Source organism: Paenibacillus sp. FSL H7-0756 (assembly GCF_038006765.1).
Lineage (GTDB): Bacteria > Bacillota > Bacilli > Paenibacillales > Paenibacillaceae > Paenibacillus_AQ.
The window spans coordinates 634,386-865,071 of the sequence record NZ_JBBOVT010000001.1 but is presented as its reverse complement, the minus strand read 5'-3'; the positions used below and the strand labels follow the sequence as shown (position 1 = coordinate 865,071).

Sequence of the window (230,686 nt, the reverse complement as noted above, 5' to 3'; positions counted from 1 at the left end):
TTCTTGGTGCCATGAAGCGGATATTCATCCCGGTTGGACGGGAACTTGAATTCAGCCACATTGTCCCGGTACACCGCCATCTGCTTGATGTAGGAGATCGGAAGGATCGAAGACTGTTCCTGCAGCGTAGTGAGCACAGAGCCGAACAGCTCGGTACGGGCCTTATCGTCTGTTGTTGCCATGGCTGCTTTGATTTTCTTATCAATCGCAGCCTTCATTGGCAGAGCCGCCAGAGTATCTGAGACCCCGTATCCCGGCTGTAAAACGGCAGTCATGAAGGAATGCGGGTCATACGGCGCACCAAAGGTCGAGTAGAAATTCATATCGAACTCATTGGCCTTTCTGCGCTGGATGTAGACGGTCAGCTCGACGCCGGTGATTTTCAGATTCACACCGATCCCCGCCCATTCAGCTTGCAGGGTCTCCGCCATGGCCTTCATGGTCAGATCCGCCTTGTCATACATCAGCTCCAGCTCCAGCGCCTGTCCATCCTTCTCCCGCACGCCCCCACCTGAAGGCAGCTTCCAGCCCGCTTCATTCAGCAGCGCATTCGCCTGCTCCACATCATATTTTACCGGGCTCACCTTAATATTGGCATAAGGCAGATTCGGCGGCAGGATATTGTCCGCCTTCTCCTCCAGTCCCAGCGTTACCCCTTCGACCATCGCTTCCTTATTGAAGCCCATGCTAAGCGCCTGACGGACCTTAAGATCAGCCAGCTTCGCGTTCATGGTATTCAGCACCAGATTGCGGGTTGCGATCGGCTCAGACAGCTTAGTGACGTACTTCCCGGTGCTCTCAAGCTCCTTGTAGGCGTCATAGCTGATGAGACCTTCGCCGTAGATCAGGTCCAGATCGCCTTTTTCAAAAGACAGCACACGGGTCTCCGCATCCGGGATCACCTTCACCACCACCTTGTCCACCTTCGGCTTCTCACCCCAATAGTAAGGATTCGGTGTAAAGGTTGCCGCTTCATCCTTCTTATACTCGCTTAGCACCCAAGGTCCGGTTCCGATCGGGCTCTTCACGCCCTTGGATGTATCGCCATCCTCCGGGAAGCCCGCCTCGCCAAGGAAGCGTACAGGCCGCACCACCGCAAGATCATATAACGCCGGATAATACGATTCCGTCAGCGTGAGCCGGAACGTAGTGTCGTTAAGCGCCTCTGTCTTCTCAATCAGCGGAATCATGCCCAGCCACGTGTGCAGCTTCTTATTATGTAGGACCGCATCCATATTCTTCTTCACCAGCTGTGCGGTAAAAGCCGTTCCGTCCGAGAACTTGACGTTGCTGCGGATCTTGAACGTGTATACCTTGCCATCCGGCGATAGTGTCCAGGATTCGGCCAGAGCCGGGACAAGCTTCCCGTCTTGATAACTGACAAGCGGCTCATAGATCATAGACTGGGCTAACAGCTGGGACGGGTTATATAAATGCGGATTCATCGGTCCGATATCCCGGGGCCACGCCATTGTAATAGTTTTCGTAGCTTGCGCGCCTCCGGTGTCCGCTGATTTCTCTGTATTATTCGATGAACAGCCTGCAGCGACCATGGATATAACCAACAATACGAGCAGGCCTTGCAGCAGCTTCTTACCTTTAGATGCGAACATAGCGTTGACTTCCTCTTTTCTAATCGAGAATGATTATCATTATAAATTAAAATATTACTGTACCTGACACAATTCTGTCAATGGTAACGGTTGTATGCTCTGTACATACCAAAAAAAACCACCCCAAAACCTGGAGTGGCGATGATGTCATACGTTATATGTCATGCGTTATATGATTGATTAACCCTGCTCTTACCCTTCTTCTTCCGGCTCTCCGAATCCCTCATCCGGGCCAGGACTGACGTAAGCCTGCAATACAGAATCCAGCAGCCCGGGGAACCGCTCGTCCAGATCTTCCCTCCGCAGAGACAGAATTCGCTGGGTCCCCTGCACCCGCGTATGAATGACACCCGCTTCGCGCAGCGTCCGGGCATGGTGGGTCAGCGTGGACTTGGCAATCGGCACCTTGAAGCTGTTGCAGGACTGCGGGCCGTGGTTACAGATCTCCGACACTACATATAGACGGATCGGGTCGCTAAGCGCATAGAGCACCGAGGCGAGCTGAATGTCCTTGCGTTCCGGATGATGGAGCTGCTTCATGAATAAGACTCCTTCAAAGTATATAATAGTACTTCTTTTCACGATGATTTCCTAATTGCATTTTACATTAGCGCATGCTATATTTCAATAGTTCGTAAGTAATCGAACTATACAATAACTTAATGAAGGAGTGGCTTTCTCATGACCTCATCACCTGCTTCTGAGGGCGATCAAGAGCATTCAATGGCTGCTCCGCAAGCGGCTCTTCCACGGGAAGGACTGTTAACTCTGCTATTCAGCGTTGCTGTCGTCCTCGTGATTATGAACACAGCGATGTTCAATCTGGCCCTGCCTGATGTAACCGAGACCTTCGGCATCACCGCAGCGTCCGCCTCCTGGATTGTAACCGGGTATTCCATCATGTTCTCTATTGCCTCAATCACATACAGCCGGCTCTCGGACTTCCTGCCGATCCGCCGGCTGCTGGTTATCGGGCTGCTCACCTTAGGGCTTGCTGCTGTGGCCGGATTCTTCAGCACCAGCTTCATTTTCCTGCTGATTGTGCGTATTCTGCAAGCCTCGGGTGCAGGCGCCGTGATGTCGCTGTCCCTTGTCCTGTTCACCCGCTACATTCCGCAGGCCCGGCGCGGCAAAGCCATGGCGACGATCATGTCGGCCGTCTCCCTGGGACTGGGTCTGGGTCCGGTAGCCGGCGGCTCCATTGTTGAGTACCTCGGCTGGACCTGGCTGTTCGCGGTCACTGCCGCCATTCTGCTGCTGGTGCCGCTGTTCCTGATCCTGCTACCTAAGGAAGTTCCGGCTAGCGGCTCATTCGACGTCCAGGGCGGGATCTTCCTCGGCGTGGGTACCACCGGTCTGCTGCTATTCCTGACCAGCGGACTATGGATCGCGTTGATCGCTGGTATCGCCGCCATTGCCTTATTTGTAGGGCGTATCCGCACGACCCCTGATCCATTCGTGCTGCCCGCGTTGTTCAGCAACCGGCCATATCTGGTACTGGCACTGATCGGGGTTGCCTCTTACCTGTGCAGCTTCGCTACCCTGTTCCTGCTGCCGCAGATTCTGACTCACCGCTTCGGCTTCAGCGCCAGCCATGCCGGGCTTGTCATCTTCCCGGGCTCGCTGCTGGCCATCTTCGTCTCGCGCCTGGTCGGACGGATGATAGACCGCTACGGCAACACCGGAATTCTGCGCTTCGCACCGCTGCTCGTTCTGGCCGCCACCGTATTGTTCGCCTTGTTCGCCGGAAAGTCATGGGTTGCTGTCATGCTCGTCTACATGATCATGAGCCTGTCCTTCACTGTACTGTCGAGCAGTGTGTCGAATGAAATCTCGCGTATCCTGCCTGCTTCGCAGATCGGCTCCGGGATGGGGCTCTTCCAGCTGCTGCAGTTCTTCAGCGGTGCCTTCAGCGTCGCGATGGCCGCTAGCGCCCTGGAATGGCAGCGCAGCCTGCCGCTTCAGGCCGCTTACTCCAACATCTACTGGGGCTTGTCAGTTGCAGCAATCGTGGCGATTGGCTCCGCCTTCATCTACCTGCGGGGCAGTCAGCGCAGCCCGCTGCCCGAGATGGCGAAAGCCGCAGACTGCTAGATAACAATACTTTGAATGTAATGCTATATCCGCAACTATACCTTTCACGCATACACCCGCACGCCAAAACACCCTGCAGCCTTCACGGCCACAGGGTGTTTCTTATTCCGGCCGCCCTCAGACGACCAGATATTCCGCATTTCGTTCACATTCCGCACATTTCGCCGGCGGGTCCCAGTCCGAGAACTCCGTCTCCTTCAGATCGACTACATCCGGTGCATCCTCGTACTCGTCCACAAATTTGTCGATGGCCAGCTCTACGTGTTCCTTACAGACTACATACATTCAATCAAGCATCCCTTTCTGTGCCGCTGCGGCGTAGACTTATACTACTGTTCTACCACACTTCCCTGCAAAAAGGAACCTCCCGCAGCGCAAAACACGGCTCTATTCCCGCCCCGTAAACTTCCGGACATCCCCGGCAATGAATCCGAGCGCCTCCTGCCAGAAATTCAGGGAATGCACATCAATATCCATCAGCTTCGCAGCGTCTGCGATGCTCCGGGTACTGGTCGCTGACAGGAACTGTTCATAGCGGCTCACGAACGCCTGCCCCTGCTTTTGGTACTGGGCATATAGCCCCTTGGAGAACAGCAGCCCGAAGGAATACGGGAAGTTCAGGAACTCATTGCCTGCCATATAATACCCCGCCTTGCTAATCCACTGGTAAGGATGAATGGACCCGGGCAGCACGCTGTCCCCGTAAGCCGCAGCCATTGATTCCAGCATCAGTGCGTTCAGCTCCTCTAATGGAAGGGGACCGGATAACCGGCGGGCATAGAGCGCACTCTCGAAGCAGTACCTGGCATAGAAATCGACAATATAATACCCTGCATCCGAGAGACTACGTTCCAGGATCGCATCCGCTTCCTCCGCAGGCAGCGAGTTTAAGAGTTCAACATGAATCAGACTCTCACAAAAAATCGACGCGGTCTCCGCAATCGGGACCGGATAATCCATGTTGACCATCGTATGTCCTGTGAGGCGGCTGGTATGATACGCGTGCCCAATCTCGTGGGCCAGCACACTCACATCTATATATTGGCCGTGGAAGCTTGTTATGATCCGGCTCTCTCCAATCGGGACGATATCGACACACATCCCGAAATTGCCCTTCCCGCTGCGCGGCTCGGCATCAATCCAGCGCTCCCCGAACACCTTGCGGGCGAACCCGCCCAGCTCGGGGCTGAACCTGCTGAACCCCGCGATAATCATCGCCTGGGCCTCAGCGTAGGTTATGCGGACTGAAGACTCCGTACCAATGGGCGCAAAAACATCCCAGAACGGCAGCTGTCCCCCCGCATGCCCCAGCCGCCCCGCCTTCCCGGCATAATATTGCCGGAAGACCGGCAGGCTCTCCCGGATGGCCTGAAGCATCACCTCCAGCGTCTCCTGATCCATCCGCGCTGCTTCCAGCACCTTATGCAGCGGAGAGGCATAACCTCTCAGCTCATAGACGGCTGCCGCCTCACCGGAGACCGCATTGATACAGGCAGCACTCTGCTCCGCTACGCTGCGGCAAGCCTCATGCTCTGCTTCAGCCGCCGCCCTCCGTACCTCAGGATTGGGATCATAGACCAGATTCCGCAGCTCCGCCAGCGTCACACTGCGGTTTACCCCAGCCAGCTCCAGATCAGTCCGCAGTGTAGACAGCGTCTGCATGTACAGCCGCTCCCACGCTTTGGAGCCGGTGTTCTGCATCCGGGCAATCACCGCTTCGCCTTCTGCGCTAAGCATGTGATGCGATTTCCCCTGTAATCCGCGCAGATAGAAGCTATGCTGCTCCAGATAAGCGCTGGAACGGAGACTCCGCTCCAGTTCATCCGCACTTACCCCTGCCAGCCACTTGCTGAAGCGGATCAAGGCTTCACCCGCTCCGCTGGTCACCTCTTCCAGCTCATCCATCAGATTCACAGCGTCCTCACACTGGCTGTCCGCACTGAACCGCAGCTCCGCGTAGCTGAACAGACGCAGATATAGCTGTTGATACGCATTATATTGTTTAAGGAACACTTCCATCCGGTCTGCAGCGTCCTGCCCGCTAACGGGCTGCGAGGCCGACCATCTATTCAGCTCCCCGGCAAGGCTCTCCACCTGCCTGCGGTCCTGCTGAAATCCCTCCGACTCAAACGAGGGATAGATCCGGTCCAGATTCCATGTTAATTCCATTCATTAACCTCTCCTTAACTATAGTCACAGGAACAACCCTTACAAGAAAATCCATTTGAGTATATCATACACACCAAGTTAGAAGTCCACGGAAATAACAGCTATAATCAACTGTACAGCCATTACCGATACCTGGAAAGGAGCGCCACATGGTCAACCAATCGATCACCGAAGGAGTTATACGTACACGTTCCAAACTGCGCAGAGATCTGCTAATTTCTGTTTTTGACGAATTCGATGGCAGCATTATGAGCCTGTCCCCTGATAACCGAAGGGAAAAATACAGCAAAATGGCGCAAAGCGCCTTTTCCTTCTACCGGGGGAGCGCTTATCTGTTCTATTTTGACACGACAAGACAATACTTTCCCTACCATAGCTCTCCAAGCCGGCCTACCTGGATTCAAGGAGATCTGCATTTCGAGAACTTCGGCGCCTTCCGCAGTGAGGACGGAGCGATTGTGTATGATGTGAATGATTTTGACGAGGGGTATGTCGGGTCCTATCTGTATGATCTGCTGCGGATGGCGGTCAGTCTAGCGCTTGTCGCCAGGCAGCTTGGTCATGGTCAGTATGAACAGCACAAGCTCATCCTCAGCTATGCGGAGGCTTATTACCGGCAAATTCACCGTTTCTGTGACCACAAAGACCATCCCGGAAGCTATGTAGTGGATGAGGATACCGCCAGAGGACCCGTCCGCAAGCTGCTACGTAAACTGGAGAAGCGCCGGCAGAGTCATTTCCTGGAGAAGGTTACCGCCCAGATGCAGACCAGCAGAGTGTTCCTGGAGACCTCGGAGCTGCTGATCCCCGGAGCTGCGGAGCAGGCACAGCTGGAGCAAGCCTGGGGCTTCTATACCCAGACAGTGGTGTCGCGCAGCCTGAACGAGGAGCATTTCCGGATCAAGGACATCGCGGTCAAACGCGGCTCGGGGACGGCTTCCATCGGCCTGAACCGCTATTATATTCTTATCGAGGGCGGTATGGAGCAGGCAGGGACCGACGATACCGTCCTGGAGGCCAAAGAAGTCCGCGTTCCCGTTCCTGCCTATTTCCTGCCGTATTCGGACTCCTTCTGGCAAGCCTTCGCCCATCAGGGCAAACGCGTATCCGCGACCCAGCAGGCTATGCATCATAAGGCTGATCCCTACCTTGGCTTCCTGACGGTGGATGGCCGGGAGTTCTATGTCAGAGAGCGTTCCCCGTACAAAAAAAGACTGAAGGCCACAAGCCTCACAGATATGGATGAGTTGACCGCAGTGACCCGGCAGATGGGCAGCCTGACCGCCAAAATCCATGCCCGCGCCGATTCCGATGTCGACAAAGGCATTCTCGACTATCACAGTGAGTATGAGATCGCGAAGGCCATGGGCGATGATTCTGAGGCCTTTGCCCGTTATCTTGCTGAGTGGGCCTACGGCTATGCTGGACAGGTGGAGAAAGACTATGCCATGTTCGCGGACTGGGTGTCCGGGCAGTATGGTATATAAAGGTAACGGCCGTTCAAGATAGCCTGCTGCTACCCCGCAAGCAAAGAAGCCCTCTTTACCCGAAACCGGGCGGAGAGGGCTTCTTTGCTCACTATTCCTACTAGACTCAATCTATGTGAACCTATCCTTAATTACCAGGCACTTCCTTCAAATACTGGCCCGGCCGGTCCAGCTCATAGAGCTTGCGGTAACGCGGCTGCTGCTCCATCAGCTCGGCATGAGTGCCGCGCATCTCCACCTGACCATTCTCCATGAAGATAACCTCGTCCATCTGCTCAGCGCCGACCAGATGATGCGTGACCCAGATCAGCGTCTTGCCGGCCATCGCCTCGAACATCGTGGCCAGCAGCTCGCGCTCCGTGCGCGGGTCCAGGCCAACGGTCGGCTCATCCAGCACGACGACCGGCGTATTCTGCAGCAGAATCCGGGCCAGGGCGATCCGCTGGCGCTCTCCGCCGGAGAAGCGCTGCCCCGCCTCGCGTACCGGAGTATCATAGCCCTCCGGCAGCGAAGAGATCAGCGTATCCAGCTTCGCCAGGGCTGCCGCCTGCTGGACCGCTGCCTCCGAAGCCCCCGGGTCCCCGAGCCGGATATTGTTCGCCACCGTCGTGTCGAACAGATGCGGGCTCTGGTTCAGCACCGCGATGAGCTGCGGAATCCGCTCACCGTAAGCCGCAGCATCGATCCCGTTAATCGTCACGGAGCCGATGGTGGGCGCAATCACGCCCTGCACCAGCTTGAGCAGTGTCGATTTACCGGCTCCGCTGCGGCCGATAACTGCAACCTTCCGTCCCTGCGGCAGCGCAAGGTCGAGCCCCTGAACAGAGAAGTCGTCGCCCGCCGCATAGCGGTAGCCCGCCGACTTCAGTTCAATCTGAACCTGTCCGCTGGCCTTGGCAGCCTCGGCAGCAGCACCAGCCTGAGCCGCAGCTTCGGCATTCCTGCCTTTTTCCGCCTCAGAGAGTGCACCCTCCGCCGGGGGCTCCACACCCTCCAGCCGCTCCAGTGAATTCCGGTATTGCGGAATTTTCTCCACAGCCTCGGATACGGGCAGGAAAGCATCCGCCACCGGGAAGACCACCAGCACGAACGCTGCAATCAGCGTTCCGGCAATCGCCCCCTCGGCATACTGTCCAGCCGCCCAGTATAACAGAGACAACACGGCCAGGCCAACAACCGCCTGCCCGATGAACATACGCAGCCGTGCCCAGCGCCGCAGCGAACCGTCTATGCGGGCAACTGCCTGCTCGTCCGCTTCATACGTATCGACGAACTGGCTCTGCCGTCCGCTGATGACCCAGTCACCTAGTCCGAGCACAGCATCTGTCAGCTTTTGATACAGCCGGTTGCGCTCCTGCTTCACCTGACGCTGACGCTTCTGGGTCAGCAGGAGGGAGATCAGAGGTAATACGACAACCAGCACCAGCATATAGAGTCCCATAAGCAGAGCAAAGACCACATCGAACGTCCCGAGCGCAATCATCGCCGCTGCATAGATCAATAGCGCGATAATACTCGGAAAGACCGTACGCAGATAGACATTCTGCAAATATTCGATATCATCGGCAAGCATACCGAGAATATCCCCGGTACGGAAGCGTGAGGACAAGAACAGCGCCTGCGGCTCCAGCATATGGTACAGCCGGACCCGCATCTTCGACAGAATGCGCAGTATCGTGTCATGTCCCACAAGCCGCTCCACATAGTGGATAACAGCCCGGCTGGTCCCGAAGGTGCGCACACCGACAATAGGGACATAGATCATCAGTATATTTTCCGGCGGAATCGAGGCCTTCGAGATCAAGAAGCCTGAAGTATACATCAGCGAGGACGCAGAGAGGATAGTCAGAGCGCCCAGCAAGATGATTAACACGAACCGCCAGAAGTAGGCAGAGTAATAGGGAGCAAACCATCCTTCACGTTTCAATGGATTCCCTCCAATTGACTTTGAATAAGCTCATAATAAGCGCCCTTCCGCGCAGTCAGCTCGCCGTGTGTGCCTATTTCAGCCACCCGTCCCTGCTGCATAACGACAATCAGATCCATGTCGATCATCCAGTGCAGGCGGTGTGTAGCCAGGAATACCAGCTTGTCCTCGAACAGCGGCAGCATCGTCTCCTTCAGCTCATATTCGGTCTCGATGTCCAGATGGGCCGTCGGCTCATCCAGCAGCATGATAGGGCGGCTGCTCAGCAGGGCGCGGGCCAGAGCCACACGCTGCTCCTGCCCGCCGCTGAGCGAACGGCCGCCGCCGCCGATCATCTCGTTCAGACCTTCCGGCAGCGAAGGCACCAACTTCGCAAGTCCCGCAGCGGACAAGGCCGCTTCCACAGCCTCCTGCGAAGCCTCAGGATAATAGAACCGGACATTATCAGCCAGCGTACCGCTGAAGATATACGGGCGCTGCGGAATATAAGCCGTCTGCTTCCGCCAACCCTCATCGGTCAGCGCACTGACCGGGGTTCCATTGATCGTAAGGGTTCCGGAGGTTGGATGAAGGAAGCCGCCCAGAATGTCTACCAGTGTAGACTTGCCTGCTCCGCTCTCTCCGATAATACCAATCTTGCGATGCCCGCTGAATTCAAGATCAACAGCTTCGAGTGACGGCACTCCGTCCGCTTCATAGGTCACGCCTACCCCGTCAAGCTTCAGGTGGCTGTTATTGTTCCACGTGAAAAATTCGCCTGACCAAGCTCCGCTCTGGCCCGCCATCTCCTTCTGCCCACCCGGCTCCAGCAGCTTCGCCTGGACCGTCTCACGGTCAATAATGCTCTTCATCGCTTCACCGGCCTCCTTACCATCCAGTGTGGCATGGAAGTCTGCACCTACCAGCCGTACCGGCAGAAAATATTCCGGGGCGAGAATCAGGATCGTCAGTCCGGTAACCAGCGTCATCTGCTCATTGACCAGACGCAGACCCAGGCTTACCGCTACCGAAGCAACAGACAGCATGGTGAAGAAATCCAGTGCGAACGAGGACAGGAAGGCGACTCGCAGCGTACGCATAGTTGCTGAACGGTAGCGGTCACTGACCTTGGCGATACTCTCACTGTGGCTGCGGCTTCGTCCAAGGAATTTCAGCGTCTCCAGACCGCGCAGCGAATCCACAAAGTGATTCGATAAGGTACGGTAAGACTTCAGCTGACGGTCCATCTGCTTGCGGGCCGTCATCCCGATCAGGATCATGAATACAATAATGATCGGCATCGTTAAGGTAAGAATGACACCGCTGGACGTATCCAGGGTGAACACATAGATAAGCAGCAGAGCGGGTGTTACCGCCATACCGACCATCCGTGGAATAATCAGCTCCAGGTACGCGCGGAACTTCGTTACTCCTTCAAGCACTAATGTGACCATATTTCCGGTCCCCCGGTCGCCAGCCAGCCTTGGTCCCAGCTGGAACAGCTTGTCCATCATCTGTCTCCGCATGCTGCTGCCGGTCGCTTCCGCGAAGCGGTACGCCGCCCGGCTCATCAGCATAGCACAGGCATGACGCACAAGAAACGCAAGAAGGAACAAGAGCGCTCTAGCCCCTTGTTCCTTCAGCGGTTCTCCCGCAAACAGCGCAGAGACAGCTTCTGCCAGCGACTTCGCCAGCAGAAGAATGGAGAAGCTTTGCACCAGGGTTAGGAAGCCAACCAGCAGGAAGACAGGCTTAACTCCTTTGTACCCAAGCAAATTTTTATCCATTAGTATTCAAGATGCTCCTTCTCATGAACCCGTTTGTGGAAGATGAAATAACTCCAGATCTGATAGCCCAGCACGAACGGCAGCAGAGTCAGCGCGACAATTGTCATCACCTTCAGCGAATATTGGCCTGAGGCCGCATTCGTAATCGTCAGGTTGAACGCCTGATCCAGCGAGCTGATCATAACCCGCGGGAACAATCCGATGAAGATCGAAGCAACAGACAAGGCCATCACAGCACCAGTCATCCCGAAGGCATAGCCGTCCTTCTTCTTAGTCATGAAATATCCGGCCAGCAGATAAGCGGCTACACCCAGAACAACTACAATCCATAGCAGCGTTCCGCGTTTATCGAAGATATCTGTCATAGTATAAGTCATCACAACGAAGGCTACCAGCAGCGCCGCCAGTGGAATCAGCAGCTTCTGGGCCAGCTTGCGTGCCCGTTCCTGCAGATCTCCAAGCGTGCGGAGCGTAGTGAACATCAGCCCGTGTACCAGACACAGCAGAACAACTGTAATCCCAGCAACCACCGTATACGCATTAACGATATCGAAGAATCCGGCATACATCTGCATATCCTTGTCAATCGGCAAGCCCTTGATGAAGCTGGCGAATACCACGGCGAGCAGGAACGGCGGCAGGAAGCTGCCGAAGAAGATGCAGACATCCCATGTTTTCTGCCAAGCCTTGGAATCGCGTTTGCCTCTGAATTCGAAGGCGACACCACGGGCGATCAACGCCAGCAGGGCAAATACAAACGGAATATAGAAGCCGCTGAACAGCGTAGCATACCAATGCGGGAAGGCCGCGAACATTGCACCGGCACCCGTAATCAGCCATACCTCATTCGCATCCCAGAACGGCCCGATCGAATTGATCAGTATCCGGCGCTCCGTATCATTCTTGGCCAGAATCTGCGTCTCCATCCCTACACCGAAGTCGAAGCCTTCCAGGAAGAAGAACCCGACGAACAGCACCGCAATCAGCAGAAACCATAATTCATTAAGTGACATTGGTTAGCCCTCCTTGTTATACGGATCGTGGGATTCACCGTGTTCGTTATCCATAGCATAAGGACCTTTTTTGATCACTTTGACGAACAGGCCTACCAGCACTGCACCTAATATGGCATAGATCGCGGTAAAAGAAATCACCGAGAACAGCACCTGTCCGCTGGTAATATTAGGCGATACACTGTCTTCTGTAGTCATAAGTCCGAATACCGTCCATGGCTGACGCCCGATCTCTGTCATAATCCAGCCGGCCGTGTTGGCAATCGGCGGAAGCAGCAGTCCCCAGAACATGAAGCGCATGAACCAGGTATTCGGTCTGTCCATCTTTTTGCGCCACATGAGGTAGATAGCATATACCCCGAACAGCATCATCAGCGTGCCGGCAGCAACCATGATCCGGAAGCTCCAGAAGGTTGTTTTGACCGGCGGAATATAATCTCCTGGTCCGTAGGCTACTTCATACTCCTTCTGCAGCTCCAGCATCCCCTTCACATCACCGGAGAATTTACTGTAGGACAGGAAGCTCAGCAGATATGGGACCTGAACTTCATTGCTGTTGGTCTGGTTCTTCACATCGATATTGGCAAATACCGTCCAAGGTGCCGGGTCGCCGCTCTCACCCCACAGCGCTTCGGATGCGGCCATCTTCATGGGCTGTGTCTCTACCAGATATTGAGCCTGTGCATGTCCGGCAACCGCAACGCCGAAGGAAGAGATAACCCCTACAATGGCTGCAATCTCGAATGATTTCCGGAAAAAGGCAACGTCCTGCTTCTTAAGCAATTTGTAAGCACTGATCCCTGTTACCAGGAAAGCGCCTGTAGCGTAGGCGGCAAGCACTGTATGCGGAAATTCCACCAGCAGCTGGCCGTTCGTAATCAGTGCGAAGATATCATTCATTTCAGCCCGACCGTTATTTATTGCAAAGCCGACCGGATGCTGCATGAACGAGTTAGCCAGCAGAATCCAGAATGCCGACAGCATCGTCCCGAAGGCGACCAGCCAGATGGATAATAGATGAATCCGCTTGGATACCTTATCCCAGCCGAAGATCCAGATTCCGATGAATGTGGACTCCAGGAAGAAGGCCAACAAGGCTTCAATCGCAAGCGGAGCCCCGAACACATCACCGACGAAGCGCGAATAATCCGACCAGTTCATCCCGAACTGGAACTCCTGCAAGATCCCTGTTACTACACCTACTGCGAAGTTAATCAGGAATAGCTTCCCCCAGAATTGCGCCATTCTTTTGTACTCTTCATTGCCCTTTCTTACGTACATGGTCTCCATAATGGCAATTATGAGCGCAAGTCCGATCGATACTGGCACAAAGAAATAATGAAAAATTGTCGTCGACGCAAATTGTATACGCGACAGCAGTACTGTATCCATATTTCTCCCCTTCCTTCTCCCCATTTCGTTATGTCTATTTTGTCAAATATCCATCACTCAAAGTGTGATAATTATCACATTATACGCCCCGTTTAGGCATAAAAAACAATAAATTTGTGACAAATATCACAATTTTGCATTTAAAAGCAAAAAAAATAAGACGGATTCACCGTCTTGAATGTGTCTATCATATATAAGTTGTCTTGACTCATAAAGGTATTGGTTTAGGTAATGGAAATACCTTTCTTAAGCGATTTGAGATCGCCATTTGAATTAAGCAATTGCGGCAGCATCTTCATGCTACGAACCATTGGGGAATGACAGAGACGGCAGGAAGGTGCATGTTCAAATGCGAAATTATCCCTCATCCATCCATTACAATCCTCATTGGTACAGGCCCAAATTGCGGTATTTTCTTCCGGTACTTCCTCCAAAGGCTTTTTCCGGTAGTTCATTGCCGTTCCTCCTTCCTTTATGTTGCAAGCGAGTAATGATAAAAAAAGACCGTCCCAACTTTCACAAGCGGGGACGGTATCTTCTATTAATTACAGTTTTACAACGTTTTCGGCTTGTGGTCCGCGGTTGCCTTGAACAACGTTGAATTCAACGCGTTGGCCTTCGTCCAAAGTTTTGAAGCCGTCGCCAGTGATTGCGCTGAAGTGAACGAATACGTCGCTTCCGCCTTCAACTTCGATGAAACCGAATCCTTTTTCTGCGTTGAACCATTTAACTGTACCTGTTTGCATGTGTGTTACCTCCACAAATTTAAATTAATATGTTCTTTTTATCTTCAGACAAAGAAAAAATTCACACATTGAGAAAGGTTGTAGCTTTGGTTGACAGCCCTTTTCAATGCGAGAATAAGGTATCAATGTAAGAACAATTTCATGTTACCACACCTTAATAACAAAGGCAAGCTGTTCTATCCTAATTTCTCCGGTTTTTCCCTTATAAGGACTACTTCCCAATGTAAGGGCTACCAGTCGTATTAAATTGTAATATTTATACCCAATGCTACCATTTACCCCATTTATTTATTCTTGAAACAGCCCCGCCCTCTTCTTTTTTCCTGAAAAGGACGGCTTGAACTGTTTCCGTAATCGTGACTGCCTCATTATTATATACGGTCATTTCCAATTTTATTCCTCTGGCTTCTCAAGAAGCTGAACTGTTGTCTGCTTCACTTCACCATTACGGTAGAAAGTGATCTTCAGCTTATCTCCGATCTTGGTATGATCGTACAGGTATTTGCGCAGCGATAGCGTGGAGGTAATCGGCTTGTCGTTGAACTTGGTAATCACATCGTTAAGCTGCAGGCCTGCATCCTTCGCCGGCCCCACAGCATCCAGAACCACAACCCCATCCGTTACTGTAGACGGAAGATTAAGCTCCTTACGCTGGTCATCGGCCAGCGGAACATACGGATTATTCAGATCCACGGAATAGACGCCCAGGTATGACCGGGCTATACGGCCTTTGGAGGTAAGCTCATTGGCTGTGTCTACTACACGATTGGCGGGAATTGCAAAACCCAATCCCTCTACCCCCGTATCGGAGATCTTCATCGTATTGATTCCAATCACCTTGCCGTCCAGATCCACCAGAGCGCCCCCGCTGTTGCCCTCGTTAATGGCCGCATCCGTCTGGATCACTTCCTGCTCCCAATCGTACACACCGTCCTGGTTCAGTGACACCGGTATCGTCCGCTCTGTATAGCTGACAATGCCGGAAGTTAGTGTATCCCCAAGCCCTAGCGGGTTACCGATGGCAATAACAGTTTCACCCAGACGCAGCTTGGAGGAATCCCCAATCTCAGCAATCCGGTCGATTCCCTTGCCGTCAATGGAGAGCACAGCAATATCACTCACCTTGTCGGCACCCACCAGCTCCGCCTTGTGTGTCACACCGTCTACTGTAACCACTTCAAGCTTGCCGGCACCCTCAATGACATGGTTATTCGTGATGATAAAGGCCTTATTGTCGTCCTTCTTATAGATAACTCCTGAGCCTAGAGCCGATTCATCGAGAATATTAAGTTCCTTATTGTCTTTTTTATGATTAATGATGCTCACTACCGCAGGGCGGATATGTGCAGCAGCCTGAATAATCCGGTCATACGGATCTGCACTGCTCGCAGCCACCTTATCAATAACCACCGGGGCCTGAACTCTCTCCGTGGTGAACTGTCCCGTTACCAGACTGAACAGCAGCACAGCCGCTACAGCACTGCAGACAGAGCTGATCAGCGAGATCTGCCAGGTTGCCAGCGACCGCTTCGATTTGCGTACAGCCCACTTGCCGTCAGCATATCCGCCGGTTGATTTAGATTTGCCGCTTTTGCGCCGTGACACCTTGGTTGAATAGAAATCATCATCGAATAATCCCATGTTATACTCTCTCCCCTCTATTGCCACCGCATTCACGACCTGAACGCCAAGCAACCACGCCCGAGCTTAACCGCTATATCTCTTAGACTTCACGAAGTACTAAAAGGTTTCACTTGATTTATTCACCACATTCCAGTGGGTTCTAAGCGCAAGGGATGTCTATTATTCTAATAAGCTACTAAAAAGTTTAACAGCTTGTATCCGGAATATTTTGCAACTTAAAAGACTACAATAGGATTAGAACGCTCTATATGATTGTATCACAGGCAGCCGCGCTGCCCACATGTTTTCTATGTTAAATAAATGTAAATTATTCACAGCCTCACTATAACCTATTTCACAAGGAGGGCCGGACTATGGAGTCTTTTTCAACAAGTAAGGATCTGGTTCAGTTCATTGGCAAGCTGGGGGACCTTAAGGATGAGCATTATCAGCTGATTCTTGTCCAGCATGCAATGATTGAGCTGTTAATTGATAAAGGTCTATTCTCCCGCCAGGAGCTGGAGCACAAGATTACCGAGGTTGACCGCCTTATGACTGGCTCACCTTATCCCATGGCGTAGGCCGGTCATAGTAGGTGTCACAGAGCCTGAACTCACTGTCTTTGTAAAAGCAGCCCCGGTCCTCCATCGCCCCGCGCACGGACATCTTCGCCAGATCCATCATATTATGGTCTCTGCTTAAGTGGGCCAGATAGGCGCGCTTGGTCCGCCCGCTTAGAATCTCGCTGAGCGCTGCTCCTGCCGCTTCATTGGACAGATGCCCAAGATCGCCGAGAATCCGCCGCTTCGTATTCCAGGGATAACGCCCCATCCGCAGCATTTCGATATCATGATTCGACTCCAGCACAAGCACATCGGCATCCGATATAGCCGTTCTCACCTTGTCGCTGACATACCCGAGGTCTGTCGCTACACACAGCTTCTCCTTGCCGTCATAGAAATTGTAAGCTACCGGCTCCGCAGCATCGTGGGAGATGGCGAAGGATTCCACCCGCATGCTGCCGAAATCCCGGTGCTGGCCGGTCTCCATAATGACCCTGTTATGCTCCTCAATCTTGCCGATCCCCTTCTCTATGGCTCCCCAGGTGTTCGAATTCGCATAGATCGGAAGATTATACTTGCGGGCCATCGCGCCCAGCCCCTTAATATGATCCGAATGCTCGTGGGTCACAAGAATCCCGTCCAGCTCCGCTCCCGTCAGCTCACGCATGGCCAGCAGCTCGTCAATCCGCTTCGCACTCAGACCCGCGTCGATCATAAGTGTGGTCTCGCCGTTACGCACCACTGTCACATTCCCGGTAGAACCGCTGGACAGTACTGTAAATGAAATCCCCATATCTCTCCTGCTCCTTCTACTCTGTTGTCTTCGGACTGATAATATCCGCACTGATCGCATCCATATAATAGGCACTGCCGTCCTCCAGCATGAACCGCCACATCGGCGAAGCCACCTGGCTCTCGGAGTTAAACAACTCTCCGTAATAGCCCAGCTCAATCTCCTTCACTGCAGCACCCGCAGGAAAATACTTCTCGATCAGACTGCTAAGCGCCTGCGATGCCGGGAGAACCTTCTGCAGATCCTCGCTCCGGCTTGCTGCGATCTCAATCTTCGGCCAGCGGTAGGCCACAATCTTCTGGTCACTGTTGATCAGCTCCAGCCGCACTCTGAACAGAGACCACTTGTTATCCACCAGCGGATGCAGGACGAACTTGCCGACCTCACTCTCCTGTGAATCGAACCGGTAATTGGCAATGTCGGGAATCTGGCCCTTCAGCAGATTGCTAAGTTCCGAGAACGAGGAGTACATCAGCTTGCTGTCGACCGGCTCCTTAAGCTTCACAGGCAGTTCATTCTGCTCTTCGGCCGAATAACGGTACGTGATATCAGGCAGCTGTGGAGTGCCAGCCGGAATCGGGCACAGCAGCCTGATGTTCTTCTCTTCCATCACCGCCTTAGTCTCAGCAGACAGGGAAGTGAAGTCAAGTCCAGCGCTGACCTGATCACGCACATCAATCCATAGCTGATAGCACAGCAGCAGATTCAGCACCAGAAAGGCATATATCAATACACTCTTAGCCCTTCCCCAGTCCATAACGTCCCTCCTCGAATCGTATCCTGTCCGCTTGGTTTATCTCCGCCCTAATTCAATGTAAGCTCACTGCCGTCACTGAGTGTAACCCGCCAGACCGGATGAAGCTGCAGCTTCTCCCCGGCCAGCGCAGGCATATAGGCAGGCGTAAGCTCAATGATCCGCAAGGAGCTGCCGATCTGCGCCAGCCGCTGCTTCAGCAGTTCGCCGCCGGGCAGCTCAACAATGGTCTTTTCAGACTTTTCCTCATTCGTGTACATCAGGGAGCGCTCATAGGAAGAGACCGTTCCCTGCTGGAGCTCCAGATGGATTACGCCATACTGAAGCTGCGGATTGCTCATAATCGGATAGGAGCCGGACGGATAAGCGCCATAATATTGCTGAAAAGAAACCTTGCGGTCCTGCCGGCTCTCCTCCGTAGCAGCCAGCCTGTAGGTTCCGTTCCAGCCGCCATGGTTATTGACAAATTCCACCGCCACCAGTGCATCCTTCGCCGGTGTGCTGTCCCCGTCCGGAAGTGCTGCAGGATCACTATAACTCATCCAGTTCTGCTCCTGGTCCACCTGCAGGCTGCGTTTGCTGTCCGTATAGATTTTGGAGCCGTCCTTCTCAGGAATATACCTTGTATTGCCTGCATCGAAGAACAGATTGCTTTGCATTTGCTCAATGGTATACATACCCGCAGGCATCACAACCTTAACCAGCGGAACATCCGCCTCAGGGACATAATACTCACCGTTTACGGCTGTATACAGCGTCAGATTCTTACCGAAGTCCACATGCTGCTGCACATCCTGGACCGTAAGATCAGCCTTAGCCGCCTCGTACACAATATCCCCGCGTGTGCTGAAGAAGATAACATGGGCTTTGGAGTCATTTTTGATATTGTAGATCCAGATCCGGTCAATGCTCTCCCCCTCGAACAGCGAATCCGACGAGATCTGCATAACCCGCTGCAGCAGCGTTACCGGAATGCCTGCCCCGAACGACAGCTCAATGCCCGGATTCTCACTGCGGATCTTGTCCCAGTCGAAATCCTGTACGGACCGCCGCTGGAAGCTCTCGAAACTGCGGCCCTTCAGGCGGTTCATAATCAGGTTATAGAAAGTGGAGCTGGGGTAGAACAGTGTATGCTTGTCTCCGCCCATATGAATAATCATTTTATCGGGGTAGAGCAGGTTCTCCACCTTTTCCTTCGGCCCCATATTATCCGTCTTCACATATAAGGTCTTCGACAACACTGCCGAGTCGCTGCCGGGCAGCCTGTAGATCAGATAATAGCTCTCCACGAGACTTCCGAGTATAAGCAGGACCAGCATCCATGACTTGATTCTCTCCTTCACGCCTCACTCCCCCTTTGCTTCATCAAAGGCAGCGTGAACGTGACCAGCGAGCCCTCATTCAGCTCTGATTGCAGGGAAATGGAGCCGCCGTGGGCTTTGACAATTTCCCGGGCAATGGATAGGCCCAGACCTGTTCCGCCCATATTCCGCGAACGCGCCTTATCAACCCGGTAGAAGCGTTCAAAGATGCGTTCAATATCCTTCTTTGGAATCCCAATCCCGGAGTCGCGGACAGACACGGCCAACATGCCGTCCTCGTTCTTATGCGCCTCCAGCTGAATACTCCCGCCTTCCGGCGTATACTTGAGGGCATTGGAGACCAGATTACCCAGCACCTGGTCAATCTGGTCCCGGTCCAGCCACGCAGTAGCGACATCCTTGCGCACCCTCGTGCTGATATGAATCCGCTTCTGGCGGATCTGGAAGGAGAAGCGGTCGGCCACATCCTCCAGCATCTCGGAGATATCCGTCTGCTGAATGCGCAGGCTGGATTCCTTGGAATCGAGCCGCGACAGATGCAGCAGATCCGTAACCAGCCGGATCATGCGCTCCGTCTCGTTGCGGATAACTCCGACGAACCTCACGGCGAGCTGCGGATCTTCGAGTGCGCCGTCATCCAGCGCCTCCGCATAGCTCTTGATCGTCGTAAGCGGCGTCCGCAGCTCATGCGATACATTCGCCACGAACTCCCGGCGGGACTCCTCCAGATTCTCCTGCTCCGTAACATCCTGCAGCACCGCAATCGTCCCGGCGATCCGTCCGCCTTCACGGCGTTGGATCGGGGTGAAGGTCACCCGCACAATATTGGGGTCCTCTCCACCCATGGGAGACAGATGAAGCATAGCCGACTGAGGAATGCCTTGGGTCACCGAGACGGACTGCTCAGGCTCCAGCCCTAGCAGTCCGCCGAGCGAGGCCCCGGCAGGAAGGGGGCCTTCCGCGCCCAGCATCAAGGCGGCGCGTGCATTCATCAGAATCACCGCGCCGCTCTCATCTGTGGCTACGACACCGTCACTCATATTGGCAAGAATGGAGGACAGCTTCTCCTTCTCCTCTTCGTTCTGCAGCAGCGCCTCGCGCAACCGGTCTGTCATATAGTTGAAGGCCTGGCTCAGCTGGCCAATCTCATCATTGCCGAACACGGGAACCTTCCGGTTGAAGCGCCCTTCCGCCACAGCCGTAGCATGCTTGGTCATCTCCTTAATCGGATGCGTAATCGTATGCGCGAGGATAACTCCCAGCACTGCCGTGAGCGCCAGCGCCAGCAGCAGCCCCGAGAGGAACACACTGTTAATCCGGCTCATGGTGGCATATAAGTCTTTCATATCAGCAGCTATATAGATGGCACCTACCACCTTATCACCGGAAATTACCGGCTTCGCTACTACCTTTTTGCGCACATTATCATCAGCGATGATATATTCCTCATTATCGCTGATGCCCTGCAAGGCGCGGCTGACCACGGTCTGCGTGTTCCGCTGGCCGACATAGTCATTCTGTGAAGGGATCGAGGTGGTGATAATCTTGCCGCTCGCATCCAGCACCTGAATTTCTGCGCCATTGATATACAGATTGTTCACCATGCCGCGCAGGCTCTCCACAGCCGATTCCTCATCGGCTGTGCCCGTCTCACTGCCGAATTTGTCAGCGGTGAGGATCGAGAGCATTTCGGCCCGGGCCTTCAGGTCCTTGGTGAAGTTATCCGTCAGCGAGTTCTTCATCGAGCTGACAAAGTATACGCCGATCAGCTGCATCGCAATCAGAATCAGCAGTACATAGATCACGATAAGCCTGGCCTGGATCGTCCGGAAAAAGGACAGTGCCTTCATTACAACCCTCCGTTTTTGGGGCTATGCATCAAATAACCGAGTCCGCGCCGGGTATGAATATACTCCGGCTTGCTGGGATTCTCCTCAATTTTTTCTCTGAGCCGGCGGATGGTCACATCCACTGTCCGCACATCGCCGAAATATTCGAAGCCCCACACAGCCTGCAGCAGATGCTCCCGGGTCATTACCTTGCCCGCATGGCGGATCATATAATAGAGCAGCTCATATTCACGATGCGTCAGATCCAGCGGCTCACTATCCTTGTACACCATATACATATCCGTATCAATGAATAATCCGAAATGATAGACCCCCTGCTTGCTCTCCACCGCTTCACTCGGCGCTTCCGACTGCGATGGCTTATGCTGGCGCCGCATTTGGGCCTTAACTCTGGCCAGCAGCTCACGTGTACTGAACGGCTTGGTCACATAATCATCCGCACCGAGCTCAAGACCCAGCACTTTATCGATCTCTCCATCCTTCGCGGTAAGCATAATGATAGGAATATCCAGATGGGCAGAGCGTACCTCACGGCAGACATCCATTCCGTCCTTGCCGGGCAGCATGAGATCCAGCAGCATCAGATCGGGGCGTTTGGACAGAGCCAGCTCCACCGCACTGTTGCCGTCGAAGGCGCAGATGACCTCATAGCCCTCTTTTTCCAGATTGAATTTCAATATATCAGCAATAGGTTGTTCATCATCCACTACCAGAATCGTTCCCATTTGCATATGCTCAGCTTCACCTTTCTAACGGTACTCGAAACCCTGATTCCTTTATTTTAACATACCTGGCTGGGCGTCACATCAAATTACCCCCGCAAAGTGAGGCTTTAGCTTCGAGGAGAACTCAGATACTTTCCGTGAGATACAAAAACCGCCCGAAATCATCCGGACGGCAGGGAATTATAGAATGGAAGCCTATCTGTCATTCATTACTTTAGGTATTTCATCGGATTGATGGCCGTCCCGTTCTTGCGGATCTCAAAATGCAGGTGCGTCCCCGTCGAGCGCCCGGTGCTGCCCATAATGCCGATGGAACTTCCCTGTCCCAGCTTCTGTCCGGTTGAGACCGAGATACTGCTTAAATGCCCGTAGTACGTAACGTATCCGTTGTTATGGTCAACAATCACCACATTGCCATAACCGTTCTGCACACCGGCGAAGCTGACCGTCCCTGCATCCGCAGCCTTGATCGTGCGGTTGCCCGATACCAGATCGACTCCCTTGTGTGTGCGTCCCCATCGCTCGCCGTAGCTGCTGGAGATCATCGCTCCGCTAACCGGCCAGGCGAACATTCCTGTTCCTTCACCTACAACCTTGGTACCAGAATAGACCACTTCAGGCAGAGAAGCCTTTACTACGCTCTGACCCAGCCACTCCTCCTGAACCACCTGTCCGTTCTCTTTGGTCAGCCTGTACTTCATCGTTTTGAGCCCGGTTTGTCCGGGACGGACTACCTTCCGCTTGCCTGCCGGCAGCTGGTCACTCTTGCGGATAATCACCTCAGGCTCCGTGACCACCTCTTCGGTTACCTGTTCTACGGTCACTACCGTAAGGTCAGGCTGCGGCACCGTTAGCTGCAATTCATCCCCAATCTGCAGACTAAGCTCCTTCACCTCAGGATTATTGCGGAAAATCTCCGCCTGGGTAATGTTGAACCGGGAAGCAATAGCAGAGACTGTGTCGCCTTCCTGAACCGCATAGCGCAGCGGCGCCTCTCTGCCTTCGGTGAGTACCTTCACTGCTTCTTCTACGCTAAGCACCTTATTGGGATCTGCCTTCACCGGAACGATGTTGACTTCCTCCCGGATCTTGACTGACTCCACCTGATCATTGGCGGCTGAACCAGCCGCTCCCGCCTTGGCTGCCGTCTTCTTCAGCTTCGCACCCGGAGCTGCCGCATTCTGCGGAGCGTAATGCGCCTTAACGGCCTGAAGCACTGCCGCCGCCGTCTCCTGATCCTTCACAATTCCCAGCGGTTCTCCGTCCACAGCCAATTGTACGCCTACGGCATAAGCCTTGAGCATACCATCCAGCTTGTCCAGTGTAGCTTCGCTGTTAACCTCCGGCTTGTAAGCCCGCTCGGCCTCGGTAGTAATACCGCCGGTCTGCAGGACCATCACAGAGTCAGGATATTTGAGCTGATATTCCCGTCTCTTCTCCTCGAACAGCTTGTTCAACTCCGCCTGCTGGTTCAGCGCACCAATCTCCTCGCCGTTCACCAGCACCTTATAATAGGTTACTGTATTCGCTGTCACCTGCTTCTTCTGTGCCCCCACCAGGAAGGTGGTCAGCAGAACGAGACCGGCAGAAGCCAGTACCCATGAACGCCGGCGGCGGCGGGATTTCATATCCGGCTGAAAGACACGGGGTTCCCCCGAAGTCATTGCATCCTTACCTTGTTCACCTGCTGCACCAGATCCTGTGGATGCTTCTGCACGGTTCCGCAGGTTCCCCATCCGGCGTATAAACTTAAATCCTTTCATGAAACTCTCCCTTTCGGCTATAAAAACAAGAATGTATATGCTTCGCGCATCCGATTTGCATGAGTACGAATATGACTGTGTGACGCCTTCGAAAAAGGTTACAAAATATTAACCCTTATTAGTCCTTTTTTACTGTACCATAGCATGCAGAAAAATTTCAACTTTGCTCCCATAGCAAAACCCGCGAAATTCGCGGGTTTTTTCCCAAAATATGCGTTTTAAACGGTGGTCCCGTGTCCAAAAAGTGACAATTATTAATTCTGATTCGGCTCTCCACTATCTGGTGTAAGCATTTTCATCAGCGTCTTATATTCATCCTCATCAACGTACTTCGCAATGATACCCTGCAGTTCCGTAACTTCGCTCTCTGTCAAGCCGCCTTCCAGGGCAGCGGAGATCTTAATCATCTCCTCCTGCGGGAGCTTGTTCATGAGAATATTGAAGATATTGGATTTGGCATTAGCGGGCAGATTCTCCTTCAGGTCATTCATTGCCTCCGGCGTCATCACCAGATTCTGGTCCAGCCCTTGCTCACTTTGTTCTTCTCCTGCCTCCGCTTGCCCCATCACAGGCAGCGCGTTGTCCGGCACCGTCTCGTCCACCGTTTTCTCTTGATTATTCCCGGATTTCCCGCCGCTGCCATTCTTCTTCTCCCCGTCCGTCTTGCCCGCATCAGCCTCCTTGGTGGAGCTTTTAGTCTCGCTTGAGGCCGCTTTGGAATTTTCCTTGGGGGCCCCCCCGCTGCCGCCCATACCGGTCAGACTCTTCACGAAGCCGCCGATTCCCGGCCCTGGCCCGTCCAGCTTGATATCGAAGCTGGCCAGCACCGACTGGATATACGTATTCACCACATAGGCCGTTGTCAGCATGGACAGGCCGCTCGCCAACACCACAATCAGGCAGACGCTCAGCGCACGCTTCACTATTTTCACCATCATCTCTCCCTTGCACCCTGCTCTATTCAACCTCTGAAGAATCAGTTCGCTATTGATCCCATTCTCACAGTATTGACTAGAACAACGCCCGGGAAACGTCACCGAAGCATAGAAAAGCTGTTTCCCTGCTGAAAAATCATCTGGACACACAGAAACAGGAGCCTCACCGAGGCCCCTGCTCCTATACGTATCTATTTAGTTCTGCTTCGGTCTAGATATAGATTGGCAGCACTTGATTAGTCTGTTCACGGTTGCGGCCTACAGAGAAGATCGAGATCGGAATCCCGGTCAGCTCCGATACACGTTCCACGTATTTGCGTGTGTTGGCCGGCAGATCCTCCAGCGTCTTCGCCCCAGTGATGTCCTCACTCCAGCCTGGAAGCTCCTCGTAGACTGCTTCACATTCTGCCAGCATTTTTAGGCTAGCCGGGTAATGTGTGATAATGTCTCCACGGTACTTGTAGCCGGTGCAGATCTTCACAGTCTCAAGACCGCTCAGAACGTCCAGCGAGTTCAGCGACAGGCCGGTGATTCCGCTGACGCGGCGGGCGTGACGCACCACTACACTGTCGAACCAGCCTACGCGGCGGGCGCGTCCGGTTACTGTTCCGTACTCATGGCCGGTCTCGCGGATATAATCACCGGTCGCATCGTTCAGCTCTGTAGGGAACGGACCGTCGCCGACGCGGGTAGTATAAGACTTAGCCACACCAATAACCTGCTTGATCTTGGACGGGCCTACGCCAGAGCCAATGCAGACTCCGCCAGCTGAAGGATTCGATGAAGTTACGAACGGATAAGTTCCTTGGTCGATATCCAGCATAACGCCCTGTGCGCCTTCGAACAATACTCTGGATTCCGCATCAATCGCATCATTCAGCACCACCGAAGTGTCAGTTACATAGCCGCGCAGCACTTCTGCATACTCCAGATATTTGGTCAGAATCTCTTCCACATTCAGCGGCTCAGCACCGTATACCTGAGTGATCACCTGATTCTTCTCTTCCATCAGTGGACGAAGTCTCAGCTCGAATTCCTCAGCGTCCATCAGATCAGCAATCCGGATGCCGTTACGGGCAGCCTTATCCATGTAGCACGGGCCGATTCCCTTGCGTGTGGTACCGATTTTGTTCGGTCCTTTGCGGTCTTCCTCAAGTGCATCCAGCACCATATGATAAGGCATAATGACATGCGCACGATCACTGATTACCAGGTTCTTCGTATCAAAGCCATTGTCATGAATATAATTAATTTCTTGGATCAGCGCTTCCGGGTTGATAACCATTCCGTTGCCGATAACACAAGTCTTCTCTTTATAAAATACACCAGATGGAATCAAGCTCAGCTTGAACTTCTTTCCGTCAATCAGAATCGTGTGACCGGCATTGTTACCCCCTTGATACCGGGCGACCACATCTGCACTTTCCGCCAGAAAATCCGTGATCTTGCCTTTGCCTTCGTCTCCCCATTGTGTTCCCACGACGACTACCGTTGACATGTACATTCCTCCGTAGGTGCTAGCAAGCACCATTATTTTTCCGCTTATCATAGGGGCTCTGTACGCGCTTCATCTTGTACGCAGCCCTCCGGACACCAGGCGGGCAGGCCGCCAAAGCACAATAATCAGTGTAACAGCGGCACTTTTTAAAGTCAAATAAAAACGAACGATCACAGACTGGAATGTGCGATCGTTCGTGTATTGTGCGAAATTTGCCTAACCTGCAAATGGTTCTGCATGGGCCCGCTCGTAGTTGACGAACTTGTTGAAGTTCTTGAGGAATACAAGCTCTACCGTCCCTACCGGACCGTTACGCTGCTTGGCAATAATAATTTCGATAATATTCTTCTTCTCGGTATCCTGATTGTAATAATCATCACGGTACAGGAACGCTACGATATCCGCATCCTGCTCGATAGAGCCTGATTCACGAAGGTCACTCATCATCGGCCGTTTGTCCTGGCGCTGCTCCACACCGCGGCTGAGCTGGGACAGGGCAATGACGGGAACGTCAAGCTCACGGGCAATCTGCTTCAGGGTACGGGAGATTTCCGATACCTCCTGCTGGCGGTTCTCCCCGGCCTTGCCCCGGCCCTGGATCAGCTGCAAGTAGTCGATGACAATCATTCCGAGTCCCTTCTCCTTCTTCAGCCGGCGGCATTTCGCCCGGATATCGGTCACCGTAATGCCTGGGGTGTCGTCAATATAGATTTCGGACTCGGACAACGACTGGATACCCATCGTGAGCTTGGACCAGTCATCATCACTCTTGAAATCACCGGTACGCATAATATTGGCATCCAGATTCGCCTCAGCGCAGATCATACGTTGAACCAGCTGGGGGGCCGACATTTCCAGACTGAAGATGGCTACTGTCTCCTTCGCCCGCACCGCCACATTCTGCGCGATATTCAGGGCGAAGGCCGTCTTCCCGACGGATGGACGGGCCGCCACAATAATTAAGTCATTGCGCTGGAAGCCGTTTGTCATATGGTCCAGGTCAACGAACCCGGTGGGAATCCCCGAGGTTCCGCCTTTATTCTGATGGAGCAGCTCCACCCGGTCGAATACCTGCATCAGCACATCGCGGATGGCAATGAACCCGCTGCCGCTGCGGCGGTTCGAAATCTCCAGAATTCGCCGCTCGGCGTCACTCAGCATAATGCCCACATCTTCGCCGCCGGTATAGCCTTCGCTGACAATCTGCGTTGCTGTGCGGATCAGCCGCCGCAGCATCGCCTTTTCTTCAATAATCTGGGCGTAATAATCGACGTTGGCCGCAGTCGGCACCGCATGCGCCAGCTTTGCCAGATAGCTGACCCCGCCGATATCCTCAAGCTCCCCCTTATCCTGGAGCCGGGAAGTCAATGTAATCAGGTCAATCGGCTGGCTCTCTTCTCCGAGCTGCACCATCGCCTCAAATATCATCTGATGCGGTTTGTCGTAGAAGTCTTCGGTATTCACCCGCTCCATCGCGGTAATTAGCGCTTCATCTGATAGTAGAACAGCACCCAGTACGGCCTGTTCTGCCTCCAGATTCTGCGGGGGAACCCGATCGAAAAAGAGATCTCCACCCATCCTACTCCTCCGTTACCTGAACCGTGAGGTTAGCCTTTACTTCAGTATGCAGCTTTACCGTTACCTGGAACGTGCCTACATGGCGGATCGAATCGCTCAGCTCAATTTTGCGCTTGTCGATTACGATCCCCTGAGTAGCTGCCAGGGTCTCGCCGATCTGCTTGCTGGTGATAGCGCCGAAGAGACGGCCGCCTTCACCTGCTTTGGCCTTCAGGGTCAGGGTCAGCTCATCCAGCTTCTTGCCCAGCTGTACCGCTTCCTCCTTCTCCTGGTCCTTGCGGCGCTGTTCGGCGGCCGCCTGGTTCTCCAGTGTCTTCACATTGCCGTCTGTAGCCGGACGAACCAGCCCGCGCGGCAGCAGGAAATTGGCTGCATAGCCCTCCGACACCTCTTTAACCTGCCCCTTCTTGCCTTGACCCTTAACATCCTTCAAGAATATGACCTTCATTCAAATAACCCCTCTTTCGCTTCAATTTCGGCCAGCACTGCGAGCAGTCTGGCTTCCGCTTCTTTGGTTGTTCCTTCAAGCTGTACGGCCGCGTTGGACAGATGTCCGCCGCCGCCCAGCTTCTCCATGACTACCTGCACATTCATCCGTCCCAGAGAACGGGCGCTGATGCCGATCAGACCGTCAGGACGCTCACTGATGACGAAGGAGGCAACCACATTCGTCATCCCCAGCAGCGTATCCGCCGTCTGGGCGATCAGCAGCTGCGGGATCTTCATCCCGGGCTGTGTGACCACCAGCGCGATCTGGTCATACACCATACGCGCATGCTTGATGATCTCCGCCTTCGAGATGTACTCCTGCAGATCCTCCTTCAGCATACGCTGAATGAGAATCGTATCCGCCCCGACCCGGCGCAGGAACCCGGCAGCCTCGAAGGTCCGCGACCCTGTATGCAGCGCGAAATGCTTCGTATCGACCGTGATCCCGGCCAGCAGCATCGTGGCCTCCAGCGGACTGAGCTTAATCTTGTCATGAATGTACTGCAGCAGCTCTGTCACAAGCTCACAAGTCGATGACGCATACGGCTCCAGATACACGAGCACAGCGTCATTGATGAACTCCTCACCCCGGCGGTGATGGTCCACCACCACAATCCGGCTGGCGTATTGTACCAGCCGCGGCTCCATAGTCATGGAAGCCTTGTGGGTATCCACAACAATCAGCAGCGTATGCTCCGTCATCATCTGGAGAGCCTGCTCTGGCGTGATGAAGGTCTTGTAGAGCGCCTCATCCTTGCGGATCTCCTCCATCATCCGGGTAATCGAAGGATTCGGCGTCTCCATCACAATGCTGGCTTCCACATTGTACATCTGTGCCGCCTTAAGCAGACCAATCGCCGCTCCCACAGCATCAATATCCGGTATCCGGTGCCCCATAATCAGCACCCGGTCGCTTTCCTGCATCAGATCCCGCAGGGCGTGGGCGATCACCCGCGCCCGGACGCGGGTGCGTTTCTCGGCGGCATTGGTCTTGCCGCCGTAGAAGGAGAGCCGCTGGCCCGCCTTCACAGCGGCCTGGTCCCCGCCTCTGCCAAGTGCCATGTCCAGACTCGACTGGGCAAGCGCTCCCAGCTCACTGGCCGATTCCGAGCCGTAGGCAAGGCCTATGCTCAGCGTCATCGGCACCTTGAGGTCGGCCGTCATCTCACGGACCTCGTCCAGCACCACGAACCTGCTCTCCTCCAGGGCCTGAAGGCTGCGGTGATTCAGCAGCATCAGGTACCGCTCGGAAGACAAACGGCGCAGATAGACCTCGAATTGCTTGCTCCACTCGGTAATCTCACTGGCTACCTTCGCGATCAGCGAAGTACGCTGCTGATCATCCATCCCCTGGGCGGCTTCATCCAGATTATCCATCATGACAATTCCAATCGCCAGCTTCTCTTCCTCATACCGCTCACGCAGCACAACAAGCTCGGTAATATCGAATAAATACAGCAGCCGCTCGCTTGGAATCACCACCACCTCATAATAACGGTCATCGACCGTAAGCTCATGGCGGTGCTCCTTCAGTACCCCGTCCTTAACCGGTTCCCGCTTGGAAGGCAGGTTCTGCAGAGAAGCCATAACCTCAGGCATCAGCTCCTGCATATCTTCACCGACAAGCGACTTGCGGGAGAAGATCTGGCCGGCATTCCGGTTATGCCATTCCACTGCCCGGCCCTCACTGTACAGGATAATCCCGAGCGGAAGCATGCTTACAGCCTCCCCCTCCACCCGCTTGATGCGGAAGGACAGGCCGTTGATATAATCTACAAGGTTGCGGCGGAACGACAGCTCGGCCTGCAGCATGGTGAAACACAATGTGCCGGCCAGGAAGAGACTGGCAACACCGAGGACCCAGTTATAGATACTGACTACTATAATCAGGACCAGCAGCAGTAAGAACGCCCACACGGTATGATAGCCGTGCCAGCGTCTTTGCAGAAATTTTGGCATGAGCCCTCACCCTATCGTTTCGATTTCTTCACAAGCTCCCGCAGCGGAAACGCCAGGTCCACCACACCAATAATCCAGAATCCCGGCAGAGCAATAACAGGGATTGCCAGCAGAAGAGCGATGATCTTGCTCCACTTCCGTTCATGCACCAGGAAGAAGAGGAAGCCGACGGTCTGGATCTTGAACGCAATCTGCAGCAGCGGCAGCAGATTGGCCGAGACCATTAGCATGAAGCCGCTGTCGGCACCGCCGAACAGCAGGCTGATGACCACGCCAAGCAGATAATACCAGATGAACGATCTGGCCAGTCTCCATTCCCGCGCCGGCTTCAGCTTAGGCACCGCATATTCCATACTGTTCAGAATAGGGCGGACAATGGAATGGGTAATAACCGCAATCACGAACGCACTGAGGATCAGCGTCATCGGAATTGCCTGGATCGTCAGCCAGCTCATCTGGCCAATCTGATCAGAGGAAATGGATATCTCGGACAGCAGCGGATTGCTTGCACCCATACTTGCCAGCCAGTCCGCATAGGTCTTCAGAACATCATAGACATAGTCGTATAGGTTGAACTTAAGGAACGTCGTACTGATCAGCAGGATCAGCAGGAATTCAGCAAGTATAGCGACCATGCCGGCAATCAGAGTAGAAATCGCTGAAGCACGCTTCTTGTACCATCGTCCCATCACAAGGGCCGGGATCAGGAAATAGGCCGCAATCAGGATATACATCGGGGTAATCAGGCCCACAATCAGCAGCACCGGTAACAGATGCAGTATGAACTGCTTGGTGTTAAGGGTCGTAAAGAGCACTATGGCCGGAATAATCATAAAGAATGTTGTAATAAGTAGTAGCGGGGTTGACAGGGATAACAGCAGCAACAGATAAGCTACACTCCAAGCCACAGATGTCCAGCGAAATTTCAACAGTATTCACCTCTTACGCATATGTTCTTCTAATGCAGATATATCCTGGTACCATTCTTCGAGCTGATGGCCCTCTTGCCTGTGCTTTCGCAGCTTCTCCAGCAGTAAATCATCCAGCTCGCGATAAGGGATACCGAGTCTGCGCCCCAAGATGTACGAGCTCATAATCAGGCTGGCCAGACTGTCGCCGACACGCGTGGTACTGCCTTCCCACAGCGCCTTGAATAACCTTGAGACTTGATCAATTACTTCCGTCTTTAACCACTCAATTACCTTGGCACGTTTGGCCACATCCAGATCCTTCGGCACATTGGGCACTGTCTCTCTACCTCCGGCAAAAAGCATTATTCTCCATTATAGCATAAAAATTTCCGAGCCACACGGACGCCTGCCGCCCCTGAATACCGCCATCCGTCTTTCAAAAAAGGCCCGCATTCCGCTTCGCCGGAAATACAGGCCTTGGTTCCTTATAACGATTCGAGCGATTGCCGTGAGACAAATTTCTCGCAGTATTCTATAATCTGGCTCCGGCGTACAATGCCGATAAACCGCTTCATGTCGTCGACCACCGGTACAAAGTTTTGCACCTTGGCCAAATTAATCAGATCTTCCATATCCGCATCAATCGAGACCGCCAGATTGTTCATCCGCAGCGGGACATCCTTAAGCAGAAATTTGGAAGCATTCTCAAAAGTGACCGCGCCGCCCGACTCCTTCATATACCAGAGTAAATCCCCTTCTGTAACCGTTCCGGCATATTCCCCGTTGCGGTTCAGGATCGGCACTGCTGTATAGCGGTGAAACTCCATCCGTTCCAGCGTCTGCCGCAATGTCGAATCCATAGTAACACATGCGACTTCCTGCTTCGGAAGTAAAAAAAACGCAATATTCATCTCTTGATCCTCCTCAAAGAATTCCGAAGGAATGCTACTTTACCTTCCTTGCACTAAAGCCCACCGTAGTTATACGTCTGCCCTCAGCAATAAGTTCCATTCCATTATAGCATGAAGACAGTAAACAGCAGCCATTAACCTTGCAGGAATGGCTGCTGTTTTTAGACACGGACAACAATGGCCGTTTAATCCTTATTGTACTGCGGGTGTGGCCGAAGGCTCAAGCGCATTGCCGGCCTTTCCTGGTTCAATCAGCTGATCAACCGGTGTGCCGGGGTTCATCCAGTTGTCGATCAGGGCTTTGGCTTTATTCAGATCCTCTTCGTTCACTATATCGTAATAGATCCCGTCCATCCGTTTGCCTTCCCCCATCACCGTGAAGCTGGAGATATCCATATCCTTACCGCCCATGAACTTCTTGGCCAGACTGATGATCATTGAGGGCTGAATATCCGTTTTGAAATTGTCGCCCATGATATCCAGCAGTTCAGGGATGTTGCCGATCTGGCTGATCGATAACATTTTATTCGCTACGACATCAATAAAGACCTGTTGACGTTTGGTCCGGTTGAAGTCGCTATCCTCACGGTAGCGGGTATAGTTAAGCGCCTCTTCCCCGCTGTAGTTCGACTTGTTAGCCTTAATGGTGAATTTCTCATGGTCTTTGCCTTTGTTGACAATATCCTTCTTGATCGGGAGCGGCACACCGCCGATGGCATCAACAGCATCCTTCAGCCCCTGAAAGTTGATGGTGGCATAATATTGAATATCATGGCCGAGGAGCGCTTCCAGTGTGTCCTTGGACATTTGCTGCCCGCCGAACGCATAAGCATGTGTAATTTTGTCTTTCTTATTGTCCTTGTAACCGATAATTTCCGTGTAGGTATCCCGGGGAACGGAGATCAGCAGAATCTTATAATCCTCCGGCCGGATCACCGCATACATCATGGTATCTGAGCGTGCGGTTTCATTCTTCCGCTGATCTGTACCCAGCAGCATTAGAGAGAACGGATCACTTTTGAGTGCTACAGGTTCCGCCTTAACGTTTGTTGGATTTTTGGTGGTGTTATTCTCCAGAGGCACAAAGGATTCATCTGTCAGCTTCTTCTCTACCTGATCCGACAAAAAGAGATCAAAGGCCAGCACAGCAAGCGGCTTCTGGAACAGAAACGCTCCGGCGGCAATCACCAGTACGAGAATGAGCGCAATGTATCTTTTCTTTATTTTTTTAAGCTTATTCATCATTTTAATTCCTTCTTTATGGTGGAATGTACATATTATGAACGTAATCTATTTACAATGGCCGCCTGGGCTTCCAGGGCAGTCATGAGTGGGCTGTTCTAGCTGCTGTGCGCCGCCCTGCTTCTGATGGTATTATTCCCCCTTTCCGGGATTCGGGTCGTTCTAATTGTAGAATAAACCTGGGAAACGACTTTGACACATAAACAATATTTCTATTGTAATCACTTCACCACTAAAAAGAAACAACAAATAACGACAATATCGGCATGGAGGCCGCTTATATTCCATAAAGTATATGACGCAGCAAACGGCGTTTTGATTCTTTTTCAGGGAAAAAAAATAAAAAAAGACAGTCTGTTCAGCCACTTAACGCAGCAATACAGACCGTCCTCCACAGCCTATTCAGTATCCTTAATCCACCAGCTCTGCGGATCGATGATATTGCTTAAAGCGTTCATTGTTACCCCTTGCAGGCGTTTATTTACCGCAGTAATGTCCGATCGTTCAGCGAAAAAGATCATCGGAACCTCATCATTGATCAGCTTCTGCCATTCATAATAGATTTCCTTCCGGAAGTCCTTATCGTACGCCTTCAGGCTGACTCCTTCCCGGATCAGGTCCTCACTTCGCTTCGAGGTCCACCGGGGGTAATTCCACGAATCCGTAGCCCTCCATAAACCCGAAGGATCAGGGTCGCTCGCCAGTCCCCACACGCCGTTGAACAGCTCCACTGCCGGATCATCCGACTCCACCGCTTCATAAAAGGCGTTCAGCTCCTTCAGGCTTCCTCCGCTGAGCCGCACATCCAGCCCGACATCACGCCAATTCTGGAGAATGGCTGCCGTCCGCGCCTCAGCCGTTTTGCTGCCGCTCATGGCATCATAGTGAATAACGAGCTTCTTGCCGCCGGGATCTTCGCGGAGTCCATCCCCGTTCAGATCCAGATACCCGGCCTCATCCAGCAGCTGTCCGGCCTTTTCAGGAGAATAAGGGTAGGTGTCGATCTCCTCATCTGCGATCTTGGCCCAGCTGGAACTTGGAATAGGCGTCTCGATAAGCGTCCCCAGGCCATAGGAATATTTATCCAGAATCCCTTGCCGGTCAAGTGCATAATACATTGCCTTACGCAGGCTTTTATCCTGGAACTTGGGATTATCCATCACCACCTGACCATCTGTCTCATCCCAGTGTCCGAACTTGAACCCGATATATTCAAACGTCATTCCCGGTGTGACCCTAATCTCTACATTATCCAATTGTCCTGCAGCCTCATAGGCATCACGCGGCAATGCCGCCATATCGACAGTTCCTGCTTTAAGCAGAGCGGTAATATCTTTGCTGTCGATCACCCTATAAGTAATGCCATCCAGATGCGCGCCGCCCTTGTAATAATTATCAAACCGTTTCATTTCCACCTTCTGGCCCGGCACAATGCTGTTTACCATGAACGGGCCCGTGCCAATCGGCTGCTTGCGGACCTGATCGCTGTCCGCCATGTCCTTAACTGCCACTCCTTCGAAATACCGCTTGTTCATCGGGTAGGCCCACAGATTATCAATCACGTTCACCCGTGCTGAATTCATTGTAATGCGCAGCGTATACGGGTCCATCACCTTAAGCCCTGTAATTTCCTTCGCCTGGCCCTGGTGGTACGCTTCTGCTCCCTTGATCATTTCAACGCTATAGTATCTGGAACCCGTATACTCCGGGCTGGCGATAGTCTCCAGGGCAAATTTCCAATCCTCCACGGTCAGCTCGTCCCCGTTATGCCAGCGGACTCCGGGCTTAATCGTAAATGTGAACACCGTATGATCCTCGGACTCCTGCCAGCTGGCGATATTAGGAGCGGTGGACAAATCATCCTTTACGGTGAACATAGCCTCAGTGGTGAACTCCAGCACATTGGAATCATCTTCTCCTTCAAAGAATGCCGGTTCAAAGATACCTTGAAAAGCGGACGGGTAGCCGAAGGTTACAGTCCCGCCTGTAATGGGTTCATCGGCTGTTTGGCTAAGGCGCGCCACAACATTCTTGACGGCCGGGCTTGGCCCATTGCATGCCGATAATGCCACCAAGAGCGCAAGCGGTAGCATCAGTCTGCCGATGAGTCGGTTCGACATATATTTCTTCCCTCCCGGGTTGGTTCACACAGTAATGTAAGCGATTTCTACACTAGATTTTACTGTAATGCCTATTATGCAGATTATGGACAATTATTTATTCCACATTATAGAGGATATACAATATTCGCTGTGAAGTGAAGTGTTTAATTTATTTCGGTGCAGCCAGGAACCCGTCCGATATTGAAAAAAGCCTGCCCTGACGGGCAGACTTCAGCTACAGCAGCGCCTTAATTTTCCTCTCCCGGATGGATGATGCTCAGGCCCTCCACATGCTTTTTACGCATCAGCTTACGCTTCTTCCGGGTCTCCTTGCTCTCAAAAATAATATCAAAATCATAATCCTCGGGATACAGCTCCTCCTTGGACAGATAAGGCTTCAGCCGCTTATGGTTAATGCTCAGCTTCTGCTTCTGAATCATCACTCCGACCCTGCCCCGGCTGTCCTTCTTCTCATAGACAATTCCCGTTCGCCCCAAAGAGCTGACATAAACAGCATCCCCCACAGCAAATTCAGGAGCCGGAGCCTTCGCCTGCTGTGATGGACTGTCTCCCTGCTCTCCGTCAGCCGTTCTATCTGCTATGGCGGTTATCTCATCTTCGGCTGCTTTAGCCCTCTGTGCCGCTCTGACAGCGTCCTTCCACGGGCTGTCACCGCCTCTGTGCCCCTGCTGCTCCGTCACAAGCTCTTTGGCCCGCTCAATGACAGAATGGAGAATCCCCAGCTTCTCGGCGATCTGCAGTGCGTAGCTCTCGCCAGCTTCGCCAATCGTTAGCTTATAGAGCGGCTGCAGCGTGTTCTTATCGAACTCCATCCGTGCGTTCTCGAAGCCCGCCGTTGCCGCCGCGAAGGCCTTCAGCTCATTGAAGTGGGTCGTTACCACGATATTAGCCCCCTTCCGGTTCAGCTCCTCGAGAATCGCGATCGACAGCGCGAACCCTTCACCGGGGTCTGTGCCGGCAGCCAGCTCATCAATCAGCAGCAGCACGCCTCTGCCCGCATCATAGAGCATTCCTTCAATACTCTTCATCTGTGCCGAGAAGGTGCTCAGGGACTGTGTCAGGCTCTGTCCGTCTCCGATAACACTTATTACATTGGTGAAGACAGCGAAGTCACTGCCGGGATCAACCGGTACCAGCAGGCCGGACTGTGCCATTAATACGAGCAGACCCAGGGTTTTGAGTACAACCGTCTTACCGCCAGTATTCGGCCCGGTTACGATCAGCGATTTATATCCCTGGCCCAGCTCCAGACTGACCGGCACCATGTCCTTCAGCAGCGGGTGACGGCCTCCATTCATTCTCACATAACCACGTTCGTTCAGCGCGACTGGCCCCGCATCCATTACCCGGGCAACCTTCCCTTTAGCGAAAATAAAGTCATACATGCCCGTTACCTCAATATTCAGCCGGATAGCGGCCTGCTCCTGCTCTAACAGCCCTGTCAGCATACTCAGGATTATTCCTTCCTCACGTGCCTCGTCAGCAGTCAGCAGCTCAATTTCTCCCTGTAATGAGGCCACCTCATCCGGCTCCACGAATACCGTCTGCCCGCTGGTGGACTGGTCCAGCACCGAGCCCTTAATTTGCTTGTGATATTCCCGTTTCACCGGAATGACATACCGTCCGCCGCGCATACTGACCAGGCTGTCCTGCAAAATGGATTTGTGGCGGTTCATGATGCTCTCCAGCTTCCGGTGCAGACGCTCCTTGGCAACTGCCAGCCGTTTGCGTACCCGTTCCAGCCCTTTACTGGCCTGATCATCGATGACGCCCAGCCGGATACACCGTTCAATCTCATCCCGGACCCCGTTTAGCTCCTGAAGTGATGCCCCGTATGCGGCGATGCGCGGCGCTATCTGCTCCTTGGCGGCCATGTACTTCCTGAGCTGCCCGCAGCTGTTCAGAAACAGCGAGACTGCGGTGAAATCCTGTTCATTGTACATATAGCCGGTCCCGAGCAGTGACAGCACCCATTCAATCCCCTCCAGCGAGGGAATCGGCACACTGGCTCCGCGCTCCAGCAGCTCTTTCGCTTCTTGCGCCTCCTCAAGCGCCCGGTGGATCGCCGGCAGATAGATCATCGGCTGAAGCTCCTCGACAACCCTTCTTCCCTCATACGATACCGCATGACGCATCAATTCCTGCTTAATCGTCTCATATTCCAATGTGTGCAGACTCTGCAGATTCATTCTGAGCTCCTCCTTGTATACAAGTATATTTCTTATCCCCATCAACTGCGCATAACGCAAAAAGAGGGCAAAGAACCGCCACCACGGCAGTCTTCGCCCTCTTTTTGCTGCTATTTCTTCTCTTTGGCCTCAGAGTCCCACCCCTTTCGGGAGAAGCCCTGAAAACAGAAAAAACCGTGCTGCAAGAGCACGGTTAATCACAAAGAGAATAATAGCCGGATCAAGAGGCCATCATGACGCTTCGCGTGTGTTCTTAACTAAATCATTCATTCCAGCAGCCCGCGGTCTACTCAGTCAGAGGTGCCGACAGGACAGACTCTAACAAGACATGCCCCTGACAAAATCAGAGCATGCGGCGGCTAACAGCCGGAACGATATGAAATTGCTTAGTTAAGAACGCTCACCAACATCAAAATTTCCCCTTTAGTTATAGGATACCTGTAATTTACTACATCTGGGAACCACTTGTCAATTATGGGTTAATGCAAGCGGAAACGGCCTTGCCGTCCTTCAATAGGAGGGTACCGTTTCAGCGAGAAATAGAAGGATAATTTATCACGTGAAACAAAAAAATTAAAAAAAAGCAGCCGGCTAAGCCGGCTGCTTCATAAAACGTCCTATTCTGTTGTGTAAGGCAGCAGCGCGATTTGACGCGAGCGCTTTACAGCAATAGTCAGAGCGCGTTGGTATTTTGCACTTGTACCAGTTACACGACGCGGCAAGATCTTTCCGCGTTCGCTGATGAACTTCTTAAGAAGCTCAGTGTCTTTATAATCAATGTGAGTAATCTTGTTCACAGTGAAATAGCACACTTTTTTACGCTTGTTGCGTCCACCACGACGTGCCGGTCTTTTGTCGTTGTCCGCACCTTCTCTTGGTTTGAAAGCCATGTTCAGTTCAGTCCTTCCTTATTAAAATGGCAAATCATCGTCCGATATATCGATCGGTTTTCCATCGCCCGAAAAAGGATCTTGGGTATTGTTGTTACGCGAGAAATTATTGTTGCTTCCATTTCCGCGAGCACTGTTCCCGCCGTTACCGCCGCCACCGAAGGCTGGCTCTTCAGGCATACTTCCACCACTTGATGCATTTCCGCCTTCACGGCTCTGCGCGGATTCCAGGAAACGGACATTATCGGCAATAACTTCAGTAACGTATACACGTTTGCCTTCGTTATTCTCATAATTCCGTACTTGGATGCGTCCTTCCACGGCTGCCAGTCTTCCTTTGCGCAAGTAATTGGCACAGGTCTCAGCCAGCTGTCTCCAGGTTACTACCGGGATAAAGTCCGCTTCGCGTTCACCGTTCTGGCCCGTAAAGTTACGGTCTACGGCAAGCGTAAACTGTGTTACGGCAACACCAGCAGGAGTATAACGAAGTTCCGGGTCACGGGTCAACCGACCGATCAGAATGATACGGTTCAACAATTAGGTCCCCTCCTTAATAGCGCGATTCGTTACAAAGCTTGTCAATATCTTAGGCAACGTCGTTCGTAATGAGATAACGAATTACTTCGTCAGAAATCTTCATGATACGCTCAAGTTCAGTAACTACTGCAGGTTCTGCACTGAAGTTAACCAAAACAAAAACGCCATCACGATGTTTCTTGATCTCATACGCAAGACGGCGTTTACCTTGCACGTCGTGCTTTGTAATTTCTCCGCCGTTGGAGATGATGCCTTGGAATTTTTCGACTGCTGCTTGAACGGCTTCTTGTTCAATGTCAGGACGAATAATGTACATGACTTCATATTTGCGCATAATTTTCACCTCCTTATGGTCTGCGGCCCCTGATCAGGTCAGGAGCAAGGAACGAGCACAAACATAGACTCGCACCAAATCAATATACCAAATCCGGCAGAGGATTGCAAGTTTTATTAATACGTACCAGATGCTGGTCCCCAAGAAAAAACTGTAGCCGGATTCCGTAAGAATGCCCGAGTAATCCCCCGCCTTCAGGGCTACAATATAACAGCTTCATTATTCTATAACAGGAGGTTATCCACCAATGGGCGAACAGACTGAGTATGAAAAGGGCGACAAAGCCCCCAACCCGGGCATTTACACCGAGGTAGGCGAAGCGCGGAGCTTCCACACGGAGATTCAGAATCCGAAGCGGATTACCATGGAGAAAGGCGACACCTTCCCGGAGACCACCAACCAGAACCGCAAGTGGAAAAAGGTCGAGAAAGCCCGCGTCCATTAATTTCAGCAGCCAGGTATAAAACCCTGAAGGCTGCACATACTAGACCCAGGCAGTACAAAAGAGAGGTGTGGTTCCGTTGAACGTCGTAGACGAACACGATCACAGGGATTCTGAATTCAGCAGCTATCGTACCCGGGGAGAGTAGAGCTGGCTCTGTAAAAAGGAGTTACAGCTTTGGCAATACCCATTCACAGTAGTAGCTATAGACAGAGATTTCCGAACGTCATTGATGTACTGCCTCTGGAAGAGAGACCTGCGAAGGTCTCTCTTTTTGCATGTTCTCCACCTGAACTGCACGCTGAAGTATTTTTACACAAAAAAGCCCCCGTACCAGAACGGAGGTCTCATCATTTAAGCATATAATTGCTGAAGTGGCGGAGAGGGTGGGATTCGAACCCACGCACGCTGTGACACGCCTAACTGATTTCGAGTCAGCCCCCTTGGGCCTCTTGGGTACCTCTCCGCAGCAAGAATTATCATATCATGCCAATCGCACAATTGCAAGCGTTATTCATTTGCGTTTTCGCTTCCCGCGCCAGCTTAATTATTCTCCGCTCCGCTATCCGCTGAATGCAGGACCTTCTTGAGATTCTTCTCGAATTTGGCGCGGGGAATGAGGACGCTGTGCTGACAGCCGGTGCACTTAATCCGGATATCCATCCCCATTCGGATAATCTCCATCTCATTCGTTCCGCACGGGTGCTGCTTCTTCATCTGCACAATATCACCCAGCCCGAATACCTTGCGTTCCATTATTCTTCCCCCTCCTCTGCCTCTTGCGCAGCAGCCACCTGCCTTCTTGGGCTGGTCTCCTGCTCCTCACGGGCTCTGCGGGCTGCATCTGCGCGTTCCTGCTCACGAGCCGCCTCAGCCTCCCTCTCCGCCTGCTCACGCGCCTCTTGCTCGGCCTTAGCGGCCTCCAGGGCACTCTGCTTCTCCAAAGCCTGCTTGATATCATTCTGAATCTGCCGCTCAGCTGCATCTCTGGCATTAGGCAGGCAATTCGCCGCTATGCGGATGACATACTCAGAGGTGCTCATCGATTGGATTCCCAGAATATTAGGGTAGGCAATGACACTGGAGCTGCGTTCCTCGATGCCTTGAAGCGCCTCGCCGATCAGTGCCAGGGTGGCCTCGAGCCCGCGTTCGATTTTGACCGGAACATCTACTACAGCCAGTGCATTCGCCAGCGAATAATTCGTCACATTCACAATCGTGCCGTTAGGAATGATGTGGACCTCGCCCGTAGTACTTAACAGTCTTGTCGTTCTCAGGCCAATCATCTCTACCGTTCCCTTATAGGTTCCGCTCTGGATAACATCCCCGACTGCGAATTGATCCTCGAATATAATGAAGAATCCGGTAATCACATCTTTGACCAAACTTTGTGCACCGAAACCTATCGCCAGCCCGACTACCCCTGCTCCGGCAAGCAGCGGCTTCAGATCGAAATTGAACTCCGACAGAACCAGCAGAATCATAGTGAAGTTACAGAAGAAGGTAACCACATTCTTCATCAGTCCGCCGACGGTGGAGAATCGCCGGTTGTTCGCTAACATTCTCCCCCTCGTCTCCCGCTCAAGAGACCGGTCAATCACATTGGAGACCACTTTGATAATCACCCGGGTCAGAATGAAAATCAGCAGAATCCGTATCCCGGCAAATAGCACAGTGGCCCACATGTCCGCATTGCTTAGCCAGTCCCATACCCTATCTTTGAAACGCACAGCATCCTTGAGGGCATCTCCGCCTGTTGTCTCGAGCAGCCAGTAATTCATCGAACCCCTCCTTCTTCCCCTACCTCTATATACCCGTCTCCCTTTGCAGCTTTGGCATAGATTCCGCGGATCTCTATGCTCTGCTCTGCTACAATGACCCGCACCTCTTCCAGTGCACTCCGGGAGAATTGAATCGACATCGCACAGCCGGCGGTGATCTCCTTGGGCGTAGGGAAGATATCGATTTCAATCTCCGCATATTCAAGCAGCATCTCGGCGCGCAGCGCCTGCTGGGTCGAATCAAACGCTATCAGCAGTTCCTCCTTCACACTCCACGCCTCCCCTGGGCTATTGGTCCTATCTATTGCCGCCATAGTATAAAAAACCACTTCCATCCATATACTAGGATCATCAGAACACGCTCCCGCGGATGTAAGCCTTGCATAATCAGCTGCCTGGCAGCCTGACCGCTTATTCAGCTGATTTTCCCGTGATTTGCAGTCGCCGCCTCAGAAAGGACGATTATATGAATTTCTCTTCCAAAGCTTCACCACTGCAAGAACCATCTTGTTTAAAAATATCACATGCCGACCCCAATATCTATTCTGCCATTACCCACCGTCTGCTGTTCCACTTTTCGCGCACCCGTCCGGATACGCCCATTGTCATTATCTGCGTGGGCACGGACCGCTCGACCGGCGATTCCCTTGGCCCCCTGGTCGGCACGACACTGGCCCGATTTCACAGCCCGCTGTTCCATCTCTACGGTACGCTGGAGGAGCCGGTACATGCCATTAACCTGGAAGAGACAGTGAGCCTTGTGTACCAAAAGCATGCCAACCCGTTCATCATTGCCATTGATGCCTGCCTCGGCCAGTCCGCCAGCGTCGGCTGCATCCAGGTGGTTGAAGGTCCGCTGCGTCCCGGCGCAGGGGTCAACAAGCAGCTTCCCCCCGTTGGCGATATCCATTTGACCGGCATCGTTAATGTGGGAGGATTCATGGAATACTTCGTATTGCAGAACACCAGATTAAGCCTGGTGATGCGCCTGTCGGATATTATTTCATCCAGCCTCTACTCTGCCTTGAAGCAGTGGAACCTGCATGCTAGATCTGCTGCAACGCGAGAGCAATAACTTCCTTCTCCTCCGGTGACAGAGCATACGTTGATGCTCCCTGTTCAACCGGTTTGGCATATATATATGAGTTCTCGCGGTTGTGCAGACTGCTCAGTACAATCCCGCTGCGGTTGTCATCCAGAATGGCAAGCGAGAAGCTCAGGTCATTACCGCGTTCTCCAAAAGCATTATAACGCTTCATGGCCACCTTCGACTTCATGCCGCGCATTTTGGTATGTGCCGCCTCAAGCAGCGCCTTCTGCTCCTGCTGGGTCTCCTCCAGCATATCCCCCTGATTCTTCAGGTTGACCAGCAGATTCTCCAGATCTTCTATGCCATTCCCGCTCATCATGGCTTCATACCGGCTGCGTATTCTGCGAAGCTTGACCCCCTGGACGATCATCAGAATGGCCATCAATAGGATTACCCCCGCAAAGCCCATGATGAACGCCGATAAATACTCGTTTATGATTTCATTTAACTCCGACATGTTGAATCATCCTTTATACAAAAATAAGAATTCCTACGCTGCAACAACACCGACCTGTATAATCCACTTGAATCCTTATCCACTTATTCGTTTGAACGCGATACGCCGTACATTTCCTCCATGGCTAACAGCAGCCGCTGAACATCCGCTTCAGTGGAGCTTACTCCCACACTTGCCCTAACCGCTCCGCTATCCAAAGTGTCTGCAGCCTGATGGGCCAGCGGTGTACAGTGCATGCCTGCACGTACAGCAATCTGGTATTCGCGGTCCAGCCGGTGGGCAATATGCGCAGATTCCTGCCCCTCTACGACAAAAGCCACAATTCCGCTTCGCGGCTCGCCTGGGGCCGGGCCCAGAATCCGCATACCCGGAATAGCAGCCAAGCCCTCCATCAAGAGCTGTGTCAGCTTCCATTCCTGCATATGAATCTGTTCCACTCCCAGTGCCTTAACCGCCTTCACGCCAGCCAGCAAACCGGCTATACCGACGGCATTCTGTGTCCCTGCCTCATAACGGTCCGGACGGACATGGGGCTGCTCGCTATTCTCCGATTGACTGCCAGTCCCTCCATGCATCAGCGGTTCCAGATCCAGCCCAGGAGAGATATACAGCCCCCCGGTTCCTTGCGGGCCGAGCAGCCCTTTGTGTCCCGGAAATGCCAGCAGATCAATATTCATGGCCGCCACATCAATATTCAATGCTCCTGCACTTTGAGCCGCATCAACCAGGAACACAGCTCCATGTGACTTCACTATATCACCGATATCCCCAATCGGCAGAATGCTTCCCAGCAGATTGGAGCTATGATTGCAGATCACCATCCGGGTGTTAGGACGCAGAGAACGCTGAAGCTCCTGAAGATTGATTTGACCCTCGCGGTCCGCCTGTATATAATCCACTTCAATGCCGATGCTCCGGCGCAAATACTCCAAGGGTCTGCGCACAGAGTTATGCTCCGTCATCGTTGACACGACATGATCCCCTGGTTGAAGTGTACCCTTAATAGCCATATTTAGCCCCATAGTTGTGTTATGAGTAAATGCGATATCCTGGGCATTCGCTACACCAAACAACTCTGCCAGCAGCATCCGCGTACGAACCAATACCCGACCCGTCCCGATAGCCAGTGAGTGGTTGCCCCGCCCGGCATTTGCCCCTGACTGCTCCAAAGCCTCCATCATAGCTGCAGCCACCTCCGGCGGCTTAGGCCACGAAGTAGCTGCGTGATCGAGATATACCAGCCTCTCCATCTTCCACCCTCCCTCTTTTCGATTTAAAAAACATACCCCTCCATATCCGTATTAAGGATATCTCAGGATATGTCTTCGGTACAAATATCCAAATCAGTTCCCCAGCAGCTCCAGCAATCTTTCCAGGTCTTGGGCACTGTAATAGTTTAATTCGATTTTCCCTTTTTCCTTACCTTGTTTAATTTTGACGGTTGTCTTGAACCGCTCCCGTAATACTTCCTCTACATTATCAATATAGGGATCACGTTTCACAACCTTGGCTTTAATTCCGTTAGCTGGTTTGCGGTCAAGATTCTTCACTACCTCTTCCAGTTCTCTAACACTCCACTGAAGCTCCACACACTGTGCAGCCAATTGCTTGATGACCTCCGGATCTTTCAGAGCCACAATTGCCCGGGCATGCCCCATCGAAATTGTTCCACGTGAAACATAATCCTTCACTTCTTCCGGTAAGCTAAGCAACCGCAAAAAGTTGGCGATATGCGATCTGGACTTTCCGACTTTAAGAGAAAGCTCTTCCTGAGTCAGCGCGAATTGATCCATCAGTCCTTGATAAGCAACCGCTATTTCCATCGCGTTAAGATTCTCACGCTGGAGGTTCTCGATCAAGGCAATCTCCATCACCTGCTGATCACTGAGGCTGCGGACCACTGCCGGAATCGTAGCTTTACCGCAATATTGCGAGGCCCGGAATCTGCGTTCCCCGGCAATAATCTCATACCCTTTCAACACACTGCGAACAATGATCGGCTGGATCACTCCATGCTGTCTTATGGATTCTGCAAGCTCCTGAATAGCCTCTTCATTGAAATCCTTGCGCGGCTGATAAGGATTGGCTCTAAGCTGTGACAACGGAATCTCTACTACCTTGTCGTCCTCATTAATCGACAGAGAAGGGATTAATGCATCCAAGCCTTTCCCCAAACGTTTACTCATAAGAGATCACTTCCTTTGCCAACTCTAAATATACTTCCGCTCCCTTGGAACGGGAATCGTAGGTAATAATTGACTGTCCATGTGAAGGGGCTTCGCTTAAGCGTACATTACGCGGGATAATTGTTCTGTATACCTTTTCCTGGAAATATTTTTTCACTTCTTCAATCACCTGAATCCCAAGATTGGTCCGGGCATCCAGCATCGTGAGCAATACTCCCTCTATTTTGAGATGCGGATTAAGATTCTTCTGAACCAGTCTGACAGTATTGAGCAACTGGCTTAGTCCTTCAAGCGCATAATATTCACATTGTATAGGGATGATCACTGAGTCTGCAGCTGTTAGAGAGTTAATGGTAAGAATCCCTAATGATGGCGGGCAATCTATGATGATGTAATCATAATTCGCCTTCACTGCATTCAGTGCTTTCTTCAGCTTCAATTCCCGCGATATCGTAGAGACCAGCTCGATCTCTGCTCCTGCCAGCTGAATGGTTGCCGGAATAATATGAAGGCCCTCAATCCGGGTCTCTTGAATCGTTTCCTGCGGATTTGCTTCATTAATAAGAATATCATAAATGCAATTCTCTACATCCGCTTTGTTGACACCAACGCCGCTCGTAGTGTTGCCTTGCGGATCAATATCAACAAGCAGCACTCTCTTCCCCAGAGTAGCCATGCTGGCACCCAGGTTCACAGAGGTTGTTGTTTTACCTACCCCGCCTTTTTGATTTGCTATGGCAATAATCTTGGACACTTATTTCACCTCGAATTGTTTAGAAAGAATCATCTTGTAGTTCTTAGCTGTTAACGGCATAATAATCTGGTTCTACGGCATCACGCTTGCGGCGATGTAGACAAACAAGTGGAAACGGCATTACAGTCCTTTTACATATAAATTCTTATATTTGAAAATAGACAACAAATTATCCTTAGAGTGTATATGGGATAACGTTCGGAGCTAGTCATACAAAAGGCGGCCAACACCTCAGGGCCGCCTTCAGCTTTTGTTACCATTATCGTTTTGGAATTTGGATTACAATCTCATAATGATCTCCGCGGTCATTCTCGGAGGTCTTAATCTCCATTCCTGAGCCGGTCACCATGTCTATAGATTGGCGGATTGTATTAAGAGCGAGACGGACATCTTTGGTATAGGAGGTCCGTTTTGATTTTTTGGTCTGGGTAACGGCCTTGTAGAAGGCGATACGTGCTTCCGTTTGTTTTACATTCAATTCCTTGGAAATAACCTCAGCCAGAACCTTAAGCTGCATTTCCTCAGTGTCTAGCGACAAGAGCGAGCGTGCATGGCGCTCGGTGATTTTTCTTTCCATTAATGCCGTCTTAACCTGTTCAGGCAAATTCAGCAAGCGGATTTTGTTGGCAATGGTGGATTGGCTTTTGCCAAGCCGCTGAGCCAGACTCTCCTGGGTCAATTGATGCAAGTCAATCAGCTTCTGATACGCGATCGCCTCTTCAATAGAGGTTAAGCCCTCACGCTGCAAGTTCTCGATCAGTGCGATCGATGCAGCCTGTGAATCATTGAATTCGCGGACAAGCGCCGGAATAGTGTCCATGCCCAGCTTTTTAACTGCCCGCCAGCGTCTTTCGCCTGCAATAATCTCATACTGGGAATCACGCATACGAACAACGATCGGCTGGATCACGCCATGAGTTTTGATAGTCTGACACAACTCGTCGATCTTCTCATCATCGAAAATAGTCCGTGGCTGATACGGACTGCTGATGACCTCATGAACCGGGATTTGTTTGATCTCTTCTCCGCTGCTCCGCTCGGTAAATCCAAAAAGCTTGGTGAATTGTTCTTTCATTCCGTTCATAACCACCTAATTTCGTTATAGTACGATCCTCTCAACCTTTCATGCGAAAAGCTTATCGTACAGCGTAAGAAAAGTATCCATAAGTCATTTATAGCTGCTTCTCTTATAAGACGGCCTGGCATTCATTCTGATCACATCTATTAAAAGTCTTACTATATTATTCTATCACTTTTCCACTAATAATCCTATTCTCCATAATGACCTATTTTTCCTGCAAACCACCCTGAATTGACCCTGCTTTCCACAAAAACTCCCCCGCAAAATGGGGCTTTAGCTTCGATGTTGACTCAGGTACTTTGCGGGGACCCCAAACTTATAAATTCTTATCTATTAAAAAAAGATCAAGCTCACTTTCGCATGAGCTTGATCCAGTATAACAGAAGACTGTCAAATGTTGTTTCACGTGAAACAATTAGATGAGCGGCGACTTCGCAGGTACGCCGGGCTTACGCGGATACTTCGACGGAGTGGCCCCAGTCTTACGTACAAGAATGATATGGCGGGAAGATTCTTCCACTGGCAGACTGAAGGATTCTACCTTATGCAATTCAGCACGCAGTTCCTTGAAGCTGCGCTTGGCCTCTTGAAGTTCCTCCGTCGGATCACTCCCCTTCATGGCAGCGAAGATGCCCTCCTTACGGGTGAATGGCAGACAGAATTCATTCAGAAGCGATAAGCGGGCCACCGCACGGGCAGTGACAACATCATAAGCATCCCGGTGAACAAACTGTCGGGCGACATCCTCAGCCCGGCCGTGAATGAGCTTTACACCCTTCAACCCCAGAGTATCACAGACATGCTGCAGGAAGGTGATCCGTTTGCTAAGTGAATCCACAATCGTCAGCTTGAGATCAGGGAAGCATATTTTTAGCGGAATGCCAGGGAACCCTGCCCCCGAGCCGATATCAGCAAGACTCTTCGTCTCCTCCATATTCACATAGAAGGCTAAAGATAAAGAATCATAGAAGTGTTTGGTATATACCTGGCTCCGCTCTGTAATCCCGGTTAGATTCATCTTCTCATTCCAGGAGACCAGTTCCTGATAATAGAGTTCAAATTGTTCAAGCTGCTTCATTGAGAGTTCCAGCCCATGCTCCTTGAGCAGGGAGGTGAACTCGGCTACCGTTGTATCCATAGATTATCCTTTCGCCGCTGTTACACGGTTGTAGTGCTCCAGATAGACCAGCAGAATTGAGATATCTGCCGGAGTAACGCCTCCGATACGCGAAGCCTGCCCTATCGAGATGGGAGCGATTTTGGTCAGTTTTTGCCGCGCCTCCATGGCCAGTCCATGAATCTCATTATAGTTGATATCGTCAGGAATCTTCTTCTGCTCCATCTTCTGCAGCTTCTCTACATGCTGGAGCTGTTTCTCAATATAGCCGGCATACTTAATCTGGATCTCTACCTGCTCCTTCATCTCTTCATCCAGCTCCTCTGGAGAAGGAGAGATGAGATCCACGAAGCTGTAGGCTAACTCAGGGCGGCGCATTAAGGTCAGCAGGTTACTACCATCTACAATTGGTGCAGAACCATAACTGGCTAGGGCTTCATTCACTTGTACCGGTTTAACCTTCGTCTCCTGCAGACGGATAATCTCACGGTCCACCCGGCCCTTCTTATCAAGGAACGCTTCATAGCGCTGCTCTGTAATCAGCCCAATGTCATAGCCGATTGGTGTCAGGCGGAGATCTGCATTGTCATGACGGAGCAGCAGCCGGTATTCCGCACGGGAAGTCAGCAGGCGATAAGGTTCATTCGTTCCCTTAGTAACTAGATCATCAATCAGAACGCCGATATAGCCCTGCGAACGATCCAGCACCACCGGCTCTTTCTCCTGTACTTTACGCGCTGCATTGATTCCGGCAATTACACCTTGCCCTGCCGCTTCCTCGTAGCCGGAGGTGCCGTTGATTTGTCCTGCAGTGAATAGTCCCGGCAGACGTTTGGTTTCCAGAGACGGCCAGAGCTGCGTAGGAACCATAGCATCATATTCAATGGCATAGCCGTTGCGCATCATCTCTACCTTTTCCATACCGGGAATAGACCGCAGGACCGCCAGCTGCACATCCTCAGGAAGGCTTGTCGACAGACCTTGTACATAGTATTCCGATGTATTTTTACCTTCCGGCTCCAGGAAGATCTGATGCTGTGATTTATCACTGAACCGGACGACCTTATCTTCAATGGAAGGGCAATAACGCGGACCCGTTCCTTCAATAATACCCGTGAACATCGGCGCCCGGTGCAGATTGTCATTGATGATCTGGTGGGTTACCGGAGAAGTGTAGGTCAGCCAGCAAGGCAACTGCTCATTATCCGAGGATTTGGTTTCAAAAGAGAAGAATTTCAGCTTCTCATCGCCCGGCTGGATTTCCGTCTTGGAGAAATCAATCGAATCCTTGTGGACACGCGGCGGCGTTCCGGTCTTGAAGCGGACCAAATCGAAGCCCAGTTCACGCAGATTCTCGGACAGGCGTACGGACGGCTGCTGATTATTTGGTCCGCTCTCATACGTCAGCTCACCCATAATCACTTTGCCGCGCAGATAGGTCCCGGTTGTCAGAATAACGGTCTTGCTGTGATATACCGTCCCGGTCTTCGTCACCACTCCGGCGCAGCGTCCGTCCTCCACGATCAGCTCTTCCACCATCCCTTGGCGCAAAGTCAGGTTAGGAGTCTTCTCCATCGTTTCTTTCATCGCATGCTGATAGAGGAACTTGTCTGCTTGTGCACGCAAGGCGTGAACGGCAGGTCCCTTGCCCGTATTAAGCATTCGCAGCTGAATGAAGGTCTTATCTATATTGCGGCCCATTTCCCCGCCCAGTGCATCAATTTCACGCACCACATGACCCTTGGCGGGTCCGCCAATCGATGGATTACATGGCATGAAAGCCACCATATCCAGGTTAATTGTAATCATCAGTGTGCGGCAGCCCATCCGTGCAGCAGCCAGGGCTGCTTCGCAGCCGGCATGACCGGCGCCGATGACGATAACGTCATAGCTGCCTCCATCATAATTCATAACGGTTCCTCCTTCTTATTTGCCGAGGCAGAATTGCGAGAAGATCTGGTCCAGCAGCGAATCAGCTGCCGTATCTCCAATAATCTCTCCGAGCTGCTCCCAGGCCAGACGTACATCAATCTGTATCATATCTATAGGAATCAGCATCTCCGCTGCTTCATAAGCATCCTGTAGCGATTTATATGCCTTCTTAAGTAAGGCTATATGCCTTACATTGCTTACATAGGTCAGATCGCCCGATTCCAGCTTGCCCCCGAAGAACAGTGCGGAGATCGCCTCTTCCAGTGTGTCTAGTCCTTCCTCTTGCAGCACCGACATCGGTACAATGCTCGCTTCATCGAAAAAGGAGCTCAGCTTCCCCGTATCCAGCCGGGACGGTAAGTCCATTTTATTCATGATGACCAGCGCTTGTCTACCGTGGATTTGTTCCATCAGTGCCAGTTCATCCTCATGAAGCTCCTCATTGGCATTCAGCACCAGCAGAATCAGATCCGCATCGCTGAAAGCCGCCTTCGAGCGCTCCACACCGATTCTCTCCACCACATCCATCGTCTCACGGATACCGGCAGTATCCAGCAGCTTCAGCGGGATATTATTAATCGTTACATACTCTTCTATCACATCACGCGTTGTTCCCGGAATGTCGGTCACAATCGCCTTGTTGTCGCGGGCAAGCGCGTTCAGCAGCGAGGATTTCCCGACATTGGGCCTGCCTACAATAGCTGTAGTAATCCCTTCGCGCAGAATCTTTCCTTCATTGGCGGTTCGAAGCAGCTTATCTATGCCTTGCATAACCTCTTGACTCTTATCCTTGATGAAATCAGCAGTTAAGGATTCCACATCATGCTCAGGGTAATCAATATTCACTTCAATATGGGCCAGTGTCTCAATAAGGGTGTGCCGAAGCTCATGGATACGTGCGGATAACGAGCCGCTAACCTGCTTGAGAGCAACTGAGAAAGCCCGGTCCGACTTGGAACGAATCAGATCAATCACGGCCTCGGCCTGCGACAGATCAATCCGCCCGCCCAAAAAGGCGCGCTTCGTGAACTCTCCCGGCTCGGCCAGCCGGATATCCTGCTGCAGCAGCAGATCCATTACTCTTCTTACAGAGATTACACCGCCATGGGCGCTGATCTCCACCACATCCTCCGTGGTAAAAGAACGCGGTCCCTTCATGACTGTTACCAGCACCTCTTCCAGCTGTTCCCCGTCCTGCGGACTAATGATATGTCCATAATGCACGGTATGGGACTCAGCTTCCGGAAGGGGGATACGGCTTTTGAACAAGGGGGCAACTTGGGGGATTGCCTGCGGTCCGCTAACCCGGATGATGGCAATACCGCCCTCACCCAAGGCTGTCGATACAGCGGCAATAGTGTCACTAAGCATGTTGTAATTCACCTCAGGATTTGGTATTTAAAAAAACAATGACTCCTCGCATAGGTCAAGGAGTCATTGCGGCATGTAGTTCTACTTCAAAGTTATAACGACGCGGCGGTTCGGCTCTTCACCCTTGCTGAGGGTGTTCACCTGCTTGTGATCCTGTAATCTGGAATGGATGATCTTGCGTTCCTGCGGGGACATGGGCTCCAGAACCACCTCTTTGCGGGTCCTCACCACACGCCCGGCCAGACGGTCAGCCAGTTCCTCCAATGTCTTCTTGCGGCGCTCCCGGAAGTTCTCCGCATCCAGCACGAGCCGGATGAAGCTGTCAGAATACCGGTTGGCCACAATATTAGCCAAATACTGCAAAGCATCAAGAGTTTGTCCTCTTCTGCCAATCAGCAGCCCAAGCTCCGGACCGGAAATTTGCAGAACAGTTGATTCCTTGGCATGAACGATTTCAACTTCCACCTCGAGCCCCATGCTCTTGGCGACATCTACAATGAAATGAACGGCCTGGCCGTATGCTTCTTCCACCGGGTGTCCGGAATCCTGGCGCGGTACACCGCTGATCGCCTCTGTATTGCTCTCTCTTGTTGTCTGCTGAGACAGTAGCGGAGCACTCGCCGCTGATGCCGGTGCGGCTTCCGGGATCAAGGTCAATTCCACCTTGGCACCCTTCGCACCGATCAATCCAAGGAATCCTTTTGACGGCTGTTCAAGTACGTTGACCGTTACCCGGTCCTTGTGAACTCCAAGCTGATTAAGTCCCCGTTCTACAGCTTCTTCAATGGTTTTCCCTGTCGCGACGACTTTGCTCATTTTGACTTTTTGACCCCCTTCTTCCCATTGCTTCCGTTTCCTTTAGCAGTAGGAGTTACATCTTTGCGGGCGTTAGAGTTGCTGTTCTTGCTCTTCGTCAGGTTAACATCTTTGGCCTTGCTGTTGCCTGCATTGGCCGTAGCGGTGGCAGCGGCAAGTGCTGCTTTGTGCTTATCATTGTTGCGGTACAAGAAGTAGTTCTGAATGATGGTGTACAGATTGCTATAGAACCAGTACAGCGGAAGTGCAGACGGGAAGTTGTAGGACATGATGAAAATCAGAACCGGATATACCATCATCATGAACTGCATTGGACCCTGCTGTTGTACCGGGTTCATTTTGGTCATCATACGGGTCTGAATAAATGTCGTAGCAGCGGCAAGGAGCGGCAGGATGAACAGGTGATCGGGTTTGCCGAGCTGCAGCCACAGGAAGTCATGTAATCTAAGATCCGGATTGTAGTAGATCGAGTTGTATAGGGCGATGAAGATTGGCATTTGCACGATCAGCGGCAGACAGCCCGCCATCGGATTGACCTTGTTCTCCTGGAACAGGCGCATTGTTTCCTGCTGTACCTTTTCGGGCTCATCTTTATATTTTTTCTTAATCTTCTCAAGTTCCGGCTGAATTGCCTGCATGGCACGCGAGCTCTTGACCTGCTTAATCGTAAGCGGAAGAATCAGCGTGCGGACAATGATAACCATTACTAGAACGGCTAGACCATACTGGCCGTTGAACCACTTCGCGAAAGTATCCAGGGCAATGGCGAAATAATACACAACATTACTCTGCCAGAAGCCTCCATTTTTCAAATCCTCCGTAGTGTGCGTCACTGTTGTCGCAGACGGAGAGCATCCCGACAGAACAGCGATCATTAGAACCATTAACCCGAGGAGAAGAAACATTTTTCCTCGCTTAGTCTTCATTAGAGACACTTCAAAACCCCTCTCATAAACATTCCATTGCACCGTAAATCATAACATAATTATGGATACAAATAAACAAGCCCTCTTCAGGCTCTTTTACTTGCGTAAAGCCTTGAGCAGCTTGGCTTTGCGCAGCACATGCAGCACGCTTTTCTCCAGCTCGGCGTAATCCTTGGAGAGCGCTCCTTTTCTGACAATGAAAACGATATCCAGATTGCCGGCAATTTCCGCCTCGTGATGACGTACAATCTCCTTGACCAGCCTTCTCATCCGGTTGCGGACTACGGCATTCCCGACCTTCTTGCTGACGGATATGCCCACGCGGAATCGTTCCACTTCTCTTCTGGGGAACCAATATACCACATACTGATGATTCGCAAATGACTTCCCATGGCGGTATACGCGGCTGAAGTCGGCACGGTTTCGTAATCGTAAACTTTTGCGCACGGAAATCTCCTATTCAAATACCGGAATTGCTCCAGGCTCCGGAATTTCATCTTCTAATTAGTATTGTCATTCAAGGGAGACCATAAACAGTTACCTCGGCGGCCCTGGAGATCCCCTGCCGACAAACATAGACAGCTTGTGGAAGCTACAATCATGTGAATTTGAATTCTTATATCTTCAAGTGGAAACGGCTTTGCCGTCCTTTTTAAGGACGGTACCGTTTCAGCGAGAAATAGAAGGATAAGTTATCGTGTGCAACATATAAATTCTTATATTTTAAAAAAAGCCCCGCAGTAGCGTTAACATCCCCTGCAGAGCCTATCATTTATTGTTGCCGCAGCAGAAGTCATGCGTGGGTTATCCGCTCGCTGAGCGTCATCGCATTCTGCGCTATATATAGAAGAGAAATAAAAACAGCTGATGCATTCTGCAAATAAAGCGTAAAAAAGGACCACAGCAGTGGTCCCAAAGTGGCCTATCTTACGCACTCAAAACTTTTCTGCCTTTCAAGCGGCGGGCTGCCAGCACTTTGCGGCCGTTTTTCGTGCTCATTCTTTTGCGGAAACCATGCACCTTTTTGCGTTTGCTCACATTTGGTCTGAACGTCGGTCTCATGTATTGCACCTCCCTTACAGGAACTAATTACTGTCATATAAGCAGAAACGGACTAAGCCGTCCTTAAAGTAGGGACAGTATCTACAAGTATTATCAATTTAATTTGGAGACATATCCTCACAGAAAACACCTTTATATATTTAAACATATTTTTGCGCTAAAAGTCAACCATCTCTCTTTCTCCCTCTTTTTCAGGTTGCTCCCCTTGTGCCCTCATTTTTGGGACCAGCCCGAAAGCCTGAGTCTTATCCCCAGGGCGCCCCGCCTCTTAACTAATTCAAACCCTGAACCGCTTATCCACAAAGGAACACATCCAAAATAATAATCCACAGGCTTGTCCAGTTATCCACCTGTGATTAATTCCGGGCGGATTTTGCTCACAGGTGAGTACAACCTGTGTATAAAAAAATTGGCACGATCGCGGAAACTGTCGAACGGTAAACAAATTATCAACAATATGTAGTGGTGTGCCTAAAAATTATACACAAGTGATTGAATTTGTGGATAAAATAGCGTCGCTCATTGAAAAATAAGGGGCGTTTTGCTATGATGGTATTACTTTTGAATGTGAATAGATTTGTTTGTTCAATAAATTATCAACAAGCTGTGGATAAAGTTGTGAACAATTCAAATTTATCCATATTTTTTTGTCTCTTGAAGTTGCATACTGGGGATAAGATTCAGCACCAACCCATTTTCTTCGACATTTCCACTTCATGGCTGATGCCACATTTGGAAGATTTAAAGGAGTGACAGTCTGTGGACAGCCATACTTCCGAATTATGGCAGCAAATATTATCGATTATTCAAACCAAACTAAGCAAGCCGAGCTTTGATACCTGGTTCAAGGCCACCAAGGCCATGACGTTCAATTCCCAGGCTCTAATCATCTCGGCGCCTACAACCTTTGCCGTAGAATGGCTGGAAAGTCGCTATACCAAACTGGTAGGAGCAACGGTATATGAAGTTACCGGACAGCAGGTGGAAGTCAAATTTGTCATTGAGGAGAACAAACCCTCTGAGCCTGTGGTTCAGCAAAGTGCGCCTACTCCCGTTGTTTCGCGCGAAGAAGCACAGACGCATTTGCTCAATCCCAAATACACCTTCGACACGTTCGTGATCGGTTCAGGCAACCGTTTTGCGCATGCAGCCTCCCTTGCTGTAGCCGAAGCGCCGGCCAAAGCCTATAACCCTCTGTTTCTGTATGGAGGCGTAGGTCTCGGAAAGACTCACCTGATGCATGCGATCGGCCATTATGTGCTGGAGCATAACCCCAACAACAAGGTGATTTACATCTCCTCCGAGAAATTCACGAATGAATTCATCAACTCCATCCGTGACAACCGCGGCGAAAGCTTCCGCAACAAGTACCGCAACGTTGACATTTTGCTGATTGACGACATCCAATTCCTGGCCGGCAAGGAGTCAACGCAGGAGGAATTTTTCCATACGTTCAATGCTCTTCATGAAGAACGCAAGCAAATTATTATCTCCAGCGACCGCCCTCCCAAGGAAATTCCTACGCTGGAGGAACGGCTGCGTTCCCGGTTCGAATGGGGACTGATTACAGATATCCAGCCTCCTGATCTTGAGACGCGGATTGCCATTCTGCGCAAGAAGGCCAAGGCGGAGAACCTGGATATCCCGAACGAAGCCATGATGTATATCGCCAACCAGATCGACACGAATATCCGGGAGCTTGAAGGCGCGCTGATCCGTGTAGTGGCTTATTCTTCCCTGACGAACCAGGATGTGACGACACATCTGGCAGCTGAAGCGCTGAAGGATATCATTCCTTCGAGCCGTCCGAAGATGATCACCATTAACGATATTCAGCAAAAAGTCGGTGAATACTACAATTTGCGCATGGAGGACTTCAAAGCGCGGAAACGCACGAAGGCTGTGGCTTTTCCAAGGCAGATTGCCATGTATCTCTCCCGTGAGCTGACGGATTATTCGCTTCCTAAGATCGGCGAGGCCTTCGGAGGACGCGACCATACGACCGTTATTCATGCCCATGAGAAGATTACGCAGCAATTAAAGGTAGACCAGGAGCTCTATAAAGTGGTAAATAATCTTTCGGAGAAAATTAAAAATCCTTCCTAAGAGGAACAAAGAGCCTATACACAATCTATACACATGTGGGTAGGCTTAATTTTATGCTGTTTAGCGACTTATCCACATAAACGGAGCCCCTACTACTAATACTATTAAATAACTATAATAATTCATCTTCTAAGAGCAGGTTTCAAAGAGCATTTACGTACACCCATTTCCCAATTTTTCAGCTAGGAGTGAAATCATGAAAATCAGCATTCTCAAAAATGAACTTAACGAATCCATCGGACATGTCTCCAAAGCAATCTCCAGCAGAACAACTATCCCTATTCTGACCGGTATCAAGTTTGAGGTTAGCCATCAGGGCGTTACGCTGACTGCAAGCGATACGGATATTTCCATTCAGTCCTTTATCCCCGCCGAGAATGACAGCCAGACGATCGTCAAGGTAGAGCAGCCGGGCAGCGTAGTGCTCCCTGCCAAATTTTTCGTTGAGATTATCAAGAAGCTTCCCTCCAAAGAAATTCACATGGAAGTCAAGGAAGGCTTCCAGACCTACATCTCCTCCGGCTCTACGGAGATTCAGATTGTGGGTCTCGATCCTGAAGAATTCCCTGTTCTGCCAAGCATTGAGGAGAATGAAACCATCTCCATGCCCGGTGATTTGCTGAAGAATATGATCAAGCAGACCGCCTTCTCCATCTCCACTCAAGAGACAACACCGATCCTGACAGGCATTCTGTGGAATCTGGCCGACAATGAATTCAAATTCACGGCTACCGACCGCCACAGGCTCGCCACCAGAGCTGCACACCTGGAGGGTACAGAGAATATCCAGTTCGCGAATATTGTCATTGCCGGCAAAACGCTGAACGAGCTCAGCAAAATTATCCCTGATCAGAATATGCTGGTGGATATTGTCGTCGCAGATAACCAGGTGCTGTTCAAAATCGACAAAGTGCTGTTCTATTCGCGGATTCTGGATGGCATTTATCCGGATACTTCTAGAATTATTCCAACCACCTACAAAACAGAACTAACCTTGGACACAAAAAAATTAAGCGAATCGATCGACCGCGCTTATTTGCTGTCCCGTGAAGAGAAAACGAACATCGTCCGGATGCAGACCCTGGAGAACGGCGATGTGGAGATCTCCTCCAGCTCCTCCGAGCTAGGGAAGGTTCGTGAAGAGCTGGAAGTCATGGATTTCAAAGGCGAGCCGCTGCGCATCTCCTTCAACTCCAAATATATGCTCGATGTGCTGAAGGTGGTCGAGAGCGAGCAGCTCGTAATCGCCTTCACCGGCATGATGAGTCCGATTATTCTCAGACCGCTCGATGAGAGCCGCAGCCTGTATGTGATTTTGCCATACCGGACAACTAATTAACGCCCTGTTCATGAACATGTGGATAAGTGGCCGAAAGGATCAAAAACATGAAAAAAATAGTTATCCACAGTGGATATATTAAGCTCGACCAGTTCCTGAAGCTCTCTGATTGTGTATCCACAGGGGGGATGGCCAAGGCGCTGCTGCAGGAAGGACATGTGCAGGTGAACGGTGAGGTGGAAGAACGGCGTGGCCGGAAGCTCTACCCGGGTGATACTATCGAGGTACAGGATAACGGCGTGTTTGAAGTTGAGGGCGGCGGAGTCAAGGAGGAGTAACCCTAAGGAGGAACAGGCTCTTGTTTGTCAAAAATATCGGACTGCAGGATTACCGCAACTATGGGCTGCTGCGTCTTGAGCATCTGGGCGATGTGAATCTCATTCTCGGACAGAACGCCCAGGGTAAAACCAATCTCATGGAGGCTTTGTTTGTCCTCGCGATGACCAAAAGCCACCGGACCTCCAAGGACAAGGAGCTGATCTCCTTCGATGCCCCGGCGGGCTCCGCGCAGATTGTTGCTGAAGTAGAGCGCAAATATGGGGATCTTAAGCTGGAGCTGACCCTGTCCCCGCAGGGCAAGAAGGCCAGAATTAACGGACTGGAGCAGCGCCGGCTCAGTGAATTCGTAGGCTCGCTGAACGTGGTGATGTTTGCCCCGGAGGATCTGGAGATTGTCAAAGGTACCCCGGGCATCCGGCGCCGGTTCCTTGATATGGAGATTGGCCAGGTTCAGCCGAGCTACCTGTTTCATCTGCAGCAGTACCAGAAAATTCTCCTCCAGCGCGGCAATCTGCTGAAGCAGTTATGGGGCAAGGAGGCTGGCGGCCGGGAGCTTCTGGACATCTGGGATGCCCAACTTGTAGAACATGGTGTTAAAATCGTCAAAAAAAGGAAACAATTCATAAAGAAGCTGCAGATATGGGCAGAAAGCATCCACCGTGGCATCACAAACGGCGGAGAAGAGCTCAAACTGCTCTATGTCCCCTCGTTTGGTGAGCGTGAAGAGGAAGATGAAGCTGTCTTATTGGACAAATTTATGTTAAAGTTATCACAAACAAGAGATCAGGAAATCAGGCGCGGCATGACGCTGACGGGTCCCCATCGGGATGACCTGTCCTTTTTTATCAACGGAAGAGAAGCTCAGGTCTACGGTTCCCAGGGGCAGCAACGTACGGCAGCTTTATCGCTCAAGCTGGCGGAAATTGAACTGATCCATGAGGAGATTGGAGAATACCCTGTGCTGCTTCTTGATGATGTTTTGTCCGAACTTGATCCCTATCGTCAGACCCAGCTTATCGAAACTTTTCAGAGCAAGGTGCAGACCTTCATCACTGCGACCGGTGTTGAGGGACTGAATGCTGATAAATTAAAGGGTGCAATCCTGTATCATGTTCATGGCGGCAAAGTGGGGTTATAAAGAGCGGAGGAAGACCATGTATATTCATTTGGGCGGAGAAAAAATTATTCGATCCTCAGAGCTGATTGCTATATTTGATATATCGATTGAGAAATCCTCCAAGGTATCGAAGCAGTTTATGACTCATTCCCAGCAGGATAAGAAGCTGGAACGCATTGGTGAAGAGGAAGCGAAGTCTATTGTCGTGACCAGGAATACTGTCTACTACTCCCCGATCTCCTCCTCCACTCTCAAAAAAAGAGCCAAGATCTTGTTAGAAATATAAGGTTCCACAAGTTACATGAGATAATCTGAAAGAAGTAGGTGAAGGCATGTCAATGAATCAACCGACATATGATGAGAGCCAGATTCAGGTACTGGAAGGGCTGGAAGCAGTTCGGAAACGTCCCGGCATGTACATTGGCTCCACCAGCTCCAAAGGTCTGCATCATTTGGTCTGGGAGGTTGTCGATAATAGTATCGATGAGGCGCTGGCAGGTTTTTGCGACCGGATTCAAGTCATAATTACTGAAAATAATAGTGTGACTGTTATTGACAACGGGCGCGGAATTCCTGTTGGTGAGAACGTCAAGCTGAAGAAGTCCACACTTGAAGTGGTCATGACTGTCCTGCATGCAGGCGGTAAGTTCGGCGGCGGGGGTTACAAGGTGTCCGGCGGTCTTCACGGCGTAGGGATCTCTGTGGTTAATGCCTTGTCCGAGAAGGTAGTTGTCACTGTCAAACGTGACGGGCATGTCTACCAGCAGGAGTACAACCGCGGCGTGCCGCAATATGACATCAGAGTGATCGGGGATACAGAGGAGACGGGGACCACCACGACCTTCCACCCGGACCCGGATATTTTCACCGAAACGACTACGTTTGAATACTCCACGCTCCTTACCCGTATCCGAGAGCTGGCCTTCTTGAACAAGGGCATTGAGCTGTCACTTCTGGATGAACGGACCGGAGTCAGCAATACGTTCAAGTATGAAGGTGGTATTGTGGAGTATGTGAAATACCTTAACGAGAAAAAAGAAGCTCTTCATGAGGATCCCATCTACGTGGAAGGCTCACGGGATATGATCGCGGTTGAAGTGGCTCTCCAATATAACGATTCATACACAGAGAACATCTATTCGTTCGCTAATAATATCAATACCCATGAAGGCGGAACGCATGAATCCGGCTTCAAGAGTGCCTTGACGCGGATCATTAATGACTACGCACGCAAGGCCGGCGTAATCAAGGACAGCAGTCAGAATCTGACCGGGGATGATGTCCGGGAGGGTCTGACGGCAATTATCTCGGTCAAGATTCCTGAGCCGCAGTTCGAAGGTCAGACCAAGACCAAGCTCGGCAACAGTGAAGTCCGGGGGATTGTAGAATCGCTGTTCGGCGAGAAGCTGCAGGAGTTCCTGGAGGAGAACCCTGCCGTCTCACGTAAGGTGCTGGAGAAGTCATTGCAGGCTTCCCGTGCCCGTGAAGCGGCCAAAAAGGCCCGTGAGCTGACTCGCCGCAAAAGTGCGCTTGAAGTCAGCGCCCTGCCTGGCAAGCTGGCAGACTGCTCCTCCAAGGATGCGTCCATCAGTGAGCTGTATATCGTCGAAGGTGACTCCGCCGGCGGATCTGCCAAGCAGGGCCGGGACCGCCACTTCCAGGCCATCCTGCCGCTGCGCGGCAAGATTCTGAACGTGGAGAAGGCCCGGCTAGACCGGATCTTGTCCAATGCTGAAATCCGGGCGATTATTACCGCACTCGGAACCGGGATCAGTGATGATTTCGACCTCTCGAAGGCGCGTTACCACAAGGTTGTCATCATGACCGATGCGGACGTCGACGGCGCCCATATCCGAACACTGCTGCTGACCTTCTTCTACCGCTATATGCGGAAGATTGTCGACGCAGGGTATATCTATATCGCCCAGCCGCCGCTCTTCAAGATTGAGCGCAACAAGGTGGTGCGCTATGCACAGACCGAGAAGGAGCGCGATGAGATCATTGCTGCCTTCGGCGAGAACGTGAAGGTTAACGTACAGCGCTACAAGGGTCTGGGTGAGATGAATGCTGCTCAGTTATGGGACACGACGATGGACCCTGAGAGCCGCACCATGTTGCAGGTAACCATTGAGGACGCCATGCTGGCGGACAGCATCTTTGATACCCTGATGGGTGACAATGTTGAACCGCGCCGCGAATTCATTCAGGAGCATGCCCAATCGGTTAAGAACCTGGATATTTAAAGAGCACATAGCGAACCTCCGGATTATCCCTTGCGGATGAAGCCGGAGGTTTTTTAGTGAGAGAGAGTTTATAGCCTTGCCGCTTGAATACATAGAGCTAGACGTTCGATATTCGCTTGCGGCGGCTGCTTACGGACTTCCGGTTAGGCTTCAACCGGCCATAGGCCACAGCATAACGGTGGATTCTGCGGTAAATTGCTTTGTTCGGGAACAATTTGAAGACAATGATGGAGGGTAAGGTGTTTACTTCAAGCAGCCATAGATCGTGATGCTGGTCGATGGCTACATCAAGCCCCAGCTCCTTAAGACCTGGATAAGCCGTTTCGAGCTGAGCTCCGATCCGGACGCCCAGAGATTTGAGCTGCTGGGTAGTCGCAGACAGTTCGTCACTGGTCATATGCTCCTTGAACAGGGTATCTACCGGAAAAACACTGCCCCCGCTGTGATAATTCGTGATTACCTTCTGCGGTGCGGCGACCCTTCCAAGCATGCCCGTAGTCTCCCAGCTGCCCTGGGGATTCTTCTGGGTAAGCACCCGCAGGTCGAAGGGACGATCCTGATGCTGCAGCAGATCAATGCCCTGCTGGACCAGATAGCTGCGGTCTCTAATCCGTGGTACCAGTGCGGCATGAAGCTCTTCGGGGCTATTAAAGACCTCGGCGTCCTTCGCATACCTGAGAATATACATCAGCTTCGGCTCTGCCGGTACTTCTGCTTCACTGTCCGGAGCAGCTGTCACCGGTTCACGTGTCTCCGGCTGCTGTCCACTGGGACTTAGGTGTACAATCCTCTGCTCGGCTCTCATTACTCCGCTGCCATAGGTGCCGCGGTCGGGCTTTATATATACCGTGCCGTGCAGATGAAGCATTTCTTTCAGATCCTCCAGGCTGTATTTGCGCGTTTCCGGGATATAGACCGAGAGCTGACGGTTTTGCAGAATGACTTTCGTTTTTGCCCATTTGCTGGACACGCGTTGAATCCTCATGTTCTGCCTCCGTTTCTTTATTCATAGCGAATTTTCAGGACAAGAAAGCAAAATAATGTTATAATATAAGGATATGAGATTATGCTTTTTGGGACGAAAACAGGGGCATGAAGCCAATTCTCTTGTCTCTACAGTCTATGTACTGAAGACAGCTGCGGAGAGGGCGTATACCCTTATCCGTACTAAAAGAAAATCAATATAGACGATAACAGGCTATCATGTTTAATTGTGCTGGTTTTGTGAAAGTAATATAATATAGGGTAGCGGTTTTTAACTGAAGGAGGTCCACCAACTCATGGCTGAACAAAATAACCCGCAAGTCAAAGATCGGGACATTGGCGTGGAAATGCGCGAATCCTTTATGGATTACGCAATGAGCATCATTGTAAGCCGGGCTTTGCCGGATGTGCGGGATGGACTTAAGCCTGTTCACCGACGCATTTTGTTTGCGATGTCGGAACTTGGTATGTCCTCGGATAAGCCACATAAGAAGTCGGCTAGAATCGTCGGTGAGGTTATCGGTAAGTATCATCCTCACGGTGACTCAGCAGTCTATGAAACAATGGTACGTATGGCACAGGACTTCTCCATGCGCTATATGCTTGTAGACGGTCATGGTAACTTCGGTTCCATAGACGGAGATATGGCGGCTGCAATGCGTTATACAGAAGCACGTTTGTCCAAAATTGCCGGAGAAATGCTCCGTGACCTGAACAAGGAGACCGTTGACTTCGCGCCTAACTATGACGGTGAAGAGAACGAGCCTGTAGTCTTGCCGGCGCGTTATCCCAATCTGCTGGTTAATGGTGTAGGCGGGATTGCGGTGGGGATGGCAACCAATATTCCTCCGCATAATCTCGGTGAGGTAATTGACGGTGTGCAGGCGATGATCAAGAATCCTGATATTACGCCTATGGAGCTTATGGAATATATTCAAGGCCCGGATTTCCCGACGGCCGGATATATTCTGGGCCGTGAAGGCATCCGTCAGGCCTACCGCACTGGACGCGGATCGGTTACTATGCGTGCCAAAGCGGTTATTGAAGAGAATAACGGCAAGGCCCGGATTATTGTGCATGAGCTTCCTTACCAGGTCAATAAGGCCCGGCTCGTGGAGAAGATTGCGGAACTGGTGCGTGAGAAGCGCATCGAGGGCATTACGGATCTGCGTGATGAGTCTGACCGTAACGGAATGCGCGTAGTGGTTGAAATGAGACGGGATGTGAATCCGAGCGTTGTACTCAACAATCTCTACAAGCATACTTCCATGCAGTCCACCTTCGGGATCAACATGCTGGCTATTGTCAACAATGAACCGAAGATTCTGAATCTGCGCGATGTACTGTATCACTATCTGCAGCATCAGATCGAAGTCATCCGCCGCCGGACAATCTTCGACCTTAAGAAGGCGGAAGCACGGGCGCATATTCTGGAAGGGCTGCGTATTGCCCTGGATCATTTGGATGAAGTCATTGCCCTGATCCGCGCCTCACGCACAACCGACATTGCCCGGGAAGGTCTGATGGAGACCTTCAGTCTGAGCGTAGAGCAGGCCCAGGCGATCCTCGATATGCGGATGCAGCGACTGACCGGTCTGGAACGTGAGAAGATCGAGAATGAATATAACGAGCTGTTGGCCAAAATAGCCGAATACCGTGAGATTCTGGCCAATGAGCATCTCGTGCTGGATATTATCAGCAATGAGCTGCAGGAGATCCGGGATAAATACTCCGATGACCGCCGTACAGAAATCACCGTTGGGGAAGAAAGCATCCTCGACGAGGATCTGATTCCGCGTGAAGAGGTTGTCATCACGATTACCCACACCGGTTATATCAAACGTCTTCCGGTCAACACCTACCGCAGCCAGAAGCGCGGCGGACGCGGTGTCATCGGGATGGACACCAAGGACCAGGACTTTGTGGAGCATCTCTTCGTGAGTAACTCCCATAACTACCTGATGTTCTTCACTGATAAGGGTAAGGTGTACCGGATTAAGGCCTATGAGATTCCGGAGCTTGGACGGACTGCCCGGGGAACGCCGATCATCAACCTGATTCAAATCGAGCAGGGCGAGAAGATCAGCGCGGTCATCCAGGTGGAGGAAGCGGACAGTGACAAGTACCTGTTCTTCGCTACCCGTGAGGGGATTGTGAAGAAGACGCCTCTGGAGGATTACAACAACATCCGTAAGGGTGGTCTGATTGCAATCAATCTCCGTGAGGAGGATTCACTGATTGAGGTGAAGCTGACGGATGGTGAGCAGAATCTGATAATCGGTACTGCACGCGGAATGTCGATTACCTTCTCGGAGAATGATGTACGTTCCATGGGCCGCAGTGCTACGGGGGTTAAGGGGATCACGCTTGATTCCAATGACCATGTTATTGGCATGGACTGCGTAGACCAGGAGCTTGAGGTACTGATCGTAACCACCAAGGGCTATGGTAAGCGGACACCTGCTGCTGACTACCGGTCCCAGACCCGCGGGGGTAAAGGTATCAAGACTATTAACCTTACGGATAAGAACGGGCCGGTTGTCGGGCTGAAGGTCGTCAAGCAGGACGAGGACTTGATGATTATTACGACCAGCGGTACCCTGATCCGTACCAGCATGGACGGAATATCCACCATGGGCCGTTATGCGCAGGGTGTTAAGCTGATTAACATCCGTGAGGATGATGCTGTAGCTACACTATGCAGAGCGGACAAAGAGGATGAAGAGCTGTCTGAGCATGAGGACGGCGAAGACATTCAAGGAGCTCCTGTAGAAGGCGAAGGCGGTATTGAAGCCAGCCAGCCTGAAGCGGATGCCTTGAACGAAGAAGACAACCTCGAATAAGAATTGCAAGAGAGCATGGATTTCTGATATATAGAAATCCATGCTCTTTTTTTATACCCTATCAACTGATGAACGGGGAATTCTCTATCTAGCCGCTTCCCCTGTTCCATACTATAATTAGAGAATTACAGGTGTCACCGACATAAAGGGGCTTAGGCTAATGCCAAACATATCCGTTGGAGAGATTAAAGCGGGTTCAAAGATTATAAAGGATGTAATTACTCCTTTAGGAGGGGTATTGTTCGGGAAGGGCAAGATCATTCTCCCCCGGGATATTGAGATTTTGCAGGCTTTTTTAATCGGACAGGTTGAGATTGAAGGGGCTCAAGGGGAAGACAAACCGGCAGAGAGCGCTAAACCGGCAGTGAAGCAGCAAGCGGCCAAGGCAGGTGCTCTGATTAATGAATCAGTGCTGGCCAAGAGTAATTCTCCGCTTCACGATGAGTATGAGAAAATGCTGGTGCTTATCAAGCAAAGCTACCGTGCAGCGGCCGCTGCGGCTCTTCCGATCTTCGAACTGCGGAGTCAGCTGGAGCTGCTGATTACCCATTTGAAAGATTACCATGTCTTAAAGTTTGCTCCGCGTGTGCTAATTGACCAGGAATATAACTATCATAATGCTGTTTTGTCTGCCTTGACCTCCTACCGAATTGCCCAGTGGTGCGGATATCCGCAGAAGGACTGGATGCAGGCTGCTTTTGCCGGCTTGCTGCACGATATAGGTAACATTAAGGTAGACGAAGCGCTGCTGCAGAAACCAACCCCTCTAAGCGGTGCAGAGATTGACGAGGTACGCAGGCACACTACATACGGTTATCAGTTGCTGCGCAATGTTACAGCCATTAACGAAGGGGTAAGACTCGCCGCCTTGCAGCACCATGAGAAGATAGACGGTTCAGGGTATCCGCTTAGGCTGGATGGCAGCCAGATTCATTTCTACGCCAAGATTGTGGCAGTCGCCGATATCTTCCATGCCATGACGCTGGGAAAAGCCTACAGAAAGGCACAGTCGCCATATCTGGTATTGGAGCAGCTGCAGAAGGAGAGCTTCGGGAAGCTCGATCCGGTAATCGTACAGACCTTCATTCAAAAGACGACAGACCTATATAACGGTACACGGATACGGCTCAGCGATGGACGTCACGGGGAAATCATCTTTACCGATCGTAACAACCCGACAAGACCCATGATTCAAGTTGAAGGAAACATCGTTAATCTGATCAATGAACGGGAGCTGCACATTCAGGAGATTATTGCTTAAGTACGCGGACAGAGGAGTAGAGCTATGCTAACTTACTTGCCGGACTAAGGGCGGTTAGGGAAGCGTAGCTTTTTAGAGAGTGAAATAGAAATAAAAGCTTGCAATGAATCTCTATCCGTGATATATTCTATTTCTGGCCGCGAAACATCAACGCCGAGCTCGAAAAGAAGTTAAAAAAGAGCTTGCATTGATCGGCTGGATGTGATATATTATAAGAGTTGCTGGTGACGCAGTGAGCGGCGCTGACAACGAGCTTGATCTTTGAAAACTGAACAACGAGTGAGTATCTGGAGATCACTTCGGTGAGATCCAAAAATGAGAATGTAAATTCTCGTCAGATGTTTCAAAATGAGCAATCGCTCTTTCTAAATACCAATTTGGAGAGTTTGATCCTGGCTCAGGACGAACGCTGGCGGCGTGCCTAATACATGCAAGTCGAGCGGAGTTTGAGAGGAAGCTTGCTTCCTTTCAAACTTAGCGGCGGACGGGTGAGTAACACGTAGGCAACCTGCCCTCAAGCCTGGGATAACTACCGGAAACGGTAGCTAATACCGGATAATTTCTTTCTTCTCCTGAGGAGAGAATGAAAGGCGGAGCAATCTGCTGCTTGGGGATGGGCCTGCGGCGCATTAGCTAGTTGGTGGGGTAACGGCCCACCAAGGCGACGATGCGTAGCCGACCTGAGAGGGTGAACGGCCACACTGGGACTGAGACACGGCCCAGACTCCTACGGGAGGCAGCAGTAGGGAATCTTCCGCAATGGGCGCAAGCCTGACGGAGCAACGCCGCGTGAGTGATGAAGGTTTTCGGATCGTAAAGCTCTGTTGCCAGGGAAGAACGTCCGGTAGAGTAACTGCTACCGGAGTGACGGTACCTGAGAAGAAAGCCCCGGCTAACTACGTGCCAGCAGCCGCGGTAATACGTAGGGGGCAAGCGTTGTCCGGAATTATTGGGCGTAAAGCGCGCGCAGGCGGTTATTTAAGTCTGGTGTTTAAACCTTGGGCTCAACCTGAGGTCGCACTGGAAACTGGGTGACTTGAGTACAGAAGAGGAAAGTGGAATTCCACGTGTAGCGGTGAAATGCGTAGATATGTGGAGGAACACCAGTGGCGAAGGCGACTTTCTGGGCTGTAACTGACGCTGAGGCGCGAAAGCGTGGGGAGCAAACAGGATTAGATACCCTGGTAGTCCACGCCGTAAACGATGAGTGCTAGGTGTTAGGGGTTTCGATACCCTTGGTGCCGAAGTTAACACAGTAAGCACTCCGCCTGGGGAGTACGGTCGCAAGACTGAAACTCAAAGGAATTGACGGGGACCCGCACAAGCAGTGGAGTATGTGGTTTAATTCGAAGCAACGCGAAGAACCTTACCAGGTCTTGACATCCAACTAACGAAGCAGAGATGCATCAGGTGCCCTTCGGGGAAAGTTGAGACAGGTGGTGCATGGTTGTCGTCAGCTCGTGTCGTGAGATGTTGGGTTAAGTCCCGCAACGAGCGCAACCCTTGACTTTAGTTGCCAGCAGGTTGAGCTGGGCACTCTAGAGTGACTGCCGGTGACAAACCGGAGGAAGGTGGGGATGACGTCAAATCATCATGCCCCTTATGACCTGGGCTACACACGTACTACAATGGCCGGTACAACGGGAAGCGAAGCCGCGAGGTGGAGCCAATCCCAGCAAAGCCGGTCTCAGTTCGGATTGCAGGCTGCAACTCGCCTGCATGAAGTCGGAATTGCTAGTAATCGCGGATCAGCATGCCGCGGTGAATACGTTCCCGGGTCTTGTACACACCGCCCGTCACACCACGAGAGTTTACAACACCCGAAGTCGGTGGGGTAACCCGCAAGGGAGCCAGCCGCCGAAGGTGGGGTAGATGATTGGGGTGAAGTCGTAACAAGGTAGCCGTATCGGAAGGTGCGGCTGGATCACCTCCTTTCTATGGAGAATCGTTTCCTGCAACGGAAACATTCAAATCGGAAGCTTCGCTTCCAAACCAATCAGGTTTAGGCCTGTTACTCACTCGTTGGTCAGTTTTGAGAGTTTAAGCTCTCATCTTTACCTTTGATCCTTGAAAACTGGATACCGAAACGAATTTGCGTTTTAGAACATTCCTTTAAGCTGAACTTGTGTAAACAAGTTTTGAATTAATGGCGATGCTACGATGATCTTGATGGAAATACAGACGTTGAAGAAATTCATTGTCCGATAGTTTCCTGACGGAAAAATCGAGGTTAAGCTACTAAGAGCACACGGAGGATGCCTAGGCGCCAGGAGCCGACGAAGGACGTGGCGAACAACGAAACTGCCTCGGGGAGCTGTAAGCAAGCTTTGATCCGGGGGTGTCCGAATGGGGAAACCCAGCTGTGGTAATTCGCAGTTACTCGTATCTGAATACATAGGATACGCAGAGGCAGACCAGGGGAACTGAAACATCTAAGTACCCTGAGGAAGAGAAAACAATAGTGATTCCGTCAGTAGCGGCGAGCGAACGCGGAACAGCCTAAACCAAGAGGCTTGCCTCTTGGGGTTGTGGGACGTCTCACATGGAGTTACAAAGGAATATGGTAGGCGAAGAGGTCTGGAAAGGCCCGCGATAGAGGTAAAAGCCCTGTAGCCGAAATGGTATTCTCTCCGAGACGGATCCCGAGTAGTGCGGGGCACGTGAAACCCCGTATGAATCCAGCAGGACCATCTGCTAAGGCTAAATACTACCTGGCGACCGATAGTGAAACAGTACCGTGAGGGAAAGGTGAAAAGCACCCCGGAAGGGGAGTGAAATAGAACCTGAAACCGTGTGCTTACAAAAAGTCAGAGCCCTTTTTATGGGTGATGGCGTGCCTTTTGTAGAATGAACCGGCGAGTTACGTTTAACATGCAAGGTTAAGGTGAGAAGCCGGAGCCGCAGCGAAAGCGAGTCTGAATAGGGCGATTTAGTATGTGGACGTAGACCCGAAACCGTGTGATCTACCCCTGTCCAGGGTGAAGGTGCGGTAACACGCACTGGAGGCCCGAACCCACGCATGTTGAAAAATGCGGGGATGAGGTGGGGGTAGCGGAGAAATTCCAATCGAACTCGGAGATAGCTGGTTCTCCCCGAAATAGCTTTAGGGCTAGCCTCGGTGAATGGAGTGGTGGAGGTAGAGCACTGATTGGGTGCGGGGCCCGCAAGGGTTACCAAGCTCAGTCAAACTCCGAATGCCATTTACTTCTTGCCGGGAGTCAGACAGTGAGTGCTAAGATCCATTGTCAAAAGGGAAACAGCCCAGACCATCAGCTAAGGTCCCCAAGTGTGTGTTAAGTGGGAAAGGATGTGGAGTTGCACAGACAACCAGGATGTTGGCTTAGAAGCAGCCACCATTGAAAGAGTGCGTAATAGCTCACTGGTCGAGTGACTCTGCGCCGAAAATGTAACGGGGCTAAACACACCACCGAAGCTATGGCTAGATGCTTTGCATCTGGGGTAGGGGAGCGTTGTATGTGGGTTGAAGGTGTACCGTAAGGAGCGCTGGACAGCATACAAGTGAGAATGCCGGTATGAGTAACGAAAAGATCAGTGAGAATCTGATCCGCCGAAAGCCCAAGGTTTCCTGAGGAAGGCTCGTCCGCTCAGGGTAAGTCGGGACCTAAGGCGAGGCCGAAAGGCGTAGTCGAAGGACAACAGTTTGAAATTACTGTACCACCGTAATCCGCTATGAGCGATGGGGTGACGCAGGAGGGTAGTGACGCGGACTGATGGATGTCCGTCTAAGCAGTGAGGCTGGTGTGTAGGCAAATCCGCACACCGTAAGGCTGGGCTGTGATGGGGAGCGAAAATTACAGTAGCGAAGGTCATGATCTCACACTGCCAAGAAAAGCCTCTAGTCAGGAGAAGGTGCCCGTACCGCAAACCGACACAGGTAGGCGAGAAGAGAATTCTAAGGCGCGCGGAAGAACTCTCGTTAAGGAACTCGGCAAAATGACCCCGTAACTTCGGGAGAAGGGGTGCCTCGGTAGGGTGAATAGCCCGAGGGGGCCGCAGTGAAAAGGCCCAAGCGACTGTTTAGCAAAAACACAGGTCTGTGCGAAGCCGTAAGGCGAAGTATACGGGCTGACGCCTGCCCGGTGCTGGAAGGTTAAGGGGAGCGGTTAGGGGTTAAACCCGAAGCTGTGAACCGAAGCCCCAGTAAACGGCGGCCGTAACTATAACGGTCCTAAGGTAGCGAAATTCCTTGTCAGGTAAATTCTGACCCGCACGAATGGCGTAACGACTTGGGCGCTGTCTCAACGAGAGATCCGGTGAAATTTTAATACCTGTGAAGATGCAGGTTACCCGCGACAAGACGGAAAGACCCCATGGAGCTTTACTGCAGCTTGATATTGAATTTGGGTACGATCTGTACAGGATAGGTGGGAGCCGTGGAGGCAGGAGCGCAAGCTTCTGCGGAGGCGCCGTTGGGATACCACCCTGATCGTATCTAGGTTCTAACCTAGTGCCCTTATCGGGTACGGGGACCGTGTCAGGCGGGCAGTTTGACTGGGGCGGTCGCCTCCTAAAGAGTAACGGAGGCGTTCAAAGGTTCCCTCAGAATGGTTGGAAATCATTCGCAGAGTGCAAAGGCATAAGGGAGCTTGACTGCGAGACCTACAAGTCGAGCAGGGACGAAAGTCGGACTTAGTGATCCGGTGGTACCGCATGGAAGGGCCATCGCTCAACGGATAAAAGCTACCCTGGGGATAACAGGCTTATCTCCCCCAAGAGTCCACATCGACGGGGAGGTTTGGCACCTCGATGTCGGCTCATCGCATCCTGGGGCTGAAGTAGGTCCCAAGGGTTGGGCTGTTCGCCCATTAAAGCGGTACGCGAGCTGGGTTCAGAACGTCGTGAGACAGTTCGGTCCCTATCTGTCGTGGGCGCAGGAAATTTGAGAGGAGCTGTCCTTAGTACGAGAGGACCGGGATGGACGTACCGCTGGTGCATCAGTTGTTCCGCCAGGAGCATGGCTGAGTAGCTACGTACGGACGGGATAAGCGCTGAAAGCATCTAAGCGTGAAGCCCCCCTCAAGATGAGATTTCCCAGTATGTAAGACCCCTTGAAGACGACGAGGTAGATAGGTTGGAGGTGGAAGTGCAGCAATGCATGGAGCTGACCAATACTAATCGGTCGAGGGCTTATCCAAAATTTCTATCACGCAGATTCGTTTCGGATTCAGTTTTCAGGAATCAAATTCCTGAAGCATTTACGCTGTAAATGCCCGTTTGGTGGCGATAGCGGAGGGGTTCCACACGTACCCATCCCGAACACGACCGTTAAGCCCTCCAGCGCCGATGGTACTTGGACCGAAGGGTCCTGGGAGAGTAGGACGTTGCCAAGCACACATGAGCCATTGTCGAATTGTCGACAATGGCTTTTTGGTATACCCGCATATATAAAAAGCGGGAAGGGGCAAGGAATTTTAATATAAAAACGCTTACAAACGAGTGACATTTTTGTTACCGACGAGGCGATGGTTCCAAGTATAATGGAAAAGTGCAATAAATAAGCAAAAGCCTTAATACGAATGAACTACGTATAAATTCTATCTTGGAATTTTCTTGCGTCTTTAGATGCATGGTAGAGGTAAGGAGGATTTAAGGTATGAAGCGAACCCAACCTTTGTGGATATTAGTTATTCTTTGTATAGTCGGAGCAATGCTGGTGGGTTGCAGCACGAAGGAGCCGGCATGGGAGACTTTTAACGGTGCACTTAATGAGGAAGACTTCCCCGTTCCCAAAGAGGCAAGCTCACCCGACAGAACAACTACAAACGTAGCCATGGACTATGTACGGTACTCCCTCCCGGGGATGAAGGAGAAGAACGGTGTGCCGGATCCTTATCTTGCAGCCATTAAGGCGTGGGGCTGGGAAGAGCAGGAACAGAAAGCAGACGATTCAGGGAGTTCACGTGTTTTTCAGAAAGAAGGACTTATTGTACACCTGACCGTGTATGACGACTATTTCATCGTGATGATTCCGAAGGAAAAGAAGGTCACCACTAAAGGCTTGAAGAACAGATAAAAAATCGCCGTCCGGTTATGGATGGCGATTTTTTGCGTGCATGCTGGGCCGCTTAAATACAGCGCTATGTATATCTGGTTGGATTACTGGGCGTAATAGGAGGCGTCTCCCGCACCAAACTTGAGCATCCCGTCTTTGGCTACACTTCTTAACCGCAGCAGCGCATACAGACGGGGGAGCAGCAGCCACAGGTGGCATACCGCCAGCGAAGCCGTGAAGGCGGGCGGAGCCCAGACGATGAAGAGTGCAGCTATACAGAGACCGATCCAGAGATTATGCAGCTGTACCGTGCGGAAGATGCCGTAATTGATATATTGATCAGGCATGTAACCGGGCCAGGGCAGGCGCAGGGACAATCTCCAGCGCTTGGCGATAGGGTGTCCGCTAATCACCAATACAGAGCGTGAGATGACATACTGAATCCACAGCATGACAGGTCCGGCTATAATCATGAACAGGATACTCAGCCAGGAGAGAAAGACACTTTCGAGTACAAGACATATAAACGGTAGGGTGATATAGACCCGCAGCAGGAAGGCTGTAATAGTAATTTTTTTGATAAGCTTGTATTGATAGAATGTAGCGGCACCTTTGGTGTTTGGTTCCATACCTGGAATTCGGACCTCCTCGCAAGTTCTCTTGTTATTATTATCGGCCTGCTCCTGCGTTTTATTAAACAACGGGTTCAGATTCACCGAATGGGTAGCAGGCGAATATATATATTTCAGGCTATGAAGGATTAGGAAAAAACTATGAAAAGGTTTAAAATGATAGAAGGTGTACCATACTGTTCTTAAAAGAGTCAAGGTGGGATGAAAATGGAACAGCAAACCGGGCAGGCCTGCATTATCTGCGGGCAGGAAAAGGAAGAAGGCATTGTGATTGTCTCGCATTTCATCTGTGAGGACTGTGAGAGTGAGATGGTGCGTACGGAGGCTGAGGATGTGAAGTACAACTTTTTCATTAGCCGGATGAAGAAGATCAATCTGCGTATGCATGCTTAATGAACGAATTGCAGTACCTGTAACAAGCAACATATAAAGAGCGGGCGGTGAATCTGTGTCGCGTTGGCTGCAAATACAAAGTTCCTCTTAACGGCTTCTCCGCCCTGACCGGGTGAGAGAGGCCGTTTTATTGCCTGTGCGGTCCTTTACGGAAGTGATAGGCGTTTGGGTGTATTTGCGTTAAAATAGATGGTAACCCCCAGGGGAGGAAGAATCTATGGACAAGCTACAGCCTGGCAGGGCACCTGTATACGAAATGCTGGAAAAATATAGACTTAAGGGTAATATATCTTATCATGTGCCGGGTCACAAGAACGGGGAGGCTTACCGGAGTACTGTCAGTGCAGAGAGTGCGGGGTATCTCACGGAAGTGATGCGTTACGATGTGACGGAAATTACCGGAACGGATGACCTTCATCATCCGGAAGGGGTAATAAGAGAAGCGCAGGAGCTGGCCGCAGACTGTTATGGAGCGGAGGAGAGCTATATGTTGGTAGGCGGCAGCACCGCGGGTAATCTGGCACTGATCCTGACGGTCTGTGCTGAGCCCGGAAGGCTGCTTCTTTTGCAGCGCAACGTCCACAAGTCCGTTATTCATGGACTGATGCTGGCAGGAGCGCGTGCAGTCTTCCTGGAGCCGGAGATTGATCCGGGCAGCGGACTCGCCGTGGCTCCGTCTGCTGAGACGGTGCAGGCGGCGCTGAATGCCTATCCGGAGGCAGCCGGCGTTCTGGTCACTATGCCGAACTACTACGGCATGGGCATTGACCTTGCGCCCCTCGCGCAGGCCTGTCACGCCAGCGGCGTGCCGCTGCTGGTGGATGAGGCGCACGGGGCGCATTACGGGCAGCACCCGGCGCTTCCGGCCGGGGCACTTGCGGGGGGCGCGGACGGCGTGGTGCAGTCCACGCATAAGATGCTGACGGCGCTGACAATGGGCGCCATGCTGCATGTGCAAGGGCCATGGCTTGACCGCGCGCTGCTGCGGCAGCGCCTGGCCATGGTGCAGAGCTCCAGCCCATCGTACCCCGTGATGGCTTCGCTCGATCTGGCCCGGCGCCTGCTGCACAGCCAGGGCGCCGGTGCCTTCACGGCGGGGCTCGCCGCCGTGGATGTCCTGCGGCGCGGCCTGGCGGCGCTGCCGCGCTTCGGGCTGCTGCAGCCGGCTTCGCTGCAGCAGCCTGTCTGCGGCGGGGCCAGCGCCGCAGGAGTGAGTACGCCGCCGCTGCGCGGGGCGGCGTACGTGACCCAGGACCCCTTTAAGGCGGTCATATATGACGCCGCAGGGGTCCTGGGGGGCTTCGAGCTGCAGCGCAGGCTCGAAGGGAGGGGAATCGTGCCGGAGATGAGCGACGACCGGCACGTGGTACTGGCCTTCAGCCTCGGCTCGAAGGCTGAAGAGGCAGCTGCGCTGCTGACAGCGCTGCAGGACATTGCGGCGCAGACTACCTTGGCAGCGCCGCAGACAGGCGGGACCGCAGCCCATTCAGACCGTGAACCTACCGCTGGACGCGGCCAGTCTACTTACACGGACACCGCAGCTCCTGCTCCCCAAGGCGGAGAATCCTTCTCCAGCACACGGACCGCAGCCCAGTCAGCCTCATATAATAGCAGAGGAGGGGACTCAACCTTCTCTGCCAATATTTCCACGTGGAACAATTTCGATATTCCGGCGGTATCAGCTCCGGTTGCGTTCTCTACCCGGCCGGTGGCTGCCGGTGAGACAGAGAGCATAGAGCTTGAGGCAAGTGAGGGCAGGATTGCGGCAGAGATGGTTATTCCTTATCCGCCAGGCATTCCGCTCTTATATCCCGGAGAGTGCATTACAGCGTCTGTCTGTGACAGGCTGATCCGCCTGCGTACAGGCGGGGCGAAATTCCAGGCCTGTGCTGATCCGGCCTTACAGCATATTAAGGTATACAACATTCAGAAGGGCGGAGAAGTATAAGTGAAGCGAGAAGGATTCTTCATTACACTGGAGGGAGGCGACGGCTCCGGCAAAACAACCGTACTAGGCAGGGTGGCAGCTTATCTGCAGAACCATTCCATGCCCTACTTAATCACCCGTGAGCCGGGAGGGATTGAGATTGCCGAGAAGATCCGCTCTATTATCCTCGACCCGGCACATACGGCAATGGATGCCCGGACAGAGGCACTCCTGTATGCGGCGGCAAGAAGCCAGCATCTGGCGGAAGTAGTCGAGCCTGCTTTGCAGGAGGGAATTACTGTGCTCTGCGACCGTTTTGTAGACAGCAGCCTAGTCTATCAAGGGTACGCCAGAGGGCTGGGCATCGAAGAGGTGTGGGGGATTAACCGGTTTGCAACTGGCGGGAGAATGCCTGATCTTACCTTTTACCTGGATGTAGATCCCGAGGTGGGTCTGTCCCGGATTGCCGCCAATCAGAACCGGGAAGTGAACCGGCTGGATCTGGAGAGCCTTGAGTTCCACCAGAAGGTGCGGGCGGGCTATGAGCTGGTTAACAGCTCCAATCTGGAGCGGATTGTAGTGCTTGATGCCAATCGTCCCATCCATATGGTGGAGCAGGATATTGTAGGTGTGCTGAAGGACAGGATATTAAAGGATTTCTAAGGTGTTTTGTCAAATAAACAATAGAGGTATAATGATTGAACAGGGCTTCTCTGCAGATTGAATCAATGCTGTGCGGAAAGCCTGTGAACATAACTAATAGGAGGGGATACGTAGATGAATTTGATCATTGCAATTATCCAGGATAAAGACAGCAACCGGCTATCCAGTGAACTGGTGAAGGCGAACTTCCGTGCCACCAAGCTGGCCAGTACAGGCGGATTTCTCCGTGCGGGTAACACTACCTTTTTAATTGGGGTAGATGATATTCAGGTAGACGCCGTACTCAGTGTAATCCGTAACAGCTGTAAAGTGCGTGAGCAACTGGTCACTCCGGTCACCCCGATGAGCGGCACGACAGATTCTTATTTGCCGCTTCCTGTTGAAGTGCAGGTGGGCGGAGCTACCGTATTCGTACTTCCCGTCGATCGTTTCGAGCATTATTGAGCATAATGAGCATTAGACCATAAGGGCGGTAGATATCCTTGAAGATCAACCCGGGCTACAGGCCCTTAAAAAGCGAAATGCTGACCACGGAGGCTGAGAGGCGTCCGGTTCAGCAAAAAAACTTCAACGATGTATTTCAACAGCAAAGCCAGCAGAAAACTATAGATGAGTTGAACCGTCAGATTAAAGATATCCAGCTGCAAGGCGACCGGCTCTCCAAATCCATGACTGTACGTGAGCTGGCGATCTACCGGAATCTGATTAAACGGTTTCTGGAGGAGACGGCCCGCCGCGGAGTGATCCTGAAGGACACCAAAGGCTGGGACCGTCGGGGCCGCGGCAAACGCTACAAGCTGCTCGAAGAGGTTGATGCCGCTCTGCTGAATATGGCAGATGATCTGCTGGACAGCGAGCAGGGCAGAATCGACCTCCTGGGACGGGTTGGAGAGATCCGCGGGCTGCTGATTAACCTTTCTTTCTGACAACTTGGAGGAACCTATGTCTTTTCATGAACTATTAGGCCAGGAGGACGCCAAGCGGCTGCTTCAGAATGCCCTGCGTAAGGATGCTGTCAGCCATGCCTATCTGTTTACGGGTCCGGCAGGCAGCGGGCAGGTGAAGATGGCACTGACGTTCGCCCAGGCGATATTCTGTACCGCCAGTAAGGATGATGCCTGCGGAGAGTGCCTGGAATGCCGCAAGGTGGAGCATGGCAATCATCCTGATCTAACTCTGCTGCGTCCCGACGGGGCCAGCATTAAGATTGACCAGATTCGTGAGCTTCAGCGTGTTTTTTCCTACCGCTCGGAAGGGATTAACCCGAAGGTTTATATTATAGAAGGAGCGGACAAAATGACGGTGCAAGCCGCCAATAGTCTGCTGAAATTCTTGGAGGAGCCGCCAGCCCCGGCGGTTGGCATTCTGATTTCGGATAACAGCAGTTCCCTGCTTCCAACGATCCAGTCCAGAACCCAGCGTATTCCGTTTAGCCCGCTGCATCCGGATATTATGCTGCAGGCGTTGTCCGGCGAAGGGGTTCCGGTGCCGCTGGCGCGATGCGCGGTATCACTGACGGCCGGTCTTGACGGCTGCAGGGAACTTTTGGCACAGAATTGGTTTGCAGAAATGAGAAATCTAGTGTTACAATTAGCGAAGGAGTCTCTGGGCAAGGGCAGCACTGCGGTGGCAACCGCAGGTTCGAAGCTGTTCAAGACCGGACTTGGTGAACATTTGGATACTCTATTCAGCATGTTCCACTTATGGTTCAAAGATATGCTCTACTTCCTGTACCGAAAGCACGAAAGTATCGTTTTCATAGATCAGTTAGACTTTATTTCGAGGGCTGCCCGTCAGAGGAGTACGCAGCAGTGGGTGGCTTATATGGAGTATGCGGCGGAGAGCAAGCGGAAGCTGCGTTCCAATGCCAATGCCCAGCTGTGTCTGGAGCAGTTTTTAATCCGGCTGGAAAGCTAGAGGTTCGGGTTATTTATAATAGATCCTCCGGGATATAATCCTCAGCCCTGGAAAGACCGGGTATAGCGGACGAGGAAGGACAAGCATGGATCATCAGGGAAGCAGTCTTGCTTAAGGGTTCCTTTACCGTCAAACAAGGGGGTTAATTTTTGTACAGCGTAGTAGGTGTCCGCTTCAAAAAAGCGGGTAAAATATATTATTTCGATCCACTTGATTTCCCGATTGAACGCGATCAATGCGTCATTGTTGAGACTGCAAGAGGGGTCGAATACGGTAAGGTTGTCGTTGGCAAAAAAGAGGTGCAGGAAGCAGACGTTGTACTGCCGCTCAAGAAAGTCATGCGTATTGCCGGCGAGACCGACGCGCGTGTGGTGGAAGAGAACAAGGGTGCAGCGAAGGATGCTTTTACCACCTGTTTAAATAAAATCCGCGATCATGGCCTCAAAATGAAGCTGGTGGATGTGGAGTTTACGTTTGACCGCAACAAGATTATTTTCTATTTCACGGCCGAAGGCCGCGTGGATTTCCGCGAGCTGGTGAAGGACCTGGCCAGTATTTTCCGTACCCGCATTGAGCTCCGGCAGATTGGTGTGCGTGATGAAGCTAAGATGCTGGGCGGACTAGGCCCATGCGGACGGGTGCTCTGCTGCTCCTCCTGGCTTGGTGATTTCGAGCCGGTGTCCATCAAGATGGCGAAGGATCAGAATCTGTCGCTTAACCCGACCAAGATCTCGGGATTATGCGGACGGCTGATGTGTTGTCTGAAGTTTGAGCATGATAATTATGAGAGCACGAAGGAAGAAATGCCGGCTGTAGGCAAAATGGTCGTTACTTCACTGGGGGACGGCAAGGTAGTCGGTATCAATGCCGGCAGCCGTACAGTTCATGTGCAGCTGTTTGAAGTGGGTAAAGTTAAAGAACTTCCAATGGATGATGTTGTCGTCAAGTAAACCATTATAAGGTTACTTTCGGGGTGGAAACTTGGAGAAGAAAAATATATTTACACACATGCAGGAGATGGAAGCGCAGATGGATGAAATGCGCACCACTCTGGGCGATTGGAAGCAGACGGTCAAAGAGCTGATGGAAACGAATCAGAAGCTGAGTCTGGAGAACGAGCAACTTCGTATCATATTGAAAAGGGAAGCGCCTGTAGATAAGGCCGCACTGTCTGCGGAGGCGGAGGCTATACTCGCTGCCGAAGGGAAAGAGGAGGTTGTCGGAGAAGGCTATGATAACCTGGCCCGGCTATATCACGAAGGCTTCCACATCTGTAATGTCTACTTTGGGCATTTGCGGACGGAAGGCGATTGTCTGTTCTGCCTTTCTTTTCTTAATAAATGAGGATATCCAGCCGTAGGAGATTGTCGCCTACGGTTTTTTTGAATGTAAGGCTATGCTTCCGAAGCAAGTTTTGTTTCGAAGAATATTCAGATTGAAGCATACGCTCAACAAAAACTTTTAGGAGATTACAATGACCCATTCAATGAACAATACACCTGTACCCTTGCATGATGCAGAACGGATCGATGACCTGCTCACCCATGATCTGAGAATTATTCAGAGTGACGAAGTATTCAGCTTCTCGATGGACGCCGTGCTGCTGGCACGGTTCGCCAGTGTACCTCCACGCGGACGGGTGCTTGACCTGTGTACGGGTAACGGAGTAATTCCTATGCTACTGACTACACGGACGAGGGCTTCCATTGAAGGAATCGAACTTCAGCCCCGTCTGGCAGACATGGCCCGTCGCAGTGTATCGCTTAACGGTCTGGAGGAGCGGGTGCAGATTCATGAGGGTGATTTGCGGGAGCTTCATCTTACAGCCGGCTATGGTGTATACGATGCGATTACGGTGAATCCCCCTTATATGCCGCTGAACGGGAGCGATCTGAAGCTGAATTCCCATCAGGCGATGGCCCGCCATGAAATCGGTTGTACCCTGGAGGAGGTCATTCAGGCCTGTGTCCGGCTGGTCCGTACTGGAGGCAAAGTCAGCATGGTGCATAAGCCGCAGCGCCTTGTGGATATTATCAGTCTGATGCGCAAGCACCGGCTGGAGCCGAAGCTGATCCGGTTCGTACATCCCCGCGCCCATCTGGAAGCGAATATGGTTCTAATCGAGGCTGCACGCGACGGGAAGCCGGAGGTGCGTTTACAACCGCCTTTAATCGTATATAATGAGGACAATCAATATTGCCCTGAGATTATGGATATTTATTACGGGAACAAAGAGGATACGAGCCAATGACCATACAATGCCAAAGCAGCTTTCAAAACAACCATGACGGAGCGAAGCCCGAAGGATGCGGGTGCCTGTATCTGGTGGCTACACCGATCGGCAATCTGGAGGATATGACTTACCGGGCCGTGCGCATGCTGAAGGAATGCGATATTATCGCCGCAGAGGATACGAGACAGACGCGTAAGCTGCTGAGCCATTTTGAAATTACACCGTCCATGCTGTTCAGTTACCATGAGCATAACAAGGCTGCCAGTGGACCGGAGCTGATACGCTATATAATAGAAGGTAAAAATCTGGCACTCGTCAGCGATGCTGGTCTGCCGGCGATTTCCGACCCTGGTGCCGATTTGGTAGCCCTGGCTGTCAGCCATCAGATTCCGGTGATTCCGGTGCCTGGGGCGAATGCCGCACTGTCGGCTTTGATTGCCTCAGGGCTGCCTACGGCCAGCTTCACGTTCATCGGCTTCCTGCCCAGAGAGCGCAAGGATATCCGGGCCGTGCTGGCACCTCTCCGTTCTGCCCAAGGGACACTTCTCTTCTATGAGTCCCCGCACCGCGTGGCCAAGACCCTTGTTCATTTGCAGGAGGCCTTCGGTAACCGCCGTATCACACTAGCGCGTGAGCTGACTAAGCGGTATGAGGAGTTCCTGCGCGGAAGCATTGAGGAGTGCCTGGCCTGGCTGGAGGAGCATCCCCCGCTTGGCGAATACGTGATCGTGCTGGAGGGAGAGAGTAAAGAGGAGGCCGAGCTGGCCGAGTCTTCCTGGTGGCGTCAGCTTAGTACCAGTGAGCATGTGGCTCACTACGAAACCTCAGGCTTAACTCGTAAGGATGCTATGAAAAAGGCAGCGTCTGACCGTGGATTGTCCAAGCGCGATATTTATAACGAACTCCTGGAGCGGGGTTAGAACACTGTGGTGTTGTAGTTATTACAATTCCAGTAAAAACCTAAAGATGGGTTTAATCATCTGAACATCCAATGAAATAAATGTATTCCATACACTTATATGGATTATATTAATCCTTTTATTGAAGAATTCCCCTTCAAATTGCAACTTTTCCAAGCGGGGTTGTTCTTTAGTGGTGTTTGGCTTAGCGTACGGACTGAGGAGCTCTTATCCGGGAAGAAAGTCGTCAATTGGGCGATTAACGGACCCCAAGGACCTTATCCCCTGCAATTCAGCTCCAAAACGACTCGTAGAAGGACGATAAGGTCGTCTGAGTCCGTTACGCTGCAAAAGGTGGCGTTCTCGTGGGAATAAGGTCTTTTCGGTCCGTTAGATTTTTTGGGATGATAGGGTTTCATTAGGGAGGGTTTGAGAAGGTAAGAATCAGTATTTTAATAAGTAGATGAGAGATTTAAGAAGTAGTTTTACGAAGAAGTGGTTTAGTGAGCAGACAGGGTTAGGAAAAAGGGGTATCCGGAGAAAGTCCCCGAAAAACACCTAAAAAAATACCTCCCGCGCGAACGGGAGGCCAAGGAGATATAAAAAGGTTAGAATTAACAATTGGATTAGTTCCTATTATACCCTATTTATTTTAGTTTGTCACAGGGGTAGGGATAGCCGAAATGCATTCATGACAAACAATTTTACCTTTGAAGTAAGTTACATTCTCAGCATTACCGCAGAAAATGCAAGCAGGCTCGTATTTCTTAAGCATGATCCGCTCACCGTCCACGTAAATTTCGAGCGCATCTTTTTCTCCAATGCCCAGGGTGCGACGCAATTCAATTGGAATAACGACCCGTCCAAGCTCATCTACCTTACGTACAATTCCTGTTGATTTCATCATTACAATCGTTGCTCCTCTCAATGTTCAAAAGCGTCATTATTCGACATTCTTCACTGTTTTATGATATTTATAATACCAACCATTCCCAAAACAGTCAACCTTTTTTCAGGCTAATTTTAAGGAATCTTTTGAGACTACATTTATTCCGCGTTTGACCGGGCAAATCACTCTAAAATTGCTTATGAAGATGTTTGTCGATTTGGCAGTGTACGAATCGCTAATATTCGACAAAGAGCGACAATATATTATATAAAACAAGAAAAGGAGATGATTTCATGAAGCAACCGCTGTCAGAAGAGAAGGTATTTAAGGACCCGGTTCACAACTATATCCACGTACAGGACACTATTATCTGGCGACTGATCAATACTATGGAGTTCCAGCGACTGCGGCGCATCCGGCAGCTGGGCACCTCCTATTTGACCTTTCACGGGGCGGAACACAGCCGGTTCTCCCATTCTCTGGGGGTATATGAGATTACGCGGAGGATTATTTCCCAGTTTGAACGGAGCGGCTACAAGGATTGGATGCCAGAGGAGAGACTGCTTACCCTGTGTGCGGCATTGCTGCATGATTTGGGGCATGGCCCCTTTTCCCATTCTATAGAAGAAGCTTTCGAAATGGATCATGAAGACTGGACCTGCCGTATCATTCTGGAGGATACTGAGATCACTGCTATTCTGCGTGATGTGGCTGAAGATTTCCCCGGTAAAGTGGCCTCGGTCATCTCCAAAACCTATGAACATGAAATTGTTGTCAATTTGGTGTCGGGACCGCTCGATGCTGACCGGATGGATTATCTGCTCCGGGATGCATATTATACAGGGGTGAATTATGGAACCATAGACATCGACCGGATTCTGCGGATGTTGCGTCCTTATGACGGCCGGGTGGTTGTGAAGGAATCGGGGATGCATGCGATTGAGGATTATCTGATGTCGCGGTATCAGATGTACTGGCAGGTCTATTTCCATCCGGTAACCCGCAGCTCGGAGATTATTCTCAGACAGATTCTCCGCCGGGCCAAGGAGCTGGTGCAGCAGCAGCATGCCTTCCGCTTCATGATCGAGCCCTTAAGCGATCTGTTCAGCGGAGAGGTAACGGTAGGGCAGTATCTGCTGCTGGATGAAGCCTTGATGCAGACTGCCTTCATGCAGTGGACGCTTGAGGAGGATGCCATCCTGAGCGACTTGTGCAGCCGGTTTATCCATCGTAAACTGTATAAATATGTGGAGATGGAGCATTTGGATTCTGACATGATTGGCGAAATCCGCCGCAGCTTCGCCGGTGCGGGACTCCGGCCCGATTATGACCTGGAAATTGATTATCCCACCGATCTTCCCTATGATGTATTCCGTCCGGGAGACGGCTTTGACAGCAAGCAGATCCTGCTTCTGGACAAGCATGAGCGGCTGAGGGAAATCTCCGAGGTCTCGGATATTGTACGCTCCATCAGCGGTATTCACCGCGGCAGACACCATCTGTATTTTCCGCAGGACAGGCTGCAGAAAGCCCTTCCACAGCTGCCGCCATCCATCGCAGAGATTTTTGCCAAATAACCAATCAAGCTTGGAATTATAGATACAATAACAGGCCGAAAGGATGTAATGTAATGCAGTTATTCGACACCCATACCCATCTCGATGCTCCACAATTCGACGAAGACCGCGAAGAGGTCATTGCCAGGGCACTGGAAGCCGGCGTCAGCAAGATGATCAACATTGGCTTTAACCGGGACACGATACCGACCACCATGCAGCTTGCCGAGAAATATGATTATATTTATGCAGCTGTTGGCTGGCATCCCCAGGATGCCATCACGATGAAGGACGGAGACCTGGAATGGATCGCTTCCTTATGCGCTCATCCCAAGGTGGTTGCCATCGGTGAGATCGGGCTGGATTACTACTGGGACACCTCTCCTAAGGATGTACAGCATGAAGTATTCCGCAAGCAGATCGGGCTGGCCCGTGAGCTGAAGATGCCGATCTGTATTCATAACCGCGATGCTCATGAAGATGTGATCCGCATCCTCCGCGAGGAGAAGGCGGGCGAGGTTGGCGGTGTAATGCACTCCTTCTCCGGCAGCTGGGAAAGTGCCAAGATGTGTCTTGATTTGGGCTTCCATCTTTCTTTTGGAGGACCGGTTACGTTCAAGAATGCACGGGTGCCTAAAGAGGTGCTTGCCCAGACTCCGCTGGACCGGCTGTTGATCGAAACCGACTCCCCTTATCTGACTCCGCACCCCTTCCGGGGCAAGCGAAATGAGACCGCTCATGTGAGGCTGGTAGCGGAGGCGGCCGCGGCAATAAAAGGGATTGAATTACAGGAATTGGCGGAAATTACGTATGCGAACGCACTGGAACGATTTGGTATACTCTGAAAACGGGAGTAAATGCGGTGAAAAATGAAGTATAGCGGATATATTAAACTTTTATAACGGAAAAACGGTCGATTATTACAATATTTTAATCATTTTTTTACGTAAACGTGGTTGAATCGTCCTTTACAACATGTATCAAAACAGGATATCATCTTTTCAGTGCAGTGAGCTGTTGTAACTGTGACAGTCACTAATTTCATGGATCGTCTCGCTGAGTCTCCGGATATGGAGAATGGGGGAACCAATAATGCTCTGCCGCATGAACGTAGTACAAATGCAGAATTGCCGCAGGCATTGTTTGATTTCTTTACGTGGTCTTGGGGTGAATTTGAGGGCAACCGCCGTGAGCGGGTGACCTGAGATAGGGCGTCTCTCTTATGTCCGAACCCGACAGCTAACCCCGTAAGCGCAAGTAAGAGAGGAAACCTCGTGCATAAGCATTCCGACGTATTCGATACCGGGAAGCCACGAAAGAGTCCTCTATGAACTCTTTTTTAGGCTTCTTTTGTTTTGAATAATGAGAATGCTCCCGGCATACTGTTATATAACAGATCTCCGGAGTAACTATGCCGAGCAGGCGATCCATGAGCAGGAAACGCTGAAGCAAGTGCGGGCGTATCCTGTTGCAAACTCAAACCTAGTTTCGTCAGAAGTGATACAGTCTACCTTGATATAACTTGGACGACGGGGCTATGTAAGGAGGATGGAAAGAGTGGGCGTATTCCAACCAGAGGTATCCCATGATTCGCAATCATCCAGCAGGTCTTTCGCATTACGGTTGAAGCAAGTAAATCCCCGCGTAGTTTTACTTGCCGGTGTGGCATCGATTGTTATCGCACTGTTAATACTGCTGTACGTACACGGTCAGAGCAAGAAAGAAATTACTCTAGTAATAGACGGACAGGTACAGACACTGGAGACGCGGGAAACGCTGTTCAGTGATGTGCTGGCTAAGGAACAGATTTCGCTGCAGGCGCATGATGAATTATCTATTGGCCTTAGTGATGAAATAAAAGACGGCGACCGTATCGTGATTAACACTGCGCAAAAGTTCGCTCTTACCGTAGACGGAAAGACCGAGACGTTATTTACGACCGAGGATACCATTGGTCAGGCCATCGGCAAGCTGGGCTACAGCCTCGAAGGCTTAGACAAGATTTACCCTTCGCTAGAAACCGCAGTATCTGCAGACATGGAAATCAAAATTGTCCGGATTAACAAGCATGTGGTTCAACGGACAACTAATTTGCCTTTCCGGGTCATTAAGACAGCAGACCCCTCATTGACTAAGGGAACCGTAAGAGTAGCGCAGGCAGGTAAGCCTGGCGTAATGATCCAGCACATCGAGAAGATCTATCAAGATGGCGAGCTGGCATCCATGCGCATGATCGGCAAGGAAGTACAGACGGTTACCAAGGACAAAGTCATTGCCATTGGAACCAAGCCGCTTCCTAAGCCCGTTGTAGTTACTGCCAAAGTCTCCAAACCTGTAACAACCTCCAAGTCATCTAAAGCCAGCGCAAAGGCCAGCAATGTTACCAGTAAGGCTGGTGTGGATTTTGAGTACAAAAGAATGATCAAAAACGTATCCATGACTGCGTATTCGTCGCAGGAACCGGGTATTGGAACACGTACTGCCTCCGGCACACGCGTAACGGAAGGCCGCACTATAGCTGTAGATCCTAGTGTTATACCAATTGGCTGGTGGGTGTACATTGAAGGATTAGGGTTTCGCCGAGCAGAGGATACCGGCGGTGCCATCAAAGGCAACAAGGTGGATGTCTATTACGATTCACTGAGTCATGCCCGTAATTTCGGCCGCAAGTCGCGCACACTTTATGTGATCGGACCTGTGAAGCCGGAGCTGAACTAAACGTAATGCCTTTTGCAAATTAGCGGTTAATACGATATAGTGAGGGAAGCACTTACGGAATTTTTGAGAGCTGCCGCTCATCACTTATACATTCTTTAGCCAAAAAGAAGGGGAGCGAATCCTCTTCTTTTTGCGTTCTGGAGTAAGGAGTAAAAATATTTATGATTAAAGAGCTAATTGTAGTTGAAGGGAAAAGCGATACCGTTGCCGTTAAGCGGGCGGTAGAGGCCGATACGATTGAAACCGGGGGTTCGGCAGTGGATAGCAGGGTCATTGCCAAGATCAGGCTGGCCATGGAGCGCCGGGGTGTAATCATTCTTACCGACCCGGATCATGCCGGAGAGCGAATCCGCAAAATTGTTGCGGCCAAGGTGCCGGGCTGCAAGCATGCCTTCATCCCGGAGAAGGATGCCACCCGCAAAGGCGATATCGGAATAGAGAATGCTTCGCCTGAAGCTATCCGCCATGCGCTGGAGCACGTACATACCTCCTTCGAGGGGGCACCGGCTATCATCGGGCTGGATGAGCTTATGACCGCAGGTCTAATGGTGCATCCCCGGGCGGCTGAGCGCAGAATGCAGCTTGGCAATCTGCTCGGTATCGGTTATTGCAATGGCAAGCAGCTGTACAAACGTCTGGCGATGTTCGGCATTACCCGCGAAGAATTCGCGCAAGCCCTCGCCCAAATTGATCAGGGAGGCATCACTTCATGAGCGGTATCGAGAATATCTCGTCCCCAACAAGAACCAAAGCGATAATTCAGCGTTACGGCTTCTCCTTTAAAAAAAGCCTGGGCCAGAACTTTCTGATTGATCAGAATATTCTGGATAAAATCGTGGATGCCGCCGGTCTGGACAGCACAGCCGGTGCGCTTGAGATTGGGCCGGGGATCGGAGCACTGACGGAACGGCTGGCGATGACGGCCGGGGCTGTCACAGCGGTAGAGATTGACCGCAGGCTGATTCCGATTCTTAGAGATGTCCTGTCGCCATACTCCCATGTGAAGATCCGTAATGACGATGTACTGAAGGTGAATCTGCAGGAGCTGTTCGCTGAGGATTTCGCGGGCAGGGAGCGGGTTAGTGTCGTAGCTAACCTGCCGTATTATGTGACTACACCCATCCTCATGAAGCTGCTGGAGGAGAAGCTGCCGCTGGATAATATCGTAGTCATGATCCAAAAGGAGGTTGCTGAGCGTATGGCGGCCTCTCCAGGCGGCAAGGAGTACGGCAGCCTGAGTATTGCCGTCCAGTATTACAGCGAGCCTGAGCTGGTCTGTATGGTGCCGCGTACGGTGTTCATCCCGCAGCCGAACGTGGAATCGGCTGTGATCCGGCTGAAGGTCAGAGAACGTCCTCCGGTGGAGGTAGCGGACGAGAAGCATTTCTTTGGTGTGGTTCAAGCCTCATTCACCCAACGGCGCAAGACAATTGCCAATAATCTTAAGGCCCGCTTCTTCCCGGAAGAAGGGCGTGAGCGCCTGGAGGCGCTGCTCTCCGAAGCCGGAATTGAACCGTCGCGGCGCGGTGAGACGCTTAGCATTGAAGAGTATGCGAGGCTCAGTGCGGTTCTTCTGGCCGCAGGCATCGCATAGAATACAGAAAACCCTCCCGGCGGATGAACCAACCGGGGCCTTTGCCCATAACATGGGGTAGAGGTGGTGTTGTGATGAATCTAGGAGACTTGGTCATTCGTAAATCCTATGGCGGCGATGTGACCTTCCGGGTAGACAATATATTGCAGAATAGAGCAGTCATTAAAGGCACGGAGTTCCGTCTGCTGGCGGATTCTCCGCTGGAGGATCTGGTTCAGGTGCCTCCTACAAGGGTTACCGAGCGGGGAGCGCGCGCGCAGATCAAGGCAACAGAATCTCTTACCTGGCTGCGTAAAGACCGGCAGATCCAGAGCCAGCGAAGCGGAGAGAGCGTATCGGGGTCCACGGGAACCTGGGGCCCGTCTCCGAAGGAAGCGGCATACTTTGAAGTGCCGGGCAAGGTCCTGCATTTGGATGGGGATGCGCTCTATCTGAAGAAGAGCCTGAGCCTCTACGAGCAGCTGCGCATACCGGCGGAGGGACATCATGTCAACGAATCCAAAATGGCGGAGACGCTGTACCGTCTGCTGCCCCGTGTGCGTCCCGATATCGTAGTGATTACCGGCCATGATGGAGTACTTAAGCAACAGCAGAATTATGATCTGTACAGTCTGAGCAGCTATAAGAATTCACAGAATTTTGTGGCAGCCATCCGGGTGGCCCGTGAATATGAGCGGAATTTTGATGCTTTGACGATTGTAGCCGGAGCCTGCCAGTCGCACTTTGAGGCTCTTCTGGGCAATGGCGCCAACTTCGCCAGCTCTCCGGGCAGAATACTCATTCACGCTCTGGACCCGGTGTATATTGCGGCCAAGGCCTCTTTTACCTCTATCCGGGATACGGTGAACTTAAGCGATGTCCTGAGCCATACGATCAGCGGCAATCAGGGGATGGGCGGAATAGAGACGCGGGGCAGCTTCCGGATCGGAATGCCCCAGCTGCAGAACCTGGCTACGCTGAAGGTTGCACCTTCCGTGCTGTAGCCGGGCAAGCGATAACTGAACAGGTCGAAGGAATAGGGTAAGCATTCGTGCTTATCCTATTTTTGCTGCGACGAAAGCCGCTTATGACACAAGATGAGCCAGGGGGAAGCCAGTCATCATTACGGATAACAAGGTGCTTAAGTCAGGACTTTCCCCGTCTAAAAAAATTCCGTTGACAACTTTTTTATCATCATCTATAATTATTTATTTAATTTGACAAGTGGTTATAGAAGTTGTATAATGGACAAGGAAAGAGGTGGTCGTCAGGCAATGGCTAATAACGCGCTGTTGGAAATTAAACGCAGTCTTGAAGCTCACGTCGGTCATAAGATCACGTTGCGGGCTAACGGTGGCCGTCGGAAGACCGTTGAACGCACCGGTGTCCTGGAAGAAACGTACCCTTCTGTATTTATTGTCAAACTCGATCAGGAGCAGCAGACATTCAAGCGTGTCTCCTATAGCTATGCCGATATACTTACTGAATCTGTGGAAATCACAGTTACCGAAGACGATGGGCAGATGCGGATTATGTATATCAAAGCTTAGCGTCAGGGCAGTCCCCCTTACAGGGGGCTGTTTTTTGCATGTACGGGGTCTTCCTGAATTATGCTGCATGACGCTGGCCTTCTGGCTGCATACTACATAGGCAGTACGTTCATCATAGGGCAGCATACAAGGGAGGAATTCGTAATGAGCCGCAGAAGACGGAGCATGATGTCGGAGGAATTGAAGATGGAGCTGGCGAAGGAGCTTGGGTTCTACGAAACGGTTGAGCAGGAGGGCTGGGGCGGGATCCGGGCAGTCGACGCCGGGAATATGGTGAAGCGGGCGATTCAGCTGGCAGAGCAGGCTGCTGCGAGGAAATCGTAGGTTGCAATAGCGGTGTTATGCCGCACCGGGTATCGCCTGCGGGCGGTACCTTTTCTGCTTTATAGAGCCGGATGTTTATTTAATGGACTTCATTGTCAGTTTCTCATATAATATGTTAAGTTGTTTTGTACGGGAAAAGCTGAGGGTGGGTGAACGCCTTGAAAATGTATGAGAAGGCACCGGCAAAAATTAATCTGATGCTGGATGTGCTGCATAAGCGGGCTGACGGATTTCATGAAGTGGAAATGATAATGACAATGGTCGATCTGGCGGACCGTCTGGAGCTGTCGGAGCTGAAGCGGGATTCGATTATTATCTCAAGCCAGGCCGGATATATTCCGCTGGATGAGAAGAATCTGGCCTTCCAGGCGGCAAGGCTGATCAAGGACCGGTATAACGTCAGAAGCGGAGTGCATATCCATCTGGACAAAAGAATTCCGGTCGCTGCCGGCCTCGCCGGCGGCAGCAGCGATGCCGCGGCTACGCTGCGCGGCCTGAACCGGCTCTGGCGCCTGGGCATCCCGGTGCAGGAGCTGCAGGAGCTGGGCGCTGAGCTGGGCTCAGACGTTCCGTTCTGCGTCACAGGAGGCACTGCCCTGGCTACGGGCAGAGGCGAACGGCTGACCCAAATCGCGAATCCTCCGCAAATGTGGGTCATCCTGGCGAAGCCGCCGATCAATGTATCGACGGCTGAGGTATACGGACGCGTGCGCGCCGGCAACATAGCGGTGCATCCGTCCGCGCTCCGCATGCAGCAGGCTCTGGAGGCCGGCGACTTCTCAGCCGTCTGTGAGGGCCTCGGCAACGTGCTGGAGGATGTGACTCTGAAGCTGCACCCTGAGGTGCAGCAGCTCAAGGAAGCGATGCTGAAGCTGGGGGCGGACGGTGTGCTGATGTCGGGGAGTGGTCCGACCGTATTTGGCCTTGTCTCCAAGCACTCTAAGGTGGCCAGAATTTATAACGGGCTGCGCGGATTCTGTAAGGAAGTCTATGCAGTGCGTTCGCTTAGCTAAGCGGAACGGACTATGCTCAGATAACGGCGGCAAAGCGGTTTCCGCTTGTGTAAATCCGTACAATAATGATATTATTCATAGTAATATTCGGTTTTGGCGAGGAGCATTCCGTGAAAAAACTTAAACGAAGCCAACGGTTAGTTGACATGACCCAATTTTTACTGGAGAAGCCGCATGATCTGCTGCCGCTGTCTACTTTTGCAGAGCGGTACGGTGCGGCGAAGTCATCGGTCAGCGAGGACCTGGCTATTATAAAAGAGGTATTTGAAGGCGAAGGGATGGGCGAGCTGCAGACACTGGCCGGGGCAGCGGGCGGAGTACGGTATATTCCGCGCATGCCCATGGATATGGCGCTTGCCTTCGTGAATCGTCTGTGCGGGCAACTTGAGCAGAGTGACCGGATTCTGCCCGGCGGTTATCTGTATATGTCGGATTTGCTCGGCCTCCCGTCCCTGATGGAGCAGGCCGGCAAGATTATTGCCACCGCCTTCTACGGCGTGGAGATTGATGTCGTCATGACGGTGGAGACCAAAGGGATTCCACTCGCGTACGCAACCGCTGCGCAGCTGGGGCTGCCTGTCGTGCTGGTACGCCGTGACCATCAGGTAACGGAGGGCTCGGCTGTAAGCATCAACTATGTATCTGGCTCCCATAAGAGCATCCATACGATGTCCCTGTCCAGACGGGCGCTGCGCGAGAAATCGCGGGTGCTGATTGTCGATGACTTCATGAAGGCGGGCGGCACCGTACGCGGAATGGTCGATTTGCTGGGTGAGTTCAATGCAGAGGTCGCAGGTGTAGGCGTGCTGGTGGAGTCCGGCGACGTGGAGAATGAAGAGCGTCTGCTGCATGACTACGTGTCACTGGTGAAGCTGACAGAGGTGGACTCCAAGGTGCGGCGTATTTCGGCGTTTCCGGGCAACTATTTCTCCTCTTAAACGAAGGGAATTGCCGGTTCTGAAAAATAGGGCATAATGTCGAAACTGTGAGGATTCTTAAGATAACTGCACGAAATCTGTCGAAATCGACGATTCTGCAAAAATAATCTTCTTAATCAGGCATTATTTGGAATGAAAAAGAAGGAATTCGCTTTGCTGTGTGGAATTATACACCAAGTCTCTGATGGAAAAAGGTGGTGAACACACACATGCAAATTACGGATGTCAGACTCCGCCGCGTCAACTCTGAGGGGAGAATGAAAGCAATCGCATCCATTACAATCGATAACGAGTTTGTTGTTCATGACATTCGCGTCATCGACGGGAATAACGGGATGTTTGTTGCAATGCCCAGCAAGCGTACACCTGACGGAGAATTCCGCGATATCGCACACCCGATTTCTTCGGGAACGCGCGAAAAGATTCAATCTGCGGTTCTGGCCGAGTACGAACGTGCCGCTACGGAAGAAGAGGAAGTTATTGAAGAGGGAGCTTAAGCGGTGAACCGCTGACTCTCTGGGACTTGCTGCCTCCCCAGGGCGGCAATAGGCCATACCGTTTTATATGTTTCGGGGTCCCGGCAAAGTGCCTGGGTCAGCCCCGGAGCCAAAGCCCCACTTAGTGGGGAGATTTTATTGGGGTTCGAAGAAAAGGGAACCATGCCTGCATGGTTCTCTTTTCTTTTTGCCCGGAATGAGATATATTCAGTAGTGAGCTCAAGAAGTAGGAGGTTGGCATTCTTGAAAAGAATGGCTGTTGTACTTGCTGCAGGTCAAGGCAAGCGCATGAAATCTAAATTATACAAGGTGCTGCACCCTGTCTGCGGTAAACCGATGGTAGGGCACGTGCTTGATACAGTGAAGGCGACCGGATGCCAGCGTAATGTAGTTGTTGTAGGCCACGGCGCCGAGAAGGTTAAGGCATACTTAGGCGGGGATGCCGAATATGTGCTGCAGGATGTCCAGCTTGGAACCGGCCATGCCGTCAAGCAGGCCAAGGATCTCCTGGGCAGTGAAGAAGGAACCACCATTGTGATCTGCGGAGATACGCCGCTTGTCATGAGCGAGACACTTGAAGGCATGATGGCTTTGCATGAAGCACAGAATGCTGCTGCAACAGTCCTTACTGCTGTTATGGAGCAGCCTGCCGGATACGGCCGGATTATCCGCGGTGAAGACGGCGGAGTGCTGAAGATTGTGGAACAGAAGGACTGCACAGAGAGTGAAGCTGCGGTTCACGAGATCAATACAGGGACGTATTGTTTTGATAATGCTAAGCTCTTTGCCGCTCTGGAGAAGGTTACGAACACCAACAACCAGCAGGAGTATTATTTGACGGATGTTATCGGCATACTCCGGGCGCAAGGTGATATCGTTCTGGGTTATCAGGCCCATGATGCAGCGGAGTCCATTGGTGTAAATGACCGGCTGGCGTTGTCTGAAGCCGAAGGCTATATGCGTCAGCGCATCAACCGGGGGCATATGCTCGGCGGAGTCACTATCATCGATCCGGCTTCAACCTACATCGGGGCAGAGGTTGAGATTGGAGCAGATACGGTGCTGTATCCAGGCACGGTACTCAAGGGCAAGACAGTGATCGGCGAAGATTGTATGATCGGTCCGGCAAGTGAAATTGAAGACTGCGTGATTATGGACGGAGCGGCTGTGAAGCATTCCGTGCTGAATCAGGCTCAGGTCGGCACACGGGCTTCCGTTGGGCCTTTTGCGTATTTACGTCCGGGCACCGTTCTGGGTGAGGGTGTTAAGGTCGGCGACTTCGTAGAGATCAAGAATGCTACAATCGGCGACGGCTCCAAGGTATCTCATTTAAGCTATGTCGGTGATGCTGAGGTCGGCAAGAATGTTAATATCGGCTGCGGCGCAATCACCGTTAATTATGACGGCTATAATAAGTTCAGAACCGAGATTGGCGATGATGCCTTTATCGGCAGCAACGTGAACCTTGTTGCTCCGGTTACAGTGGGCAAGGGCGCATTCATTGTTGCCGGTTCCACGATTACGCGTCCGGTTTCGGAGAACGATCTGGCGATTGCCAGAGCAAGGCAGGAGAATAAGCCGGGGTATGCAGAGAAGATCCGCTCCCGGGCCAAGTCGAAGAAAGACCAGCATAGTCCATCGTAAAGCGTGTAAGCAGAAATCAGCAGTAGGCTTAGAGCGCCGGACGGACTTCTTGCACATCCGCGCCGGTGCTTTGGCCAGTTAAATTCCGTCACGGAGGGTTTATATTTTATGACTTATTGTGATTCCAAACTCAAGATTTTCACCTGCAACTCCAATCCTAAGCTGGCCAGCCAGATTGCTGATTATATCGGCATTCCGATGGGCGAGTCCCATACGACCAGCTTCAGTGACGGAGAGATTCAGGTTAAGCTGTCGGAGAGTGTCCGGGGCTGTCATGTCTATATCGTACAGTCCACCTGCGGACCGGTGAACGACAATCTGATGGAGCTTTTGGTGATGGTAGATGCGCTTAAGCGTGCCTCCGCGAAGAGCATCAATGTCGTGATTCCTTACTACGGGTATGCCCGTCAAGACCGTAAGGCCCGTTCCCGTGATCCGATTACGGCCAAGCTGGTAGCGAACCTGATTGAGAAGGCGGGTGCACACCGCGTCATTACTATGGACCTTCATGCGATGCAGATTCAAGGCTTCTTCGACATTCCTGTGGATCATCTGCTGGGTGTTCCGATTCTGGCCCAATACTTCCGTTCGAAGCAAATTCAGAACCCGGTGGTCGTATCTCCTGACCATGGCGGCGTGGTGCGTGCCAGAAAGCTGGCCGACTTCCTTAACGCTCCGCTGGCGATTATCGACAAGCGCCGTCCTGAACCGAACGTCAGTGAGGTTATGAACATTATCGGTAACATTGAAGGCAAAACGGCGATCCTGATCGATGATATTATCGATACGGCAGGAACGATTGTTCTCGGAGCCAATGCACTGATGGAAGGCGGCGTGAAAGAAGTCTACGCCTGCTGTACGCATCCTGTATTGTCCGGTCCGGCGCATGAACGTCTGGAAAACTCTCCGATCAAAGAAATTATCGTGACGGATACCATTCCAATTCGCAGCAGCAACCCGACCTCGAAGCTCAAGGTGCTGTCCGTAGCCCCGCTGATGGGCGAAGCTATCATTCGCGTGCATGAAGAGCTGTCGATCAGTAAGCTGTTCGAAATCGAATAGGCCGCAGGCAGATCAGCAGAAAAAGGGTTACACCTTTCGTCAAGCGGAAGGTGTAACCCTTATCGGCGTGATGCAGCGGCCGGACTAAAGGCTCTTATAAGCTTCAATATCCCGGACGGGAGATGAAGGTGAAGAGGCTGCGGTTGTACAGCGTACCCTGCAGCTCTACGAAGCCTTCGTCCACCGCTGTAATTACACCGATGTCTACGTGCGCGTTCCCCCTATAGACTTCAACAGGCACAGCATATTGAATATGGTACTGGAAATGGCGCTGCAGTGTTAAGATATCGCCCTGATGTGGCATGTTCATCACCTGTCTCCGGAGTATAAACTTATTGTACCAAAAACGGAACTCTTCTGCTGAGAGTACCGGGCGGAAAGGAAAAACCTTAAATATGAAATGGATTGTTGGACTCGGGAATCCCGGAACGCAATATGCGAAGACCAAACATAATGTCGGCTTCATGGCCCTCGATGAGCTTGCGTCCAGACACGGAATTGTCTTTAACCAGAATAAATGCAAATCGGTAATCGGTGAAGGGGTGATCGGCGGTGTAAAGACGGTGCTGATCAAGCCGATGACCTTCATGAATTTGTCCGGGGAAGCGGTCCGGGCTTATATGGATTATTATAAGGTCCAACTGGAAGATATGATTGTGGTCTATGATGACCTGGATACGGAGCTGGGTAAGATCAGGCTGCGTTATCAGGGAAGTGCCGGCGGGCACAATGGCATCAAGTCCATCATTCAGCACACGGGCACTCAGAGCTTCAACCGGGTGCGGATGGGCATATCCCGTCCGGAGCCGGGTTTTGCTATAGTGGATTACGTACTGTCTACCTTCGCCAAGAAGGATGGAGCAAGGCTTGAGAGCATGATAAGTGATACATGCGATGCTGTGGAATTCAGCCTGCAGCATACCTTTGAACAGACCATGGCCAAATTCAACGGATGAAATACAAGGCATAGGGTTCAGCACCCTGCGGCTAAAGCTCTCCCGGGCGGGGCATACTGAAGGTATATACTACCTTCAGGAGGCATATAGATGGCAATACACTATGTATGCAGGCACTGCCGGACGTTCTTGGGAAGCATTGGCAGAAGCGATATGACAGAGATGCAGCTGGGGCTGCAATCCTTGACCCCTGCGGAGCGCAGAGATATAATAGCGTATGATTCAGAAGGCGAGATTACGGTGAAGGTGACCTGCGATTACTGCAAGCAGGCGCTGGACAACAACCCCGAGCTCAGCCTGCTGGCCAGTCCGCTTCAGTAAGGTGGAAGCGCCTGTCTCTATCGTCATCCGCAAGCCTTGGCCTTATCCGCTGAGGCTTGTTTTCGATTCCAATTATAATAGGTGACAGCGGCGCTGCCGCTGTCAGCCTGTTTAGTAAGAGAGGTGCACCTGTTGTTACAAGGTCTTATAGAAGATTTTTCCAAGGATACTGATTTCCAGTCTGTCACCCGTGGCATCGCAGCAGGGATGAAGGAGCAGCTTATCTCCGGTCTGTCCGGCTCGGCCAGACAAATCATGCTTGCAGCATTGCATGAAGAGACGCAGCGTCCGCTGCTGGTTGTGACCCATAATATGTTCTCAGCCCAGAAGATGGCCGATGATTTACAGGAAGCGCTTTCCCCGGAGCGGGTGCTGCTCTATCCGGCCAATGAGCTGGTGGCGGCGGAGGCCGCTGTCTCAAGCCCGGAGACGCTGGCCCAGCGGATTGATGTGCTGACGCGCTGCGCCCAGGGCTTCCGGGGAATTGTAGTTGTTCCCTACTCCGGCGTTCGGAGGCTGCTCCCTGCTCCGCATGTCATGGCTGAAGCCCAGCTTACGGTTTCGCAGGACGGAACCTTGCCGCTGGATGACTTCCTCATGTCCATGATTGAGATGGGCTATGAGCGGGTGGAGCGTGTAGAGAACCGCGGTGAGCTTAGTGTACGCGGCGGTATTATCGACTTCTATCCCATGACCTCTCCACTGGCTTACCGGGTGGAGCTGTTTGATGATGAAGTAGATTCCATCCGTACCTTCGATCCAATGGATCAGCGCTCCATCGATAAGGTCCGCAGTGTGAAGATTACACCGGCCAAGGAGATTATATTCGATCAGCTCCGCCAGGATGCGGCTTCTACCGCTGCGTCTGCGATGCTGGAGCGGCAGCTTGAGAAGATGAGTGACCGCCAGGCCAAGCTGCGTCTGCGTGAGGAGATGGGCCGGGAGCTGGAGATGCTGCGGCAGGGCACCTATTTCCCGGAAGTCTATAAATATATCAGTCTGCTCTACCCTGAACGCATTCATCTGTATGATTATATGGCTCAGGATACTTTGCTTGTCCTGGATGAGCCGGCCAGACTTCTGGAGACCGCCAAGCAGCTGGAGCGGGATGAATCGGAATGGAATATGCACTTGCTGCAGAACGGCAAGACGCTGCCTGAGCTGCAGCTCTCTGTCGACAGCGATGTTATTATGTACCAGCGTCCGTTCCAGAGCCTGTTTATGTCGATATTTCTGCGTCAGGTTCCGCATATTCAGCCACAGAATATCTTAGGCTTCATCAGCCGCGGAATGCAGGACTTCCATGGCCAGATGAATGTGCTGAAATCCGAGATGGAGCGCTGGCACAAGTCTGGTGTGAAGGTGATCATGCTGGCGAACGGCGAGGAGCGGATGGAGCGTATCCGCCGGGTACTGGATGACTATGGCATTGAGGAGCCGACGATCCTGCAGGGCAACCTGGGCTCCGGCTTCGAGCTTCCTTCGATTCATCTCGCGGTGATCACTGAAGGCGAGATGTTCTCGCAGAAGCAGCGCAAGGCGCGTAAGGTCTCGAAGGGCATTGATAATGCCGAACGGATTAAGAGCTATACCGAGCTGAAGATCGGGGATTATGTGGTTCACCAGAATCACGGGATCGGTAAATATATGGGCATCGGGACGCTTGAGGTCAGCGGCATCCACCGCGACTATATGCATATCCTCTATGCCGGAGGCGACAAGCTCTCTGTTCCGATTGAACAGATTGACCTGATTCAGAAATATGTCGGCTCGGAAGATAAGGAGCCGAAGGTATATAAGCTGGGCGGTAATGAATGGACCCGGGTTACCAGCAAGGTGCGGAGCTCCGTTCAGGATATCGCCGATGATCTGATCAAGCTGTACGCAGAGCGCCAGAGCGCACTTGGCTATGGCTTCGAGAAGGATACTCAGGAACAGCGCGAATTCGAAGAGATGTTCCCGTATGAGGAGACCCGTGACCAGCTGCGGGCAATTGAAGAGATCAAGAAGGATATGGAGCAGAACCGTCCGATGGACCGGCTGCTTTGCGGGGATGTCGGCTATGGCAAGACAGAGGTGGCAATCCGGGCTGCTTTTAAATCTGCGATAGAGGGCAAGCAGGTGGCGGTGCTCGTGCCGACGACGATTCTGGCCCAGCAGCACTACGAGACCTTCCGCGAGCGCTTCGCCAATTATCCGCTGAATATTCAGGTGCTGAGCCGGTTCCGCAGCCGCAAGGAGCAGAATGATACGATCAAGGGAGTACGCCAGGGGACAGTGGATGTCATTATCGGCACACACCGTCTGCTGTCACAGGATCTGGTCTTCAAGGACCTCGGCCTTCTGATTGTCGATGAAGAGCAGCGTTTCGGCGTGACCCACAAGGAGAAGCTGAAGCGGCTGAAGACCAATGTCGATGTATTGACTCTGACGGCTACACCGATTCCCCGCACGCTGCATATGTCAATGCTCGGGGTGCGTGACTTGTCAGTTATTGAGACACCACCGGAGAACCGCTTTCCTGTACAGACGTATGTGGTGGAGCATAGCCAGACGCTGACCCGGGAAGCTGTGGAGCGCGAGCTGGCCCGTGGCGGGCAGGTCTACTATCTGTACAACCGTGTACAGGGCATTCAGGAAATGGCGGCACAGATCTCCATGCTGGTGCCGGAGGCAAGAGTGGGTATCGGGCATGGACAGATGTCGGAATCGGAGCTGGAGAAGACGATTCTCGACTTCCTGGACGGAGAGTATGATGTGCTGGTCAGCACCAGTATTATAGAGACGGGTGTCGACATTCCTAATGTAAATACACTGATTGTTCATGATGCTGACAAAATGGGCCTGTCCCAGCTCTACCAGCTGCGCGGCCGCGTCGGCCGTTCCAACCGGATTGCTTATGCCTATTTCACCTACCAGCGCGATAAAGTGCTGACAGAGGTGGCTGAGAAGCGCCTGCAGTCGATCAAGGAATTCACCGAGCTCGGGTCCGGCTTCAAAATTGCTATGCGCGATCTCTCCATCCGGGGAGCAGGCAATCTGCTGGGGGCGGAGCAGCATGGCTTCATCGCCTCGGTCGGCTTCGACCTGTATTCGCAGATGCTGGCGGAGGAAATCCGCAAACGCAAGGTGAGCGTGCTGGGCGAGGAGGATACTTCGCTGAAGCAGGGGAATACGGTCATTGATTTGTCGATTGACGCCTATCTTCCTTCCGAGTATATTTACGACAGTATCCAAAAAATAGAAATCTATAAAAAAGTAGCTGCAGTAGCCTCCTTCGAGGATGCCTCGGAGCTTGAGGATGAGCTGCTGGACCGGTTCGGCGAATTGCCGGAATCCGTTATTAATCTGCTCTCTGTGGCCCGGCTGAAGGTGTACGGCAAGCTGTACGGCATGGAATCTATGGTCCGGCGCGGCGATGAGGTCCTGCTTAATTTCCACGAGGGCAGCCTCGGGGCCTTTGATACGGCAAAGCTCGCCAAAGTTGGTAATAGCTTTGAAAGGCGTGTACAATTTGATAAGGATGCCAAGGCAACGATCCGCATCAAAGCGAAGGATTTAGGTGACAAGGAGCTGCTGGATGTGCTGGAGCAATTCCTGGCGGCAGCCAAACAGTCTTTAAAATCGAAGGGAGAATTACACAATGTCGTTAAATAAAAAATCCTGGAAGGTTCTGGTGGTCTCGCTGACCGCAGCCCTGTCCTTCTCCATGCTTGCTGCCTGCAGCAATAAAAGTGATGATACTGCGGTGGCAACGTATAAGGGCGGCACCATTACCCAGAAGGAATTCAATCTGGATACCCGCGTAATGAAATTCCTGTCCCCTGAACAGGCGCAGTATCTGGAGATTGATATGTTCAAGGAGTCCATCCTGAAGCAGGAGGTCGCGTTCGAATACCTGGCGGACAAGGCCACGGATGAAGCGAAGAAGGCTGCGGAGAAAGAAGTCGATACACAGATCGGCTCGATCAAGACTGCGCTGGGCGACAAATACAAAAGCACGCTGAAGGAACAGGACCTGAGTGAGTCGGATCTGCGTTCCTATATGCAGCGCGTACTTACTGTATATCAAGACATGCTGCTGAAATTAACGGACGAGCAGGTGAAGACCCATTATGAAGCCACCAAGGCTGATTATAGTGTGGCTACGCTGCGCCATGTCCTGGTTGGCCTGACTGATAGCGCCGGCAAGGAGCGGACGGATGCCGATGCGCTGAAGCGCGCCCAGGAAGTGAAGGCGAAGCTGGATGGCGGAGCGGACTTTGCAGCCGTTGCCAAGGAATACTCGGATGATACCGGCACAAAGGAAACCGGCGGTGAATATAAGGACAAGGCTCTGGTAGATTATGTAGCAGAGTTCAAGGCTGCGGCCCACAGTCTTCCGCTGAATACGATCAGTGAGCCGGTCAAGACTACTTACGGATATCACATTATCAAGGTGGAAGCCCGCAAGGACACTACCTTCGATACGCTGACTGCCGACCAGCTCAAAGCCGTGAAGAACGCTGCGGCTTCTGCCAGCCTGGAGACCTTCCTGGAGAAGGACCTGGATAGTCTGGAGATTAAAATCAATCTGCCGAAGAGTTCTGCTGCTGCAGGCGATACGGGAGCCACAGCTACACCGGCTCCGGCTGCGGGTAGTGACACGCCAGCCGCTACAGATGCGCCGGCTGCTACGGAAGCCGCTAAATAAATCTATATAAATTGAACAAGCCGCCCGATGCGCCACGCATCCGGGCGGATTTTTTTTCGCTACAGCAGGAAATGGGAAGAATGGTGCGGTGGTATAGAAACTCCAATTACTGATCATAACTGGAATGATGCCGGGCCAGGGCGTGCTCATTCTCCATGAACAATTATATGCGGGCTGACCGATGTATAAGGAACTGGGAAGAGATGAATACTATGGTCAGATATTACGATAAATCACCGGGATTAACCATTCCCATAATGGACAGTAGTTGGACCATACTTCTTAAGAAAGCGGGGCAACATGTGAAATGAAAGCTACTGGTATTGTAAGACGTATTGATGACCTCGGACGAGTTGTTATTCCCAAAGAGATCAGACGCACCTTGCGGATTCGTGAGGGCGATCCTCTGGAAATTTTTGTTGACCGCGATGGTGAGGTTATCCTGAAGAAATATTCACCGATTGGTGAATTGGGTGATTTCGCCAAGGAGTATGCAGAGTCGCTGTATGAAGGAACAGGGCATATTACCATGATTACGGACCGGGACACGTTCATCGCGCTCGCCGGCGGCTCCAAGAAGGATTATCTGGAGAAGCAAGTGGGTGTGCTGCTGGAAAAGGTAATGGAAAGCCGTAAAACAATGCTTGAGACCAATGCAGGCAGCTATGACATCAGCAAGGACCACTCAGAGCTGTTATCCACGTATGTGGCAGCGCCTATTATCTCTGGAGGAGATCCCATCGGCTGCGTAGTGCTGCTGAATAAGGATGATTCGGTCAAAATGGCCCAGATGGAAGTAAAAATGGCAGAGACAGCCGCAGCCTTCCTGGGCAAGCAAATGGAACAGTAATTAATTGGTGCTGGAGAGTCCCGCTTTTCCTTTGGTTATGATGACCGTAGGGAATGGCGGGTTTTTGTTGTGGAATCGGCCCGCTCACCAATGAAAGCAGGAGCATTTACACTTCTACCCTTAGATAAGTTATAATATAGAAATTCATTTGCTTAGTTTAAAATAAGCTCTATATTATGGCAGTTATGGCTGTAGAAGCAGGTAAACGATGACATCCAATACTCAAGGCTCGAAGCTGCTGCAGGGCGCTTTTATTCTTAGTGCGGCAGCGATCTTCTCGAAACTGATCGGTACGCTCCAGAAGATACCGCTGCAGAATCTGGGCGGCGACGCCGCGTTCGGCATCTACAATACGGTCTATCCGTTGTATACGATTCTGGTGACGGTGGCAATGCTCGGACTGCCTGCCGCCATCTCACGGTTCGTGGCTGAGGCTTCGGCGGCACAGGACGTGCAGAAGGGGCGGCGGGTGCTGCTGCTATCAGCCGGAATTACGGCGGCCAGCGGCCTTCTGCTCGGCATTCTGGTCTACGCGGGGGCTCCGCTCATTGCGGTATGGGTCGGCAGCTCCCATATTGTTCCCGCTCTGCGCAGCAGCGCCTGGGGGCTGGCGGTGGTACCGCTGATGGCGGCGCTGCGCGGCTATTTCCAGGGACTGCATAATATGATGCCGACCGCCGTGTCACAGGTGGTTGAGCAGTCGGTACGTGTCGCGGTCATGATCGCGCTTCTGCTGTACCTGACGGGTGCTGGCGCAGATGCGGCAGGAATTGCTGCCGGTGCGATGCTGGGGCCCGCTGGAGGCGGGATCGCGGGTCTTGGCGTCATGCTGCTGTATTGGCGCAGCCACCGCCGGGGCTTGCCGGATAGGCTGCCTCAAGCTCCGCTTAAGAACAGCACGGCATCGGCCGTGCGAAGTGCAAAGCAGGGCGTTCCTGCCCGCGAGCTGCTGTCCTACGGCCTCCCGGTGATGCTGGGTGCGCTGGCGGTTCCGTTAATCGGACTGGTTGATGTCTTCACAGTTCCCCGTCTGCTTACGGGGAGCGGCAGCAGCGAGACAGCAGCGATGGCCCAGTTCGGCATCTATAACCGCGGGTTGCCGCTCGTGCAGATTGTAACGATGCTGGCGACCTCGCTCTCGGTCGTCTTCATCCCGGCGCTGGCCGAAGCGAAATACCAGCGGGATGAGGCCTTGATCCGCACGCGCATCACGCTGTCGCTGCGCTGGTTCTGGCTCCTTGGGCTGGCCGCCTCCGTAGGCCTGGCCGTGCTTGCAGAGCCGGTGAACACGGCTCTGTACGGGGACGCCGCCGGCAGCGGCGCGATGACCTGGCTGGCCTTCACCGCCGCGGGCGGGACGGTCAGCATCATCTCCGCCGCGCTGCTGCAAGGCCTGGGCGCCGTGCGCGCGCCGGCGCTGCATCTCCTGGCCGCCGCTCTGCTGAAGGCGGCCCTCAACCTGCTGCTCGTCCCGCAGCAGGGCATTACCGGTGCGGCCATCGCTGGCGTGGCCGCACATCTCTTCGCAGCAGCGCTGAACGTGCTGCTGCTCTACCGGCAGGGACATTTGCGGCTGCGCGCCGCTGATGTCCTGCTGAAGCCCGCGGCGCTGCTCGCGGGCCTGGGGCTGGCCGCCGCGGCCGTGAGTCACGGCGCAGCCTGGGCGGCAGATGCTGCCGGCTTCGGCGGCGGGCGGACCGCGGCCCTGGCGCAGAGCCTGCTCGGCGTGCTCGCAGGCTGCGCCGTCTTCGCACTCGGCGCAGTGGCGCTGCGGCTGCTCAGCGAGAGCGAGCTGCGCCAGCTTCCGGGCTTCGGCCCCCGCTTAGCGGACAAGCTAAAAAAGCTGCGCCTGTTCCCTTAAGGCGCTGACCATACATAGCGCAGCCGTCCTCGCGAATAGCAGCGGGCGGCTGCCTGGAAGGAGTAGACTGGCATGAGCGCAACATTAACGATCGTCGGCCTGGGCTCCGGGAACCCGGACCGGCTGACACTCGGCATTATTAAGAAGCTGAAGGCGGCCTCGGCCGTATACGTGCGGACCGCAGAGCATCCTGTTATGGCTGCACTGGCGGAGATGGAGATCGCCTGGGAGTCCTTCGACGGGCTGTATGAGTCGCTGTCGTCCTTCCCGGAGGTCTATGAAGCCATTACGGCAACGCTGATTGAGAAAGCTGCGGCCGCTCCGCAGGGCACGGAGATCGTCTATGCCGTGCCGGGTCATCCTATGGTGGCCGAATCCGCTGTCTCCCTGCTGCGCGGGCGCTGCCCGGAGGCGGGCATTGAGCTGAATATCCTCGGCGGCGAGAGCTTCCTGGATGAAGCATTCGTCCGTCTGGGCTTTGATCCGATTGAAGGCTTCCAGCTGCTGGATGCCTCAGGTATCCGCAGCTCCCAGCTTCACCCGGAGCTGCATACCCTGATCGGGCAGGTCTATGACAGCTTCACCGCGTCTGAGACCAAGCTCTGCCTGATGGAGCTTTACCCGCCCGAGTATGAGGTAATTGCCGCACATGCGCTTGGGGTGGAAGGCGAGGAGCAGATTCTCCGTGTGCCGCTGTACGAGCTGGACCGGCTGGACGGCTATGGTAATCTGTCGCTGGTCTATATTCCGGCGAGCCGTGCGGATGAAGCGCGTAACCGTACCTTTGCCCGGCTGCATGAGATTGTCGATATTCTGCGGAGCCCCGATGGCTGTCCCTGGGACCGTGAGCAGACGCATGAATCCTTGCGCAAAAATCTGATCGAAGAGACCTATGAGGTGCTGGAGACGATTGACGAGGATGATCCGGACCATATGAAGGAAGAGCTGGGCGACCTGCTGCTCCAGATTATGCTTCACTCCCAAATGGAAGAGGAGCTGGGAACCTTCAGTGTCTACGATGTCATTGAGGGGCTGAATGAGAAGCTGCTGTTCCGCCACCCGCATGTCTTCGGGGATCAGGCGGCCGGCAATGCCGAGGAGGCGCTGCAGAACTGGGAAGGGATGAAGGCCGAGGAGAAGCGGCGCAAAGGCGTGGAGCCCGAAGCCCTGTCCGCACTTAGCGGGGTTCCAAGGGATCTGCCGGCACTGATGAAGGCGTATAAGCTGCAGAAGAAGGCATCCAAAGTCGGATTCGACTGGGACAATACCAGCGATGTGCTGGCTAAGATCCGCGAGGAGATTGACGAGCTTCAGGAGGCGATTGAGACGGGACAGTCTGCCGAGGAGCAGATGCTGGAGCTGGGCGACCTGCTGTTCGCAGCCACCAATGCGGCCCGCTTCATCGGAGCCGATCCGGAAGAAGCACTGACCCGCACCAACCGTAAGTTCGTAGCCCGGTTCGAATATATTGAGCGGCGTCTGCGCGATCAGGGGGTCCGGCTGGAGGACAGCCCGCTCGAAGAGATGGAAGCCCTCTGGCAGGAAGCCAAGGCGGAAGAGAGGAAGCAATAGATTCTAGAATTATAGTTATAGGCGGTATATCCCGTGCTTTTCAAGGCAATGCTGTGACTACGGCGCGAATCTCTGATTTAAAATGCATTGAGAGGTTTATAATGTTATAGTGCTAAAAGCCCCATATCCTACGCAAGATGTTACTTTTTCAAAAAAAACGGCGGATCGTGGCAGGAATTGAGGGCGGAATCCAGAATATCATAAAGACGAAATGACGATTTGCCGTGATTTTCCGGTAAACCTGATTTTCATTTATTTTTTGTATCCTAGGAGGAACTTCAAATTATGAACAAAACAGATCTGGTAAACAACATTTCCGAGAAAAGCGGACTATCCAAAAAAGACGTAGAAACCGTACTTAACGGAATGCTGGGCGAAATTACAGAAGCTCTTGCAAGCGGAGATAAAGTACAGCTGATCGGCTTCGGTACTTTTGAAACGCGCAAACGTTCCGGCCGCACCGGCCGTAACCCGCAATCGGGCACACCTATCGAAATTCCTGAATCCACAGTGCCGGCCTTCAAGGCAGGCAACAAACTCAAAGAAGCCGTTAACTAATGCGTCTGGACAAGTTCCTGAAGGTCTCCCGTCTGATCAAGCGCCGCACCGTGGCCAAGGATGTGTCCGAACAGGGCCGGGTGTTGATCAATGGACGGGAGTCCAAACCGAGCAGCACGGTGAAGATCGGTGACGAGATTACCGTGCAGTTCGGCCAAAAGCTTGTGACGGTCAAAGTGGAAAAGCTGGTGGAAACCACCCGTAAGGATGAGGCCGCCGGAATGTATACCCTGCTCCGTGAAGAGCCGGTTGCCAAAAGCACGGGACTCGACTGGTAGCAGATCATCGCAGCATAAGGTTAAGAGGTATCCCTGAAGCCGGAAGACGGCGGAGCGGGATGCCTCTTTTTTCTTGTTTCCACCTGTTCTATACCCTGTCCTTCCTTCATAGATTAGAACCAAGAAGGAGGGGTACATGCTATGATCGAACCAGCCAAAGTCAACAAACAGCATGATCTGCACATGCGCAGCCGCAAGCAGATTGAGCTTACCGGTGTGCAGAATGTGGAAAGCTTTGACAGTGAAGAGTTTCTGCTGAGTACAGAACTTGGTCAGCTGACTATTCGGGGGACTCATTTACATATCAAGAATCTAAGTCTGGAGAATGGAATGCTGTCCCTTGAAGGCAATGTTCATTCCCTGATTTATCTGGACCCCGGGGCGCAAGGCAAAAATAAAGGGATTCTCCGCAAGCTGTTTAAATGAATCCCTCTGTTCAATGGATCACCCTGCTCTATATGATTCTGTCCGGCATTGCCATGGGACTGGCCTATGACAGCTACCGGGTGCTGTCGCAGAAGCTGAGATTTCCCAAATGGCTGAATGCGCTGCTGGATTTGCTGTATTGGATAGGGGCGGCCCTGCTGGTCTTTCGCATGCTTTATGCCGGAAACCAGGGACAATTGAGGTTTTATGTCGTTCTTGGCCTCTTTCTAGGTGTATGGATCTATTTTTTGATCTTCAGTATTACGGTGCAGCGTTTTGTGGTAAGGTTAATTCAGTCGGTTCAGTATGTATGCAGGATGCTATGGCGGTTCGTTACCATAGTCATCGGAGGTCCGATTCTCTGGCTGTGGCGCCTGGTTAAGGGAACAGTGCTGCTGATCGGCCGGGTCCTTCTTTATATTTTTAAGCTGCTGCTGCGTCTAACCAAGCCAATCTGGGTACTTCCTGTAAGGTGGGCCTCTCCGTATGCATCCCGGTTCGTTCATAGCGCCCGGATCGTGAGGATCACCGAGTGGATATCAGGGTGGCGGAAGCGCTGACCTTGAAACCCTGGAACTGGAGGTAAGCTGAATGAACAGATTCTCTGCGGAAGAAAAGAATACGAACCAGAGTGCTTCGGCCGCAGGCGCGAAGAGAAGAAAGTTTATATGGATTCTTGTGATGGCTGTTTTCTTCGGCTGGGCCGGATTTACTTTCTTTGCCCAGAGCGCAGCAATCGCCGACAAGAGCGAACAGCTCGCCCGTAAGAGAGAGAACAGTGAGAGTGTAACAGCCACGCTGAATCAATTGAAATATGAGGTTTCGCGGCTGAATGACGATGAGTATATCGGACAATTAGCGCGTAAATGGTACAATATGTATCCTGCAGGGGAATCACCTATCCGTACCGAGCAATCCGGGCAATAAAAGCAGGCGAAAAGAGGCTTACGCTGTGTTGCCTTGCTTTGCTCTTTACTGTATAATCAAATCACCGCAGACAGGATGGACATTATATTCGTCTGTATATTTTTAAGGGAGGATCATTTTATTCTATGGCAATTGAAGTGGGCACCAAGTTAGAGGGCAAGGTGACAGGCATCACGCATTTCGGAGCATTTGTGGATCTGTCAGGAGGTGTCACAGGTCTCGTTCACATCTCGGAGATCGCCGATAACTACGTCAAGGATGTTAACGATCATTTGAAGATTGCGGATGTAGTAACCGTTAAGGTGATCAATGTTGACAAGGACGGCAAGATCGGACTTTCCATTAAGCAAGCCGTTGATAAGCCGGCATCGGAAGTACGTCCCCCCAGAGCTCCAAGACCTGAACGTCCAAGCGGTGGAGACCGTTTCGGCGGTGGTGGCGGCAGTGGCGGAGGCGGCGGTGGATTCAATCGTGAACGGGGTGGGCGTCCATTCAAGCCTGCAGCCGGTAAACCTTCATTCGAGGATAAAATGTCACGCTTCCTGAAAGACAGCGAAGAACGGATATCTTCGATCAAGAAGAACACAGAAGGAAAGCGCGGCGGCCGTGGAGCCAAGCGCGTATAATCTGAGTCTTGCACATCATAAATAAACCGCAGGGGCGCTAACGTCCTTCGCGGTTTTTTTGTGTTTGTGCCCGGGGCCGAATGAAGGCGAAAAACCCGAACACAATCGGCAACGTGGAGGTGCGTGAACCAAATGTAATCGGAAAACCGATTACAATCTGCTCGCAACGCAGAGTATGAGCAGCCCAGCCCGCCCCAGCTCTATACCGCGCACCCAGGCTTCCGGCTATTTTTGTCGGGCTTTGAACAAATTGCCGACAGCATCCATGCCATTCTCACATAACTCTAGGGCAATCGCTGACGAATGTCCGCGCGGACACTATCTGCAACAGGCAGTGTGACTGCGGCAGCCAACAGCCAATCTTGTACCCCGTACGGGATTGAAAGGCTTTTCCACAGAATGTCGGGACAGGCTTTTTTGTCGGAAATTTTTTACAGATTGCTCTCCGTTTCTGACAAACTTTCTTAAGACCCCCGCTATATAATGAGAACCATAAAATTCATAAACGGGTGGTGCAGGAAATGAGTAAAAGCAATGTGGTGAATTTGCCGGAGTGGACAAGAGCAGGAAGCAAAGACAAAAATCAGAAAGAAGCCTTAGGTACGCGCTTGAAGGCATGGGGCACCAGGCTGCCGGTTGCCCAGTTCTTCGCGGTCAAGAAGTGGGTGCTGCTCCTTAGCCTAATGGGCTTTTTGCTGGGACGGGCTATGATCCTGGATGAGCTTACTCCGTTTGCTGCTGCTTACTTCGCCGTCATTGTATTTATGCGCAGGGATTCCATGCTGCCTGTGGCCGCAGCTATCGTGCTCGGCAGTCTCTTCACACCGTTTCCGGGTGCCATCGTGGTTGCGGCAGAGCTGATTATTTTTTATCTGATCTACAAAGGGCTGGAGAACTTCCAGCGGGTGGATCTGTCCTATGCTCCTCTGATGGTGTTCGTGTCTTCCTTTATGGTGGGACTGTTCCAGGTCGTTATCGGTCCTTCACTCACGTGGTATCCGCTGATGATGGCGGCCATTGATGCTATACTCGGGTTCGTGTTGACGCTTGTATTCCTGCAGGCGCTTCCTTTATTCACCTATAAGCAGAAAAGCAGGGCACTCCGCAATGAGGAGGTACTCTGTCTGATCATCCTGCTGGCTTCCGTCATGACCGGTCTTGTCGGCTGGACCATTAACGGTCTATCGCTGGAGCATGTCTTATCGCGGTTTCTGATTCTGATCTTTGCTCTGGCCGGAGGAGCGCCGCTTGGTGCTGCGGTTGGCGTAGTGACCGGGCTGATTCTCAGTCTGGCCGATATCGGAGCGATCTATCAAATGAGCCTGCTGGCCTTTTCCGGGATGCTGGCAGGCATGATGCAGTCCGGACGCAAAGGGGCCGTCTCCATCGGGATGCTGCTGGGATCAACGATTCTATCTGTCTATTTCATGGGACCGGGCGATGTCATGAATTCCACCTGGGAGACCTGTGCAGCCGTAGTACTGTTTCTTCTAACACCCAAGGGGCTGATTACTTCCATTGCCAAATATGTACCAGGTACGGCGGATCACAGCCGTTCCCAGCATGAATATGCCCGGAGGGTCCGGGATATTACAGCAGACCGGGTGACCCAGTTCTCGCAGGTATTCCAGCAGCTCTCCAGCAGCTTCGGGCAGATTCCCCGGGCCGCAGAGGCGGGCAAAAGCGACCGCGAGATGGAGGACTTTATGAATACGGTAACAGAAGGAGCTTGCGCCGGGTGCATCCGGCGGACTCACTGCTGGGATGCCAAGTTCTATCAGACCTACAGGTATATGACGGACATGATGACCACGGTTGAGGAGTGCCCGGACATTACCGCTGCCCAGCTGCCGCCGGAGTGGAGCCGGATCTGCGGCAGGACGGGGGAGGTGCTTGAGGTGATGAAGGGCCAATATGAGCTATACCAGCATGATATGCGCTGGAAGCGGCAAATATACGACAGCCGCCAATTTGTGGCCGAGCAATTATCCGGTGTCTCGCAGGTCATGGAGGACCTGGCGAAGGAGATTAAGCGGGAAGGGCAGGCGATGTACCGTCAGGAGAGCCAGATCCGGGAGGCGCTGGAGAAGCTGGGCCTCTCCATTCACAGCATTGAGATTCTGAGTCTCGATCCCGGCAGGGTGGAGATTGAGGTCGTGCATGCCTACACCCGGGGCTTCGATGAATGCCGCAAAATGATCGCTCCGCTGCTCTCGGATATTCTGGAGGAAAATATTGCAGTGGTCAGTGAGACCGCCGTCCATCCCCGCGAGGGCCTGTCGATGGTGACCTTTGGCTCGGCCAAGGCTTACGAGATAAGCTCCGGCGTAGCTGCTGCCGCCATGGGAGGCGATATGCTGTCGGGAGACAGCTTCAGTATGGTGGAGCTGGGTAATGGCACCTTTGCCGTCTCCATCAGTGACGGAATGGGCAACGGGGAGCGGGCCAGGATGGAGAGCAGCGCTGCGTTATCCATGCTGGAGAAGCTGCTGCAATCGGGAATGGATGAGAAGCTGGCGGTGAAATCCGTCAACTCCATTCTGCTGCTGCGCTCCCCGGATGAATTCTATGCAACAGTAGATATGGCGCTGATCGACCAGTATTCGGCGCAGACCATCTTCATGAAGATTGCTTCCGCTCCAAGCTTCATCCGGCGGGGCAGCGAGGTGATTCCCGTGACGGCCAGCAATCTGCCGATCGGCATCATCAAAGATATCGAGGTGGATCTGGTCACCATGCAACTGCGTCCCGGTGATATCCTCATCATGATGACCGATGGGATTTATGATGCGCCCGGATATGCCGTTAATAAGGAGATATGGATGAAACGTCTGATTCAGGAGCTGGAGGGCGATGATCCGCAGGATATGGCGGACGAGCTACTGGATAAGGTAATCCGTTATCAGGGGAATGAGGTTCATGATGATATGACTATCGTGGTCAGCCGTGTGGATCATTACCACCCGGAATGGTCCAGCCTGCATATGCCCGGCGTCGGCCGGATGGAGCGCCCGCGTACGGTTAGCTGACGCAGCTATCTATTGACCTGACAACTAATTAGTCTATTGGGTAAGTTAAGTAAGCTGCAAATGTTGCACATAATGCAGCTTGACGCTGAAGATACCCCGGTGTTTTAGTGGATTGTTGCATAAATTGCAATATTCATTCGGCTAATTGACTTACGGGGGAGGATTCCTGCCTTTTGTGCAACATTTTCCATACAAGGAGGGATTATTGAGAGGAATGTTGCATTTTAGGCAGAATTATTGGATTCGGCGGGTGCATTCCAGCCACTCCCAGCCCTTGCTCCGCTCCGTTTCAACCGCCGCCGGCTCGGCGGCGATTGCCTTCGGATTGTGATCTTATCGTGAGGTTAAAGGAACGGAAAGAAATTGTGGAACTGTAGAAGCGTCAGCGTTCGCCTGAAAGCTTTCCGCAGGAAAGCTCGCTTCGGAAGCATATGCAGTCTTCCGATTTCAACCGCAAACCGCGGTCTCAAATCAGGAAATCGGAAGACAACAGCGATCGGAAGTCCACAATTCTTGCAGTGACCCTAAGTTCACCTAGATTTCATTCCAAAGTTTTTCAGCTTTAGGCGGCGTTTGAAATCTCTCTACCTTGGCAATGCTAGTAACTAGACAAGGAAGGGAGGAACGGTCATGAAGCAAATTCTGCTGATCACGGACGGTTGTTCAAATGTGGGGGAGAGTCCGGTGCTGGCGGCTGCACACGCCCGCCAGGAAGGTATCACGGTCAATGTTGTAGGGGTCGTAGATTATGGAACCATCGGTGAGCTGGGCAGCCGGGAGATTGCCGATATTGCCAAGGCAGGGGGCGGGATCAGCCGGATCGTGGGAACCCCGCAGCTGGCCCAGACCATTCAGATGATGACACGCAAGACAGTGGTTCAGACCATTCAGCAGGCGGTTAATAAAGAGGTGCAAAAAATTCTCGGCGACGGCTCGCTGGCGGAGTTGCCTCCGCAGCAGCGTTCACAGGTGGTTACTGTGGTCGACGAGCTGACCGAAACCTCGCCGCTGCGCATAGCGCTTTTAATTGACGCAAGCGCCAGCATGAAGCCGAAGCTTGGCGCGGTGGAGGACGCCATCCGTGATCTGGCGCTCAGCCTCGAGGCCCGGGAAGGGAGCAGCGAGATTGCCGTGTTTCATTTTCCCGGACGCTCGGGCAGTGAGGATGCCATGCTGGATATCGACTGGACCCGGAATGTGTCCGAGGTCCGTTCCCTCTTTTCCAGATTGAAGATGCGGGGAGCTACGCCGACCGGACCGGCTATTTTCAAGGTGCTGGAACATTATCGTTATGATAAACTGGAGAAACATCGCAATTATCTTCCAGGGGAAGATGACGGGGCAAGAGAAGGGATGATTGATGGGTATGTCGTCTAATCCATCCTATCCGGCAGGCACAGTGATTACCGGCAAATGGCGGGGGAACCGTTATGTCGTGGAGCGTGTGCTGGGGAAGGGGGCAAACGGAACCGTATATCTGGTGCAGCGGGAAGGCAGACGGGAGCGGTATGCGCTTAAGATCGGATACGATACGCTGGAGCTGCAGTCTGAGATTAACGTGCTGACCTCCCTGCAGTCCTGCCGCAAGCGCAGCGAGCACCGGGCCCGCAAGGAGTCGCCGTTATCCTCCTATCTGCTGGAATCGGATGATTTCAAGGACCGTGACCATACACCCTTTTATGTGATGCGTTATGTGGAAGGAAGGCCGCTGCACCATTTCCTGTCCAGGAACGGCGCCTCCTGGCTGGGGCTTGTCGGAATGACGATTCTGGAGAAGCTGCAGACGCTGCATGAGTGCGGCTTCGTATTCGGAGACCTGAAGCCGGAGAATGTCATGGTATCCAGCTACGGGGAAGCCGAACTGATTGATTACGGGGGAGCAAGCCCTATCGGACGGAGTGTGAAGCAGTTCACCGAATGGCATGACCGCGGATTCTGGAATGCGGGCAGCCGGACAGGCGACCAGAGCTATGACCTGTTTGCTTTTGCCGTCCTGTGCCTGCGTCTGCTTAATGAAGAAGGGCTGAAGTCTGCCGCCCAGCAGCTTCCGCAGACAAGGAGCGTAGAGGAGCTGATGAAGCTGGCCCGGGAGCTGCCGGATAAGAAGCTGTCCTCCTGGCTATGCCTCGCGCTCAAAGGCGGTTTCCCCGGTTCAGCGCAGGCTGCGGAGATCTGGAAAAGCCACATCTACAGAGGACGGAAGACCGGACATGAGACGATGGCAACCCCGCGCTGGCTCAAAAATGCATTCGCGTTGTCTTTATTTCTGCTGGCATTCACGCTATACTGGGTTTTCCGTTTCTGATATCTGTAATAAGCAATCGTACATAATCACCAAGATGCTGACCGCCGGAGCAGGCGTGTAAGGGATGGCAGGAAAGGAAGCCCCTATGGAGCACAGGAAGGAACTGGTGGAATCCGTAATGGAGGCTGCGGCTGAATATGAGCTGTGGGCGCCTCATGACACCATCGTAGTCGCAGTTTCCGGAGGGCCGGACTCTGTGGCTCTTTTGCGTATTCTGCATGAGATCTCCCTGACCCGGATGCCGCTGGCGCTGATATGCGCCCATGTCAATCACGGCTTCAGAGCCGAATCGGCAGAGGAAGCAGAGCTGGTGCGGGCCCTCGCGGCAGAGCTGGACATTCCCTTCGAGCTGGGCGAATTCGATATTCCCTCCATCATTAAGGAGAGCGGGCTTGGTCCGGAAGGGGCTGCGCGGGAGAAGCGTTACCAGTTCCTGATCGCTACCGCACACCGTTACCAGGCGCGCTCGGTGGCGCTGGCCCATCATGCAGATGACCAGGCCGAGACGGTGCTTATGCGGCTGCTGCGGGGGAGCGGGCCCTCGGGCCTTGCCGGCATGCGCTGGAAACGGACCGAAAAAAAGGTGGAACTCATCCGCCCCTTCCTGCGTATTAACAAAACGGCTCTTGTCGGCTTTTGCCGGGAGGAGGGCCTGGCTTATGCGGAAGATGCGACCAACCTCCTGACGCAGTACAAGCGGAATGCAGTCAGGCTGGAGCTGCTGCCTATGCTGGAGCAGCATAATCCGCAGGTGAGACAATCGCTTCTGCAGCTGGCCGAAATTGCCTCGGCGGAAGATGAATATATGGAGGCGAATGCGGCAAAATGCTTTGATGAGCTGGTTTTCACCGAGCATGGAAAATACACCTTGAAAAGAGCTGCCTTTGCGGCCATACCCTCCGCTTTACAACGGCGTTTGATTAAACTAATATTAAATTATCTGTCGGCGGATTCATCATTCATGGATTTTTCCAAGATTGAAGCAGTACGCCGGGGAACGCTGCAGGAATACCCTACCGTCTGGACGCTCGATATGGGTGGCGGTTATGTCTGCGTGCGGCAATATGATACCATTGTGTTCTCGTCCAAGCCCTTGACCCGGCAGGTAAGTTATACATACCGGCTGTCTTTGACTCATCCCCGGATTAAGCTGATGGAGATAGGAAAGGTTATGACGATGAGGGGGCTTGCGGGAGAAGTTTTTTGTGCACAGGAGGAGGATTACGGGAAGAACTCGGCTTGGTTTGACGGGGATGATCTTGTCCTGCCGCTCACCATTCGTTCCCGGTTGCCTGGAGATACCATAAGGGTTATGGGATTAAACGGAAGCAAAAAGGTAAAAGATATTTACATTGATGATAAAATACCTTCTTCCGAACGGCCTGCAATTCCCCTCGTATGTGATGCACTCGGCAATATCGTCTGGATTCCGGGCGTAAGGCGTTCGGTGCATGCCGCAGTTGGGCGGCACACGGCCACGGTTCTGCTCCTGACCCTGGAAGACATGGAACAGGGCGAAGAGTCGTAATGGCCGAAGTAAGTCTTTCATAAGTATATCTTAGGAGGTTCGCAAGTTGCAGAATGATATTCAGGAAATCTTGATCAGCGAAGAAGAAATTCAACAAAGAATCAGGGAGCTTGGCGCCCAGCTGAGCAAGGAATATGCAGACCGCACACCTTTAGTGATTTGTGTACTCAAAGGTGCGTTTATTTTTATGGCGGATCTGGTTAAAGTGATTACAGTACCCGTTGAAATGGACTTCATGGCGGTATCCAGCTACGGCGGTACAACCAAATCATCCGGCGTAGTCAAAATCATCAAGGATTTGGATACATCGGTTGAAGGCCGTGATGTTCTGATTGTCGAGGATATTATCGACAGTGGCCTTACACTCAGCTATCTGATTGACATGCTGCAGGGGCGCAATGCCGCTTCTGTCAATGTAGTCACTCTGTTCGACAAGCCGTCAGGCCGCGCAGTGAATCTTGAAGCCCAGTATACCGGTTTTGTGATTCCTGATGCATTCCTCGTAGGCTATGGACTGGACTATGCCGAGCTGTACCGGAACCTCCCTTACGTCGGTGTACTGAAGCCTGAGATTTATACCAAATGAACTACCCGACAGCCTTAGATCTACGGATCACTTTTCTGGATTTCCTGACAATTTGAGGAGTCCGGTCAGGCTATGGTACAATAACTTGAGCGTTGCGAGAGGAGGTAGGGGATGAATCGGTTCATCCGGAATTCTGGTTTTTATTTGATTTTATTTTTAGTCGTGGTGGGCATAGTCCAGTTTGTAAGCAATGGAAATGAATCCGCCGATCTCCCTAGATATGATGAGTTGCGGCAGGAGATCTCGAACAATAATGTGAAGAGCATGACGGTTCAGTTTGAGGGGAATGCATTTCTGGTTACTGGCGAATATAAAGAGCTGCCACCCGAGGCTAAATCGAAGAATTTCTCCACTTATGTTCCTCCTACAGACGAGGCCCTTAACCAGCTTGTGGCTGCCAGCGATAAGAACGGCATAGAACTTAGCCAGAAGAAAATGGAAGGTGACAGCATCTGGCTGACATTCCTCTCTTCCATGATCCCACTGGTTATTATGTTCATCCTGTTCTTCTTCCTGTTCAATAATGCACAGGGCGGCGGCGGCAAGGTAATGAACTTCGGCAAGAGCAAGGCCCGGTTATATAATGAAGAGAAGAAGAAGATCAGCTTCGAGGATGTTGCAGGAGCTGACGAAGAGAAGCAAGAGCTGGTTGAGGTTGTTGAATTTCTCAAGGACCCCCGCAAATTTGCAGCGGTGGGTGCCCGGATTCCGAAGGGGGTACTCCTTGTAGGTCCTCCGGGAACAGGTAAAACCTTGCTGGCCCGTGCAGTTGCAGGGGAAGCAGGCGTTCCGTTCTTCAGCATTTCCGGTTCCGACTTCGTGGAAATGTTCGTCGGTGTCGGCGCATCCCGCGTTCGTGACTTGTTCGAGAATGCGAAGAAGAACGCACCTTGTATTATCTTTATCGATGAGATCGATGCTGTGGGACGTCAGCGCGGCGCAGGACTTGGCGGCGGACATGACGAACGTGAACAGACCCTTAACCAATTGCTCGTTGAAATGGACGGCTTTGGCGGCAACGAAGGCATCATCATTGTCGCGGCTACCAACCGTGCAGATATTCTTGACCCGGCGCTGCTCCGTCCGGGCCGTTTCGACCGTCAGATTACGGTTGACCGTCCAGATGTGAAGGGCCGCGAAGCTGTATTGAAGGTTCACTCCCGCAACAAACCGCTGACTAAGGATGTAAGACTTGACGTTATCGCCAAGCGTACTACCGGCTTCACCGGTGCGGATCTGGAGAACCTGCTGAACGAAGCGGCATTGCTTGCTGCACGCCGTAACCGTAAGGACATTACGATGCGTGAAGTGGATGAAGCGATTGACCGTGTCATCGTTGGTACCGAGAAGCGCAGCCGCGTCATCAGTGACCGCGAGAAACGGATTGTCGCTTATCACGAAGCAGGCCATACTATTGCCGGCTACTTCCTTGAGCATGCTGATGTGGTACACAAGGTAACCATTATCCCGCGCGGCCGTGCCGGCGGATATGTCATTATGCTTCCTAAGGAAGACCGGATGATCGTTACCAAGCAGGAGCTGCTTGATAAGGTAACCGGACTCCTGGGCGGACGTGTTGCAGAAGAGCTATTCATTGGTGAAATCGGCACAGGCGCTTATAGTGACTTCCAGCAGGCTACGCGCATTGTGCGTGCGATGATTATGGAATATGGGATGAGTGATAAGCTCGGGCCCTTGCAGTTCGGTGCAACCCAAGGCCAAGTCTTCTTGGGCCGGGATATCGGACATGAACAGAATTACAGCGACTCCATTGCTTATGAGATTGATCAGGAAATGCAGAACCTTATCCGCAGCAGCTATGAGCGCTGCAGAGATCTGCTGACCAAGCACTCCAAAGAAATGCACCTGATTGCCAACACCCTGCTTGAGAAGGAAACGCTGGAACTTGATCAGATCGCAGAATTGATTGAGCAAGGCTACCTGAGTGAGGATGGCAAGCCAGAAGAAGGCGAAGCCATTACCAATGAAGCGGGCGAGCCGATTATTGATTCCATCGGTGATGTACGTGTCCGGATTCAAGGTAAGAATGGCGAAGAATCCCCATTAGACCTGTCTAAGGATATTCCGAACAAGCCGGACCCTGAAGAGGGCAACGGACCGGATGACGGGAATAAGGGCGGCGGAAGCCTAGTCTAAGCTGTATCGCGCAAATTGTGTAATTTAGCCCGGAGAACCACTGGTTCTCCGGGCTTTTCTTTTACAATATAAGAATGTATAGGTTTCACATGGTAACTTGTCCTCCGGTTTCGCTCTGAAACAGAGCACCCGCTTGGATTGACAGGGGGTGGAACGTTGTGTACATTAGTGAATAAATATTAAATTTATCATTTATAAGAAATGTATTGGCGGCAAGCCATGAAGACATAAGGGGGAGACTGACCGTGGAAGCTCTGGCGCTTGAGCGCAAGCAGGAACAGAATCGTGAACTTCGTGTGCGCCTCGAACAGCTTAAGAAGGAACGGAATGCTATTATTCTGGCTCATTATTATCAGCGTGATGAAATTCAGGAAGTTGCCGATTTCCGGGGAGACTCTTTTTTGCTGGCCCAGAAGGCAGCGGAGACAGAGGCAGATGTAATCGTATTCTGCGGCGTTCATTTCATGGGGGAAAGTGCCAAGATTCTGGCGCCGAACAAGACGGTCCTGATTCCTGACGAACGTGCGGGTTGCCCGATGGCTGACATGGTCAATGTGGATGGGCTGCGGAAACTGAAGGCGCAGCATCCGGGTGCGAAGGTAGTAACCTATATCAATTCCTCGGCAGAGATTAAGGCGGAGACAGATATTTGCTGCACCTCAGCGAATGCGGTGAAGGTGATCGAATCGCTCGATGCTGAAGAAATTATCTGGGTGCCCGACAAGAATCTGGGTCAATATGTGCAGGATCAGACCGGCAAGAAGCTGATTATCTGGGAGGGCTATTGCAATACTCATGACATGCTTACTGTCAAAGATGTGATGGAGATGAGAGCCAAATACCCGGAAGCTGAATTTGTTGTACATCCCGAATGCCGCCCGGAAGTCGTGGCAATGGGGGATTATGTAGGCAGCACTACCTCAATTCTGGAATATTGCCGGAAATCGGACCGCCGGCAGTTTATTGTGGGTACTGAGGATGGAACCGGGTATCAGCTGCGGCTGGACAGCCCGGATAAGGAGTTTCATTTTGCCACCAAATTCCTGGTGTGTCCTAATATGAAGGTTAACAATCTGAAGAAGCTGGTCAAATGCCTGGAGACAATGAAGCCGCAGATCTATGTGCCGCCTGCAGTCGCCGACAAAGCCAGAACATCCCTAGAGCGCATGCTACAAGTCCGGTAGCATGCGCTACTCTTTCGTTGAAACAGGTGAAAAGTGGTCATGATTCCACAATATTTGGTTGATTTTGATCTTCAGGGACTTCCTGTAGTTAAGACAGACTGCCTGGTCATTGGTTCCGGTATTGCCGGGTTATTCACAGCGATTAAGGCCAGCGAAGACCGGAAGGTTATTATGATTACGAAGAAGACTGTAATGGAGAGCAACACACGGTATGCTCAGGGGGGAATTGCTGCCGTCATTTCGGAGGATGATTCGCCGGCGTATCACCGTCAGGATACCCTCATGGCCGGTGCAGGATTGAACTCCTCAGCGGCTGTAGATGTACTGGTCAATGAAGGACCGGAGGGCGTCCGCGAGCTGATCCGGCTTGGCACTATTTTCGATAAAGAGAATGGAGTACTGGCCTTAACCCAGGAGGGGGCACATAGCCACCGCCGTATTTTACATGCAAATGGGGATGCTACAGGATATGAGATTGTCCGCGCACTCGCTGAACAGGCTGCCCGGCATGAGAATATTGAGACCTGGGATGACCATTATGTCATTGACCTGATTACGGAGGGCGGAGAGTGTCTGGGAGCGCTTGTACAGCGGCCTGACGGCGGACGGTTGTTCCTGCAGGCAGATGCAACAATCCTATGCTCCGGCGGAGCAGGACAGCTATACCGTTACACGACCAATCCTGAGGTGGCCACCGGAGATGGAGTAGCTATTGCCTACCGTGCCGGTGCCCATATCCGGGATATGGAGTTCATCCAGTTTCATCCGACAGCACTCAGCTATCCTGGCGCTCCGCGCTTTCTGATCTCTGAGGCTGTGCGGGGAGAAGGGGCGGTCCTGCGGAACATTAACGGTGAGCGGTTCATGGAACGTTATCATGAGCTCCAGGAGCTGGCCCCGCGGGATATTGTTGCCCGAGCCATTGTAAGCGAGATGGAATTGACCAAATCAACCTTTGTCTATCTGGATATTACGCATGAACCGGCGGATATGGTTAAACACCGCTTCCCGACCATTTATGCGACCTGCATGAGCTACGGGCTGGATATTACAAGTGACTGGATTCCGGTGGCTCCTGCTGCGCATTATATGATGGGGGGCGTGAAGACCGACCTGAGTGGAGAGAGCACAGTTGCCCGCCTGTTTGCCTGTGGTGAGGTATCATCTACTGGTGTGCAGGGAGCTAACCGGCTGGCCAGCAACTCCTTGTCGGAAGCCGTTGTGTTCGGCCGCCGGATTATTGAACGCATCCGCCAGCTTCCGCCGCTTGACCGGGATAACCTGCCCTCAGCCTATCATCAGGCAAGGGTGGAAGCTCCTGCACAGGCGATTGTAGAACGGCGGCTCAAGCTGCAAAAGGCTATGGTACGGTATGCCGGACTGCGGCGGAACCAGGAAATGCTGAATAAAGGCCTGGATGAGATAAAGCGCCAGCTGCCGATTTTTAAGACCAGACTGACAACACGGGAAGAATACGAGTTCGCCAATATGCTTACATGCTGTCTGCTGATCACCGAATCGGCCCTGGCACGGGAGGAGAGCCGCGGTGCACATTATCGTGAGGATTATCCGCTGCGCAGTGACGCACAATGGCAGAAGCATCTGCTCCAGATTCGCGAACTTGGAATAGTGGAGGAATTAAGTGATGATGTTTAACGGATACAATGAAGACCTGCTTAAGGCTATTAAGGGCTGGCTGCAGGAAGATGTCGGCTCTGGGGATATTACTACCCGTACAACCATACCCGCAGGGCATGAGTCCAAGGGAATTATCCATGCTAAGGAGGACGGGATTATTTGTGGAATCCCCGTGGCCGAGCTGGTGTTCGAGGTCGTTGATCCTGGTCTCGTATTCACGGCAATGGTCCAGGAAGGACAAGCTGTCTCCAAGGGAACTGTGATTGCCGAGGTAGAAGGCAGTACCCATGCCATCCTGACTGGTGAACGGCTTGCTCTCAACTTGATGCAGCGGTTATCCGGTGTGGCTTCGCGCACGGCTTCTTTTGTTGAGAAGCTTCAAGGGCTGCCGACCCGCCTGGTGGATACCCGCAAGACCACGCCGGGCCACCGGATGCTGGAGAAATATGCAGTCCGCATAGGCGGCGGAGCCAACCACCGTTACGGTCTGTATGATGCTGTAATGATTAAGGATAATCATATCAAGGGGGCCGGCGGCATCCGTCAGGCAGTAGGGCGTGCACGTGCTAATATCCCGCACACCATGACCATTGAAGTAGAGACGGAGAGTCTGGAGCAGGTGGAGGAAGCGCTCGCGGCCGGAGCGGATATTATTATGCTCGATAACATGTCTCCTGAGCAGATGGCTGAAGCCGTGAGAAGAATTCGGACCAAGGCGAAGCATGTCACCATTGAGGCATCGGGCAATGTATCTCTGGAGACGGTCCGGGGCATTGCTGAATCGGGAGTGGATGTGATTTCGGTAGGACGTCTAACATATTCCTTCGCCAGTCTCGATATCAGCCTGGATCTGAACGCCAAGAAGGAGGGAACCCTCTGATGATACTTGTCGTTGATATCGGTAATACGAACATCGTGCTGGGCGTCTACCGGGGCAGTGAGCTGCTGCACCATTTCCGGCTGAGCACTGCCCGCGGGTCCACTGTCGATGAATACGGTGTGATGATTCATAATCTGTTCAGCATGTCGAATCTGTCGTTCAGGGATGTCGAGGGGGTTATCATCTCTTCGGTTGTTCCGCCGCTCGTACAGGTCATCGTGGAGATGTGTGTCAAATTTATCGGCAAGGACCCGCTGCTGGTGGGACCCGGTATCAAAACCGGGCTTAATCTGCGTTATGAGAACCCGCGCGAAGTGGGAGCGGACCGGATTGTGAACGCCGTTGCGGCGATTGAGCAGTATAAATGTCCGCTTGTCGTCGTTGATTTCGGCACGGCAACCACCTTCGACTGCATTGATGCCGGGGCCAATTATCTGGGCGGTGCTATCGTGCCGGGTCTGGGCATTTCCACGGAGGCCCTGTATCTGCGGGCATCCAAGCTGCCCCGGATCGAGCTGGAAAAGCCGAAGAAGGTAATCGGGCGCAATACCGTACATGCGATGCAGGCAGGGATCATTTTTGGATATGCCGGTCAGGTTGAGGGTATCGTCAGACGCATCAAGCAGGAGATGAACGCCCCCGTTCTCAAGGTTATTGCTACCGGAGGGCTGGCCTCATTGATTGCCAGTGAGACAGAATGTATCGACGAGGTTAATCCGATGCTGACGCTTGAAGGATTACGCATTATTTACAACCGTAACAAATAATCTTAAAGATGAACCTATACAGAACAGATAGATAGGAGGAGTATGCACCCAATGGATAATAAGAAGGACCGGCTGGTCCGGGGGACGGCGATGAACGGAAGAGTCAGAGCGTTCGCTGTCCGTACCACAGAGCTTGTCGATGAATTGCGGCGCAGACATGATACGTATCCGACGGCTACGGCAGCGCTTGGACGTACGGTTACGGCCGCAGCTATCATGGGGGCCATGCTCAAGGGGCAGGAGAAACTCGCGATAATGGTCAAAGGAAACGGTCCACTCGGGCAGATTACGGCTGAATCCAATGCCCTGGGAGAAGTTCGCGGCTATGTGCACAATCCGCATGTTCATCTGCCAAGCAACAGTATGGGCAAGCTGGATGTCGCAGGGGCGGTAGGAACAGAAGGCTTCATTGATGTCAGCAAGGATCTGGGGATGAAGGAGCCGTACCGCGGCAGTGTGCCTATCGTTTCAGGAGAGCTGGGTGAGGATTTCACTTATTATTTTGCCCTCTCGGAGCAAACGCCTGCTGCTGTTGGACTTGGAGTATTGGTGGAGACCGATAATTCGGTCAGAGTTGCCGGAGGCTTTATTATTCAGCTGCTGCCCGGCCTGACTGATGAGCAAATTACCGAGGTTGAGCAAGCGGTTGGAGCCATGCCTTCGGTTACGTCCGTGCTGGATCAGGGGCTTGAGCCTGAGGAAATGCTGCGGCTGCTGCTGCCGGATGCTGTGATCCTGGATGAGCTGGAGGTCCGTTTTGTGTGTCAGTGTTCACGGGAACGGATTGAGCAGACTCTGGTCAGTCTGGGTGAGCACGAGCTGGAACGGCTGATTGAAGAAGATGATACGGCAGAGGTCGTCTGCCATTATTGTAATGAGAGCTATGTATTTAACAAGGATGAACTGCAGGTAATCCTCGATCAAGCGAAGTCTTAGGGCTATGAGATGGTGACAAGACAGGAGCGCGCGCTGCGCAATGCCGTTATATTACTTGCCGTGGCAACGCTGGTACTGGGAGGATTATTATTCTGGAGCCTGCGTGCCATGGCACTGCTGAAGGCAGAGACGGCTGAAGGAGAAGCCTCGGATGTCGCTGCTGCCGGAGGCCAGCCGGTCACGGAACAGGAATGGATAGAGGAGCTTCAGAAGAAGCACGGGGAAGAAGTGCTTCTGAACATGCTCAATCATATTGTGGTGGGTAAGGAAGCCGCAGCGCTGGGAATTACGGTCACGGATGAAGAGATTGAGCAGGAACTGCTGCGCGGTATCTCCGGTTATAGCTCAGAAGAGCAGTATTATCAGCAGATGGAGTCTGAGCTTGGACTATCCCGCCAGGAGCTGCGTGAGGAGACGGCATACCGGTTGACACTCCAGGCAATAGCTACGGGCGGGATTACGGTCAGTGAAGCGGAAATTGATGATTATCTGAAGCAAAATAGCGAGAGATTCATGCCCCGCAAGCAAATGCAGCTCTCTATCATCCAGACCTCCACCTATAACGAGGCCGGTACAGTGATGGACCGCCTGGAGCAGGGGGAGGATTTTGCAGAGCTGGCCCGGGAGGTCTCGATCGACAAGGAAAGCCGCCAGCACGGCGGCAGTATCGGAACGGTCGAGGAGAAGGACCCGTTCTGGCCTGAGGAGCTGCTGGAGACAGCAGCCGGGCTTGAGAAGGGGGATATCGCAGGACCGCTGCAGATTGACGGCGGGTATGCGGTGATCCGTCTGGAGAAGCTGATCGATCCTGTGAAGCCGGACCAGGAGGAGCTGCGCCGGATGATCGGCCAGCAGCTGAGACTGGAGCAGGCAGCGCCCTTGCAGCAGGTGGAGCGTGAATTACGGGCCAAATACGATACAGCAATATATATTGACAACAGCCTGCAAGATTGATAATATGAAATTAAATATAAAACCTACTGATTTAGTCGGGAATATTAAGCGGTACAATTTCAACTGTTAGTTACCCAGGCATTGCGAACCGGGAGCTACGGTAATATATGCTGATAGCATCTGTCATAAGTTCCGCACCCTAATTCATTTATCATTCCAAGGAGGTTTTTACTCATGGCTAAAGTCGTCAACAGTGTAACAGATTTAATCGGTGGCACACCGCTCGTCCGCCTGAACCGGATTGTTCCGGAAGGTTCGGCAGAGATCTTCCTGAAGCTGGAATACCAGAATCCAGGCTCCAGTGTGAAAGACCGTATTGCCATCAGCATTGTAGAAGAGGCTGAGAAAGAGGGCCTGCTGAAGCCGGGTGGTACGATTGTAGAAGCGACCAGCGGAAATACAGGGATCGGCCTGGCGCTTGTGGCAGCTGCCAAAGGCTACAAGGCCATTATTGTTATGCCGGAAACGATGAGCCTTGAGCGCCGCAACCTGCTGCGCGCCTACGGCGCTGAGCTGGTATTGACTCCGGGATCGGAAGGAATGAACGGTGCGGTTAAGAAGGCTGAGCAGATTCTGAGCGAGAATCCGGACTATTTCCTTGCAGAGCAGTTCAAGAACAAGGCTAACGTGAAGATCCACCGCGAGACCACTGGACCTGAGATCGTTGAAGCGATTGAATCCGTAGGCGGCCCGCTGGATGCATTCATTGCCGGTGTTGGCACAGGCGGAACGATCAGCGGTGCCGGTGAAGTGCTGAAGAATCAATATCCGGGTGTGAAGATCTATGCGGTAGAACCTGCTGCTTCACCGATTCTGGCTGGAGGCAAACCGGGCCCGCACAAGATTCAGGGGATCGGCGCTAACTTCGTGCCAGAAATTCTGAACCAGGATATCTATGATGAGATTATTCATGTTGAGAATGATGAAGCGTTCGAAACTGCCCGCCGCGTAGCCAAGGAAGAAGGCGTGCTGTCCGGTATTTCCTCCGGTGCGGCTGTATTTGCTGCACTGAAGGTAGCGAAGGAACTGGGCGCAGGCAAGAAGATTGTTGTCATCATCCCAAGCAACGGCGAACGTTACCTGAGCACTCCGCTCTATAACTTTGAAGTATAATTGCTGAGAATTCCGCTCGTTAGAAGAGCCTGCCCTATCCGCTTCCACAGGGATACCGCAGGTTCTTTTTGTGAAATATAAGAATTTATATGTTGCACACGAATAATTATCCTTCTATTTCTCGCTGAAACGGTACCGTCCTTTTAAAGGACGGTAAAGCCGTTTCCACTTGAAAATATAAGAATGTATATATTTCATGCGGCGTTTGGGCTTTTCAAAGTAACCCTATGTACAGTATACTGACAGGCAATAAACTATCGATGAGGCGGGAGAATGGTTGTGGAGATCTTAACGGCTTGGCAGGACTGGGAGCAGTGGGCAGAGGCAGATGAAGCCTGGAGCACCTTGCCCCTGATCCTGAGGAAACGGCAGGACAATCAGGGCTTGCCCCGCAGCTGGAAGCAGGCCTGGGAACAGGCTTCCCCCTATTCGGTTGTCCTGGAGAGCGGCAAGGGCGGGCGCTACACCTATCTGGGTCTGAGCCCTGTCTCCATCATTGAAGGCCGGGGAGCTGTTGCACAGAGCTATACTCCCGGAGCCAAGGCTTCAGGGCAAATAGAATCTGCCGTAACGAAAGGCCAACCGCTGCAAGTGCTGCAGGAATGGATGAGGGAATATACGTCTCCCCGCCTGCCGCTTGACGGTCTGCCGCCATTCACCGGAGGCTGTATCGGATTTCTTGGCTATGATGTGGCCCGTTCCCTGGAGAAGCTGCCGTCGCTTGCCAGGAACAACCCTGAATTTCCGGATTATCTGTTCATGAGACTGGAAGAAGTGTGGATCTACGATGAGCAGGAGCAGCAGCTCTATTGTGCAGTTCATGTTCCTGTCCCGGATACTGTATCCGGTAACCTGGACGGGCTAAGGAGTCTGTATGAGGCTGCTGTGCACCGTGCGGAGCGCATGCTGGAGCAGTGGAGCCTTCTCTACGCACTGGCGGAGCCGGAAGAAGCCGCCGCTGCAAGGTTCGCCGGGCTTACCCGCAGGGTGGAGAGCGAGGCCGAGATCACCGGCGAATGGCCCGGCATGAGCTCGGATTTCTCTGCCGGGCTCTTCCAGCAGGCTGTGCTGAAGGTCCAGGAATACATCCGCGCCGGAGATGTCTTCCAGGTGAACCTCTCGCTGCGCCAGCAGGCACAGCTCAAATCCACACCCGAGGATGTCTACGAATGGCTCCGTAGACTCAACCCGTCCCCGTACATGGGGCTGCTCCGCACGCCCGGCTTCGCGCTCTCCAGCGCATCGCCGGAGCTGCTCGTCAAGCTGCACGGGGACAAGGTCAGCGCCCGCCCCATTGCCGGCACCCGGCGGCGGGGCCATACTCCCGCGGAGGACGCCGCCATGGAGGCGGAGCTGCGCGGGAGCGAGAAGGAGATCGCCGAGCATATTATGCTTGTCGATCTGGAGCGCAGCGACATCGGCCGTGTCGCTGCCTACGGAACGGTCAGCGTGCCGGAGCTGCTGACCGTGGAGCGATACTCGCATGTGATGCATCTCGTCTCGCAGGTCGAGGGAATCGTCGCACCCGGCAGGGATGCGTACGATGTCATTGCCGCCTTGTTCCCCGGCGGCACCATCACGGGCGCGCCCAAGGTGCGCACCATGGAGATTATCGAAGAGCTGGAGCCGGTCCGCCGGGGGCCATATACTGGATCTATGGGCTGGATTGACTATAACGGCAATATGGAATTAAATATAATCATACGCACGCTCGCAGTGAAGGACGGAATCGGCTACATTCAGACAGGTGCTGGAATTGTAATTGATTCAGATCCTTACCGTGAGTACCGGGAATGCCACAACAAAGCCAAAGCGGTAGTAAAAGCCATTCTCTGCAGTGAACGCGAGCAGGAAGAGCGGGCTGCCCTCGGCGCCGAAGGAGGAAGCGCAATATGATCTTGGTCATCGATAATTATGATTCCTTTACGTATAACCTGGTGCAGTATCTGGGTGAGCTGGGGGAAGAGGTTAAGGTAGCGCGCAACGATGAGATCAGCATTGAGGAAATTGAAGCATTAGCCCCGGATCATATTCTGATCTCCCCGGGACCCTGCACACCGAATGAGGCAGGCATCAGCCTCGCGCTGCTGCAGCATTTCAAGGGCATCATCCCCATATTCGGCGTATGTCTCGGACACCAGGCGATCGGACAGGCTTTTGGCGGTAATGTCATCCGTGCAGAACGCCTTATGCATGGCAAAACCTCGCCCATCCATCATAACGGTACCTCCGTATTTGAAGGGCTGGAATCTCCTTTCACAGCGACACGTTATCATTCACTGATCGTGGAGCGTGAGAGTCTGCCGGATTGTCTGGAGATTACCGCCGAGACCGCCGAGGGCGAGATCATGGCCTTGCGGCATAAGGAATACCCGATTGAAGGGGTACAGTTCCATCCCGAGTCGATCATTACGAATCACGGGCATACCATGCTGCGCAATTTCCTGAAACGGAGAGCCGGAGAACCGGCATGAAATATATAGGATTTAACAACAAAGCAGTCGACGCCAAAGACGCCGTGGTCTCCGCTCTGGATCACGGCTTTTTGTACGGCATGGGCCTGTTCGAGACCTTCCGCACCTATGGGGGACAGCCTTTCCTGCTGGAGCGCCATCTGGGCAGAATGACAGCGGGCTGCCGTCAGCTGGGCATTCCTTTCGAGCCGGATGTACAGGAGCTGCGGGAATGGATTCGGCTTGTAATGGACAAGAATGAGCTTAGTGACGCGTATATCCGCTACACCGTTACAGCCGGTGAGGATATTCTGGGTCTGCCATCTGCAGCCTATAAGCAGCCTAATCATCTGCTCTATATCAAAGCTTTGCCGGTCACACCAACCGGCTTATACACGGAAGGCAAAGAACTTCAGCTTTTGAACCACCGGCGTAATACCCCGGAGGGACCGGTAAGACTCAAATCGCTGCACTATATGAACAACATTCTGGCAAAACGTGAATTGGCCGGATATCCGTCCGCAGAGCGGGGGGCCGAGGGATTGATGCTGACCGCACAGGGAGAGCTCGCCGAAGGCATTGTGAGCAATATTTTTTTCATCTCCAATAAAAGGCTCTATACCCCCGATGTAGCCACCGGGATTCTACCGGGAATTACCCGGGAAATGGTGCTTGAGCTGGCAGCGGCCAGCCTTCAGCCGGAACAGGGCTTGTACCGCTGGGAGCAGCTTGCGGCTGCCGATGAAATCTTCCTCACCAATTCGGTGCAGGAGATTGTACCGGTAAGTACATTATGGAATGGAGACCGGCGGGTAACCATAGGCAGCGGGCGCTGCGGAGAGCAGACGGCTGGACTTATGAGGCTGTACAGAGAAAGGACGGATATGCTGATATGAAGCCGATCATCTATGAGCGGACTTACCGCTGCGGAAGCAGCGAGCTGAAATTGGGCAAGCGTACGCTGATTATGGGGATACTCAATGTGACGCCGGACTCCTTTTCGGATGGGGGGTTGTGGACAGAGCTTGATAGAGCGGTAGAGCATGCGCTGCAAATGGCGGCAGAGGGTGCCGATATTATCGATATAGGTGGAGAATCGACGCGTCCGGGTCACCAGCCGGTGAGTGCTGAAGAGGAATTGGCCCGTGTACTTCCTGTCATTGAGCGTATCCATCATGCCGCCCCGCATCTCCCACTATCTATTGATACCTACAAGGCGGACGTCGCCCGCCAGGCAATTCAGGCCGGTGCGCATATCATCAATGATGTATGGGGAGCCAAGGCCGATCCGCAGATGGCGGCGGTTGCTGCGCAGGCAGACTGTCCAATCATTCTAATGCATAACCGCCATGACCGTCATTATAAGAACTTGATCAGCGATATGACGGATGACCTGAGCGAGAGTATTGAACTAGCGCTGGCAGCCGGAGTGAAGCCGGAGAATATTATTTTGGACCCGGGAATCGGCTTCGCCAAGGACTATACAGAGAATCTTCAGGTCATGACGGGACTAGACGCACTGACGAAGCTGGGATATCCGGTGCTGCTGGCCACTTCGCGCAAAAAATTCATCCGCACCGCCCTCGGTCTGCCCGCAGATGATGTCCTGGAGGGGACTGCGGCTACTGTCGCCTTCGGGATTGCCCAGGGCTGTCAGCTTGTGCGGGTTCACGATATTGCGGCGATGAAGCGTACCGTAAAGATGTGTGACGCCATGTTATATGCAGGGTCACCTGAGCTCAGCGTATAGATAATATTCTTCAAGAGAAGGCAGGTACCCTTAATGGATAAAATGAAGCTGCACCGCATGGAGTATTACGGTTACCACGGAGTGTTTGAAGAGGAACGGAAGCTCGGCCAGCGTTATTATATCGACCTTGAGCTGGAGCTTGATTTGCAGGGAGCAGGGCTCAGCGATGATCTGGAGCAGACCGTGAATTATGCTGAAGTTCATGTTGAAGTCAAAAAAATTGTCGAAACCCAGTCCTTTAAGCTGATTGAAGCTTTGGCGGAACGTATTGCATCCGGGTTACTGGACACTTATACTGTTATCAATGCAGTAACGGTCCAGGTGACCAAGCCGCATCCTCCCTTTGATATTCATTTTCAGGGAGTCACTGTAGAATTGCGCCGGACGAGAAAGTGAGACAGACTGATGAACATACCTTCCACCTCTGAGGCATCAGAGGCTTATATTGCTTTAGGGGCTAACCTGGGTGACCGTCAAGGCACGTTGAGAGAAGCCCTGCACCGGCTGGAGCATCACGACAAGATTGAAGTTGTGCGCACTTCCCGGGTCTACGAGACGGAGCCTGTCGGCTATCTGGATCAGCCTCAGTTTCTTAACATGGCGGCTGTTCTGCGCACCACACTGGCACCGGAGGATCTGCTTCATGTGATGCTGGACACGGAGAACCAGCTCGGCCGGGTCCGGGATGTGCGGTATGGACCGAGAACGGTAGATTTGGATTTGTTGTGGGTAGAAGGGCTGACCCTGGACACGCCGGATCTGACGCTGCCTCATCCGAGGATGCTGGAGCGGGCGTTTGTCCTTCTGCCGCTAAGCGATATTCTTTCGCCGAACGAAGAGACTTCCGGATTCCGCAGACTAATTACAACAGCGCTGCAAGACATAGACGGAAAGGCAGGAATTCGCCTGTGGACAACAAACGTATGGGAAGACGGGTCAGAGCATTCCGGAAGCTGAAGGGCTATACTCAGCAGGAACTGGCGGATTCTGTCGGAATATCACTTGCTGTGCTTGGTGCAGTGGAGCGGGGCAACAGACGTTTGGAAGATCAAATTTTAAATAAAATTGCGGACTTTCTGGAAGTGACAGTAGAGGAATTGGCCCATCCGGCACCATAAGACCGGGCTGAACGTTACAAATTGAGGTAGGGAAGTGATGGGGCCATGCTGAAGATTGGTGATATTGAATTGAAGAATCAGGTCGTGCTGGCGCCTATGGCTGGCGTATGTAACCCGGCATTTCGTCTGATTGCCAAGGAATTCGGGACTGGCCTGGTCTGTGCGGAGATGGTCAGCGGCAAGGCGATCGTACATGGCAACCAGCGCACGCGTGAGATGCTGTTTGTCGATGAACGTGAGAAACCGCTGAGTCTGCAGATTTTTGGCGGGGACCGGGAATCGCTGGTGGATGCCGCGAGAATTGTCGACAAAGAAACCAATGCCGATATCATCGACATTAATATGGGCTGCCCGGTGCCGAAGGTGACCAAATGCGATGCCGGAGCACGCTGGCTGCTGAATCCGGACAAAATCTATGAGATGGTATCCGCAGTAGTCGAGGCCGTGGACAAACCGGTCACCGTGAAGATGCGGATCGGCTGGGACAACGAGCATATCTTCGTTGAAGAGAATGCGCGTGCGGTGGAACGGGCCGGCGGAGCGGCCGTCAGCGTACATGGGCGGACCCGCGAGCAGCTCTATACAGGACGCGCCGACTGGAATTATATCCGTATGGCTAAAGAGGCAGTATCCATTCCGGTGATTGGCAATGGCGATGTGAATACGCCGGAGGATGCGCGGGCAATGCTGGACCAGACCGGCTGTGACGGTGTAATGATCGGGCGTGGCGCACTGGGAAACCCGTGGATGCTGTACCGGACGATTCAATATTTGGATAGCGGTGTGCTGATGCCGGAGCCTGGCGCAGAAGAGAAGATTAAGGTGGCAATTCTTCATATGGACCGCCTGATTGCTCTTAAGGGTGAAGCGGTAGCTGTCCGCGAGATGCGCAAGCACCTGGCCTGGTATTTGAAGGGCTTTAAGGCGGCGGCCCGCGTGAAGGACGTTATTATGGAAGAAACGAAACGTGATGAGATGGTGCGGATTTTGAATGATTTTGTCGGTCAGCTTAAGCAGGATGAGGAGCAGAATAACGCGGATAGCGCGCTTTTCGCCGTATGAGCCTCACATAATCCTGGGACTAAGCCCCGTTCCTGTGCGCTTTATTGAGTATCGCTAAACATTATATGGGGCGTCATTGACATTTTGTAGCGGTTCCAATATAATTTCACAGTATAAAATCGCCGTTACAGCAGGAGCAATGGTGAAGGAGGGTTCTGATCCCTCCGGATTCGCATATAGTATGGTGTTTTCAATAAATGTATACGACAGGAGAATCGGTTGAGATGAGCGATAAAGAAGTCATCCTTACACCGGACGGACTTAAGCGTCTGGAAGAAGAACTGGAGACCCTCAAATCCGTGAAACGCCGCGAGGTAGCGGAACGTATCAAAGTGGCCATCGGCTACGGTGATATCAGTGAGAACTCGGAGTATGAAGACGCGAAGAATGAACAGGCTTTTATTGAAGGACGGGTTCTTACTTTGGAGAAGATGCTCCGCAATGCCCGTATCATTAATAGCGATGAGATCGTGACAGATGTGGTAAGCATCGGGGTAACGGTGAACGTTGAGGATATGGAGTATGGCGACATTATGGAGTACACCATCGTGGGTACTGCCGAATCCGATCCGCTGAACAACAAAATTTCCAATGAGAGCCCTGTAGGCAGAGCGATCATCGGCAAGAAGATTGGTACGATTGTAGATGTTAGTGTCCCTGCAGGCGTCATTCAATATAAAATTCTTGATATCAAAATGAAGTAAGAAGGTTCCGAAGCTTCCTTAGGGAAGCTTTTTTCAAAAGATAAATATGGGTGAACACATACAGCTTATATTTTGTACCGGAACGGACTGTCCTCAAGATCGGGGCGGAGCCGTTTCTTCTTTTGTATAGTGAGTAAGAGAGGATGAAGAACATGACGGAAGAAATCAACAACGTCGAAGCTACAGAGAATGAATTAAGTGAATTGCTGCAGATCCGCCGGGGCAAGCTGGACGAGCTCCGCGCACTCGGGATCGATCCGTTCGGCAAGAAATATGAGCGTACCGCTGCTGCTGGCGATCTTCTGGCCAAATACGACGGGCAAACCAAGGAAGAGCTGGACGAGCTGGCGCTGGAGGTCAGTGTGGCCGGGCGAATTATGGCGAAACGGGTCATGGGCAAGGCAAGCTTTTCTCATATCCAGGACCTTAGCGGCAAAATCCAGATCTATGTGCGCCAGGACAGTATCCCTGAGTCACAATACGCAGCCTTTACTATTCTTGATCTGGGCGATATCGTCGGTATCCGGGGAACCCTGTTCAAGACAAAGACCGGCGAAACCTCTATTAAAGTGGATAACCTTGAGGTGCTGTCCAAGTCCCTGCTTCCGCTGCCTGAGAAGTATCATGGTCTGAAGGATGTAGAACTCCGCTACCGTCAGCGTTATGTGGATCTGATCATTAACCCTGAGGTACAGCAGACCTTCATCATGCGTTCACGGATTATCCAGTCGATGCGCCGTTATCTGGACTCACTGGGCTACTTAGAGGTGGAGACGCCAACCCTGCATGCCATCGCAGGCGGAGCAGCGGCCCGACCATTCATTACCCACCACAATACGCTGGATATGCAGCTGTATATGCGGATTGCCATTGAACTGCACCTGAAGCGTCTAATCGTCGGCGGTCTGGAGAAAGTCTATGAGATTGGCCGTGTATACCGTAATGAAGGTATTTCAACACGCCATAATCCGGAATTCACAATGATCGAGCTGTATGAAGCGTATGCGGATTACAAGGACATTATGCATCTGACAGAGAGCCTGATCGCTCATATTGCCCAGGAGGTACTTGGCTCCCAGGTAATTAATTATCAGGGACAGGAAGTGGATCTGTCTCCAGGCTGGCGCCGCGTGACTATGGTGGATGCCGTTAAGGAAGTAACCGGGGTGGACTTCGGTGTTCAGATGACGGATGAAGAAGCACAGGCTCTGGCTAAGGAACACCGGGTTCCGGTGGAGAAGCATATGACCTTTGGACATATCCTCAATGCGTTCTTCGAGCAGTTTGTGGAAGAGACGCTGATTCAGCCAACCTTCGTAATGGGACATCCTGTAGAGATCTCACCGCTTGCTAAAAAGAATGAAGAGGACCCGCGCTTCACCGACCGGTTCGAGCTGTTCATTGTAGCCCGCGAGCATGCCAATGCGTTCAGCGAGCTTAATGATCCGATTGACCAGCGCCAGCGCTTCGAAGCACAGATTCACGAGAAAGAGCAGGGCAATGATGAAGCCCATGAGATGGATGATGATTTCATCCGTGCTCTGGAGTACGGCATGCCGCCAACAGGGGGCCTTGGAATCGGTGTAGACCGTCTGATCATGCTGCTGACCAATTCAGCGTCTATCCGTGATGTACTGCTGTTCCCGCATATGCGTAATAAAGACTAAGGGTTTCTCTTAGTCCGACCCGGATAACTAAGAGAGCTGCTCAGGCAGTTCTCTTGGCATCGGGGGATTAAATGCTCTGGTCAAATGATTTAGAAATAATGCTTGCAATGAATCTCTATCCGTGATATATTCTATTTCTGGCCGCGAAACATCAACGCCGAGCTCGAAAAGAACTTAAAAAAGAGCTTGCATTGATCGGTCGGATGTGATATATTATAAGAGTTGCTGGTGACGCGGTGAGCGGCACTAACAACGAGCTTGATCTTTGAAAACTGAACAACGAGTGAGTATCTGGAAATCACTTCGGTGAGATCCAAAAATGAGAATGTAAATTCTCGTCAGATGTTTCAAAATGAGCAATCGCTCTTTCTAAATACCAATTTGGAGAGTTTGATCCTGGCTCAGGACGAACGCTGGCGGCGTGCCTAATACATGCAAGTCGAGCGGAGTTTGAGAGGAAGCTTGCTTCCTTTCAAACTTAGCGGCGGACGGGTGAGTAACACGTAGGCAACCTGCCCTCAAGCCTGGGATAACTACCGGAAACGGTAGCTAATACCGGATAATTTCTTTCTTCTCCTGAGGAGAGAATGAAAGGCGGAGCAATCTGCTGCTTGGGGATGGGCCTGCGGCGCATTAGCTAGTTGGTGGGGTAACGGCCCACCAAGGCGACGATGCGTAGCCGACCTGAGAGGGTGAACGGCCACACTGGGACTGAGACACGGCCCAGACTCCTACGGGAGGCAGCAGTAGGGAATCTTCCGCAATGGGCGCAAGCCTGACGGAGCAACGCCGCGTGAGTGATGAAGGTTTTCGGATCGTAAAGCTCTGTTGCCAGGGAAGAACGTCCGGTAGAGTAACTGCTACCGGAGTGACGGTACCTGAGAAGAAAGCCCCGGCTAACTACGTGCCAGCAGCCGCGGTAATACGTAGGGGGCAAGCGTTGTCCGGAATTATTGGGCGTAAAGCGCGCGCAGGCGGTTATTTAAGTCTGGTGTTTAAACCTTGGGCTCAACCTGAGGTCGCACTGGAAACTGGGTGACTTGAGTACAGAAGAGGAAAGTGGAATTCCACGTGTAGCGGTGAAATGCGTAGATATGTGGAGGAACACCAGTGGCGAAGGCGACTTTCTGGGCTGTAACTGACGCTGAGGCGCGAAAGCGTGGGGAGCAAACAGGATTAGATACCCTGGTAGTCCACGCCGTAAACGATGAGTGCTAGGTGTTAGGGGTTTCGATACCCTTGGTGCCGAAGTTAACACAGTAAGCACTCCGCCTGGGGAGTACGGTCGCAAGACTGAAACTCAAAGGAATTGACGGGGACCCGCACAAGCAGTGGAGTATGTGGTTTAATTCGAAGCAACGCGAAGAACCTTACCAGGTCTTGACATCCAACTAACGAAGCAGAGATGCATCAGGTGCCCTTCGGGGAAAGTTGAGACAGGTGGTGCATGGTTGTCGTCAGCTCGTGTCGTGAGATGTTGGGTTAAGTCCCGCAACGAGCGCAACCCTTGACTTTAGTTGCCAGCAGGTAAGGCTGGGCACTCTAGAGTGACTGCCGGTGACAAACCGGAGGAAGGTGGGGATGACGTCAAATCATCATGCCCCTTATGACCTGGGCTACACACGTACTACAATGGCCGGTACAACGGGAAGCGAAGCCGCGAGGTGGAGCCAATCCCAGCAAAGCCGGTCTCAGTTCGGATTGCAGGCTGCAACTCGCCTGCATGAAGTCGGAATTGCTAGTAATCGCGGATCAGCATGCCGCGGTGAATACGTTCCCGGGTCTTGTACACACCGCCCGTCACACCACGAGAGTTTACAACACCCGAAGTCGGTGGGGTAACCCGCAAGGGAGCCAGCCGCCGAAGGTGGGGTAGATGATTGGGGTGAAGTCGTAACAAGGTAGCCGTATCGGAAGGTGCGGCTGGATCACCTCCTTTCTATGGAGAATCGTCTTCTGCAATGAAGACATTCAAATCGGAAGTTTAACTTCCAAACCAATCAGGTTTAGGCCTGTTACTCACTCGTTGGTCAGTTTTGAGAGTTTAAGCTCTCATCTTTACCTTTGATCCTTGAAAACTGGATACCGAAACGAATTTGCGTTTTAGAACATTCCTTTAAGCTGAACTTGTGTAAACAAGTTTTGAATTAATGGCGATGCTACGATGATCTTGATGGAAATACAGACGTTGAAGAAATTCATTGTCCGATAGTTTCCTGACGGAAAAATCGAGGTTAAGCTACTAAGAGCACACGGAGGATGCCTAGGCGCCAGGAGCCGACGAAGGACGTGGCGAACAACGAAACTGCCTCGGGGAGCTGTAAGCAAGCTTTGATCCGGGGGTGTCCGAATGGGGAAACCCAGCTGTGGTAATTCGCAGTTACTCGTATCTGAATACATAGGATACGCAGAGGCAGACCAGGGGAACTGAAACATCTAAGTACCCTGAGGAAGAGAAAACAATAGTGATTCCGTCAGTAGCGGCGAGCGAACGCGGAACAGCCTAAACCAAGAGGCTTGCCTCTTGGGGTTGTGGGACGTCTCACATGGAGTTACAAAGGAATATGGTAGGCGAAGAGGTCTGGAAAGGCCCGCGATAGAGGTAAAAGCCCTGTAGCCGAAATGGTATTCTCTCCGAGACGGATCCCGAGTAGTGCGGGGCACGTGAAACCCCGTATGAATCCAGCAGGACCATCTGCTAAGGCTAAATACTACCTGGCGACCGATAGTGAAACAGTACCGTGAGGGAAAGGTGAAAAGCACCCCGGAAGGGGAGTGAAATAGAACCTGAAACCGTGTGCTTACAAAAAGTCAGAGCCCTTTTTATGGGTGATGGCGTGCCTTTTGTAGAATGAACCGGCGAGTTACGTTTAACATGCAAGGTTAAGGTGAGAAGCCGGAGCCGCAGCGAAAGCGAGTCTGAATAGGGCGACTTAAGTATGTGGACGTAGACCCGAAACCGTGTGATCTACCCCTGTCCAGGGTGAAGGTGCGGTAACACGCACTGGAGGCCCGAACCCACGCATGTTGAAAAATGCGGGGATGAGGTGGGGGTAGCGGAGAAATTCCAATCGAACTCGGAGATAGCTGGTTCTCCCCGAAATAGCTTTAGGGCTAGCCTCGGTGAATGGAGTGGTGGAGGTAGAGCACTGATTGGGTGCGGGGCCCGCAAGGGTTACCAAGCTCAGTCAAACTCCGAATGCCATTTACTTCTTGCCGGGAGTCAGACAGTGAGTGCTAAGATCCATTGTCAAAAGGGAAACAGCCCAGACCATCAGCTAAGGTCCCCAAGTGTGTGTTAAGTGGGAAAGGATGTGGAGTTGCACAGACAACCAGGATGTTGGCTTAGAAGCAGCCACCATTGAAAGAGTGCGTAATAGCTCACTGGTCGAGTGACTCTGCGCCGAAAATGTAACGGGGCTAAACACACCACCGAAGCTATGGCTAGATACTTTGTATCTGGGGTAGGGGAGCGTTGTATATACGTTGAAGGTGTACCGTAAGGAGCGCTGGAGAGTATACAAGTGAGAATGCCGGTATGAGTAACGAAAAGATCAGTGAGAATCTGATCCGCCGAAAGCCCAAGGTTTCCTGAGGAAGGCTCGTCCGCTCAGGGTAAGTCGGGACCTAAGGCGAGGCCGAAAGGCGTAGTCGAAGGACAACAGTTTGAAATTACTGTACCACCGTAATCCGCTATGAGCGATGGGGTGACGCAGGAGGGTAGTGACGCGGACTGATGGATGTCCGTCTAAGCAGTGAGGCTGGTGTGTAGGCAAATCCGCACACCGTAAGGCTGGGCTGTGATGGGGAGCGAAAATTACAGTAGCGAAGGTCATGATCTCACACTGCCAAGAAAAGCCTCTAGTCAGGAGAAGGTGCCCGTACCGCAAACCGACACAGGTAGGCGAGAAGAGAATTCTAAGGCGCGCGGAAGAACTCTCGTTAAGGAACTCGGCAAAATGACCCCGTAACTTCGGGAGAAGGGGTGCCTCGGTAGGGTGAATAGCCCGAGGGGGCCGCAGTGAAAAGGCCCAAGCGACTGTTTAGCAAAAACACAGGTCTGTGCGAAGCCGTAAGGCGAAGTATACGGGCTGACGCCTGCCCGGTGCTGGAAGGTTAAGGGGAGCGGTTAGGACTTAGTCCGAAGCTGTGAACCGAAGCCCCAGTAAACGGCGGCCGTAACTATAACGGTCCTAAGGTAGCGAAATTCCTTGTCAGGTAAATTCTGACCCGCACGAATGGCGTAACGACTTGGGCGCTGTCTCAACGAGAGATCCGGTGAAATTTTAATACCTGTGAAGATGCAGGTTACCCGCGACAAGACGGAAAGACCCCATGGAGCTTTACTGCAGCTTGATATTGAATTTGGGTACGATCTGTACAGGATAGGTGGGAGCCGTGGAGGCAGGAGCGCAAGCTTCTGCGGAGGCGCCGTTGGGATACCACCCTGATCGTATCTAGGTTCTAACCTAGTGCCCTTATCGGGTACGGGGACCGTGTCAGGCGGGCAGTTTGACTGGGGCGGTCGCCTCCTAAAGAGTAACGGAGGCGTTCAAAGGTTCCCTCAGAATGGTTGGAAATCATTCGCAGAGTGCAAAGGCATAAGGGAGCTTGACTGCGAGACCTACAAGTCGAGCAGGGACGAAAGTCGGACTTAGTGATCCGGTGGTACCGCATGGAAGGGCCATCGCTCAACGGATAAAAGCTACCCTGGGGATAACAGGCTTATCTCCCCCAAGAGTCCACATCGACGGGGAGGTTTGGCACCTCGATGTCGGCTCATCGCATCCTGGGGCTGAAGTAGGTCCCAAGGGTTGGGCTGTTCGCCCATTAAAGCGGTACGCGAGCTGGGTTCAGAACGTCGTGAGACAGTTCGGTCCCTATCTGTCGTGGGCGCAGGAAATTTGAGAGGAGCTGTCCTTAGTACGAGAGGACCGGGATGGACGTACCGCTGGTGCATCAGTTGTTCCGCCAGGAGCATGGCTGAGTAGCTACGTACGGACGGGATAAGCGCTGAAAGCATCTAAGCGTGAAGCCCCCCTCAAGATGAGATTTCCCAATTAGTAAGACCCCTTGAAGACGACGAGGTAGATAGGTTGGAGGTGGAAGTGCAGCAATGCATGGAGCTGACCAATACTAATCGGTCGAGGGCTTATCCAAAAGCTACCCCAAAAAGTGAAGATGACGCTGACGAAGCGGATTCCGAGTACTTTCCGGGGGCCCCGTAAGAAGGGCAAACACAAATTCGTTTCGGATTCAGTTTTCAGGAATCAAATTCCTGAAGCATTTACGCTGTAAATGCCCGTTTGGTGGCGATAGCGGAGGGGTTCCACACGTACCCATCCCGAACACGACCGTTAAGCCCTCCAGCGCCGATGGTACTTGGACCGAAGGGTCCTGGGAGAGTAGGACGTTGCCAAGCACGTAAGACCACTGTTGAAATCTCAACAGTGGTCTTTTTGTATTTTCGGTGATGCCGCCGAAATTCGCTCAATTGTCCACTGGACACGGACTTTAGTCCAAGAATTCGCTTACTGGAGGGCGGATAGCCTAATCCCTTCACAGAGCGGTGTAATATTCTTGACAGGCCAAATACCCTTTGCTAAGATAGCTCTAATATATTTTTGGACAAGCCTCTCAAACCTTAACAGAAGACACAATTATGTATAACTCCCAGGCCACTACCGCTGTCTATCGGGTATGGACTTGACGCAGGAGTTTCTTTATTCATAAGTTGGCGGGCGGGTAGAGAAAAGAATTTAGAGGAGGAATGACCCAGGTGTGGGAAGATAAGTTTGGTAAAGAGGGATTCACTTTTGATGATGTGCTGCTGGTTCCGCGTAAATCCGAGGTATTACCTAAGGAAGTGGATCTAACCACTGTACTCAGCAAGAATGTGAAGCTGAATATCCCTTTGATGAGTGCAGGTATGGACACAGTCACAGAAGCCGCTATGGCGATTGCTATCGCCCGTGAGGGCGGGATCGGCATTATTCATAAGAATATGTCCGTAGAGCAGCAGGCAGAAGAGGTAGACCGTGTGAAGCGCTCGGAGAGCGGGGTTATTACCAATCCTTTCTCACTTACGCCGGACCACTGGGTATCCGATGCTGAAGTCCTGATGGGCAAATACCGTATCTCAGGTGTGCCTATCGTAGATGAAGAGGGCAAGCTTGTCGGTATTCTGACGAACCGCGATCTGCGTTTTATCCATGATTTCAATATTCAGATCAAAGAAGTGATGACTCATGAGAATCTCGTTACAGCTGCTGTAGGTACCACTCTTCAAGAGGCGAAGGGCATTCTGCAGCGTCACAAGATTGAGAAGCTGCCGCTGGTAGACGAGCATAATATTCTTAAAGGTCTCATTACTATTAAAGATATAGAGAAAGCCATCCAGTTCCCTAACGGTGCCAAGGATGCCCACGGACGTCTGCTGGTTGGAGCAGCAATCGGGATCTCCAAGGATACGCTGGAGCGGACAGAAGCATTGGTAAAAGCCGGTGTGGACCTGATTACTGTGGATTCCGCACATGGCCATCACATCAATATTATCGATGCGGTGCGTAAGCTGCGCGAGACTTATCCTGATCTGACGATCGTAGCCGGTAATGTGGCTACAGGTGAAGCTACCCGCGAATTGATTGAAGCAGGAGCTTCCGTAATCAAGGTGGGTATTGGCCCGGGATCTATCTGTACTACCCGCGTAATTGCCGGAATCGGCGTTCCGCAGGTTACCGCGATCTACGATTGTGCGACAGTAGCCCGTGAATACGGCATTCCGGTGATTGCAGACGGAGGAATTAAGTACTCTGGTGAGATTACCAAAGCCATCGCCGCTGGTGCTGCTGCAGTCATGATGGGAAGCCTGTTCGCTGGCACGGAAGAAAGTCCCGGAGAGTCGGAAATCTATCAGGGACGTAAGTATAAGGTATACCGCGGCATGGGCAGCATGAGCGCCATGAAGCAAGGCAGTAAAGACCGTTACTTCCAGGATGATGATAAGAAGCTTGTACCGGAAGGCATTGAGGGCCGTGTAGCCTTTAAAGGGCCATTGTCTGACACGGTTCACCAATTGATTGGCGGACTGCGCTCCGGTATGGGCTATTGCGGAACGAAGACATTAGAAGAGCTGCGCAATGATACCTCGTTCATCCGGATCACTGGAGCAGGCCTGCGTGAGAGTCATCCTCATGATGTACAGATCACCAAGGAAGCTCCGAACTATTCCCTATAAGCCGGGAAGACTCGCCTATTTTGTTGACAGGCAGGACTAATTTAGTCCTGCCTGTCTTTTTTTGCAGGTACCCCTGTGTTAGAATAGAACAAGCACTGATCTGAGGATTAAAGGAGAGTTAATCATTGAAGGCCAAGCGAAAACTAAGCAGTAAGCAAATTGTGATTAAGACTGTGGCAGCAGGTCTGCTTTTAAATATGTTGGCATTTCCTGCGGCTTCTGCGATGGCAGAGGCAGTGAATAAACCGGCTACCACAGAGGCTGGAACCAAGGCGGCGGCTACCCCTGCCAAAACGGCAGTAGCCAAGATTCCAACCGTGGAATCCCTAGGACTGAAATTGAAATCTGCAGTATTGATTGAACCTACTACAGGTGAAGTTCTGCTCTCGCTTAATGCGGACCAGCCTATGCCTCCGGCAAGTATGACGAAGATGATGACAGAATACCTTGTAACAGAAGCGGTGAATAGCGGCAAGATTTCCTGGGATCAGAAGGTCATTATACAGGAGAATGCGTCCAAGCAGATCGGCTCACGTATTTTTTTGGCAGCGGGCGATGAACATACGGTTAAAGAACTCTACATAGCGATGGCGGTAGGCTCTGCCAATGATGCTACAGTTGCTCTGGCTGAACTGGTATCCGGCTCGGAGCAGCAGTTTGTGACCCAGATGAATGAGACCGCACAGAAGATGGGGATGAAGACGGCTTATTTCATTAATTCCACCGGTCTGGACCGGAAGGACATGCCTGCCAAATACCGGCCTGAAGAGGACCGTGAGACGGTAATGTCTGCAATGGATGCAGCGATTCTCGCCAAGTATATTGTTACGGACCATCCTGAGTTTACAGATTTTACGACAATTCAATCGTATAAATTCCGTGAGCGTGATTCCAAGCCGATGATTAACTACAACTGGATGCTGGAAGCCAATAAGGATATCCCCAATTTCAAGGCTTACGCTTATCCAGGACTGGACGGATTGAAGACCGGACATACGACCAACGCCGGTAACTGCTTCACCGGTACTGCGGTGCGTGACGGCATGCGTCTAATTAGCGTAGTAATGGGAGCGGACTCCGAGGCCCACCGTTTCACCGAAACGAAGAAGGTGCTGGATTTCGGCTTTAATAATTTTGAGATTAAGCAGGTAGTTGCACCTAAGGCCGTGATTGCCGGCACTGAGACTGTGCCTGTGCTGAAGGGCAAGAATAAAGAGGTATCCGTAGTGACGGATGCTGGTGTAACGTTCATGGTTCCTAAGGGTACTGTATCGCCGCAGATCAAGACTACTGTGGTCACGAATGATCCGGCTACGCTAGTCGCTCCGATTGCCGGAGCCAGCAAGGTAGGTAAGGTCACGTACTCCTATAAGATTGAAGGAATGTCTCAGACACAAGAGAAGACGGTGAACCTGATTACTGCCGAGGAAGCGGAGAAGGCGGGCTGGTTCAAGCTGCTGCTGAGAGCCATCGGTGATTTTTTCGGTGATCTGTTCAAAGGAATTAAAAACCTGTTCTAGCCTCACAGGGGCACTGGCCCCGGCTTCACGACAAAATCCCAGTAAATAGGTTGTGTATATTACAGCCTTGCGGTAAAATTACATGTTAGATTAGGTTAGATCTAACGGGAGGCGTAGATATGGAAACAGGAACTTCGCGAGTCAAAAGAGGCATGGCAGAAATGCAAAAAGGCGGCGTCATTATGGACGTCATGAATGCAGAGCAGGCGAAAATTGCTGAGGCCGCGGGCGCAGTTGCCGTTATGGCCCTGGAGCGTGTACCTTCCGATATCCGCGCTGCGGGTGGTGTCGCACGTATGGCTGATCCTACTATTGTAGAAGAGGTCATCAAGGTAGTAAGTATTCCTGTGATGGCCAAAGCGCGGATCGGCCACTATGTGGAAGCCAAGGTTCTCGAATCTTTGGGTGTAGACTATCTCGATGAGAGTGAAGTGCTTACTCCTGCCGATGAAGTGTTCCATATCAATAAACGCGAATTCACGGTTCCTTTTGTATGCGGAGCCAAGGATCTTGGGGAAGCGCTGCGCCGGATTGGCGAAGGAGCCTCTATGATCCGTACCAAAGGTGAGCCGGGAACCGGCAACATCGTGGAAGCGGTCCGCCATATGCGCCACATCAACAGCCAGATCCGCAAGGTGACTGGGCTGTCGCCTGATGAGCTATATCATGAAGCTAAGACGCTGGGTGTTCCTTATGAGCTGCTGCTGGAGGTTCACGAGCTGGGCAAGCTGCCTGTCGTTAACTTCGCAGCCGGTGGTGTAGCTACGCCTGCCGATGCCGCACTCATGATGCATCTGGGTGCTGACGGGGTGTTTGTCGGCTCGGGCATTTTCAAATCGGACAATCCTGAGAAGTTCGCCCGTGCCATCGTCGAAGCGACAACTCACTTCACGGATTACAAGTTGATCGCTGAAGTGTCCAAGAATCTGGGCGCTCCGATGAAGGGTATTGATATCGCCACGTTGTCCCCGGCTGAGCGCATGTCGGAACGCGGCCGTTAATAGAGAGAAGGCTTCCGGATGAGAATTGGAGTATTGGCGCTTCAGGGCGCTGTAACAGAGCATATTGCCAGTATTGAGAAGACCGGCGCGCAGGGCCTGCCCATTAAGCGGGTTGAGGAGCTGGACGGGGTAGACGGCTTGATTATTCCCGGCGGCGAGAGTACAACAATCGGGAAGTTAATGCGCAAATACGGCTTTATTGAAGCGATCCGTGCGTTCGCGGATCAAGGCAAGCCTATTTTCGGCACCTGCGCCGGTATGATCGTGCTGGCGAAGCGGATTGCCGGAGACGAAGCAGGTCATCTGGAGCTGATGGATATTACCGTGGCCAGGAATGCCTTTGGCCGCCAGCGGGAAAGCTTTGAATGTGACCTGGAGATTAAGGGGATTGCTGACCCGGTGCGGGCGGTATTTATCCGCGCTCCGCTTATTGAAGAGGTGGGCCCGGATATCGAGGTGCTGACCCTCTATAAGGATGAGATTGTAACCGCGCGTCAAGGCCATCTGCTGGCCTGCTCTTTTCACCCGGAATTGACTGATGATTACAGGCTGCATCAATATTTTGCCGACATGGTAGAGGACAGTATGACAGCCAATCTATAGAACTGCATATAAGGACATCTTGACTCTTTCAAAGCTGCAAACAAAACAGCATTTTGAAAGAGTTTGGGCTGTTTTCAGGAGGGAAACTTTGTGTTAGATGTTAAAGTATTGCGCAGCGATTATGCAAGAGTAGAAGAGGCACTGAATAAAAGAGGAAAGTCGCTGGAGTTGATATCCGGCTTCCCGGCGCTGGATCAGCGCCGCCGTGAGCTGCTCCAGGAAACTGAAGGGCTCAAGAACCGCCGGAACACTGTATCCGGAGACGTAGCCAAGAAGAAGAAGAATGGTGAGCCTGCTGATGATCTGATCGCAGAGATGCGAACGGTATCTGACCGGATAAAGGAATTGGATGATGAGGTGCGTGAGCTTGAGGTCAAGATTGATGAGCTGACGATGAGCATCCCGAATATTCCGCATGAATCGGTGCCTGTGGGCACCTCCGAAGCAGACAATGTTGAAGTGCGCCGCTGGTCAGAGCCTACAGAGCTTGGATTCACTCCAAAATCTCATTGGGAGCTGGCACAGCAGCTGGATATCATTGATTTTGAGGCAGCGGCGAAGGTTACGGGCTCCCGGTTTGTCTTCTATAAAGGATTGGGTGCCAGACTGGAGCGTGCCCTGATCAATTTCATGATGGACCTGCACAGCGGGGAACATAATTATGAAGAGATGCTGCCGCCTTATATTGTTAATAAGGACAGCCTCTATGGAACAGGGCAGCTGCCCAAATTCGAAGAGGACCTGTTCAAGCTGCGGGATACAGAGTATTATCTGATTCCTACGGCCGAAGTGCCTGTGACGAACTATTACCGTGAAGAGATTATGACGGCTGGTGATCTGCCGAAGTATCATGTAGCCTACAGCTCTTGCTTCCGTTCTGAGGCAGGTTCTGCCGGACGCGATACCCGTGGTCTGATCCGCCAGCATCAGTTCAACAAGGTGGAGCTGGTGAAGCTGGCCAGCCCGGAGAGTTCCTATGAGGAGCTGGAGAAGATGACAGCCGACGCTGAGCGCGTGCTGCAGCTTCTGGGGCTGCCCTACCGCGTTCTGCTGCTCTGTACGGCGGATATGGGATTCACCTCTGCCAAGACGTATGACCTTGAGGTATGGCTGCCTGAGAGCGGCATGTACCGTGAGATCTCCTCATGCTCCAACACCGAGGACTTCCAGGCGCGACGGGCCAATATCCGTTACCGCAAGGACCCGAAGGCTAAGCCTGAATTCGTGCATACGCTGAATGGCTCTGCGTTGGCTGTAGGACGTACCGTAGCAGCTATTCTGGAGAATTACCAGCAGGAGGACGGAAGTGTGCTGATTCCGGAATGCCTGCAGCCGTATATGCGTAATGTGAAATCCATTTCTGCAAAAACAGCTCAATAATAATAGTTGCATATTATTTGCGGGGCGTGGTATAATTCCTAATGCATGTGAAATTTCAATGCATTGGAGAGGTACCGAAGCGGTCATAACGGGGCGGTCTTGAAAACCGTTAGGGTGCAAGCCCACATGGGTTCGAATCCCATCCTCTCCGCCATTCCTTTACATCTAAATAAGTGCAGATAGAAGCCGTTCTCTCACGAGGACGGTTTTTTTGTATCCGCTAAGGTCTCTTTTTCACCGGAAGCTGTTCCAGCGGGAATAAAAATCCGGCTTTCTCCGCAATGTATTAGAGAAGGAGGCTGATGATAAAGATGGACCGACAATTGCAAGTAGATCAGCAGAGTCTGGTGTCTGCCTGGCAGGAGCGGCTGCCCGAACTGATGGAGAATGGAGATAGCTTCAGTGTGCAGGGGGATGCGGCCAACCAGAACAGTCTGCTTATTCATTTCAATGCAGCGGGACGGCAGGGGTATTCGCTGGATTTCCGCTGTACCTATGTGGATAGCCGCGAGGTTGCTGTAGATCTGCTTGACGCCGAGCAGGCCGGGGTGCATGCGGATGAACAGCTGGATGCTGTTCAGCTGTTGGCGCAGCAGTATACGAGACAGATTCATGAATGTGCCCAAGCCCTTCAGGGCTTAACCAATCCATAGGAGGCTAATCCAATGAGCAAACCCAAGAGCATGCCTGTACCCGGCGTACAGCAGGACAATCAGGGACCCCGCAAGGAGCACCATTCTTCAGGTCCGGCGCCGTTATCCGGGTCTAAAAAGGTGAAGCAGGCCAACCATGTGGACCATCATAATCCGCAGGGTTAAATACAATTTTAAATGAAAATGAAGAGAAATGTTTCTCATAATTGCCAAATGGTTTATCATTAGGGAGGGGAAAGAATTTTTTTACATGGGAGAGGAGAAAAATAATGAACAAAAAGTGGGGGTTATCCGCTGCTGCGTTACTGTTAACTGCTGCAGTAATTCTGCCGGGATGTGCAAAGAAAGAGGAGCCTAAGGAGGCTCTGACTTCAGCTGCAGCCAAAGCTACAGCTATGACATCTTACGAAATGAAGACAAAATTAGTTATTAATGATCTGTCGATAGACACAGGTACCAATGAAGCAGATGCTTCAACGGGCCAGATGCTCAGCATGCTTAAGAACGCCGAGCTTACCATCGATGGAGTCTACCAGGCAGAGCCGATGCAGACAGAAATGACAACTGTTCTGAATCTGAAAGGGGACATGGCTATGTCCTTCACAGTTCCAATGGTGATGACCGGACAGAAGCTGTATGTCAAAATACCTTCGATTCCGTTCCTGCCGATCCCTGAGACGATCGTTAACAAATTCGTAGAGCTGGATCTGAAGCAGCTGGCTGAAGAGCAGGGGGCTGAATTCAATCCTGCACAGATGGATGCACAGAAGGTGCAGAAGCTGTCGAATGAAGTGATGAATACCTTGCTTGGTGAATACGATCAAGCCAAGTATTTCAATGATATCAAACCGAAGGATGCAAACCTGCCTGAAGGCGTAGAAGCCAAGCAGGTAGTTCAATTCCAGGTTACCAACGATAACGTCAAAGAGGCACTCACCATTCTGGTGAACAACGCTATGCCGAAGATTATTGATATTCTGGGCAAAGAAGAATACAAGGATCTGCTGCAGGTTGAGCCTGCCAAGCTGGCCGAAGCCAAGGAACAGCTTCAATCCAGTGAAGCCCGTGCAGAGTTCGACAAGAGCCTGGCTGATCTGAACAAGCACCTCACTATTAACCAGTTCCATCTGAATACCGCAGTCAACAAAGATGATTATCCGGTATACCAGGATATGCTCATGAACATCAAGGTTAGTGATCCTGACAAGGGTGAGAATGTTACCTTATCAATGAATGCAAGCAACCAATACAGCAAGATCAATGAGAAGCAGACCTTCAAGATTGGCATTCCGCAAGGCGATGATGTCATCACTCTGGAAGAGCTGCAGCAGCAGTTCGGGAACACAGGTACGAGTACTTATTAATACCATAGTTCCGCAAGCTAAAGACCCGTATGAGCGATTTCCGCTTATACGGGTTTTTAGCTTGCACATATGAAGGTTAAGGGGATTGCTGTTCCTCTGGCAGGAACTCCTCAGCCAGAATGGCGTAGGTGCGGTGATCCTGCCATTCGCCGTTGATCCGGATGAAGCGGCGTGCAATTCCTTCAGCCTGGAAGCCGTTCTTCTCCAGCACTCTGCGTGAACCGGTATTATGAGGCAGGATAGCAGCCTGTACCCTGTGAAGCCCCAGGGAGCGGAAGGCGTACCCGAGGATCAGGTGCACAGCAGCGCTGGTATGTCCTTGCCCTTGCTGCTCATGATCGATCAGATAGCCGATATCGCAGAATTGTCCGACTCCCCTCACTACGTTAGAGATCGTAATCTGGCCGATCAGCTCTCCGCTGAGCAGATAAATGCCGAACATATACGCCCGGTCCAGCCGGGCTTCCAGGATACGCTGGTTAATTAGCTGATGCTGGCTCTCCAGGGTGAAGTAATCTTCATCACGCAGGGGTTCGAATTGCTGGTGCGCGGTACGGTTGCGCAGACGAAGGCTTAGCAGCTCCTCAGCATCATTAAGCTCCAGCAGCGAGAGATAGATCCCCTGTGCGTTGTTATACAGCTTGTAGGACATCTCGTATTCTCCTTATAAGTATAATATGTTAATGGACTTTCTAGAGCTTCGCAGGCCGCTTCCGCAGCTTGCGAAAGAAGGAGGTCAGCATCTCCGCGCACTCCTCCTGCATCACGCCCTGGATGACCTCTGTGCGGTGGTTAAAGCGTGACTCCTCCAGCAGGTTCATCAGGGTCCCTGCACAGCCGGCCTTGGGGTCTGGCGTGCCATACACGGTAAGCGGCAGCCTGGACTGCACCATCGCCCCTGCACACATGGGACAAGGCTCCAGGGTAACATAGAGCCGGCAATCAAGCAAACGCCAGGAGCCCAGGACTGTACTGGCTTCCCGGATCGCCACCATCTCTGCATGGGCAGTGGAGTCGAGCGTTGTCTCACGCAGATTATATCCGCGGCCAATAATTTGGCCTCCGTGGACGACCACGGCACCAATCGGTACTTCGCCCAAGGCCTCAGCCTTGCGGGCTTCTCCTATCGCTTCTGTCATCCAATGTTCATGAATGGCCCGCTCCTCCGGCGGCAGTTCTTCAAGCCTGGTAATCAAATGCATCTTCCCTTCTTCTATGCCCATTGTCCAACGAACAAATATTCGTTCTTAACAAATTGTGTATAACTCTGTGGATAACGACCGACTTATACACAAAATTGTGCACATCGCGATTTAGCAAAATGTTTATATGTGCATAACCTGTGGATGGTTTCTTACCTATTGTAGAGAAAGTGTCCCGATAATTCAATATCTGCCAGCGCCCGGCTGTAGGGAAAGGCCTTTTCAAATGGAAGGGCAAAAGGTATGATTATGTTGAATGCCCGCTAGGATTTACCAGCGGATAAGAGGTGAACAATACGCTTGTCCATAAAAACGAAACTATCAGCGATTATTTTTGGCTCGGTGCTCTTAATCTTGATGCTTAATCTTACACTCAATCTTTATGCTGCCCGGAATAATCTGCGTAATGAGAGCGTAAGCAACATGAAGATCACTGCGAAGCAGGTTGCCGTATCGGTGGAGCAGAGCGGCTACAGCTCGAATTACGTGCAGGATAAAATTGCCCAGAACCTGCGGTTGACTGCCATTCTGGCGTCCTATGAGCTGGACCCGGATATCAGGAATATTACTAATCAACAATTGAAGGCGCTATCCACCAAGCTGGGGGTGTCGAATATCTCGCTGCTGGTGAAGACTGCGGATGATATTATCGTAGCCAAATCTTCAGATCCTGCAGAGATTGGACTTTCGACCAAGGGCATGGGTTTTTGGTATGTGGCTTTTCTGGAGCTGTTTGCAGGCCAGCGCGTATCTGTCGATCAGGGGCAGTCCCTGGAGAATTTCTGGTCCGGGCCGTTTGAATATTCAACCTCCAATCCGGAGTATATTGATAAATGGGGCTATTATTATGACGGGGCCCGCAATTATATCATAGATCCGTTCGTCCGGAGTACAGCGGTAAGCGATTATGTCAAAATTATGAGTCCTGATGAGATCATCCAGGAATCCAAAGCTGTAAATCCCGGGATTCTGGAGATTACGGGAATTAATCCGAAGACCTTCGGAGCCTCAAGCATGCTGCCTGATGGCACAGATCCCAAGAACACGAAGCTGCGGAACCGTCCTATTCAGTACGGCACCTATTCATATGGCAATATTGCAGAGGACAAGGCGGCTATCCGTGAAGCATTGAATAAGGGCGAGCCGGTAACGTTGGATACGAAGGCGCTGGGTAAAAGAGTGCTCAAAAGCTTTATTCCGATTGAGCGCCCGGGAGCCGCGGATTATGTGATCAGTGTAGTCATGGACTACCAGGCGATCTCCTCGGTCATCCGGGAGCAGCTGTTCAATAATATCACTACCTCGGTGTTGCTGCTGATTATCTTCCTTCTGGCCAGTTATGTCCTGGCCGGTGTAGTTACACGCCCGATTCAGGATATACTGGCTAAGGTCAATGATGTGGCGAAGGGAAAATTTGAGCCTCCGCTTAATGTATCCAGCCGTGATGAGCTTGGACAGCTGGCCCAGCGCATCAATGCGATGACCTCACATCTGCTGCAGCATACGAACCGGCTGGGGCAGACACTGGAGGAGAACCGTGCGGTGAAGGAGCATCTGGAGTCAGTGATTAACGGCACTTCAGATGCCATCCACACCGTGGATATGGAGGGACGGATCATCAGTACGAACAGAGCCTTCGAGGACCTCTATGGATGGGGTGCTGCGGATGCGCTGGTCAAGCCGCCTTATCTGGTTCCTGCCACCGTGCAGCAACAGGAGAGTATACGATTGCAGCAGCTTAAGGACGGAGCATCTCTGTCGCCTGTTGAGACTGTCAGGCTGAAGCGTGACGGCTCCCTGGTAGAGGTCAGCGTCAGCAGCTCGGTTATCCGGGATGAAGAGGGCAACCCGCAGTCGGTTGTCCATGTATCCCGTGACATGACCGAGCGCAACCGGATTGAGGAGCTGCTTAGACGCTCGGAGAAGCTGACTACAGTCGGCCAGCTTGCGGCAGGCGTTGCCCATGAGATCCGCAATCCCTTGACCACCCTGCGGGGCTTCCTGCAGCTTCAGCAGGAGAAGAAGGTTCTCGTTCCGCTGCATATTGATCTGATGCTCTCGGAGCTGGACCGGATCAATATGATTGTCAGTGAGTTCCTGATTCTGGCAAAGCCGCAGGCGGTTCATTTCCAGCAGAGGGATCTGCGGCATATTGTCGGCGATGTCATCTCGCTGCTGGACAGTCAGGCCCACCTGTTCGGTATTGAATTCACCACGCATTTCTCGGGAGTACCCGCCATGGTGCATTGTGAAGAGAATCAGCTGAAGCAGGTATTTATCAATGTGATCAAAAATGCAATAGAAGCGATGCCAGACGGGGGAACGATTACCGTGGAGCAGCAGGAGCAGGCGGATTCTGTCGTTATTGTGATTACAGATGAGGGCGGAGGCGTCCCTGAGGATATGCTGCCTAAGCTGGGGGAGCCGTTCTTTACGAATAAAGAGTCCGGAACCGGGCTTGGCCTAATGGTCAGCCAACGGATCATTCAGGCCCATAAGGGCAGCCTGGAGATTAGAAGCGAGTATGGCCGGGGGGCACAGGTAATCATCAAGCTGCCTGAAGCGAAGGAGCAAGTACCTCCGGCCGGTATGAATATAGAACGGAGTGAAGACGAACATGAGAATCAATAAATTCATCAGTGAGACAGGCTACTGTTCACGCCGTGAAGCAGACAAGCTGGTTGAGGGAGGACGGGTCACCATCAACGGTGAGCCCGCTATGCTGGGCAGCCAGGCAGAAGCCGGGGATATTGTGCTGATTGACGGCCAGCCGCTTCAGACGGGCAGCAGGATCGTGTATATCGCGCTTCATAAGCCGGTGGGCATTACCTCTACCACAGAAGCGCATATTCAAGGCAATATTGTCGATTTCATAGGGCATGAGGAGCGGATATTCCCGATCGGGCGGCTCGACAAGGATTCAGAGGGATTGATTCTGCTGACCAATGACGGTGACATTGTTAACAAAATATTGCGCGCGGAAGGCAAGCATGAGAAGGAATATGTAGTCACTGTAGATCGGCCCGTTACGCCTTCTTTCCTGACCGGTATGTCCACCGGCGTGAGAATTCTGGGCAGCAAGACACTGCTTTGTGAGATTACGCGGATTAGTGAGCGGGTATTCCGTATCGTGCTGACCGAAGGCAAGAACCGGCAAATCCGCCGCATGTGCAGCGCCTTCGGTTATGAAGTGCGGCGGCTGCAGCGTATCCGGGTAATGAATATCCGCCTTGGCGCGCTGAAGACCGGAGAATGGCGGGAGCTGTCTCAAGAGGAGAAGCAAGAGCTGGGAGCTATGCTGAACTATCAGCTGCAATAAGCTGCCGGGAGCGGCGGGCAAACTAAAAGAGCTGTTCTGACGGGCCGGATAGGCCCTTCAGAACAGCTCTTTCTTTATTTGCCGGGAGCGGCCAACTGAGAGACATCCGTAGTCTCGGCAGCAGCATCCTTATATTTACGAAGGATGGACACTTCTACCCGGCGGTTCTTGGCCCGCCCGGCAGCCGTAGCATTGCTGGCTATGGGATGATATTCGCCAGAGCCGGTCGGGCTGAACTTCGTCGGGTCCAGGTTGGGATTTAGCAGAAGGATCTTCATGAATTGAAGGGCCCGGGCTACACTGAGATCCCAGTTGGAGGAGTACATGCTGTTGGAGATCGGGATATTATCCGTATGTCCCTGTACCAGCACTTCATAATCGGGAAATTGCTGGAGCATGTTGGAGATCGACTTGGCCAACTGGCGGGATTCATCCTTCACTACAGCCTGTCCCGAAGCGAACAGGGCATTATCGCTAATCGTGATCATCAGCTGGGACTGATTCAGCTTCGTGCTAAGCAGATCGGTCATTCCATTGTTCTTGATGTACTGGTCGAACTGCTTCTTCAGCTTCTCCAGATCTTCCTGCTCCTTGGCACGGAGCTTGGACAGATCGGAGGTGCCGGTATTCTTGGCAATCACGCTGTTCATTTTATCCTGCTTGCCCTGGTCCAGCTGGGTGTTGGTCGGAGAATCCGACCGGTACTCCAGGACGCCGCCGCCGCCGCTGAGTGCTGAATTGAAGGCTTCAGCCATCTGCTGGAATTTCACGGCGTCCGTAGCGCTCATGGCATACATAACAAGGAACAGAGCAACGAGCAGGGTCATCAGATCGGAATAGGGAAGCAGCCAGGATTCATCGGCATGCTCTTCATGTTCCTCATGCCTAGTCTTTTTGCTCACTGGAAGCCCCCTCCTTCTCGCTCAGCTTGGCACGCTCGGACGGAGTCAGGAAGACGGACAGCTTCTGGTTAATGGCAATGGTAGATACCCCGGATTGAATGGAGAGCAGGCCCTCCACCATCATCAGGCGGACTTCAATCTCGCGTTTGGATATCCGCTTCAGCTTGTTCGCCATAGGGTGCCACATAACATAACCGGTGAATATCCCGAGCAGGGTTGCAATGAAGGCACCGGCAATCGCATGGGCCAGGACGTCCATGTTACTCATATCCCCCAAGGCGGCAATCAGCCCGATAACAGCACCGAGTACCCCCAGCGTAGGTGCGTACATCCCGGCCTGGGAGAAAATCAAGGCTCCGGCTTTATGTCTGTCTTCAGTGGCATGAATATCTTCCATTAATACATCACGGACGAACTCCTGATCGTTTCCGTCAATAATCATCCGCATGCCGTTTCGGAGGAAGTTATCTTCAATCTCATCGACATTGGACTCCAGGGCAAGCAGCCCTTCGCGGCGGGTAATGGAAGCCCATTCCATAAACATGGTAATCAGTTCGGGCTTGCCGACCATTTTTTTCTTCGTAAAAAGGATTTTCAACAGCTTAGGGAAATTCTTGACTTCCGACATCGGAAAGGCCATGAAGATGGAGGCAGCCGTGCCAAGAAAAATAATGACATAGGCAGCGGGGTTGTTCAAGCTTGCAAGCGGAGCATGCTTGAGTATCATCCCCCAGATTACTGCGATCAGACCAAAAACCAGGCCTAGAATTGTTGAGATTTCCATTTATGCACCTCGTCCATGAGAATTAAGAAGTGATCGACTAACCGCGTAATTCGTCCTTGAACCGCGGGAGAACACTCTGTTCGTAACCAAATCACGTATATTCTTCTTTATCGACATCATTCCCTTTTTTGTGAAGTGATTTTTTCGGCTATAATAGATAAGGTAGGTTATTATTCATCAGCGAAGAAAACGGAGTGATTGATGTGGGAGTTAAGCATGGCAGAGATTACGGTGAAATTCTGGTTGAACTGACAGGAGCCGTTGGACGGATTTCAGACGGGTACATTTTTTTTGAAATGGAGCCTGAAGAGTGGACGAATCTGCCGGAGGAATCAAGGCAGGAGGTCTGGGAGGCGCTTGCGGAAGACCTGTTCTACGCGCTGGGCAATGAGCCGGTCATTCAGGTGGGCAGCGGAGTTGTAATGTACGATAAAGAAACACACCGCATTAATATTCTGCTGGGCGATGAGGATTTGGCTTCGGTCGTTCTTGTATAAAGCAGGGGAAAATGCGGCAGCGGGTTTGTCCCGGGCATCCGGCCATGTTAAAATTGGAAGTGGAGTACTAATTGCCGGGATGTCAGAATACATTTAATCAAAAATCTTTGGCCTGGCACATCCCTTGGACTTTCAGAAGCTGAGGGATGTTTTATTTGAAGGAAAGAGCAGGCTCAAGAAACCGTTAACTTAGCAAGGGAGGAAACGAATTGCAATTAACTGAGGAACAACTGCAGGAGCAGATCGGCAAGCTTGAGGGCTGGAAGCTGGAGAGGGATAGGCTGGTGCGCAAATATATGTTCAGTGAATATATGAAGGGGATTGCTTTTGTAGATGAGGTAGCTACAATTTCGGAGGCCTTTGACCATCACCCGCATATCACTATTGATTATAAGACGGTAGTTCTGCGGCTGGCTGCAGATGTGGAGAAGCTTGATCTCCGCCAGGCGCATGAATTTAATGAGGCATTCGAGAAGACCCGCTAGAGGACAAGGCCCCTATGAAGACAACAGGAATATCTGAATAATAGAAATGCCCGTGCAAGGATCATTCGTTATCCTAGTCACGGGCATTATACATTTGGAATGAGGAGCATGGTGTTAGTACAGGATGCGGATTATTTCTTCTCCGCCAGCCATAGAGCTACATTGGCAATCTCTTCAGGGGCCAGCCTGTCTTTGAAGGAAGGCATCTGTCCGCGGCCCTTGGTGACTATGCTGTAAATCTGAGCTGCGTCATGCGAAGCGCCTTCCTGCTGCAGGCTGGGTCCCGCCCCGCCCTGAAGCTGGTCACCGTGGCAGGAGATACAATTGGCCTTCACTGTGGCTTCTGCGCCCGCAGCGTCCAGCACAACTTCCGGCATAGTCGGCTTGTTCTGTTCGGCTACCTCGGATTTACCGGGTAAGGTAAACATTAAGATTACTGCAAAGGCACAGGCGGCAAAAAACAAACCGCTCATGATCCATTTCTGCATCTGCATCCGTCCCTCCATGTAAGCTGCTGACTCCATTATAGCGGATGGTGAAGCGTTATCATAGTATGTGTGTCAAAAAAATGAACACAAATGATCCATTTTTTGCAAAACAATCTGTTTCCGGTGCTATTCCTCATAGACCATGCAATAAAAAGGCTTATTGCCGGTCGGAGTGCGGCGTTCATAGGTATCCGTTATAGTGAACCCGCATTTCTGGTAAGCGCGGATGGCGCGCTGGTTCCAGGTCAGCACCTCCAGGTCGATCTCACGCTCCGGGTAACGCGCCCGTGCTGCCTGAACAATAGCTTTCATGAACAGATGCCCCATGCCGTGACCGCACAGCTCGGGCCGCATTCCAACACCAAGCCGGACTACCCCCTCCATCGGAAAGAGCTGGGCGAAGCCGCACAGATCCCCCTGTCCGTTCACTACAGATACATATTGCTCACTTCGCAGCTGCGGGTCTCCGAACTCCACGCCCAGCGCCTGCATCTGCTCCCAGGACATCCAGCCGTAAATATTATACGGAGGCTTGTAGCTCCACTCACAGATCTCAGCGGCATGCTGCGGCTCCATAGGCACCACATAAAAGGTTAGCGGGGAGCTTATCATTAGGCGAGGCCTCCTTCCAGACGAAACGGTACCATCCTTTAAAGAGGCGGCAAAGCCGTTTCTGCTTGTTCTTAATATTAATTATATACAAAAACGGCTAGTTTCGACGCAAATTCCTTGCGGAAATGCAGAAACTTGACAAACGCCAATAATTATTTTCCGAAAGTTCAGAATCGGTGTTTTACAAATATAGAGGCGGGTAAGTAATTTTATAGACAAAAAAAAGCCCTTCTCCAAGATTTCGGCAAAAATCTCGGAAAAGAGCGTTTGGTTACAAAGGATTATTGTACATCATCATTGTCTTGGGAATCCGAAGCTACATTCTTGTAAGCATCTGTACTCATGATTCGTTTGGCGCCAACGTAACGGTTGACGTAATAGCTGTCACTCAGCGAACTGATGGTTACACCACGTGAGGAAGAGGCATGGGCGAATTCGCCGTCACCGACATAAACACCGACATGAGACACGCCTTTACCATTGGTATTAAAGAATACAAGATCGCCCGGTCTCATCTCGTCACGGGACACGGCAGTGCCCATCTGATACTGGGAGCCGGATTGATGGGGCAGGTTAATGCCGATCTTATCAAAAACATACATTGTAAATCCGGAGCAATCAAACCCGTTAGTTGATGTACCGCCGGACACGTATTTGGTTCCGATGGCTTTGTCAATCACTTTATCCATTTTGGAATCCGCGAAAGCGCTTCCTGCTCCGATGGTGAAGATAATGGACAAGCTTAGTACTGCGGCTGCTAGCTTCTTCTTCAAAAGTAAATACCCCTTCCAATGCCTACGAGGTTAGCTTAAGGGTTCGGTTGAAGGTCCCCTATGACCCCTCTTAGAATAGGAGGTCAATTCACCCAAAGTGGTTCCCCCGTTTCCCTAATTCATTAAGGAACTCGGCACGACTGTTGATTAGGATTAGCGGTTCATTCAATACATGACAAAACCTTTGTTAAAAGCGATTCAATAATTACAAAAATGTTACTAAAAGCTCACTGCGATAATTGTAACAAAGACTAATGCGCTTGGCAATCACTTATAACATATTAATGCATCTTTTTTGCTGTTTTTTAGAGTTATAGCCCTTTCAAAAGACTCATATCTATGCGCAGGGATTATTTTATATGATTTTTTCTTTGTTTTTGCAAGAAAATGCTGTTTCAAGGCTGTGGATTCGGGTAAAAGGTAGAATAAGGAAAAGGAAAAACCCGGAAATGATTACGGCAATAATCATCCCGGGCTCGTATAAGTTACATTTAGTTGTTAGAGGCGGAAATATTCGGGGTATGCTTCAAGGGTTCAATCGTAAGCGACAGCTTGGTAGGCTGTTGTGCTCATTACTCGTTTGGCGCCAACGTAACGGTTGGCCCAGTAGGACTGGCTCATCGAACTGATGGTTACACCACGTGAACTTGAGGACTGTGCGAACTTCCCGTTTCCAACATAAATACCGACATGGGACACTCCATTACCCAGGGTATTGAAGAACACGAGATCACCGGAACGCAGATTGCTCTTGGATACACTTGTTCCAACTTTGTACTGTGCTTTGGAGGTACGGGGCAAGGTAAGTCCGACATTTTTAAATACATACTTGGTAAATCCGGAACAGTCGAAGCCGCTGGTGGTTGTGCCCCCGGTTTTATACGATGTTCCAATGGTTTTTGAAATCACAGTATCCATTTTGGAATCTGCGAAGGCACTGCCTGCTCCGAGTGTGAATACCATCACAAGACCTAGTGCTGCTGCGGTGCATTTTTTCTTGAAATTCTGACTAATCAAAAGATGTACTCCTTCCAGGGCCTGCGAGGTTAGCTTAAGGATTCGGTAGAAGGTTCCCCTATGACCCCTCTAAAGCGAGATCAATTCACCCAAAATATGGTTCCCCCACTTCCCGGTGCAGGGAATTCGGCGTTTTGTGCACCAGAACAGTGACTTATCGGCATTGATTAAATTGCAATAGTTACGGAAGATTTTGCTTTAAATATTACAAGTTTGTTACTACTAGTACAGCCATCATTGTATCAGAGGATTTAGCCTTTTGCAAATGCTTTTGTCCTCCGGTTCAAGCAAAAAAGAGTCCTGCTCCCTGATAAGGGGCTGTGACTCTCTTTAGTATGCCGCTTCAGCAGCTTATTATTGCGGAAATGATTTACTGGACCAGAGGTGATACTGGGCAGCGATTCCCCACATATTGAACAGCGTGGAGGGCAGCGGAGCTGCCTGGCGGAGCATAAGTGCCGGCAATCCGGGATAGAACAGAGCAGAGGCGCTGCAGAGCAGAATTACGGCCAGGCTTCCCGCCCCCAGAATGACGGAAATACCGATCGAAGGCATCAGCACCTTCAGGCAGATTAGCAGCGAGGAGAACATGCCGGTACCTGCGGTATAGCCGAACTGCATATAGAGCAGAAGCTTGCGGACAAGGAAGAGATAGAGCAGCCAGCCCATTACATAAGGCACCAGCCTGAGCAGGAGCTGTACATCGAGAACGCCGCTGAGCAGATGACGGTACATACGCGGAAGCAGCCAATAGAGCGGCAGGAGGGTTAGCGCCCATTCAGCGAGGCTGAACATCAGCACCGGCAGCCCATATTTTCTCATTCCGGGAAAAAAGAACAGTCCCCGCGCTCCGTCGCGCTCCTGGTGAAGCTCGTGCAGCAGCCCTGCACGGATAAAGGGAGTCACCAGCAGCCTTAGCACTGTCAGCGCCAGCAGCATCCATAGCCAGTGCTGGACGGCAGGGTCGGTGTGCAGCGCGGTCTTCCCTTCGATATAATACAGCAGCCTGCCTATTCCGCTGCCGCCGGCATTTGCATCCGGGTAGCGGAGCAGGACAGGGACAACCGCGCTTTTAATGAATTTGTACAGGAAATATCCCCAGAACAGCCGGTAGATAAATAGCAGAATCAGTATATAGAACTGCTCTTTCATGCTGATCCAACCGCGGGCAATTGAACTTTTCACCATTCCTTCACCTCACCAGACAAGAGTTCCGAGCAGGGTTTCAAGCAGAGCAGATGCGCTAAGCGTCCAGCGGGAGAGTGTACGCGGCTCGAGCTCCGCCATTCTGAAATTATTTAGATGCCTGCTCTCCAGCAGAATGGAATGCCCCGGATCGATCTCTGCGGAGACCAGCGGCGCTTTATATGCTAACTCAAAGGAGGTTGCCTTACCCTCGCCATTCCAGTATTGCTGCACAGTGTACCCGTCTGCGAAGGTGAATTTAACGGGAACATCGGGGTACAGGCTGCCCTTATTGCTTACATCGACCACAGCGCTATAGCGGCTGCCCCCGCCATCGCTGTTGTCCGGTTTGACCGTGAGCCTGATATCATCAACTGCGAAGTCGGGTGCACCCCCGCTATAGACATACCGTTCAAAATAAGTCTGCCAGGATTGCTTGGTCACTTTCTCCACAACCTTCTGGAAGTCGGCGGTGGACGGATGCTGGAAGCGGTATTTGCGGGCATAAGCGGCGAGGATGGCATCCATATTCTTGGTCCCCGCGATCCGTTCGATATCCTTCAGCACCAGCTTGCCGCGAATGTACACATTGCGTGTGTAGGCATCATCACCAGTATATTTCCAGGTCTCCAGCTTAAGGGGCTGTGAGGAGGACACCAGGCTGGACTGCAGCGGGAGGCTAGAGACAACACCATATTCCTGTTCCATCAGCCGGTCTTCGGCATAAGAGGTAAAGCTCTCATCAAGCCAGGCTTCTTCGAATTCATTACTGGCCACCAGACCGTAGAAATACTGGTGCCCGATCTCGTGGATGATTGTGCGCTCCAGGGAAGTGCCTGGTGAAGTATCCGTGGCGCCGAAGGCGGTAATCAGGGTCGGATACTCCATTCCTCCGGCTCCGTTGCCGGACTCCGGCGGGACAACAATCGACAAGGTTGAGTAGGGATAAGGGCCGTACCACTTGCTGAATGCCGTCAGTGCAGCCTCAGCCGCCTGGAAGTAACGTTCCTGTAGATGCTTGTGCAGCGGGTCCAAATAGAGCTTAATCTTCACCCCGGGCACCTGCGGGGCGGAGAAAGCCTTCTCCGCAACCACGAAATCAGGCGATGCCGCCCAGGCGAAGTCGTGGACGTCATCTGCATAGAATTGATAGATCTTGCGCCCCTTTACAACCTTGGCGTCCCTCACCGGAAACCCGGTTGCGGCGACCTTATACTCGGGCGGGACAGAAATCGCTACATTGTAAATCCCAAAATCACTGTAGAACTCGGAGTTACCGTGGTATTGATGCAGGTTCCAGCCTTCTTCCTTGAGTCCTCTTCTGCCGGCAGGCTCGTAGACGCTAAGCTTCGGAAACCACTGGCCGGCCATCACGAAGTCGTCAGCGGTTCCCATCCGGGCGAAAATTTTGGGCAGCTTGACCTCAAATTTAAGCCTTACCGTCACGCTCTCACCGCCGTTCACCGGCTGCGGCAGATGGACCTTGAGCAGTGTTCTGTCATTGACATTGCCGTCGTCCGGCTGCACGTATTGTGTGCGCTGCATCAGCGAGACACCCTCGGAGGTCCGTAAATCTGTCAGCGTAATGCTCCCGTAACCTCCTGCAGGCATGGTGTCACCGCGAAGCGTACCTCCGGACTCCTTCATGAAGGTGGTGCTGGCGGATGCGAATGCATTGGGATACAGATGAAAGTAGAGCTCCTGAACCGGCTTTGCACCCGGGTGGGTCCAGGTAAGCGTCTCGGAGGCGACCAGGGTCTCCTTATCGGGCAGGAGCTCCACATCCAGGTGATATTCAACCACGCGCTGGCTTAAAGCTTCTGTCTCCGATGTGTAGATCGTATCGGAAAGATCGGACTGCACGGGCTGCTGCCGGGGGATAACGGCGGGGGACTTGGCCTCTTTTGGAACAGAGGCAGTCCATACGGCAGGGCTATGCCCTGACAGAAACCATATTCCGCCTCCAAGCAAGGTGAGGACAGCCAGTACTGCGAAGATGAGGGTATACCTTAATGAATGTGGCTTCATACTATGATTCCTCCCGTGACAAGCATCTACGGGATGTATATGTTTGCAATCGCCGCATTATTAGCTAAAATTAAATAATTAGTGAATGGAAAGGATGTGCACATGTGGATAACGTACAACCGGAGGGCAAAAAACAAATTGCCTTGAATATTGTGAACGCCAGAGCCAAGCATAAAGGCTTCGGTGCAGGCTCGATTGATCTGAACAATGTATCGCCTGTCATTATTGATCAGGGTATCGCTGTTATCGATATCGGTGCCATGCATGCCAAGAGCAAAGTGGAGAAGGGAATTAAATTCTCTATGAACCGGGAGGATGTTCCGGCGGGAAGACAGGTATGGGTCGTATGGGTCGCCGTTGACCGTACTCCGGAGGGGCAGTTCTACGGCGGAATTACCGCCTGTGAGATGTGGATTGACACCGAAGCGCGCCGCGGCTGGAAGATTCTTGCGGATCATGTCAATAAGCTGGACGCGGCCTTGAAGCGCAAGCTTATTCTGGATGGACTTGGAAGTACCGAGCGGGCAGCGCTGAAATCCCTGCTGATGGCTCATAATGAAGAGTGGTGGGCCGCTTCGCCTGAGGAGCTGAAGGCCGCACTGTCGGAATAGAACTTGCATTTGAACAAAAAATTAAGGCTTGGCCCCAGCGGGGCCAAGCCTTATCTGATGTCTAAGCAGGGATGAATGAATGAATAACGTTACTGCGGGTCTGTTCTGCCGGAAGTGTTCAGCTTGCGCTTGAGCTGGCTGACTCTGGCTTGACTGATGCCGAGAACCTCGGCAAGCTCCTTCTGGTTGGCATAAGGATGATCTTCGATCGCTTTCATAAGACGCAGACTCATTTCTTCGGTCTTGCTTCTCCGTCCCCCGCGGGCTGGCTCGGGATGCTCTTCTGCTGAACTTGGGGAGGCATGGATGGGTTCTGATCCGCGATCGGGGTCACTTAACTCCTTCAGACAGGTATTGCAAATGAACTGATCCTTATAGTAGGTCACATGATCAAGACTTCTGCAAAAGGTGCATTCTGTGGAGGTGTACTTTCGGAGGACAATGATATCCTCATCCAGTATAAAAAATTCGATAGGATCCCCAATGTCAATATTACGTGTCATGCGGATTTCTACGGGAACCACAATTCTTCCGAGACTGTCTAAGCTTCGGATCATGCCTGTATCTTTCATCCCATGTCCCTCATTTACATCATTATATTTTTTGTAGATATATATGATTATAGCAGTAATTGTAAGTTAAGAGAACGGGGGAAGCGTATACAAATAGGGGGATTTATTGTCATTTTATAGGAGTGTTTATCATTTTTTGGCGACTGAGAATGCGGAGATCAAAAATACAAGAAAAACCTCTCCGCCTGGGAAGTCCCAGGGGAGAGGCTGATTAGGGTTCTCTTATTAATACCCAATATACCACAGCCGAAACAGCAGTATAGGTCTTTAGAACAGCTTGTGGGGCTGTGCCTGCGGATCGTTGACCGAGACATAAGGATTGCCCCGCAGATAGAAGCGCCAGGGGAGCCCGGCATACTCTTCCGCATAAGGAATATTGATGCGCGGGGCCTGGACAATATCCAGGGACTCCGGGTCTTCCCCCTGCTCGATGCTCAGCGGGCCTTCCGGCAGATCGAATCTGGAATGGTTAAGACTCTTGTCAATCCGCAGCGCCCGGCACAGCTTGCCCGGCCCGCCGGAGAGGTCCGAGGGCTTCCTGACGGCAACTCCCCTGTATTCCTTCATAAGCTCGGCATCTCTCTCCGTAAGCGGCTCTACGGCCCGGATCAGAACGGCATGCGGCTCATCCAGGGCGGCAGTTACGACATTCAGGCAATGGTACATGCCGTAGATCAGGCATATATACACTGCACCTCCGGCGCTGAACATGACCTCCGTCCGGGCGGTCCGGCGGCTGCCATACGCATGGCTGCCTTTATCCTCGGCACCTCCGTAGCTCTCGGTCTCTACAATGCGGCAACGGATGTCCCCGTCTTCCGTGCGGCGGACCAGATGCTGGCCAAGAAGACGCGGCGCTGCTTCAACTGCCGCGAGCTTATAGAGCTCAGGCTGCAGCAGCTGTGGCGCTTCCGGCTCAAGGCCCGGGGAATGATTCGGCTTCATGAATGGGTGACACACCTTCCTGCGGCGGAGTTAGGCGGGCGTACGCCTCTGCCGGTCTCCCCATCGTAACGCAGGGCAGCGGGGGGCGGCAATCCCAGGTTAGTTCATCCACCAGCGCTTGATATTATTCCAAAGGGAATGCTCTTCCTTTACCGGGTCGGCAGAACCCGGAGGAGCGGTGCTGCCGGAAGTGCCGGGTTCACCGGAGCTATGCTGGTCACAATAACCGGTAGGCTCTGTGCCGCTGATGAAGGTCTCCAGCTTTTTCTCCGGACAGTCTGCTGTAGCCAGCATGCCGGACAGCGGATCGATATATACGCTGACTACGCCATCGGGAATGGGGAAAATCTTCGGCGGCACATTCTCCAGTGCTTTTTCCGTGAATCCGGCGAAGATAGGTGCTGCCCGTCTGCCGTCGGTGGTCGCAATATCACGGCCTTTATCGTATCCGACCCAGACGGCGGTTGAGAGCTCAGGCGTGAAGCCTACCATCCATCCGTCTGTATCTGTAGTGCCGGTCTTGCCGGCCACCGGACGCTTGATCATCGAGGCCACCCGGTTCCCGGTGCCTCCGCTCTCGAAGACCCCCTCCATCAGCCGGGTTAGTACGTAAGCCGCTGCCGGCTCAACCACGGGCTGACCCTCAGGCTGCGGAGCTTCATATAGAAGATGTCCGCCCGCATCGGTGATCTTCAGGACCGCAGTGACCGGCTGCTTCACTCCGCCACTGGCAATCACTGCGAAGGCTGAGGCCATCTCCAGCGGGCTGACAGGCGAGGTTCCTAGCGCCAGAGAAGGAACGCTCTGCAGCGGGCTGTTAATCCCCATGGCGGCCGCCATAGCGGCGACCTTATCAGCCCCGATCTTCATAATAGTATTCACTGCATAGATATTGTCGGACGCGGCAATGGCCTGCCGCATATTAATCTCTCCCAGATATTTATCCCCGAAATTCCGGGGCTGGTACGTCTTGCGGTTGTTATCATAATGGAACAGTGTCGGCTGACTGTTGAAGACGGATAAGCCTGTCATTTCTTTGGTCGACAGAGCTGCCAAATACATAATTGGCTTAAAGGAAGAGCCGGGCTGGCGCGTCTTCGCCAGCGCATGGTTGAAGGAGCTCGTCCGGTAATTCGTACCCCCGACCATAGCCTTCACATAGCCGGTGCGGGGATCAACAGAGACGAGGGCCGTCTCCAGATCGCTGCTGTGGTCCATGCCCTGATCCACCGCCGCTTCCGCAGCCTGCTGCATATCCGGGTCAAGTGTCGTATAGACATTTAGCCCGCCCCGGTCCAGCTCGTCACTGCTGATATGCAGGCTGTCGATCACAAGACTGCGTACATAATCGCGGAAATAGGGTGCAGCCACCGTGGTATCCTTTTGACCCTGCGGGCTTAGCTTCAGCTGCTCCTTAGCTGCCTCTTGTGCCTGCGATTCCGTAATATCCCCCGTATCGACCATAGCGGCCAGGATGATGCCTTGACGCTTCAAGGCGCTGTCCAGATGATTATACGGAGAATAATAGGTGGGTCCCTTGGGCACTCCGGCCAGGAGTGCACTCTCCGCCAGATCCAGATCTGCGGCAGCCTTGCCGAAGTACATCCGGGCCGCAGCCTCGATTCCATAAGCGCCGTGGCCATAGTAGATCTCATTTAAATACATATTCAGGATTTCATCCTTAGAGTATTTCATTTCCAGCTGCAGGGTATATAGCGCTTCCTTAGCCTTGCGGGTCCAGGTCTTCTCATGGGTCAGGTACAGATTGCGCGCGAGCTGCTGGGTTAAGGTACTGGCTCCTTGCGTGCGTCTGCCCGCCTCCAGATTGGCGAGTACCGCTCTCCCCATGCCTTTCAGATCAAAGCCGATATGATTATAGAATTTCCGGTCCTCCACAGCCAGCGTAGCCTTGATGAGCAGCGGGGAAATCCGGTTAAGCTCAACAGGCTCGCGGCTGCGGCCGTCTGTAGTGAAGGTGGTCATCACATTGCCCCTGGCGTCAAGCAGTCTGGAGCGGACATCATCCCCGAGCGGGGGGAGCGGCTTCTGATATAGGTATCCAAGCAGAGCGCCGGCGGCCAGCACGAACAGCAGGGCGGAGACAACCAGCAGCCGAAAGAGCAGGCGGAATCGGCGTTTGCGGACTTTGGGTGTGGCGGAATCGCGCGTCATGGTATCAGGCTCCTTCGAATTCAAGCAGTAACGCAGGCTGGCACCAAGAGGGCTGCCGCTGCTTGTATCCTCATTATGGGAAAGGATGAGAAGAGATATTCACCGTTGGCAGAGAAAGCGGATCTTGTCGAACCAGGCGGAGAACCGGGGAGCATGCGTCCTCTGCGCCATGTGTGATTTTGTGAACGGTTATGGTAAAATTTTAGATACTTATGAGATTGCATGTAACTATCATGCCCGGGAGGACTGCCGCCATGGCTTTTCGCGTATCTGCTGTACAATATCATCTGCACACCATCTCTTCCTTCGGGGAGTTTGCTGCCCAGTGTGAGCACTATATCAAGACGGCCGGAGAGTACGGCGCTGAATTTATCCTCTTCCCAGAATTTCTTACGACACAGCTGATGTCGATCGGAGGCGGGGACGGGGAAGCGCTGGGGATAGAGGATCTGCCGCAGTTCACCGACCGTTACCTGGAGATGTTCTCCGGGTACGCCAGGAAGTACGCCGTACATATTATTGGGGGGACCCATGTGCTGCGGCGCAGCGGCAAGCTATATAATGTAGCCCATCTTTTTTACCCGGACGGAAGAATTGCCGAGCAGGCCAAGCTGCATATTACCCCTGCCGAGGTAGAGGGCTGGAATATGGGGGCCGGTGAGGAGCTTCAGGTATTCCAGACAGACCATGGGACCATTGCCATGCTTACCTGCTATGATATTGAATTCCCTGAGATTGTGCGCATGGCCCGGGCCAAAGGCGCAGATGTGATCTTCTGCCCGTCCTGCACGGATGACCGTCACGGCTTTCACCGGGTACGATATACGAGCCACGCCCGGGCTATCGAGAATCAGGTCTACGTGGTGCTGACAGGGACCGTTGGCTCCTTGCCTACCGTTGATCTGATGCGGGCCAACTTCGGTCAGGCAGCGGTAATTACACCCAATGACATTCCGTTCCCTCCGCAGGGTCTGCTGGCCGAAGGAGAGATCAACAATGATATGATCATCACTGCCGATCTGGATCTGGAGCTGCTGTACCGCGTCCGGGAACACGGGTCTGTAACCACGTGGCGTGACCGCCGCACCGACCTGTACACCGACTGGACGTAAGGGGGAGACTAACGTATGTATTATAAGAAGTTCTACGCTCTGGACGGCAAGACGCCGGTGCCTGCGGTGATCCGTTCCTATACGGAAGCTGACTTCACTGAGCTGATTACGATTCAGTCCGAGGCGTTCCCGCCGCCTTATCCTGCGGAGCTGTGGTGGAACCGGGAGCAGCTGCTGAATCACGTGACGTTTTTTCCGGAAGGGGCCTTATGTGTAGAGGTGGACGGGGAACTGGCCGGATCGGTTACCGGATTCCTGATGAATTTCGACCCGGAGGCGCCGGCGCTTCATCATACGTGGTCAGAGGTTACGGCAGACGGATACCTCACTTCGCATCAGCCAGACGGGAATACGCTGTACATAGCGGATTTGTGTGTCCGTCCCAAATACCGCAAGCTGGGTCTGGGCAAGGAGCTGGTCCAGTCGTTATACCATGTGGTCGTGGAACTGAAGCTGGAGCGGCTGCTGGGAGCAGGCCGGATGCCGGGCTATCACAGGGTGGCCGGTCAGCTGACAGCGGAAGAGTATCTGGCCGGGGTCGTCGCCGGAAGCTGGTCTGATCCGGTGATTACTTTTCTGCTGCGGTGCGGCCGGTCTCCGGTTAGTGTGGTCGCGGGCTATCTGGAGGACGAGGAATCAGGGAATTACGCAGCGCTGATGGAATGGCGGAATCCTTTTAAATAAATGAATACAGCCTATCACCTGGAGGAGATCCCTTGATTATGGAATATAGAAGAATTACAGATATCACAGACCCGTTGTTCAGAGAGGTGCATCAGCTGCTGTCGGATGTATTTCCGCCTGAGGAAGTGCTGGAGTATAGCCTGTGGAAGGAGCCGCTTGCCGATCCGGGAATACGTGTGTTCGCTGCAGTGCATGAAGGGAAGGTTGTGGGTACTACCGAATACCGGTATTATGCCGACTGGAATGTGGCGATGACCGATTTCACCATCATTGGCCGTGAGGGGCTGGGCATTGGCCGTTTTCTGGCGCGTCAACGCTTGAAGGATCTGGAGAAGCTGGCGGCTGAGAATCATACGGAGCTGCTGGGGATGTTCGCTGAGATCTATGATCCGTATCGTGTGGGGTATGATTTTGGCGGAATTAAGCCGATGGACCCGTACGTCCGCCGTGAAGTTCTGTCGCATTTGGGCTATAAAAGAATAGATATTCCCTATGTCCACCCTTCCTGGCAGGGGGATGGCGAGGCGGTGTCCGGTCTGGACCTCTGCTTCATGCCCGGAGATGAGGAGCTGGAGAGCATCGCGGCACCGCTGGTGGCCGATTTCCTGACCCGTTATTACGCCGTGCTTGCGGACAAGCCGGAAGCCTGGACATCGATGATCAGCCGGCTTCGCGGCAGGGAGAGTGTGGCGTTATTGCCGCTGTGAGGGCAGGGGCAGATGAAAAAGCGATTGAATTGCCCTCCTGATCTGGATATAGTGTACAATGGGAAAGCGAATATGACCTCTATGATTACAAGTACGAATAAGCGGGGAACGTGTGATGACTGAAGGACCGCAAGGCAAATACGGCGTTTCGGTAACGCTGGAGAGTGTGCAGGGTACAGAGCGCAGTGTGGTTCATGCTGCAGGAGAGGCTATTGCCAAGGGGCAGTCGCTGTACATCATTTATGAAGAGCAGCAGACCGGACCCGAAGGCACAGCGGCCGTGGTACGCAACACGCTGAAGATTTCAGAGGGCAGAATCAAGCTGATCCGCCATGGCGCTGTCCAGTCGGAGCAGTCCTTTGAGCCGGGGCAACCGCTGCCCGGATTCTACCGCTCGCCTTATACACAGTTCAATCTCACCACAGACACGAAGACACTGGACATCAAGCGCGAAGGAAGATCGCTTGCCGTTTCATGGGAATATGATCTCTACGTATACGGGGAAATATCAGGACAGTTCGCTATAAGTTTGAATATACAGGAGGAACCACAATCATGACACAATCTTTAAATCCGCTCCAGCTTGCCCATGAACGGGTGAAGGAGGCCATCGCCGATGCGGTTGTAGCCGCAGGTCTGGTGTCCCGCGAAGAGCTGCCGGCCATTGTGCTGGAAGTGCCGAAGGACAAGGCCCATGGAGATATGGCTACGAACGCTGCGATGCAGCTGACCAAGATCGCTAAGCGTAATCCCCGGCAGATCGCCGAGGCTATTATCGAGCATCTGGATACCGGCCGTGCTTCTATTGAGAAGGCGGAGATTGCCGGACCGGGCTTCATTAACTTCACTTTGTCCAAAAGCTATCTCTACCCCGTGATCGCACTTGTGGCCGAGCAGGGTGAAGGTTATGGCCGTGTGAACATAGGCCAGGGCAAGCGTGTAGAAATGGAGTTCGTCAGCGCGAACCCAACCGGCAGCCTTCATCTGGGACATGCCCGCGGCGCGGCGGTCGGCGATGCCCTGTGCAACGTGCTGGATTATGCCGGCTACAACGTGACCCGCGAGTACTACATTAACGATGCCGGGAACCAGGTCGCCAATCTGTGCAAATCCATCGAGACCCGTTACCTGCAGGAACTCGGCCAGCCGGCCGAGATGCCGGAGGACGGTTATCATGGAGAGGATATCAAGGGCTTCGCCAAGGAGCTGGTGGCGGAGAAGGGCGATTCTCTGCTCGCTATGACACCGGGCGACCGGGCGGCATTCTTCCGTACCTACGGGCTTGCCAAGGAGCTCGACAAAATCAAACGCGACCTCAGCCGGTTCCGGGTCAACTTCGATATCTGGTTCAGTGAAACCTCCCTCTATGAGAACGGAGAAGTGCTGCGTTCGCTGGATGAGCTCCGCGAGCGCGGAGAAGTCTATGAGAAGGAAGGCGCCACCTGGCTTGCGACCACCAAATACGGCGATGATAAAGACCGCGTGCTGATCAAGAACGATGGCACGTATACGTACCTCACACCGGATATCGCCTATCACAGCGACAAATACGGCCGCGGCTACGACACGATGATCAACATCTGGGGAGCCGACCACCACGGCTATATTCCACGGATGAAGGCGGCGATGGCGGCGCTCGGGAATGATCCCGAGAAGCTCGTGGTGTTGATCGCCCAGATGGTCAGCCTGTTCCAGGACGGCGAGAAGGTCAAGATGTCCAAGCGTACCGGCAAGGCCGTGACGATGGAAGACCTGATGGAGGAAGTCGGAATCGACGCGATCCGTTACTTCTTCACTATGCGCAGCATGGATTCGCACCTGGACTTTGACATGGATCTGGCGATTTCGACATCCAATGAGAACCCCGTATTCTATGTACAGTACGCACATGCGCGGATTTGCAGCATATTCCGCCAAGCGGAGGAGCAAGGGATTGTAGTGCCGGATGCTGACAAGATTGATTACAGCAAGCTGACTGCCGCACATGAATATGATCTGCTCCGCAAAATCGGTGAGCTGCCTGCGGAGATCACCATTGCCGCCGAGGGCTATGCGCCGCACCGCCTGGTACGCTATGTATACGATCTGGCTTCGCTGTTCCACAGCTACTACAAGGCAGAGCGCGTAATTACTGAGGATGCCGCTCAGACGGTAGCCCGCCTTGCCCTGCTGGGCGCTGCACGGACGGCCATTGCCAACGTCCTGCGGCTGGTCGGTGTTACCGCACCGGACCGGATGTAACTCTACTTGGAAAGCGCCGCCCCTGTTTTATGGGGGCGGCGTTTTTCTATTTCCCGCTGAAACGGTACCGTCCTTTACAGGGACAGCAAAGCCGTTTCCACTTGCGCCAAGGCATCCACATCTTAGGCCTGCCCTTAAGCTTTCACCATAGCAGCGGCCTTCGCCCCGCTGCTGCTTCCGCCGCCGCTAGCGCCGCCGCTGCCACCGGCTCCGCTGCCGCCTGCGGTGCTGCCGGCGCTTCCGCTGCCGCGCCGGGCCCGGATGCCTACGCGCAGCAGCCGCAGCGCATCGGCCGCGCCGCCGCCCAGCGACGAGCGGCGCTGGCCCTTGCGCAGCCGCACCGGCGAAGCGGTGCGGCGCAAGAGCAGCTTCAGCTCGCGGGGCGACAGCCCCGGCCGCAGCGCGAGCAGCAGGGCCGCGGCACCGGTGACATGGGAGGTCGCCATGGAGGTGCCGCTCATTTCCTTGTACCCCTCCCGCAGCCAGCAGGAGGGGATGCCCTCGCCCGGGCCGTACACATCGATGTACGGTCCGCGGTTGCTGAAGGCTGCGACGCGCTGCCTTCTGTCAAGGGCGCCTACGGCAATAGTCTCCGGATAGCGCGCGGGGTAATCCCCGCCGCGCTTGCCGTCGTTGCCGGAGGAGGCGATGATGGCGATCCCGGCCCGGTAGGCCTTGATCACCACATCATGCAGAGCCTTGCTCCGGTTCCTCATCCCGAAGCTCATATTAATGATATCGATTTTGTTCTGCACGCACCAATCGATGCCAAGGACAATATCCGACACATAGGCGGAGCCGTTGTGGTCGAAGGCCTTGACCGGATAGAGCAGCGCCCGGGGGGCTACGCCCATCATGTTGCGCGCGCCCCCGGCTGCCGCCAGGGTGCCGGCAATATGCGTGCCGTGGCCGTTGTCATCCAGCGGCATCATGCCGCGGTTCAGCAGGTTGATCCCGGAGGCCAGGGAATGCCTGAGATCAGGATGGCGGAAATCGACGCCCGTATCGATGACGCCGATCTTCACATGCACGCCAGTAGATCTGGACCAGGCCTGCGGAGCGCGGATGGCCCTGATTCCCCAGGGCATCAGAGAGGAACCGCTTTTGTCCGCCAGGGGCGAGTGGACTTTAATCCGGTGGTCTTCTTCTATACAGAGGGAATCCGCATAACGGTTCATCAGCCGCTCTGCTCCTGCGGCGGGCACGAAGAAAGCCCGGATCAGGGTAGAGACCTGAACCTGCCGCAGGCCAGGCTTCTTACTCTTCAGAGCTTTCCACTGTGATAATGCGCCGGCATACATGCGGGGGTCGTTGAAGGTCACAATGTGCCGTGGTGCACTTTTGGAGGCAGCCTTCATTTCTTCAAGCAGCATCTGCCAAAATCCGTAATAATCCATAGGTTACGCCGTCCCCTCCTCGGTGCCGTGCTGACATATTGTATGAAAGGGGGATGGCGTCCGAATGGGAACTTGCCCTTTTTTAACGAAATAGGCTGCCCATCGTGTCAAAAGGCTGGAGTTGACATAAAATAAACAGAGGGAACCGCGAGGCGCCCTGCAACATCCCGTAAGGAGCCGATCCTTGGCGTGGATACAGTCATGCGCGGAGGGGTACCCCCTCCGCCTTTTTGGGGAAAAGTATAAGAATATATAGGTTTCACACGATAACTTATCCTTCTATTACTCGCTGAAACGGTACCGCCCTTTAATTAGGACAGTAAAGCCGTTTCCACTTGTATAAGTCTCTTCATGCTCATCCCATTTATTGCCCGGTCCAGGCGGACAAGCCTTCTGCCAGCGCCAGGGCCGCGGATTCTGTTTCCCCGATCTTGCTGCAATAGACTTGCAATTTACCCGCAAATAGGTTTTACTTAGTTTTGTTAATGGATATCATGAACGAAGCATGATTTAATGTGAACAATGCGCGAGAGGAAGTGTCCTTTAGTGAGTACGCCACTCAATTTAAAGCTGGACCCTGAGAAAGTAAAAGAAATGCCGATGGTAGACCTGGCCTTCCTGGTGCTTAAGGCAGCCAATACGCCTTACTACTACCGTGATCTGATGGTGGAGGTTGCCAAGCTGCGCGGGTTGACCGATCAAGAGAGCCAAGATACGATCGCCCAGCTATATACCGAGATTAATATTGACGGGCGTTTTGCCTGTGTCGGAACCAACCTGTGGGGCCTGAAGCGCTGGTACCCGCTCGAACGCTCCGATGACCCTGTCGGCAACACCAAGCGTGTGCGGATCATCAACGATGAAGACGACGATCTGGAAGATGACGACTTTACCGATGAAGAAGAGAATTATGCTGCTGAGGAAGAGGATTTCGATGCGATTGATGAAGATCGCGACGACCTCTATTCCGACGACGACAGCGAAGAGGAAGTTGACGAAGATGTGGTCATCGATGAAGACGACATTGACGAAGACGAATCGGATGATGAAGATTCCGAAGACGGCGAAGAAGACGATGCCGACGATGAGGACGAGGAAGATAAATTTTAGAACAGTCTTTGCAGCGGCGCAATTCCTCCCTTGACAGGGGCGGGACGCTCAGAGTAAACTATTGCATGGGCTTATAATGAAAGTTAATATTGTTTTCTAAAATAAAAAGTGCCCCGGGTCTACGGGTGTCACTTTTTTGTTTTTTTACAAGATAAGATGGATAGGATTCGCTTAATTTGTATGCCAAGAAGCTGCGGTTTTCCGCGGTTTCCAGGCTGCCGGCCTTGAATTTTGGCGAGTGGAAGCAACTTTCGGGTTCCCCGGTTGGATGATGGAAAAAAGGGATACGATAAGAGGCAAGCGTCCCCTGAATTTCTGGACTTTATTTAGGAGGGTTTTACAGTGACAAAGTATATTTTCGTAACGGGTGGCGTTGTGTCTTCCCTTGGCAAAGGCATTACCGCTGCTTCGCTGGGCAGATTGCTCAAGAACAGAGGTCTCAAGGTAACGATCCAGAAATTCGATCCTTACATTAACGTGGACCCGGGAACAATGAGTCCTTATCAGCACGGGGAAGTATTCGTGACTGATGACGGGGCGGAGACAGACCTTGACCTTGGGCATTACGAGCGGTTTATTGACATTAACCTGTCCAAGAACAGCAACGTAACCACAGGCAAAATCTATTCCTCGGTTATCAGCAAAGAACGCCGCGGGGAATACTTAGGGGGAACCGTGCAGGTTATCCCGCATATTACGAATGAAATCAAGGAACGTGTCTTCCGTGCGGGCCGTGAGACCGGCTCTGATGTAGTCATTACCGAAATAGGCGGCACTGTGGGCGACATCGAGAGTCTGCCGTTCATGGAAGCGATCCGTCAGATCAAGAGCGACATCGGCCGGGAGAATGTCATGTACATTCACGTGACCCTGATTCCTTATATCAAAGCAGCCGGAGAAGTCAAAACAAAGCCGACCCAACACAGTGTCAAGGAGCTGCGCAGCATCGGGATTCAGCCCAATGTGATCGTATGCCGTACGGAATATCCGCTCACCGACGATATGAAAGCCAAGCTGGCTCTGTTCTGTGATATCGATGCGAACGCCGTTGTGGAATGCCGCGATGCCTCGACGCTCTATGAGGTGCCGCTGAATCTGCGCGACGAAGGCCTGGATGAGATTGTCGTCAACCACTTGAAGCTGACTACTCCTGCGCCGGATATGCGTGAATGGGAGAGCATGCTGGAGCGGATTCAGAAGCTGGAGCGTACCGTTGAGATTGCTATCGTCGGCAAGTATGTGGCGCTGCACGATGCTTATCTGAGTGTGGTTGAATCCCTGTCCCATGCCGGATTTGCCTCCAATGCCGAAGTGAAGCTCCGGTGGGTCGATGCAGAGCTGGTGACCGATGAGAATGTGGACGAGCTGCTGGGCGGCATCGGCGGCATTCTGGTTCCAGGCGGCTTCGGCGACCGGGGAATCGAAGGCAAGATCTCGGCCATCCGCTATGCGCGGGAGCAGTCCATCCCGTTCTTCGGCATTTGCCTGGGAATGCAGGTGTCTGTCATCGAGTACGGCCGTTCCATGCTGGGACTGGCAGGAGCGAACAGCTCCGAGATCGATCCTGCGACTCCGCATCCGCTGATTGACCTTCTGCCAGAGCAGAAGGATGTCGAAGATATGGGCGGCACGATGCGCCTCGGTCTGTATCCTTGCAAGCTTTTGCCGGATTCCCTGGCTATGTCCTGCTATGACGATGAGCTGGTCTATGAGCGTCACCGTCACCGGTATGAGTTCAACAATGCTTACCGTGATGAGATGGAGAAGGCAGGTCTGGTTATTTCCGGAACCTCCCCTGACGGACGTTTGGTGGAGATTGTCGAGCTGCCGGGTCACCCGTGGTTCCTGTCTGTGCAATTCCATCCGGAATTCACCTCCCGTCCGAACCGTCCGCAGCCGCTGTTCCGTGAATTTGTCAAAGCCTCACTTACACATTCCGAGCAAATGTAATTATAGAATGACTAGGCCACACAGGCCTGTGGGAGCTCCCGGTAAGGGAGCTTCTTTTTTGAAAACACCTCCTTTACACAATAGCTCCCGGAATGCAAGGGGACTGTATTCCCGCTTTTTCAGCGGAATTCCTCCTTTATATGGCATAGATTTACGCATTTTAGCCAATTAGCAGGATTTTGGCTGCAAAGCACGAATAATAGGTTTCGTATAGACTAAGTTGAAGCGGGGCCGTTAGCTGTTGAGAGGGCGCGGTATGGACAATCTGCCTTAAACTCTGGGAGGGTATCGTATGGAAAAGAAGAAAGTGTTAATCGTCGACGATCAGAATGGAATCCGGATTCTTCTCATGGAAGTATTCAATAGTGAAGGTTATGCCACCTTTCAGGCAGCTAACGGGAAATTGGCGCTGGACATTGTCAGGAACGAATCGCCGGATATGGTCTTGCTGGATATGAAAATTCCGGGGATGGACGGACTCGAGATTCTCAAGCATCTGAAGGAGCTTAATCCGGCGATCAAGGTCATTATGATGACGGCCTACGGAGAGCTCGACATGATTAAGGAAGCGACTAAGCTGGGAGCCCTGATGCATTTTACCAAGCCGTTTGATATCGATGAGATGCGTGTTGCCGTCAATATGCACCTGCACAACAAATCAGTAGACCAATGCAGCTAGCTTAGAAAAATAGAGTTTGGGGACATCCTGTTATGGATACGCTAAAAGAGGAAATGATCCGCCGGCAAAGGGTTGGCTGAATATCGTCCCACCGGGACATTTTTTTGTGTATCCTATTTAGTATTTAACACAGGATGTGCTATAATAGGCCTGTATGTGATGTCGGCTTATATAAGCAACCCAATATTTTAGGAGGATTGAAACCATGCCATTAGTATCTATGACAGACATGTTGACCAAAGCACTTGAAGGAAAATATGCAGTTGGCCAGTTCAACATCAACAACCTGGAGTGGACGCAAGCGATTCTTGGTGCAGCAGAAGAAGAGAAGTCACCGGTAATCCTTGGCGTATCCGAAGGCGCAGCTCGTCACATGGGCGGCTTCACCACAGTAGTTAAGATGGTTGAAGGTCTTATTCATGACATGAAAATCACCGTTCCTGTAGCCATCCACTTGGACCACGGTTCAAGCTTTGACAAATGTAAAGATGCTATCGATGCCGGCTTCACTTCCGTAATGATCGACGGCTCCCACCACCCAATCGACGAGAACATTGAAATGACTAAAAAAGTCGTTGACTATGCTCACGCTAAAGGTGTTTCTGTAGAAGCAGAAGTTGGTACTGTAGGCGGACAGGAAGATGACGTTATCGGCGGCATCCAATACGCTGACCTTAACGAATGCGTACGCATCGTTAAAGAAACAGGCATCGACACTCTGGCTCCTGCACTGGGTTCCGTACACGGTCCTTACCTGGGCGAACCAAACCTTGGATTCAAGGAAATGGAAGAAATCCGCGATGCAGTCAACCTTCCGCTGGTACTTCACGGCGGTACTGGTATCCCGGTACATGACATTCAGAAATCCATCTCCCTGGGTACTTCCAAGATCAACGTTAACACTGAGAACCAAATCGCGTTCGCTAAGGTTGTCCGCGAAGTTCTTGCTGCTAAGCCGGATGCTTACGATCCGCGTACATTCATCGCACCAGGCCGCGATGCTATCAAGCAGACTGTTATCGGCAAAATCCGCGAATTCGGATCCAACAACAAAGCCTAAGTATTACCCTGCCGCATAACGTTTTTCCGCACAAGCTATTTCGTTTTCCTCAGAAACGGGTGCCGTCCTTCAGGTAAGGACGGCGCAGCCGTTTCTTCTTCTAATCACCAATCACGTGTAGTCCTTATGTCACCTTAAGCCACAACTGGTATTGCCACAACAAGCTGCAATACACGTAGGGGGAACCAGATAAATTTATGGAAAAATTAATGATTGGCGGCGGACGTCCGCTAGAGGGCGTTGTTACCATCAGCGGAGCAAAGAATAGCGCCATTGCGCTTATTCCCGCAGCAATTTTGGCGGAGTCTGAAGTTGTGCTGGATAATTTGCCTGCGCTTAGTGATGTTGCCGTTTACTCCGAAATTCTGGAGGAGCTTGGCGCGAGCGTGTCTTGGACAGGCAGCCAAATGAGAATTAATCCCTCCCGTATCGTATCCATTCCCATGCCTAACGGACCGGTGAAGAAGCTCCGGGCCTCTTATTATATGATGGGCGCACTTTTGGGCCGGTTTAAGGAAGCGACCATTGGATTACCCGGCGGCTGTAATTTTGAGCCCCGTCCGATTGACCAGCATATCAAAGGCTTTGAGGCGCTTGGTGCGACTGTTACCAATGATCATGGCTCGATTCACCTGTATGCCAAAGAACTGCGCGGTGCTAAGATCTATCTGGATGTATCCAGTGTCGGTGCCACCATTAACATTATGCTCGCGGCCTCCCGTGCCAAAGGCTCTACAATTATTGAAAATGCGGCTAAAGAGCCTGAGATTATAGATGTAGCTACCCTGCTCAACTCCATGGGCGCTGTTATTAAGGGCGCCGGTACCGAAACGATCCGGATTGAAGGCGTAAGTGAAATGCACGGCTGCCGCCATTCGATCATTCCTGACCGTATTCAAGCTGGAACATATATGATTGCCGCTGCGGCTACGCGGGGCAATGTCTTAATTGATAACGTGATTCCCAAGCATCTGGAGGCGCTCACTGCCAAGCTGCTGGAAATGGGAGTAGACATAGAAGAACTGGATGAGAGTATCCGGGTGATCGGCAAGGCCAAGTACCAGCACGCGGATGTCAAGGCGCTGATCTATCCCGGTTTCGCAACTGATCTGCAATCTCCAATGACGAGTATGCTGACTCAGGCTGAAGGCGTTAGCGTCCTGAGCGATTTCGTCTACAGCAACCGGTTCAAGCATGTTCCTGAATTGGTTCGCATGGGCGCTAAGATTCGTGTAGAAGGACGTTCCGCAATCATTGAAGGCGGTCCGCTGAATGCAGCCAAAGTGAAGGCCGCTGATCTTCGTGCAGGCGCAGCCCTGGTGATTGCCGGTCTTACTGTTGAAGAAGGTATCACCGAAGTGACAGGTGTAGAGTATATCGACCGCGGTTATGACAACCTCGTAAGTAATCTTCGCAGTTTGGGAGCCGATGTCTGGCGCGAGAACGAATAAGGAGAATACCCGGATTGGTATGGACAGAAATTGGCTGCTCAGTGCATATCTCCTTCCAATTCGGGTAATCCTATCCTAATAAGCATTTTCATAGACTCATAGTTTAGAACTCATCATACACAAATTGAATAGGTGGTTATAGCACATGGATCTTCAAATTTCCGATCTGGAAGAAATGAAGCTTACCGATCTGTATAAGCTGGCCAAGAAATACCAGATCCCTTATTACGGAACGCTTAAGAAGCGGGAGTTAATCTTCGCTATTCTTAGAGCACAGGCAGAGCAGAGCGGCCTAATGTTTATGGAAGGCGTGCTTGAGATTCTGCCGGAAGGCTATGGCTTCCTTCGGCCGATCAACTACTTGCCAAGTGCAGAGGATATTTATATCTCCGCATCGCAGATCCGCAAGTTTGACCTTAGAAGCGGTGACCTGGTCTCCGGGAAATGCCGGACGCCCAAAGAGAACGAACGCTATTTCGGACTCTTGCAGGTGAATGCCGTCAACGGCGAGAACCCGGCAACTGCAGCTGAACGGTTACATTTTCCGGCGCTTACGCCGCTTTATCCGCAAGATAAGCTGCCGCTCGAAACTTCCCCAACCCATTTATCGACCCGTATCATGGATTTGCTTGCTCCTGTAGGTCTGGGGCAGCGCGGTTTGATTGTAGCACCTCCCAAAGCAGGGAAGACGCTCCTCCTCAAAGAAATTGCCAACAGTATCTCTACGAACAATCCCGAGATTGCACTGTTTGTTCTGCTGATTGATGAACGTCCCGAGGAAGTAACGGATATGCAGCGTTCGGTTAAAGGTGAGGTAGTGGCTTCGACATTTGACGAGCTGCCGGAGAATCATATCAAAGTAGCAGAGCTTGTACTCCAGCGTGCGCTGCGCCTGGTAGAGCACAAGAAGGATGTTGTCATTCTGCTGGACAGCATTACCCGTCTTGCCCGTGCCTACAATCTCGTAGTTCCGCCATCCGGCCGCACGCTTAGCGGAGGGATTGATCCTGCCGCGTTCCATCGGCCAAAACGGTTCTTCGGTTCCGCACGTAACGTGGAGGAGGGCGGCAGCTTAACTATTCTTGCCACCGCACTGATTGATACCGGATCACGGATGGATGATATTATTTATGAGGAATTCAAGGGTACAGGGAACATGGAGCTCCATCTGGACCGTAAGCTGGCTGAACGCCGGATCTTCCCGGCAATCGATATCCGCCGTTCCGGTACACGCCGTGAAGAAGTATTGCTTAGCAAGGAAGAGCTGGATACAATCTGGTCGATCCGTAAAAATATGAATGAATCCTATGACTTCGTAGAAGGATTCCTGAAGAAGCTGCGTGACAGCAAGACGAATGCGGAGTTCCTGGCCTCCTTCGATGTGGCTGGAGGCAAGGACTCCTCGTCAGCAAGCGGTACGGCCAGCAAAGGCGGTACCTCGAACAGCGGCTCGTCCGCCCGCCGCACCACGCGTCCCAAGGCGCCTACTGTGCCGACTACCTGAGAATAGATAACAAGAGGAGAATAACATGTATTTGGTATATGCCGACGAACAAGGAAACGTATATGATCATCCCGAGCTGTATGGCCTGGCCCGCAGTGGCGATATGATCGTTGAGATACTGGAGGAAGAGCTGGTTCCGCTGCCTGAGGGGGCTACGCTGGTCGGGCTTCCGAGCACGCGGGCGATTGGGATGAATCCGGAGACCGGTGAGATGCTGCCCCTGCCGGCAGGTTCGCAGGCTGTCGGAGCCTTGCTGCCGCAGGGATACACCCGTCTGTGCCTTCCCGGTTACGTCAAGACAGACAAGACCTACAAGCTTCCGCTCTTTGGATATTCCGCTGTAGTATGGAAGGACGGCGGTTTCTATGTGGCGGCTGATCTTACTGATGATCCGGAGCAGTGGAACCCGCTTAACTGCGACCGGGACGATGTGAAGACCGGTGTGGGCGAACTGACTGCCAAGTACCCGGAGAACCGCCTGTATAATCACTTGTCCAACTGTGCGCTGGAATATGAATGCTTAACCTCGTCCAATACCTTCCTAGGCCGCTGGGAAGGGGCTGTTCCGGTCTCATACTCCTGTAACGCCGGCTGCTTCGGTTGTATCTCTGAACAGCCCGATGACAGCGGGTTTGTGTCCCCGCAGACCCGGATGAACTTCCGTCCGGCTGTGAACGAAGTATCGCAAGTGATGCTGGAGCACCTGAAGACGCCGGAATCCATTGTCAGCTTTGGACAGGGCTGTGAAGGTGAGCCTTCTACGCAGGCGAAGCTGATTATTGAATCTATCCGTGAAGTCCGGTCCATTACCGATATGGGCTATATCAATATCAACACCAATGCCGGCTTAAGCGATCATATCCGCGGCATTGTCGATGCCGGTCTTGATCTGATGCGGGTTAGTACCATCAGCGCGCTGGATGACCATTATAACGCCTATTACAAGCCTCGCGGGTATACGCTGGCTAACGTAGAGAAGTCGCTGAAGTACGCTGCCTCACAAGGCGTATATACCTCCATTAACTATTTGATTTTCCCGGGGGTTACTGACCGTGAGGAAGAGATTGAAGCGATGGTGGAGTTCGTCAGACGTACCGATCTTAAGCTAATTCAGATGCGTAATCTCAATATTGACCCGGAGAGCTATCTGGAGCTTATTCCCCCTGCACGGGGCGAGATCCTTGGCATGAAGACCATGCTAGAGATCTTCCGTGAGGAGCTCCCGGAGGTTGTAATTGGTTCCTTCACCCATGTTCCCCCTGCTGAGCTGGCCCGTGCCAAGCAGCGCAGAGTGCAGCTTTAGGCTTTAGGTTTTAAGAACGGCTGGCCTATTGCAGAGCCTGGGCTTCACATGCTAGAATGTAGCTTGCGTAATCATATAACTCTAGGCCCGCATGAGGCTTAGGGCGTGAGAGGTGAGATTTTATATGCAAACAACCATTCAACCCAAGTACAATGTAACGAAGGTAACCTGCGCTTGCGGCAACACTTTTGAAGCCGGCTCGACAGTACAGGAGCTTCGCGTCGAAATTTGCTCAAGCTGTCACCCGTTCTTCACCGGTAAGCAGAAGTTCCTGGATGCCGGCGGACGTGTGGACAGATTCAAGAAGAAATATGGCATCTAATATTGCACAGTTGATTTTTGCCTGTCTGTAAGCTATACTTATCTTCGCCGTGCTAGACGGGGAGGTAGCGGTGCCCTGTAACTCGCAATCCGCTGTAGCGAGGTTGAATTCCTGTTAGAGGTGCTGTCGATGTGAGGCCTTGGTTCCTATGGGCTGTGTTGACGGTTGGGTCCTCCGCAATGAGTGCTTGTGAACCTGGTCAGGTCCGGAAGGAAGCAGCCATAAGCGAGTTTGCTCTTGTGCCGGAGGGTGGCCTAGCCCGAGCAGTTTTGTAGGGTTACCGCTTGGATCGCAGCCATCAATAACAGGTGCACGGTTTAAATAAGGATGATGATAGCGTCTTTGCTACAAGCAAAGACGCTTTTTGTTTTTCTAGGTATGCTAGTTATTGTTCCTGCTCTGGTTGTTATCCTTCCTTATCGGATGGTGAGCCGCTTCTGCTTGGTCAAAGACTTGGGAATATAGTATAATAAATTAGCGACAAATGCCGGAAAGCGGCAGCCTGAGAGAGGGTAATGCATAGTGGAACATATCGCGCTGTACCGTGCCTGGCGGCCGCAGTCGTTTCAAGATATGGTAGGGCAGCAGCATATTATCCAGACGCTGCAGAATGCGATCCGTGAACAGCGGGTTTCGCATGCCTATCTGTTCAGCGGACCGCGGGGGACCGGTAAGACGAGTGCGGCCAAAGTATTGGCCAAGGCAGTCAATTGCGAGCGGGGCCCGGGTCCTGAGCCCTGTAATGAGTGTCCGTCCTGTCTGCGGATTACGGCAGGCAACATCATGGATGTCCAGGAGATAGATGCGGCATCCAACCGGGGCGTTGAAGAGATTCGCGATCTGCGGGATAAGGTGAAATATGCACCTACCGAAGTACGCCGTAAAGTGTATATTATTGATGAAGTGCATATGCTGACAACAGAGGCATTCAATGCCCTGCTGAAGACGCTCGAAGAGCCTCCGCAGCATGTGATGTTTATACTGGCGACCACAGAGCCGCACAAGCTGCCGGCTACGATCATCTCGCGTTGCCAGCGGTTTGACTTCCGACGGGTCTCGCTGGAGGAACAGACGGGCCGCCTGACAGAGATTTGCCAGAAGGAAGGCATTACAGCAGATGCAGATGCTCTCCAGTATATCGCCCGCCTGTCTGACGGCGGGATGCGGGATGCGCTTAGCATTCTGGATCAGATCTCTTCCTTCACTGACGGGAATGTGACCTATCAGCAGGTGCTGGGCATGACCGGGGGCATCCCCTCCGAGCAGTTCGCGCGTCTGGCGAACGCTATTCTTGAGAGTGACATGGGGCAGCTGCTGGAGCTTGTGGAGCAGATGATGCATGAGGGTAAGAGCGCAGATAAATGCCTGGAGAATCTTCTGTATTATTTCCGTGATTTACTGATGATCAAGATGGTGCCTGGAGCGGATCAGCTAACCGACCGCGTGTTGAATCCGGCCGATTTCCGCGATATGGCCAAGGCGTTTACCCGTGACCGGTTATTCCTGATTGTGGAGACGCTGAGCCGTTATCTGGGAGAGATGAAGTATGCTACACATCCGCAAACCATATTCGAGGTAGCGCTGATGAAGCTGTGCAGTGGTCCGCAGGATGCTGCTGCTCCGTCTGCAGGCGATCCGGCAGAGAGTTCTGCCGCGTCTTCAGCCGCGAATAGTTCTCCGCAGGTACAGTCCAGTGAGCTGGATCAGCTTAGACGGCAGATTGCCGCACTGGAGAAGAAGCTGGAGCAGGCTATTCAAGCTGGCGGAGTTGCCGGCGGCGGGCGTGAGCAGGCAGCCCAGCGCACTGCCCCGCCAAGCGCTCCGCGCGTATCCTCAGCCTCGAAGCTCCCCCCGCAGCTGGATAAGTTTATTGCGGGTAAGGACAGTCCTGATTTTAGCGCGGTCTATAAGCAGTGGAGTCTTGTTCTTCAGGGTGTGAAGGAAGAGAAGGTTACGGTACATGCGTGGTTTGTGGACGGTGAGCCTGTGGCGGTGATGGAGGATGCCGTGCTGGTTGCCTTCAAGAATACCATTCACCGGGATACCACCGAGAAGCCTGCGAACCGTCAGGTCATCGAGAACGTAATGAATGCCAAGCTGGGCAAGCCGTACCGGCTGGTTACTATGATGATGCGCGACTGGAATGAAGCGGCGACGAAGTCTGCGGCCTCGGCCGGAACAGAGGAGCTTCGTCTGGAGCATGAGCATGAGAGCGGCGAAGGCAAGTCCGAACCATGGATTGATGAGGCGATCCAGCTCTTTGGAGAAGACCTTGTTGTCATAAAAGAATAAGGATTCAGCTATCAGCGCAGAAGTGCGCATCCTAAAGGAGAGATGAAGTATGAATAATATGAACCAAATGATGAAGCAGGTTAAGAAGATGCAGGAGCAGATGCTAAAAGCCCAGGAAGAGCTGGGCAGCAAGACGATTGAAGGTTCTTCCGGCGGCGGCGTGGTTACCGTTCAAGTGAACGGACACAAGAAATTGCTGTCCATTCAGATCAAACCGGAGGTTGTTGATCCGGAGGATATCGAAATGCTGCAGGATCTGGTGATCACTGCTGTTAATGATGCTCTTACCCAGGCAGAAGAGTTGGCGAACAACGATATGGGTAAATTCACAGGCGGAATGAAGATTCCTGGCTTGTTCTAGGCTTACTCCACTCCCTGCCAAAGGAGAACCGATACTTTGTATTATCCAGAACCGCTAGCCAAGCTGATAGAAGCTTTTACACGTTTGCCCGGGATTGGTCCGAAGACAGCTGCCCGGCTGGCCTTTCATGTGCTTAACATGAAGGAGGATGAGGTGATTGATTTCGCCAAAGCCCTGGTCAGCGTCAAGCGTAATCTTCATTACTGCTCGGTCTGCTGCAACATAACGGATACCGACCCGTGCCGGATCTGCCAGGACAAAACCCGCGATGCTTCGGTAATCTGTGTGGTTCAGGACTCGAAGGATCTGGTGGCTATCGAACGAACCAAGGAATTTGACGGCTATTATCATGTGCTCCAGGGTGCAATCTCGCCGATGGAAGGCATAGGGCCGGATGATATAAGGCTGAAGGAACTGCTAACCAGACTCAGCGATGAGCGGGTGAAGGAGCTGATTATGGCGACCAACCCCAACATTGAAGGGGAAGCCACGGCCATGTATATCTCGCGTCTTGTCCGTCCTTTTGAGATTAAGATCACCAGGATAGCCCATGGCTTGCCTGTAGGCGGCGATCTTGAGTATGCGGACGAGGTAACCCTGTCGAAGGCGCTGGAAGGCCGTCGTGAGCTGTTCTGAGTGTTGTGCTGTTGTATTATAAGTGTAGGGAGCCCTCGGGCTCCTTTTTTTAATTTCGGAAGAACCGCTGATACGCTGTTAAAAGTTCTGCTAAGACCCCGCTCCCGGTTCTAAGTTTGTCCCTATTCCGATATGTATGAGATTAACGGGTGTGAATCATGGTTGCATCTGCAGTTATTCATATAACTTAGGAGGGATTGCAATGGGTTGGTGGAGTACCAAGTGGCTGAGCGGGAATACGGATAAGGCAAAGGCAGTGGAGACGGAAGAGGAATGGGGCACGGTGTACCAAGAGGTGCGTAAAGCGCAGTCTGAATGGGAGCGGGCTTACCTGATGTTTGATGAGGCACTGGGCCAGGATCAGATTGATTATGCGATCTATATTCTTGAGGCGGCTGAACGTAAATATCAGATACATCTTAAGGATGCCAAGCGGCTGGGGCTTAACCGGAGCCAGCTGCAAGTATGAACAGACCGAGTCTGCGAGGAGGAGAACGATGCTAAGAACTGTTGCTATGGGTGTACTGATTATATCTGCAGCGCTGCTGGTCCTGATTGTATTCAGGAAAAGACTGGGCTGGGCCTGGCTGAGTGTATTTGGAACCCATCTTATTTTGGCGGCGCTCGGCATTTATATCATCAATTTCTCAGGAGTTGTAAATGATCTGCACATTCCGCTTAACCCAACAACCATAGGTGCTGTGACCATTCTTGGGCTGCCGGGAGTGGTGCTATTATTGGGTTTAAAATTAACTTTGTTTTAAAGGTTGACGAAGGCTCCTGATTCATGATACATTAAGTCTCGGCCCTTTGGACAGGAGATCTTCGGATCACTTGCTGGAAGCTAAAGCGAAAAAAGAAATTAAAAAAACGCTTGACTGAAACAAGGGTGCTGTGATATATTATAAAGGTCGCTGCTGAGACAAACATCAACGACAAAAGATGAGACATTGATCTTTGAAAACTGAACAACGAGTGAGTGGGAAATCACTTCGGTGAGATCCAAAAATGAGAATGTAAATTCTCGTCAGATGTTTCAAAATGAGCAATCGCTCTTTCTAAATACCAATTTGGAGAGTTTGATCCTGGCTCAGGACGAACGCTGGCGGCGTGCCTAATACATGCAAGTCGAGCGGAGTTTGAAAGGAAGCTTGCTTCCTTTCAAACTTAGCGGCGGACGGGTGAGTAACACGTAGGCAACCTGCCCTCAAGCCTGGGATAACTACCGGAAACGGTAGCTAATACCGGATAATTTCTTTCTTCTCCTGAGGAGAGAATGAAAGGCGGAGCAATCTGCTGCTTGGGGATGGGCCTGCGGCGCATTAGCTAGTTGGTGGGGTAACGGCCCACCAAGGCGACGATGCGTAGCCGACCTGAGAGGGTGAACGGCCACACTGGGACTGAGACACGGCCCAGACTCCTACGGGAGGCAGCAGTAGGGAATCTTCCGCAATGGGCGCAAGCCTGACGGAGCAACGCCGCGTGAGTGATGAAGGTTTTCGGATCGTAAAGCTCTGTTGCCAGGGAAGAACGTCCGGTAGAGTAACTGCTACCGGAGTGACGGTACCTGAGAAGAAAGCCCCGGCTAACTACGTGCCAGCAGCCGCGGTAATACGTAGGGGGCAAGCGTTGTCCGGAATTATTGGGCGTAAAGCGCGCGCAGGCGGTTATTTAAGTCTGGTGTTTAAACCTTGGGCTCAACCTGAGGTCGCACTGGAAACTGGGTGACTTGAGTACAGAAGAGGAAAGTGGAATTCCACGTGTAGCGGTGAAATGCGTAGATATGTGGAGGAACACCAGTGGCGAAGGCGACTTTCTGGGCTGTAACTGACGCTGAGGCGCGAAAGCGTGGGGAGCAAACAGGATTAGATACCCTGGTAGTCCACGCCGTAAACGATGAGTGCTAGGTGTTAGGGGTTTCGATACCCTTGGTGCCGAAGTTAACACAGTAAGCACTCCGCCTGGGGAGTACGGTCGCAAGACTGAAACTCAAAGGAATTGACGGGGACCCGCACAAGCAGTGGAGTATGTGGTTTAATTCGAAGCAACGCGAAGAACCTTACCAGGTCTTGACATCCAACTAACGAAGCAGAGATGCATCAGGTGCCCTTCGGGGAAAGTTGAGACAGGTGGTGCATGGTTGTCGTCAGCTCGTGTCGTGAGATGTTGGGTTAAGTCCCGCAACGAGCGCAACCCTTGACTTTAGTTGCCAGCAGGTAAGGCTGGGCACTCTAGAGTGACTGCCGGTGACAAACCGGAGGAAGGTGGGGATGACGTCAAATCATCATGCCCCTTATGACCTGGGCTACACACGTACTACAATGGCCGGTACAACGGGAAGCGAAGCCGCGAGGTGGAGCCAATCCCAGCAAAGCCGGTCTCAGTTCGGATTGCAGGCTGCAACTCGCCTGCATGAAGTCGGAATTGCTAGTAATCGCGGATCAGCATGCCGCGGTGAATACGTTCCCGGGTCTTGTACACACCGCCCGTCACACCACGAGAGTTTACAACACCCGAAGTCGGTGGGGTAACCCGCAAGGGAGCCAGCCGCCGAAGGTGGGGTAGATGATTGGGGTGAAGTCGTAACAAGGTAGCCGTATCGGAAGGTGCGGCTGGATCACCTCCTTTCTATGGAGAATCGTTTCCTGCAACGGAAACATTCAAATCGGAAGCGTAAGCTTCCACAATAGAACCTTCGGGTTCGGACACTCACTCGTGTTCAGTTTTGAAAGAGCAAGTCTCTTTCGTATGCGTTTGGTGGCGATAGCGGAGGGGTTCCACACGTACCCATCCCGAACACGACCGTTAAGCCCTCCAGCGCCGATGGTACTTGGACCGAAGGGTCCTGGGAGAGTAGGACGCCGCCAAGCGAACAATCAATTTATTGATTGCTTCACTACTGTAAGTTTTGTTATATGGGCTTTTAGCTCAGTTGGTTAGAGCGCACCTCTGATAAGGGTGAGGTCGGTGGTTCGAGTCCACCAAGGCCCACCATATAACACTTATGAATTGAATACCTATTTGGGGCCATAGCTCAGCTGGGAGAGCGCCTGCCTTGCAAGCAGGAGGTCAGCGGTTCGATCCCGCTTGGCTCCACCAAAACTTCTTTACAAAAGTATATGCACATTGTCTGTTATTCCGAACATCACAGCCGTGATTGTTTCATAATAACAGCATCTTGATCCTTGAAAACTGGATACCGAAACGAATTTGCGTTTTAGAACATTCCTTTAAGCTGAACTTGTGTAAACAAGTTTTGAATTAATGGCGATGCTACGATGATCTTGATGGAAATACAGACGTTGAAGAAATTCATTGTCCGATAGTTTCCTGACGGAAAAATCGAGGTTAAGCTACTAAGAGCACACGGAGGATGCCTAGGCGCCAGGAGCCGACGAAGGACGTGGCGAACAACGAAACTGCCTCGGGGAGCTGTAAGCAAGCTTTGATCCGGGGGTGTCCGAATGGGGAAACCCAGCTGTGGTAATTCGCAGTTACTCGTATCTGAATACATAGGATACGCAGAGGCAGACCAGGGGAACTGAAACATCTAAGTACCCTGAGGAAGAGAAAACAATAGTGATTCCGTCAGTAGCGGCGAGCGAACGCGGAACAGCCTAAACCAAGAGGCTTGCCTCTTGGGGTTGTGGGACGTCTCACATGGAGTTACAAAGGAATATGGTAGGCGAAGAGGTCTGGAAAGGCCCGCGATAGAGGTAAAAGCCCTGTAGCCGAAATGGTATTCTCTCCGAGACGGATCCCGAGTAGTGCGGGGCACGTGAAACCCCGTATGAATCCAGCAGGACCATCTGCTAAGGCTAAATACTACCTGGCGACCGATAGTGAAACAGTACCGTGAGGGAAAGGTGAAAAGCACCCCGGAAGGGGAGTGAAATAGAACCTGAAACCGTGTGCTTACAAAAAGTCAGAGCCCTTTCTATGGGTGATGGCGTGCCTTTTGTAGAATGAACCGGCGAGTTACGTTTAACATGCAAGGTTAAGGTGAGAAGCCGGAGCCGCAGCGAAAGCGAGTCTGAATAGGGCGACTGAGTATGTGGACGTAGACCCGAAACCGTGTGATCTACCCCTGTCCAGGGTGAAGGTGCGGTAACACGCACTGGAGGCCCGAACCCACGCATGTTGAAAAATGCGGGGATGAGGTGGGGGTAGCGGAGAAATTCCAATCGAACTCGGAGATAGCTGGTTCTCCCCGAAATAGCTTTAGGGCTAGCCTCGGTGAATGGAGTGGTGGAGGTAGAGCACTGATTGGGTGCGGGGCCCGCAAGGGTTACCAAGCTCAGTCAAACTCCGAATGCCATTTACTTCTTGCCGGGAGTCAGACAGTGAGTGCTAAGATCCATTGTCAAAAGGGAAACAGCCCAGACCATCAGCTAAGGTCCCCAAGTGTGTGTTAAGTGGGAAAGGATGTGGAGTTGCACAGACAACCAGGATGTTGGCTTAGAAGCAGCCACCATTGAAAGAGTGCGTAATAGCTCACTGGTCGAGTGACTCTGCGCCGAAAATGTAACGGGGCTAAACACACCACCGAAGCTATGGCTAGATGCTTTGCATCTGGGGTAGGGGAGCGTTGTATGTGGGTTGAAGGTGTACCGTAAGGAGCGCTGGACAGCATACAAGTGAGAATGCCGGTATGAGTAACGAAAAGATCAGTGAGAATCTGATCCGCCGAAAGCCCAAGGTTTCCTGAGGAAGGCTCGTCCGCTCAGGGTAAGTCGGGACCTAAGGCGAGGCCGAAAGGCGTAGTCGAAGGACAACAGTTTGAAATTACTGTACCACCGTAATCCGCTATGAGCGATGGGGTGACGCAGGAGGGTAGTGACGCGGACTGATGGATGTCCGTCTAAGCAGTGAGGCTGGTGTGTAGGCAAATCCGCACACCGTAAGGCTGGGCTGTGATGGGGAGCGAAAATTACAGTAGCGAAGGTCATGATCTCACACTGCCAAGAAAAGCCTCTAGTCAGGAGAAGGTGCCCGTACCGCAAACCGACACAGGTAGGCGAGAAGAGAATTCTAAGGCGCGCGGAAGAACTCTCGTTAAGGAACTCGGCAAAATGACCCCGTAACTTCGGGAGAAGGGGTGCCTCGGTAGGGTGAATAGCCCGAGGGGGCCGCAGTGAAAAGGCCCAAGCGACTGTTTAGCAAAAACACAGGTCTGTGCGAAGCCGTAAGGCGAAGTATACGGGCTGACGCCTGCCCGGTGCTGGAAGGTTAAGGGGAGCGGTTAGGAGCAATCCGAAGCTGTGAACCGAAGCCCCAGTAAACGGCGGCCGTAACTATAACGGTCCTAAGGTAGCGAAATTCCTTGTCAGGTAAATTCTGACCCGCACGAATGGCGTAACGACTTGGGCGCTGTCTCAACGAGAGATCCGGTGAAATTTTAATACCTGTGAAGATGCAGGTTACCCGCGACAAGACGGAAAGACCCCATGGAGCTTTACTGCAGCTTGATATTGAATTTGGGTACGATCTGTACAGGATAGGTGGGAGCCGTGGAGGCAGGAGCGCAAGCTTCTGCGGAGGCGCCGTTGGGATACCACCCTGATCGTATCTAGGTTCTAACCTAGTGCCCTTATCGGGTACGGGGACCGTGTCAGGCGGGCAGTTTGACTGGGGCGGTCGCCTCCTAAAGAGTAACGGAGGCGTTCAAAGGTTCCCTCAGAATGGTTGGAAATCATTCGCAGAGTGCAAAGGCATAAGGGAGCTTGACTGCGAGACCTACAAGTCGAGCAGGGACGAAAGTCGGACTTAGTGATCCGGTGGTACCGCATGGAAGGGCCATCGCTCAACGGATAAAAGCTACCCTGGGGATAACAGGCTTATCTCCCCCAAGAGTCCACATCGACGGGGAGGTTTGGCACCTCGATGTCGGCTCATCGCATCCTGGGGCTGAAGTAGGTCCCAAGGGTTGGGCTGTTCGCCCATTAAAGCGGTACGCGAGCTGGGTTCAGAACGTCGTGAGACAGTTCGGTCCCTATCTGTCGTGGGCGCAGGAAATTTGAGAGGAGCTGTCCTTAGTACGAGAGGACCGGGATGGACGTACCGCTGGTGCATCAGTTGTTCCGCCAGGAGCATGGCTGAGTAGCTACGTACGGACGGGATAAGCGCTGAAAGCATCTAAGCGTGAAGCCCCCCTCAAGATGAGATTTCCCAATTAGTAAGACCCCTTGAAGACGACGAGGTAGATAGGTTGGAGGTGGAAGTGCAGCAATGCATGGAGCTGACCAATACTAATCGGTCGAGGGCTTATCCAAATTTCTATCACGCAGATTCGTTTCGGATTCAGTTTTCAGGAATTAATTTCCTGTGCGGATTTACATGGCTACCATTAATTTGGAGAGATACCCAAGTGGCTATAAGGGGACCCTCTGCTAAGGGGTTAGACTGCGTAAGCGGTGCGAGGGTTCGAATCCCTCTCTCTCCGCCATTATAAATCCAATACTTGTAGTGTGGCGGCGTAGCTCAGCTGGCTAGAGCGTACGGTTCATACCCGTGAGGTCGGGGGTTCGATCCCCTCTGCCGCTACCATACATACCCGGAGGCTTAGCTCAGCTGGGAGAGCATCTGCCTTACAAGCAGAGGGTCGGGGGTTCGAACCCCTCAGCCTCCACCATTTTTATTTTTTGAAGATCTAATACCTTACACCGTGCCGGTGTAGCTCAACTGGTAGAGCAACTGACTTGTAATCAGTAGGTTGGGGGTTCAAGTCCTCTCGCCGGCACCATTTTTACAACTAATTGTGGAACCGTGGTGTAGTTGGCCTAACATGCCTGCCTGTCACGCAGGAGATCGCGGGTTCGAATCCCGTCGGTTCCGCCATTTTTTTGTTTTTAGGCTTTTTTCATGGCTCGGTAGCTCAGTCGGTAGAGCAAAGGACTGAAAATCCTTGTGTCGGGGGTTCGATTCCCTCCCGCGCCACCATACATGGAGGCTTAGCGAAGTGGCCAAACGCATCAGACTGTAAATCTGCTCACGTACGTGTTCGGTGGTTCGAATCCATCAGCCTCCATCCCTTTTTAGGAGCCATTAGCTCAGTTGGTAGAGCACCTGACTTTTAATCAGGGTGTCGAAGGTTCGAGTCCTTCATGGCTCATCTTAAGCCAAACGGTCATCACTTTAGGGTGGTGGCTTTTTTTGTATTTTGATATATGATTCAAGCATGCTCATAAGCGCAAATTCCGCATTTTACAGCAAAATATGATAAAATAAGCGAAAAAAGCAAAAGTGGTGGAGAATGGTGATGATGGATAGTGAGGGTTTGCGTCAAAAATTGGAGCAACTCACCGGAAAGAGGACCGGAATCAAACAGCTGGGCAGGCAGCATTCCGCTTCACTTTTTGGCATAGGTACGGACAAGGATCAGGAATTGCCGGTCATTCATGAGGGATATCTGTGGCTTCCCCTCTATGAGAATGATGGCCGTGTTACAGCAGTGTGGGTGGAGACAGAGGGGCTGTCTCCGCTGGAATTGCAGCTGGTGAATTATGCCGGGCGCAATTTTGCGGTAGCACTGAAGGCAACCGGATTCAAGGAAGAAGGAGAGATGGAGGCGAGGCAGCTTAGCGGATGGCTGAACGCTCAACTGGAGCAGGAGAAGGACGATGCGGAGATCCCGGATGAAATCTCACTGAAGGGCCGGCTGTTCGGGGATATGATTCCCTTCATGCTGGTAAGTGAGAATGTCCATAATCCGCAAATGACGTATCGCTCCTTAATGAAGCTGCTGCGCAGTTATTTTGAGAATGATGTATTGCTGGTTCCCCTGCAGGATAAGGAATGGTTAATTTTAGCCCGTAAGGAACTCCTCACAGGCGGAGATGATAAAGAGGATGAGGAAGAGAGTGCTGAGGATTTGCTGTCACAGACTTCTATGGGGTTACATGAACTGATTGCCAGCGAGTGGGTTGGCGTCTTTCATCTCGCGGTCTCTCCTGCCATTATTCCAGTTAAAGGTCTGACAGGAGCTGTGGCCTTGCTGCGGGAGACTATTCTTCTTGGACGCATCTTCCAGGTAGGGGATTATATTCATCTGCCGTGGGAGCTGCACATGGAGCGGCTGGTTAACAGTATTCCGGATGACCGGCGAAGACAGCTGCTGGGCCAGATCGGTGATTACACGGCGGTACTGGCGGATAAGGAAATGCTGCTGACGCTGGAGACTTTCTTTGAAATGGACTGCAATGTTAGTGAAACCGCCAAAAAACTGTACATTCACCGTAACACTCTGCTCTACAGGCTGGACAAAATCAAACAGGAGACAGGGGCTGATGTCCGCAGCTTCGGGGATGCCGCTATTGTGAAGCTTGCCATGTTATTGTATAAAGTGACGAAAAGAAAATAGGTTTTTTGTGAACCTTGCAAATAGCCATGAGGTCGGCTGTGGGGTAAGATAAGTGTACAAGAAAGCGTTTGATTTTCTATTCCAATAATAGACTCGAGGGGGAAATACAATGGCAGGCGTACGTTTAGAGCATATTTTCAAAAAATACCCGGGTTCCGATAAAGCAACAGTAATCGATATCAATCTTGATATTAAAGATAAGGAATTCCTCGTACTGGTTGGTCCTTCCGGTTGCGGTAAATCCACAACCCTGCGTATGATCGCTGGTCTGGAAGAAATCTCTGAAGGTAAAATGTACATTGGTGACCGTGTAGTGAATGACGTTGCTCCTAAAGACCGTGATATCGCGATGGTATTCCAATCCTACGCCTTGTACCCGCACATGAGTGTATATCAGAACATGGCTTTCGGTCTGAAACTGCGCAAAGTGAAGAAAGAAGAAATCGACAAGAAAGTACGCGAAGCAGCGAAAATCCTGGATATCGAGCACTTGCTGGATCGTAAACCTAAGGCACTGTCCGGTGGTCAACGTCAACGTGTCGCTCTAGGCCGCGCTATCGTCCGTGATCCACAAGTCTTCTTGATGGATGAGCCTCTTTCCAACTTGGATGCTAAACTTCGTGGTCAAATGCGTGCTGAAATCACTAAGCTGGTTAAGCGTCTTGAAACCACTTGTATATATGTAACGCATGACCAGACAGAAGCCATGACGATGGGTGACCGTATCGTAGTTATGTACGATGGTATCATCCAGCAGGCAGCTTCCCCTGAAGAACTGTACAATGAGCCTACGAACCTGTTCGTAGCCGGATTTATCGGTTCCCCTACCATGAACTTTATCAACGGTACTCTTTCCGAATTGAACGGCGCTGTCCGTTTCCGTGCAGAGAATCTTGATGTTGAAGTTCCAGGCGGCAAAGCTACAATCCTGCGTAACAAAGGCTTCATCGGTAAAGATGTAATCATGGGCGTTCGTCCAGAAGACATTCATGAAGAGCCAGTATTCCTGGAAGCTTCCCCTAACACAATTTTCACTTCGATGGTTGATGTTACGGAAAACCTTGGTCATGAAATGCTCCTCTACTTGAGCGGTCTTGGCAATAACACTGTAATTGCGCGTGTAGATGGACGTTCCACTACCCGTGAAGGCAGCAAGCCTAGATTGGCCATTGACATGAACAAAGTCCACATCTTCGATAAAGAATCCGAACTTAACGTTCTGCTGGGATAAGATCTCTGCAGGGTGAACATAGTTTATAATGAAGAAAGCCGCCTGGTTAGGCGGCTTTTTCTTGTAATGATCATGGTGGAATGGAATGATAACCGCTGGGGTTAAGATTGCATTCACTGGCATAATCCATTAAGATAGCAGGAGAATTACCTGTAGCTGGAATGGATAAAGATGTAACCGGTATGCGGGGAAGCGGCATGAGCCGCGGGTGACGAAAGGACGGACATATATGGCTAAGAAGGTAAAAGTATTAGAATTGGTGCAGCATTTTCAATTAGAGGTAGTATCCGGACATGAAGGTCTGAAGAGACCGATTACAGTGGATGATTTGAACCGTCCCGGGCTGGAAATGGCCGGTTATTTCGAATATTATCCGGAAGAACGTGTGCAGCTACTAGGCAAAACAGAGCTGGCTTTTTTCTCTATGCTCTCAGAGGAAGAACGGAAAAGCCGGGTACGCGGTATCTGTAACGACAATACCCCGTGCATCGTCATTACCCGCGCGCTGGATGTTCCCCAGGAGCTTGTAGACATCAGCAACGAGAAGGGACTTCCTGTGCTGCGCAGCTCGATGGCGACGACGATTTTCTCAAGCAGACTGACCAGCTTTCTTGAGGGCAGACTGGCACCGACAGCAACAATTCATGGTGTTCTCTGTGATGTGTATGGAGTAGGGATGCTGATTACAGGTACCAGCGGCATTGGTAAAAGTGAAACCGCGCTGGAACTGGTTAAACGCGGTCATCGTCTGATTGCCGATGATGCGGTGGAAATTCGCCAGACTTCGGATAATCAGCTTCATGGTACCGCACCGGAATTGATCCGTCACCTGCTGGAGATCCGCGGCGTCGGGATTATTAATGTTATGACGCTGTTTGGGGCAGGCGCTATCCGTAATCATAAGCGGATTACTCTGGTGGTCAGACTGGAAGCCTGGCAGCAGGACAAGCAGTATGACCGTCTGGGACTGGATGAGGAGACTACACGGATTATTGATACCGATGTGCCGCTGGTTACTATCCCTGTCCGTCCGGGACGTAACCTCGCTGTCATTATCGAGGTGGCAGCGATGAATTACCGGCTCAAGCAAATGGGCTTCAATGCCGCGCTGCAATTTACGAATAAACTTACCGCCACCATCTCTGAAGATATGGATGATCTGGATTAGGAGTGTGAGAGCATGTTTTATTCACTAGCGATTGACCCGATTGTCTTCTCGATTGGTTCTCTGCCGGTTCACTGGTATGGCCTGATTCTGGGTCTTGGCGCGCTTACCGGGCTGTTCCTGTGTATTCAAGAAGGCAAACGCTTCAACATTCCACAGGAGTTCTTCATGGATATGCTGCTGCTGGGCTTGCCATCGGCTATTATTGGGGCGCGTCTATATTTCGTAGCTTTCAAGTGGGAAGACTATAAGGATAACCTGCTCGATATCTTCAAGGTCTGGAATGGCGGTATTGCGATTTATGGCGCCTTAATCGGTGCGATTATCTGCGCGATTATTTACTTCCGCTATAAAGGCTACCCGTTCTGGCGTATCGTTGATATCTGTGCTCCGGGACTGCTTGCCGGCCAGATGATCGGCCGCTGGGGAAATTTCATCAACCAGGAAGCCTATGGCGGCGTGGTAGAGGAATCGTTCCTGCGGGATAAGCTGCATTTGCCGGACTTTATCGTTAATCAAATGTACATAGGGGATGCTTTTCACCATCCGACCTTCCTGTACGAATCACTCTGGAGTCTGTTGGGCATTTTGCTCCTCTTGGTGCTGCGCCGCCAGAAGTTCGTACGTGCCGGAGAAATCTTCATGTCTTACTTCATCTGGTACTCCATCGGCCGCTTCTTCATTGAAGCTCTGCGTACGGACAGCCTTGCCTTTGACGGCAGCAGCGGTGTGGCATCCTTCATTAACGGGCTATGGAGTCCGATGAAGTGGATGGGCTTCGAGCAAGGATATCTTGATCCGGCTTACGGAAATATCCGTATCTCTCAACTGCTCGCGCTGCTCATTATTGTAGCTGCCATTGCGCTGATTATTGTACGGCGGGTAAGCGGTCAGCCGAAGGATCATTACATGGACCCGATCATCAGCACCAAACCGGCGGCAGCGGATGCTGTGATTCCAGAGAGTGCTGCTAATACGCCTCAGAAGCCTTCTCAGCCTGTTCAGCCGGTGGAAGATCCCTCTGAAGATAAGGAAACAAAGGAGTAATACAATCAATGATAGAATGCGTGTTATTTGATCTGGACGGAACGATTGTGAATACGAATGAGCTGATTCTTAATTCATTCATGCATGCGCTGAAGGAGAATCATCTGCCGGTTCTGACCCGGGAACAGATCATTCCCCTGATGGGGACTACACTTCAGCAGCAGCTAGGCGCGTTCTCCGGCCTGGAGCTGAAGGATATAGAAGTGCTGGAACGGTCCTACCGTTCGTACAACAATGCGCATCATGATGAGCTGGTCCGCGCTTTTCCCCATGTGAATGAGACGATGGAGGAGCTGCAGCGCCGGGGAATCAAGCTTGGGGTGGTGACCACCAAGATCCGGCCTAACACATTGAAGTCGCTGGAGATGTTCGATCTGCTGAAATATATGGAGACGATTGTTACGGTGAATGATGTGACTCATCCGAAGCCGCATCCGGAGCCAGTGCTCACGGCAGTTGCCAATCTGGGTGTTGATCCGGCCAAGACACTGATGGTAGGCGACAGTGCTGTTGATATTCAGTCTGCGAAGGCAGCAGGTGTTCGTGTAGCCGCTGTGGCCTGGTCGCTTAAGGGTGAAGCTGTGCTGCGCACCTATGAACCGGATTACATCATCCAGGAGATGAAGGACTTGTACTCTATTGTAGAGCAGGAGACTATGCAACCGTGAGAAAGATAACCCGTTATCCCGTGGAGGGGCATAATGCGCTCTGGCATATTTACCGTACGGTCAGCCCATGGAAGGGTGTGCGCAATTTTATTTTTATCCAGATTGCCCGTTATTGCCCGATTCTGCCGCTCAAGAACTGGATTTACCGCCGGGTGCTCGGGATGAAGATAGGCAAGCACACTGCGTTTGGGCTTATGGCGATGGTGGATGTTTTTTTTCCGGAGAAGATCTCTATCGGGGAGAATACGGTTATCGGCTATAACACTACGATCCTGGCCCATGAGTATCTCATCAAGGAGTACCGGCTGGGTGAAGTTATTATCGGAGAGAATGTAATGATTGGGGCTAACACGACTATTCTCCCTGGGGTTACGATTGGGGATGGGGCTACGGTTGCCGCGGGATCGGTGGTTCACAAGGATGTTGCTGCTGGTTCGTTCGTCGGCGGGAATCCGCTCCGCGATCTGCGTAAACAGGAGGAATCATAATGGCTCAAAAGGAAAGAATACCACAGCTTGATATTTTTCGGGCAATCGCTATTTTTGCGGTGATCGCCATTCATGCCACTTCACGCACATTGGCTGAGACACTGGGCACTTCCATGTTCCCTCCGTTTCTGTTCATAAATAAGTTCAGCCAGTTTGCAGTGCCTTCCTTTATATTCTTAAGCGGGTTCGTCCTGTTTTACAATTATATTGACCGTCCGCTAGGCGGGAAGGTACTGGCCAAATTCTACAGCCGCAGGCTAATCTATATTATTGTGCCTTATCTTGTGTTTACGGTGCTTTATTTTGGACTCAAAATGACGGCCGGTCATACCTGGGGGATGCCTCTTCAGGAGATGGGCGGGAAGTTCTTCAAGTATCTATGGACGGGTACGGCGTATACGCATCTCTACTATATCATCATCATTATCCAGTTCTATCTGCTGTTCCCGCTGATACTCTGGTGCCTGCAGAAAGTGCGGCATCTCGCGGCCTGGGCACCAGTGATTGGACTTGCGTTACAGTGGGGCTTCGTGCTGCTTAACAAATATATGGTGAACCACGGGTATTGGCAGTTGTCCAAGGGGAGTCTGGCCATTACGTATTTCTCGTATTTCCTGCTTGGTGCGGCGATTGCGATCTACTACAGCTCTCTGAAAAAGTGGCTGGTTCCCTCCCGCGAAGGCTGGCGCTCAGGTAAAGGTATGGGCTGGATGGTACTGTGGCTGTTATGGGCCGCTGCCGGGGCTTACCATGTGGTATTGTGGTATAACAACTATACGAAGAAAACAGTAATCAACAGTCTGTGGTATGAAGGGTTCTCGAACCTGCATGCCTTGCTCTCTTGTCTGGTACTGTTCCAGCTGTCCTTCCTGCTGTACGGGGCAGGACGCAGCGTGCTGACCAGACTGCTGCTCTCGGCCGGGGCGTGCTCCTTCGGTATCTATCTGCTCCATCCGCTGCTGCTGTTCATGTACCGGAAGCTGCCGTTCCACGGCGGATCGCTGGCCTATACAGCAGCAATAGCGGGCGGCTGGCTGGTGGCCCTTCTGGGCTCCTGGCTGGTGGTTGCGCTTGCCTTCCGTTATGTGAAGCCGGCGTGGATGGTGTTCGGCTCTGCACCGCAGAAGCCGGCAGCAGCGCCAAAGGCGACAGTGTAGACTTTGGCTTAGTTAATATATTGAAAGCGCCGGCTGGCCGCAGATGCGGCTGTCCGGCGCTTTGCTGTAAGCAGGCGTCTGAAGATTATGTTAGCTGGGCTGTTCCCCGGCTTGCTCGCGCTGGAAGTCGGCGATTGCCTGATACTGATCCTCCAGGCTGCGGTATACGGAGATGAAGATAGGCAGAAGCTGTTTGTAGGCTTTGGCGTGGGCAGTAACCGGCTCATGCCGGTGAGTGGAGCCAATCATGCTGTAGACAGCATCGAAGGAATCAATCCGCCGGATGGCGTATAATCCCAGGACGACTGCGCCGAGGCAAGAGCTCTCGAAGCTCTCCGGGACCACCACCTCCTGATCGAAAATATCCGCCATCATCTGCCGCCATAGCGCCGAGCGGGCGAAGCCGCCAGTTGCCAGGATTCTAACGGGCTCGCCGATGCATTCCTCCATGGCCAGTAATACGGTGTACATATTGAAGATGACACCTTCCAGTACCGCACGGATCATATGCTCCTTGCGGTGATTCATGCTTAGCCCGAAGAAGGAGCCGCGGGCATCGGGATTCCACAGTGGTGCGCGTTCTCCGGTCAGATACGGATGGAAGAGCAGTCCGTTACTGCCGGGCGGCACTTGCTCAGCGATCCTGGTTAATACTTCGTAGGGATCAATGCCCAGGCGCTTCGCGGTCTCTACTTCAGAGGCGGCGAACTCATCACGCACCCAGCGGAAGAGCATTCCTCCGTTATTCACAGGGCCGCCGATTACCCAATGCTTGTCTGTCAGGGCGTAGCAGAATATCCGTCCTTTGGGATCGGTCAGCGGATGGTCAACTACAGTACGGATGGCACCGCTTGTGCCTATCGTTGCAGCGATTACCCCCGGCTCCATGGCCCCTACGCCCAGGTTAGACAGAACGCCGTCACTGGCGCCTACTATAAATGGAGTGTCTGTGAGCAGACCAAGCTTTCCGGTAAGCTCTGGGAGCAGTCCCTGCAGGATATGAGTGGTCGGGACCGGACGGGATAGGCGCTCCGGAGTAACACCGGCAATCTGGAGCGCCTCCTCGTCCCAATCGAGCTTCTCCAGATTGAACATGCCGGTGGCAGAGGCGATGGAATGGTCAATTACATATTCGCCGAACAGCCGGAAGAAGATATATTCTTTGATAGAGATGAACTTGTAGGTCTGACGGAACAGCTCGGGCTGCTCCTCGCCCAGCCACATCAGCTTGGTGATTGGAGACATAGGGTGTATGGGCGTTCCTGTCCGCAGGTACAGCTCATGTCCGTTCAGTTCGTCCTTCAACCGCCGGGCACAGCGGCTGCTCCGGTTATCGGCCCAGGTAATGCAGGCGGTCAGCGGCTTACCCGCAGGATCTACAGCAATGACGCTATGCATAGCGGAGCTGAACGAGACCAGCAGAATGTCTTCAGGTGCGGCAAGGCTCTCCTGCATGACCGCTGCTATGGTATGAATTACGGCTTCCAGAATCTGCTCCGGGTCCTGTTCTGCGACAGAGGGGGAGGGCTGATGCAGCGGATAGCCCTGATTGCTCTGAGCGACAATCGTTCCGTTCTCCTTAAAGAGGACAGCCTTCGTGCTGGTGGTTCCAATATCAACGCCAATCATATAGGATGTACTCAAGCCGTCAGTCCTTCTTTCTGCTTCTGAATTAGATACCGGGAATACTTCATGGAGGAAATAAAGTACAATCATATTAACCTATTATATTCGCCGCTTATCCCGGTGGCAAAAGGAACTCTGGAATTCAAGCGAATTGTTGACGCAAAAGGATAGTCCGTGATACGATATTGCCACTACTTTACTTTGCTACCACTTTACCATGATAAAGCATTTAATGATACCCTTCAACATATCCGATGAGGTGAACAATGAAGATGGCCAAACCAAAGGGATTTGAAAAGCCTGCCGGCGTAAGAGATTATCTCCCGCGTGCGGTAACGAAGCTGCGCAAGATCGAGAAGGATGTACTTCACTGTATGAGCCGCTGGGGCTACCGGCAGATGATTACGCCTACTCTTGAATATTACGATACGGTCGGTGTAGCCAGCTCTACCTCCGATCAGAAGCTGTATAAATTGCTTAACAACCGTGGGCAGGCGCTGGTGTTGCGCTCAGAGATGACGGCACCTGTAGCCCGTGTGGTCTCCTCTCTATTGAAGGATGAGCCGCTGCCGCTGCGTCTGTCCTACCATGCCAACGTCTTCCGGGCGATTGAAGAAGAGGCCGGACGGGAGGCAGAATTTTTTCAGACCGGTGTGGAGCTTGTCGGTGATGATTCACCGGAGGCTGACGCGGAGGTAGTCGCGCTGGCGATTGCTTCCCTGCAGGCAGCGGGCGTAAAGTCTTTTAAAATTGCAATTGGACATGTCGGTTTCCTTGACGGCCTCTTCCAGGAGGCGGTATCGGGCTTGCCGCAGGCTCAAGAGGAGCTGAAGAGCCATCTGCTCAGCCGCGATTATGTAGCCTTCCGCGAGACGCTGCGGCGTCTTGAGCTATCCACTGCACAAAAGCAGGAGCTGGACGGACTGCTGCGGCTGCGCGGCGGGAAGGAGATCTGCGGACAGGCGCTGGAGCTGAGCAACCATCCGCTGGCGCGCGCGTCGATCGAGCATCTGTGCAAAGTATGGGAGGTACTGGTGGCTTATGGTGTCTCGCAGCATGTGCTGATTGATCTGACGATGATCGGTGATTTCTCTTACTATACAGGCATGACCTTCGAGGGGTACGCTTCCGAGCTGGGTTTCCCGGTATGCAGCGGCGGCCGGTATGACAACCTGCTGCAGCAATTCGGGCGTCCGATTCCCTCCACCGGCTTCTCTCTAAAGACCAACCGTATTTTGGATGGAGTCTCCGGGCTTCCGGAAGAGGAAGAGCTGCCGATTCTGGTCCAGTACGATGCACTGCGGCGCCAAGAGGGTTTTGCCGAAGCAGCGAGGCTGCGGTCGGAAGGGCATGTTGTGGTCACGCGGCTGGCGGCCGGTCCGGAGGAGCTGAAGACCGTGAAGCGGCTGGATGCGGATACTATTCAGGCAGAGGGCGAGCTGTACGGCGAGATCTACACCTTCGTGTCGTTTGTCAGCGAGCATGGGTGAACGGAGCAAAATTACGAAATGGAAACATGATGTCATATAGAAGCAGATGTTAAAGAAGCGGAAATACGAAACGGGGGCGGGTATTAATGGCACAGATTCTTAAGGTAGCCATGCCGAAAGGCCGGATTTATAATAAAGCGGCAGAGCTGTTCCGCCAGGCGGGACTGCCGATTCCTCCGGATGGAGAAGAGTCGCGCAAGCTGGTGATTTCATTGCCGGAGGCCGGAATGGAGTTCATCCTGGCGAAGCCGGTGGATGTGCCCACGTATGTAGAATATGGAGTGGCGGATATCGGGATTGTCGGCAAAGATGTACTGCTGGAGGAGAGCCGCGATGTGTACGAGCTGCTTGATCTCGGGATCGCCCGCTGTCGGATGTCGATTATCGGGCTTCCGAACTGGCAGCCGGGTATTCAGCAACGGGTAGCTACCAAGTACCCGAACGTGGCTTCGCGGTATTTCCGTGAGCAAGGCCAGCAGGTGGAGGTTGTGAAGCTGAACGGCTCCATCGAGCTGGCACCGCTGATCGGGCTGGCTGACCGGATCGTGGATATGGTTGAGACCGGCCAGACGCTGAAGGATAACGGTCTGGTGGAGATGAAGAGCATCTTCGAGATCACCAGCCGCCTGGTGGCGAACCGGGTGAGCTACCGGATGAAGAATGCGGAGATTCAGCAGCTGTGCGACCGGCTGCAGGCTGTGATTGCAGAACCGGGATTGCAGGTAAACTAATATAAGCAAAACTATAGAGCTCAAGGGGGAAGCGGCGGTGAAGATCCAGTCCAGTAAGGAATTTAAGCTGCAGCGTGAGGTGGAATACGGCACGCCGGAGCAGAACAAGGCCGTACGTGAAATCGTGGCCAATATCAAGCGGGAAGGCGACGCGGCGCTGCTCCGGTATACGGAGCGCTTCGATGGCGCTGTACTTACGCCAGCGCAGCTGCGCGTAACGCCGGAGGAGCTAGAGGCCGCCTATGGCCGGGTAGAGGAGTCCTTCGTGACGGCGATTCGCGCAGCAGCCGTGAATATTCGTGCGTTCCATGCGCGGCAGAAACGCAATTCCTGGATGGATCTGCAGCCTGACGGCACGATCCTCGGGCAGATCATCCGCCCGCTGAAGCGTGTGGGCGTCTATGTTCCCGGCGGCAAGGCGGCCTACCCGTCCTCGGTGCTGATGAACGTGATACCGGCACAGATCGCGGGGGTGCCGGAGATCGTGATGGTGACGCCGCCTTCGACGGGCGGCTCCGAAGGCATTGATCCTTATATTCTCGTGGCCGCCGCTGAAGCGGGCGTACACGAGATCTACCGCGTGGGCGGCGCGCAGGCGATCGCCGCCCTCGCCTTCGGCACGGAATCCATCGTGCCGGTCGATAAGATCTGCGGGCCAGGGAACATCTACGTGGCCCTGGCCAAGCGCGAGGTCTACGGCGCTGTCGACATCGACAGCATCGCCGGACCGAGCGAGATCGTCGTGCTCGCCGACGATACCGCCGAGGCCGCCTACATCGCGGCCGACCTGCTCTCGCAGGCCGAGCACGACGAGATGGCGTCGGCGATCCTCGTGACGCCGTCGCAGCGTCTCGCGGAGGCGGTGGCTGCCGAGGTCGAGCGGCAGCTGCAGGCATTGCCGCGCGAGGAAATCGCGCGGGCCTCGGTAGAGAACTACGGCGCGATTATCGTCGTAGACTCGCTTGAGGAGGGCATCTCCGTGGTGAACCGGCTGGCGCCGGAGCATCTGGAGATTGTGGTGAACGACCCGATGGGGCTGACCGGCGCAATTGAGAACGCCGGGGCGATCTTCCTCGGGCCGTACAGCTCGGAGCCGGTCGGTGACTACTTCGCCGGACCGAACCATATTATACCGACGAATGGCACAGCACGGTTCTCCTCCCCTGTAGATGTGGACGACTTCATCAAGAAGTCCAGCCTGATCTATTACAGCAAGGAGGCGCTGCTACGGGACGGGGCGGCGATTATGGAGCTTGCCCGGCGCGAGGGCCTGGAAGGCCATGCACGCGCCATCGAAATCCGGCTTACGAACGAAGCGAAAGGTGGAGACACAAATGGAGAACAATAATAACGAACTGGCGCTGCGCAAGGCCGGACTTAGCCGTACAACCAATGAAACGGACATTAAGCTAACCTTTGCGGTGGACGGCAGCGGGGTCTCCGAACTGGAGACCGATGTGCCGTTCCTGAATCATATGCTGGATCTGTTCACAAAGCATGGACAGTTTGACCTCTCTGTGCAGGCACGGGGAGATATCGAGATTGATGATCACCATACGGTGGAGGATATCGGCATCTGTCTCGGACAGGCTCTGCGGGAAGCGCTTGGCGATAAAAAAGGTATCAAGCGGTACGCCAGTGTCTTCGTCCCTATGGATGAGGCGCTTGCCCAGGTAGTGATAGACATCAGCAACCGGCCGCATTTTGAATACCGGGCAGCGTATCCTTCCCAGCAGGTAGGCAGCTTCTCCACAGAGCTGGTACATGAATTCCTGTGGAAGTTCGCGCTGGAGGCGAGAATAACGCTGCATGTCATCGTTCATTACGGCACCAATACCCATCACATGATTGAAGCGGTCTTCAAGGCGCTGGGACGGGCACTGGACGAAGCGACGATCATAGATCCCCGGGTGAAGGGCGTGCCTTCAACGAAGGGAGTGCTGTAGTTATGGCCGTTGCAATCGTCGATTACGGCATGGGCAACCTGCACAGTGTCAGCAAGGCCGTAGAGCGGCTGGGGTATACGAGTCTTGTAACCTCGGATGCCGCTGAGATCTTGGCGGCAGACAGTGTTATACTGCCGGGAGTCGGTGCCTTTGGCGATGCGATGGAGCACTTACGGGAGAGCGGAATGGACGATGTCGTCCGGGCCGCAGCGTCAGCGGGCCAGCCGGTGCTGGGCATCTGCCTCGGAATGCAGCTGCTGTTCAGCAGCAGCGAGGAGCATGGCGAGCATAAGGGGCTGGAGCTTCTGCCCGGCGCAGTGGTGCGCTTCGCCCCCCGGGACGGCTATAAGGTGCCGCATATGGGCTGGAACAAGCTGAGCTTCCGCCAGCCGGAGAGTCCGCTGCTGGACGGCCTGTCAGAGAGCCATGTATACTTCGTGCACTCCTATCATGCACTCGCGGCAGACGGCGATCTGCTGGCCGTCACAGACTATGGACATCCCGTAACGGCTATCGTGGGGCGTGATAATGTCTACGGCATGCAGTTCCACCCGGAGAAGAGCGGGGAGCTTGGCATGAAGCTGCTGGGTAATTTCCTGAGGCTCCAGGCACAGCAGGCGTAGCCTGCCTGAATCACTAATTTGCAATGAAAGCGGGGAGTATTCATGTCTTCTTTTATCCTATATCCGGCGATTGATATCCGGGACGGCAAGTGTGTCCGGCTGCAGCAGGGTGATTATGCCCAAGAGACGATCTATAACGACAATCCGGTAGAGGTGGCTAAGTCGTGGGAAGAGCAAGGCGGGCAGTATATCCATCTGGTGGATCTGGACGGAGCCAAAGCAGGCTGCCCTGTGAATGATGCCATCATTGGAGCTATTGCTAAGCATGCGAATGTTCCTGTACAGGTCGGCGGCGGTCTCCGTACACTTGCCGATGTCGAGAAGCTGCTGAACCTCGGCGTCAGCCGGGTGATTATCGGGACGGCAGCCATTAATGATCAGACTTTTACAGAAGCGGTTCTTGCCAAATACGGCGACAAAGTTGCCATCGGTATCGATGCGCGTAACGGCTACGTGGCAACCCACGGCTGGCTTAATACCTCGGAGGTGCGCGCGGAAGACCTGGCTAAAGAGCTGGCTGCCAAGGGCGCTGAGACTTTCATCTATACCGATATCTCCCGCGACGGGATGATGCAGGGGCCGAACGTGGAAGGCATTCTGTCTATGGCCAAGGCAAGCGGCCGCAGCGTAATCGCCTCCGGCGGCGTGACCAGTCTTAATGATCTGCAGCGCCTGAACTTACATAGCGGCAGCGGGATCGGCGGGGCGATTGTGGGCAAGGCGCTGTATACCGGCAATATTAATCTGGCTGAAGCGCTGCAGACCCTGGGCCAATCCTCCGGATTGCGGTAAGTCTATACTAAGGAGGGGTCTTGGCATGTTGGCGAAACGGATTATTCCCTGTCTGGATGTGAAGGACGGGCGTGTGGTAAAAGGTGTGAATTTTGTGAATCTGCGCGATGCCGGAGATCCGGTGGAGCTTGCGGCGCTGTACGACCGCGAGGGAGCGGATGAGCTGGTATTCCTCGATATTTCCGCTTCTGTGGAAGGCAGGGCGACCATGATTGAAGTGGTGCGGCAGACGGCAGGTGAGATTGCCATTCCCTTCACGGTGGGCGGCGGAATCTCGACCCCTGATGATATGAAGCGGATTCTGCGTGCCGGAGCGGACAAGATCGGCATCAACACAGCCGCTGTAAATAACCCACAGCTGATTCTGGAAGGGGCCCGTCACTTCGGCTCCCAATGCATTGTTGTGGCGATGGATGCCAAATATAATGAGGCTTGGGGCGAATGGGAAGTGTATACGCACGGTGGACGTACGCCCACGGGTATCCGGGCCTTGAACTGGGCCAAGGAAGCTGAGCGGCTGGGAGCCGGGGAGATTCTGCTTACGAGTATGGATGCGGACGGGACCAAGGACGGCTTCGACCTGAAGCTGACGGCGGCGGTCAGCGACCTGCTGAGTATTCCTGTCATTGCTTCCGGCGGGGCCGGGAAAATTGAGCATTTCTATGATGTATTTACGGAAGGCCGGGCAGATGCCGGACTTGCGGCAACCATTTTTCACTATAAAGAGATTGCTATTCATGATCTGAAGGCTGATCTGAAGCAAAGAGGAGTAGAGATCCGATGAGCGAGGACAAGAAGGATATCGCACTAAGCCAGCAGGAGGCAGTGTCCGGCATCCGCTGGAATGAAGCAGGCCTGCTGCCTGCTGTCATTCAGGATGCACGCACGCTGGAGGTATTAATGTTCGCCTATATGAACCCTGAATCGCTGCAGCGCTCACTTACGAGCGGCCAGACCTGGTTCTGGAGCCGTTCGCGCAGCGAGCTGTGGCATAAGGGGGGAACGTCCGGCAATACCCAGGCGATCACCTCGATCCATTACGATTGTGACAGCGATACGCTGCTGGTGAAGGTAGTGCCGGAGGGTCCGGCCTGCCATACCGGGGAGAACAGCTGCTTCTTCCGCGAGATTCCGCTAGATTCACCGGCAACCGTAACGGAGACTGCCGGGGCTGCCGTGAATGCTGCTGAAGCAGAGAGCGGCCGGTTTGCGGTACTCGGTGAGCTGGAGCGTGTCATTGCTGAGCGTGAGGTGAACCGTCCGGAGGGAGCGTATACCACCTATCTGTTTGACAAGGGCGTGGACAAGATCCTGAAGAAGGTCGGTGAGGAAGCCTCCGAGACGATCATTGCCGCCAAAAACAAAGATAATGCCGAGCTGCGCCTGGAAGTTAGCGATCTGATCTATCACCTGCTCGTGCTGCTGCAGGAGCGCAAGCTTCCGCTGGATGAGATTCTGGAAGAGCTAAGCGCCCGCCATGAACGGCCGCGGCGCGATTAGGAGGAGCTTTCAGCATGCACATCGATTATCATACCCATCATGAACGCTGCGGCCATGCGGTCGGGAAGCTGGAGGAGTATGTGCAGCGGGGCATCGCTCTGGGGCTTGAGCAGCTCGGGCTGTCGGATCATCTGCCGCTAATCCATGTCGATCCGGACCACTACTATCCCGAGATGGCTATGCCTCTTGCGGAGCTTCCGCGATATGTGGAGGAATGCCTGACGCTGAAGGAACGCTACCGGGGCAAGATTGAGCTGCGGGTCGGGCTGGAGGCGGATTATATTGAGGGATATGAGGAACAGATCCGCGAGCTTTTGGCACCTTATCCATGGGATTACCTGATTGGTTCGGTGCATTTCCTGGGAGAATGGGATATTACCGACCACCGGCAGACCCATGGCTGGGAAGGCCAGGATGTAATGGCGGTATACCGCCGTTATTATGATGCTGTACAGAAGTCGGCGTTATCGGGATTATATGATATTATAGGACATATGGACGTCATCAAAAGGTTCGGTTACGGCCCCCGGACGCCGGAGGGCCTGGCCGAGGCCAGAGCGCTTGAGCTGGATACGCTGAAGGTCATCGCCCGCAGCGGAATCGCCATGGAGCTGAATGCTTCCGGGCTGACCAAGCCTTGCGCCGAGATGTTCCCGGCAGAGCATGTGCTCGTCCAGGCGCTTGCGCTGGGCATTCCGCTCACGGTTGGTTCTGATGCGCATGATCCCATGAAGCTGGGAGACGGCTTACCAGAGGCCCGGGACATGCTCTGGCGCACCGGCTTCCGCGAACTGGCCGTCTTTGAAGGACGCCGCCGTACCAATGTGCCGTTAGCATTATAAATTATAATCCCAGGAGGGTACTATGCATCATCAATTACGGATTTTTTCCGGTTCGTCGAATCCGAAGCTTGCCGCTGATATTGCGGAGCGCCTTGGTGCTCCGCTTGGCCAGATCAAGCTGACCCGTTTCAAAAGCGGCGAGATTTATGTGCATTATGAAGAGAGCATCCGGAACTGCGACGTATTTTTGGTGCAATCCCTGGCTCATCCGATTAACGAGCTGTTTGTAGAGCTGCTGGTCATGATTGATGCCGCCAAGCGTGCATCGGCCAGAACGGTGAATATTATCGTTCCTTATTACGGGTACGCCCGGCAGGAGCGCAAATCTGCACCGCGTGAGCCGATCTCGGCCAAAATGGTAGCGGATGTGCTGACCACCGCCGGTGCAACGCGCGTAATTACCATTGATCTGCATGCCGCAGCCATACAGGGATTCTTCAATATTCCGGTCGATCATCTGACCGCACTTGATCTGATCAGCGGTTATCTGAAGGTGAAGGGTCTTACTGATCTGGTCGTGGTCTCCCCGGATGCGGGACGCGCATCCATGGCGGAGAAGCTGGCCAGCCGTCTGGATTCGCCGTTCGCTATCATGATCAAGAAGCGTCCGGCTCATAATGAATCGGTGATCACCCATGTCATTGGTGATGTGGAAGGCAGGACGCCGATCATTATCGAGGATCTTATTGATACGGGAACGACTATCGTCAATGTGGTGGAGGGCCTGAAGGAGCGGGGTGCGCGGAACAGCATCGTCTGTGCTACACACGGACTGTTCTCCGGAGATGCGCTTGCGCGGATGGACCATCCCAATATCGACGAGATTGTCATTACCGATTCCATTGCCCTGCCGGACGAGCATTCCAGCAGATTCGCAGTGCTTTCGGTAGCCCCCATGCTGGCTGAAGCCACGCGTATTATCATCGAGGGCGGTTCCATAGATAAGCTGTTTAGAGACGCAGGGATTTAACTCCCGCGTCTTTTTTTTGTGAATGAGATGACGATAACCAATCCTTCTATTTCTCGCTGAAACGGGTGCCGTCCCTGAAAGGACAGCAAAGCCGTTTCCACTTGAGCTTTTCCCTCCCGTCAGCACTCTCTTGAGATTGAGAATCTCGTTGCCACATGTGGTATACTGTGTGAAGAAGACAGCCGAGACCATAAATGGAAACGATCAGGTAAGGTGTAAGGCTAGGGAAGCTGACAAAAGGGAGGTGCCTTGCTTCCATGATTGAGAGAACTTCAGAGAATGTCGCGGAGAACAGTAATATCATTCCGGTCACTCTGGATGCCAATTTTTTCTTTGAAAGAGCCGTTCGGTCGCTGGACCGCTTTCAATATGATAAGGCATTAAGAAATTTTCGCAAAGCTGTTGAATATGAGCCGGATAATCCGGTGAATCATTGCAATATGGCGGGTATATTATCTGAGATGGGCAATTATACCGCATCTAACGAGATTCTTATCCATGTTTTGGAGAAGATCGACCCCGCTATGACGGAATGCCATTTCTATATGGCTAATAACTTCGCTAATATGGAAAGCTTTGAAGAGGCGGAGCGTTCGCTGGTCATTTACTTGGAAGAGGATGCAGACGGCGAGTTCATGACCGAATCCGAAGAACTGATGGAGCTCCTGCAATATGAGCTGAATCGGCCTGCTCCGCTGGTGCGTATCCGCAGCCGTGAGGGAGTTGTAGAGCATGACCGGGCGCGCAGTCTGCTGGAGGAGGGCAAGTTTCCTCAGGCTGTAGAGCTGCTGGAGGAGATCACTGCGAGCACTCCGGATTTTTTGGCTGCGCATAATAATCTGGCACTCGCCCATTTCTATATGGGCCGGTTTGCCAAGGCGAAGGAATGTCTGAATGAGGTGCTGAAGCAGGACCCCGGCAATCTGCACGCTCTGTGCAATATGGCCATCTTCCTGCAGTATGCAGGGGACAAGGAGCAGCTTGAGACGCTGCTGGGGATGCTTGAAGCAACGGTGCCGTTCCATCAGGAGCATGTTTTCAAAATGGCTACAACTATGGGTATCCTCGGCCGGCATACCGCCGCTTACAGCCATTTCCGCCGTCTGCTGAAGGATGAGGAGGTCGCCGGAGACGCCGGCCTGTATCATTACTGTGCGGCGGCGGCAAGCAATAGCGGAAGACATGATGAGGCGCTGCGCTGCTGGAGACAGGCAGCCAAGCTGGACCCTGCTTCCGCTGTCCCGGCGTTCTTCCTGTCCCAGCTCCAGCAGGTCCGGGCAGAAGGACATCCGATGCCTACTGTCAGCTATAATTATCAGCTGCCCTTCCAGGAGCAGCTGAAGCAGTGGAAGGGCAATACAGGCAGGTTCACTGAAGAAGTGCGGAATAATCCGCTGCTGCGCGCCTCGTTCTTCTGGGCGCTACGCTACGGCGATTCCGCTACGAAGCTCCAGGTGACCGAGGCGCTGCGCTGGATTGAGGACGAGGAGATGTCCGAGGTGCTGCGCGGAGTTCTGGAGCAGGAGCCGCTGCAGGAGGACCGCCTGCAGGAGGCAGCATTGTTCAGCCTCCAGCGGCTGATCGGGGAGAACCTGAATGAAGCCGGCAGCTCGCCGGGTGAAGAGCAGGAGCCTGTGGCTGCTCCCGGACCCAAGGGGATACTGCCCGGAACCGGCGGCTTAACGCCGTCCACTACCCGTATTTGAAGCCATTGTTGTTCTAAGACACACACCACTTGTAAGGAGGCCAATGTAATGTACAAAACGATTGTAATCGGAACAGGCCCGGCCGGGCTGACAGCCGCGATTTATCTGGCGCGTGCGAACCTGAGCCCGCTGGTAATTGAAGGCTTGCAGCCGGGAGGACAGCTGACAACGACGACAGAAGTGGAGAACTTTCCAGGCTTCCCTGAAGGGATTCTGGGTCCTGACCTGATGGACAATATGCGCAAGCAGGCGGAACGCTTCGGCGCTGAATTCAAGAACGGCTGGGTGGAGTCGGTGGACTTCTCACAGCGCCCGTTCAAAGTAACCGTGGACGGGATGGGTGTACTGGAAGCAGAGTCGGTTATTATTTCAACCGGGGCTTCTGCAAGATATCTGGGCATCCCGGGCGAGCAGGAGAATGTGGGACGCGGGGTCAGCACCTGTGCGACCTGTGACGGCTTCTTTTTCCGTAATAAAAAGATTGTCGTCGTCGGCGGCGGAGACTCCGCCATGGAGGAAGCCAGCTTCCTGACCCGCTTTGCGTCCAGCGTAACGCTGGTTCACCGCCGTCCCGAGCTGCGTGCCTCGAAGATCATGCAGGACCGGGCGCGTGATAACAGCAAGGTAACCTGGGCTTTGAACCGCACCCCGGTGGAAGTAACGGTAGGAGAGACCGGAGTGAAGGGTCTTACGGTGCTTAATAATGAGACAGGTCTGACAGAGCTGGTAGAGGCAGACGGTGTGTTCGTAGCCATTGGACACACGCCGAACACAGCCTTCTTGGGCGGGCAGATTAATACGGATGCTAACGGCTATATCGTGGTGAACCCGGGTACCACCGAGACCAATATCCCTGGTGTATTCGCCTGCGGCGATGTGCAGGATACCCGTTACCGTCAAGCGATATCAGCAGCGGGAACCGGCTGTATGGCCGCCATGGATGCCGAGAAGTTCCTGGAAGGCACGATGGTGCACGACTGGAGCGAATCGCTGGACAAATAACGGGTTTACAAGAATTACCCGCACAGGTAAAATGTATTTAATTAGATAAGATACCCACTAGGGGAGCCTGAATAGGCTGAGACGGGAAAATTGAATTTCCGGACCCTTGAACCTGATCTGGATTATACCAGCGTAGGAAAGTGGAGTCGGACTTTTTTTGAATACAGTCTTATTTGGCTGTTCCTTTAATAAAGCCGCTCCAGGTGGAGCGGCTTTTTGATTTGTAAGAATCTATAGATTCTTCAGCTCAGTCTGCTGCGTGAAATCTTATCTGAAAAGCTCATTAGAGCCAATAGGAGGAGATTAGAATGCCAGAAATAATGAAGAACGGCGAGGTAGATCTGTCCGGATTCCCCGCCAGCCGTAAAGTGTATGTGGAGGGCTCACGCACGGATATCCGGGTTCCGATGCGGGAGATCAGCCTCAGCAGAACCGAAGGCGTTGCCGGGGAAGAGGAGAATGCTCCGCTGCGTGTCTATGACACAAGCGGTATTTATACGGATGCCGCGGAGGAGACGGACATTCGGAGAGGGCTGCCGCCGCACCGTTCAAGCTGGATCGCGGAGCGTGGTGATTCGGAGGAATACACCGGAAGGGCGGTCCGGCCGGAGGATAACGGAATCCGCAGAGAAGGGGCAGCTGCGGAAGCTTGTCCAGGACTGAGCAGGAATCCCCGGCGGGCCTATGCAGGCGGTAATGTGACCCAGCTGCATTATGCAAGGCAAGGGAGCATCACACCGGAAATGGAGTATATTGCGATCCGGGAGAATACCCGGCCGGAGTTCGTAAGGGATGAGGTGGCTGCGGGCCGTGCTATTATTCCGGCCAATATCAATCACCCGGAGAGCGAGCCGATGATTATCGGCCGTAACTTCCTGGTGAAGATCAATGCGAACATCGGAAATTCTGCGGTCACTTCTTCCATAGAAGAGGAAGTGGAGAAGATGCGCTGGGCAACCCGCTGGGGGGCTGACACCATTATGGATCTCTCCACCGGCTCCAAGATCCATACCACCCGGGAGTGGATTATCCGCAATTCTCCTGTGCCGGTCGGTACAGTGCCCTTATACCAGGCGCTGGAGAAGGTGAATGGCATTGCCGAGAACTTAACCTGGGAGCTCTACCGTGACACCCTGATTGAACAGGCGGAGCAGGGGGTGGATTACTTCACTATTCATGCAGGGGTGCTGCGGCGCTATATTCCGCTCACTGCCCGGAGAATGACCGGTATCGTCTCCCGGGGCGGATCGATTATGGCGGCCTGGTGCCTGGCCCATCAGCAGGAGAACTTCCTGTACACACACTTCGAAGACATATGTGAGATTATGAAGACATATGATGTGGCCTTCTCACTGGGGGATGGCCTGCGTCCCGGCTCTATCGCCGATGCCAATGACGAGGCTCAGTTCGCCGAGCTGGAGACGCTGGGAGAACTGACGCTACTAGCCTGGAAGCACGATGTTCAGGTCATGGTCGAAGGTCCGGGGCATGTGCCGCTGCACAAAATTAAGGAGAATATGGACAAGCAGCTTGAGATTTGCCGGGAGGCTCCTTTCTATACGCTCGGGCCGCTGACTACAGATATTGCACCCGGCTATGATCACATCACTTCAGCCATCGGAGCAGCGATGATCGGGGGGCTCGGAACAGCGATGCTGTGCTATGTTACCCCTAAGGAGCATTTAGGCCTGCCTGACAAGAATGATGTGCGCGAAGGCGTCATTACCTATAAAATTGCTGCACATGCCGCAGACCTCGCCAAGGGGCATCCGGGAGCGCAGGACCGGGACAATGCGCTGTCCAAGGCGCGGTTCGAGTTCCGCTGGCGCGACCAGTTCCATCTCTCCCTGGACCCGGAAAGGGCGCTTGCGTATCATGACGAGACCCTTCCGGCGGAGGGGGCGAAGCAGGCGCATTTCTGTTCGATGTGCGGACCTAAGTTCTGCAGCATGCGGATTTCGCATGATATCCGTAATTCCCATAGGGTGGAGCAAATCACTGTAACTTAGCTGCTAATACAGCGGAATCATAATATTCTTAGGCTATCCCCCAAGCTGAGCGGCTTGCGGGGATAGTCTTTTTACAGTTAGTGATTACAATCACAATCCACCCCCGTACCCTATGCTAAGCTGTTACCTGAGAAGGATTCTCATTAGTGAGGTGTGCAAAAGAATGAGCAAACCGTTGAAGCTGGATGAATCGGTCTTTGAGCTGGTAACCAGGCACCCGGAAGTGGTTGAGATCATGGTGGAGCTGGGGTTCCGTGATATTGCGAAGCCTGGAATGCTGCAGACTGCAGGACGATTCATGACCCTGTCCAAAGGAATGAAATTAAAGAAAATAGAGCTGGAAACTGTTCGGCTGGCCTTTCAGCAGCATGGTTTCGAGATTATAGAATAGAAGGGGAGATTACGATGAGCGAACTGATTAATAACCGCGAGGTCGATATTCCGGAACAGACGCGCCGCCAGGCTATGCTGAGAGAAATCATCAAGGAGCTTCATGCAGGCAAAAGTGTGGAAGAGGTCAAGGCGCGTTTTGAAGAGGCGGTAGGTGATGTGACGGTCGCGGAAATCTCCGCAATGGAGCACTCTCTGATGACTGAGGAAGGGATTCCGGTAGAGGAGGTACAGCGCCTCTGCTCTGTGCATACCGCTATCTTCAAAGGCTCGATTGAGCAGATTCACCGGTCCGCGAAGCCTGAGGAGCAGCCGGGCCACCCTGTGCATACCTTCAAGCTGGAGAACCGGGAGATCGAGCGGCTGGTCAACTTCCGGCTCGCGCTGCACAAGGATAAGTTCAAGAAGAACGCTAGCGATGAGATCATCTATAAGCTGCTGGAGGACTTAAGCCTGCTGCTGGATCTCGACAAGCACTACAGCCGCAAGGAGAATCTGCTGTTCCCTTACCTGGAGAAGTACGGTATCTACGGCCCTACCAAAGTGATGTGGGGGGTTGATGACGGCATCCGCAGCATGATTAAGGAAGCCAAGAAGGCACTAAGCAGCTTCAACGGGGAGACGGAGCAGATTGCCGCCTCGCTGGAGGAGATCATCCAGGAAGTCAACGAGATGATCTTCAAGGAAGAGAATATTCTGCTCCCGATGGCGCTGGATAAGCTGACTGAGGATGAGTGGGTCCGGATCGCCCGCGAGAGTGATGAGATCGGCTTCTGCCTGGCCGCACCGGAGCAGGTGTGGGTACCGGAACGTGCGGCTGAACCGGAAGGTGCAGAGGTGCCGGCGGCAGAGGGAGAAGGACTGTCCCCGCAAGGCTTCATCCGGTTTGAGACCGGGCTGCTCTCGCTCCACCAGCTCGAGACGCTGATGAATCATCTGCCGGTGGATCTCACCTTTATCGATGAGAACGATGTCGTCCGCTACTTCTCGCATGGCAAGGAACGGATCTTCGCCCGGACGAAGGCGGTCATCGGCCGCACGGTGCAGAACTGCCATCCGCCGCAAAGCGTGCATGTCGTGGAGAAGCTGCTGGCTGACTTCAAGGCCGGGGTGAAGGATGCCGAGGACTTCTGGATCAACATCAAGGATAAATTCATCTATATCCGTTATTTCGCCGTGCGGGATGCAGACGGCCGTTATATGGGGACACTGGAATTCACTCAGAATATCGCACCGATCCGTGCCCTTGAGGGCCAGAAGCGGATTTTGTCGGAATAGCATATTTATTATAGAAGAAACATTTGGACTTTCACGCGGGTAGCGGCGCCTGAGAGTCTTTTTGCTACGCCGTGACCCGGGTGTATCGCCTTTCCTTGACCGCAGGGGAGGCTTCTATTATAGTGGGTACGTAGGATTAACTATTTTAGCATAGAAAAAGGTGGCTTGTAACATGTCTGAACATATCTACGTTGGCGTGGATTTAGGTGGTACCACGATTAAGGTTGGAATCTGTAATGCCGAGGGAAGCCTGCTGCACACTTACGAAGGTCCGACAGGGACTGCGGATGGCGTTGATGCTGTCATCGATAATATCGAGAAGTATGTACGCCAGATAGTGGAGGACTCTCCGTACTCCTGGGACCAGCTGGCTGGTGTGGGTGCGGGACTGGCCGGATTTACGAATATTCGTGAAGGTATCATCATCCTTGCGCCCAACATAGGATTTAGAGATGTGCCGATCCGCTCCATTCTGGAGGGTCGTCTGAACAAGCCAGTCAAAATAGACAATGATGCCAACGTGGCAGCACTGGGTGAAGCCTGGAGCGGGGCAGGGCGCGGCATAGAGAATTGCGTCTGCTATACGCTCGGCACGGGTGTCGGCGGCGGTATTATTATTAATGGTAAAGTGTATCAGGGCTTTGCCGGCCTGGCCGGTGAGCTGGGACATATCTCCGTGGTGCCCGATCTGGAAGCGATCCAGTGCGGCTGCGGGAACATGGGCTGTTTGGAAACCGTTTCCTCAGCGACAGGCATTATCCGTATGGCCAACGATGCTGTAGCACGCGGTGACCGGACCTCCCTGTCTACCGTTGAAAAAATCGCTGCGAAGGAAGTATTCGATGCCGCTAAGGCAGGCGATGAGGCTGCGCTGCGGATTGTGAACCGGGCGGCCTTCTACCTGGGCAAATCGATGGCTTCCGTCGCAGCGGTTCTGAACCCTGAAGTATTTATCGTCGGGGGCGGAGTCTCCAAAGCAGGAGATATTCTGTTCGATGAAGTCCGCCGGGTGTTCGCTAAGCTGGCACCAGCCCCTCTGCAGACCGGTGTTACGATTGTACCTGCAGCACTTGGCAATGACGCCGGTATTATTGGTGCGGCAGGTCTGCTCCTGCGTTCTTAAAAGACCGGAATTATTCATATACTAAACATAGGGAGGGATGCTGTAATGACCGACCTCGAGCAAACCCTGCCCGCCCATGCCACCCTGATTATCATTACAGGCATGTCGGGTGCGGGCAAGACGATTGCCGTGCAGAGCCTGGAGGATCTGGGATTCTTCTGCGTGGATAATCTTCCGCCTGTGCTCATCCCGAAATTCGCAGAGCTGATTGAGCAGTCCAAGGGTAAAATCGCGAAGGTGGCGCTGGTCATCGACCTCAGGGGGCGGGAATTCTTCACCGCCCTGTCGGAGTCTTTGGCCTACATCAAGGACGAGTCAACGATCGGGTGTGAGATCCTTTTCCTGGACGCCACAGATTCAGTGCTTGTACAGCGTTACAAGGAGAGCCGGAGGCATCATCCGCTTGCTCCCAAGGGCATGCCGCTGGACGGCATCCGCATGGAGCGCCAGATGCTGGAGGAGCTGAAGAACTCAGCTACCCTGTGTCTGGATACCAGCAGCATGAAGCCGGTCCAGCTCAAAGAAAAAATAGTGTCACGCTTCTCCCATCTGGGGAAAAGCACCCTCTCGGTTAACATTACTTCTTTTGGATTCAAGTATGGGATTCCGATTGATGCTGACTTGGTGTTCGACGTCCGCTTCTTGCCTAATCCGCATTATGTGGACCAGCTGCGGCCCAAGACAGGCCAAGACAACGAGGTGTACGACTACGTAATGAAATGGCCTGAAACGCAAGAATTCCTGACCAAGCTGCTAGATATGCTTCAATTCCTTATTCCGCAATACCGCAAGGAAGGCAAATCACAGATTATTATCGGTATCGGCTGTACGGGCGGCAAACACCGTTCGGTAGCCATCTCCGAATATCTGGGCAAAATGCTGGGGGTTAGCGAGACGGAGCTGGTAGCAGTCAGCCATAGGGACTCCGAACGCGACCGGCATTGATGAGAGAAGGGATAATTAGTGGCTGAAGAACAAGGACAGCGTCCGAAGATTGTCGTAATGGGCGGCGGAACCGGACTCTCCGTAATGCTACGGGGGTTGAAAGAGAAGCCGCTGGATATCACGGCGATCGTAACTGTCGCAGATGACGGGGGAAGCTCCGGGATTCTGCGCAGTGAGCTGCAGATGCCGCCGCCCGGAGATATCCGCAACGTACTTACAGCTATGGCTGACGTTGAGCCTCTGATGGCGCAGATTATGAAGTACCGCTTCAGCAGCGGAGAAGGCTTAGCCGGACATAGCCTGGGCAATCTGATTCTGGCTGCACTGACCGATATCTCGGGGGACTTCGTTACAGCAGTCCGGGAGCTGAGCCGTCTGTTCGCCGTTCGCGGCCGGGTGCTGCCTGCGGCCGGAGAAGCGGTAATCCTGCATGCCGAGATGGCGGACGGGACGCTGATTACCGGAGAGTCCAAAATCCCGGAGGCAGGCGGCGTCATTAAGCGCGTGTTCCTGGAGCCTGTGGATGTAGAGCCGCTGCCGGAGGCGCTGGAGGCCATCCGCAACGCAGATGCTATTCTGCTTGGTCCGGGCAGTCTGTATACCAGCATTTTGCCGAATCTGCTGGTGCCTAAGCTGGCGGAAGCCGTGGTGGCTTCAGAGGCCATTAAGATTTTTGTATGCAATGTAATGACTCAGCCGGGTGAGACGGATAATTACACAGTAAATGACCATCTACAGGCCGTATATGACCATATCGGGCTGCATCTGTTCGATTATGTAATCGTCAATGACGGGGAGATCCCGGAGCAGGTGCAGATCAAATACGCCGAGAAGGGCGCCCGTCCGGTACAGCTTGACCGTGAGGCTGTAGACGGCAACGGGTATAAGGTGATTGCCGACAAGCTGGTATTATTTAAAACCTATTTGCGGCATGATACAGATAAGCTCAGTCACCATATTTTCCAGCTGGTGAAGGATTGGATTGACAGAAAGAGTTAAATGAAAGAGGTGAGCCCCTTGTCTTTTGCGGCCCTTACCAAAAAAGAGCTGACGATGGTCGAGAGCCCGCCCTGCTGCGAGAAAGCGGAAATGTCAGCGCTGATCCGAATGAACGGTTCGGTGCAGCTTTCGAGCAAAAAGGTGGTTCTCGACATTTCGACGGAGAACGCCGCGATTGCAAGGCGGGTATATTCTTTGCTTAAGAAATATTACCAGGTCCATATCGAGCTGCTCGTGCGTAAAAAAATGCGTTTGAAGAAGAATAACGTCTATATTGTAAGAATCCCGAACCAGGTCCAGGAGATCCTGAAGGATCTGCGGATTGTCTCTGAAGGCTTTATTTTCACAGATGGGATTGATGAGGAGATTGTCGGCAAGAATTGCTGCAAGCGCGCCTATCTGCGCGGGGCCTTCATGGCCGGCGGTTCGGTTAATAACCCGGAGGGCTCTTCGTACCACTTGGAAATCGCTTCCATGTATGAGGAGCACTGCAAGGCGCTCGTTGAGCTGGCTGGTGAATTTCACCTGAATGCCCGCTGCATAGAACGCAAAAAAGGCTTCATCCTATACATCAAGGAAGGCGAGAAGATCATCGAGTTCCTCAGTCTGATCGGCGCTCATCAGGCGCTGTTCAAATTCGAGGATGTGCGGATCATGCGCGATATGCGCAACTCGGTCAACCGGATTGTGAACTGCGAAACGGCCAATCTGAACAAGACGATCAGTGCGGCAGTACGCCAGATTGAGAACATCAAGCTGCTGCAGCGCGAGGTGGGTCTGGAAAGTTTGCCGGATAAGCTGCGGGAGGTTGCCGAGATCAGACTGGCTCACCCCGATATTAACCTCAAGGAAGTCGGAGATATGCTGGGCGGGACGGTCAGTAAATCGGGTGTGAACCACCGTTTGCGCAAAATTGATGAGCTGGCGGACAAGGTCCGCGGCGGCTGATTATTTTTTTTCTAGTGCGGTATGCGTTATAATGATATAATATTATAAAATTAATGTGAAATTTTTGGGCAGATCTCAAATAGGGGGTAAGCGTTTCATGACAAAGCACCCGGTAGTTGTTCGGTTGAAGACGGGGCTCCATGCTCGGCCGGCAGCATTGTTTGTGCAAGAAGCTAATAAGTTTTCGTCGGAGATTTTCGTGGAAAAAGACGATAAAAAAGTGAACGCCAAGAGTATCATGGGCATTATGAGCCTTGCGATCAGTTCCGGTACGGAGATTCATATCAGCGCAGACGGTGCAGACGCGGAACAGGCTGTAACCGCTTTGACCAGTCTGGTAAGCAAGGAAGAGCTCGAGAATCAATAAATGCAATATGGTCTTACCAAAAGCCCTTAGGGGCTTTTTTTCATACCGGAATAAAAAATAAATATTGTACATTGCTCATGCAACTTTTACCATGCTGTCCCGTCTAGAGGGTACTAACACTTAAACGAATCGAAAGGGGATGGCAAGCATGAGAAAATGGGGTAAATCGATTGGAGCAGTATTGCTGGCAGGGAGCTTGATGATTGGAGGAATGGGATTGAGCGGAGTGCTGAAGGGACCTGAAAAGGCTTACGCCGACGAGGTGCAGAAGAACATTGTGAGCGTTGTGGGCAAAGGTGAGCTGTCGATTAAGCCGGATATCGCTTATCTCTCCATCGGGGTGAGCACTACAGCGGATACTGCACAGGAGGCACAGAAGGGTACAGCGGCGAAAATCTCCAAGCTGACGGCATTGTTCAAAAGCACTTGGGGGATAGCCGACAAAGACATCCAGAGCAGCCAGTTCAACGTACAGCCTAATTACACCTACACGGAGAAGGACGGCCAGAAGGTCAAAGGCTATAATGCCCAGCACACTCTGGAGGTATCGTACCGTGATCTGACGAAGGTTGGGCAACTTTTGGACGCAGCCTCTGCGGCCGGGGCGAACAACATCGGCAATGTGCGGTTTGCCATTGAAGATCCCTCTGCCTTCGAAGCACAGGTGATCGAGAAGGCTATGCAGAATGCAGACGTCAAAGCAGCAGCCATAGCCAAAGCGGCGAAACGAGGAGTGGGCCAGGTGGTTACGGTGATTCAGAGCGATGACGGCAATCATCCGGTAGTCTACGCTGAAGCAGCAATGATGCAGAAATCGTCAATGGATACTGCTGCCGGAAGCTCCGTGGAACCCGGTCAGGTCAAAGTCATCACCCAACTGAATGTAACGTATGAACTGAAATAAACGTTTCGCAAGAGGCGCTTGCTCTGCTGTTATAGCGGAGCAGGCGCTTTTATATGACTATATGGATGTATATATATGCACACATGCGCTATCGAAAGCTCTCAATTTGTTTAAATTGAGGTAACAGGATCTTTAGATAATCATGGCAAACCTTAAGAAACTGTAAAGCGGATTGTAACAACCCCGGCACGTTCTTTTACTATAATAGGAACAGTGATAACGAGGAACACACATCATGAATAAACATACCACCAGGTGGAAGGAGAAATTACAATGAATATGAACTCACAGAAATACATTCGCAGATGGGGGGCAGGAATGCTCGCAGCCGGAATCCTGCTGGGTGGAACAGGAATACTCCAAGCGGGCATTACTGAGGCTGCTCCGGCAGCCGCTCAGGTCAAAGCCAAATCCTCCTCGGTAGTGCTGAAGGTTAACGGTAAAAGTACAGCCCAGACAGGGCTGCTCCAGGAAGGAAAGGTATGGGTTCCGGTAACCTTCCTGCGCGATGCGCTGGGGATGCCGCTCTCTTATGATAAAGCAGTGAAGACCTATACGATTGGTAGCGGTGCTGCGCAAATGAAGTTGGCGAACATGGATTACGGCATTATGATCAGTGTGAACAACTATTATATCGGCGAATATCAGGGTAAACAACTGAACAACCGGCTGTACGTTCCCTCCCAACTGATTAACGATTACCTGGGCTATAAGGTGGACGGGAACACGGCAGCAGGTCAGCTGAATCTGACGAAAAGAACGCAGAATGCGATCACCATCAAGACTGTGAGCTATGTGAAGGATCATAAGGATGCGCCTGTCCGGCTGGATTATCCGCAGGTCAGCGGCTTGGCAAGTGCAGAGGCAGAGAAGGCAATCAATGATACGATTAAGCAGACTGTCTTGAGCTTTGCGAAAAGCGCTGAAGATCAAATCACCAAGAAAGCGAAGGATGACCGGCCGTACGAATTTGAAGGCGGCTATGTAGTCACTTATAATCAGGATGGCGTACTCAGTCTGGTGACTAATCAGTACGAATATACCGGCGGTGCTCACGGGATGACTTACCGCAATGCGTTCACCTTCTCGCTCAAAGACGGCAAGCGTCTGCTGCTGGGCGATTTGTTCGGGGCCAATCCCAATTACAAGAAGCAGCTCAATGCCAAGCTGACCAAGGAGCTTAAGGCTAACGGAGGCTATCTGGGCGGGTTCAATGGTCTGAATACGGAGAAGTATTTCTATTTAAAAGAAGGTAAAGCCGTGCTCTTCTTCCAGTTGTACGATTACACGGCATATGCTGAAGGCTTCCCGGAATTCACCTTCAGCTTCAAGGAACTCCTGCCGGACGGAAGCAGTCCGTTCGCAGCGCTTAAATAATAGATCTTCATAAGAATGCCCTTGTGCCTCCTCCGGGAGATGCAGGGGCATTCTTCATGTGCAGGGCCTAATCAGCCTGCCCTGCCGTTACCACTTCACCCGGATAGTCATAAGCTATAGAAGGCAAGCAGCTTATAACGGGGAGGAAAAGGTTATGGTCTATGCTTATACAGCAATCGGGGATTCACTTACAACCGGCTTCGGGGCACTGCCCGGTAACGGCTTCGTCCCCGTCTACCGGCGGATTGCGGAAGGGAGGCTGGGCACGCCGGTGGTGCCGGCCAATCTTGGTGTCAACGGTCTGACCACCGGGGGGCTGAAGCAACGGCTGAGGAGCTCCAATGTCTACCGGACAGCGGTGAAGGATGCGCAGATCATTACGCTGTCGATTGGCGGCAATGACTTGATTAAGGCAGCCCGGGCAGCCGGGCCCCGGCCCGGTGAATTCCAGGGCTTGCTGCAGCAGGCGCTTAGGGATTGCAAGCGTAACTACAGCGACATCATGGGTAGCCTGACACAGCTCAAAGCAGGTTCCCGCAGCCCCTATATCCTCCGGGTGGTCGGCCTTTATAACCCATATCCCCAGGTGGATGAAGCAACAGATTGGGTGCGGGAGTTCAACCGCTATGCCGCAGGCTACAGCAGTAATAACGTTGGGTTTGCTTCGATATATCATGAATTTGCCGGTAATGAGCGGGGGCTGCTGTTCCTGGACCATATTCACCCGAACGGCAGAGGCTACCGTGTAATTGCTGGCAAGCTGGATGCCCTGGGGTACGGAGGCTTGAGGTAGGCATGAAGAAAGAGGCTGTAACATGACCGGACCGGTCTGTTACAGCCTCTTCGTGTATGCATTGGAGCAGCTTACTTATACGCCTGTCGGCAGGGTCTTCTCAATTACCTTGTCGACGATGCCGTATTCGGCAGCGTCTGCAGCGCTCATGAAGTAGTCGCGGTCGGTATCCTTCTCGATCTTCTCCAGCGGCTGGCCTGTACGCTCGGACAAGATGCGGTTCAGCTTCTCACGCAGCTTGATGATGCGGCGGGCGCGGATCTCGATATCTGAAGCCTGGCCCTGGGCACCGCCTAGCGGCTGGTGAATCATGATTTCACTGTTCGGCAGGGCGAAGCGCTTGCCCTTGGCACCGGCGTTCAGCAGGAACGCTCCCATGGAAGCGGCCATACCTACACAGATGGTGGATACATCCGGTTTAATGTATTGCATTGTATCGAAGATTGCCATACCCGCTGTAATGGAACCGCCTGGGCTGTTCACATACAGGTGAATATCCTTATCCGGGTCCTCGGCAGCCAGGAAGAGCATTTGTGCGATGATCGAATTGGCTACCACGTCATTAACCTCCGTTCCAAGGAAAATGATGCGGTCCTTCAGCAGGCGGGAATAGATGTCATAAGCGCGCTCACCGCGGTTGCTCTGTTCTACTACCATAGGAATATAACTCACGTGGAAAACCTCCTTGAAATTGGTGCTTCGAATGTGTTCATTTTTTACTGTTACCGTATTAACCACATGATAAACAAATTCAAACAAAAAGTCAAAGAAAGTCAAACTTACTTTCAAAAAAAAGAGCCCTCAAGCGGCTCATTGGTTAAATATAATATAATCGGTACTAAATTATGTACAATCTTGAAAATAATGGCGCGCCCGCCAAGAATCGAACTTGGATCTCAGGCTTCGGAGGCCTACGTCATATCCATTGGACCACGGGCGCAACAGAAATTATTATAATATACTTTTTGCACAAAAGCAATGTGTATTAAGCAACCTGATCAAAAATAGTTTTGTCCGCCTCCATTAAGAGAGCCGCAGATTCGCCTCCTGCCTGCTGCGTGCCGGACAAGCCCATGTATAAGATGAAAGCGGGCTGAGAATTATAGTCTCGGAACACTTGCACTTGGCGTCAGTTTTGGGTTAGAATATGGGTGGGACTTAAAAAGTTAACCCGGGACATTTTGAGACCACGAACAAGGGATAAGAGAAAGACGAAGTTGCAGGAGTGAAAGCATGCGTAATCTATTGGAAATCCAAAAGCAGCTTCTGCCTGATCTCATGGAAACCCTTAAGAGACGGTATACGATTCTACATCAGATCATGCTGTCCGATATTATTGGGCGCAGGACGCTAGCCGCATCGCTTGATATGACCGAGCGGGTACTGCGCGCCGAGACGGATCTTCTGAAATCGCAGGGGCTCATTGAGATCGAGAGCGTCGGTATGCGCATTAGCGATGCCGGTCGCAGACTGCTTGACCTGCTGGAGCCGGTCGCCAAGAGCCTATTCGGCCTGGATGATCTGGAAGAGAAAATTCGTACTACGTACGGTCTCACCAAAGTAATTGTGGTACCTGGCGATTGTGAGACATCTCCGTTCACCAAGCGTGAACTGGGGCGCGCAGGCTCTAAGGCACTGCTCAGCGTACTGCGCAGTGACGACACGATTGCCGTCACGGGCGGATCAACCCTGGCCGAGATGGCCGATCAGCTGACCCCGCCGCTATCCCTTTCCTATAAGAACGCCTGGGTTGTTCCGGCGCGCGGAGGACTGGGAGAGAGCATGGAGATACAGGCCAACACCATTGCTTCAACCATGGCCAAACGGATTGGCGCCAATTACCGTCTGCTGCATGTGCCCGATCTGCTTAGCGGAGACGCTTATCAGTCGCTTGCGCAGGACTCCAATATTGGAGAGATTGTACAAATTATCCGCAGATCGCGTATTATTGTACATGGAATAGGTGATGCCATCGAAATGACCCACCGCCGCAAGCTGGACTCCGGGACGATCTCAGAGATTCAGGGGGAGGGTGCTGTAGCCGAATCCTTCGGATACTACTTCAATGAGGACGGCGAAGTGGTTCACACTATGCTGACCATGGGACTGCGCCTGGAAGACATTATCCGAACAGAAGTCGTTATCGGTATTGCCGGAGGCAAACGCAAGGCGAAGGCCATTCATGCGATGCTGCGGTTCGGGCAAGAGGATATTCTCGTCATCGATGAGGCGGCGGCTGTCGAAATCGGCAAGGAAATCGACACACAGCTACAAAAGGTCCTATAGATTCCATTAAATGGGGCGCGCGTAAAGGGTTTATGCATTATACTTAACATTGTTGTCTTGACGAGCCTTACGGCCTGTCTTGAATAAATAAAACGAACTCTAGGAGGAACTATTCAATGAGTGTAAAAGTTGGTATTAACGGTTTTGGACGTATTGGACGCCTTGCATTCCGCCGTATTCAAAATGTAGAAGGTATCGAAGTGGTAGCAATCAATGACTTGACTGACGCTAAGATGCTTGCTCATTTGCTTAAATATGATACAACTCAAGGTAAATTCCAAGGCGATGTTGAAGTGCATGACGGCTTCTTCAAAGTTAACGGTAAAGATGTTAAGGTTCTGGCGAACCGCAACCCTGAAGAGCTTCCTTGGGGAGAGCTTGGCGTTGATATCGTTCTGGAATGTACTGGTTTCTTCACAACTAAAGAAGCTGCTGAGAAGCACCTGAAAGGCGGAGCTAAGAAAGTAGTTATTTCCGCTCCTGCTACAGGCGACATGAAAACTGTTGTGTACAACGTTAACGATGACATCCTTGACGGTTCCGAAACAGTAATCTCCGGTGCATCTTGCACAACGAACTGCCTGGCTCCTATGGCCAAAGTTCTGAACGACAAGTTCGGTATCATCGAAGGCCTGATGACTACTATCCACGCTTACACAGGTGACCAGAATACTCTTGATGCTCCACACGCAAAAGGCGACTTCAGACGCGCCCGCGCTGCTGCTGAGAACATCATCCCTAACACTACCGGTGCCGCTAAAGCCATCGGCCTGGTTATTCCGGAACTGAAGGGCAAACTTGACGGTGCAGCACAACGTGTGCCTGTAGCTACAGGTTCCCTGACTGAGCTGGTTACTGTTCTGGATAAGAGCGTAACCGTTGAAGAAATCAATGCAGCCATGAAAGAAGCTTCTGACCCAGAAACTTACGGCTACACTGAAGATGAAATCGTATCTTCTGACATCAAGGGTATGACTTTCGGTTCCCTGTTCGATGCAACTCAGACTAAAGTACTGACTGTTGGCGACAAACAGCTGGTTAAAACTGTTGCTTGGTATGACAATGAAATGTCCTACACTGCACAGCTGGTTCGTACTTTGGAGAAATTCGCTAAGCTTGCTAAATAAGACCGATTTCATATAAGCAGTACAATAGAGCGGAAACAAGGAAAGTCTGTTTCCGCTCTTTCTAAATGAACTGAACTGGATTCGTTTGAAATGGCTTCGTGAAGGAACCAATTTTGGGTGTGGAGGAAATGTTAATCATGAACAAAAAAAGTGTCCGTGATGTAGAAGTAAAAGGCAAACGCGTATTCGTGCGTGTAGATTTCAATGTGCCAGTGGAAGACGGCAAGATCACTGATGATACCCGTATCCGCGAAACCCTTCCAACAATTAAATACCTGATTGAGAACGGTGCAAAGGTCATTCTGGCCAGCCATATGGGCCGTCCTAAAGGCGAATTCGTTGATTCCATGCGGTTGACTTCCGCTGCAGTCCGTTTGTCTGAATTGCTCGGCAAACCGGTAGCCAAGGCTGATGAGGCCATTGGCGAAGCGGTAAAAGCAAAAATCGCTGAACTGAACGATGGCGATGTGCTTGTGCTTGAGAATGTCCGTTTCTACAAAGGTGAAGAGAAAAATGATCCTGAACTGGCTAAGCAGTTCGCTGAACTGGCTGACCTGTTCGTCAATGATGCATTCGGCGCCGCTCACCGTGCCCATGCTTCGACAGAAGGAATCGCTCACTTCCTGCCTGCAGTATCCGGTCTTCTGATGGAGAAGGAATTGTCCGTTCTCGGCAAGGCGCTTTCTAACCCGGAACGTCCTTTCACTGCCATCATCGGCGGTTCCAAGGTTAAAGACAAGATTGACGTTATCGACAACCTGCTGAATCTGGCTGACAATGTACTGATTGGCGGCGGCCTCTCTTACACGTTCACCAAGGCTCAAGGCTACGAAATCGGTAAATCCCTGGTAGACAACGACAAGATTGATGCAGCACTTGGATTCATTGAGAAGGCCAAGAAGCTGGGCAAGAACTTCGTGCTTCCGGTTGACGTTGTAGTCGCTGACAAGTTCGGTGCAGATGCCAACACCAAGATTGTAGATGCAACCGAGATTCCTGCAGACTGGGAAGGTCTGGACATTGGTCCTAAGACTCGTGAAATCTATGCCGATATTATCAAAAACTCCAAGCTGGTTGTATGGAATGGACCGATGGGCGTATTTGAAATCGACATCTTCGCTGAAGGTACAAAGGCTGTAGCTCAGGCTTGCGCTACTACCGAAGGCTACACTGTTATTGGCGGCGGCGATTCCGCAGCAGCTGCTGAGAAATTCCACCTCGCAGACCAGATGGATCACATCTCCACTGGCGGCGGCGCATCGCTCGAGTTCATGGAAGGCAAGGCTCTTCCAGGTGTAGAAGCACTGAACGACAAGTAATACCGAAGAGGGAGGCAATACATCATTATGAGTAGAACACCTATTATTGCAGGCAACTGGAAAATGTTCAAAACCGTTCCGGAAGCCGAAGGCTTCATCGCTGAAATCAAAGGCCAGGCGGAAGTGGCAGGCGTAGAGACTGTTATCTGCGCGCCATTCACTAACCTGCCTGCACTGGTTGCAGCAGTACAAGGCACCACCATCAAAATTGGTGCACAGAACCTGCATTTCGAAGATAACGGCGCTTATACAGGTGAGATCAGCGGCGTAATGCTGAAGGACCTTGGTGTAGAGTATGTTATTATCGGACACTCCGAACGCCGTGCTTATTTCGGTGAGACGGACGAAATCGTCAACAAAAAAATGCATGCGGCCTTCCGTCACGGCATTACTCCAATTGTCTGTGTAGGCGAAAAGCTTGAAGAGCGTGAAGCTGACCAGACTAAGGATGTATGTAAGGTTCAGACTGAAGCAGCATTTGCCGGTCTTAGCGCAGAGCAGGCAGCAAGTGTGGTTATCGCTTACGAGCCAATCTGGGCCATTGGTACAGGTAAATCCTCCACTTCCCAGGATGCCAACGAAGTTATTGCTTATATCCGCACCCTTGTTAAAGGCCTGTACGATGAAGCAACAGCTGAAGCCGTACGTATTCAATACGGCGGCAGCGTGAAGCCTGAGAATGTAACGGAGTACATGAGTCAAAGCGACATCGACGGCGCTCTAGTCGGCGGTGCCAGCCTGCAGCCTGCTTCCTTCGTTTCACTCGTTGAGGGGGCGAAGTAAGAATGTCAGCTCCAAAACCTGTGGCACTGATTATCATGGACGGCTTCGGACTGCGGAACACGGATGAAGGCAACGCGGTTGCCCAAGCCAACAAGCCGAACTACGACCGTTACCTGAAGCAATATCCGAATACTACGCTTACCGCTTGCGGCGAAGCTGTAGGTCTGCCGGAAGGCCAAATGGGTAACTCTGAAGTAGGGCACCTTAACATTGGTGCCGGCCGGATTGTATACCAGGACCTGACCCGCATCGACAAGTCGATACGCGATGGGGAATTCTTCGAGAATGAAACGCTGGTGGCTGCCGTAAGAAGCGCCAAATCAACCGGCAAAAAGCTTCACCTCTATGCACTGGTATCTGATGGCGGCGTACACAGCCACATCAATCACCTGTTCGCCATGCTCGATCTGGCCAAAAAAGAAGATCTGCATGAAGTCTATATTCATGCCTTCATGGATGGCCGTGACGTACCACCCGACAGTGGACAGAAGTTCATCCAGGACCTGGTTGCTAAGATTGAAGAGGTTGGCGTAGGGACGATTGCTACGGTATCCGGACGTTACTTCGCCATGGACCGTGACAAACGCTGGGACCGTGTAGAGAAGGCTTACCGTGCAATGGTATATGGCGAAGGCCCTAAATATACCGATGCCCTTCAGGCCATCACTGCATCCTACCAGAATTCTGTGTTCGATGAATTCGTGGAGCCAAGTGTAATTGTGGACAGCCAGAACAACCCGGTAGCGACAGTGGAGAGCGGCGATTCCGTCATTTTCCTTAACTTCCGTCCTGACCGTGCGATTCAGCTGTCACAAGTGTTCACGAACTCGGATTTCCGCGGCTTCGACCGTGGTCCTAAGTTCCCGCAAGGCCTGCACTTCGTATGCCTGACTACCTTCAGTGAGACCGTTCAAGGCTTCGTGGCTTACTCCCCGAAGAACCTGGACAACACGCTCGGCGAAGTGCTGGTTCAGCAGAACAAGAAGCAGCTGCGTATTGCAGAGACCGAGAAGTATCCGCATGTGACCTTCTTCTTCAGCGGCGGACGCGATGAGGAGCTTCCGGGCGAGACCCGTATCCTGATCAACTCGCCGAAAGTGGCAACCTATGATATGAAGCCTGAGATGAGTGCATACGAAGTGGCGGCGGCCTGCGTAGCGGAGATCGAGGCGGATAGACAGGATGCCATTATCCTGAACTTTGCTAACCCTGATATGGTAGGACACTCCGGCATGCTGGAGCCTACAATCAAGGCAGTTGAAGTAACGGACGAATGCGTAGGCATGGTTGTGGATGCTGTAGTTGCCAAGGGCGGCGTTGCCATTATCATTGCCGACCACGGGAATGCGGATATGGTATTCGATGAGAACGGACGTCCGTTCACAGCCCATACCACTAACCCGGTTCCGTTCATCGTTACCACTGAAGATGTAGTACTGCGTGAAGCTGGTATTCTCGCAGATGTGGCACCGACGATCCTGGATCTGATGGGACTTCCGCAGCCTGCGGAAATGACCGGACAATCTATGATTGCCAGCCGCAAATAAGCAAGACATCTGTTTTTGTAAACCCAAAAAACCATTGTATAAAAGGAGATTAAACTTACATGACTATTATTTCTGATGTGTATGCACGCGAAGTCCTTGACTCCCGTGGTAACCCTACTGTAGAGGTTGACGTATATCTGGAGTCCGGCGCAAAAGGCCGTGCTATCGTTCCTTCCGGCGCTTCCACTGGCGCTCATGAAGCTGTAGAGCTTCGTGACGGCGACAAATCCCGTTACATGGGTAAAGGCGTTCTGAAAGCTGTTGAGAACGTAAACGAAATTATTGCTCCTGAAGTAATCGGTATGGACGCTCTTGACCAAGTGGGCATCGACAAGCTGATGATCACTTTGGACGGAACTCCTAACAAAGGCAAGCTGGGCGCTAACGCAATCCTGGCTGTATCCATGGCTGTAGCACGTGCTGCTGCAACTGCTCTGGACATTCCTTTGTATGTGTACCTGGGCGGATTCAACGCCAAGACTCTTCCAGTACCAATGATGAACATCATCAACGGTGGTGAGCATGCCGATAACAACATCGACGTTCAAGAGTTCATGGTTCTTCCAGTAGGTGCTCCAAGCTTCAAGGAAGCTCTGCGTACTGGTGCAGAAATCTTCCACAACCTGAAATCTGTACTGCAATCCAAAGGTCTGAACACAGCTGTTGGTGACGAAGGCGGCTTCGCACCGAACCTGGGTTCCAATGAAGAAGCGATCACTACAATCATCGAAGCTATCGAAAAAGCCGGTTACAAACCAGGCGTTGACGTATTCCTTGGTATGGACGTTGCTTCCACTGAGTTCTACAAAGATGGTAAATACACACTTGCAGGCGAAGGTAAATCTTACACTTCCGCTGAGTATGTTGACCTGCTGGCTTCATGGGTTGAGAAGTACCCAATCATCACTATCGAAGACGGTATGTCCGAAGATGACTGGGATGGCTGGAAATTGCTGACTGAAAAATTGGGCGATAAAGTCCAATTGGTGGGTGACGACCTGTTCGTTACGAACACTGAGCGTCTGGCAACAGGTATCGAAAAAGGTATCGGTAACTCCATCCTGGTTAAGGTTAACCAGATTGGTACACTGACTGAAACTTTCGATGCGATTGAAATGGCGAAACGTGCCGGCTACACAGCTGTAATCTCCCACCGTTCCGGTGAGTCCGAAGACAGCACTATCGCTGACATCGCTGTAGCTACCAACGCTGGCCAGATCAAGACTGGTGCTCCTTCCCGTACTGACCGTGTGGCTAAATACAACC

General features: G+C 52.4%; 206 protein-coding genes, 13 tRNA genes, 9 rRNA genes, 1 other RNA gene and 4 riboswitches (2 of these 233 only partly in view). Of the genes, 161 read left to right on the top strand and 68 right to left on the bottom strand.

The window, feature by feature from the left end; genetic code table 11:
- Window positions 1-1,613, bottom strand: the 5' portion of a protein-coding gene (gene nikA / locus NST04_RS03835; RefSeq protein ID WP_341183205.1) for a nickel ABC transporter substrate-binding protein. It extends 7 nt beyond the left edge of the window; only the first 1,613 of its 1,620 coding nucleotides appear in the window; it begins with the start codon at window positions 1,611-1,613; its stop codon lies off the left edge, out of view.
- 192 nt (window positions 1,614-1,805) lie between these two features.
- A complete protein-coding gene (locus tag NST04_RS03830; protein WP_341183204.1) occupies window positions 1,806-2,153 on the bottom strand; it encodes an ArsR/SmtB family transcription factor in 348 nt (115 codons plus the stop codon).
- Window positions 2,154-2,294: 141 nt separating this feature from the next.
- Here NST04_RS03830 and NST04_RS03825 point away from each other — a divergent pair, with 141 nt between their 5' ends.
- Entirely contained in the window at window positions 2,295-3,707 is a 1,413-nt protein-coding gene (locus tag NST04_RS03825; RefSeq protein ID WP_341183203.1) for an MFS transporter, read from the top strand.
- Window positions 3,708-3,824: 117 nt separating this feature from the next.
- Here NST04_RS03825 and NST04_RS03820 read toward each other — a convergent pair whose 3' ends face one another.
- Window positions 3,825-3,992, bottom strand: a complete 168-nt coding sequence (locus NST04_RS03820; RefSeq protein WP_063829067.1) for a CxxH/CxxC protein — start codon at window positions 3,990-3,992, stop codon at window positions 3,825-3,827.
- Window positions 3,993-4,094: 102 nt separating this feature from the next.
- On the bottom strand, window positions 4,095-5,876 hold the full coding sequence (locus NST04_RS03815) for a M3 family oligoendopeptidase (RefSeq protein WP_341183202.1): 1,782 nt from the start codon (window positions 5,874-5,876) through the stop codon (window positions 4,095-4,097).
- A 149-nt stretch (window positions 5,877-6,025) separates the two neighbouring features.
- Between NST04_RS03815 and NST04_RS03810 the strand changes: the two genes are divergently transcribed.
- The gene (locus tag NST04_RS03810) at window positions 6,026-7,363 is read left to right on the top strand and encodes a DUF2252 domain-containing protein (RefSeq protein WP_341183201.1); all 1,338 of its coding nucleotides are present in this window, start codon (window positions 6,026-6,028) and stop codon (window positions 7,361-7,363) included.
- Window positions 7,364-7,490: 127 nt separating this feature from the next.
- Here the strand turns inward: NST04_RS03810 and cydC are convergent, their stop codons facing one another.
- The 7 genes from cydC to NST04_RS03775 form a co-directional block, all read right to left on the bottom strand.
- Window positions 7,491-9,290 carry a thiol reductant ABC exporter subunit CydC gene (gene cydC, locus NST04_RS03805; RefSeq protein WP_341183200.1) on the bottom strand — a complete coding sequence of 600 codons (1,800 nt, stop codon included), beginning with the start codon at window positions 9,288-9,290 and terminating at the stop codon, window positions 7,491-7,493.
- On the bottom strand, window positions 9,287-11,056 hold the full coding sequence (gene cydD, locus NST04_RS03800) for a thiol reductant ABC exporter subunit CydD (protein ID WP_341183199.1): 1,770 nt from the start codon (window positions 11,054-11,056) through the stop codon (window positions 9,287-9,289). The genes cydC and cydD overlap by 4 nt, the downstream gene beginning before the upstream one ends.
- Window positions 11,056-12,069: a cytochrome d ubiquinol oxidase subunit II gene (cydB, locus tag NST04_RS03795; RefSeq protein ID WP_341183198.1), complete on the bottom strand. Its 1,014-nt coding sequence runs from the start codon at window positions 12,067-12,069 to the stop codon at window positions 11,056-11,058. Before cydB ends, cydD begins: the two co-directional genes overlap by 1 nt.
- A gap of 3 nt (window positions 12,070-12,072) precedes the next feature.
- A complete protein-coding gene (locus tag NST04_RS03790; protein WP_340995130.1) occupies window positions 12,073-13,461 on the bottom strand; it encodes a cytochrome ubiquinol oxidase subunit I in 1,389 nt (462 codons plus the stop codon).
- Between the two features lie 224 nt (window positions 13,462-13,685).
- Window positions 13,686-13,916, bottom strand: a complete 231-nt coding sequence (locus NST04_RS03785) for a cold-shock protein (RefSeq protein ID WP_036699797.1) — start codon at window positions 13,914-13,916, stop codon at window positions 13,686-13,688.
- Window positions 13,917-14,006: 90 nt separating this feature from the next.
- Window positions 14,007-14,207 (bottom strand): cold-shock protein, encoded by a 201-nt coding sequence (locus NST04_RS03780; RefSeq protein ID WP_019914582.1) that lies wholly within the window; start codon window positions 14,205-14,207, stop codon window positions 14,007-14,009.
- 393 nt (window positions 14,208-14,600) lie between these two features.
- On the bottom strand, window positions 14,601-15,848 hold the full coding sequence (locus NST04_RS03775) for a S1C family serine protease (RefSeq protein WP_341183197.1): 1,248 nt from the start codon (window positions 15,846-15,848) through the stop codon (window positions 14,601-14,603).
- 356 nt (window positions 15,849-16,204) lie between these two features.
- Between NST04_RS03775 and NST04_RS03770 the strand changes: the two genes are divergently transcribed.
- The gene (locus NST04_RS03770) at window positions 16,205-16,411 is read left to right on the top strand and encodes a hypothetical protein (RefSeq protein ID WP_209879260.1); all 207 of its coding nucleotides are present in this window, start codon (window positions 16,205-16,207) and stop codon (window positions 16,409-16,411) included.
- On the opposite strand, the gene NST04_RS03765 is transcribed toward NST04_RS03770, so the two are convergent.
- From NST04_RS03765 to rpsF, 20 genes are all read right to left on the bottom strand, one after another.
- Window positions 16,380-17,186: an MBL fold metallo-hydrolase gene (locus NST04_RS03765; RefSeq protein ID WP_036699804.1), complete on the bottom strand. Its 807-nt coding sequence runs from the start codon at window positions 17,184-17,186 to the stop codon at window positions 16,380-16,382. The two genes, NST04_RS03770 and NST04_RS03765, sit on opposite strands and share 32 nt — an antisense overlap.
- A 16-nt stretch (window positions 17,187-17,202) precedes the next feature.
- A complete protein-coding gene (gene yycI / locus NST04_RS03760; RefSeq protein ID WP_341183196.1) occupies window positions 17,203-17,943 on the bottom strand; it encodes a two-component system regulatory protein YycI in 741 nt (246 codons plus the stop codon).
- 47 nt (window positions 17,944-17,990) lie between these two features.
- Window positions 17,991-19,283 carry a YycH family regulatory protein gene (locus NST04_RS03755; protein ID WP_341183195.1) on the bottom strand — a complete coding sequence of 431 codons (1,293 nt, stop codon included), beginning with the start codon at window positions 19,281-19,283 and terminating at the stop codon, window positions 17,991-17,993.
- Window positions 19,280-21,112 (bottom strand): cell wall metabolism sensor histidine kinase WalK, encoded by a 1,833-nt coding sequence (gene walK / locus NST04_RS03750; protein ID WP_341183194.1) that lies wholly within the window; start codon window positions 21,110-21,112, stop codon window positions 19,280-19,282. The genes NST04_RS03755 and walK overlap by 4 nt, the downstream gene beginning before the upstream one ends.
- Window positions 21,112-21,843: a response regulator YycF gene (gene yycF, locus NST04_RS03745; protein WP_036699813.1), complete on the bottom strand. Its 732-nt coding sequence runs from the start codon at window positions 21,841-21,843 to the stop codon at window positions 21,112-21,114. The genes walK and yycF overlap by 1 nt, the downstream gene beginning before the upstream one ends.
- A 203-nt stretch (window positions 21,844-22,046) precedes the next feature.
- Complete coding sequence (locus NST04_RS03740) at window positions 22,047-23,600, bottom strand: M23 family metallopeptidase (protein ID WP_341183193.1); 1,554 nt, start codon at window positions 23,598-23,600, stop codon at window positions 22,047-22,049.
- A gap of 254 nt (window positions 23,601-23,854) precedes the next feature.
- Window positions 23,855-24,538, bottom strand: a complete 684-nt coding sequence (locus NST04_RS03735; protein WP_341183192.1) for a hypothetical protein — start codon at window positions 24,536-24,538, stop codon at window positions 23,855-23,857.
- Between the two features lie 208 nt (window positions 24,539-24,746).
- Window positions 24,747-26,033: an adenylosuccinate synthase gene (locus NST04_RS03730; protein WP_341183191.1), complete on the bottom strand. Its 1,287-nt coding sequence runs from the start codon at window positions 26,031-26,033 to the stop codon at window positions 24,747-24,749.
- 216 nt (window positions 26,034-26,249) lie between these two features.
- On the bottom strand, window positions 26,250-27,611 hold the full coding sequence (gene dnaB, locus NST04_RS03725) for a replicative DNA helicase (RefSeq protein ID WP_036699821.1): 1,362 nt from the start codon (window positions 27,609-27,611) through the stop codon (window positions 26,250-26,252).
- A gap of 1 nt (window position 27,612) precedes the next feature.
- Window positions 27,613-28,059, bottom strand: a complete 447-nt coding sequence (gene rplI / locus NST04_RS03720) for a 50S ribosomal protein L9 (RefSeq protein ID WP_341183190.1) — start codon at window positions 28,057-28,059, stop codon at window positions 27,613-27,615.
- Window positions 28,056-30,059, bottom strand: coding sequence for a DHH family phosphoesterase (locus tag NST04_RS03715; RefSeq protein ID WP_341183189.1), 2,004 nt, complete (start codon window positions 30,057-30,059; stop codon window positions 28,056-28,058). Before NST04_RS03715 ends, rplI begins: the two co-directional genes overlap by 4 nt.
- Window positions 30,060-30,070: 11 nt before the next feature.
- The gene (locus NST04_RS03710; RefSeq protein ID WP_341015530.1) at window positions 30,071-30,988 is read right to left on the bottom strand and encodes a DUF2232 domain-containing protein; all 918 of its coding nucleotides are present in this window, start codon (window positions 30,986-30,988) and stop codon (window positions 30,071-30,073) included.
- Between the two features lie 6 nt (window positions 30,989-30,994).
- Entirely contained in the window at window positions 30,995-31,297 is a 303-nt protein-coding gene (locus NST04_RS03705; RefSeq protein WP_179090524.1) for a MazG-like family protein, read from the bottom strand.
- A gap of 158 nt (window positions 31,298-31,455) precedes the next feature.
- Entirely contained in the window at window positions 31,456-31,881 is a 426-nt protein-coding gene (locus tag NST04_RS03700; RefSeq protein ID WP_036728036.1) for a CBS domain-containing protein, read from the bottom strand.
- A gap of 192 nt (window positions 31,882-32,073) precedes the next feature.
- The gene (locus tag NST04_RS03695) at window positions 32,074-33,126 is read right to left on the bottom strand and encodes an LCP family protein (RefSeq protein ID WP_341183188.1); all 1,053 of its coding nucleotides are present in this window, start codon (window positions 33,124-33,126) and stop codon (window positions 32,074-32,076) included.
- Window positions 33,127-33,521: 395 nt separating this feature from the next.
- On the bottom strand, window positions 33,522-35,243 hold the full coding sequence (gene opp4A, locus NST04_RS03690) for an oligopeptide ABC transporter substrate-binding protein (RefSeq protein WP_341183187.1): 1,722 nt from the start codon (window positions 35,241-35,243) through the stop codon (window positions 33,522-33,524).
- Window positions 35,244-35,473: 230 nt separating this feature from the next.
- A complete protein-coding gene (locus NST04_RS03685; protein ID WP_341183186.1) occupies window positions 35,474-37,435 on the bottom strand; it encodes an endonuclease MutS2 in 1,962 nt (653 codons plus the stop codon).
- A 617-nt stretch (window positions 37,436-38,052) separates the two neighbouring features.
- Window positions 38,053-38,325: a 30S ribosomal protein S18 gene (gene rpsR, locus NST04_RS03680; RefSeq protein WP_036699837.1), complete on the bottom strand. Its 273-nt coding sequence runs from the start codon at window positions 38,323-38,325 to the stop codon at window positions 38,053-38,055.
- Between the two features lie 21 nt (window positions 38,326-38,346).
- Window positions 38,347-38,862: a single-stranded DNA-binding protein gene (gene ssb, locus NST04_RS03675; RefSeq protein WP_036699840.1), complete on the bottom strand. Its 516-nt coding sequence runs from the start codon at window positions 38,860-38,862 to the stop codon at window positions 38,347-38,349.
- Between the two features lie 49 nt (window positions 38,863-38,911).
- A complete protein-coding gene (rpsF, locus tag NST04_RS03670; protein WP_036699842.1) occupies window positions 38,912-39,196 on the bottom strand; it encodes a 30S ribosomal protein S6 in 285 nt (94 codons plus the stop codon).
- 247 nt (window positions 39,197-39,443) lie between these two features.
- On the opposite strand from rpsF, the gene NST04_RS03665 reads away from it, so the two are divergent.
- Complete coding sequence (locus tag NST04_RS03665; RefSeq protein ID WP_341183185.1) at window positions 39,444-39,641, top strand: YjzC family protein; 198 nt, start codon at window positions 39,444-39,446, stop codon at window positions 39,639-39,641.
- Window positions 39,642-40,013: 372 nt separating this feature from the next.
- On the opposite strand, the gene NST04_RS03660 is transcribed toward NST04_RS03665, so the two are convergent.
- The 4 genes from NST04_RS03660 to NST04_RS03645 all read right to left on the bottom strand — a co-directional run bounded on the left by NST04_RS03660 (window position 40,014) and on the right by NST04_RS03645 (window position 41,688).
- Window positions 40,014-40,104 (bottom strand) — tRNA-Ser (locus NST04_RS03660).
- Between the two features lie 77 nt (window positions 40,105-40,181).
- Complete coding sequence (locus NST04_RS03655) at window positions 40,182-40,394, bottom strand: DUF951 domain-containing protein (protein ID WP_076081909.1); 213 nt, start codon at window positions 40,392-40,394, stop codon at window positions 40,182-40,184.
- Window positions 40,394-41,419, bottom strand: coding sequence for a mechanosensitive ion channel family protein (locus NST04_RS03650; protein WP_341183184.1), 1,026 nt, complete (start codon window positions 41,417-41,419; stop codon window positions 40,394-40,396). Before NST04_RS03650 ends, NST04_RS03655 begins: the two co-directional genes overlap by 1 nt.
- The gene (locus tag NST04_RS03645; protein ID WP_341183183.1) at window positions 41,416-41,688 is read right to left on the bottom strand and encodes a DUF3343 domain-containing protein; all 273 of its coding nucleotides are present in this window, start codon (window positions 41,686-41,688) and stop codon (window positions 41,416-41,418) included. The genes NST04_RS03650 and NST04_RS03645 overlap by 4 nt, the downstream gene beginning before the upstream one ends.
- A gap of 197 nt (window positions 41,689-41,885) precedes the next feature.
- Between NST04_RS03645 and yyaC the strand changes: the two genes are divergently transcribed.
- On the top strand, window positions 41,886-42,494 hold the full coding sequence (gene yyaC, locus NST04_RS03640) for a spore protease YyaC (RefSeq protein WP_341185166.1): 609 nt from the start codon (window positions 41,886-41,888) through the stop codon (window positions 42,492-42,494).
- Here the strand turns inward: yyaC and NST04_RS03635 are convergent.
- The 12 genes from NST04_RS03635 to rpmH all read right to left on the bottom strand — a co-directional run bounded on the left by NST04_RS03635 (window position 42,466) and on the right by rpmH (window position 54,211).
- Window positions 42,466-42,966, bottom strand: coding sequence for a DUF4446 family protein (locus NST04_RS03635; protein ID WP_341183182.1), 501 nt, complete (start codon window positions 42,964-42,966; stop codon window positions 42,466-42,468). The genes yyaC and NST04_RS03635 overlap by 29 nt on opposite strands.
- Window positions 42,967-43,049: 83 nt before the next feature.
- Window positions 43,050-44,216, bottom strand: coding sequence for an aminotransferase class V-fold PLP-dependent enzyme (locus NST04_RS03630; protein WP_341183181.1), 1,167 nt, complete (start codon window positions 44,214-44,216; stop codon window positions 43,050-43,052).
- Window positions 44,217-44,309: 93 nt separating this feature from the next.
- The gene (locus NST04_RS03625) at window positions 44,310-45,152 is read right to left on the bottom strand and encodes a ParB/RepB/Spo0J family partition protein (RefSeq protein WP_341183180.1); all 843 of its coding nucleotides are present in this window, start codon (window positions 45,150-45,152) and stop codon (window positions 44,310-44,312) included.
- Window positions 45,145-45,906, bottom strand: a complete 762-nt coding sequence (locus tag NST04_RS03620; RefSeq protein ID WP_341183179.1) for a ParA family protein — start codon at window positions 45,904-45,906, stop codon at window positions 45,145-45,147. The genes NST04_RS03625 and NST04_RS03620 overlap by 8 nt, the downstream gene beginning before the upstream one ends.
- Window positions 45,907-46,165: 259 nt before the next feature.
- Window positions 46,166-46,981, bottom strand: coding sequence for a nucleoid occlusion protein (gene noc / locus NST04_RS03615; protein WP_036728058.1), 816 nt, complete (start codon window positions 46,979-46,981; stop codon window positions 46,166-46,168).
- A gap of 421 nt (window positions 46,982-47,402) precedes the next feature.
- Window positions 47,403-48,125, bottom strand: a complete 723-nt coding sequence (rsmG, locus tag NST04_RS03610) for a 16S rRNA (guanine(527)-N(7))-methyltransferase RsmG (protein WP_341183178.1) — start codon at window positions 48,123-48,125, stop codon at window positions 47,403-47,405.
- A gap of 3 nt (window positions 48,126-48,128) precedes the next feature.
- Window positions 48,129-50,015, bottom strand: coding sequence for a tRNA uridine-5-carboxymethylaminomethyl(34) synthesis enzyme MnmG (gene mnmG, locus NST04_RS03605; protein WP_341183177.1), 1,887 nt, complete (start codon window positions 50,013-50,015; stop codon window positions 48,129-48,131).
- A 15-nt stretch (window positions 50,016-50,030) separates the two neighbouring features.
- Window positions 50,031-51,407 carry a tRNA uridine-5-carboxymethylaminomethyl(34) synthesis GTPase MnmE gene (gene mnmE, locus NST04_RS03600; protein ID WP_341183176.1) on the bottom strand — a complete coding sequence of 459 codons (1,377 nt, stop codon included), beginning with the start codon at window positions 51,405-51,407 and terminating at the stop codon, window positions 50,031-50,033.
- Window positions 51,408-51,488: 81 nt separating this feature from the next.
- Entirely contained in the window at window positions 51,489-52,223 is a 735-nt protein-coding gene (gene jag / locus NST04_RS03595; protein WP_036699874.1) for an RNA-binding cell elongation regulator Jag/EloR, read from the bottom strand.
- On the bottom strand, window positions 52,220-53,158 hold the full coding sequence (locus NST04_RS03590; protein ID WP_341183175.1) for a YidC/Oxa1 family membrane protein insertase: 939 nt from the start codon (window positions 53,156-53,158) through the stop codon (window positions 52,220-52,222). The genes jag and NST04_RS03590 overlap by 4 nt, the downstream gene beginning before the upstream one ends.
- A gap of 87 nt (window positions 53,159-53,245) precedes the next feature.
- The gene (rnpA, locus tag NST04_RS03585; RefSeq protein ID WP_341183174.1) at window positions 53,246-53,596 is read right to left on the bottom strand and encodes a ribonuclease P protein component; all 351 of its coding nucleotides are present in this window, start codon (window positions 53,594-53,596) and stop codon (window positions 53,246-53,248) included.
- A gap of 480 nt (window positions 53,597-54,076) precedes the next feature.
- The gene (gene rpmH, locus NST04_RS03580; RefSeq protein ID WP_039295761.1) at window positions 54,077-54,211 is read right to left on the bottom strand and encodes a 50S ribosomal protein L34; all 135 of its coding nucleotides are present in this window, start codon (window positions 54,209-54,211) and stop codon (window positions 54,077-54,079) included.
- Between the two features lie 759 nt (window positions 54,212-54,970).
- Between rpmH and dnaA the strand changes: the two genes are divergently transcribed.
- The 6 genes from dnaA to gyrB all read left to right on the top strand — a co-directional run bounded on the left by dnaA (window position 54,971) and on the right by gyrB (window position 61,295).
- On the top strand, window positions 54,971-56,317 hold the full coding sequence (gene dnaA / locus NST04_RS03575; protein WP_036699882.1) for a chromosomal replication initiator protein DnaA: 1,347 nt from the start codon (window positions 54,971-54,973) through the stop codon (window positions 56,315-56,317).
- Window positions 56,318-56,513: 196 nt separating this feature from the next.
- The gene (gene dnaN, locus NST04_RS03570; RefSeq protein ID WP_036699883.1) at window positions 56,514-57,656 is read left to right on the top strand and encodes a DNA polymerase III subunit beta; all 1,143 of its coding nucleotides are present in this window, start codon (window positions 56,514-56,516) and stop codon (window positions 57,654-57,656) included.
- 47 nt (window positions 57,657-57,703) lie between these two features.
- A complete protein-coding gene (yaaA, locus tag NST04_RS03565) occupies window positions 57,704-57,934 on the top strand; it encodes a S4 domain-containing protein YaaA (RefSeq protein ID WP_036699885.1) in 231 nt (76 codons plus the stop codon).
- A 20-nt stretch (window positions 57,935-57,954) separates the two neighbouring features.
- Window positions 57,955-59,073: a DNA replication/repair protein RecF gene (gene recF / locus NST04_RS03560; protein WP_036728069.1), complete on the top strand. Its 1,119-nt coding sequence runs from the start codon at window positions 57,955-57,957 to the stop codon at window positions 59,071-59,073.
- Window positions 59,074-59,089: 16 nt separating this feature from the next.
- Entirely contained in the window at window positions 59,090-59,338 is a 249-nt protein-coding gene (gene remB, locus NST04_RS03555; RefSeq protein WP_036728071.1) for an extracellular matrix regulator RemB, read from the top strand.
- 46 nt (window positions 59,339-59,384) lie between these two features.
- Window positions 59,385-61,295 (top strand): DNA topoisomerase (ATP-hydrolyzing) subunit B, encoded by a 1,911-nt coding sequence (gyrB, locus tag NST04_RS03550; protein WP_341183173.1) that lies wholly within the window; start codon window positions 59,385-59,387, stop codon window positions 61,293-61,295.
- Window positions 61,296-61,392: 97 nt separating this feature from the next.
- Here gyrB and NST04_RS03545 read toward each other — a convergent pair whose 3' ends face one another.
- Window positions 61,393-62,280, bottom strand: a complete 888-nt coding sequence (locus NST04_RS03545; protein WP_341183172.1) for a YheC/YheD family protein — start codon at window positions 62,278-62,280, stop codon at window positions 61,393-61,395.
- A 295-nt stretch (window positions 62,281-62,575) separates the two neighbouring features.
- Here NST04_RS03545 and gyrA point away from each other — a divergent pair, with 295 nt between their 5' ends.
- The 6 genes from gyrA to NST04_RS03515 all read left to right on the top strand — a co-directional run bounded on the left by gyrA (window position 62,576) and on the right by NST04_RS03515 (window position 72,417).
- Window positions 62,576-65,122, top strand: coding sequence for a DNA gyrase subunit A (gene gyrA, locus NST04_RS03540; RefSeq protein WP_341183171.1), 2,547 nt, complete (start codon window positions 62,576-62,578; stop codon window positions 65,120-65,122).
- 160 nt (window positions 65,123-65,282) lie between these two features.
- Window positions 65,283-66,383 (top strand): HD-GYP domain-containing protein, encoded by a 1,101-nt coding sequence (locus NST04_RS03535; RefSeq protein ID WP_341183170.1) that lies wholly within the window; start codon window positions 65,283-65,285, stop codon window positions 66,381-66,383.
- Between the two features lie 374 nt (window positions 66,384-66,757).
- A 16S ribosomal RNA gene (locus NST04_RS03530) occupies window positions 66,758-68,318 on the top strand.
- Window positions 68,319-68,611: 293 nt separating this feature from the next.
- Window positions 68,612-71,539, top strand: a 23S ribosomal RNA gene (locus NST04_RS03525).
- A gap of 78 nt (window positions 71,540-71,617) precedes the next feature.
- Window positions 71,618-71,734: ribosomal RNA gene (gene rrf / locus NST04_RS03520) — 5S ribosomal RNA — on the top strand.
- Together the 16S, 23S and 5S rRNA genes form the textbook arrangement of a ribosomal RNA operon.
- Window positions 71,735-71,997: 263 nt before the next feature.
- Entirely contained in the window at window positions 71,998-72,417 is a 420-nt protein-coding gene (locus NST04_RS03515; protein ID WP_341183169.1) for a hypothetical protein, read from the top strand.
- An 83-nt stretch (window positions 72,418-72,500) separates the two neighbouring features.
- Here the strand turns inward: NST04_RS03515 and NST04_RS03510 are convergent, their stop codons facing one another.
- Window positions 72,501-73,025 carry a hypothetical protein gene (locus NST04_RS03510; RefSeq protein WP_341183168.1) on the bottom strand — a complete coding sequence of 175 codons (525 nt, stop codon included), beginning with the start codon at window positions 73,023-73,025 and terminating at the stop codon, window positions 72,501-72,503.
- A gap of 210 nt (window positions 73,026-73,235) precedes the next feature.
- Between NST04_RS03510 and NST04_RS03505 the strand changes: the two genes are divergently transcribed.
- The 10 genes from NST04_RS03505 (at window position 73,236) to rsmI (ending at window position 81,081) form a co-directional block, all read left to right on the top strand.
- Window positions 73,236-73,421, top strand: coding sequence for a sigma factor G inhibitor Gin (locus tag NST04_RS03505; protein WP_036696352.1), 186 nt, complete (start codon window positions 73,236-73,238; stop codon window positions 73,419-73,421).
- Between the two features lie 217 nt (window positions 73,422-73,638).
- Window positions 73,639-75,369: an aminotransferase class I/II-fold pyridoxal phosphate-dependent enzyme gene (locus NST04_RS03500; protein ID WP_341183167.1), complete on the top strand. Its 1,731-nt coding sequence runs from the start codon at window positions 73,639-73,641 to the stop codon at window positions 75,367-75,369.
- Window positions 75,370-76,011 (top strand): dTMP kinase, encoded by a 642-nt coding sequence (gene tmk / locus NST04_RS03495; protein ID WP_341183166.1) that lies wholly within the window; start codon window positions 75,370-75,372, stop codon window positions 76,009-76,011.
- 114 nt (window positions 76,012-76,125) lie between these two features.
- A complete protein-coding gene (locus NST04_RS03490) occupies window positions 76,126-76,455 on the top strand; it encodes a cyclic-di-AMP receptor (protein ID WP_036723983.1) in 330 nt (109 codons plus the stop codon).
- A gap of 38 nt (window positions 76,456-76,493) precedes the next feature.
- Window positions 76,494-76,937: a YaaR family protein gene (locus NST04_RS03485; RefSeq protein ID WP_341183165.1), complete on the top strand. Its 444-nt coding sequence runs from the start codon at window positions 76,494-76,496 to the stop codon at window positions 76,935-76,937.
- 16 nt (window positions 76,938-76,953) lie between these two features.
- On the top strand, window positions 76,954-77,928 hold the full coding sequence (gene holB / locus NST04_RS03480) for a DNA polymerase III subunit delta' (protein WP_036696363.1): 975 nt from the start codon (window positions 76,954-76,956) through the stop codon (window positions 77,926-77,928).
- Window positions 77,929-78,077: 149 nt separating this feature from the next.
- Window positions 78,078-78,878: a PSP1 domain-containing protein gene (locus NST04_RS03475; protein WP_036696365.1), complete on the top strand. Its 801-nt coding sequence runs from the start codon at window positions 78,078-78,080 to the stop codon at window positions 78,876-78,878.
- 31 nt (window positions 78,879-78,909) lie between these two features.
- Window positions 78,910-79,272: a DNA replication initiation control protein YabA gene (yabA, locus tag NST04_RS03470; RefSeq protein ID WP_341183164.1), complete on the top strand. Its 363-nt coding sequence runs from the start codon at window positions 78,910-78,912 to the stop codon at window positions 79,270-79,272.
- 130 nt (window positions 79,273-79,402) lie between these two features.
- Window positions 79,403-80,179: a tRNA1(Val) (adenine(37)-N6)-methyltransferase gene (locus NST04_RS03465; RefSeq protein WP_341183163.1), complete on the top strand. Its 777-nt coding sequence runs from the start codon at window positions 79,403-79,405 to the stop codon at window positions 80,177-80,179.
- A complete protein-coding gene (gene rsmI, locus NST04_RS03460) occupies window positions 80,176-81,081 on the top strand; it encodes a 16S rRNA (cytidine(1402)-2'-O)-methyltransferase (RefSeq protein ID WP_341183162.1) in 906 nt (301 codons plus the stop codon). The genes NST04_RS03465 and rsmI overlap by 4 nt, the downstream gene beginning before the upstream one ends.
- Window positions 81,082-81,712: 631 nt before the next feature.
- On the opposite strand, the gene NST04_RS03455 is transcribed toward rsmI, so the two are convergent.
- Window positions 81,713-81,967 carry an AbrB/MazE/SpoVT family DNA-binding domain-containing protein gene (locus NST04_RS03455; RefSeq protein ID WP_019914502.1) on the bottom strand — a complete coding sequence of 85 codons (255 nt, stop codon included), beginning with the start codon at window positions 81,965-81,967 and terminating at the stop codon, window positions 81,713-81,715.
- Window positions 81,968-82,242: 275 nt separating this feature from the next.
- Between NST04_RS03455 and NST04_RS03450 the strand changes: the two genes are divergently transcribed.
- From NST04_RS03450 to NST04_RS03390, 13 genes are all read left to right on the top strand, one after another.
- Window positions 82,243-83,526 (top strand): HD domain-containing protein, encoded by a 1,284-nt coding sequence (locus NST04_RS03450; RefSeq protein WP_341183161.1) that lies wholly within the window; start codon window positions 82,243-82,245, stop codon window positions 83,524-83,526.
- A gap of 53 nt (window positions 83,527-83,579) precedes the next feature.
- Window positions 83,580-84,350, top strand: coding sequence for a TatD family hydrolase (locus NST04_RS03445; protein ID WP_341183160.1), 771 nt, complete (start codon window positions 83,580-83,582; stop codon window positions 84,348-84,350).
- Window positions 84,351-84,549: 199 nt separating this feature from the next.
- Window positions 84,550-84,774: riboswitch (cyclic di-AMP (ydaO/yuaA leader) on the top strand.
- Between the two features lie 288 nt (window positions 84,775-85,062).
- Complete coding sequence (locus NST04_RS03440; protein WP_341183159.1) at window positions 85,063-86,223, top strand: 3D domain-containing protein; 1,161 nt, start codon at window positions 85,063-85,065, stop codon at window positions 86,221-86,223.
- A gap of 161 nt (window positions 86,224-86,384) precedes the next feature.
- The gene (gene rnmV / locus NST04_RS03435; RefSeq protein ID WP_341183158.1) at window positions 86,385-86,936 is read left to right on the top strand and encodes a ribonuclease M5; all 552 of its coding nucleotides are present in this window, start codon (window positions 86,385-86,387) and stop codon (window positions 86,934-86,936) included.
- Window positions 86,933-87,817: a 16S rRNA (adenine(1518)-N(6)/adenine(1519)-N(6))-dimethyltransferase RsmA gene (gene rsmA, locus NST04_RS03430; protein ID WP_341183157.1), complete on the top strand. Its 885-nt coding sequence runs from the start codon at window positions 86,933-86,935 to the stop codon at window positions 87,815-87,817. The genes rnmV and rsmA overlap by 4 nt, the downstream gene beginning before the upstream one ends.
- A 74-nt stretch (window positions 87,818-87,891) precedes the next feature.
- Entirely contained in the window at window positions 87,892-88,800 is a 909-nt protein-coding gene (gene yabG / locus NST04_RS03425) for a sporulation peptidase YabG (RefSeq protein WP_341183156.1), read from the top strand.
- Window positions 88,801-89,070: 270 nt separating this feature from the next.
- Window positions 89,071-89,346 (top strand): biofilm formation stimulator Veg, encoded by a 276-nt coding sequence (gene veg / locus NST04_RS03420; RefSeq protein WP_036696386.1) that lies wholly within the window; start codon window positions 89,071-89,073, stop codon window positions 89,344-89,346.
- Between the two features lie 144 nt (window positions 89,347-89,490).
- Window positions 89,491-89,670, top strand: a complete 180-nt coding sequence (locus NST04_RS03415; RefSeq protein ID WP_341183155.1) for a small, acid-soluble spore protein, alpha/beta type — start codon at window positions 89,491-89,493, stop codon at window positions 89,668-89,670.
- Between the two features lie 158 nt (window positions 89,671-89,828).
- Window positions 89,829-90,683 (top strand): 4-(cytidine 5'-diphospho)-2-C-methyl-D-erythritol kinase, encoded by an 855-nt coding sequence (gene ispE / locus NST04_RS03410; protein ID WP_340946788.1) that lies wholly within the window; start codon window positions 89,829-89,831, stop codon window positions 90,681-90,683.
- Between the two features lie 110 nt (window positions 90,684-90,793).
- Window positions 90,794-91,621: a pur operon repressor gene (gene purR, locus NST04_RS03405; RefSeq protein ID WP_036723965.1), complete on the top strand. Its 828-nt coding sequence runs from the start codon at window positions 90,794-90,796 to the stop codon at window positions 91,619-91,621.
- A 209-nt stretch (window positions 91,622-91,830) separates the two neighbouring features.
- On the top strand, window positions 91,831-92,118 hold the full coding sequence (gene spoVG / locus NST04_RS03400) for a septation regulator SpoVG (RefSeq protein ID WP_036696395.1): 288 nt from the start codon (window positions 91,831-91,833) through the stop codon (window positions 92,116-92,118).
- Between the two features lie 243 nt (window positions 92,119-92,361).
- On the top strand, window positions 92,362-93,762 hold the full coding sequence (gene glmU, locus NST04_RS03395; RefSeq protein WP_341183154.1) for a bifunctional UDP-N-acetylglucosamine diphosphorylase/glucosamine-1-phosphate N-acetyltransferase GlmU: 1,401 nt from the start codon (window positions 92,362-92,364) through the stop codon (window positions 93,760-93,762).
- A gap of 108 nt (window positions 93,763-93,870) precedes the next feature.
- Complete coding sequence (locus NST04_RS03390; RefSeq protein ID WP_019914487.1) at window positions 93,871-94,824, top strand: ribose-phosphate diphosphokinase; 954 nt, start codon at window positions 93,871-93,873, stop codon at window positions 94,822-94,824.
- Between the two features lie 103 nt (window positions 94,825-94,927).
- On the opposite strand, the gene NST04_RS03385 is transcribed toward NST04_RS03390, so the two are convergent.
- Window positions 94,928-95,134, bottom strand: a complete 207-nt coding sequence (locus tag NST04_RS03385; RefSeq protein WP_379254216.1) for a hypothetical protein — start codon at window positions 95,132-95,134, stop codon at window positions 94,928-94,930.
- Between the two features lie 85 nt (window positions 95,135-95,219).
- Between NST04_RS03385 and pth the strand changes: the two genes are divergently transcribed.
- From pth to NST04_RS03145, 48 genes are all read left to right on the top strand, one after another.
- Entirely contained in the window at window positions 95,220-95,780 is a 561-nt protein-coding gene (pth, locus tag NST04_RS03380; RefSeq protein WP_341183153.1) for an aminoacyl-tRNA hydrolase, read from the top strand.
- 90 nt (window positions 95,781-95,870) lie between these two features.
- The gene (locus NST04_RS03375; protein WP_340750471.1) at window positions 95,871-96,101 is read left to right on the top strand and encodes an anti-sigma-F factor Fin family protein; all 231 of its coding nucleotides are present in this window, start codon (window positions 95,871-95,873) and stop codon (window positions 96,099-96,101) included.
- 132 nt (window positions 96,102-96,233) lie between these two features.
- Window positions 96,234-99,758: a transcription-repair coupling factor gene (gene mfd / locus NST04_RS03370; protein ID WP_341183152.1), complete on the top strand. Its 3,525-nt coding sequence runs from the start codon at window positions 96,234-96,236 to the stop codon at window positions 99,756-99,758.
- Window positions 99,745-100,794 (top strand): peptidylprolyl isomerase, encoded by a 1,050-nt coding sequence (locus tag NST04_RS03365; protein ID WP_341183151.1) that lies wholly within the window; start codon window positions 99,745-99,747, stop codon window positions 100,792-100,794. The genes mfd and NST04_RS03365 overlap by 14 nt, the downstream gene beginning before the upstream one ends.
- Window positions 100,795-101,101: 307 nt before the next feature.
- On the top strand, window positions 101,102-101,644 hold the full coding sequence (gene spoVT / locus NST04_RS03360) for a stage V sporulation protein T (RefSeq protein WP_209879194.1): 543 nt from the start codon (window positions 101,102-101,104) through the stop codon (window positions 101,642-101,644).
- Between the two features lie 208 nt (window positions 101,645-101,852).
- Complete coding sequence (locus NST04_RS03355) at window positions 101,853-103,505, top strand: putative polysaccharide biosynthesis protein (RefSeq protein ID WP_341183150.1); 1,653 nt, start codon at window positions 101,853-101,855, stop codon at window positions 103,503-103,505.
- Between the two features lie 72 nt (window positions 103,506-103,577).
- Window positions 103,578-105,077, top strand: coding sequence for a nucleoside triphosphate pyrophosphohydrolase (mazG, locus tag NST04_RS03350; protein ID WP_341183149.1), 1,500 nt, complete (start codon window positions 103,578-103,580; stop codon window positions 105,075-105,077).
- A gap of 285 nt (window positions 105,078-105,362) precedes the next feature.
- A complete protein-coding gene (locus NST04_RS03345) occupies window positions 105,363-105,635 on the top strand; it encodes an HU family DNA-binding protein (RefSeq protein ID WP_076082787.1) in 273 nt (90 codons plus the stop codon).
- Window positions 105,635-105,913, top strand: a complete 279-nt coding sequence (locus NST04_RS03340) for an RNA-binding S4 domain-containing protein (protein WP_036723951.1) — start codon at window positions 105,635-105,637, stop codon at window positions 105,911-105,913. The genes NST04_RS03345 and NST04_RS03340 overlap by 1 nt, the downstream gene beginning before the upstream one ends.
- Before the next feature lie 141 nt (window positions 105,914-106,054).
- On the top strand, window positions 106,055-106,339 hold the full coding sequence (gene yabP / locus NST04_RS03335) for a sporulation protein YabP (RefSeq protein ID WP_341015453.1): 285 nt from the start codon (window positions 106,055-106,057) through the stop codon (window positions 106,337-106,339).
- Window positions 106,336-106,899 (top strand): spore cortex biosynthesis protein YabQ, encoded by a 564-nt coding sequence (yabQ, locus tag NST04_RS03330; protein ID WP_341183148.1) that lies wholly within the window; start codon window positions 106,336-106,338, stop codon window positions 106,897-106,899. The genes yabP and yabQ overlap by 4 nt, the downstream gene beginning before the upstream one ends.
- Before the next feature lie 31 nt (window positions 106,900-106,930).
- A complete protein-coding gene (locus tag NST04_RS03325) occupies window positions 106,931-107,266 on the top strand; it encodes an FtsB family cell division protein (RefSeq protein ID WP_341183147.1) in 336 nt (111 codons plus the stop codon).
- A 125-nt stretch (window positions 107,267-107,391) separates the two neighbouring features.
- Window positions 107,392-107,892 carry a S1 domain-containing RNA-binding protein gene (locus NST04_RS03320; RefSeq protein ID WP_036696437.1) on the top strand — a complete coding sequence of 167 codons (501 nt, stop codon included), beginning with the start codon at window positions 107,392-107,394 and terminating at the stop codon, window positions 107,890-107,892.
- A gap of 521 nt (window positions 107,893-108,413) precedes the next feature.
- On the top strand, window positions 108,414-110,921 hold the full coding sequence (gene spoIIE / locus NST04_RS03315) for a stage II sporulation protein E (RefSeq protein WP_341183146.1): 2,508 nt from the start codon (window positions 108,414-108,416) through the stop codon (window positions 110,919-110,921).
- A gap of 630 nt (window positions 110,922-111,551) precedes the next feature.
- A complete protein-coding gene (locus tag NST04_RS03310; protein ID WP_341183145.1) occupies window positions 111,552-112,298 on the top strand; it encodes a hypothetical protein in 747 nt (248 codons plus the stop codon).
- Window positions 112,288-113,226, top strand: a complete 939-nt coding sequence (locus NST04_RS03305; protein ID WP_445667868.1) for a serine/threonine protein kinase — start codon at window positions 112,288-112,290, stop codon at window positions 113,224-113,226. Before NST04_RS03310 ends, NST04_RS03305 begins: the two co-directional genes overlap by 11 nt.
- Window positions 113,227-113,311: 85 nt before the next feature.
- Window positions 113,312-114,754: a tRNA lysidine(34) synthetase TilS gene (gene tilS / locus NST04_RS03300; protein WP_341183143.1), complete on the top strand. Its 1,443-nt coding sequence runs from the start codon at window positions 113,312-113,314 to the stop codon at window positions 114,752-114,754.
- A gap of 46 nt (window positions 114,755-114,800) precedes the next feature.
- The gene (hpt, locus tag NST04_RS03295) at window positions 114,801-115,340 is read left to right on the top strand and encodes a hypoxanthine phosphoribosyltransferase (protein WP_036696450.1); all 540 of its coding nucleotides are present in this window, start codon (window positions 114,801-114,803) and stop codon (window positions 115,338-115,340) included.
- Window positions 115,341-115,451: 111 nt separating this feature from the next.
- Window positions 115,452-117,497 (top strand): ATP-dependent zinc metalloprotease FtsH, encoded by a 2,046-nt coding sequence (gene ftsH / locus NST04_RS03290; RefSeq protein WP_341183142.1) that lies wholly within the window; start codon window positions 115,452-115,454, stop codon window positions 117,495-117,497.
- A gap of 245 nt (window positions 117,498-117,742) precedes the next feature.
- On the top strand, window positions 117,743-118,681 hold the full coding sequence (gene nadA / locus NST04_RS03285; RefSeq protein WP_036696456.1) for a quinolinate synthase NadA: 939 nt from the start codon (window positions 117,743-117,745) through the stop codon (window positions 118,679-118,681).
- Between the two features lie 39 nt (window positions 118,682-118,720).
- Window positions 118,721-120,337 carry an L-aspartate oxidase gene (gene nadB, locus NST04_RS03280; protein WP_341183141.1) on the top strand — a complete coding sequence of 539 codons (1,617 nt, stop codon included), beginning with the start codon at window positions 118,721-118,723 and terminating at the stop codon, window positions 120,335-120,337.
- Window positions 120,327-121,199 (top strand): carboxylating nicotinate-nucleotide diphosphorylase, encoded by an 873-nt coding sequence (gene nadC / locus NST04_RS03275; RefSeq protein ID WP_341015431.1) that lies wholly within the window; start codon window positions 120,327-120,329, stop codon window positions 121,197-121,199. The genes nadB and nadC overlap by 11 nt, the downstream gene beginning before the upstream one ends.
- Window positions 121,199-121,966 carry a type III pantothenate kinase gene (locus tag NST04_RS03270; protein ID WP_036723925.1) on the top strand — a complete coding sequence of 256 codons (768 nt, stop codon included), beginning with the start codon at window positions 121,199-121,201 and terminating at the stop codon, window positions 121,964-121,966. Before nadC ends, NST04_RS03270 begins: the two co-directional genes overlap by 1 nt.
- A gap of 51 nt (window positions 121,967-122,017) precedes the next feature.
- Complete coding sequence (gene hslO / locus NST04_RS03265; protein ID WP_341183140.1) at window positions 122,018-122,902, top strand: Hsp33 family molecular chaperone HslO; 885 nt, start codon at window positions 122,018-122,020, stop codon at window positions 122,900-122,902.
- A gap of 9 nt (window positions 122,903-122,911) precedes the next feature.
- Window positions 122,912-123,856: a peptidylprolyl isomerase gene (locus tag NST04_RS03260; protein ID WP_341183139.1), complete on the top strand. Its 945-nt coding sequence runs from the start codon at window positions 122,912-122,914 to the stop codon at window positions 123,854-123,856.
- A 174-nt stretch (window positions 123,857-124,030) separates the two neighbouring features.
- On the top strand, window positions 124,031-124,969 hold the full coding sequence (cysK, locus tag NST04_RS03255; RefSeq protein ID WP_339252702.1) for a cysteine synthase A: 939 nt from the start codon (window positions 124,031-124,033) through the stop codon (window positions 124,967-124,969).
- 273 nt (window positions 124,970-125,242) lie between these two features.
- Window positions 125,243-126,865: an anthranilate synthase component I family protein gene (locus NST04_RS03250; protein WP_341183138.1), complete on the top strand. Its 1,623-nt coding sequence runs from the start codon at window positions 125,243-125,245 to the stop codon at window positions 126,863-126,865.
- Complete coding sequence (pabA, locus tag NST04_RS03245; protein ID WP_076082822.1) at window positions 126,862-127,443, top strand: aminodeoxychorismate/anthranilate synthase component II; 582 nt, start codon at window positions 126,862-126,864, stop codon at window positions 127,441-127,443. Before NST04_RS03250 ends, pabA begins: the two co-directional genes overlap by 4 nt.
- Entirely contained in the window at window positions 127,440-128,318 is an 879-nt protein-coding gene (locus NST04_RS03240) for an aminotransferase class IV (protein ID WP_341183137.1), read from the top strand. Before pabA ends, NST04_RS03240 begins: the two co-directional genes overlap by 4 nt.
- Window positions 128,315-129,172 carry a dihydropteroate synthase gene (gene folP / locus NST04_RS03235; protein WP_341185165.1) on the top strand — a complete coding sequence of 286 codons (858 nt, stop codon included), beginning with the start codon at window positions 128,315-128,317 and terminating at the stop codon, window positions 129,170-129,172. The genes NST04_RS03240 and folP overlap by 4 nt, the downstream gene beginning before the upstream one ends.
- Before the next feature lie 33 nt (window positions 129,173-129,205).
- Window positions 129,206-129,568: a dihydroneopterin aldolase gene (gene folB / locus NST04_RS03230; protein WP_341183136.1), complete on the top strand. Its 363-nt coding sequence runs from the start codon at window positions 129,206-129,208 to the stop codon at window positions 129,566-129,568.
- A 9-nt stretch (window positions 129,569-129,577) separates the two neighbouring features.
- A complete protein-coding gene (folK, locus tag NST04_RS03225) occupies window positions 129,578-130,129 on the top strand; it encodes a 2-amino-4-hydroxy-6-hydroxymethyldihydropteridine diphosphokinase (protein WP_341183135.1) in 552 nt (183 codons plus the stop codon).
- Complete coding sequence (locus NST04_RS03220) at window positions 130,081-130,290, top strand: helix-turn-helix transcriptional regulator (RefSeq protein ID WP_341183134.1); 210 nt, start codon at window positions 130,081-130,083, stop codon at window positions 130,288-130,290. Before folK ends, NST04_RS03220 begins: the two co-directional genes overlap by 49 nt.
- Window positions 130,291-130,335: 45 nt before the next feature.
- On the top strand, window positions 130,336-131,352 hold the full coding sequence (dusB, locus tag NST04_RS03215) for a tRNA dihydrouridine synthase DusB (protein ID WP_341183133.1): 1,017 nt from the start codon (window positions 130,336-130,338) through the stop codon (window positions 131,350-131,352).
- A 224-nt stretch (window positions 131,353-131,576) separates the two neighbouring features.
- A complete protein-coding gene (gene greA, locus NST04_RS03210) occupies window positions 131,577-132,056 on the top strand; it encodes a transcription elongation factor GreA (protein WP_341015412.1) in 480 nt (159 codons plus the stop codon).
- Window positions 132,057-132,208: 152 nt separating this feature from the next.
- On the top strand, window positions 132,209-133,723 hold the full coding sequence (gene lysS / locus NST04_RS03205) for a lysine--tRNA ligase (protein ID WP_341183132.1): 1,515 nt from the start codon (window positions 132,209-132,211) through the stop codon (window positions 133,721-133,723).
- Between the two features lie 378 nt (window positions 133,724-134,101).
- Window positions 134,102-135,662, top strand: a 16S ribosomal RNA gene (locus NST04_RS03200).
- A gap of 293 nt (window positions 135,663-135,955) precedes the next feature.
- Window positions 135,956-138,883, top strand: a 23S ribosomal RNA gene (locus NST04_RS03195).
- Between the two features lie 145 nt (window positions 138,884-139,028).
- Window positions 139,029-139,145 (top strand): 5S ribosomal RNA (rrf, locus tag NST04_RS03190).
- A 357-nt stretch (window positions 139,146-139,502) separates the two neighbouring features.
- Window positions 139,503-140,960 carry an IMP dehydrogenase gene (gene guaB, locus NST04_RS03185; protein ID WP_076084859.1) on the top strand — a complete coding sequence of 486 codons (1,458 nt, stop codon included), beginning with the start codon at window positions 139,503-139,505 and terminating at the stop codon, window positions 140,958-140,960.
- Window positions 140,961-141,085: 125 nt separating this feature from the next.
- The gene (locus tag NST04_RS03180) at window positions 141,086-142,480 is read left to right on the top strand and encodes a D-alanyl-D-alanine carboxypeptidase family protein (RefSeq protein ID WP_341183131.1); all 1,395 of its coding nucleotides are present in this window, start codon (window positions 141,086-141,088) and stop codon (window positions 142,478-142,480) included.
- 119 nt (window positions 142,481-142,599) lie between these two features.
- The gene (gene pdxS / locus NST04_RS03175) at window positions 142,600-143,481 is read left to right on the top strand and encodes a pyridoxal 5'-phosphate synthase lyase subunit PdxS (RefSeq protein ID WP_341183130.1); all 882 of its coding nucleotides are present in this window, start codon (window positions 142,600-142,602) and stop codon (window positions 143,479-143,481) included.
- 18 nt (window positions 143,482-143,499) lie between these two features.
- Window positions 143,500-144,084: a pyridoxal 5'-phosphate synthase glutaminase subunit PdxT gene (gene pdxT, locus NST04_RS03170; protein WP_341183129.1), complete on the top strand. Its 585-nt coding sequence runs from the start codon at window positions 143,500-143,502 to the stop codon at window positions 144,082-144,084.
- Between the two features lie 90 nt (window positions 144,085-144,174).
- On the top strand, window positions 144,175-145,464 hold the full coding sequence (serS, locus tag NST04_RS03165; protein WP_341183128.1) for a serine--tRNA ligase: 1,290 nt from the start codon (window positions 144,175-144,177) through the stop codon (window positions 145,462-145,464).
- Between the two features lie 65 nt (window positions 145,465-145,529).
- Window positions 145,530-145,618 (top strand) — tRNA-Ser (locus NST04_RS03160).
- Window positions 145,619-145,775: 157 nt separating this feature from the next.
- Window positions 145,776-146,117: a hypothetical protein gene (locus tag NST04_RS03155; protein WP_076162064.1), complete on the top strand. Its 342-nt coding sequence runs from the start codon at window positions 145,776-145,778 to the stop codon at window positions 146,115-146,117.
- Window positions 146,118-146,129: 12 nt separating this feature from the next.
- Window positions 146,130-146,282: a small acid-soluble spore protein P gene (locus tag NST04_RS03150; RefSeq protein WP_076162066.1), complete on the top strand. Its 153-nt coding sequence runs from the start codon at window positions 146,130-146,132 to the stop codon at window positions 146,280-146,282.
- 104 nt (window positions 146,283-146,386) lie between these two features.
- Complete coding sequence (locus NST04_RS03145) at window positions 146,387-147,481, top strand: DUF6612 family protein (RefSeq protein ID WP_341183127.1); 1,095 nt, start codon at window positions 146,387-146,389, stop codon at window positions 147,479-147,481.
- A gap of 76 nt (window positions 147,482-147,557) precedes the next feature.
- On the opposite strand, the gene NST04_RS03140 is transcribed toward NST04_RS03145, so the two are convergent.
- On the bottom strand, window positions 147,558-148,133 hold the full coding sequence (locus NST04_RS03140) for a GNAT family N-acetyltransferase (RefSeq protein ID WP_341183126.1): 576 nt from the start codon (window positions 148,131-148,133) through the stop codon (window positions 147,558-147,560).
- Window positions 148,134-148,173: 40 nt separating this feature from the next.
- Window positions 148,174-148,677, bottom strand: coding sequence for a tRNA adenosine(34) deaminase TadA (tadA, locus tag NST04_RS03135; protein WP_445667867.1), 504 nt, complete (start codon window positions 148,675-148,677; stop codon window positions 148,174-148,176).
- Between the two features lie 429 nt (window positions 148,678-149,106).
- Here tadA and NST04_RS03130 point away from each other — a divergent pair, with 429 nt between their 5' ends.
- On the top strand, window positions 149,107-151,314 hold the full coding sequence (locus tag NST04_RS03130; RefSeq protein ID WP_341183125.1) for an ATP-binding protein: 2,208 nt from the start codon (window positions 149,107-149,109) through the stop codon (window positions 151,312-151,314).
- A complete protein-coding gene (locus tag NST04_RS03125; protein ID WP_341183124.1) occupies window positions 151,301-152,002 on the top strand; it encodes a pseudouridine synthase in 702 nt (233 codons plus the stop codon). The genes NST04_RS03130 and NST04_RS03125 overlap by 14 nt, the downstream gene beginning before the upstream one ends.
- Window positions 152,003-152,076: 74 nt before the next feature.
- Here NST04_RS03125 and motB read toward each other — a convergent pair whose 3' ends face one another.
- Window positions 152,077-152,904, bottom strand: coding sequence for a flagellar motor protein MotB (motB, locus tag NST04_RS03120; protein ID WP_341183123.1), 828 nt, complete (start codon window positions 152,902-152,904; stop codon window positions 152,077-152,079).
- Window positions 152,888-153,688 carry a flagellar motor stator protein MotA gene (gene motA, locus NST04_RS03115; protein WP_036724422.1) on the bottom strand — a complete coding sequence of 267 codons (801 nt, stop codon included), beginning with the start codon at window positions 153,686-153,688 and terminating at the stop codon, window positions 152,888-152,890. The genes motB and motA overlap by 17 nt, the downstream gene beginning before the upstream one ends.
- A gap of 203 nt (window positions 153,689-153,891) precedes the next feature.
- Here motA and NST04_RS03110 point away from each other — a divergent pair, with 203 nt between their 5' ends.
- Both NST04_RS03110 and NST04_RS03105 read left to right on the top strand, forming a co-directional pair.
- Window positions 153,892-154,185, top strand: coding sequence for a hypothetical protein (locus tag NST04_RS03110; RefSeq protein WP_341015392.1), 294 nt, complete (start codon window positions 153,892-153,894; stop codon window positions 154,183-154,185).
- 209 nt (window positions 154,186-154,394) lie between these two features.
- The gene (locus tag NST04_RS03105; protein WP_036724424.1) at window positions 154,395-154,670 is read left to right on the top strand and encodes a 4a-hydroxytetrahydrobiopterin dehydratase; all 276 of its coding nucleotides are present in this window, start codon (window positions 154,395-154,397) and stop codon (window positions 154,668-154,670) included.
- 131 nt (window positions 154,671-154,801) lie between these two features.
- Here NST04_RS03105 and NST04_RS03100 read toward each other — a convergent pair whose 3' ends face one another.
- From NST04_RS03100 to NST04_RS03075, 6 genes are all read right to left on the bottom strand, one after another.
- A complete protein-coding gene (locus NST04_RS03100; RefSeq protein WP_209879520.1) occupies window positions 154,802-155,158 on the bottom strand; it encodes a c-type cytochrome in 357 nt (118 codons plus the stop codon).
- Between the two features lie 126 nt (window positions 155,159-155,284).
- Window positions 155,285-155,770 (bottom strand): GNAT family N-acetyltransferase, encoded by a 486-nt coding sequence (locus tag NST04_RS03095; protein WP_036698915.1) that lies wholly within the window; start codon window positions 155,768-155,770, stop codon window positions 155,285-155,287.
- A gap of 281 nt (window positions 155,771-156,051) precedes the next feature.
- A complete protein-coding gene (locus NST04_RS03090) occupies window positions 156,052-156,543 on the bottom strand; it encodes a C40 family peptidase (protein ID WP_341183122.1) in 492 nt (163 codons plus the stop codon).
- 4 nt (window positions 156,544-156,547) lie between these two features.
- Window positions 156,548-156,690, bottom strand: a riboswitch (cyclic di-AMP (ydaO/yuaA leader).
- Window positions 156,691-157,077: 387 nt separating this feature from the next.
- Window positions 157,078-157,506 (bottom strand): C40 family peptidase, encoded by a 429-nt coding sequence (locus NST04_RS03085; protein WP_340946785.1) that lies wholly within the window; start codon window positions 157,504-157,506, stop codon window positions 157,078-157,080.
- Window positions 157,507-157,563: 57 nt separating this feature from the next.
- Window positions 157,564-157,702: riboswitch (cyclic di-AMP (ydaO/yuaA leader) on the bottom strand.
- Window positions 157,703-157,914: 212 nt separating this feature from the next.
- Complete coding sequence (locus tag NST04_RS03080) at window positions 157,915-158,748, bottom strand: hypothetical protein (protein ID WP_341183121.1); 834 nt, start codon at window positions 158,746-158,748, stop codon at window positions 157,915-157,917.
- A 9-nt stretch (window positions 158,749-158,757) separates the two neighbouring features.
- Window positions 158,758-160,773 carry a M1 family aminopeptidase gene (locus NST04_RS03075; protein ID WP_341183120.1) on the bottom strand — a complete coding sequence of 672 codons (2,016 nt, stop codon included), beginning with the start codon at window positions 160,771-160,773 and terminating at the stop codon, window positions 158,758-158,760.
- Between the two features lie 104 nt (window positions 160,774-160,877).
- Here NST04_RS03075 and NST04_RS03070 point away from each other — a divergent pair, with 104 nt between their 5' ends.
- Complete coding sequence (locus tag NST04_RS03070; RefSeq protein ID WP_340945686.1) at window positions 160,878-161,384, top strand: YwhD family protein; 507 nt, start codon at window positions 160,878-160,880, stop codon at window positions 161,382-161,384.
- A gap of 89 nt (window positions 161,385-161,473) precedes the next feature.
- Here the strand turns inward: NST04_RS03070 and NST04_RS03065 are convergent, their stop codons facing one another.
- The 3 genes from NST04_RS03065 to NST04_RS03055 all read right to left on the bottom strand — a co-directional run bounded on the left by NST04_RS03065 (window position 161,474) and on the right by NST04_RS03055 (window position 165,073).
- The gene (locus tag NST04_RS03065; RefSeq protein WP_340750394.1) at window positions 161,474-161,956 is read right to left on the bottom strand and encodes an AbrB/MazE/SpoVT family DNA-binding domain-containing protein; all 483 of its coding nucleotides are present in this window, start codon (window positions 161,954-161,956) and stop codon (window positions 161,474-161,476) included.
- A gap of 267 nt (window positions 161,957-162,223) precedes the next feature.
- A complete protein-coding gene (locus tag NST04_RS03060) occupies window positions 162,224-162,901 on the bottom strand; it encodes a DNA-3-methyladenine glycosylase (protein ID WP_341183119.1) in 678 nt (225 codons plus the stop codon).
- A 99-nt stretch (window positions 162,902-163,000) separates the two neighbouring features.
- Window positions 163,001-165,073 (bottom strand): transglycosylase domain-containing protein, encoded by a 2,073-nt coding sequence (locus tag NST04_RS03055; protein ID WP_341183118.1) that lies wholly within the window; start codon window positions 165,071-165,073, stop codon window positions 163,001-163,003.
- A 254-nt stretch (window positions 165,074-165,327) separates the two neighbouring features.
- Between NST04_RS03055 and NST04_RS03050 the strand changes: the two genes are divergently transcribed.
- From NST04_RS03050 to argS, 5 genes are all read left to right on the top strand, one after another.
- Entirely contained in the window at window positions 165,328-166,185 is an 858-nt protein-coding gene (locus tag NST04_RS03050) for a carbon-nitrogen hydrolase family protein (protein WP_341183117.1), read from the top strand.
- A 15-nt stretch (window positions 166,186-166,200) separates the two neighbouring features.
- A complete protein-coding gene (locus NST04_RS03045; protein WP_341183116.1) occupies window positions 166,201-166,869 on the top strand; it encodes a GNAT family N-acetyltransferase in 669 nt (222 codons plus the stop codon).
- A gap of 38 nt (window positions 166,870-166,907) precedes the next feature.
- A complete protein-coding gene (locus NST04_RS03040) occupies window positions 166,908-167,576 on the top strand; it encodes a GNAT family N-acetyltransferase (protein ID WP_341183115.1) in 669 nt (222 codons plus the stop codon).
- Between the two features lie 115 nt (window positions 167,577-167,691).
- Window positions 167,692-168,135 carry a DUF1934 domain-containing protein gene (locus NST04_RS03035; RefSeq protein WP_341183114.1) on the top strand — a complete coding sequence of 148 codons (444 nt, stop codon included), beginning with the start codon at window positions 167,692-167,694 and terminating at the stop codon, window positions 168,133-168,135.
- On the top strand, window positions 168,132-169,817 hold the full coding sequence (gene argS / locus NST04_RS03030) for an arginine--tRNA ligase (RefSeq protein WP_341183113.1): 1,686 nt from the start codon (window positions 168,132-168,134) through the stop codon (window positions 169,815-169,817). Before NST04_RS03035 ends, argS begins: the two co-directional genes overlap by 4 nt.
- A gap of 134 nt (window positions 169,818-169,951) precedes the next feature.
- Here argS and NST04_RS03025 read toward each other — a convergent pair whose 3' ends face one another.
- The gene (locus NST04_RS03025; protein ID WP_341183112.1) at window positions 169,952-171,214 is read right to left on the bottom strand and encodes a S8 family peptidase; all 1,263 of its coding nucleotides are present in this window, start codon (window positions 171,212-171,214) and stop codon (window positions 169,952-169,954) included.
- Between the two features lie 546 nt (window positions 171,215-171,760).
- Here NST04_RS03025 and rpoE point away from each other — a divergent pair.
- From rpoE to NST04_RS02855, 34 genes are all read left to right on the top strand, one after another.
- Window positions 171,761-172,324: a DNA-directed RNA polymerase subunit delta gene (gene rpoE, locus NST04_RS03020; protein ID WP_036724449.1), complete on the top strand. Its 564-nt coding sequence runs from the start codon at window positions 171,761-171,763 to the stop codon at window positions 172,322-172,324.
- A 342-nt stretch (window positions 172,325-172,666) separates the two neighbouring features.
- Window positions 172,667-174,274, top strand: a complete 1,608-nt coding sequence (locus tag NST04_RS03015; protein ID WP_341149806.1) for a CTP synthase — start codon at window positions 172,667-172,669, stop codon at window positions 174,272-174,274.
- Between the two features lie 292 nt (window positions 174,275-174,566).
- A complete protein-coding gene (locus NST04_RS03010; RefSeq protein ID WP_036698896.1) occupies window positions 174,567-174,953 on the top strand; it encodes a response regulator in 387 nt (128 codons plus the stop codon).
- A gap of 205 nt (window positions 174,954-175,158) precedes the next feature.
- Window positions 175,159-176,013, top strand: coding sequence for a class II fructose-1,6-bisphosphate aldolase (fba, locus tag NST04_RS03005; protein ID WP_341015360.1), 855 nt, complete (start codon window positions 175,159-175,161; stop codon window positions 176,011-176,013).
- Window positions 176,014-176,210: 197 nt separating this feature from the next.
- The gene (locus NST04_RS03000; RefSeq protein ID WP_340750375.1) at window positions 176,211-177,464 is read left to right on the top strand and encodes a UDP-N-acetylglucosamine 1-carboxyvinyltransferase; all 1,254 of its coding nucleotides are present in this window, start codon (window positions 176,211-176,213) and stop codon (window positions 177,462-177,464) included.
- 145 nt (window positions 177,465-177,609) lie between these two features.
- Entirely contained in the window at window positions 177,610-178,968 is a 1,359-nt protein-coding gene (rho, locus tag NST04_RS02995) for a transcription termination factor Rho (protein WP_036724456.1), read from the top strand.
- 25 nt (window positions 178,969-178,993) lie between these two features.
- Window positions 178,994-180,271: a radical SAM protein gene (locus NST04_RS02990; protein ID WP_341183111.1), complete on the top strand. Its 1,278-nt coding sequence runs from the start codon at window positions 178,994-178,996 to the stop codon at window positions 180,269-180,271.
- A 124-nt stretch (window positions 180,272-180,395) separates the two neighbouring features.
- Window positions 180,396-180,593: a 50S ribosomal protein L31 gene (gene rpmE, locus NST04_RS02985; RefSeq protein ID WP_036698887.1), complete on the top strand. Its 198-nt coding sequence runs from the start codon at window positions 180,396-180,398 to the stop codon at window positions 180,591-180,593.
- A gap of 47 nt (window positions 180,594-180,640) precedes the next feature.
- An RNA gene (ffs, locus tag NST04_RS02980) (signal recognition particle sRNA large type) lies at window positions 180,641-180,909 on the top strand.
- Between the two features lie 206 nt (window positions 180,910-181,115).
- A complete protein-coding gene (dnaX, locus tag NST04_RS02975) occupies window positions 181,116-182,885 on the top strand; it encodes a DNA polymerase III subunit gamma/tau (RefSeq protein WP_341183110.1) in 1,770 nt (589 codons plus the stop codon).
- A gap of 49 nt (window positions 182,886-182,934) precedes the next feature.
- Window positions 182,935-183,246 carry a YbaB/EbfC family nucleoid-associated protein gene (locus tag NST04_RS02970; protein WP_036698884.1) on the top strand — a complete coding sequence of 104 codons (312 nt, stop codon included), beginning with the start codon at window positions 182,935-182,937 and terminating at the stop codon, window positions 183,244-183,246.
- 36 nt (window positions 183,247-183,282) lie between these two features.
- Complete coding sequence (gene recR / locus NST04_RS02965; RefSeq protein ID WP_036698882.1) at window positions 183,283-183,882, top strand: recombination mediator RecR; 600 nt, start codon at window positions 183,283-183,285, stop codon at window positions 183,880-183,882.
- A 202-nt stretch (window positions 183,883-184,084) separates the two neighbouring features.
- The gene (locus tag NST04_RS02960; RefSeq protein WP_341183109.1) at window positions 184,085-184,351 is read left to right on the top strand and encodes a DUF2508 family protein; all 267 of its coding nucleotides are present in this window, start codon (window positions 184,085-184,087) and stop codon (window positions 184,349-184,351) included.
- Between the two features lie 28 nt (window positions 184,352-184,379).
- The gene (locus tag NST04_RS02955) at window positions 184,380-184,646 is read left to right on the top strand and encodes a pro-sigmaK processing inhibitor BofA family protein (protein WP_341183108.1); all 267 of its coding nucleotides are present in this window, start codon (window positions 184,380-184,382) and stop codon (window positions 184,644-184,646) included.
- Window positions 184,647-184,949: 303 nt separating this feature from the next.
- Window positions 184,950-186,510 (top strand): 16S ribosomal RNA (locus tag NST04_RS02950).
- Between the two features lie 125 nt (window positions 186,511-186,635).
- A 5S ribosomal RNA gene (gene rrf, locus NST04_RS02945) occupies window positions 186,636-186,752 on the top strand.
- A 47-nt stretch (window positions 186,753-186,799) separates the two neighbouring features.
- Window positions 186,800-186,876 (top strand) — tRNA-Ile (locus NST04_RS02940).
- A 29-nt stretch (window positions 186,877-186,905) separates the two neighbouring features.
- Window positions 186,906-186,981: transfer RNA gene (locus NST04_RS02935), tRNA-Ala, on the top strand.
- 247 nt (window positions 186,982-187,228) lie between these two features.
- Window positions 187,229-190,154 (top strand): 23S ribosomal RNA (locus NST04_RS02930).
- 81 nt (window positions 190,155-190,235) lie between these two features.
- Window positions 190,236-190,327: transfer RNA gene (locus NST04_RS02925), tRNA-Ser, on the top strand.
- Window positions 190,328-190,351: 24 nt separating this feature from the next.
- Window positions 190,352-190,428 (top strand) — tRNA-Met (locus NST04_RS02920).
- A 9-nt stretch (window positions 190,429-190,437) separates the two neighbouring features.
- A tRNA-Val gene (locus NST04_RS02915) sits at window positions 190,438-190,513 on the top strand.
- A 35-nt stretch (window positions 190,514-190,548) separates the two neighbouring features.
- Window positions 190,549-190,624: transfer RNA gene (locus NST04_RS02910), tRNA-Thr, on the top strand.
- Between the two features lie 17 nt (window positions 190,625-190,641).
- Window positions 190,642-190,719, top strand: a tRNA-Asp gene (locus NST04_RS02905).
- Between the two features lie 26 nt (window positions 190,720-190,745).
- Window positions 190,746-190,821, top strand: a tRNA-Phe gene (locus NST04_RS02900).
- 5 nt (window positions 190,822-190,826) lie between these two features.
- Window positions 190,827-190,909, top strand: a tRNA-Tyr gene (locus NST04_RS02895).
- A gap of 11 nt (window positions 190,910-190,920) precedes the next feature.
- Window positions 190,921-190,993: transfer RNA gene (locus NST04_RS02890), tRNA-Lys, on the top strand.
- A 177-nt stretch (window positions 190,994-191,170) separates the two neighbouring features.
- Window positions 191,171-192,241: a PucR family transcriptional regulator gene (locus NST04_RS02885; protein WP_341183107.1), complete on the top strand. Its 1,071-nt coding sequence runs from the start codon at window positions 191,171-191,173 to the stop codon at window positions 192,239-192,241.
- Between the two features lie 109 nt (window positions 192,242-192,350).
- The gene (locus tag NST04_RS02880) at window positions 192,351-193,472 is read left to right on the top strand and encodes an ABC transporter ATP-binding protein (protein ID WP_340750364.1); all 1,122 of its coding nucleotides are present in this window, start codon (window positions 192,351-192,353) and stop codon (window positions 193,470-193,472) included.
- A 229-nt stretch (window positions 193,473-193,701) separates the two neighbouring features.
- Window positions 193,702-194,640, top strand: a complete 939-nt coding sequence (gene hprK, locus NST04_RS02875; RefSeq protein ID WP_341183106.1) for an HPr(Ser) kinase/phosphatase — start codon at window positions 193,702-193,704, stop codon at window positions 194,638-194,640.
- A gap of 12 nt (window positions 194,641-194,652) precedes the next feature.
- Complete coding sequence (gene lgt, locus NST04_RS02870; RefSeq protein ID WP_341183105.1) at window positions 194,653-195,684, top strand: prolipoprotein diacylglyceryl transferase; 1,032 nt, start codon at window positions 194,653-194,655, stop codon at window positions 195,682-195,684.
- 8 nt (window positions 195,685-195,692) lie between these two features.
- Window positions 195,693-196,352, top strand: coding sequence for a pyrophosphatase PpaX (gene ppaX, locus NST04_RS02865; protein WP_341183104.1), 660 nt, complete (start codon window positions 195,693-195,695; stop codon window positions 196,350-196,352).
- The gene (locus tag NST04_RS02860) at window positions 196,349-196,840 is read left to right on the top strand and encodes an acyltransferase (protein WP_341183103.1); all 492 of its coding nucleotides are present in this window, start codon (window positions 196,349-196,351) and stop codon (window positions 196,838-196,840) included. Before ppaX ends, NST04_RS02860 begins: the two co-directional genes overlap by 4 nt.
- A complete protein-coding gene (locus tag NST04_RS02855; protein ID WP_341183102.1) occupies window positions 196,840-197,997 on the top strand; it encodes an acyltransferase in 1,158 nt (385 codons plus the stop codon). Before NST04_RS02860 ends, NST04_RS02855 begins: the two co-directional genes overlap by 1 nt.
- 90 nt (window positions 197,998-198,087) lie before the next feature.
- Here the strand turns inward: NST04_RS02855 and gntK are convergent, their stop codons facing one another.
- Window positions 198,088-199,626, bottom strand: coding sequence for a gluconokinase (gene gntK / locus NST04_RS02850; protein WP_445667903.1), 1,539 nt, complete (start codon window positions 199,624-199,626; stop codon window positions 198,088-198,090).
- 269 nt (window positions 199,627-199,895) lie between these two features.
- On the opposite strand from gntK, the gene NST04_RS02845 reads away from it, so the two are divergent.
- The 23 genes from NST04_RS02845 (at window position 199,896) to NST04_RS02735 (ending at window position 222,358) form a co-directional block, all read left to right on the top strand.
- Window positions 199,896-201,113 (top strand): ATP phosphoribosyltransferase regulatory subunit, encoded by a 1,218-nt coding sequence (locus tag NST04_RS02845; RefSeq protein WP_341183100.1) that lies wholly within the window; start codon window positions 199,896-199,898, stop codon window positions 201,111-201,113.
- 86 nt (window positions 201,114-201,199) lie between these two features.
- Entirely contained in the window at window positions 201,200-201,844 is a 645-nt protein-coding gene (gene hisG / locus NST04_RS02840; protein WP_341183099.1) for an ATP phosphoribosyltransferase, read from the top strand.
- 37 nt (window positions 201,845-201,881) lie between these two features.
- On the top strand, window positions 201,882-203,192 hold the full coding sequence (gene hisD / locus NST04_RS02835) for a histidinol dehydrogenase (RefSeq protein WP_341183098.1): 1,311 nt from the start codon (window positions 201,882-201,884) through the stop codon (window positions 203,190-203,192).
- Window positions 203,179-203,790, top strand: a complete 612-nt coding sequence (gene hisB / locus NST04_RS02830) for an imidazoleglycerol-phosphate dehydratase HisB (protein ID WP_341183097.1) — start codon at window positions 203,179-203,181, stop codon at window positions 203,788-203,790. The genes hisD and hisB overlap by 14 nt, the downstream gene beginning before the upstream one ends.
- Window positions 203,791-203,792: 2 nt before the next feature.
- A complete protein-coding gene (gene hisH / locus NST04_RS02825) occupies window positions 203,793-204,413 on the top strand; it encodes an imidazole glycerol phosphate synthase subunit HisH (RefSeq protein WP_341183096.1) in 621 nt (206 codons plus the stop codon).
- A gap of 42 nt (window positions 204,414-204,455) precedes the next feature.
- Window positions 204,456-205,205, top strand: coding sequence for a 1-(5-phosphoribosyl)-5-[(5-phosphoribosylamino)methylideneamino]imidazole-4-carboxamide isomerase (hisA, locus tag NST04_RS02820; protein WP_341183095.1), 750 nt, complete (start codon window positions 204,456-204,458; stop codon window positions 205,203-205,205).
- Window positions 205,206-205,230: 25 nt separating this feature from the next.
- Window positions 205,231-205,989, top strand: coding sequence for an imidazole glycerol phosphate synthase subunit HisF (gene hisF / locus NST04_RS02815; RefSeq protein WP_341183094.1), 759 nt, complete (start codon window positions 205,231-205,233; stop codon window positions 205,987-205,989).
- Entirely contained in the window at window positions 205,986-206,705 is a 720-nt protein-coding gene (gene hisIE / locus NST04_RS02810) for a bifunctional phosphoribosyl-AMP cyclohydrolase/phosphoribosyl-ATP diphosphatase HisIE (protein WP_341183093.1), read from the top strand. Before hisF ends, hisIE begins: the two co-directional genes overlap by 4 nt.
- Before the next feature lie 14 nt (window positions 206,706-206,719).
- Window positions 206,720-207,547, top strand: coding sequence for a histidinol-phosphatase HisJ (gene hisJ, locus NST04_RS02805; protein ID WP_341183092.1), 828 nt, complete (start codon window positions 206,720-206,722; stop codon window positions 207,545-207,547).
- Between the two features lie 22 nt (window positions 207,548-207,569).
- Window positions 207,570-208,517, top strand: coding sequence for a ribose-phosphate diphosphokinase (locus tag NST04_RS02800; RefSeq protein ID WP_036690058.1), 948 nt, complete (start codon window positions 207,570-207,572; stop codon window positions 208,515-208,517).
- Between the two features lie 257 nt (window positions 208,518-208,774).
- On the top strand, window positions 208,775-210,223 hold the full coding sequence (locus tag NST04_RS02795) for a tetratricopeptide repeat protein (protein WP_341183091.1): 1,449 nt from the start codon (window positions 208,775-208,777) through the stop codon (window positions 210,221-210,223).
- Between the two features lie 48 nt (window positions 210,224-210,271).
- A complete protein-coding gene (gene trxB, locus NST04_RS02790) occupies window positions 210,272-211,225 on the top strand; it encodes a thioredoxin-disulfide reductase (RefSeq protein WP_076077056.1) in 954 nt (317 codons plus the stop codon).
- 49 nt (window positions 211,226-211,274) lie between these two features.
- A riboswitch (TPP riboswitch) is annotated at window positions 211,275-211,381 on the top strand.
- 152 nt (window positions 211,382-211,533) lie between these two features.
- Window positions 211,534-213,234 carry a phosphomethylpyrimidine synthase ThiC gene (gene thiC / locus NST04_RS02785; protein WP_341183090.1) on the top strand — a complete coding sequence of 567 codons (1,701 nt, stop codon included), beginning with the start codon at window positions 211,534-211,536 and terminating at the stop codon, window positions 213,232-213,234.
- 163 nt (window positions 213,235-213,397) lie between these two features.
- Window positions 213,398-213,625 (top strand): DUF1858 domain-containing protein, encoded by a 228-nt coding sequence (locus NST04_RS02780; protein WP_341183089.1) that lies wholly within the window; start codon window positions 213,398-213,400, stop codon window positions 213,623-213,625.
- A 14-nt stretch (window positions 213,626-213,639) separates the two neighbouring features.
- Window positions 213,640-214,902: a DUF438 domain-containing protein gene (locus tag NST04_RS02775; RefSeq protein WP_341183088.1), complete on the top strand. Its 1,263-nt coding sequence runs from the start codon at window positions 213,640-213,642 to the stop codon at window positions 214,900-214,902.
- A gap of 172 nt (window positions 214,903-215,074) precedes the next feature.
- Window positions 215,075-216,025 (top strand): ROK family glucokinase, encoded by a 951-nt coding sequence (locus tag NST04_RS02770; RefSeq protein WP_036690067.1) that lies wholly within the window; start codon window positions 215,075-215,077, stop codon window positions 216,023-216,025.
- 45 nt (window positions 216,026-216,070) lie between these two features.
- Complete coding sequence (gene rapZ, locus NST04_RS02765) at window positions 216,071-216,970, top strand: RNase adapter RapZ (protein WP_341183087.1); 900 nt, start codon at window positions 216,071-216,073, stop codon at window positions 216,968-216,970.
- 57 nt (window positions 216,971-217,027) lie between these two features.
- Window positions 217,028-217,969 (top strand): gluconeogenesis factor YvcK family protein, encoded by a 942-nt coding sequence (locus tag NST04_RS02760; RefSeq protein ID WP_200869550.1) that lies wholly within the window; start codon window positions 217,028-217,030, stop codon window positions 217,967-217,969.
- Between the two features lie 18 nt (window positions 217,970-217,987).
- Window positions 217,988-218,917, top strand: coding sequence for a DNA-binding protein WhiA (gene whiA / locus NST04_RS02755; protein WP_036690073.1), 930 nt, complete (start codon window positions 217,988-217,990; stop codon window positions 218,915-218,917).
- A gap of 97 nt (window positions 218,918-219,014) precedes the next feature.
- A complete protein-coding gene (locus NST04_RS02750) occupies window positions 219,015-219,284 on the top strand; it encodes an HPr family phosphocarrier protein (RefSeq protein WP_036690075.1) in 270 nt (89 codons plus the stop codon).
- Window positions 219,285-219,432: 148 nt separating this feature from the next.
- Window positions 219,433-220,188 (top strand): SIMPL domain-containing protein, encoded by a 756-nt coding sequence (locus NST04_RS02745; protein WP_341183086.1) that lies wholly within the window; start codon window positions 219,433-219,435, stop codon window positions 220,186-220,188.
- Window positions 220,189-220,461: 273 nt separating this feature from the next.
- Window positions 220,462-221,565 (top strand): PdaC/SigV domain-containing protein, encoded by a 1,104-nt coding sequence (locus NST04_RS02740; protein ID WP_341183085.1) that lies wholly within the window; start codon window positions 220,462-220,464, stop codon window positions 221,563-221,565.
- Between the two features lie 154 nt (window positions 221,566-221,719).
- On the top strand, window positions 221,720-222,358 hold the full coding sequence (locus NST04_RS02735) for a GDSL-type esterase/lipase family protein (RefSeq protein WP_341183084.1): 639 nt from the start codon (window positions 221,720-221,722) through the stop codon (window positions 222,356-222,358).
- 75 nt (window positions 222,359-222,433) lie between these two features.
- On the opposite strand, the gene clpP is transcribed toward NST04_RS02735, so the two are convergent.
- Together clpP and NST04_RS02725 are read right to left on the bottom strand one after the other, a co-directional pair.
- Complete coding sequence (clpP, locus tag NST04_RS02730) at window positions 222,434-223,030, bottom strand: ATP-dependent Clp endopeptidase proteolytic subunit ClpP (protein WP_036690083.1); 597 nt, start codon at window positions 223,028-223,030, stop codon at window positions 222,434-222,436.
- 193 nt (window positions 223,031-223,223) lie between these two features.
- Window positions 223,224-223,298: transfer RNA gene (locus NST04_RS02725), tRNA-Arg, on the bottom strand.
- A 293-nt stretch (window positions 223,299-223,591) separates the two neighbouring features.
- Here NST04_RS02725 and NST04_RS02720 point away from each other — a divergent pair.
- From NST04_RS02720 to eno, 6 genes are all read left to right on the top strand, one after another.
- A complete protein-coding gene (locus tag NST04_RS02720; RefSeq protein ID WP_340945605.1) occupies window positions 223,592-224,644 on the top strand; it encodes a sugar-binding transcriptional regulator in 1,053 nt (350 codons plus the stop codon).
- 116 nt (window positions 224,645-224,760) lie between these two features.
- Window positions 224,761-225,771, top strand: a complete 1,011-nt coding sequence (gap, locus tag NST04_RS02715) for a type I glyceraldehyde-3-phosphate dehydrogenase (protein ID WP_036690087.1) — start codon at window positions 224,761-224,763, stop codon at window positions 225,769-225,771.
- 137 nt (window positions 225,772-225,908) lie between these two features.
- Window positions 225,909-227,090 (top strand): phosphoglycerate kinase, encoded by a 1,182-nt coding sequence (locus NST04_RS02710; RefSeq protein ID WP_036726266.1) that lies wholly within the window; start codon window positions 225,909-225,911, stop codon window positions 227,088-227,090.
- A gap of 27 nt (window positions 227,091-227,117) precedes the next feature.
- Window positions 227,118-227,873 (top strand): triose-phosphate isomerase, encoded by a 756-nt coding sequence (gene tpiA / locus NST04_RS02705; RefSeq protein ID WP_036690091.1) that lies wholly within the window; start codon window positions 227,118-227,120, stop codon window positions 227,871-227,873.
- A 2-nt stretch (window positions 227,874-227,875) separates the two neighbouring features.
- The gene (gpmI, locus tag NST04_RS02700) at window positions 227,876-229,420 is read left to right on the top strand and encodes a 2,3-bisphosphoglycerate-independent phosphoglycerate mutase (RefSeq protein ID WP_341183083.1); all 1,545 of its coding nucleotides are present in this window, start codon (window positions 227,876-227,878) and stop codon (window positions 229,418-229,420) included.
- 59 nt (window positions 229,421-229,479) lie between these two features.
- A protein-coding gene (gene eno / locus NST04_RS02695; RefSeq protein ID WP_036726271.1) for a phosphopyruvate hydratase crosses the window boundary here: on the top strand, window positions 229,480-230,686 show its 5' portion. 80 nt of this gene lie beyond the right edge of the window; 1,207 of the gene's 1,287 nt are visible here — the first part of the coding sequence; the start codon lies at window positions 229,480-229,482; its stop codon lies off the right edge, out of view.

Bases quoted from the DNA above. Each gene is read 5' to 3' on its own strand.
- yycF (WP_036699813.1), bottom strand. From the start codon at position 21,843: ATGCAAATGGGAACGATTCTGGTAGTGGATGATGAACAACCTATTGCT.
- NST04_RS03465 (WP_341183163.1), top strand. From the start codon at position 79,403: ATGACCCATTCAATGAACAATACACCTGTACCCTTGCATGATGCAGAA.
- NST04_RS03385 (WP_379254216.1), bottom strand. From the start codon at position 95,134: ATGAACATGCCACATCAGGGCGATATCTTAACACTGCAGCGCCATTTC.
- NST04_RS03450 (WP_341183161.1), top strand. From the start codon at position 82,243: ATGAAGCAACCGCTGTCAGAAGAGAAGGTATTTAAGGACCCGGTTCAC.
- NST04_RS03250 (WP_341183138.1), top strand. From the start codon at position 125,243: ATGGTTGTGGAGATCTTAACGGCTTGGCAGGACTGGGAGCAGTGGGCA.
- cysK (WP_339252702.1), top strand. From the start codon at position 124,031: ATGGCTAAAGTCGTCAACAGTGTAACAGATTTAATCGGTGGCACACCG.
- NST04_RS02960 (WP_341183109.1), top strand. From the start codon at position 184,085: ATGGGTTGGTGGAGTACCAAGTGGCTGAGCGGGAATACGGATAAGGCA.
- rplI (WP_341183190.1), bottom strand. From the start codon at position 28,059: ATGAAGGTCATATTCTTGAAGGATGTTAAGGGTCAAGGCAAGAAGGGG.
- folK (WP_341183135.1), top strand. From the start codon at position 129,578: ATGAACATACCTTCCACCTCTGAGGCATCAGAGGCTTATATTGCTTTA.
- yyaC (WP_341185166.1), top strand. From the start codon at position 41,886: ATGAATTTCTCTTCCAAAGCTTCACCACTGCAAGAACCATCTTGTTTA.
- NST04_RS03740 (WP_341183193.1), bottom strand. From the start codon at position 23,600: ATGAAAGGATTTAAGTTTATACGCCGGATGGGGAACCTGCGGAACCGT.
- holB (WP_036696363.1), top strand. From the start codon at position 76,954: ATGTCTTTTCATGAACTATTAGGCCAGGAGGACGCCAAGCGGCTGCTT.
- lysS (WP_341183132.1), top strand. From the start codon at position 132,209: ATGACGGAAGAAATCAACAACGTCGAAGCTACAGAGAATGAATTAAGT.
- NST04_RS03075 (WP_341183120.1), bottom strand. From the start codon at position 160,773: ATGAAGCCACATTCATTAAGGTATACCCTCATCTTCGCAGTACTGGCT.
- NST04_RS02770 (WP_036690067.1), top strand. From the start codon at position 215,075: ATGTCTGAACATATCTACGTTGGCGTGGATTTAGGTGGTACCACGATT.
- ppaX (WP_341183104.1), top strand. From the start codon at position 195,693: ATGATAGAATGCGTGTTATTTGATCTGGACGGAACGATTGTGAATACG.
- NST04_RS03730 (WP_341183191.1), bottom strand. From the start codon at position 26,033: ATGTCAACGGTAGTCGTCGTGGGAACACAATGGGGAGACGAAGGCAAA.
- NST04_RS03415 (WP_341183155.1), top strand. From the start codon at position 89,491: ATGAGCCGCAGAAGACGGAGCATGATGTCGGAGGAATTGAAGATGGAG.
- folB (WP_341183136.1), top strand. From the start codon at position 129,206: ATGGATAAAATGAAGCTGCACCGCATGGAGTATTACGGTTACCACGGA.
- lgt (WP_341183105.1), top strand. From the start codon at position 194,653: ATGTTTTATTCACTAGCGATTGACCCGATTGTCTTCTCGATTGGTTCT.
- NST04_RS03445 (WP_341183160.1), top strand. From the start codon at position 83,580: ATGCAGTTATTCGACACCCATACCCATCTCGATGCTCCACAATTCGAC.
- NST04_RS03325 (WP_341183147.1), top strand. From the start codon at position 106,931: ATGAACAGATTCTCTGCGGAAGAAAAGAATACGAACCAGAGTGCTTCG.
- NST04_RS03000 (WP_340750375.1), top strand. From the start codon at position 176,211: ATGGAAAAATTAATGATTGGCGGCGGACGTCCGCTAGAGGGCGTTGTT.
- NST04_RS03010 (WP_036698896.1), top strand. From the start codon at position 174,567: ATGGAAAAGAAGAAAGTGTTAATCGTCGACGATCAGAATGGAATCCGG.
- spoIIE (WP_341183146.1), top strand. From the start codon at position 108,414: ATGAGTAAAAGCAATGTGGTGAATTTGCCGGAGTGGACAAGAGCAGGA.
- nadC (WP_341015431.1), top strand. From the start codon at position 120,327: ATGATGTTTAACGGATACAATGAAGACCTGCTTAAGGCTATTAAGGGC.
- hisF (WP_341183094.1), top strand. From the start codon at position 205,231: ATGTTGGCGAAACGGATTATTCCCTGTCTGGATGTGAAGGACGGGCGT.
- ftsH (WP_341183142.1), top strand. From the start codon at position 115,452: ATGAATCGGTTCATCCGGAATTCTGGTTTTTATTTGATTTTATTTTTA.
- NST04_RS03240 (WP_341183137.1), top strand. From the start codon at position 127,440: ATGAAATATATAGGATTTAACAACAAAGCAGTCGACGCCAAAGACGCC.
- NST04_RS03340 (WP_036723951.1), top strand. From the start codon at position 105,635: ATGCGTCTGGACAAGTTCCTGAAGGTCTCCCGTCTGATCAAGCGCCGC.
- NST04_RS03765 (WP_036699804.1), bottom strand. From the start codon at position 17,186: ATGGGGATTTCATTTACAGTACTGTCCAGCGGTTCTACCGGGAATGTG.
- NST04_RS02780 (WP_341183089.1), top strand. From the start codon at position 213,398: ATGAGCAAACCGTTGAAGCTGGATGAATCGGTCTTTGAGCTGGTAACC.
- gntK (WP_445667903.1), bottom strand. From the start codon at position 199,626: ATGATTGGCGTTGATATTGGAACCACCAGCACGAAGGCTGTCCTCTTT.
- NST04_RS02955 (WP_341183108.1), top strand. From the start codon at position 184,380: ATGCTAAGAACTGTTGCTATGGGTGTACTGATTATATCTGCAGCGCTG.
- spoVT (WP_209879194.1), top strand. From the start codon at position 101,102: ATGAAAGCTACTGGTATTGTAAGACGTATTGATGACCTCGGACGAGTT.
- rsmI (WP_341183162.1), top strand. From the start codon at position 80,176: ATGACCATACAATGCCAAAGCAGCTTTCAAAACAACCATGACGGAGCG.
- NST04_RS03685 (WP_341183186.1), bottom strand. From the start codon at position 37,435: ATGAATCTGCAGAGTCTGCACACATTGGAATATGAGACGATTAAGCAG.
- NST04_RS03310 (WP_341183145.1), top strand. From the start codon at position 111,552: ATGAAGCAAATTCTGCTGATCACGGACGGTTGTTCAAATGTGGGGGAG.
- NST04_RS03820 (WP_063829067.1), bottom strand. From the start codon at position 3,992: ATGTATGTAGTCTGTAAGGAACACGTAGAGCTGGCCATCGACAAATTT.
- rsmG (WP_341183178.1), bottom strand. From the start codon at position 48,125: ATGGATACAACGGTAGCCGAGTTCACCTCCCTGCTCAAGGAGCATGGG.
- opp4A (WP_341183187.1), bottom strand. From the start codon at position 35,243: ATGTCGAACCGACTCATCGGCAGACTGATGCTACCGCTTGCGCTCTTG.
- gyrB (WP_341183173.1), top strand. From the start codon at position 59,385: ATGTCAATGAATCAACCGACATATGATGAGAGCCAGATTCAGGTACTG.
- rpmE (WP_036698887.1), top strand. From the start codon at position 180,396: ATGCAAACAACCATTCAACCCAAGTACAATGTAACGAAGGTAACCTGC.
- greA (WP_341015412.1), top strand. From the start codon at position 131,577: ATGAGCGATAAAGAAGTCATCCTTACACCGGACGGACTTAAGCGTCTG.
- yycI (WP_341183196.1), bottom strand. From the start codon at position 17,943: ATGGACTGGGGAAGGGCTAAGAGTGTATTGATATATGCCTTTCTGGTG.
- NST04_RS03390 (WP_019914487.1), top strand. From the start codon at position 93,871: ATGACTTATTGTGATTCCAAACTCAAGATTTTCACCTGCAACTCCAAT.
- gap (WP_036690087.1), top strand. From the start codon at position 224,761: ATGAGTGTAAAAGTTGGTATTAACGGTTTTGGACGTATTGGACGCCTT.
- NST04_RS02750 (WP_036690075.1), top strand. From the start codon at position 219,015: ATGACAAAGCACCCGGTAGTTGTTCGGTTGAAGACGGGGCTCCATGCT.
- NST04_RS03500 (WP_341183167.1), top strand. From the start codon at position 73,639: ATGGACAAGCTACAGCCTGGCAGGGCACCTGTATACGAAATGCTGGAA.
- NST04_RS03825 (WP_341183203.1), top strand. From the start codon at position 2,295: ATGACCTCATCACCTGCTTCTGAGGGCGATCAAGAGCATTCAATGGCT.
- nadB (WP_341183141.1), top strand. From the start codon at position 118,721: ATGATTCCACAATATTTGGTTGATTTTGATCTTCAGGGACTTCCTGTA.
- motA (WP_036724422.1), bottom strand. From the start codon at position 153,688: ATGGAAATCTCAACAATTCTAGGCCTGGTTTTTGGTCTGATCGCAGTA.
- NST04_RS03455 (WP_019914502.1), bottom strand. From the start codon at position 81,967: ATGATGAAATCAACAGGAATTGTACGTAAGGTAGATGAGCTTGGACGG.
- NST04_RS03715 (WP_341183189.1), bottom strand. From the start codon at position 30,059: ATGCCAAAATTTCTGCAAAGACGCTGGCACGGCTATCATACCGTGTGG.
- NST04_RS03270 (WP_036723925.1), top strand. From the start codon at position 121,199: ATGATACTTGTCGTTGATATCGGTAATACGAACATCGTGCTGGGCGTC.
- NST04_RS03510 (WP_341183168.1), bottom strand. From the start codon at position 73,025: ATGGAACCAAACACCAAAGGTGCCGCTACATTCTATCAATACAAGCTT.
- NST04_RS02990 (WP_341183111.1), top strand. From the start codon at position 178,994: ATGTATTTGGTATATGCCGACGAACAAGGAAACGTATATGATCATCCC.
- NST04_RS03125 (WP_341183124.1), top strand. From the start codon at position 151,301: ATGAGAATCAATAAATTCATCAGTGAGACAGGCTACTGTTCACGCCGT.
- pabA (WP_076082822.1), top strand. From the start codon at position 126,862: ATGATCTTGGTCATCGATAATTATGATTCCTTTACGTATAACCTGGTG.
- hslO (WP_341183140.1), top strand. From the start codon at position 122,018: ATGGATAATAAGAAGGACCGGCTGGTCCGGGGGACGGCGATGAACGGA.
- NST04_RS03260 (WP_341183139.1), top strand. From the start codon at position 122,912: ATGGTGACAAGACAGGAGCGCGCGCTGCGCAATGCCGTTATATTACTT.
- tpiA (WP_036690091.1), top strand. From the start codon at position 227,118: ATGAGTAGAACACCTATTATTGCAGGCAACTGGAAAATGTTCAAAACC.
- NST04_RS03065 (WP_340750394.1), bottom strand. From the start codon at position 161,956: ATGAAAGATACAGGCATGATCCGAAGCTTAGACAGTCTCGGAAGAATT.
- NST04_RS03635 (WP_341183182.1), bottom strand. From the start codon at position 42,966: ATGTCGGAGTTAAATGAAATCATAAACGAGTATTTATCGGCGTTCATC.
- yabQ (WP_341183148.1), top strand. From the start codon at position 106,336: ATGAATCCCTCTGTTCAATGGATCACCCTGCTCTATATGATTCTGTCC.
- NST04_RS03490 (WP_036723983.1), top strand. From the start codon at position 76,126: ATGAATTTGATCATTGCAATTATCCAGGATAAAGACAGCAACCGGCTA.
- NST04_RS03700 (WP_036728036.1), bottom strand. From the start codon at position 31,881: ATGAATATTGCGTTTTTTTTACTTCCGAAGCAGGAAGTCGCATGTGTT.
- NST04_RS03830 (WP_341183204.1), bottom strand. From the start codon at position 2,153: ATGAAGCAGCTCCATCATCCGGAACGCAAGGACATTCAGCTCGCCTCG.
- hisB (WP_341183097.1), top strand. From the start codon at position 203,179: ATGGAGAACAATAATAACGAACTGGCGCTGCGCAAGGCCGGACTTAGC.
- NST04_RS03320 (WP_036696437.1), top strand. From the start codon at position 107,392: ATGGCAATTGAAGTGGGCACCAAGTTAGAGGGCAAGGTGACAGGCATC.
- NST04_RS03625 (WP_341183180.1), bottom strand. From the start codon at position 45,152: ATGAGTAAACGTTTGGGGAAAGGCTTGGATGCATTAATCCCTTCTCTG.
- NST04_RS03305 (WP_445667868.1), top strand. From the start codon at position 112,288: ATGTCGTCTAATCCATCCTATCCGGCAGGCACAGTGATTACCGGCAAA.
- yaaA (WP_036699885.1), top strand. From the start codon at position 57,704: ATGAAAAAAATAGTTATCCACAGTGGATATATTAAGCTCGACCAGTTC.
- dnaB (WP_036699821.1), bottom strand. From the start codon at position 27,611: ATGGGTGGAGATCTCTTTTTCGATCGGGTTCCCCCGCAGAATCTGGAG.
- pdxT (WP_341183129.1), top strand. From the start codon at position 143,500: ATGAGAATTGGAGTATTGGCGCTTCAGGGCGCTGTAACAGAGCATATT.
- NST04_RS03155 (WP_076162064.1), top strand. From the start codon at position 145,776: ATGGACCGACAATTGCAAGTAGATCAGCAGAGTCTGGTGTCTGCCTGG.
- pdxS (WP_341183130.1), top strand. From the start codon at position 142,600: ATGGAAACAGGAACTTCGCGAGTCAAAAGAGGCATGGCAGAAATGCAA.
- NST04_RS02740 (WP_341183085.1), top strand. From the start codon at position 220,462: ATGAATATGAACTCACAGAAATACATTCGCAGATGGGGGGCAGGAATG.
- thiC (WP_341183090.1), top strand. From the start codon at position 211,534: ATGCCAGAAATAATGAAGAACGGCGAGGTAGATCTGTCCGGATTCCCC.
- rnmV (WP_341183158.1), top strand. From the start codon at position 86,385: ATGATTAAAGAGCTAATTGTAGTTGAAGGGAAAAGCGATACCGTTGCC.
- NST04_RS03055 (WP_341183118.1), bottom strand. From the start codon at position 165,073: ATGACGCGCGATTCCGCCACACCCAAAGTCCGCAAACGCCGATTCCGC.
- NST04_RS03545 (WP_341183172.1), bottom strand. From the start codon at position 62,280: ATGAGGATTCAACGCGTGTCCAGCAAATGGGCAAAAACGAAAGTCATT.
- NST04_RS02710 (WP_036726266.1), top strand. From the start codon at position 225,909: ATGAACAAAAAAAGTGTCCGTGATGTAGAAGTAAAAGGCAAACGCGTA.
- NST04_RS03505 (WP_036696352.1), top strand. From the start codon at position 73,236: ATGGAACAGCAAACCGGGCAGGCCTGCATTATCTGCGGGCAGGAAAAG.
- fba (WP_341015360.1), top strand. From the start codon at position 175,159: ATGCCATTAGTATCTATGACAGACATGTTGACCAAAGCACTTGAAGGA.
- gpmI (WP_341183083.1), top strand. From the start codon at position 227,876: ATGTCAGCTCCAAAACCTGTGGCACTGATTATCATGGACGGCTTCGGA.
- noc (WP_036728058.1), bottom strand. From the start codon at position 46,981: ATGAAAGAACAATTCACCAAGCTTTTTGGATTTACCGAGCGGAGCAGC.
- NST04_RS03150 (WP_076162066.1), top strand. From the start codon at position 146,130: ATGAGCAAACCCAAGAGCATGCCTGTACCCGGCGTACAGCAGGACAAT.
- NST04_RS02775 (WP_341183088.1), top strand. From the start codon at position 213,640: ATGAGCGAACTGATTAATAACCGCGAGGTCGATATTCCGGAACAGACG.
- rapZ (WP_341183087.1), top strand. From the start codon at position 216,071: ATGACCGACCTCGAGCAAACCCTGCCCGCCCATGCCACCCTGATTATC.
- NST04_RS03025 (WP_341183112.1), bottom strand. From the start codon at position 171,214: ATGGATTATTACGGATTTTGGCAGATGCTGCTTGAAGAAATGAAGGCT.
- hprK (WP_341183106.1), top strand. From the start codon at position 193,702: ATGGCTAAGAAGGTAAAAGTATTAGAATTGGTGCAGCATTTTCAATTA.
- dnaN (WP_036699883.1), top strand. From the start codon at position 56,514: ATGAAAATCAGCATTCTCAAAAATGAACTTAACGAATCCATCGGACAT.
- NST04_RS03045 (WP_341183116.1), top strand. From the start codon at position 166,201: ATGTATTATAAGAAGTTCTACGCTCTGGACGGCAAGACGCCGGTGCCT.
- argS (WP_341183113.1), top strand. From the start codon at position 168,132: ATGACACAATCTTTAAATCCGCTCCAGCTTGCCCATGAACGGGTGAAG.
- NST04_RS03035 (WP_341183114.1), top strand. From the start codon at position 167,692: ATGACTGAAGGACCGCAAGGCAAATACGGCGTTTCGGTAACGCTGGAG.
- NST04_RS03130 (WP_341183125.1), top strand. From the start codon at position 149,107: ATGAAGATCACTGCGAAGCAGGTTGCCGTATCGGTGGAGCAGAGCGGC.
- veg (WP_036696386.1), top strand. From the start codon at position 89,071: ATGGCTAATAACGCGCTGTTGGAAATTAAACGCAGTCTTGAAGCTCAC.
- NST04_RS03375 (WP_340750471.1), top strand. From the start codon at position 95,871: ATGGCAATACACTATGTATGCAGGCACTGCCGGACGTTCTTGGGAAGC.
- jag (WP_036699874.1), bottom strand. From the start codon at position 52,223: ATGAGCAAAGTCGTCGCGACAGGGAAAACCATTGAAGAAGCTGTAGAA.
- gyrA (WP_341183171.1), top strand. From the start codon at position 62,576: ATGGCTGAACAAAATAACCCGCAAGTCAAAGATCGGGACATTGGCGTG.
- tilS (WP_341183143.1), top strand. From the start codon at position 113,312: ATGGAGCACAGGAAGGAACTGGTGGAATCCGTAATGGAGGCTGCGGCT.
- walK (WP_341183194.1), bottom strand. From the start codon at position 21,112: ATGAAGGCACTGTCCTTTTTCCGGACGATCCAGGCCAGGCTTATCGTG.
- NST04_RS02720 (WP_340945605.1), top strand. From the start codon at position 223,592: ATGCGTAATCTATTGGAAATCCAAAAGCAGCTTCTGCCTGATCTCATG.
- rpsR (WP_036699837.1), bottom strand. From the start codon at position 38,325: ATGGCTTTCAAACCAAGAGAAGGTGCGGACAACGACAAAAGACCGGCA.
- hisIE (WP_341183093.1), top strand. From the start codon at position 205,986: ATGAGCGAGGACAAGAAGGATATCGCACTAAGCCAGCAGGAGGCAGTG.
- NST04_RS03810 (WP_341183201.1), top strand. From the start codon at position 6,026: ATGGTCAACCAATCGATCACCGAAGGAGTTATACGTACACGTTCCAAA.
- spoVG (WP_036696395.1), top strand. From the start codon at position 91,831: ATGCAAATTACGGATGTCAGACTCCGCCGCGTCAACTCTGAGGGGAGA.
- NST04_RS03665 (WP_341183185.1), top strand. From the start codon at position 39,444: ATGGGCGAACAGACTGAGTATGAAAAGGGCGACAAAGCCCCCAACCCG.
- NST04_RS03770 (WP_209879260.1), top strand. From the start codon at position 16,205: ATGGAGTCTTTTTCAACAAGTAAGGATCTGGTTCAGTTCATTGGCAAG.
- NST04_RS03095 (WP_036698915.1), bottom strand. From the start codon at position 155,770: ATGATAAGCTCCCCGCTAACCTTTTATGTGGTGCCTATGGAGCCGCAG.
- NST04_RS02880 (WP_340750364.1), top strand. From the start codon at position 192,351: ATGGCAGGCGTACGTTTAGAGCATATTTTCAAAAAATACCCGGGTTCC.
- cydB (WP_341183198.1), bottom strand. From the start codon at position 12,069: ATGTCACTTAATGAATTATGGTTTCTGCTGATTGCGGTGCTGTTCGTC.
- pth (WP_341183153.1), top strand. From the start codon at position 95,220: ATGAAATGGATTGTTGGACTCGGGAATCCCGGAACGCAATATGCGAAG.
- NST04_RS03145 (WP_341183127.1), top strand. From the start codon at position 146,387: ATGAACAAAAAGTGGGGGTTATCCGCTGCTGCGTTACTGTTAACTGCT.
- NST04_RS02855 (WP_341183102.1), top strand. From the start codon at position 196,840: ATGGCTCAAAAGGAAAGAATACCACAGCTTGATATTTTTCGGGCAATC.
- hisH (WP_341183096.1), top strand. From the start codon at position 203,793: ATGGCCGTTGCAATCGTCGATTACGGCATGGGCAACCTGCACAGTGTC.
- NST04_RS03650 (WP_341183184.1), bottom strand. From the start codon at position 41,419: ATGAATTACTGGCTGCTCGAGACAACAGGCGGAGATGCCCTCAAGGAT.
- cydD (WP_341183199.1), bottom strand. From the start codon at position 11,056: ATGGATAAAAATTTGCTTGGGTACAAAGGAGTTAAGCCTGTCTTCCTG.
- mnmE (WP_341183176.1), bottom strand. From the start codon at position 51,407: ATGCTTAGTGACACTATTGCCGCTGTATCGACAGCCTTGGGTGAGGGC.
- NST04_RS03355 (WP_341183150.1), top strand. From the start codon at position 101,853: ATGACATCCAATACTCAAGGCTCGAAGCTGCTGCAGGGCGCTTTTATT.
- NST04_RS02745 (WP_341183086.1), top strand. From the start codon at position 219,433: ATGAGAAAATGGGGTAAATCGATTGGAGCAGTATTGCTGGCAGGGAGC.
- rpmH (WP_039295761.1), bottom strand. From the start codon at position 54,211: ATGAGACCGACGTTCAGACCAAATGTGAGCAAACGCAAAAAGGTGCAT.
- NST04_RS02970 (WP_036698884.1), top strand. From the start codon at position 182,935: ATGAATAATATGAACCAAATGATGAAGCAGGTTAAGAAGATGCAGGAG.
- NST04_RS03655 (WP_076081909.1), bottom strand. From the start codon at position 40,394: ATGGAACGCAAGGTATTCGGGCTGGGTGATATTGTGCAGATGAAGAAG.
- NST04_RS03535 (WP_341183170.1), top strand. From the start codon at position 65,283: ATGCCAAACATATCCGTTGGAGAGATTAAAGCGGGTTCAAAGATTATA.
- NST04_RS03735 (WP_341183192.1), bottom strand. From the start codon at position 24,538: ATGATGGTGAAAATAGTGAAGCGTGCGCTGAGCGTCTGCCTGATTGTG.
- NST04_RS03140 (WP_341183126.1), bottom strand. From the start codon at position 148,133: ATGTCCTACAAGCTGTATAACAACGCACAGGGGATCTATCTCTCGCTG.
- NST04_RS02760 (WP_200869550.1), top strand. From the start codon at position 217,028: ATGGGCGGCGGAACCGGACTCTCCGTAATGCTACGGGGGTTGAAAGAG.
- NST04_RS02800 (WP_036690058.1), top strand. From the start codon at position 207,570: ATGCATCATCAATTACGGATTTTTTCCGGTTCGTCGAATCCGAAGCTT.
- NST04_RS03080 (WP_341183121.1), bottom strand. From the start codon at position 158,748: ATGGTGAAAAGTTCAATTGCCCGCGGTTGGATCAGCATGAAAGAGCAG.
- rsmA (WP_341183157.1), top strand. From the start codon at position 86,933: ATGAGCGGTATCGAGAATATCTCGTCCCCAACAAGAACCAAAGCGATA.
- NST04_RS02845 (WP_341183100.1), top strand. From the start codon at position 199,896: ATGGCCAAACCAAAGGGATTTGAAAAGCCTGCCGGCGTAAGAGATTAT.
- folP (WP_341185165.1), top strand. From the start codon at position 128,315: ATGAAGCCGATCATCTATGAGCGGACTTACCGCTGCGGAAGCAGCGAG.
- NST04_RS03060 (WP_341183119.1), bottom strand. From the start codon at position 162,901: ATGAAGCCGAATCATTCCCCGGGCCTTGAGCCGGAAGCGCCACAGCTG.
- NST04_RS03790 (WP_340995130.1), bottom strand. From the start codon at position 13,461: ATGGATACAGTACTGCTGTCGCGTATACAATTTGCGTCGACGACAATT.
- rho (WP_036724456.1), top strand. From the start codon at position 177,610: ATGGATCTTCAAATTTCCGATCTGGAAGAAATGAAGCTTACCGATCTG.
- yabP (WP_341015453.1), top strand. From the start codon at position 106,055: ATGATCGAACCAGCCAAAGTCAACAAACAGCATGATCTGCACATGCGC.
- NST04_RS03695 (WP_341183188.1), bottom strand. From the start codon at position 33,126: ATGATGAATAAGCTTAAAAAAATAAAGAAAAGATACATTGCGCTCATT.
- mazG (WP_341183149.1), top strand. From the start codon at position 103,578: ATGAGCGCAACATTAACGATCGTCGGCCTGGGCTCCGGGAACCCGGAC.
- hisG (WP_341183099.1), top strand. From the start codon at position 201,200: ATGGCACAGATTCTTAAGGTAGCCATGCCGAAAGGCCGGATTTATAAT.
- yabG (WP_341183156.1), top strand. From the start codon at position 87,892: ATGAATCTAGGAGACTTGGTCATTCGTAAATCCTATGGCGGCGATGTG.
- hisA (WP_341183095.1), top strand. From the start codon at position 204,456: ATGTCTTCTTTTATCCTATATCCGGCGATTGATATCCGGGACGGCAAG.
- NST04_RS03345 (WP_076082787.1), top strand. From the start codon at position 105,363: ATGAACAAAACAGATCTGGTAAACAACATTTCCGAGAAAAGCGGACTA.
- rpsF (WP_036699842.1), bottom strand. From the start codon at position 39,196: ATGCGCAAATATGAAGTCATGTACATTATTCGTCCTGACATTGAACAA.
- NST04_RS03100 (WP_209879520.1), bottom strand. From the start codon at position 155,158: ATGCAGAAATGGATCATGAGCGGTTTGTTTTTTGCCGCCTGTGCCTTT.
- NST04_RS02795 (WP_341183091.1), top strand. From the start codon at position 208,775: ATGATTGAGAGAACTTCAGAGAATGTCGCGGAGAACAGTAATATCATT.
- NST04_RS02735 (WP_341183084.1), top strand. From the start codon at position 221,720: ATGGTCTATGCTTATACAGCAATCGGGGATTCACTTACAACCGGCTTC.
- NST04_RS03050 (WP_341183117.1), top strand. From the start codon at position 165,328: ATGGCTTTTCGCGTATCTGCTGTACAATATCATCTGCACACCATCTCT.
- remB (WP_036728071.1), top strand. From the start codon at position 59,090: ATGTATATTCATTTGGGCGGAGAAAAAATTATTCGATCCTCAGAGCTG.
- NST04_RS03365 (WP_341183151.1), top strand. From the start codon at position 99,745: ATGTCGTTAAATAAAAAATCCTGGAAGGTTCTGGTGGTCTCGCTGACC.
- dusB (WP_341183133.1), top strand. From the start codon at position 130,336: ATGCTGAAGATTGGTGATATTGAATTGAAGAATCAGGTCGTGCTGGCG.
- NST04_RS03040 (WP_341183115.1), top strand. From the start codon at position 166,908: ATGGAATATAGAAGAATTACAGATATCACAGACCCGTTGTTCAGAGAG.
- NST04_RS03085 (WP_340946785.1), bottom strand. From the start codon at position 157,506: ATGGTATTCACACTCGGAGCAGGCAGTGCCTTCGCAGATTCCAAAATG.
- NST04_RS03515 (WP_341183169.1), top strand. From the start codon at position 71,998: ATGAAGCGAACCCAACCTTTGTGGATATTAGTTATTCTTTGTATAGTC.
- mnmG (WP_341183177.1), bottom strand. From the start codon at position 50,015: ATGAATTATGATGGAGGCAGCTATGACGTTATCGTCATCGGCGCCGGT.
- NST04_RS03785 (WP_036699797.1), bottom strand. From the start codon at position 13,916: ATGAACTACCGGAAAAAGCCTTTGGAGGAAGTACCGGAAGAAAATACC.
- NST04_RS03780 (WP_019914582.1), bottom strand. From the start codon at position 14,207: ATGCAAACAGGTACAGTTAAATGGTTCAACGCAGAAAAAGGATTCGGT.
- NST04_RS03630 (WP_341183181.1), bottom strand. From the start codon at position 44,216: ATGGAGAGGCTGGTATATCTCGATCACGCAGCTACTTCGTGGCCTAAG.
- NST04_RS03775 (WP_341183197.1), bottom strand. From the start codon at position 15,848: ATGGGATTATTCGATGATGATTTCTATTCAACCAAGGTGTCACGGCGC.
- NST04_RS03815 (WP_341183202.1), bottom strand. From the start codon at position 5,876: ATGGAATTAACATGGAATCTGGACCGGATCTATCCCTCGTTTGAGTCG.
- trxB (WP_076077056.1), top strand. From the start codon at position 210,272: ATGTACAAAACGATTGTAATCGGAACAGGCCCGGCCGGGCTGACAGCC.
- hisJ (WP_341183092.1), top strand. From the start codon at position 206,720: ATGCACATCGATTATCATACCCATCATGAACGCTGCGGCCATGCGGTC.